Consider the following 230,686-nt stretch of genomic DNA (forward strand, 5'->3'; position numbering starts at 1 on the left):
CTGGCACGGTGCAGCGCGTGAACCGACAGCGCAATCACCGAAGCTGCGCACCACTGCTCGCCTCGCTGACCGTCCTCGTGACGGTCGCGGGGTGCGCCCCGAGCGAGGCCGGATCGGTGGGTGTGACGACTCCGCCGCCCACCACGGTCGCCGCCACGCCCAGCGCGGCACCGCCGCATCTGGAGAATCTGCTACCCGGCATGCCGCCGCCGTTGTCGCCGGCCGACGTCTATGCCGCGAACCGGGAGTTGAGTCCGGCGGTGGCCGATCATCGGCCCCTGGTCTACGTGCCGAACAGCGAATCGCATTCGGTTTCGGTGATCGACCCGGCAACCTTCCGGGTGATCGATAATTTCCCGGCCGGTGGTCGGGAACCCCAGCATGTGGTGCCGTCCTATGACATGCAGACGCTGTATGTCACCAATGATCTGCCGATCGGCGGGGGCACCCTGCTGCCGATCGATCCGCGTACCGGCAAACCCGGCGAGCCCTTCCCAGTGCGCGACCCCTACAACATGTACTACACGCCGGATGGCCGATACGCGCTGGTCGTCGCCGAGGCGGATAAGTCGCTGGATTTCTACGATCCGCACACCTGGCAGAAGATGCACGCTCTCGCGGTGCCCGACTGCGCGGGCGTGGACCATATGGACTTCACCGCCGACGGTCGATTCGCCCTGGCCAGTTGTGAATTCATCGGCCGGATGCTGGTTTTCGATGTGGCCGAGCGCAAGGTGGTCAAGATGATCGACCTGCCGGGCGGTCGTGGTGGCAAGCCGCAGGACGTCAAGCTGTCCCCGGACGGGCGCACCTTCTTCGTCGCCGATATGGTCGCGGACGGCATCTACACCATTGACGCATCATCCTGGGAGAACACAGGTTTCGTGCCGACCGGTAAAGGCACGCATGGCCTGTATGTCACTCGCGACTCCAAACAGATGCTCATCACCAACCGGCACGAGGGCAGCATTTCCGTCTGGGATTTCGCCGCGAATGCGCTGGTGCACAAGTGGTTCATACCAGGCGGCGGCAGTCCGGATATGGGCAACCTCTCCGCGGACGGGCGCGTTTTCTGGGTGTCGGGTCGACACCACGGTGAGGTGTACGCCATCGATATCGAGAACTGGAACCTGTTGGCGCGCATACCCGTTGGGCGTGGGTCGCACGGACTCACCATCTGGCCACAGCCGGGCCGCTACTCCACCGGGCACACCGGTGTGATGCGCTGAGTCGGCTTCTGGCTCAAGGGAGTCGGAGGCCGAGGCCGCCCTCTACGAAGCGCCGGACCGCGGTGGTGCCGGTTTCGAGGGCGGGCTCGTAACCGGGGCGGGCCCAGCCGGTGAGTTCGGCGGTGTTGCCGGCACCGGGCGTCACGACGATTTCGGCGACCAGTTCGGCGGTGGTGGGTTCGCAGACGGCCCAGGAGAAGTGGGATTCGTCATCCCACTGCTCGGTGCGAAGGGTGACGTAATTCGGATCGGTGATACCGCCGTCGGCGAGGGCGGGGCGGTCATCGATCCGGTCGTCGGCGCGCAGGGCGCGCAGGTACCAGGTGCCCGCATTGATTTCGATGGGCTCCATCAGTCCTCCAGTTCCCGGCGGCGGCGATGGTCGCGTGGGCGGCGGCGTTGGTGCTCGTGCCGCCCGCCGAACAGCAGTGCGCCCGCGAGCGGGATGGCGAGGAACCAGAGCCAGCTGCCGGTGACGAAGAAGAGGATGACGGCGAGGATCGGGATCACCGCCATTACCCGCTCCGGCCATTCGTCGAGGAACCCGGAGTCGCGCTTGGCGGGCGCCGCGACGACAGGGGCGGGTTCGGGCAGGTCGACGAAGACTTTGTCCAGGTCGCCACGGGTCATCGCGGCCGCGACCACGGCACTGCGCTCGTCGAACTCGGCCACGCTGAGCCGCCCGGCGGCGAAATGATCGGACAGGCGCTGCATCGCTTGCTCACGCTCCGCGGTGCCGATGCGAATCTCGGGCAGGTCACTCATAACAGCAAGGCTAGCGGCTTTCACTGAATGTTCTCGTGCTGCCGCATCGACCCCACACTGATCGAATTCTGCGGCGCTGAGCGGGCTGGTTGCGTCATGATCGCCCTTGCCGCCGGATCAGATTCGCGGATTCTGTGATGGCGGTGTGGATTTCGGGTAGCTAAAAGACGAACGGAAGGTAGTAGGAGGTTCGACATGGGCAAGACGTGGTTCGGCCACTACCGCCTCGATCGGTTGCTCGGCACCGGTGGGACCGGGCAGGTCTGGCTCGCTCGGGACACCGTCGCCGACCGTGCCGTCGCCCTGAAGGTGCTGGCCTGCTCGCACGCCGCAGATCCGACCTGCCGACTGCGGTTCACCAGGGAGGCCCGCCTGGCGGCCCAGGCCCCGGGACCGCACCGGGTTCCGGTCCACACCTTCGGCGAACTCGACGGCCGCCTCTATATCGATATGGAGTTCATCGAGGGCACCGATGTCAGCGCATTGCTGCGGGACGCCGGGCCGCTGGATCCCGCGCGTGCCGTCGTGATCATCGCGCAGACCGCGATGGCGCTCGATGCCATGCACCGGGTCGGCCTGGTGCACCGCGACGTCAAACCGTCCAACATCATGGTGGGCCCGACCGGTTTCGTCCATCTGATCGACTTCGGCATCGCACATCGCATTGATCAGCCCGCGATCACGGCCCACGGCAATGTGGTCGGCACCCTGGCATATATGGCACCGGAACGCTTCGACGGTGTCGCCGACGCGCCCGCGGACCAATACTCACTGGCCTGCGTTCTGTACGAATGCCTCACCGGCCAAAGGCCTTTCGGCAATGTCGACTCGCCGCAGCAACTGCGCGCCCACCTGCTGACCGCCCCACCCAGCGCCACCACCCTGAACCCCGCCGTACCCGCGGCCCTGGACGCCGTCATCACCCGCGCCATGGCCAAGGACCCCAGCCAACGCTATTCCAGCGCAGGCGAATTCGCCTGCGCAGCGTATGCCGCGGTGACCGGCCGCGAGCCCTCGACAGTCGAGATCGCCGCGGCAACTGTGCCGACAAACCATGGCCTGCCCGAGCCATGGCGTACGGCCGAGACGCTTGGCGCCGGTGCCGGGTCACGCGTCGCCGAGTCCGCCGGTGAGCCGATGCGGGCCGGCGGAGTCGAACAGATGCAGGTCGCTGAGTCTGCGGCTGCCTCGATGTGGGCCTTTGGGTCCGCAGGGGAGCAGGTGCGAGATGCAGGGTCTGCGCATGCTGCGATACAGGGCGTCCCGTCCGAGGGCGCGGAGATTCGGGCCGCTCGACCTGCCTATGAGCTGATGCGAGGCGGCTCTTCTGAAGGGGCGAGGGTGGGGGAGGCTCAACCTGTGCGTGATTCGAAGTGGGGCGGCCGGTTTAGGGGTCAGCCGGTGCGGGGCGGGGCGGCCGCAGCTGAGCGGACGCGGGATGTTGGGACTTCGGGTGAGTCGACGTGGATTGGTGGGGAGTCGGGGCGAGATGTTGAATTGTGGGGGGAGGGTGACGGTTGGTTGGGAGTCGGGCCGGGGCATGCGGCTGTTGCTATTGCTGCGTTGGTTGCTGTGATCGGGTTGGCATTGTGGTTGGGGCGGCCCGGGGGCGAAACGAGTTCTGCGGCGCCGTCGGCTACTCGGACTACGCCGGCTGTTCCCGGATCGCTGGTGCCGGACGAATCGGCGCAGGCTGCTTCGCCGAATGTGCTGATTCCGGGTCTCGGGCAGCTGTGCAATCCGGATGTCGACGGCAATGCCGTCGCGGCGGACGGCACCCCGCTCGTATGTCGCACCGTAGATGGCGGCATCGCGAATTGGGTACCTGCGCAGCCCTTCGGGGAGATACCCGACGGCCAGCAGTCGGAGCCTACGGTCGTCGGCAATGGAAATCCGCATGGGAACAGCTCGGCTAATGGCAACGATAAGCCGAACAAGGGCAAGCCCGGTCACGGTGGCCGTGCCAAGCCAGGCAAGTAAGGTTTGCCGAGTGGTACACCTCCGAGTCTGCGGCTGTCGTGTCGCTAATTGAGTAGGACTACGTAGGGGAGCTCACACTGTTCGAGGGTGGATGGCGGGGTTAGGGTCGGGGATAGGTTCGGGCGATGCGGTTTCGATCGGGTTGCCGCCCCACTCCGCAACGGCGCGGCCACCGGGAGGTCAGTGATGGGGGAACAGTTCGGGAAGTACCGGCTCGACCGTTTGCTCGGGCGGGGCGGGATGGGGGCGGTATGGCTGGCGCATGACAGCGAAACCGGGCGCACGGTAGCGCTGAAGGTGTTGGCGGAGCAGGTGGCCGCCGATGCGGACTATCGAAAGCGGTTCCAGCGGGAGGCGCGGCTCGGATCGAGTCTGCGGCATCCGCATATCGTGCCGATTCACGGTTTCGGGGAACTCGACGGCCGGTTGTACATCGATATGGAGTACATCGATGGCATCGACCTGGCCGAAATGCTGACCAGGGTGGGCACTTTGACACCCACCGCGGCCGTCGACTTCGTGACGCAGGCGGCCTCGGGTCTGGATGCGGCGCATCGAGCCGGGCTGATCCATCGTGACGTCAAACCGTCGAACATCCTGGTCGGCACCGGTGGGCATGCATATCTCATCGATTTCGGCATCGCGCAGAGCCTGGGCCAGACGGCTGTCACCGCCACCGGCATGGCCATCGGCAGTTGGGCCTATATGGCGCCGGAACGTTTCAACGGCACCGTCGACGCTCGCTCCGACGTCTACTCCCTGGCCTGCGTCCTCTACGAATGCCTGACCGGCCGCCGCCCCTACGGCGACACCGACCCGGCCCGTCAGATGCACGGCCACCTGATGACCGACCCGCCTCGGGTATCAACCGTGAACCCCGCGGTCCCACCGGAATTGGACGCGGTAATCGCCCGCGGCATGGCCAAGGACCAGACCCACCGCTATCCCACCGCCCGCGAATTCGCCGCCGCCGCCTACACAGCCACCGCCTTCGCGCGCGTCCCACACCCCGCACCGCATTCATCGACACCTAGCTCGCCCCAGCATTCGCCCCCCAAGTCGCCGACTCCATCAACCCAGCCTCCGGATGCGCCGCGGTCGCGTACGCCGCAGTCGTCAGTACCGCAGCCTGCGCTCCCGGCAGCCCCGCAGTCGGCAGCTCCGCAGCCTCCGCGCCCGGCAGCCCCGCAGTCGGCAGCCCCGCAGTCTGCGTTCCCGGATGCGCCGCGGTCGCGTACGCCGCAGTCGGCGGCACCGCAGCCTCCGCGCCCGGATGCGCCGCAGTCGGCAGCCCGCCAGTCTGCGCGCCCGGATACACCGCAGTCGTATATGCCGCAGTCGGCAGCCCCGCAGCCCCCGCTCCCAGATGCACCGTTACCGCCCGCGCCGTTACCGCAGGCGCGACGGCTGGCAGCAGATGTGCAGCCGACACCGACGCGGGTGGAGGCGCACCCGCCGACGCGAGTCGAGACCCACGCGCCGACGCAGGCAGAGACACCTGCGTCGACAAAGGTAGAGACGCCCGCGCCGACATCATCGGCGGAATCACCAGCACCAGTGGTCAAGCCGAAGCCACTCAATCCCACCAAGGTCCTCCCGGAGCCCGGCCCGACGCCGACACTCGTGGCAACCCGACTGGCACCGCCGCCACCAGCGGGACCCGCCGCACCGCAGCATTCACCGTGGTCACCGAATCGTGCTGCGGTCCAACCGACACCGGTCATCCGCCCGCCGACTCCAGCCGAACGAGCTGCACCACAACCGAAGCGGGCTCCGCTTGCCCCTCGCTGGTCGGTCTCACAGCGCCGCCCATGGATCGCGCCACCGCCACGCAAGTATCAGCGTCGGCGCCGTAAGTCCTTCCTGTCCAGGCTGATCGGCGCACTCGTCGTCATATTCCTGACCCCGTTCATGCTGGCTGCGGGCTGTGCCGCCCTGATCGCCTTCGGCAATACCGGCAGCGGCGGCGGCACGCGCACGGCCGATCCATCGGTTGCGGTGCGCGACGGCGATACCGCGCAATCAGCCGAGCCGCCGGCGCCGGTATCTGCGGGTTTGAACAGCCCGGTGCGCGACGGCAAGTTCGAATTCGTGGTCACCTCGGTGGATTCCGGTTTCCCGCGGATCGGATTGCAGAATGCGAGCGGCTCCTACTCCGTCGTCACGGTCGCCGTTCGCAATATCTCCGATGAGTCGAAGTGGTTCCTGCCTGTCGGTCAACGTCTCGTGGACACTCAGGGCCGCCAGGTCGACCACAACGCGATCGCGACCATGTGGCAGACCACCCAGCGCCGCTACGGCTATTCGTTCGAACTCCAGCCCGGCCAATCGGCCACCACCCAGCTGGTCTTCGACGTCGCGCAGGACGCCACCCCGAGTCGGCTCGAACTACACGACTTCATGCTCTCCAACGGCGCCACCGTGGAGCTGAACTAGCGCCGCCAGGGACGCATGCACGGCTTGCCGCCCGATCGTCAACGCCTCGGAGAGCAGCGCGGTGTCACGCGCGGCGCTGTCCACATTCGGGGAGCCGAGGGGCGGGTGGATCTGCAGAGCCGCGTCCCCGAGACCCGTCAGGAAGTTGTCCTCGACGGCCTGCTGATGCGGCCGCTGCAGCCAGGCACGGTAAGCCCCCGGTGCCCTGACGCGCAGATAGCTACCCCCGACGACCTGGTGCAGCCGCGGCGCGGCTGGGCGTTTTTCATCGGTGCGTCGGGTGCGCAGCACCATGGCGTGCGTCGCGCCGTCGCGCACCGCGGTGCGGATCGGCACCGTTTCGGACAGCCCGCCGTCGAGATATTCGGCACCGCCCAGCGGCACCGGCGGACCCGCGAGAATCGGTAGCCCCGCCGAGGCCCGCAGCGCCGTCATCAGCGTGGGCTTGTCGACGATGTGCCGGCGCAGATCGACCGCGTGCCCGGTGCGGATATCGGTGCCGATCGGATGAAAGGTGGTGGTATTGGCCAGAATTGCCGGAAAATCCATCGGCTCGATGCCGTCGTACACCTGGTTCACCAGGTAGTCCAGGTCGAAGGCGGGCCGCCCGCGCAGCAGCCGCGCCGGATCGACCGCGCGCCGCATGATCACTGGATCGGTCCAGGCCCGCATGCCTGACAGTGCCCGCCCGCACAAGAACCACGCCGCGTTGATCGCGCCTGCCGAAGTGCCGTATACGGCATCGAAAACCGAGGCGAGCCCGAGTTCCTCGAGCGCCTGCACCATCCCGCTGGAGTAGACGCCGCGGCTGCCACCACCCTCGACGACCAAGGCGAGGCGATATCCGTCGGCGCGGCTGGCTGATTCACGTCGGCCGCGGATGACCTCCGCGACGGTGGGCACGACGGCCGAGCTGGTCACCGATCCACGATACGACAGAGCGGGCGCGGACGTCGGTGTCCAGCGCCCGCTCCGAGACGGTCTTCGCCAGCTGTTTACTTGATCTCTGCCAGCACGGTGCCCTGGGTGATGGCCGCGCCCGCCTCCACGGACAGTCCGGTGACCACACCGGCCTTGTGCGCGTTGACCGGGTTCTCCATCTTCATGGCCTCGAGCACCACGATCAGGTCGCCCGCCTCGACCGACTGGCCCTCTTCGACCGCGACCTTGACCACGGTGCCCTGCATCGGCGCTGTGACCGCGTCACCGGAGGCCGCACCGCCGCCGGCGCCGCCACGCTTGCGCGGCTTGGGCTTCTTGCGGATCACTCCGGCGCCATTGCTAGCCGCACCCGCGGCGCCGGCGCCGACGGTGAAGTTGCCCGGCAGCGACACCTCGACCCGACGCCCGCCGACCTCGACGACGACCTTCTGCCGCGGCAGATCCTCGTCCTCGTCAGCGGCGGCACCGGCCGGGGTGTACGGCTCGACGTTGTTGGCCCACTCGGTCTCGATCCACTTGGTGTAGACGTCGAACTTCTCGCCGTCACCGATGAACGCCGGATCCTCGACGATCGCGCGGTGGAACGGGATGACCGTCGCCAGCCCCTCTACGTGGAATTCGGCCAGCGCGCGCCGGGCGCGCTGCAGCGCCTGCTCCCGGTTCTCGCCGGTGACGATCAGCTTGGCCAGCATCGAGTCGAACTGACCGCCGATCACACTGCCCTGCACCACACCGGAATCGACGCGCACACCGGGGCCACTGGGCTCCTGGTACACCGACACCGGACCCGGCGCGGGCAGGAAGCCGCGGCCGGCGTCCTCACCGTTGATCCGGAACTCGAAGGCATGCCCGCGCGGCGTCGGATCCTCTTTGATCGCCAGCTCATGGCCCTCGGCGATGCGGAACTGCTGACGCACCAGGTCGATTCCGGCGGTCTCCTCGGTGACCGGGTGCTCGACCTGCAGGCGGGTGTTGACCTCGAGGAACGACACGGTGTCGCCCTGCACCAGGTACTCCACGGTGCCCGCACCGTAGTAACCGGCCTCCTTGCAGATGGCCTTGGCCGAAGCGTGGATTCGCGCGCGCTGATCATCGGTCAGGAACGGCGCGGGCGCCTCCTCGACCAGCTTCTGGAACCGGCGCTGCAGCGAGCAGTCGCGGGTACCTGCGACCACCACATTGCCGTGCTTGTCGGCGATGACCTGCGCCTCGACGTGGCGGGCCTTGTCCAGGTACTGCTCGACGAAGCACTCACCGCGACCGAACGCCGCGGTGGCCTCGCGGACGGCGGAGTCGAACAGCTCCGGAATCTCCTCGATGGTGTGCGCGACCTTCATACCGCGACCGCCACCACCGAAGGCGGCCTTGATCGCGACGGGCACGCCGTACTCTTTGGCGAACTCGACCACCTCGGCCGCGTTCTTGACCGGATCCTTGGTGCCCGCCGCCATCGGCGCCTTCGCGCGCTCGGCGATGTGGCGCGCGGTGACCTTGTCACCGAGGTCGCGGATGGATTGCGGGGAGGGGCCGATCCAGATCAGCCCGGCGTCGATGACAGCCTGGGCGAAGTCGGCGTTCTCGGAAAGGAATCCGTAGCCGGGGTGGATTGCGTCGGCACCGGACTTGGCCGCGGCGTCGAGGATCTTGTCGAAGACGAGGTACGACTCGGCCGAGGTCTGCCCACCGAGGGCGAACGCCTCGTCGGCGAGTTTTACGAAGGGGGCATCGGCATCCGGCTCCGCGTATACCGCGACACTGCCGATACCGGCATCCTTGGCCGCCCGGATCACGCGAACGGCGATCTCGCCTCGGTTAGCTACGAGTACCTTCGATATCCGCGCGCTGGCATGGCTGGGCACTGAGCCTCCTGTTAGCAATCTTTTTGGTCGCCCCGTGGTCGACATACTTCCGTCTCGGGGGAGTGTAGGCAGTCTGCCAACAACCGCCGCACTCGGATAGGCCTACTCCGCAGTAGGTCACACATCACAATGGGTCCTCGGCTGTGATGCGCCCAGATCACGGCTATCGGGCGCGCGCCTTGCGGGTACCGGCCGTCGGTGTGTCACCCGGTTCATACCCCTTGGCAATCGGCATGCGAACCGAATTGCCCCATTCGGTCCAGGACCCGTCGTAATTGCGCACGTTTTCGAACCCGAGCAGATAGGTCAGCACGAACCAGGTGTGGCTGGACCGCTCGCCGACCCGGCTGTAGACGACCAGATCGTCCGCGACGGCCAGCGCGCCATAGATATCGTCCAATTCGGCGCGGGAGCGGAAGCGCCCGTCGCTGTGGAAGGCCTCGGTCCACGGAATGTTCACCGCGGTCGGAATATGTCCGCCGCGCAGCGCCGCGTCCTCGGGATTGGCCGGCGGTTGGATCAGCTCACCGGAGTACTCCTCGGGGGAGCGCACGTCGATCAGCGGCTTGCCGAGGTGGGCGAGCACATCCTCGCGGAATGCCCGCACCGAACTGTCGTCGCGCCGGACCGTCGGATATTCGCTGCGCGGCAGGTAGGGCGGGTCGAAAGTGGTGTCGCGCACCTCGGAGATCCACGCGTCCCGGCCGCCGTCGAGCAGTCGCACATCCGGATGCCCGAACAGGGTGAAGACCCAGAACGTGTGCGCGGCCTGCGCGTTGCCGCGATCGCCGTAGATCACCACGGTATCGTCGCGCTCGATTCCCTTGGCGCGCATCAACTCGGTGAACCGGGCACCGTCGATATAGTCACGCGTAACCGGATCGTTGAGGTCGCCGCGCCAATCGACCTTGGTGGCGCCGGGGACGTGACCGATGTCATAGAGCAGGATGTCCTCATTGGACTCGATAATCTTCAGTCCCGGCGTGCCGATGTTTGCCGACAGCCACTGTGTGGTTACTAGTCGGTGAGGATGTGCGTACGAACCGAAGGCAGGATGAGAGTCCGGGGCAACGGGCACGATATGGGTCCTTCACGCGAGGTAGACGGGTGGTTACAGCGGTTCGGGTCGCACACCGATGTTCGGTGTGAGGCGGTAGTGAAACTCGTTTCAGATCACAAATCGGCTGAATGGGCGAATAAATCGCACCCTCATCCGATAAAGTCTCCCGGGAGGAGGGGTGAGCTATGTCCGATTCTTGGCCGAGGCGTCGACTGCTCGCGATCCTACGTGGCGCCAGCGAACCTCTCGACGCCCAAGAACTGGCCAGAATCACCGGACAGCACGTCACTACTGTTCGGTTCCATCTGGATGTGCTTACCAGGGAATCGCTGGTGCGGCAGTTCCAACAACCACCGCGCGGCCGTGGGCGTCCGCGCATCGGCTACAGCGCGGTCCAGCGATCGGTTGGCTATCAGGAACTGGCCCAGGTCCTAGCCGACCAGCTCGGCCCCGATCCGCGGCGTCGCTCCGAGGCGGCCATTGCCGCCGGACGTGCCTGGGGCGCCAAACTCGACGCGGGTGACCATGCGGTCGAATCGCTGGAGGACGCCAAGGACGTCACCATGACGCTGATGTCCGAACTGGGTTTCGCGCCGGAGCGTGACGCGGCCGCCGAAACCGATGAGCAGGTCCTGATCCGGCTCACCGCCTGCCCACTGCGCGAACTCGCGCGCACCCATTCCGAAGTGGTGTGCGGTGTGCACCTCGGTTTGATCAAAGAGGTGCTCGACCGGAACGGCGTGCGCGGTGAGGTGAATGTCCGGCTGCAACCGTTCGCCGAGCCGGAGCTCTGCCTGGTTCGATTGGAACTCATGGCGGCGCGGCGAGACCAGGACGTGCGGCGGGACCAGGACGTGCGGCGCGATCAAGAGGTACGGCGGGAGCCGGAGCGCGACGCGACACCGGTGCCGATCGGCGCGGAGGCCGGGGCGGAGCCGCGGATCGCGCCACCGTCAGCTGGGCGAGTGGCGCCACAGCTGCGCAATGCCGACCCCAATGTCGCCAAGCAGTCGGCGCAGCAGTGGTAGTCCGATCCCGATAACGCTCGACGGATCGCCATCGATGCGATCGACGAACCAACCGCCCATGCCATCGAGTGTGAAAGCACCGGCGACCTGCAACGGCTCGCCGGTCGCGATGTAGGCGTCCAGCTCCTCGGGTTCGGGCTTGGCGAAATGCACTGTGGTGGAACTGCAGTCGACGGATTGGGCTACGATTTCGCCGTCGCGCATGCGCAGGACGCAGTGGCCGGTAATGAGATCCGCACTGCGCCCGGCCATTTCGGACCAGCGGGCCCGCGCGACCTCGGACGTATGCGGCTTGCCCTGTAGTTCGCCGTCGACGAGCAGCATCGAATCACAGCCGACCACAACGCAATCCGCGGCGAAATCCGGAATCGTGGCGGCCACTGACCGTGCCTTGGCCCGCGCGAGCTCTACCACGACGACCTCGGGCGCCGTGCTGGGTGGCAGTGCCGCGGCGACTGCGTCCTCGTCGACATCAGAGATCCGGACGACGGGTTCGATGCCCGCCGAGCGCAATACCGCGCGGCGGGCGGGCGACGCGGACGCGAGAACGAGTCTCGTCATCCGATCAGTCGCGCAGGTGTGACAGTTGCGGGTAAGCGTATGGAGAGAACGGCGAGGTGCCGCGGTGCATCAGGGTCGGGCGACCCCAGGAGTCGGACGGACCGACCGGACCGCTACTCGCGGCGCCGTTCGCGGCCGCCGACAGCACACATACCAGCGCCGCGACTTCCTCGTCGGACGGCGCACCCTTGATGACTCGGATGAACGGCTGCTCGGCCACCGCTGGGGCCGGTGCTGCCGCAGGTGCGCCCGCCTCGACCGCGTCCGCGATCGGGTCGACTGTGAGATCCAGTTCGACGGCGGTCAACACATCTTCATCTGCCACGGTCGTCACAGTGCCAGGTCCTCTCTCTATTTCGATCGAGCCCATGCCCAACTCGAAGACATATGGATCAAGCGATCATCATCCTCGAATCGACTCATTGCGTCTCTGCAACCAGTGTGCGCGGCCCATCGAGGTTATCGCTTGATCACAGCGGAATGTTGCCGTGCTTCTTCGGCGGCAGGGTGACCATCTTGCGCTCGAGCAAACGCAGCGCCGAGACGATCTGGCCGCGGGTATGCGAGGGCGGGATGACCGCGTCGACGTACCCGCGCTCGGCGGCCACGTAGGGGTTCACGAGGGTGTCCTCGTACTCGTTCTGCAGTTCCAGGCGCAGCGCATCGACATCGTTTCCGCTCTTCGCAGCCTCTTGCAGCTGCTTGCGGTAGACGAAACCGACGGCGCCCGAGGCGCCCATCACCGCGATCTGAGCACTCGGCCACGCGAGGTTCACATCGGCGCCCATATGCTTGGAACCCATGACGTCGTAGGCGCCACCGTAAGCCTTACGGGTGATGATCGTGATTTTGCCCACAGTGGCCTCACCGTAGGCGTAGAGCAGCTTCGCGCCGCGCCGGATGATGCCGTTGTATTCCTGGCCGGTGCCGGGCAGGAAGCCGGGAACATCGACCAGGGTGATGATCGGGATATTGAAGGCGTCGCAGGTGCGCACGAAGCGCGCGGCCTTCTCCGAGGCGTCGATATCGAGGCAGCCCGCGAACTGGGTCGGCTGGTTGGCGACGATGCCGACGCTGCGGCCGTCGATCCGACCGAAGCCGACGATGATGTTCATCGCGCGCTCGGCCTGCACCTCGAGGAATTCGTCGTCGTCGAGCAGCCGACGGATGACCTCGTGCATGTCATAGGGCTGGTTCGGCGAATCCGGGATGATCGTGTCCAGCTCGAGGTCCTCGTCGGTGAGCGAATCCTCGATGGCGCCGGTGATCGGGTCGGTGGCCGGGAAGCGCGGGGCTTCGGCGCGGTTGTTGCTGGGCAGGTAGCTCAGCAGATCCTTGACGTAGTCCAGCGCGTCCTGCTCGCCGGAGGCGACATAGTGCGCGACACCGGATTTCGTCATGTGGGTGTGCGCGCCGCCGAGGTCTTCCATGGTGACGTCCTCACCGGTGACCGTCTTGATGACATCCGGTCCGGTGACGAACATCTGGCTGGTGCCGTCGACCATGACGACGAAGTCGGTCAGCGCGGGCGAGTAGACGTGCCCACCGGCGGCCGGACCCATGATCAGCGAGATCTGCGGGATCACGCCGGAGGCTTGGATATTGCGGTGGAAGATCTCGCCGTAGAGGCCCAGCGAGACGACGCCCTCTTGGATGCGCGCGCCCGCGCCCTCGTTGATGCCGATCAGCGGACGGCCGGTCTTGAGCGCCAGATCCATCACCTTGACGATCTTCTCGCCATAGACCTCGCCGAGGCTGCCGCCGAAGACGGTGACGTCCTGACTGAAGATGCAGACGTCGCGGCCGTCGATGGTGCCGTAGCCGGTCACCACGCCGTCGCCGAGTGGCCGGTTGTTCTCCAGGCCGAAGTTCACGCTGCGGTGGCGGGCCAGCGCGTCCAGTTCCACGAAGGAGCCCTCGTCCAGCAGGGCCAGGATGCGCTCGCGGGCGGTCATCTTGCCCTTGGCGTGTACCTTGTCGGCCGCGGCTTCACCCATCGGGTGCTTGGCCTCTTCCAGCCGATTCCGCAGATCAGCCAGCTTCCCAGCGGTGGTGTGGATATCGGGGGTGCCCGCCGATTCCGATGCGGGCTGATGCTGGACACTCGTCATGGCTCCGGAGTGTAACCAGTGCCAGTGCCTCTCGGTAACCGAGTGTCGCTTACCGGTCGGTAGAAAACCGCAGCTAGATCATGTTCCAACATGCGAATGGCGGCAAACTTCCTGGTCGATTGCCGACCCGAACTCGGTGCTAGAGGCCGGAAAATCAGTGGAGCGGCGCGGCGGTGCGCGGATACCCTGAGGACGTTCGCATTTCAGCTCGACACAAAGGGGGCAGTGAGGTGCATGGGAGGACAACGCACACCTAGCTGAGGAGCAAATCATGTGGGGATGGAGCAGCAGAGTCGCCGAGCACGCCGCGGCGACCTCGTGGACCAGTTGGCAGACCGTGGAAACCGAGCCGACCGTGCTGGATCCGCAGGAGTGGGCCGAGGTCGAAGCGGAATCCGATGACGGCATGTCCGTCGCGGTACCGATTCGCGAGTACGACCTCGTCGGATAGCCTGCCGGTGTGCACAGGCCACCGTTGGATGCAGAGCAGTTGCGGCGCAGTCTCACCGAGTCGCGCGAACTGTCGTTCTTCTCCCACATCGCTGTGGTGGAGTCGACCGGGTCCACTAATGCGGACCTGATCGCTAGGGCCGGGGAGGCCGACGCCGATCGCGCGGTACTGCTCGCCGAAACCCAAGAGCAGGGCCGGGGGCGGCACGCTCGCACCTGGGTCAGCCCGCCGCGCGCACAGATAGCGATGTCGGTGTTGGTGCGGCTGCCCGGCATCGAGCCTGCCGCGCTCGGCTGGCTGCCGCTGCTCACCGGTGTCGCCGTGGTGGACGCACTGCGCGCGACCGCCGGTGTGGACGCGAATCTGAAGTGGCCCAACGATGTGCTGATCGATGGTCGCAAAGTCGCGGGCATCCTGGCCGAAGTCGCCTCCGGTGGTGGGGCACCCGCCATTGTCGTCGGGATCGGCCTGAACGTCGGTCTCACCGAGGCGGAACTGCCGGTGCCGCATGCCACTTCGCTCACGCTGGCGGGGGCGAAGGTCACCGACCGCACCGAGCTCGTGCGGTCACTACTGACCGAATTCGCCCGCCGCTTCACCGCGTGGCGTAACGCCGGTTGGGCCACCACCGACCTGATCGGCGTCTACCGCGACCGCTGCGCCACCCTCGGCGCCCCCGTCCGTGCTGAACTACCCGGCGGCCAGACCCTCGAGGGCATCGCCAACGATGTCGACAGCGCGGGCCGTCTGTGCATCGGCGAGCATGTCGTCTCCGCTGCCGATGTGACCCACCTGCGCGCCGACTACTGACCCTGTCCCAGCGTCCGCACCCCTTGCGAGACCCACGAGTCCCGGCAAGGGGTGCTGTTGTGCGGCACCGGCGTTCGGAGCGTCAGACCGGTTGCATGATGCCGCGCGCCGCCTCGCGGGCGAGCAAGCGGTCGCGCTGTTCCTCGAACTTGAGGACGTCCTTCTCCAGCTTCTGCAGGAATTCGGCGAGTTGCTGGCGCGCCTGTTCGCCGCGCGGGCCGAAGTCGTTGCGGTCGAAGACATTCCACTTCTTCAGCACCGGCTGCACCACCTCTTCGAGGTGCTGGCGCAGATCGTAGATGCCGTGCTTGGCCATTAGCACGCCATTGCGGCGGAAGTTGGGCATGCCGAAGCCGGGCATGATGAAGTTGGTCAGGATCATGGTGATCGCCGCCATCGCCTGGTCGGGAACCAGATCCAGGCCCGCGGCACAGAGGTTGCGGTAGAAGATCATGTGCAGGTTCTCGTCGGCGGCGACGCGCTGCAGCATGCGATCGGCGATGGCGTCGTTGCAGACCTTGCCGGTATTGCGGTGGCTGACCCGGGTGGCCAGCTCCTGGAAGGTCACATACGCGACGTTGACCAGGAATCCGCCCCAGTCCTCGGGCGAGGGCACGCCGCGAGTCATATGGATCATGCGGGCCTGTTCGAGCGCGACCGGATCGATGCCACGGGTGACCACGAGATAGTCACGCAGGACGATGCCGTGTCGATTCTCCTCGGCCGTCCAGCGCCCGACCCAGGTGCCCCACGCGCCGTGCTGGGAGAAATTCTCGGCGATCAGTCGGTGATAGGAGGGCAGATTGTCCTCGGTCAGCAGGTTAGTGATCATCGCGGCCTTGGCGACCTCGTTCAGCTTGGACTGTTCCGGCTCCCAGTCCTGGCCGCCCATCGCGGCGAAGTTGCGACCCTCGTCCCACGGGACGTAGTCGTGCGGGTGCCAGTCCTTGGCTATCGACAGGTGGCGGTTCAGATTCTGTTCGGCCACCGGTTCGAGTTCGGTCAGGATTTCCAGCTGGGTCAGATCCTTGGTCACACTCGCCTCCACGGTTCGTTTTCGACGTCTTGTCAAGCCGGACTTGTCTTTTCACAGGCAGAGCGTTGAGCAGAACAAAACGAGAGCTAGTCGAACGGCAGAGCCGGGTCGAGCGGCTGCCGTCGGATCGAGGCTATGGAGCGATCCTGTGCGGAATCTCGAGGTTACTCGAGAGCCTCTCGAGGTGGCGACGGCGCAAGGTGCCGATTGTGCAGCACGGCGCGCGTCGCTGTCCACGCTTTCCGGCGTGTTCTCGCGGTAGGGTTCCGGCATGGGTTATCCGGAGGAGGTGCTCGCCCCGGACGAGCAGTTGATACTCCATCGTCATCCGCATTGGAAAATGCTGTTCTGGCCGATCGTGACGCTCATCATCGCGACCGCGCTGGCCGGATTCGCCGGGGGACTGATCTGGCGCAGAACCGAGGGCACGACCCGCTCGGTATTGCTGATCGTGGTGCTGGTGGTCTGGCTCGGCCTCATCGGATGGCGTTGTGTCGCAAGGATTATCAGCTGGCAGTCGACACACTTCATCGTGACCGACCGCCGGGTGCTCATCCGGCAGGGCGTGATCACCCACACCGGCATCGATATCCCGATGAGCCGGATTTCGAGTGTGCAGTTCCGGCACGGACTGTTCGACCGGGTGCTCGGCACCGGCACCCTGATCATCGGATCGTCCTCGGAGGAACCGCTCGAATACGACGACATCCCACAGGTGCAGAAGGTGCACGCACTGCTGTACCGGCAGGTGTTCGAGGAATCCCGGGATAATCTGGGTCAATGACCGCCGTACTGCTGGCCGAAGACGATGAGGCCATCGCCGCACCGCTGTCGCGTGCGCTTGGGCGCGAGGGCTATTCGGTCACCGTGGAACGCTTCGGGCCCGCGGTGCTCGAACGCGCATTGGAGGGCGATCATGATCTGCTCATCCTCGATCTCGGCCTGCCCGGAATGGACGGGCTCGAGGTGTGCCGCCAGGTGCGCGCCCGCGGTGCCGATCTGGCCGTGCTGATGCTCACCGCGCGCACCGATGAGGTGGACTTCGTCGTCGGGTTGGACGCGGGCGCGGACGACTATGTCGGCAAACCGTTCCGGTTGGCCGAATTGCTCGCCCGGGTTCGAGCATTGTTGCGGCGCAGCGGAATCGGTGACGAGGCGGTCGAGGTCGGTGGTATCCGGCTGGAGCCGGCAGCGCGCCGGGTGCTGGTGAACGGCGTCGAAGTCGGTTTGGCCAACAAGGAATACGAGCTGCTCAAGGTGTTGATCGATCGGGCGGGCCAGGTGGTGGCGCGCGAGACGATCCTGCGGGAGGTGTGGGGCGACGCCGAGCTGCGCGGTTCCAAAACCTTGGATATGCACATGTCCTGGCTGCGTCGCAAGATCGGTGACGAGGGCCCGATGGCCGAGCGACGCATCGTCACGGTGCGCGGTGTCGGCTTCCGGTTGAACACCGATTGATGGTGCGGCCCAACTGATATGAGACGCAGAATCCTGCGATCGATACTCACCGTGCTGACCATCACCACGGTGGTGCTCGGCTTTCCGCTGATCTACACCGCGTGGCTCTGGGTCGAGGACATCACCCGCAACGATCTGGAGAACCGGCTGGAGCGGATCGCCGCGGAGATCATCGCCCAGGAACACGGAGACGGCATGGTGCTCGGCGAACTCGACACCCGCCTGGTGCGGCCGCTGATCCCCAAGGACGGCAAGCTGACCATCATCTATCCGGCGCCGCAGGACAATGCGTCCCGGCTCGATATCGGCGCGGAGCAGGTTCACCATCCGGTGGTGGAATCGCTGGCGATGGGCACCGAGGGTTCGTTGCGCCTGGAGGTGCCGTCGGGGCCGATGCATACCCGGCAGATCCAGGCCGTCGCGGTGGTGGCCTTCGCGGTGCTCGCCTCACTGGCCGCGGCGGTGTCGGTGGCGATGATCACCGCACGCCGGGTCGCCGATCCGCTCCGTGACGTCGCGGCCCGCGCCGCCCGGCTGGCCATGGGGGACTTCCGGCCGGATCCGCGGCGGCACGGGATTTCCGAACTGGACCGGGTTTCCGATGTGCTCGATTCGGCGACCGTCGAGATCGCCGGGCGACTGCAGCGCGAGCATGCGCTGGTCGCGGATGTTTCGCATCAGCTGCGCAGTCGCCTGACCGCGGTGCGATTGCGGCTGGACGAGTTGTCCACGCATTCCGATCCGGCCGTGGTGCACGAGGCCGAGGAAGCAATGGCGCAGGTCGACCGGCTGACCGATGCGATCGACGATCTGGTCCGGGCCTCGCGCGACGAGGATGCCGCCGATCGCGATCCGGTGCCGGTGATGGACGAACTGCGCGGTGTTGTCGAGGAATGGTCGCATCCGTTCACCGAGGCGGGCCGGATCCTGCGGCTGATCGGCGACGAATCGCTGCGCGCGCCGATCACCGGTTCTCGGCTGCGCGAAGCACTTGCCGTGCTGGTCGACAATGCGCTGATGCACGGCGGCGGCACCTGCACGGTATCGGTGCGCACCGTGCGCACCGTCAGCGAACGGGAGCCCTTGGTGGTGGTCGAGGTCGCCGACGAGGGCGACGGCGTCCGCGACGAACTCGCGCCGCACATCTTCGACCGCGGCTTCTCTGCCGGCGGCTCGACCGGTGTCGGACTCGCCCTCGCGAGGGCACTCATCGAGGCCGATGGTGGGCGCTTGGAATTGCAGCGCCGCCGCCCTGCGCTGTTCGCGATGTTCCTCGGATCCAGTGCGTCGCAACGCACACCCAACGGCGCGCAGGCGCCCGAGCCGCGCTAACTGTGGCCGAGCTGCTCTTCCTCGAGCAGTTCTTCGATTTCCTCGACGAGCTCGCTGATCTCGTCCGGGAACACCCAGCGGCGCATCGACCAGAAGCGGAACGCCATCTGCAGCAGGTTGCCGATGATGAAGGCGCTGATGAAGTCCGCGATGTTCTCGACGGTGAAGCTCACATCGGGCTGGCGTAGGTCGAAGACGTAGCTGGAGATCCACAGCGGGATGAAGCTCAGCACGACACCGACGCCGCTGACGCCGAAGAACAGCAGTGCTTCGTGGTGCTTCTCGCGCCCGCCGCGGTTCTTGAACGACCACTCGCGGTTGAGGATGTAGGAGCAGATGACCGCGATCACGCCGGAGATGATTTTCGCGGTGACCGGCTTGGTCTCCAGCACGGTCCACTTGAGCACATAGAAGATGCCCGAGTCGATGATGAAGGTGGTCGCGCCGACGATAGCGAATTTGATCAGTTCGTGGTGGCGGTAAGCGATCTCCCGCAGGGGCTTGGGGAGGACGTTGACCACGTCGTCGACGAAAGACACAAGGCCCGAGTGTACCGGTAGGCGGTGGCCTCGCCTGCGCTCGTCCAAGCGCAAGGGACTGACGACGGACTCCGTCCGGCTGCGCCCGATTCTGATCATGGCGCTCGGACATGACAAGATTGCACGACGTGAGGTCCCGCCGTTCATTCGATCCTGCCGCCATGCCCACCGTCACCATGATCGGTGGTGGCCAGCTCGCGCGCATGACGCACCAGGCCGCCATCGCGCTCGGTCAGCGGCTGCGGGTGCTGGCCGAGAATCCCGATGACCCGGCCGCACAGGTGAGCCCCGAGGTTGTACTAGGCAGCCACACCGATCTGACCGCGCTGCGTAAGGCCGCCGTCGGTTCGCACGCGCTCACCTTCGATCACGAGCATGTGCCGACCGAACATCTGGAGGCGCTGGTCGCCGAGGGCGTCAATGTGCAGCCGCCGCCGCACGCGCTGATCTTCGCGCAGGACAAGCTGGCCATGCGGATCAAGCTGTCCGAGCTCGGATTGCCCGTGCCCGCCTTCGTGCCCGTTACTTCGGCGGCCGACGCGGTGCGATTCGGTGACGAGCACGACTGGCGGATCGTGCTGAAGGCGGCGCGCGGCGGCTACGACGGGCGCGGTGTCTGGATGCCGGAATCAGCGGGCGAGGCCGAGACGATCGTTTCCGATCAGCTCGCACATGGGGTGCAGTTGCTCGCCGAGGCCAAGGTAAATCTCGAGCGCGAACTGTCGGCGATGGTGGCGCGTTCGCCATTCGGTCAGGCCGCGACCTGGCCGGTGGTGGAGACGGTGCAGCGCAATGGTCAGTGCGCCGTGGTGATCGCGCCCGCACCGGACCTGAGTGACGAATTGGCCGCGCAGGCGGAGACACTCGCGCTGAACCTGGCCAAGGAACTCGGTGTGGTCGGTGCGATGGCCGTCGAACTCTTCGAAACCAACGACGGCGCCCTCCTGATCAACGAACTGGCGATGCGTCCGCACAACTCCGGTCACTGGGGCATGGACGGCGCGTGCACCGGCCAATTCGAACAGCATCTGCGCGCGGTGCTCGACTATCCGCTCGGCGACACCAGTCCGTTGGCGCCGGTCACGGTGATGGCGAATATTCTCGGCGCGGCCGAGGCGCCGACCATGTCGATGGACGAGCGGCTGCACCACCTCTTCGCCAGATTGCCGCAGGCGAAGGTGCACCTGTACGGCAAGGGCGAACGCCCGGACCGCAAGATCGGGCATATCAACGTGCTCGGCGACGATGTCGCCGTGGTGCGCGAGCAGGCCGAGCGCGCGGCGCATTGGATGTCGCACGCGATTTGGACCGACGGATGGGATCCCCACGGTGAGTAATGCGCAAGTTGGTCTGATCATGGGCAGCGACTCCGACTGGCCGACCATGGAGGCCGCCGCAATCGCCTTGGCGGAGTTCGATATTCGCTTCGAGGTCGGCGTCGTCTCGGCGCACCGCACACCCCAGCGCATGCTCGACTACGCCCGTGAGGCGGCGGGCCGCGGCCTGAAGGTCATCATCGCGGGCGCGGGCGGCGCCGCCCACCTGCCCGGCATGGTCGCCTCCGCCACCCCGCTCCCGGTCATCGGCGTCCCCGTCCCGCTCAAATATCTCGACGGCATGGACTCCCTGCTGTCCATCGTCCAGATGCCTGCGGGCGTCCCGGTGGCCACCGTCTCCATCGGCGGCGCCCGCAACGCCGGCCTGCTCGCCGCCCGCATCCTCGGCACCGCCGACTCCGCCCTGCGCACCCGGATGGAGCGGTTCCAGGCCGGCCTGGAAGCCATGGTCCTGGAGAAGGACGATGCGCTCCGCAGCAAACTCCTCGGCCACAGCTGAGTCCTCGCGTTGATTTTCGGCCATGCGGATCACGCATCGGCCGGGGTCAGTACGGTGATGCGGTGGCGATTGAGGAAACCGTTCGGGGGCGTAATGGTGATGATGCGGCCAGGTTTCGGCTGACCGTCGTGGATCAGGCACTGCGGTTGTTCGCCGAGCAGGGGTATGAGGCGACGACCGTCGATGAGATCGCGGAGGCGGCGGGGATTTCGCGGCGGACGTTCTTTCGGCAGTTCCGGTCGAAGGAGGATGTGATCTTCGCCGATCACGAGTCGCAGTTGGCGCAGGCGGCGGAGTTCTTGGCGGCGGCGCAGGGGGATCCGTGGGAGGCGGTCTGTGCCGCGGTGGTGCAGGTGTTCGAGCGGTTCACCCAGTGGCGCGAGATCGCCGAGCGGCGGTATCGGGTGGTGCGCGAGGTGCCCGCACTGCGTGAGCGCGAGATCGTGACCGTGTTCCGGTACGAGCGGTTGTTCACCGACTATCTGCGTGAGCGGCTGCCGGAGGTGCCGGATCTGGCGCGGGTGCAGTTCACGGCCGCGGTGACGGCCACGCACAACTACCTGCTGCGCCGGATGGTGCGCGGCGAATCGGATGCGGGTGCGGCGGATCTGCGCGAGGAGTTGGCGGCGATTCCGCGTGGGCGTGGATCGGGGACGGCGGAAATGGTGGTCGCGGTGTTCCCGAGGGATATGCCGCCGCGGCAGGTCGCGGATCTGGTGACGCGGCAGCTCGGTAGTCTGTGACCGGAGTCATAGTATGCAGTATCTGACACTCAGTGCCACGTTGTAACCGCACTTGACGCAGCTCTCTGGGCGTATACTCGATCGAAGAATGGCACTGAGTGCCGACCGTTGGAACTTCGATCCAGCAAAATCACGACCGACAAGCCCAGGAGTGTGTCCCATGGTGGGAAACCCCGATTTCAACCTTTTCCAGCTCGAGGACTTCCACGACGAACTGCGTGCGGCCATCCGCGGACTGGCGGAGAAGGAAATCGCTCCGTACGCCAAGGACGTCGACGGCAACGCCCGTTTCCCGGAGGAGGCGCTCACCGCGCTCAACGCCGCCGGCTTCAACGCGGTGCACGTGCCCGAGGCCTACGGCGGCCAGGGCGCGGACTCGGTCGCCACCTGCATCGTGATCGAAGAGGTCGCCCGCGTCTGCGGTTCGTCCTCGCTGATCCCCGCGGTCAACAAGCTCGGCACCATGGGCCTGATCCTCAACGGTTCCGAGGAGCTCAAGCAGAAGGTGCTGCCGGATATCGTCAACGGCGAGATGGCCTCCTACGCGTTGTCCGAGCGCGAGGCCGGTTCCGACGCCGCCGGCATGCGCACCCGTGCCAAGCAGGACGGCGACGACTGGATCATCAACGGCTCCAAGTGCTGGATCACCAACGGCGGCAAGTCTTCCTGGTACACCGTCATGGCGGTGACCGATGCGGAGAAGGGCGCCAACGGCATCTCCGCATTCCTGGTGCACAAGGATGACGAGGGCTTCGTCGTCGGCCCGCTCGAGCACAAGCTCGGCATCAAGGGATCGCCCACCGCCGAACTGTATTTCGAGAACTGCCGGGTGCCGGGTGACCGCATCGTCGGCGCGCCGGGCACCGGCTTCAAGACCGCGCTGCAGACCCTCGATCACACCCGTCCGACCATCGGCGCGCAGGCCGTCGGCATCGCGCAGGGCGCACTGGACGCCGCGATCGCCTACACCAAGGACCGCAAGCAGTTCGGCACCGCGATCGCCGACTTCCAGAACACCCAGTTCATGCTCGCCGATATGGCGATGAAGATCGAGGCCGCCCGCCTCATGGTCTACACCTCCGCGGCCCGCGCCGAGCGCGGCGAGAAGAACCTCGGCTTCATCTCCGCCGCCGCCAAGTGCTTCGCCTCCGATGTGGCCATGGAGGTCACCACCAACGCTGTGCAGCTCTTCGGCGGCGCGGGCTACACCACCGATTTCCCGGTGGAGCGAATGATGCGCGACGCCAAGATCACTCAGATCTATGAAGGCACCAACCAGATTCAGCGCGTCGTCATGTCGCGCGCGCTGTTGCGGGGCTGATAACGCAATACCGACCGGGTGTTTACGCCGCTGCGCCGAGCGGTGTGAGCACCCGGTCTTTTTTGATTATTCGGGCACTGATGCTCGCTGAATCCGCGCTACTTGCGTTAGGCGACCAGATCGGCGTATTCGCGGTGCTCCGTGATGTACTGCTCGACGTACCAGCAGGTCGGGATGATGGCGAAGCCCTGAGCGCGCGAATCTTGCAGCGCGTATTCGACCACCTGGGCAGCCACGCCACGGCCGCGGAACTCCGGGAAGGTCATGGTGTGGTGGAAGTCCCTGACCTTCGGGGGATGGTTGTCGGCGGAGCCGACGGGGCGGGTGAGATCAGCGTCTTCGCGTTCGGCGTAGTCGGCGTACCCGGCAAGGGTGTCGTCGAGATAGATCTCGAATCGGGTATCGGCGACATTGTGCTCGAGCCTGGTGGTCATGATCTGGTGAAACTCCTCATCGGCCGGGAATGTTCCGTCTACAGAATCGCGCCTGGGTTGAGAATGCCATGCGGATCGAGCGCATCCTTGATCCGACGAGTGAGTGTCATCACATCGGGGCCGAGTTGATCGGGCAGCCATGCCTTCTTCAACCGGCCCACGCCGTGTTCGCCGGTGATGGTGCCGCCGAGCTCGATGGCCAGATCCATGATCTCGCCGAAGGCGCGGTGCGCGCGTTCGGTCATCTCCGCATCGGTCGGATCGTGCACGATGAGCGGGTGGGTATTGCCGTCCCCGGCGTGCGCGATCACCGAAACCAGCACGTCATTGCGTGCGCCGATGGCGGCGATACCGTTGACCAGATCGGCGAGCCGCGGCAGCGGAACACCGACGTCCTCGAGCAGTAGCGGCCCGATCTTCTCCACCGCCGGAATGGCGAAACGTCGTGCGGCGGTGAAGGCTTCGCCTTCCTCCGGATCCTCGGTGTGGAAAACCTCGGTGGCACCGGCCTTTTCGCAGATGCCGACCATGATTTCGGCTTCGTGCCTGGCGAATTCGCCCGGTGCGTCGGAGCGGGCGACCAGCAGCGCGGCGGCCTCGCGATCCAGACCCATCCGCATCTCGTCCTCGACCGCATTGATCGCGACGGCATCCATGAACTCGAGCATGGCGGGTCGCAGGGTGCCGGTGATGCCGAGGATGGCCTCGGTGGCGGCGGTCAGCGTCGCGAAGGTCGCGACCACGGTGGACTGCGGCGGTTGGGCGGGCAGCAGCCGCAGGGTGAGTTCGGTGATCACCCCGAGCGTGCCCTCGCTGCCGACGAACATCTTGGTCAGCGACAGGCCCGCCGAATCCTTCAGCCGTGGCCCGCCGAGCCGCACCACCGTGCCATCGGCGAGCACCACCTCCATGCCGAGCACGTAATCGGTGGTTACGCCGTATTTCACACAGCACAGGCCGCCCGCATTGGTGGCCGCATTGCCGCCGATCGAGCAAATTTCGAAGGATGACGGGTCCGGCGGATACCACAGGCCGTGCTCGGCGACCGCACGTTTGACCTCCGCATTGAGCAGGCCGGGCTGGACCACCGCGGTGCGGGTGACCGAGTCGACGGTGATCGCGCGCATGCGTTCGGTGCTGAGCACGATGCCGCCATCGACGGCCGTCGCACCGCCGGACAGTCCGGATCCGGCCCCGCGCGGCACCACCGCGACCTGGTGTTCGTGCGCCCACCGCAACGTCGCCGCGACATCATCGGTACCGGTCGCGCGTACCACGGCCAGCGGTGTGCCGGCGCTCGGATCGCGTGCCCAGTCCTGCCGATAGCCCGCAAGCAGGTCGGGATCGGTGAGTACCGCGCCGTCGGGCAGGCGGGAGATCAGGTCATGCAGGTCCACACGACTCACGCTATACGGCGGGTACGGGCCAGGGTGAGTGCCCGACTGTAACAGCCGCGCGTCCGGTTCTCCCTGGAGGTTTGCTACAACGCGGAGCCCGGCGGGATGTGGGCCGTTCCAGTGGTGCCGAGTCCGAAGGCCGATAAGAATTCCGGGCAAGGCACCCGTTCGGGGCGCTGTCCGATTCCAGTAGGTGCGCAGGCGCGCCGAGGAGGTCTCATGCAGGTCGAGTCGCCGGATTACCGTGATTTGGTCGCTGCGGTGTTCTCCTACGAAGTTGTCGACGGGGGGATCGACCCGGATTCATTGCGCCGCATCCACGCGGGCGATATCGCCGAATGGATCACGGCACTGGATCGCTCGGGAATGTTCGGCAAGACCGTGATCGCCACCCTGTCCGACCAGTGGCAGCGCAAACCCCGCCTCCTGCTCGACGCCCTCCTGGAAGACGTCGACGATGTCACCCGCCGCCGCTGCCTCGTCGCCTGGTCGGCCCTGGACCGTTCGCACCTCACCCAGATCGGCTGATCGGGTCGGGTGCCACCCGATCTTGTTTCCTGGGCGATCACCTGGTGGACACCTGCCGCTGGCATGCTGGCGGCGTGACGAGCACCGAGTCCCTGGTGGCGGGCTTCTCTCGCTGGTGTGAGGCCGTCGTCGCGCGGCTGCCCTCGGGGCTGAATCGCCTTGTCGCCCCGACGTTTCTCGGCTTCGCGCTGATCAACGGCTTCACCTTCGGTGTCGATTTAGCGCTGCTCACGGTGCTGCACGGCTGGCTAGGACTGCCCGTATGGCTATCGGTCACGGTGGCCTATATCTGCGCGTTCGGGCTCAGCTTCGTGCTCAATCGCACGTTCAACTTCCACTCGCACGCACCGGTCGGCAGGCAAGCGGTGGTGTACGTGGTGGTTGTCGTGATCAACTACCTCGCCTTCATCCTCGGCGTCGGCAGCGGACTGGCCGCGCTCGGATTGGAATACCATCTGTCGCGGCTGCTGGCTGGGGCATGCGAGGCGGTCTACATGTACAGCGCGATGCGCTGGGTGGTGTTCCGCGGCCTATCGCAAGATCTCGATATTGTTGCCTTCGACCACGACGACATCGTCATCGGTGAGCGCCCAGTGCGCGATGCCCTCGGTCCGGTAGCGGGCGGCGAGTAGCGCGGACTCACCGTCCGGATCGGTAGCGGAATCCAGATGCGGCACGATGCGATGGTCGACCAAACCCAGTCCGTCCCAAAGCGGTTCGATACCGCACGCGGGTTCGACCTCGGCCGGGTCATCCATGGATTCGAGGCCGTGCAGATCCGGGGCCAGCAGACAGGCGCCCGCGCTGTACCCGGCATACACCAGTGCGTCGGCGGCGAGCAGCTTGGGCAGTACGAAATCGGCTCCGCTGCGGGCGAATTGGGCGCGCAAGACGAAGGTGTTGCCGCCGCGCACCCACACCAGTGGGTATTTCGCCAGGGTAGCTTCCAATTCGGTTGCGCGACCGACGAATTCGCGCAGATCCAGCACGTCGGGGGAGTAGCCGAGTTTGCGCAACGGGGTCACGTCACTGGTGACCGCACCCGCCCAGGCAGCAGGCCAGGCGTCACATGCGTTGGGAATCACCGCGACTCGGCCCGGCTCGCCGACGAGTGCGGCGAGCCGGTCGTAGTGTGCACCGAATCGGTAACTGGACAGGAAAAGTCGCACCGCGGCTCAGATGGTGAAGGCCAGGCTGCGCACCAGTCGGTTGCCGAGTTCCGCATCGCCGGAAATGCGGAACTCGCCTTCGTGCGCATCCGCCGTGGTGCGTCCGCCGCGCAGCCGAGCGAACAGGCCGGAGCCCATCCGAACCACCACGGTGGCGGGCGCGTCCAGTTCATCGACGATATTGGCGCGGCCGTCCACCGCGACGTGCAGCGTCTGCGGCGACGGGCCGGTCAGCTCGAAGGTGATGCGTGATCCGTCCGGTGCCTGCGCACCCTTCGCCACTGCCCGCCCGATGGTGGCGATGAGTTCGCCGAAGGCCCGCTCGGCCCGCGGTCCGCCCTCGTCGACGGATACGCCGAGCCCATCGGCGATATCGAGTTCGTGCATCCAGCAGTCGAACAGCCGTACCCGCATGAACCGGCCGTAGCTGACCTTGCCGATCGGCGACACGGTCTCGGCCTGCCATTCCGCATCACCGAGGGATGCGAGCGCCGCGCGTCTGCGGTCGGTGACCTCGCGGTACAGCTCGAGCAGTCGCCTACCCGATAGCGGCCGCAGCCGGTCGACCCAGATCTCGTTGAGCACACCGCTCTCGTTGCGCACATGCGGCAGCGTGGTCACATCGGTTTTGGGCCGGATCGGATCGTGCGCGGGCGGGCGCTCACCGAGCAACCAGGATTCCGTCCCCACGACGTGTGCCACCACATCGAACAGCGACCAGCCCGGCAGCGGAGACGGTGTGCGCCAACGCTCTTCGTCGAGATCGGCGACCAGCGTCGCGATCGTCTCCCATTGCTCGGACAGCAGGCCGGTCAGCTCGTTCCGGTCCTGGATCGGGTCGGTCATTCTCGCTCCTCGGCGCTGGTCTCGTCTTCGTGTGCCAATGCCGATATTCCGGCGCGGATGGCGGCCGCGGTGGACTCGGGATCGTGCGGGCGCCGCAGCAGCAGTCCCGCCGCGAAGCTCAGTTTGTCGCCGTGCCGGCGAGGTATCACGTGCAGGTGGACGTGCGGGACGGTCTGGAAGGCCGCGGTGCCGTCATTGAGGACGAGATTCGCGCCGTCCGCGGCCAGGTCGCTGCGCCTGATCGCCAACGCGAGCCGGTGTCCGGCGCGGAAGATGTGCGCTCCCAGTTCGGCGTCCAGATCCTCCAATTCGGAAGCGTGTCGTTTCGGGATGACCAGAGTGTGGCCGCGGGCGATCGGACGAATGTCCAGGAACGCGCATAGCGTGTCGTCCTCGTAGACCTTGGTCGCCGGGGCCTGCCCCGCCGCGATGCGGCAGAAGACGCAGTCGTTCACACCGCCGACCATACGGCGTACCGCTCACCGGGAAAATACTCGGCATGACGCACGTCACTATGTGGAGGTATTGCGCCGCACCGACCAGGATTCGAACCTTGATGTTGGTCGCGAATCCGACATATCGGCGGAATCCGGCCGCAACTTGTGACCGCCATCTCAGCTACGCTCGCCGCTAGCGATTGCTTGCCCGATCGCTCGAAATGGTCAGCGAGCCGGGTACAGTTGCGAGGATTTGGACGAACTTACTCAAAAGTAACATCGTCCGGCCGTCGACCGGTTGCTTGAAGCTCAGCCAGAGAAGGAAGTCTGACAAGTGGAGACAACGCAGAGCGTAGGCGACCAGTCGCCGCGCGGAGCGCGTGTCGGAGTCGTTCGCGAGTCAAACGCGGGCGAGCGGCGTGTCGCATTGGTGCCCAAGATCATCCCGAGCCTGCTGAAGCAGGGCGTGGAGGTGGTGGTCGAAGCGGGCGCCGGGCTCGGTGCGCTCATTCCGGACGCGGCCTATGTGGATGCGGGCGCGACCATCGGTGATCCGTGGTCGGCCGATGTGGTCGTGAAGGTCGCTCCGCCCAGTGACGCCGAGGTGGCGAAGCTGCACAGCGGGCAAACCCTGATCGGCTTCCTCGCCCCGCGCAATGCCGATAACCAGATTCCGGCACTGAAATCGGCCGGGGTGCAGGCCTTTGCCATGGAGGCGATTCCGCGTATTTCGCGGGCCCAGGTGATGGATGCGCTGTCCTCGCAGGCCAATGTCTCCGGGTACAAGGCTGTGCTGCTGGCGGCGTCGGAATCCACCCGCTTCTTCCCGATGCTGACCACCGCCGCGGGCACGGTGAAGCCCGCGACTGTGCTGGTGCTCGGTGTGGGTGTTGCGGGTCTGCAGGCTCTGGCGACGGCAAAGCGTCTGGGTGGCCGGACCACCGGCTACGACGTGCGGCCCGAGGTCGCAGACCAGGTGCGGTCGGTCGGTGCGCAGTGGCTCGATCTGGGGATCGATGCCGCCGGTGAGGGTGGCTATGCCCGTGAGCTCACCGATGAGGAAAAGGCCAAGCAGCAGCAGGCGTTGGAGGATGCGATCAAGGGCTTCGACGTGGTGATCACCACTGCGCTCGTGCCCGGGCGTCCCGCGCCCCGCTTGGTCACCGCAGCAGCGGTGGAGGGTATGAAGCCTGGCAGTGTGATCGTGGATCTGGCCGGTGAGACCGGCGGCAACTGCGAGTTGACCGAGCCCGGTGAGGTCGTGGTCAAGCACGAGGTGACGATCGCTTCGCCGTTGAATCTGCCCGCGACGATGCCCGAGCATGCCTCGGAGTTGTACTCGAAAAATATTGCGGCGCTGTTGGAGTTGATGTTGGTCGATGGGAAGCTGTCGCCCGATTTCTCCGATCAGGTGCTCGCGGACTCCTGTGTTACTCGTGAGGTGGATGCCTGATGTACACCGACCTGCTGGCGAATATCGCGATCCTGGTGTTGTCCGGGTTCGTCGGGTTCGCGGTCATCTCGAAGGTCCCTAATACCCTGCATACGCCGTTGATGTCGGGTACCAACGCTATTCACGGCATCGTCGTGTTGGGTGCGTTGGTCACTCTCGGGAACGTGCAGGATCCGTCGATCCTGACCCAGATCATCCTGTTCGTCGCGGTCGTGTTCGGAACCCTGAACGTGATCGGTGGGTTCGTGGTGACCGACCGGATGCTGGGGATGTTCAAGGGTAAGAAGGCCGCACCGGTGAAGGCTGCCACAGCGGAGCGGTCAGAGGGAGCAGCGTGATGCATACCTTCGACAATGTGACCTATCTGGTCAATGGGCTCTACATCATCGCCTTCGGGATGTTCATCTACGGTCTGATGGGATTGACCGGCCCCAAGACCGCGGTGCGCGGCAACCTGATCGCCGCGGTCGGCATGTTCATCGCGGTCGTCGCGACACTGATCTCGGTGCGCCACACCAGCAACTGGATCCTGATCATCGCGGGCCTCGTGGTCGGTATCGCCCTCGGTGTGCCGCCGGCGAAATTCACCAAGATGACCGCGATGCCGCAGTTGGTGGCCGCGTTCAACGGTGTCGGTGGCGGCACCGTCGCGCTGATCGCCTGGTCGGAATTCATCAATTCCCAAGGCTTCTCGCACTTCGATGAAGAGCCGACCGTGCACATCGTGGTCGGATCACTGTTCGCGGCGATCATCGGGTCGGTGTCGTTCTGGGGTTCGTTGATCGCGTTCGGCAAACTGCAGGAGATCCTGCCCGGCAAGCCGATCGGGATCGGCAAGCTACAGCAGCCACTGAACCTGCTGCTATTCGTCGGCGCGATCGCGGCCGCCGTGGTGATCGGTATCGGCGCCACCAAAGATGGTGTGCCCCAGTACTGGATGATCGCGGTGCTCGTGCTCGCCGGTGTGCTCGGCCTGATGGTGGTGCTACCCATCGGCGGCGCGGATATGCCGGTCGTCATCTCGCTGCTCAACGCGTTGACCGGTTTGTCCGCTGCCGCCGCGGGTTTGGCGCTCAACAACACCGCCATGATCGTGGCGGGCATGATCGTCGGCGCGTCCGGCACGATCCTGACCAACCTGATGGCCAAGGCCATGAACCGCTCCATCCCCGCGATCGTCGCGGGTGGCTTCGGTGGCGGTGGAACAGCTCCGGGTGCTTCGGATGGTGAGCAGAAGCAGGCCAAGGCCACTTCGGCCGCGGACGCCGCGATCCAGATGGCGTATGCCAATCAGGTCATCGTGGTCCCCGGCTACGGTATGGCCGTGGCCCAGGCCCAGCACGCGGTCAAGGAAATGGCCGCACTGCTCGAGGCTAAGGGCGTCGAGGTCAAATACGCCATCCACCCCGTCGCCGGTCGTATGCCCGGCCACATGAACGTCCTGCTCGCCGAGGCCGAAGTCTCCTATGACGCGCTCAAGGAAATGGACGACATCAACGGTGAATTCTCGCGCACCGATGTGGCTTTGGTGATCGGCGCCAACGACGTCACCAATCCCGCCGCCCGCGAGGACTCCTCGTCCCCGATCTACGGCATGCCCGTGCTCAACGTCGACCAGGCCAAGAGCGTGATCGTGTTGAAGCGTTCGATGAACAGTGGTTTCGCCGGCATCGATAACCCACTGTTCTACGCCGACCACACCTCCATGCTCTTCGGCGACGCGAAGAAATCGGTCGGTGCGGTCACCGAGGAACTCAAGGCACTGTAAGCACCTCTGCATGAAAGCCCGCTTCCGTTCGCGGAAGCGGGCTTTCGTCATCGCAGGTGCCGTTCGCGCGTTTCGACCGCGTCCTTGGCCTCCCGCAGGCCGCTGCCCGTCAGGTTGCGATAGAGCTTGATGGCGTGGATCTTTTTGCCCTGTCGAATGAGTTCGTCGATTTCGTCATAGGGTGTCGCCGGGTCTGGGCTCGGGAGACCGAGGTGCTTGATGATCAGATCGAGCTTGCGTTCGAGGCGAGCGATCCGGCGCTCGAGTCCGTTGTTGTCGAACATCTCTCGAACTTACCGATCTCGACCCTATTCGCGCGGATCGCGCAGGGCGTCCGTGACAAAGCGGAGCAGGCGATCCGGTTGCTCCGGATCGGTGCCGTGACGTGCTGCCAGGGCGATGCCCGCTACCAGTTGGATCACATCGTCGATGCCGATATCCGCGCGTATGCCGCCACTGCGCTGTGCCCTGGTGAGCAGAGCGGCACCCGCTCGATGGATGGCCTGCTGGCAGTCGAAACCCAGGTCGACCGGTCCGGCAAGGACGGCGCCGCCCAGGCCGTGGTCGGTCCGGGCGTGCACGAGTAGGGCGCGCAGCCACGCGGTGAGTGCTGCGGTCGGCTCGTGCGACGCCAGTTCTTCGGCGTCGCCGCAGAGCTTTTCGATCCGCTCGTTCAGCACGGCCGCCTGCAGTGCTTGCCGGTTGGGGAAGTGCCGGTAGAGCGTGCCGGGGCCGACGCCCGCGCGGCGGGCGATGTCATTGAGCGAGGCCTCCGGACCCTCCTTCGCGAATGCCGCTGTCGCCGCCTCGAGTACGCGTTCGTAGTTCCGCTGAGCGTCGACCCGCATGCGCACCCCTTGTTAACCGGAGAAGTTCTCCGCTATCGTACCGCCAAGGAAACGGAGAACTTCTCCGGTTTAGCGTTGGGAGCGCGATGATGGTGGAGCACGACCTCGGTGGCGTCGGCATCTGGACCTTCGCATTCGATGGACAACCGGTCGGGCGGGTGCGCGAGGCCGCCGCCGAGATCGAGGTATTGGGTTACGGCGCACTGTGGTTCGGTGAAGCGTTCGGACGCGATACGGTCGGGCAGGCATGGCTACTGCTCGGGGCGACCGAGCGGCTGGTGGTCGCCGCGGGCATTGCCAATGCGGCACTGCGTGATCCGATGGCCATGGCCACCGCCGAGCACGCGCTCGGTGAGGCGTACCCGGGTCGCTATCTGCTCGGACTCGGCGGTCAGCGGGTCGGTGGTCGGTCCGTCGAGGCCGATGGCTACACGATTCCATCCGGTGGCAAGCCGCTGGCGCTGATGCGCGGCTATCTCGATGCGATGGATGCTGTTCCGCAGTACGGGCCGCGGCCGGACCCGGCGCCACGTCGGGTACTCGCCGCGCTCGGACCCAAAATGCTGGCATTGGCCGCCGAGCGGACCTGGGGTGCGCATCCCTATCACGCGCCGGTCGAGCACACCGCCGAGGCGCGGCGGATCATGGGGTCGGAGGCATTTCTCGGTGTCGAGCAGGTCGTCGTCCTCGATGCCGATCGGGCGCGCGCCCGCGAGGTGGCCAGGGCGCATGTCGGGGGCTATCTCGAATCCGCCCCGCATCAGGTTGCCAATATGCGCCGCTTCGGTTTCGGTGACGAAGATATCGCGGGTGGTCCCAGTTCACGGCTGGTGGATTCGGTTGTGGCATACGGGGGGATATCGAGATGATCGGCGAGCGCGTTCGGCAGCATTTGGATGCCGGGGCCGACCATGTGTGTCTACAGGTGCTTACCGCCGATCCGACTGCGCTGCCGCTGCCGCAATGGCGTGAGCTTGCCGCGCTTGCCCGGGATTCGTCGTTCGCGCCAGCCGCTATCGGGTGACTTGTTGTGGGGCAACGGCACCCGCGTATCGGCAGCAGAGCAGGACGGCGATGAGCGGGACGAACAGTGCGGCGGTGAGTGGGACCAGGGCGGTCAGCCAGCCGATGACGGAGGGGCCCGCGAGCAGGCCGAGGTAACCGAGGCTGAATACCCGCGACATATCGGTAGCCGCCGTGGTCGAGCCGAGATTGCCTGCGGCGGTGAAGATTTGCGGGATGCCGCCGGAGAGGCCGAGGCCGCACATCGCCCAGCCGAGGAGCGTCAGCGGCACCCAGCCCGAAGCCATGATCAGGACCAATCCGGATGCGGCGATCAGGGTGCCGTAGCGGACGACGGCGACGCGGCCGAACGCGCCCGCCACCCGGTCGGCGGTGAAGCGGCCCGCGGTCATGGTGCAGGAGAATGCGGCGAATGCCAGTGCGGCGGTGGCATCGTCGACATCGAGGTGGTCGCGGACCTGCAGGGCGCTCCAGTCGGCGGCGACACCCTCGGTGAGGAGTAGGGCGAAGGCGATTGCGGCCAGCGCCCAAACTTTTCGGGAGCGGTTGGGTGTGGTTGTCGACGGGGATGTTCGGCCATCATGCGGTGTCGTTTCGGACTCATGACGCGGGTTCGGTGGAACATGGGCCGTGCTCTCCGGAATGTGGTCGTGCGGCACGCTTTCCGGGGGCGCATCCGAATTCGCTTCTCGCGCCGCCGATCCGGTGTCGGCCAGCAGACGTGGCACCAGCGCGGCAGTAATCGCCAACCCTGCCACCGCCGCGAGCGACAGGCTCAGGAGCACATCCCATCCGGCGCCCTGAGCAGCCGCACCCAGCAGTGAGCCGAGGAATCCGCCGCCGGAGAACAATGCGTGGAACGCCGACATGATCGGTCGGTCATAAGCCCGCTCGACATGCACCGCTTGGGTATTCATCGAAACGTCGAGCGCACCATTGCCGAAACCGAAGCAGGCCAACGCGATCGCCAGACTGACCGGTCCGGTCGCCAGTCCGGGGCCGAGTACCGATATCGAGGTGATCGCCGCGGCTGCCGCGACCACGGTCCGGCTGCCGAATCGGTCGGCGAGCGGGCCCGCGATGCGCATGCCGACGATGCCCGCACCGGCCAGCATGAGAATGAACATGCCGAGTGTGGAATGCGCGATACCGGTCCGATCGGTAATGGCCGGGATGTGCACCACCCACATGGCCAGTAGGAAACCGTTCAACGCGAACACCACGAACACCGCAGCGCGTGCTATCCGGATCTGCGGATCGATCGTCGTGGTCGCCACCGATTCGACGGTACCGCGTCGAGCGCGATCTCGCGGCCGCACGGGGAGCCGGTCCGGGACATCATCGGCCGAGGGCCCGGCTCCGCGGATCTCGCCATTGAGATCGGGTGTCCGTGCGGCGGTCTTATTCCCTACAACCACCTACTCGCTCGAGATGTTCCAAATTCCGGTGGCTGCAGTCTCGTCGGCGTAATCCCGGAAACCTTTCGGTTCCCGGCCGAGCGCACGCTGGACGCCGTCGGTGGTCTTGGAGTTCCTGCCGTCCAGGATCGTGCCGAACAGGTAGTCGAGCAGGCTGACGACGTCGGCGGGAACCTGGTACTCGGTCAGTGCCGCAACGAAATCCGTGCGGGGGATCGGGATGAAAGCGATTTCGTGTCCGGTCGCCGAGGCGATCTCCGCGACGGCTTCGGAGAACGTCAACGATATTGGTCCGGTCAGTTCGTAGAGTTCGCCGCTGTGCTCATCCTCGGTCAACGCGGCGACGGCGACATCGGCGATATCGTCGGCGTGCACGAACGGTTCCGGCACATCGCCATTGGGCAGCGCCACCTCACCCGCGAGCACATACTCCAGGAATGCGCCTTCGCTGAAGTTCTGGGCGAAGAAGCTGCAGCGCACAATGGTCCAGTCGAGCCCCGAACCCTGCACGATCTGCTCACACGCCACGGCCTCCGGTTCGCCGCGTCCGGACAGCAACACGAGTTTGCGCACACCGTTGACCTTGGCGGCATTGGTGAATGCGCGGATGGTCTCGGGCGCACCCGGCACCGCCAGATCCGGCTGGAAGGCGATGTACACCGCATCCACGCCGAACAGCGCCGGTGTCCACGTGCTGCGGTCGGCCCAGTCGAAGGGGATCTCGGCCGCGCGGGAACCGATCCGGATCGGATGACCGGCCTGCCGGAGCCGGGTCGCGACGCGGCTGCCGGTCTTGCCCGTACCGCCGGTGACGAGGATGAGGCGCTGGTGGGAGGTGCTGTTTGTCATGTTTCCAGTACATCGGCGCGGCGCGCGACGAAACATAGCTCAGCGACTCGTGATCATGCGTCAGCGTCTACTGTTTGTTATGTGGATGCGCTCGCCAGTCTGCTCGAAGGTCCACGCGCCCGAGGTGCGTTCGTCATGTGTTCACTGCTCGACCCGCCGTGGTCGCTGCGCATCCAGGACCGGGCGCCACTGACGGTGGTGTCGATGATCCGCGGCACGGCCTGGATCATGACCGATGCGGCGGGCAGTAAGCCTCGGCAAGTGAGCGCGGGCGATATCGCGATTTTCCGCGGACCCGATCCGTATACGGTCGCCGACGATCCGGCCACCGCACCGCAGATCTTCATCGATCCAGGCAACGTCACCAAGACGGCCGACGGTGAAATCCTCTGCGAGACATTGAGTCTCGGTGTGCGCCAGTGGGGCACCGATGCGAACGGCGCCACCCTGATGGTCACGGGCACCTATGAGTCCGCGGGCGCGGCGAGTCAGCGACTGCTGCGTGCCCTGCCGTCCCTGATCATCTTGCAGCGCGGCGATTTCGACACCCGGCTGCTCGACATTCTGGTCGACGAGGCCACCAAGGACGAGCCCGCACAGGGCGTCGTCCTGGACCGGCTGCTCGATATGGTGCTGATCGCGGCCCTGCGCGCCTGGTTCGCCCGCAATGACGCGCCCGCCTGGTATCACGCCTACAGCGATCCGCTGGTCGGCAAGGCGCTGCGGCTGTTGCAACACAATCCGGCGCACGGCTGGACGGTTGCGAGCTTGGCGGAAGCGGTGGGGGTTTCGCGCGCCGCGCTCGCGCGCCGGTTCACCGATCTGGTCGGTGAGCCGCCGATGGCGTTTCTCACCGAATGGCGGCTGGCCCTGGCCGCCGATCTGCTACAGGAATCCGATGCCACCATCGAATCCATTGCCCGCCAGGTCGGCTACGGCAGCGCGTTCGCACTGAGCACGGCATTCAAACGCCACTTCGGCGTGAGTCCGCGCGACCACCGGCAGGGCAGCACCCCGGCTGAGCTATCGTCGGCCGGGTGACGCAGCAGTATCCGGTCCTCTGGCCGATGCCGACCCGGTGGGCCGATAACGACCACTACGGCCACGTGAACAATGTGACGTACTACTCGTACTTCGACACCGCGGTCAATGCCTGGCTCATGCACGCCACCGGCACGGATATCCGCGAACTGCCCGCCCTCGGCGTGGTCGCCCAGACCTCCTGCCATTACCACGGCTCGCTCAGCTTCCCCGACCAGCTCCAGGTAGGCCTGCGCATCTCCCGCCTCGGCCGCTCCAGCATCACCTACGACCTGGCCATCTTCCGCGAATCTGGTGACGCCCTCGACCTGGCCGCCACCGGCACCTTCGTCCACGTCTACGTAGACAACGAAACCCGCAAACCGGTAGAAATCCCCGAAGTAATCCGCACCGCCGCAGCCGCCCTGGTCACCGACTGATCCGGCCGGGCGATGCGGGGGCCGAAGACCTTGTGGGACACTACCTTCATGGCTGATCAGCGAGTATTGACGGCTGCGGTGCACCAGGAAGAGGACTGGTATGTCGCGCAGTGCCTCGAGGTCGACGTAGCCAGTCAGGGCCAGACGATCGAAGAGGCCCTGAACAATCTCCGCGAAGCGGTCGCCCTCTATCTGGCCGAGGCACCGGAGCCCCAACTAACCGCCACTCCATTGGTGACTTCATTCCAGATTCCCGGCACGGCGGCGTGAGCCCCGCGCTGTCGGACCTTCCCGTGCGGAAGGTCTTGCGAGTCTTGGAGTCTGTCGGTTTCGAACATGTGCGAACGGCAGGCAGTCACGCTGTCTATCGTCGCGGCGACGACGGCAGGACCGCGGTCGTGCCGCTGCATGGCACGGTCAAGCGCGGCACACTGGCCTCGATCCTGCGCCAGGCCGGAATGACAGCCACCGAATTCCTCAACCTCCTGTAAGCCCTCGGCCCGTCAGGGATCAGGTTCGTACCGAGCGATCGGCGGATTCGGCCAGCCGATCCAGTAGCGGAGCCGTGCGCGGTCCGACGAATTGTTGCATCACCAATGCCATATTGGTGCGTTCCACCCCGGGGATCTTCAATATCTGCCCGGCGATGCGGTACAGATCGTCTGCATCCTGTGCCACCACCCGTACGGTGAGATCGGTCAGCCCGGTCATGCCGCACACTTCGGTCACCTCCGGCACCCGGGCGAGTTCGCCGACCACCGAATCCAATCGGTGCTGATCGACGACCACTGCGACAAAAGCCGCGAGCGGGTAGCCCAGCGCCTGCGGTTGCACTCGACGTTCGAAGCTGGCGAGCACACCACTCGCCTCCCAGCGCGACAACCGTGCCTGCACGGTATTGCGGGACAACCCGAGCCGGGTCGCCAGCTCGACACCGGTCGCGCGTGGGTTTGCGACCAGCTCGAGCAACAGCCGCGCGTCAGTGGCGTCCAGGGTCACGTCGGCGGGTTCTCTACTGGTCATACAACGCAGTATGACATCAAATGACCGCCAAGAATTGGGCATTCTGCTTACTCACGTATCGACCACTTGCGCACTTCGCCTACTCGTGGATGCTATGTGATATAGGGCACACCAGCCCTGCGCTCATGGTCAGGAGGCGATCCCGAATGACGAACAAATCCGACTATCCGGTTCAGTTGGTGCAACCCGACGGCCGCCGCGTACTCGACCGAGAACACGCCGCCCTGATCGCCGACATCGGGCCCGCGCAGCTGCGCGCGATGTATACGGACCTGGTCGTGACCCGCCGGATCGACACCGAGGCAACTGCTCTGCAACGCCAGGGCCAGCTCGGACTGTGGGCGCCGATGATCGGGCAGGAGGCCGCCCAGGTCGGCTCGGCCTACGCATTGCGCCCCGACGACTACGTCTTCTGTAGCTACCGCGAGCACGCCGTCGCCTACTGCCGCGGCGTCCATCCCACCGAACTCACCCGCATGTGGCGCGGGGTCGCGCACTCCTGCTGGGATCCCGAACCGGTCAATATGACCAACCCGAATATCATCGTCGGCTCGCAGGGCCTGCACGCGACCGGTTACGCCTACGCTGCCCACCTCGACGGCGCGGAGATCGCGACCATCGCCTACTTCGGTGACGGCGCTTCGAGTCAGGGCGATCTCGCCGAGGCGCTGGGCTTCGCCGCGAGCTGGAGCGCGCCGGTGGTCTTCTTCTGCCAGAACAACCACTGGGCGATCAGTTCCCCCGTCCGCGTCCAGAGCGCGACCCCGATCGCGCGGCGCGCCTACGGTTATGGAATTCCCGGCCTCCAGGTCGACGGCAATGATGTGCTCGCCGTCCTCGCGGTCACCAGGCAGGCCGCCGTCCGCGCCCGCACCGGTGGCGGACCGTCGTTCATCGAGGCGCTCACCTATCGGATGGGTCCACACACCACCGCCGACGACCCGACGCGCTACCGCTCCGCCGCCGAGACCGAGGAGTGGGCGCGCCGCGATCCGATCGCGCGGTTGCGCAAGCTGATGGAACGAGAGTCACTGTGGGACAACGCATTCGAGCGTCACGTCGATGCGCGCGCCGACGAAGTCGCGCAACAGGTGCGCACCGCGACCATCGATATGCCGGATCCGGCACCGGCACAGCTATTCGATCACGTCTATGCCACCCCGCATCCGCTGATCACCCAGGAGCGGAGCGAGTACGCGGAATATCTGGCCGGCGATCCCGGTGAGAGTGCCGCGCGACCGGAAGGAGTCCCCACATGATCACGACCTTCGCCGCAGCGCTCAATGCCGGGCTGCGGCGGGCCATGGACGACGATCCGAAAGTCGTTCTGATGGGCGAGGATATCGGCCGCCTCGGCGGGGTATTCCGGGTAACCGATACGCTGCAAAAGGATTTCGGGAACAACCGCGTCATCGATACGCCGCTGGCTGAATCCGGCATTGTCGGAACGGCTTTCGGTATGGCGCTGCGCGGCTACCGGCCGGTCTGCGAGATTCAATTCGACGGCTTCGTCTATCCAGCCTTCGACCAGATCGTTTCGCACGTCGCCAAGATCCACTATCGGACGCAGGGAAAGGTGATCGCGCCCATCACGATTCGCATTCCGTTCGGCGGTGGAATCGGTTCGGTGGAGCATCACTCGGAGTCGCCGGAGGCGTATTTCGCACATACCGCAGGACTGCGCGTCGTGACGCCGAGCAATCCCGCCGACGCGTATTTCATGATCCGCCAGGCGATCGCGCTCGATGATCCGGTGATCTTCTTCGAACCCAAGCGGCGCTACTGGGATAAGGCCGAGATCGATTTCGACGCCGCGGCTATCCCGCTGGACCGAGCCCGAGTCTGCGTCAACGGTACCGATGCCACCGTCGTCGCCTACGGCGGCACCGTGGCCTCGGCCACTACCGCCGCGAAAATCGCCGCTGAGGAAGGGCATTCGCTCGAGGTGGTCGATCTGCGCAGTTTGTCGCCGATTGATTTCGACACCATCGAGGCCTCGGTGGCCAAGACCGGCAGGTTGATCGTGACGCACGAAGCGCCGGTCTTCGGCGGACTCGGCGCCGAGATCGCCGCGCGGATCACCGAGCGCTGCTTCTACTACCTGGAGGCGCCGGTGCTGCGCGTCGGTGGCTTCGACATCCCATACCCCCCGGCTAAGCTCGAAAAGCACCACCTGCCCGATCCGGACCGGATCCTCGCCGCGGTCGATCGCTCACTCGCCGCCTGACTACCGCTCACTGAGAGGTGCTCCAGTGGAAGATCGTGCCCCCGAGGAAGATCAGGGCAATATCCTGGAATTCCGGCTACCCGATCTCGGCGAGGGACTGACCGATGCGGAGTTGGTGGCGTGGTCGGTGGGCGTCGGCGATACCGTGCAGCTGAATCAGACGATCGCCGACGTGGAGACGGCCAAGGCGGTGGTATCACTGCCGTCGCCGTTCTCGGGCACGGTGATCGAATTGCTCGCTCGGCCCGGCGAGACGATTGCGGTGGGGGCGCCGCTGATCCGGGTGCGCAATGATCTGCCGGTCGCGCAAGAGGGGGCGAACGGGCGAACATCGGTGCTGGTCGGATACGGGCCCGAAGGGGAGGCAGTGTCCCGGCGGCGCAGAAGGGTTGCGGAAACGACTGCGCCGCAGGAGAGTTCGACCGTTGAGCCGGTCGAGTCGGGAATGGCCAGGGCTGCCGCGACCCCCGGCGCGCGCAAACTCGCCAAGGAACTCGGCATCGACCTCTGGTACGTCGCGGGTTCAGGCCCCGACGGTGCGGTCACGGTCGAGGACGTGCGCGGCGCGGTCCCGGTATCGCAGCCGCGCGCTGCGGCGACCCACACCGACGGCCCGGCCGCGCCACCGACGCCATCGGTCACCGATCCGAATGCGGGCATCATCCGCCCCGCATCCCGCGAGGAACGCACGCCGATCAGCGGCATCCGCAAACGCACCGCGGCCGCCATGGTGGCGAGCGCGCGCACCATCCCGCAGGCCAGCACCTTCGTCACCATCGACTTCACCGCATCGATGGAACTGCTCGACCATCTGCGCACCACCAAAACCTTCGAGGGGCTGACGCTGACACCGCTGGCCCTGGTCGCCAAGTCCGTCCTCGCCGCCCTCGCGGAATATCCCGGCATCAACGCATTCTGGGACGAAGCGAATCAGCAGATCGTCACCAAGCACTATGTGAATCTCGGCATCGCGGTCGCCACCGAACGCGGCCTGCTGGTGCCCAACCTCAAGGAAGCCCAGGCATTGAGCCTGCGCGAACTGTGCCGCGAGATCGGCTGGCTCGCCGAGACGGCGCGTTCGGGCCGCGCGACCCCGACCGACCTGCGCGGCGGCACCTTCACCATCACCAATGTCGGCGTCTTCGGTGTCGACGCCGGTGTTCCGCTGGTCAATCCGGGCGAGGCCGCGATCCTGTGCCTCGGTTCGATTCGGAAGCGCCCGTGGGTATTCCGCGACGAACTCGCCATCCGGTGGGTCACCACCATCGGCATCAGTTTCGACCACCGGATGATCGACGGTGAGCTGGCAGCGCGCTTCCTGGCGACCGTCGCCGGATTGCTCGAGGATCCGCTCACGTTACTGGGCCGGATGTAGTCACGCCCCCGGGTCGCCGTAGTGTGCGGCGATGTCTTCGGAGCCGCTCCATCGGCTGTAGGTCGGCGACTGCGGCCACTCCTCGGGCGAGTCCTGCCACTGCTCCTGCCGCCCGTACGGCAGCACGTCGATCAGCGCGAAGCTGTGACTGAGCTGCTCGGTGCCACGGCCGTTGGTGTGCCAGGTGCGATAGACCGTATCGCCGTCGCGCAGGAATACGTTGACCGCGAATCCGCCGCCGGGCGGTGCGCCGACGTCGGTGCCGAATGGACTGTTCGCCGTGGAATACCAGGCCATTTTGTTCCCGACCCGCCGCTTGTACGCGAGTGCCTCGTCGATCGGCCCCTGGGTGACGATGACGAACCGGGCATCGTAATTGTCCAGGAACTCCAGCCGGGTGAACTGCGAGGTGAACCCGGTACAACCACCGCACTGCCACTTCTCGCCCGGGAACCACATGTGGTTGTAGACGATCAGCTGTGACTTACCGTCGAAGATATCCGCCAGCCGGACCGATCCCTCCTCGCCCTCGAGGGTGTATTCGGGCATTTCGACCATCGGCAGGCGCCGCCGCTGGGCGGCGATCGCATCGAGTTCTCGGGTAGCTGCCTTCTCCCGGACACGCAGCTCATCGAGTTGGCGCTGCCAGGTGTCGGCATCGACGACGGGCGGCAGGGCGTTGTCGCTCATGAAGTCCTCCCTGATCATTTTGCGTTTGCAGATGTAGACCCGGCCTGGTCGCCGAACTAATCGGTCGCTCGGAAAAATCTCTGAACTCGCCGAGATGGACCAGTTACTACCCCTTGGCACCATTTTCGGAACATACTGGTATATCCGCTGGTCATCGCATGAGAACCGCAGTTGGGCGTCAACGGAAGCGGAGGGCAAAGCATGACGATTCTGCTCCAGGTACTCGAGCAGAGCTTCACGCCGAACACGCCGTGGGAACGGCGCAAATTCACCTTTGTCAATGCCGACAAGATCGTCGGCATGCGACTGGACGGACAGTCCGGCGTCTGGCTGGACCTGTCCCGGCCCGGTGAATCACAGCGCCTGGCCCGAACTCTGGACCCGCGTGACGCCGTCACGTTCCTGCTCACCACCTTCGCGAAGATCGCCGAGTGCGAGGAGCGCGGTGGTTCGTGGCTGATCGGACACGACGGCGCGCACACCGAGTCCATCGTGGCCACCAGATTCCCACCCCGGGGCAGTGAAGTCGCCAATGACGATCTGCTGGCTCGCGCCTGGCTGTGAGCGAGCGGAGCGAGGGAACCATGTGCCAGCGCGCGGGCCGCACGACGTAGCCGAGCCAGCGAGGCGAAGTCGTGCGGCCTGACCGGCTTCGAGGCGCTCCAGCCGGGTTCTACGAATGTCGGTCCATACGGGTACATCTGGCACCGTGCGTCCCGACATTCGACGATGGTTGCCTGCCCTGATCGCGGCGGCGCTGTTCGCGCTGGCCGGATGCGCCGAGGTGGGCGGTGGACCGGTCGCGCCCGCATCCGGCAGGGGGACGGCCGCTGGCGGGGTGGGTGAATTCGGCCTGACCAGGGTTCAGCTCGAGCAGCTGCTGGCGTCGGTGCGAGTCGTTGCCGCACGGGGACATCCCGGCGGTTATGAGCGCGGTTGTACGGAAGGACAGCGGTGCGTATTCGGACCGTCATGGACCGATGACTACGACGGCCCCGGCGGTCACGACGGCTGCGATACCCGCAACAACGTACTGAGCGCGCAGCTGACCGGGGTGAGCTTCCGACCGGGCACCCACGACTGCGTGGTCACCGCAGGCACACTCGACGATCCGTACAGCGGCAAGCGGATCACCTTCAGCAAGGCCGATGCGGGCGATATCCAGATCGACCACGTCTATCCGCTGGCCGCTGCCTGGGATATGGGTGCGGTGTCCTGGCCGCTCGAGCGGCGGGTGCGTTTCGCCAACGATATCGACGTGAATCTGCTGGCCACCGCAGCGAGTGCCAACCAGGCCAAGGGGGACAGCACACCGTCCGAATGGACGCCGCGCACGAACCATTGTTTCTATGCGGGCAAATACCTGACGGTCGCGGTCCAGTACGACCTACCGGTGACCGCTGCGGACAATGCCGTGCTGAACGACATTGCCCGCTCGTGCCCGTAGCGAGCTATGCCCCCGTGGCGACCGGGCGTTTCGGGTCGTTCGACCATTGCGACCACGAGCCCGGATACAGGGCTGCTTCGATGCCTACGGCGGCGAGTGCGGCGATCTGGTGGGCGGCGGTCACACCCGAGCCGCAATAGACAGCGACCGGCGCGGACCCGAATGCGGCGAAGCGATCTTGCAAAGCGTCTACGCTACGGAACCGTCCGTCGGCGTCGAGGTTCTCCGCGGTCGGTGCGCTGATCGCGCCCGGAATGTGGCCCGCCTGCGGATCGACCGGCTCCACCTCGCCGCGGTAGCGTTCGCCGGCGCGTGCGTCGAGCAGTACGCCGGACCATTTGGCGGCCGCATCGGCATTGATGACCGGCAGCTGCCCCGGATTCACCTCGACGTCACCGAGTTCGGGTTCGTCCTCCTCGCCGGAGGCGATCGCACCGCCCGAACCGGTCCACGCGGGCAGACCGCCGTCGAGAATCCGCACGTCCGCGATTCCGGCCCAGCGCAGCAGCCACCAGGCCCTCGCCGCTGCCATGCCGCCCGTCGCGTCGTAGACGACCACCGGATCGCCGGTCCGTAAACCCCAGCTGCGCGCGCATTTTTCGAGCTGCGCGGGATCGGGCAGCGGATGCCGCCCGCGCGCGGGGGACGGCGGTGCGGCCAGTTCGGTCTCCAGATCGACGAAGACCGCGCCCGGAATATGTCCGTCCAGATAATGCTGCGGGCCGTCCGGATCACCGAGCGCCCACCGCACATCGAGTAGATGAACCCGCTTGTCCGCCAATACTTCCCGAAGTTCATCCGCCGAGATCAGTACCGCGCTCAACAAAGCTCTGTTCCGCCTCTCCGAATATTTAGGCCATACTGGTAAGAGCCACTATGCCTGGGTGTAGGTCCTACGTTAGGTGCCACATCAGTTTTGGGCGTACCCGGTGAGTTACCGATGTACTCGCCAAATCAGGTGATACGTCCGCATTCGAATTGGATGCGGGTTCGGCGATTCACCCTAGCTGGACGCCGCGCAATTCAGTCCAGTTTCCGGGGACTGGCTGTGACAACTGGACTGATGACCGGGGAGGATTCCAGAAATGTCCAGGCTTTCCCCGGCACTCGCCGACACTCCGACACCGGTCCACCGTGAGGCGCGGCTCGCACAGCCGGTCGGGGCCGGTGTCGTCACCGCGCTGGTCGGATTCACCAGCTCATTCGCGGTGGTGCTGAGCGGGTTGACGGCGGTCGGGGCCACTCCGGCGCAGGCGGCGTCGGGACTGCTCGTGCTCTGCCTCACGCTGGCCATCGGGATGATGCTGCTGAGTTATCGGTATCGGTTGCCGATCACACTGGCTTGGTCGACGCCGGGTGCGGCACTGCTCGCCAGCACCGGCGCGGTCGCTGGTGGCTGGGCCGCGGCAGTCGGGGCGTTCGCGATAACCGGTGTGCTGATCGTGATCACCGGACTGTGGCAGCGGCTCGGCAATCTGGTTGCCGCGATTCCGGTGGAGATCGCGCAGGCCATGCTCGCCGGTGTCCTGCTGCCGCTGTGCCTCGCGCCGGTGAAGGCCGTGCAGGCCAGTCCGGCGGTGGTGGTGCCGGTGATCGTGGTGTGGCTGGTGCTGCAGCGATTCGCCAAGCGCTGGGCGGTGATCGCGGCCTTCGCGACCGCGGCGATCGGGGCGGGGATCAGTATCGCGGTGCAGCACAAGCATCTCGACCTGGCGGCGATGCGGCCCTCGCTCGAACTGACGGTGCCGCACTGGAGTTGGCAGGCGATGATCGGTATCGCCATTCCGCTCTACATCGTCACCATGGCCTCCCAGAACATTCCGGGCACCGCCGTGATGAAGTCCTTCGACTACCAAGTCCCTTGGCGCGCTTCGATGTCCGTCACCGGTATCGGCACCGTTCTGGGCGCACCGGCAGGTGGGCACGCTATCAACTTGGCCGCGATCAGTGCCGCGCTCTCGGCCGCCCCCGCCGCCCATCCGGATCCGAAGCGCCGCTGGATCGCGGCCTTCACCGCGGGTGCCTCCTATCTGATTCTCGCCCTCGGCTCGGCGGCGCTGGTCACCCTGATCGCCACCGCGCCCAAGGGCACGCTGGAAACCGTTGCGGGACTTGCCCTGCTGGCGACTCTCGCGGCCGCCCTGGCGGGAGCACTGAAATCCGAGCAGCACCGTGAGGCGGGCGTTGTCACCTTCCTGATTGCCGCGTCCGGTGTCGGGTTCCTCGGCATCGGTGCGGCCTTCTGGGCACTGGTCGTGGGTCTTGTCGTGCGCAAGGTCCTCGCCCAGCAGCAAGACTCGTGAGAAGTTGTCGGTACCCGCCGATACGCTCCGCCGCATGAAAGCAATCGGCACGTTCGCTGTCGCCTCCTTCACCCCAACCGATGTAGTGCCGGATCCGGCCATCGCCACCGCGCTGCCGGTCGGCATCGCACAGATCGAGAAGGAATTCGCGGGCGAGATCACCGGTCGGTCCGCGACGCTGTTCACCGCCGCCTTCGACCAGGCGACTGGTGCGGGGACGTACGTCGCCATGGAGTCCTTCGAAGGCGCACTGCTCGATCGCGCGGGCAGCTTCAACTTCGCGCATTCGGCGACCACCCGCGGCACCGACCGTACGGCCGAGTTCTTCACCATCGTGCCGACCAGCGGCACCGGTGAGCTGGCCGGTATCACCGGCACCGGCGGTCTCACCGTCGACACCGACGGTGTGCACCACATCTGGTTCGATTACGAACTCGACTGAGCGACGGGCGAGGATGGCTGCAGCGTCTGTCGGTCCCGCCTGATTGGATGGGGTGATGCTGCACGGTCTGTGGTCGCCGGGATCGGGCTTGCTGCTCTGGCAGGAGGCCCCGGTCGCGCTACCCGAACCGTTGGGCGGGGTGCTGACGGCGTCGAAGTTCCGGCATCGGGCGCAGGTACTGGTCAGCGGGTCGCAGGAGGCGACCGAGCAGGTCAGGGCCCATGCGATGGTGCCCGCGGCGGCCGCGGTCGCGCTACGACAGCGGCTGCCGGTCGATGCGGTTTCGGGGGATCTGCGGTTTCTCGCGCATGTAGCGCACGGTGTCGAGCGGTGGGTGCGGGCCGGGCGGGTGGTGCCCGAGTTGCGCCGCGACGACGGGCAGTGGTGGGTGCGCTGGCGTTTGGTCGGCGGCGAGCGTCAGCGTGCCTGGCTGGCGGAGTTGGCGGTGGCCATGCCGCCCGCACTGCGCGTCGCGGGGAAGCCGGGGATGCTGCTCGAGGATATGGTCACCGAACTCGCCGATCCGATCGTCCGGGAGCTGATGGATCCACCGCCGTCGGAGCATCCGCTGGTGGCCGCACTCATCGGTGACGTCGCCCTGGATGGCGGCAGCCATCAGCTGGCCGAGGTGCTGGAACGCTGGCGGGCGAGTCTGACCGGGGACGAGCCCGAGTTGGTGCTGCGCCTGTTGGAGCCCGAGGGCGATATCGCGCTCGGCGAGGCCGATACCGATACCGATGACGTGGTGGCGCTGTGGCGACTGCAGGTCTGTCTGCGCACCGATGGTGAAGCGCCGAATCCGGTTCCGCTGCTCGGTGATCCGGTGCTGGTCCGCACCGCGATCGAGAAGCTGGGGGAGGCGACGCGGGCCTATCCGCGCCTGCGCGACCTGCCGAACGATCCGCAGTCGATGGACCTGCTGCTGCCGACCGAGGTGGTCGCGGATCTGGTCGAACACGGCGCACACGCGCTGCAGGCGGCGGGTGTGCGGTTGTTGCTGCCGCGCGCTTGGAATATCAGCGCCCCGACCATGCGGCTACGTGTGGAGAGCGCCGTTCCCGCCGCCGAGAGCACCGTCGGCATGCGCGGACTCGTCTCCTACCGCTGGGAACTCGCCCTCGGCGATACCGTGCTGACCAAGGCCGAGATGGAACGGCTGGTCCGCTCGAAATCGGATCTGGTGCAGCTGCGCGGCGAATGGGTGCAGGCCGACCACAAGATGCTGGCCGCCGCCGCCCGCTATGTCGCCGCCCATCTCGACGACACCGAAATCACCTTCGCCGATCTGGTCGGTGAACTCGTCACCGGCCATGTCGAGAAGGTTCCGATCACCGAGGTCAGCGCAACCGGTTGGGCCGCGGACCTTTTGGACCAGACCCGCGACCCGGTACCGGTGAGTCCGCCGGTCGGTTTGAAGGCACAGTTGCGGCCGTATCAGGAGCGTGGGTTGGCCTGGCTCGCCACCATGAGTCGCTACGGGGTGGGCGGAATCCTTGCCGATGACATGGGCCTGGGTAAGACAGTGCAGGTCTTGGCCCTGCTCGTGCACGAGCGCGAGGGGACCGACGGTTCCGGGCCGACGCTGCTTGTGAGCCCGATGTCGGTCGTCGGCAACTGGCAGCGCGAGGCGCAGCGATTCGCCCCTGATCTGCGGGTTTTGGTGCACCACGGTGTCGGCCGCAAGTCAGGTACGGATCTGGACGAAGCCGTCGCGGACGCGGATCTGGTGATCACCACCTATTCGCTCCTGGCAAGGGACACAGCCGAATTGGCGCGGCAGCAGTGGGATCGCGTGGTGCTCGACGAGGCGCAGCACATCAAGAACGCGGGGACCAGACAGGCGAAGGCAGCGCGGGCAGTACCTGCCCGACATCGGTTGGCGCTCACCGGAACTCCGGTGGAGAACCGCCTCGAAGAATTGCGCTCGATTCTGGACTTCACGATGCCGAAGGTGCTCGGTAGCGCACAGACTTTCCGTGCCCGGTTCGCTGTTCCGATCGAACGCGATCGGGACGAGAACGCCATCAGCCGGCTGCGCACCGTCACGCAGCCGTTCGTGTTGCGCCGGGTGAAAACCGATCCGGCCGTCATCAGCGATCTGCCGGAGAAACTGGAAATGACGGTGCGCGCCAACCTGACCGTGGAGCAGGCGGCGCTGTACCAGGCGGTCGTCGACGACATGATGACCAAACTGAAGGATGCGAAGGGTATGGCGCGCAAGGGCGCGGTACTCGGCGCGCTGACCCGGCTCAAACAGGTCTGCAACCATCCCGCGCATTTCCTCGGCGACGGCTCCGGGGTGCTGCACCGCGGCAGTCACCGCTCCGGCAAACTCGCCCTGGTGGAGGACGTCCTCGACGCGGTGCTGGCAGATGGCGAGAAGGCGTTGCTGTTCACTCAGTTCCGCGAATTCGGTGAGCTCATCGCGCCCTATCTGACCGAGCGCTTCGGTACGAAGATCCCGTTCCTGCACGGTGGCGTGCCGAAGAAACAGCGCGACACCATGGTCGAGCGCTTCCAGGAACCGGATGGCCCATCGCTGATGCTGTTGTCGCTCAAGGCCGGTGGCACCGGCCTGAACCTCACGGCGGCCAACCATGTTGTGCACCTGGATCGTTGGTGGAATCCGGCCGTCGAGAACCAGGCCACCGACCGCGCCTTCCGGATCGGTCAGCAGCGCAATGTGCAGGTGCGCAAACTGATCTGCGTCGACACCATCGAGGAGAAGATCGACGAAATGATCAGCGGCAAACGCCAACTCGCTGATCTGGCCATCGGTGCGGGCGAGAACTGGATCACCGAATTGAGCACGGACGAACTGCACCGGCTCTTCGCCCTCGGCGCGGAGGCGGTCGGCGATTGAGCCCATTCGAGGACTACAGCAAGTACGGCAAACGCCGCCCGGTGCGCGGCGGGGTCGAAGCACGCAGTCGCCGTGGCGGATTCGGACGCACCTGGTGGGGCAAGGCGCTGATCGAGGCGGTCGAGCAAATGGCCGAACCCGGTCGACTCGCGCGCGGTCGCACCTACGCCAGGGCCGGACAGGTCGTGAGCTATCGGATCGAACCCGGTGCGGTCACCGCGGAAGTCCAAGGTAGTCAGCCGCGCCCGTTCACCTCGGTGTTCGCCATCCGGCCACTGCGCGACGAGGAACTCGAACTGCTCATCGAGACCATCCGGTCCACGCCGGGCGTACTGGCCGAAATCGCCTCCGGTGCGCTGCCGACGAGCCTCGGTGAGCATCTGCTTCCGACAACGGCCGCGGATCTCGACTTCTCCTGCACCTGTCCGGATCCCGGCTGGCCGTGCAAACACGTGGCCGCGCTCTGCTATCTGCTCGCGGAACGTCTTGATGAGCGTCCACGCGAAATCCTCACCCTGCGCGGCCTCGACCTGGACACCCTCATTGTCGGCATCGAACGCGACACAGCCCCAACAGTTTCCGACGACCCCTACGGCGACCGAATACAACTGCCCGACCTCCCGAAGCTCGAATTCCGCCCCGCCATCGATGATCTGGACCCGACCCCGCTCCGCCGCGCACTGCGCATGATCGCCGAGGACGAACCGATGGCCGCAGCCGGACTGCGCGATATCCGCGCACTCTACGAAGCTCTGGATCGTTGACCTCGGTTCAGTGCTGTTCGGCCGGCCCGGCTATCAGCACGGCCGCGAAACACAGTGTGGCAAGACCGGACAGCGCGATTACCGGCTCAGAACACAACAAAATTTATGTTATAGGCTGGCGAGCGTGGCGGGCAAGGCATCATGGTTGGCATCAGGGCTGGTGATCCTCGGTACGGCTGGACCGACCGGACTCACGATCGACAAGCTGGTCGCGGCGACCGGACTCAGCACTGGGTCCTTCTACCACCACTTTTCGGGTATGTCCGGCTACAAAACCGCGCTGCTCGCCTACTTCGGGGAGATGCACACCACGCGGTACCTGCGCGAGATCGAGGCCGCTGACCTCGATCCGCGCGGTCGGCTCGACCTGCTCATCGATCTGGTACTCGAGGACGACGAGCCCGCCGGTATCGAGGTGGCCGTGCGGGCCTGGGCGCTGGACGATCCGATCGCCGCCGCGGCCAAGGAGCGCGTCGACGGCACCCGGCTCGGTGTGCTGCGCACCCTGCTCGCGGACTGCGGATATGCCGAGGCCGATGCCGAGCAGACCGCGCAGATTCTCTATCTGCTGGTTCTCGGTGCGGGCAATATGCTGCCGCCGGTGCCACCCGAACAGTTGCGCGTCCTCTGCCGTCGGGTGCTGTCATGATCGACGATCTGGGTGCGGCCGTGCACATCGACCGTCCGGTGCGTCGGGTGGTGTCGCTGGTTCCGTCGCTGACCGAGGCCGTCGCGGTGAGTCGTCCCGAAGTCCTTGTCGCGGTGACGGATTGGTGCACACACCCCGCGGACCTGGACGTCGAGCGGGTTCGCGGCACCAAGAATCCGAATGTGCGCCGAATCGTCCAGCTCGCACCGGATCTGGTGCTGTGCAATCAGGAAGAGAATCGCCGCATCGATGTGCAACGGCTGCGCGATGCGGGAATCCCGGTGTGGGTCACGAGAATCGAAACGCTGGAAGAGGGCTTCGCGTCGCTGCGTCGACTTTTCATCGAAGCGCTGAACGGTCCGGTGCCGGACTGGCTTGTAGGGGCCGAAATATCCTGGTCCGCACCACCTCCCGCGCCGCCGCGCAGTACGGTCATCCCGATCTGGCGCAACCCCTGGATGGTGGTCGGCCACAACACCTTCACCGGTGACCTAGCGGCGCGCCTCGGCCTCCGACTCGTGCACGTCGACCGCGCCGAGCGCTATCCACACGTCTCCGAGGACGAGCTGACTCGCGATGTCGAACTCGTCCTGCTCCCCGACGAGCCGTACGTATTCACCAGATCCGATGGCCCCGAGGCATTCCCTGGCTTGCCTGTCGCTTTGGTCGAAGGCCGCAGCCTCACCTGGTACGGCCCATCCCTGGCCACCGCCCGCGACACCCTGACTCGCCAAATCGCCGAAGCCTTCGTCCCTTGACCGATCGGTACCCGCTGAGCGGAGGCCGAACCTCGGGCCCACCGGGCCGCGCATACTGCCCCGGCGTTTCGGCCGGTTCAGGATTCGATTCGGTAGGTCCGTTGGGCGTTGGTTCGGAAGATCTGCTCGAGCTCATCGCGGCCGCCGCCGTGCTCGGTGATTGCGGTGGCGATGAGCTCGGCGCTGTCGGCGATGCTCGTAATCGGCTTGTCCACTGGGAAATTGGAGCCCCACAGCAGGCGGTCCGCACCGAAGGTTTCGTAGGCGTGCGCGACGAGCGGGCGAATTCGATCCAGCAGCACCGGAATCGGTGTCGACGTGCCACGTGGTGGTACCGGGTGGCCGAGGATCGGCATCATCAAACCGCTGACTTTCGCGACCACATTGGGGTTTTCGGCGAGTGCGGTGAGATCGTCGCGCCAGCGGACGAATAGTTCCCGGCGCAGGCTCGGATTCGTTCCGGTGTGTTTGCCGACCGGGCCGAAAATTCCTGCGGGCGTGGCGAGATGGTCGAGCACGATCGGGACTTCCGGATAACGTTCGGCAAGTGCCGTCACATCGGGTAGCGCGTGCGAATACACCCAGGCCTCGAAAGACAGCCCACGCTCTGCCAGTGCCGCGAAGCCGTTGCGGAATTCCTTGGTGGTGAGTGCGCTCTCGTGCTCGGTATACGGCCGGACATGCGGATCGGGATGGTGTGCGACATGCGCGCGAATGCCGCGCACCAGTGGCGATGCGGCCACATGGGCATCGAGTAGCGCCGCGAAATCCGGCGCCGCCGGATCGGCATTCCCGATGATTGCGCCGAGTGCCGGATTGTCGCCGCCGAATGGCAGCCCGGCCACCCACTTCGTCTCATCGGCCCCGGCCAGTGCCCCTTTTCCAGTCCATCCGACCTCGATATGCACGATCGACTCGACCGGGACACCGCCGGCATCCGCGCGGTAATTCGCGGGCAGATATGGATTCGCACAAGCGGTCGGATCTCCGACGAATTCCCGATCCCGGCGCGGTGCCACCTGCTTGGCCCAATCGATCGGAATGGGCAGCATCCGGAGCAACTTCGCTGTCCGGCTGAATTCGCGCGGCGTGCGGAACGGATCCCACTGATGAATATGGCTGTCGATGATCCGGATATTCGAGAGATCCATGTCCGCCGTCCCAACCACGCTGAAGGCCCTGACATCGCGATTGTCACACGCGCGCGGGCGGGCGCGTTCGGGTTCAGTGGGAACCGTATGCGGACAGGAATGTCCGCACCGCCGCATCGGCGATATCGGCCTGCTCGGCGTCGCTCACCTCGCGGGTGCCGAGCCGGGACCGGGCCTCCAGTGGCGCGGTGAGCAGGGCGAGCAGCTGTTCGGCGGCCTGCGCCGGATCGTTGGTCTGCAGCCGACCCGCAAGAGCGAGTCGCGCAAGTCGATCGGCCAGCGCCTCGGCTATGTGCCGCGAGGTGCGCTCCAGCACGGTGTCGGCCAGGTCCGGAAAGGCGGCGAGCTGTGCGTAGGTCAGCGCACGCAGCGAACGGGCACGCGCGCCGGAGCATTCCGCGAGCAGCGCGCGCGCCGTCGTGGTGAGGGCGGCGGACAGATCGTCGCCCGGCTCGCGCAGGCGATCGACGATCGCGAGGGTTTCGGTGGCCACCGTGTCGGCGGCGGCCAGCACGGCGTGCCGGAAGAGGGTCTGCTTGTCATTGAGGTGGTTGTAGACCGTCGGCTTGGCGACACCCGCCTCGTCCGCGATCTCCTGCACACAGGCCTTGTCGTAGCCGCGCCGCGCGAAGACGGTGAATGCGACATCCAGGATCGCCTGCCGCTTATCGATGCGCCCGCGCGCCGCCGTCGTACCTGTCATCACTGCATATTAGCGCCTGGTTGAACTTGCTGGTTCACTCTTGTGCATCTACCGGTCAGTTATCTAGATTGAACTCACTAGTTCAAAACAAGGAGGTATCCATGATCGTTCATCTGTTGCGCTTCGGCTTCCGCGAAGAGACCACCGAGGCGCAGAAGGCCGAGGTACTCGCGCTGATGAAGCGCACCGCGGCGGTCGAATCGGTGTCGTTCGCAACCGTCGGCCAGAATCTCGGCGATGTGAGCGAAGGGCTGACCCATGCCTACTGCGTGGGCATCGAGGATCTGGCGGCGATGGAGCGCTATATGCACGACCCGGTCCACCTGGCCGGCGATCCGCAGATCATCCCGCACTTCCAGAAGATCGCCATCGGCCCCGACGTATCCGATGAGCCGGATCCCGAACTGCGCGACAAGATCATGGCGCTGCACCATGCCAAGCTGGCGAAGTACCCGGAGTGGGCGCGTCAGATGGATGCGATTCCGGAGGTGCGAATCTTCTGACGGCCCGACCTATTTCACACGTTGCGGCGGTACTGGCCGCCGACGGTGAAGAAGGTGTCGGTGATCTGTTGCAGGGTACAGACCCGGGCGGCGTCCATCAGGACCTCGAAGATGTTGTCGTCGGTGCGGGCCACCGCGTCCAGGCGGGCGAGGGCGGCATATGCGGCATCGCGATGGTCGCTCTGGAACTGGCGCACGCGCTGCAGTTGTGATTGCTTCTCCGCTTCGGTGCCGCGAGCCAATTCGATCACCCGATGTGGTTCGCCGTGTGGATTGCGGAAGGTATTGACACCGATGATCGGCAGCGAGCCATCGTGTTTGCGGTGCTCGTACCGCATCGATTCGTCTTGGATCTTGCCCCGCTGATAGCCGGTCTCCATGGCCCCGAGGACCCCGCCGCGCTCGCTGATGCGATCGAATTCGGCGAGCACGGCCTCCTCGACGAGATCGGTGAGCTCATCGATGAGAAAGCTGCCCTGGAGTGGATTTTCGTTCATCGCGATGCCCCACTCGCGGTTGATGATGAGCTGGATGGCCAGCGCGCGGCGCACCGATTCCTCGGTGGGTGTGGTCACCGCCTCGTCATAGGCATTGGTGTGCAGGCTGTTGCAGTTGTCGTAGATGGCGATGAGTGCCTGCAGGGTGGTGCGAATATCGTTGAAGCTCATCTCCTGCGCGTGCAGCGACCGGCCCGAGGTCTGCACGTGGTACTTCAACTTCTGCGAACGCTCGTTGGCGCCGTAGCGATCTCGCATGGCGACGGCCCAGATGCGCCGCGCCACCCGGCCGATCACCGAATATTCCGGATCCATGCCGTTGGAGAAGAAGAACGACAGGTTCGGTGCGAAATCGTCGATCCGCATGCCGCGTGCGAGATATGCCTCGACATAGGTGAATCCGTTGGCGAGGGTGAAAGCCAGCTGACTGATCGGATTCGCACCGGCCTCGGCGATGTGATAGCCGGAAATCGAGACCGAGTAGAAGTTGCGAACACCCTTGCGCACGAACCATTCCTGGATATCGGCCATCATGCGCAGACTGAATTCGGTGGAGAAGATGCAGGTGTTCTGTCCCTGATCCTCCTTGAGGATGTCGGCCTGAACGGTGCCGCGCACTGTCGCCAGGGTGTGTGCCGTGATATCGGCGGCCTCCTCGGCAGTGGGTTCGCGGCCTTCGGCGGTCGAGAACCGTTCCAGCGCTTGGTCGATAGCGGTATTGAGGAAATAGGCCAGGATGGTCGGGGCCGGGCCGTTGATGGTCATCGATACCGAGGTGGTCGGCGCGATCAGGTCGAAGCCGTCGTAGAGCGCCTTCATATCGTCGAGTGAGGCGATCGAGACACCGGAGGTGCCGACCTTGCCGTAGATATCCGGACGTTCGGCGGGATCGTGACCGTAGAGCGTCACCGAATCGAAAGCGGTGGAAAGCCGTGTCGCCTCGGCATGTTCGCTGAGCACCTTGAAGCGCCGGTTGGTGCGGAACGGATCGCCCTCACCGGCGAACATCCGCGCTGGATCCTCGTTATCGCGCTTGAACGGAAAGACACCCGCCGTGAACGGGAACCGTCCGGGCAGATTCTCCGAGCGCAGGAATCGCAGCAGCTCACCGTGATCGGTGAAGCGCGGCAGCGCGACGCGCGGAATGGAATTGCCGGACAGCGTCTCCCGGCGCAGCGGGGTATGGATCTCGCGATCACGAACCCGAACCACCTGCTCCTCGCCCCGATAGGATTCGGCCAGTTCGGGCCAACCCGCGAGCAGTTCGGCATTGTCGGCATGCAGTGCGTCGCGGGCTTTTTCGGCGAGTTCGGCCACCGCGATGTCATCGGGCAGCTCGGCCGCCACCTGCTCGAGCCGCTGCAGGCGCTGTGCCGCAACGATTTGCGTAGCCGTATCGGCGTGGTAGTCGCGGACCGTATCGGCGATCTCGGCGAGGTAGCGCACCCGGGCGGGCGGGATGATCTGTGCGAACCTGGTGGAGGAGCGGGTTTCAACCTTCGGAAGTACACCGGGCTCCAGGTGCAGACCGTGCTCGGCGAGCAATCCGGTGAGGTGCTGGTAGAGCGCGGTCACACCGTCATCGTTGAAAGTAGCTGCGCTGGTACCGAATACCGGCATCTCCTCGGGAGATTTGGTGAATTCCTCGCGATTGCGAATCAACTGGCGCGAGACATCGCGCAGCGCATCCTCGGCGCCGCGGCGCTCGAACTTATTGATCGCCACCACATCCGCGTAATCCAGCATGTCGATCTTTTCAAGCTGGGAGGCCGCGCCGAATTCCGGTGTCATCACATACATCGACACGTCGACGTGGTCGGTGACCGCGGCATCGCCTTGGCCGATGCCGGGGGTCTCCAGGATGACCAGGTCGTATCCCGCCGCCTTGCAAGTGGTCACGATTGCGTCGATATTCTGCGGCAGCTCGTGGCCACCGCGGGTGGCCAGTGACCGGAAGAAGATGTGATCGCCGTCGAGGGCGTTCATCCGGATGCGGTCGCCGAGCAGTGCACCACCGCCGCGTCGCCGGGTCGGATCCACCGCGAGAATCGCGACGCGCAATTTGTCCTGCTGATCGGAACGCAGACGCCGCACCAATTCGTCGGTGAGCGAGGACTTTCCGGAACCGCCCGTGCCGGTGATGCCGAGCACCGGCACCGTGCGGGCGGCGGCGGCCGCCGCCAAGGTCTGCCGATCGGACTCCGACAGCGTGTCCTGCTGCAGGCAGGTGATCGCGCGGGCGAGCGCGGCCCGTTCACCGGCAAGTACCGCGTCCAGCACCGGCGGCTCGGCGGCGAGATCGAAATCGCAGGTCCGGATCAGCTGATTGATCATGCCGGGCAGGCCGAGCCGCTGGCCGTCCTCGGGGGAGAAGATGGTCACCCCGGATTCGGCGAGGCGCGCGATCTCCTCGGCGACGATCACCCCGCCGCCACCGCCGAAGATCCGGACATGGTCGGCGCCGGCCTTTTTCAGTGCGTCGGCAAGATATTCGAAGTACTCGACATGTCCGCCCTGATACGAACTCACCGCGACGCCCTGGGCATCCTCGGTGAGCACCGCGTCCACGACCTCACTGACCGCGCGATTGTGTCCGAGGTGGATGACCTCGGCGCCCTGCGCCTGCAGGATCCGTCGCATGATGTTGATCGCCGCATCGTGCCCGTCGAAGAGCGCGGCCGAGGTCACGAATCGGACGGGATGGGTGGGCGTGTGGAGCGCGGTGCTGTCGGCCACGGGGGTCCTCCGGGGGAGATCCTGTTTGGCGCCCGATACTAGGACGTCAAACTAATCCTACGGTGATGGCGGTCACTGCGCCAGGTGAACCGCGCCCGGATAGTTGGCCGAATGATTGCCGTGGGATTCGGCTCACTGTGACCGCAACCCGCGACATCCACCCCGACTCGAGTTCCGATGGAGGCAGCTGCCTGATAGCGACTATTTCCGCTGGCAGAACCGCACCTCGAGCCAAGGACTATCCATGGGAACGAACTCGTATCGGCTATTCGCCGTGTTCGCCGCCCTCGGCCTGTCGGCGATTGTCGCACCGCCCGCATCCGCCGAGCCCGCGCCGTTGAACGGTCTGTTCGCGCTTGCTCCCGGCGTGTGCTCGAACGGCACGGTGACCGGCAGTTTCTTCCGGATGATCCTGCCGACCGGTGCTGCCGGTGGGCCATATTTGCAGAACAGCGATTCGCACTGCAGCGACCAGACGGTGACGCCGCTATCCGCCGGCACTGACGGCGGGCTGGTGAGTGGTAGCTACCAACCGCAACCCGCGGCCGCCTTCGACGCGGCGGGCAATGCCCAGTCCGGGCGGGTGACCACACCGGTCCGCTTCTACGGCGTCGATTTCGCCACCGCGACCAACCCCACCGATCCGCAGACGAGCGGCGCCACCGGGCTGCCACAGCTCTTCGCCGATGGTGGGCAGTTGTCAGGTGACTTGAGCAGCCTCGGGGTGACCTGGAATAACCAGGTCTTCAATCAGGGCTCGCCCAAGCCGGGCGGTGGGCTGTCCGGAAAGACGAGTCCGATCTCCGGGAGCATCGACAGTGCGGGCAATTTCGTCATCGAGTGGACCAGTCAGATCGTCGGCGGCCCGTTCAACAATTTCACCGGACTTTGGCATCTGGCGGGTCAGTATCGCGGTGGGGCGGTGCCGCAGGCCGCTCCGGCGGCCGCGCCATTGTCGCCGGAGGCGCCAGCAGTAGCTCCGCCCGACCCGGGTGCACCGGCTCCGGCGGACGCTCCGCCGGTCGCCGAATCCGTGCCGGTCGCGCTGGCGCAGCCGACCCACACCGATACCGTGCTCGCGACCAAGACCGTCGAAGTGCCACGCGGACAACGCGATCCGGTATGGCTGGTGCCAGCACTGCTCGTGCTCGCCATCGTCGCGGCCGGGGTGTTCTTCAATGCGGACCGCATAGCGGGCCGGAACCGGCAATGACCCCCGCTCCGACCGATACCGTGTCGCAAAGCTCCGGGCTGCCGGCATATTCGGATTTCGTCTCGAATCCGGATGTGGCGCCGCCGCCACCGGGGCGGCGGTGGCCGTTCGTGGTGCTGATCGTGCTGGGTGTGCTGCTCCTTCTCGCACCCGTTGGCACGGGGATGTTCCCGCGAGCGGTCAAGGGGGAGGCCATGATCGACTCGTTCGCGCCCTACATGACGCAGTCGAGTATCGATGGCTATCGATCCGATCTGCAGGTGCTCGAGGATGCCAGGACCAATGTGTTGGCGCTGCAGTCGTCGGGTCAACAGCCGGGAAGCTACGAGCGGGTCGACCAATTCGTTCGCGACTATCCGGGTATCCGATCCGATATGTCCACGATGATCGACGCAATTGATGCCAACCGGGGCAACTATGAAAGGCTTGCCGCCGCACCGCCGTTCGGATCATTGCCCTGGTTGCTGGCACTGCCGGGCGTAATCCTGATCGCCGCGGGGGTATTCGGTTTTCGGCGGGCACAGGCCGGACAGCGCGCTGTGGTGTGGCGCGCGGTGGCGGCACTCGCGGGTATCGCTTTGATCGCGACACCTGTGGTCGGCGCACTGTTTCCGGCCGCACCGGCGGCGCAACCGCTGATCGATGGCTTCCACCCGATTCTGACTCACGATGAGGTGCGAAAGGTACAGGGCTACTTCGTCACCCTCGTCGCGGCGGACGGCGAACTCAACAGCCGATACACCGGCGCGGTCCGCAGTGCCCATCCGGATGCCGATCTGACCGGTATATCCGCGCTCGAATCGCGGTGGCAGCCGATGACATCCCGATTCGCCGCATTGATCGGTGCGATGAACGACAATGTTGTGAATTTCGATGCTGTTGTCGCGCTGAATGATTCGACAAAACCGCTCGGCTTCACCGCCTTTCGTGGAATCGGCTGGTGCTACGTCGTTCCAGGGGTTTTGATTTTCGCGGTGATCAGCACCGCGCGTCCGAGTGGAGATCGCGCACACCGCGCGAATGCGATTGGTGGTGAGTCGAAATGAACTCGCAGGCAGTCCGGCAGTGGTGCACGGCAGGTGTCGATCGGATCGCGCGGTGGTGTGAAATCAGTGCTGGAGCTTGGGCCGCGGTCGAAGCCCCAGCAGTCGCGACCGGGATGCGCGATGCGGTCATGGTCGCGGCCGTCACCGAATTCGGTTCGCCGACTGAACCGAATGGCGGTGGCCGACTGTGAGGACGCGCGCGATGATCATCGCGGCCGCATTCGCCGCGCTGACAGTGCTGTCGGGTTGCTCCGACGATGACGCTCCGAAGTCGTCCGGGCCGGAGCAGTTGGTCGGATTGCTGCGCCTTACGCCGGGTTCGGTTGCCGGTGACACCGTGACAGGCACCTGGTTCCGGATGGTGCAGCCGGGTGGGACGCCCGAGCGCGGCCCCTATATGCCCAACGGCGACTCCCCGGCGCAGGGCGGTGCGACCACACTGCTCGAGCCGGGCACCGCAGGCGGTCTGCGCACCGGCGGATACCAGAGCGAGCCCAAACCCGGTTTCGCGCAGGGACATTCGCTATCCGCATCGATTACCGCGCCCACCAAATTCTTCGCCGTCGAATTCGGCATCTCCACCAATCCCGTCGATCCGCAGACCCAGCGCGAGGTATCGCCGCCGTCGGTGGTGAACGACGGCGGAAAACTGACCGCGAATCTGTCCTCGTGGGCCGCCTCCTGGAACGACCAGGAGTTCAACCAAGGGGCGCCGAAGCCGCCGGAGAAGCAGGGGGCCCAAGTCGCGGGGGCGCAGCAGGTGCAGAAGGTGTGGGACTGGGTCGGTCAGCAGTGGTTCGACCAGCCGAAATCCGATGCGGCCCAGGGCCCGCCCGCCACGGGCACCTACGACCCGGGCACTCGCAAATACACCCTGCAGTGGACGAGCTTGATCGTTGGCGGTCCGTTCAACGGTTTCACGGGCGTCTGGCACCTCGAAGGCGTCTTCGAACCCGACGCCGCGGCACCGGGAGCGCCGCCCGCAGCAAACGCGCCGTCGCCACCAGTTTCGCCGACCGCGCCCGCGGCATTGGTCTCGCCCGCCCCGCCGGCCTCATCGGAATCGACTTCGCCTGCGGCGCCGACACATTAGATACGAACAGGAGTACGGTCCGATGACTTCTCGCAGCACGACCCGGTCTACGGTCGCCACTGCCATCCGGGCGGTCGCCGCACTGACTGTAATCGGTAGCGCTGTCGCGGTGACCGCATTGACGGTGCGCGATGACGATGAGGTCGCCACGGTCGCCTCCTGCTTCGTCGCCTGGCAGGGCCAGATCATCGAGCAGGCCAAAGGCGGCCCGATCGAGGTCGCCTCACTCGCGCATCCCGGCACGGTGGTGGAACTCGGCCCGGAGCGCTGAGTTCGCATGGAGCAGTTAACGACTGCCGATGCACCGGCCATACTCGATACATGGGGATCCAAGATCGGTCGGGGGCGGCCTTACGGCGGCTGGTCGACGAAGGCATATTGACCGAAGACCAGCGCGATGCGGTCGCGAAGGCACTGGCGGCGGAGCGGACGAAGCCCGAGTCGCCGGGCAGGCTGTTCGCCGAGATCGCCGCCTATATCGGCGCTGGTTCGATGTTGGGCGCGCTCGCCCTACTACTCGCGTCTTCCTGGGATGACCTGCAGCGGACCGGCCGCATCGTCATCTTCGGGCTGGTATCCGTCGGTCTCGCTCTCGGCGGGATCGCGCTGGCCGGTGGCATCGCCGGATTGTTCACGCGCACAACGGTTGCGCGCACATCCCGCTCGCGGCTCGCGACGGTGCTCTTCGTGCTCGCATCCGTATCGGTCGCTGCGACGGTGGGGTCGGTCTTCGAAGGCGGCAACTCCGACAATGCCTTTGTCTGCGCATGCAGCGCGGGTCTCGTGGTGGCCGTACTCGGTTACTCAGCCTTGCCATCGGTCATCGGCATCTTCGCCGCGGCCTGGTACAGCGTTGTTCTGGTCCTGGTGGTGCTGGACGAGGTCTTCGATGTCGAGGAGGTCTGGGTCGGCGTCGGCTTGCTCGCCCTCGGCGGGATCTGGTTCGCGCTCACCAGGTTCGGCTTGATCGTCGAAAACTGGTCGGGATATGTCGTCGCGATCCTCATCGCGGACGCAGGTGCGGTGACCGCCGACACCGGTCCGGGGCATTGGGGGTTCGTGCCGACCGCGCTGGTAGCCGTCGTTTGTTTTGTCCTGTATGCGACGCAACGTTCGGCGGTTCTGGTGATCGGCGGCAGCGCGACGGTCGCGCTTGCCGTCGGCATGGCGGTCGCCGATCGGTTCGATGGCGAAGTTGGGGTAATGGTCGCGATCGTGATTGGTGGCGCGGTGGTGCTCGCCGTCGGCGCACTACTGCTCACCCGCTCCTCGAAGCCCTCTGCCTGACGTGCGGTCCATCGCTGGACCCGCACGCTGGTGCGTACCAAGGGCTGAGCTGCATGAATTGCGCACGCCGCATCGTGCCGTCGGTGACTGCCTACTGCTCACGGAGTCCTCCGCCTGACTGCCGCCGGTCCGGCGGATTGCTCGGTGGTTGCCGTGGGATGGGTCACACTGTCTTATTTACTTGGACATCCAACTATAGGATGCCTATATATCGCCCGATGCGCGGCGTCCACTACAAGAACAGGACTGGCATGGTTCGCGAACTCACTCACTACATCGGCGGACAGCATGTCGCCGGGGCCTCGGGCAACTTCGCCGACGTCTTCGATCCGAATACCGGCCAGGTGCAGGCGCGGGTGCCGCTGGCGAGTAAGGCCGAGGTCGATGCCGTCATCGCGAATGCGGCCGAGGCGCAACAGGTGTGGGCCGCGTTCAACCCGCAGAAGCGGGCCAGGGTGCTGATGAAGTTCCTGACGCTCGTGCAGGACGAGATGGATTCCCTTGCGGCACTGCTGTCTGCCGAGCACGGCAAGACGATCCCCGACGCCAAGGGTGATATCCAGCGCGGTATCGAGGTGATCGAATTCGCGGCGGGTATTCCGCATCTGCTCAAGGGTGAGTACACCGAGAGCGCGGGTACCGGCATCGACGTCTACTCGATGCGTCAGCCGCTCGGTGTGGTCGCGGGCATTACCCCGTTCAACTTCCCGGCCATGATTCCGCTGTGGAAGGCCGGTCCGGCGCTGGCGTGCGGAAATGCCTTCGTGCTCAAGCCATCCGAGCGCGATCCCTCGGTGCCGCTGCGGCTGGCCGAGCTGTTCCTGGAGGCGGGCCTGCCCGCGGGCGTGTTCAACGTGGTCAACGGCGATAAGGAAGCGGTCGACGCGATCCTGCACTCACCGACCGTCAAGGCCGTCGGCTTCGTCGGTTCCACCCCGATCGCGCAGTACATCTACGAGACCGCGACCGCGAACGGCAAACGCGCACAGTGCTTCGGCGGCGCCAAGAACCACGCGATCGTGATGCCCGACGCCGACCTCGACGATGTCGCCGATCAGCTCATCGGCGCGGGCTACGGCTCGGCGGGTGAGCGCTGTATGGCCATCTCGGTCGCCGTGCCGGTCGGTCAGGAGACCGCGGATCGCCTGCGCGAGAAGCTGATCGAGCGGATCGCCAAGCTGAATGTCGGGCGCTCCGACGATGCCGGCGCCGATTTCGGGCCGCTGGTCACCAAGGACGCGCTCGGCCGGGTCGAGAATTACGTCCAGATCGGCGTCGATGAGGGGGCCGAGCTGGTGATCGATGGCCGCGGCCTTGTGGTCGACGGCGGCGAAGGCGGGTACTTCACCGGCGCGACGCTTTTCGACAATGTCACCCCGGAAATGCGGATCTACAAAGAAGAGATCTTCGGCCCGGTGCTCGCGATCGTGCGGGCCAAGGATTACGACGAAGCGCTCGTGTTGCCCAACGAGCACGAGTACGGCAACGGCGTCGCGATCTTCACCCGCGACGGCGATACCGCACGGGATTTCGCCGCCCGCGTGCAGGTGGGCATGGTCGGCATCAATGTGCCGATTCCGGTGCCGATCGCGTACCACACCTTCGGCGGTTGGAAGCGCTCCGGTTTCGGCGATCTGAACCAGCACGGTCCGGACTCGATTCGCTTCTACACCAAGACCAAGACCGTTACCCAGCGCTGGCCTTCCGGGTTGAAGGACAGCAACCACTTCGTCATTCCGACGATGGACTGAATAGCCCACGGACGGGAGGTCGACGATCGTGTTCGCACTGAATGACGACGAGCGCGCCATTACCGAAATGGCGCGCGACTTCGCCGACGAATACCTCGCCCCGAACGCCCTGGAATGGGATGAGCAGAAGCACTTTCCAGTGGATGTGCTCCGCAAGGCGGGTTCGCTCGGCATGGGTGGTATCTATATCGGCGAGGATGTCGGCGGCTCCGGACTGCGCAGGCTCGATGCCGTACGCATCTTCGAACAACTGGCCACCGGCTGCCCCGCCATCGCGGCGTATATCTCCATCCACAACATGGTTGGGTGGATGATCGACAACTACGGCAATGCCGAGCAGCGCAACTATTGGCTGCCCCGGCTGACCTCGATGGAATGGCTCGGCAGCTACGCGCTCACCGAGCCGGGCGTCGGATCGGATGCGGCGGCTCTGAGCACCAAGGCCGTTCGCGACGGTGACGACTACTTGCTCACCGGGGTAAAGCAATTCATCTCCGGTGCGGGCAGCACCGATGTATACGTCATCATGGCGCGCACCGGCGATGCGGGTGCGCGCGGGATCTCGGCATTCATCGTTCCGGCCGATACCCCGGGAATTTCCTTCGGCGCCAACGAGAAGAAGATGGGTTGGAATGCCCAGCCCACTCGTCAGGTGATTCTCGACAACGCCAGGGTGCCCGCCGCCAATTTGCTCGGCGTCGAGGGCAATGGCTTCCGGATTGCCATGAACGGGCTCAACGGCGGTCGACTCAATATCGCCGCCTGCTCGTTGGGCGGCGGCCAGGCGGCGCTCGAGAAATCCGTGGCGTACCTGGCCCAGCGCAAGGCATTCAACAGCCGACTGCTGGACAACCCGGCATTGCAATTCCAGCTCGCGGATATGCGTACCTCGCTGGAGGCGGCGCGGACCCTGCTGTGGCGGGCTGCCGCCGCACTGGATGCGGATGCCGACGACAAGGTCGAATTGTGCGCCATGGCAAAGCGATTCACGACCGACGCCGGATTCGAGGTCGCGAATAAGGCGCTGCAACTGCACGGCGGCTACGGATACCTGGCCGAATACGGCGTGGAAAAGATCGTCCGCGATCTGCGGGTGCACCAGATTCTGGAGGGCACCAACGAAATCATGCGGGTGGTCGTCGCCCGCTCGGTGGTAGGAGCAGCATGACGGAATCCGAAGTTCTCATCGATAAGCGCGACGGACTCGGTCTGATCACGCTGAACCGGCCCAAGGCCATCAATGCATTGAATCATCCAATGGCCCTTGCCATTTCCGCCGCGCTGCAGGTATGGGCGAATGACGACGAGGTGCGCACCCTCGTCGTCACCGGCGCGGGGGAGCGCGGGCTCTGCGCGGGCGGCGATATCGTCGCCATCCACCGTGACGCGGTCGCATTGAATGGTGGCTCCCCGGCCGGTGCCGCCAATGCGGATTCGGCCACCGGCGTGTTCTGGCGCGACGAGTACATCCTCAACGCCCTGATCGGCCGCTATCCGAAGCCGTATGTGGTGGTCATGGACGGCATCGTGATGGGCGGCGGCGTCGGTCTTTCCGGCCACGGCAGCCACCGGATCGTCACCGAGCGCTCCAAGATCGGCATGCCAGAGGTCGGCATCGGCTTCGTTCCGGATGTCGGTGGCACCTACCTGCTCGCCCGCACGCCGGGTGAAATCGGCACGCACGTCGCACTGACCACCGCGCGGATGAGCGCCGGTGACGCCATTGCCGCGGGATTCGCCGATTACTACGTGGCCTCGGAACATATTCCGGCACTGCTGGAAACGCTGCGGACCGAGTCCGCCGAGATCGCCATCGCCAAATTCGCCACGGATGCACCGGAATCCGAGCTGGTCGCCCAGCAGGACTGGATCGATGCCTGCTACAGCGCCGATACCGTCGAGGAGATCGTCGATCGGTTGCGGGCGCACGGCTCGCCGGAGGCCGCCAAGGCGGCGACCGAACTGCTCGCCAAATCGCCTGTGGCACTGAAGGTGACGTTGCGTTCGCTGCGTGCGGCCCGTGCCGCGAAGAGCCTCGAGGCGGTGCTGAACGAGGAGTACCGGGTGTCCATCGCCTCGCTGGCCTCGCACGACCTGGTCGAAGGCATCCGCGCGCAGGTGATCGATAAGGACCGCAACCCGCAGTGGTCGCCCGCGACGCTCGTCGACGTCACCGCCGAACAGGTCGACGCGTACTTCGTCGAATTGGGCGATAAGGAACTGGGTTTGGAGGCAAGCAAGTGACGAAGAAGATCGGTTTCCTCGGCCTCGGCCATATGGGCGGGCCGATGGCCGCGAATCTGGTCCAGGCCGGATATGACGTGCTCGCCTTCGATCCGGTCCCCGCCGCACAGGAGCAGGCACGCAAAGACGGTGCCACCGTGGTGGATTCGGCCGCCGTAGCCGCCGCCGGTCGCGATGTCGTGATCACCATGCTGCCCAATGGCAAGCTGGTCCTCGACGTCTACGCCGATCTGCTCTCCGCCGCGGATCCGGGCACCCTGTTCATCGACTGCTCCACGATCGATGTCGCCGACGCCAAGGCGGCCGCCGCCCGCGCTGTCGATGCGGGTCATCGCGCACTGGACGCTCCGGTCTCCGGTGGTGTCGCGGGTGCCGCAGCGGGCACGCTGACCTTCATGGTCGGCGGTACCGAGGCCGACTTCGCCGATGCACTCGACGTGCTCCAGGTGATGGGCGGCAAGGTTGTGCACTGTGGTGGCTCCGGCGTCGGCCAAGCCGCGAAGATCTGCAACAACATGCTGCTCGGCATCTCGATGATCGGCCTGTCCGAGGCCCTGGTGCTCGGCGAGAAGCTGGGCCTGAGTCACCAGTCGTTCTTCGATGTGGTCTCGACCGCATCCGGCCAGAGTTGGGCGCTGACCAGCTACTGTCCGGTCCCCGGCCCGGTGCCGACCAGCCCGGCCAACAACGACTACCAGCCCGGTTTCGCTACCGCTTTGATGACGAAGGACCTGGGTCTGGCCGCGAACGCTCTGCGCGATAACGACGTCGACGGTCAGCTCGGCCTGCTCGCCGCCGAGATCTACACCCGGTTCAACCAGTCGCAGGCGGGTAAGGACTTCTCCGCTATCGTCACCGATATCCGTGACCGTTCTGACCAAGAAGGTGCCGAGTGACTGACTTCGAGACGATTCTGCTGGAGCGCAAGGGCCGGGTCGGCTGGATCACGCTGAACCGCCCGAAGGCGCTGAACGCCCTGAACGCGCAGGTCCTCGACGATGTCATCGCCGCGCTCGACGAACTCGAGCACGATGACGCGATCGGCGCCATCGTCATCACCGGTTCGGAGCGGGCCTTCGCGGCCGGTGCCGATATCAAGGAGATGCAGCCCAAGTCGTACATGGACATGTTCATGAACGACTACTTCGCCCGCTGGGACCGGCTGGCGCAGTTCCGCAAGCCCACCATCGCCGCCGTCGCCGGTTACGCCCTCGGCGGTGGCTGTGAGCTGGCCATGATCTGCGACATCCTGCTCGCCGCCGACAACGCGAAATTCGGTCAGCCCGAAATCAAGCTCGGCGTCATCCCGGGCATCGGCGGCTCGCAGCGCCTGACCCGGGCCATCGGCAAGGCCAAGGCCATGGACCTGGTGCTCACCGGCCGCAATATGGATGCCGAGGAGGCCGAGCGCGCCGGGCTCGTATCCCGCATCGTGCCTGCCGCCGAACTGATCGACACCGCACTCGAGGTCGCCGAAACCATCGCCTCGATGTCGCTGCCGGTCACCATGATCGCAAAGGAAGCCGTGGACCGCTCCTTCGAAACCACCCTCGCCGAGGGCCTGCGCTTCGAACGCCGAGTCTTCCACTCGCTCTTCGCGATCGACGATCAGAAGGAAGGTATGAGCGCATTCGTCGAGAAGCGTCCGGCGAAGTTCACCAACAGCTAGCGCTGCCGGCGCTGACGCATAGCACTGTGCCCGGCCGAGTGAATCTCGGCCAGGCACAGGTGTATTCGGGTGCGGATGTATTCGATCAGCGGCGGCCACGTCGCCGGAACGACTGCGACAGATCCGCCGTGGCGAACGCGACCGGCGCACTGCCATCAACGCTGTACCGGTACAGCGCGGTCTGGTAGATGCCCGACAGCGCGGATACGACGACCCCGGTCGCCATGAGCCATGCAATACCGAGCGCGATCACTGCCAGCCCGGCTACCGCACCCGTGCCGAGCATCAGGAATCCGATGACCATCACCAGAATGCCTGGCAGTGCGAACAGCAAGCCGAACAAGCCGAGCCCGGCATTGCCGACCAGATTCTCTCCCCAGGTCCGCTTCAAAACCGCCGACGAATCCTTCACCGCCGCAACCACATTACGATCCTCCAGTACGATCTTCGGCAACACCAAGAACGTCACCACCTGCCATGCCGTTCCAGCAATAGCGGCCAAGATCATCCCGAGAAACGGGACCCGATCCTGCAGCCACCGCAACGCCTGCGACACCGTCGCCGAAATCGCCGCCCACACCAGAATCTGCGGCGACCGCGCCCCCGCCGCCCGCAACCCCTCGGCCACACTGGGATCCCCACCCTGCAACGCAACATTCGCCTGCGAGATCAATGCCGCATTGAAGAAGATCGTGACGAACGCAGAGACCAGATACATCAGTCCGAACAGCACATAGGTCATCGTCGATGACTTGTGCCAGGCATCATTGGCAATGATCGGCACAATGAACGTCGCGGCCACCAGGACACTCGCGACCGCCGACAACACCGGAAAAACCGCCAATTCTCTACGCGACTTCAGTACCGCAGCCGATGTCTTGAACATCTGCCACGAGGTTGCGAACGCCATTCCTACCTCCAAGACCAACCGATCGATTGAGTCCACGATCGGTCAAGCCCCCTAAGAACCCCTTGCTGACTCCTTAAAAGGCACCGTCAGTCCTCGCATACCGGGTCACGATCTCGCCCGGGTTGCACGTTCTGCGCGATATGCGTGACTGTCAGCGGCAGGCGATCAGCGAGTAGGAGGCTATGACGTGGCGCAGCCGAGGAGATTTTCCAGGGCGCTCGCAACCAGGTTCAGTTGAAGGACGTCACTGGGATTCCCGCGACTTCGACGGGAGTCGGTGCGTTGACGCCACCCGGTGGCTGGGCGGCGGTGTGGTCCATGGCGAGCAGTCCGGCGATGGTCGCGCCCAATGCGATCGTAACCGCAACGGCGGCAACGAGTTTGCGGCGGCCGATGGTGGTCGGCACCAGTGAGCCGGTCAGCGCTCCGCTGCGTAAGCGGGCCATGCGCACATCGCCGTTGGGACGCTCCGCGGCAAGCAATACTGCCCCGCGGGCCGAAACGTATTCGGGCTCCTCGTCGTAGATGACCGGGAGTTCGATCATTTCGGACAACTCTTCGCGGATATCGGGGTTGCGGGTGCAGCCGCCCAGCAAGATCAGAGCTTCCGGTTGGACGCCGGTTTCCTCGATGAGTTGGCGGACGAACGAGGCGGAGTGGTGGATGCCTGCGGCGCAGAGTTCGGCGAGGTCGCTGCGGGTGACCACGGCGCGTCCGCCGGAACTGGTGTCCATGGCGGTGATTACCCGAGTGCTGCTCAGTTCTTCGCGATGCCTGCGGCTGGTCAATTTGTCGGTGAGTACGCCCCCGCGGGCCAATTGCCAGCGCAGCAGTGCGTCGTAGCCGTCGCCGCCGAGTACGGTGCTGCGTTTGCTGGACAGGATGGTGTCGGTGCGGCAGTCGGCGTGGGTGATGGTCAGGCCGGAGCTGCCGAGGTCGTAGAGGATGACCGAGCCGGTGGTGGGCAGGCGGCCGGTGAAGCGCAGGTAGCGCAGCTGGGCCAGCGGTTCGTCGACGATGGTGAGCCGGGTGCGGCCTGCGGTGGTGCGGATGGCGTCGGCGTGCAGCGGGCAGCGGCAGGTAACGGCGGCTCCGGTGATGAGCTCGTCGCGCCGGTCGGCGGCCGCGCCCATCTGGCGGATCGCCTCGAAGACCGGTTCCTCGACCCCACCCCCCGCCCGACGCGGCACCTGGCATCGATCGATCGGGGGGAGATGTGGCTGATCGGAATGCGTCAGCATCGCGCGGGCACCACCAGCGCCCGCCGATACCCCCAAGACCAGCACCATGGATTCCATGGTGGACCCTTTCGCCTCCGCTGCCAAGAAGACGGGGCGGGAAATTCGCTAGTTGGATGCCAGACCGTTACTGTGCGGTCGTCCGTGCCGTGTAAAGACCGACCGGTCTGGCTGTTTGGTTACTGCTCGTGCGCCGACCATCGGGCCGGTTCATCGCCGGTGTCGAAGTCCCCTGCGGCATGGCGAAATTCCGCGAGCAACTGCAGCAGAGTGTGCAGCCGATCCGGCGGAAGGCCGGGAATCGAGAAGACTTTCGCGTTGAGTTCCTCGGTCGCCTCGGCGACCAATTCCCTTCCAGCGGAGGTTATTTCGATCAGGGTGGCACGTCGATCACTGGGGTGCGGCACCCGCTCGACGAGCTTGGCTGCTTCGAGTCGATCGACGGTATTCGTCACGCTGGTCGGGTGCACCTGCAGCCGCGCACTGGCCTTCGCCATGGGCAGTGCACCCGTCTTACTGAAAGCAAGCAGCATGAGAAGTTCATATCGAGAGAACGTCAGGCCGGTCGGTTTCAGGGCCTCGTCCACCCGAGCCATCACGATTTGCTGGGCGCGAACCAGGGAGGTCACCGCCGCCATTCCATCGGCGACATCGCCCCAGCCGTGGCCGACCCATTGACGATGGGCTTCCTCGATCGGATCAACCGGAAGTGGACGTGGCCGCGACATGACCTTGATCATTCCATGATCCGCCGCCGCTCCGGCTCTTCTCCCGATCGGTGGGCACCGCGAAAGTTGCATTCCGACCGGTGGCCGAGGTTCGCGCGTCATCGGTTCAGATCACCCTGAGTGCAACCGTGGGCAATTCGATCGGTCGACGGCAATATTCATGGCGAGGCGGGCGTGGCTGAGTGGTTGAGGCAACGGTCTGCAAAGCCGTTTACGCGGGTTCAATTCCCGCCGCTCGCTCCAAGTAAGGGTGCGCGCCATGGGCGCCCGGTCCGGTGACACGCCACCGCCGGGCCGGGTGTCCGTGGTTCAGGCCGCTTCGAAGGCCACAGCGTTGCCGAGCACCTCTAGATGGACGCGCTGGCCCGCGGCCGGCGCCGCGACGCTGGCACGGCGCACTCGCACCGGATCGACATCGCCGTGCAGCGCGATGGTCAGCATCACGTCGGCGCCTCGGAACTGTGCATCGCGCACGACTCCGCTGTTCGGTTCACTATCCGAAACCACCTGCGCCACAAGTTGTTCCGGACGAATCATAATCGTCGCCGGTCCCTTCGGCGCGGACTTCTGCACCGGAACCCGGCCGAGCGCGCATTTGGCCACATCGCCCTCGACCACCGCATCGAGCAGCACACAATCGCCGAGGAATTTGGCGGTGAACAGATCTGTGGGCGCGGCGTAGACCTCTTCCGGCGTGCCGACCTGGGTGAATACCCCCTCGCGCATGACGGCGACCTGTTCGGCGAAGCAGAGCGCCTCTTCTTGGTCGTGGGTGACCAGGATGCTTGTCATGCCCGCCGCGCGCAGCGTCTCAGCCACGGCCTGCCTGGTAGTGGCCCGCAATCCGGCATCGAGTGCGCTGAACGGTTCGTCCAGCAGCATCAACCGCGGTTTGCGGGCAAGAGCGCGGGCGAGTGCGACGCGCTGCTGCTGGCCGCCGGAGAGCTGATGGGGGCGTCGGTCGGCATAGGACGGATCGAGCGAGACCATCTCCAGTAGTTCGTTCACCCGATTCCGCCCGCTGCGCAGCCCGCAGAATCCGCTGCGCAGGCCGTAGGCGATATTCTGGCCGACGGTCAGATGCGGAAACAGTGCACCGTCTTGCGCGACGTAACCGACATTGCGCCGCTGCGGCGGCACCGAAAACCGGTCGCGGGTCACGGTTTCCGCGCCGATGGCGACCGAACCGGCATCCGGCGTCTCGAATCCCGCGATCACCCGCAGCAGTGTGGTCTTGCCGCAACCCGACGAGCCGACCACCGCGGTCGAACTACCGTTCGGCACTTCGAGACTGATTCCGCCGAGTACGCGGTGCTGGCCGAATGTCTTCGAAACGTCCGCCACGACAAGCCGACTCATACCCCGGCCGCCTTCCTGGATTGGGTGAACAACAGATACGTCACCGGCACCGCCGCGACGATCATGATGAGCGCATAGGGCGCGGCCGCGGCATAGTCCAATTCGCCCGACAGTGACCAGAATCGCATCGCCAGTGTGCGAGTTCCGCTGGGCGCCAAGAGCAATGTCGCGGTCAATTCGGTCGCGACCGCGACGAATACCAGCGCACCGGCGGATGCCGCGGCGGGCGCGGTCAACCGCAGCGTGACGCGCAGGAAGGTGACCGGCCCCGACTGACCGAGCGAGCGCGACACTTCCTCCAGCCCGACCGGCACCTGCGCCAGCCCGGCGCGCACGCTGACCAGCGCCCGCGGCAGAAACATCAGCACATAGGCGGCCACAACCATGGTCACCGTCTGATAGAGCGGCGGCGCCCACCGAATGGTGACGGTCACCATTGCCAGCGCGATCACGATGCCGGGCAGCGAACTCGTAATGTAATTGGCGCCCTCCACCATTCGGGCGAAGGCCGATGCCGAGCGCACCGCGATCCAGGCCACCGGGAACGCGCACAGCGTGGTGAGCAGCGCGGCCATCGCCGCAAGGGCGATGGTTTGTCCGAGCGCCGTTCCGATCTCGGTGTAGTCCCAGACCTGTGCACCGCCGATGCGCAGCCAGCGCACGATGGTCCACGTCGGCACGCCGATCGAGCCGATGACCACGGCGGCCAAGGCAACCAGAACCGGAATCGTGCTGGGCCCCAATGTAATCCGGGCAGCCGCCCGAGGCGCACCGCTGCCGATCCTGGCGTAACGCGCCTTACCGCGCGCCCCCGCCTCGGCCGCGAGCAACACCAGGCAGCACAGCACCAGCACACCGGCCAGCATGCTGCCCGCCGGACCGGCGAAACTGGATTGATACTGCTCGAAGATCGCGGTCGTGAAGGTGTCGAACCGAATCATCACGAACGCGCCGTATTCGGCGAGCAGATGCAGCGAGATGAGCAGTCCGCCGCCGAGAATCGCCAATCGCAACTGCGGCAAGATGATTCGGGTGAAGACCGCGACCGGACCGGAACCCAGCGCACGCGCCGATTCCTCCACCGCCGGATCGAGACGGCGCAGTGTGGCCGCCGCGGGCAGATACACCAGCGGGAAATACGACATGGTGGAGATCACCACACCCGCCCACAGCCCGTGCATGGTCGGGAAGACACTGACCCAGCCGTAGCTGTTCACGAACGCGGGCACGGCGAGCGGTGCCGCGAATACCGGCCCCCACCACGCCGCGCCCGGTACATTCGTCCGCTCCACCACCCAGGCCAGCCCGACCCCCAGCACCACACAGATCGGGACGGTGACGATCACCAGCCCGACCGTATTGCGCAGCAGGTCACCGACTCTCGGGCGGAAGACCAATTCAGCCGCCTCGTGCAGACCGGTGGAGAAGACGGTGGACACGATGTAGCCGAGCGGCACGAACGTCGCCGCCACCAACAGCAGCGCGACGGTCGTGACGAGTGGCCCGGGTCTTCCGATCCGGGGTGCGGCGACAGCGGTCCGGACGGCCATGACTAGAGCAGACCCGCCTCGGTCATCAGCGCTGCCACCTTCTTGGCATCGAGCTTGCTCGGGTCGACGGCCGGCGCCTGCAGCGAGGCCAGCGGCGGCAGTGCCGGATTGGCCGCGACATCACTGGCGACCGGGTACTCCAACGAGGTGCCGTCGCGCAGGATCTCCTGTCCGGCCTTGGAGGTGATGAACTCCAGGAACTTCTGCGCCGACTCCTGCTTCTTGCTCGACTTCAGCACGCCGCCACCGGAAACCGAGACGAACGCGCCCGGATCCTGATTCTTGAAGTAGTGCAGCGCGGTGTGGCTGCTGCTCTCCTTGGTGTTGGCCTGGTCGCGGTACCAGTAGTAGTGGTAGATCACGCCGCCGTCGGGCTGACCGGAGTCGACCGCCTTCATGGTGGCGACATTGTTCGGGAATGCGGTGGCGTTGTCTTTCATGCCCTTGAGCCAGGCCTTGGTGGCGTCCTCACCCTTCAGTGCGAGCAGTGCCGCCACGATGGCCTGGAAGTCGGCGCCGGAAACGCCCGCGCCCCAGCGGCCTTTCCACTGCGGCTGCGCCAGATCGAGCAGCGATGCGGGCAGCTGATCGGCCGCGATCTTGTCTTTGTTGTAGACGAAAACCGTTGAGCGGGCGGCGATTCCGGTCCACTTACCGGTGGACGGGCGGAACTGTGCGGGCACCTGGTCCAGGGTCTTCTTATCGACATCGGCGAACAATCCGGCGTTCTCCACCAGCGCCATGGCGGGGGAGTTCTCGGTGAGGAAGACATCTGCGGGGGAGGCCGCGCCCTCGGCGACCAGTTGGTTGCCCAGTGCGGTGTCACCGCCCTGGCGCAGCGTGACCTTGATGCCGGTCTCCTTGGTGAACGCGTCTACCCATTCCTTGGTCAGGGATTCGTGCTGGGCGTTGTAGACGGTGATCTCGTTCTTGTCGTCCGAGGAATTCGAACAGGCCGTCACGCCGAGCGCCGCGACAGCGACGGCCAGCGCTGCGGAGATCGCTTTCCATCTGATCGACATGTTCGAGTCCTTCCGACGCCTGCAAGGTTTCACTTCATATGATGAGGCTTACCTAAGCAAGATACCGCGTCCGAACTGCGGCGATGGTATCGGTACGGCTGCGGCGAACGCGAGTCTGCGGGCCGATCAGGACAGGCCCGAGAAGTCCCGCAGCACAACGTGATTGCGGTCGGCGAAGGTGCCGAGCGTGTAATCCGGCAGCAGGCCGAAGTATTCGCCACGGGTGGTCGCACTCCAGCGGCGGGCGGCCGCGGTGCGGGTCTTGTAGAAGTTGATCATGTACCCGCCCTCGTACAACCGCAGCAGGCTGTAGCCGCCCGGATACTCCTTGACCGCGGCCACTTCCAGGAATTCCACCGCGGCGGTGGTGTCGGGGCGGGTCCGACGGTTGCGGTGGGTATGGCCACTGTGCTGCAGGAACACGCCCGGGGCGCGTTCGTAGAGCGTCTGGAGTTCGATGCTGTCGGGGCGGTTGAGGACGAAACCCGGTCCGGCGGTATTGGTCAGACCGGATTCGATGGTCACCGGGTGGTGTCCGAAGATCAGCGTCGGGCGGTCCGGATCTTCGCGAAGCAGTTCATCGAGCCGGTCGAATTGCGGGCGTTCGATGCTGCCGCCCGAACCATCGAGTTCGCTGGTGTCCAGACCGAGCAGCCGCAGGCCGCCCAACTCGTGCTCGATCAGTTGCTGGCGCGGATTGAATTGCTCTGCCCAGCAATCGTAATGATCCGCGGGTGCGGGGATGCAGCCCTGATATCGCGAGCCCATGTGCGGACGGTCGTGATTGCCGCGTACGGCGAGGTAGTCGCGGCCCTGCGCGCCCCAGGAGTCCAGGTGCCTGCGAACCGAGCGCGATTCCTCCGGCTTCGCCTCGGCGGTGAGATCGCCCGCGATGAGCAGGAGGTCGGCGGCGCGGTCGGGGCGGCGCAGATCATCGAGCATGGCCGCGAGCATCACCTCCGGGTAGGGCGGCACGCCGGGTTCCTGCCGGAAACCCGGCGGCAGATTGTCGACGACGAGGCCGCTGACCTGCTCGCCGTAGTGCACGTCATTGGCGAGTGCGACGGTGCGCAGCGGACGACCGGACGGCGGTATCAGGGTGGTGAATTCGCCAGTGGAGTCCGGACTTCCGGGGGCGCGGGTGGTCAGTGACAGGGCGGGTACGGCGCGGACGCCACTTGACCATGCCTCGAATCGGTAGGGTCGGCCTGGTTCGAGACCGTCGATCTCCGCATAGTGGAACGGGGTGGGCTCGTCCTCGGCATAGACGGTAGTCAGCGATGAATCGGCCGGACCCAGGCGCACTTCGGCGTCCGTGTCGACCGGCAGCAGTCGGCCGCTCGGATCCGGGGTCACCGTCGTCCAGGTCAGAATGACCGATCGATCGGTGACCGTGACGACCTCCAGATCGGTCGCGAAGAGCGGATTCGGTTGGGCCCGAATCGAACCCGGGTCTGCGAGGTTCGCGAGCGCGGCCAGCCCGATGGCGCTGAGGAAGGTCCGGCGCGTCGGTCCGCAGCAGCTCATCCGACGAGATTACGTCAGTTCTTACCCGACTCCGCCGAGCAGATCTTCCACTTCCCGTCTTCCTTCCGCAGGTGTTCGGTGGTGCCCGTATCGGTATCCGGGGTCTCGCCCGGGAGGGTCAGCGTGAGTTTGCCGGTGATCCGGGCCGTCGAACGGTCACCGGTGATGACGATGTCATCGATCTTGTCGATATTGACCTCGACCTTGGCGGTATCGAATTGCTTCTTCTGCTCATCGGTCAGCGTGTCGAACTCGGCGCGGTCGGCCGCACACGTCTTCGCCGCCGCGGCGGCGAAACCGTCCGACCCGAGTGTGTCGTAGAAGTCGCGGATGGCCACCTCGATCTTCTTCTCGTCCGAGGCGAGCGGCGTCTTGCCCTGCACGGTCAGCACCACGCCCGCGGCGACCGCACCCGCGATGACCAGCACCAGCACCAACAGGCCGATGATCAGCCCGGTCCTGCGCTTCTTCGGCGGCGGATACCCCGGCTGTTGATAACCGCCCGGTGGCGGATACCCCTGCTGCGGTCCATATCCCTGACCGCCAGGCGGCGGATAACCCCCTTGCTGCGGATACCCCGCCCCACCCTGCTGCGGATACCCATACGGCTGCTGCGGCTGCCCCTGCGGCCCTCCGAACGGCGGTTGCCCACCCGGCGGATATGTCATCGTCCCGTCCTCCCGCTCACCCCAACTGTGTGTGAGATTACGGCAACTCGGCCGACCGCGAATGCAACACAGGTCCGGCAGCAGAGCTATCTCACCCAGATCGCCAGGCAGGCAGTGTCACGATGAAGCGGGCGCCGCCATCAGCGCTGTCGCCGACGCGGATCCGGCCCGCGTGGCGGTTCACGACGTCGGCGACTATGGCGAGGCCGAGTCCGGCCCCGCCTTCGTCGCGGCTGCGAGCGTCGTCGAGCCGAACGAAGCGTTGAAAGATCCGGTCCCGGTCGGCAGCGGGCACACCACGGCCGTCATCGGCGACCGCGAGCACGACCATGTGGTCGACAGTCCGTTCCAGGCTCACCCGCACGGTGGTGGCCGCGTGGCGCTGCGCGTTGTCGACGAGATTGCCCAGGACCCGGGCGAGTTGGGTTCGACTACCCGTGACCGCCACGCTGTCGTCCGGTATCACGGTGTCGACAGGTAGGCGGTCTCCGATTCGGCGAGCCAGCTCATCGTGGATCAGCGCGGCCAGCTCGACCCGTTCCGAACGGGGCTGCTCGCCCGCGTCGAGGCGGGCGAGCAGCAACAGATCGGCGGCCAGGTGTTCGAGCCGTATGGTGTCGCCGATCAGCCCGTCCAGCTCGAGAAGCCGCGGGTGGGCTCGGGCGACTTCGAGCTGAGCGCGCAGGCTGGCGATCGGACTGCGCAGTTCGTGCGCGGCGTCGGCGATGAAGCGGCGCTGGCGTTCCGCGGATTCTTCGAGTGCTGCGAGCGTGGCGTTCGTAGTGGCTGCCAGCCGGGCGATTTCGTCGCGTGCGGCGGGTTCCGGCACCCGGCGGGACAGGTCGCCACCCATGATTTCGGCGAGCTCGGACCGGATCGCTTCCACCGGGCGCAGGGCGCGCCGGGTTACCAGCCACGTCACCACTGCGACCACGAGGAGCAGTACCGGCAGGCCCGTCAACATGGCCTTCCGAACATCGGCGACCGCATTCTGGGCGGAGCCGAGGGAAGCGCCCGCGTAGACCGTGACCGGCTGCCCGCTGACAGTGGTGGTTCCGATGGCGGCTACCCGGAATACCTGGTTCATGATCTCGTCGTCGCCCACCGGGAGCCGCACGTCACGAAACGTGGCGACGGCCGTTGTTCCGGCAGTGGAAACAAGCTCGGTCTCGTCATCGTCGTCATCGTCGTCGTCGGTTGCGGCCGGTACCGAGGTCGGGGTGAAGTCGGCCATGGGTCGACTCTGCAAGTCGTCATCGGCTGCCAAGATCCGCCGGTCGGCCGAAACCACTTGTACCGGTTGACTATCCGAGTCGGGCAGTTTCAGCTGCGGGAAGTCGGTGCCGATCGCGATCTGGGTGACGACGTCGCGAGCGGTGACCTCCGCTTGCAGGCTCGCGCTGTTGACCAGGTTGTGTCGCAGGACCTCGAGCACGACCAGTCCGGCGACCACGAGCGCCACCGCGACGACGGCTGTGGCCAGCGCCGTGGTCCGGGCTCGCACCGAGTTCCACCACCGCAGCCGTGGTCGATCAGCCACGATCGGCCGCCAGTCGGTATCCCACGCCCCGAACGGTCGTGATCGACCGCCGCCCGAACGGAGCGTCGATCTTGCGGCGCAGCGCGCTGATGTAGACCTCGACGATGTTCGGGTCACCGTCGTAGCTGAAGTCCCAAACATGCTGCAGGATATCGGCTTTCGACACGACCCGGCCCGCACGGACCGCCAGGTGTTCCAGGACGGCGAATTCCTTCGCGGTCAGCATCACCTCGTGCGTGTCGCGCATGCACGTGTGCGTGTTCGGATCCACCATCAGGTCTCCGACCCGCAACACCGGGGCGCCGCCGCGAGCTTTGCGGCGACACAGGGCGCGGATACGGGCGAGCAACACCACATAGGAGAACGGTTTGCGGAGATAGTCGTCGGCGCCGGTGTCCAGGCCCTCCGCCTCGTCGTATTCGCCGTCCTTCGCGGTGAGCATCAGCACCGGCGTCTCGTCACCCGCAGCGCGCAGTGCGGCACAGACCCGGTAGCCGTTCATGCCCGGCAGCATGATGTCCAAAATGATCAGGTCGTAGTCGGTGGTGGTGGCGAGATGCAGCCCCTCGGTGCCGTCATGGACGACGTCCACGGCGAAACCCTCGGCCGCCAATCCCTTTGCCAGAGTGCGGGCCAGACGCTTCTCGTCCTCCACGATCAGCAGACGCATCCGCTAAGCCTGACAGACAGTTCCTGAAGCGGTCTTCAGGAGGCTTCAGGCCACCTTCAGCTGCTGTTGCCAGAGTGGTCATCGGATTCAAGATCGCCGCTGCCACAGGAGGTTTCACCATGTCATCCGTTATCCGCCGCGCGTTCGCCAGCTTACGATGGATCATCGTGGGCGCCGCCGTTATCGGCGCCACCGTCGCCGGCCTCGCCCTCGCCACCAGCACCGTCGGACACAAGGACCACACCGTCGCCGTCAATTTGTCGGACACCGACTGGGTACTCCTCGCGGGCCCGCAGATCAGCAGGCAGCAGGCCATCGACGAGGCGGTGAAGGCCGTGCCGGGAGGCGCCGTGGATTCCGCCGAGATCGACACCGAGCGGGGAGCATCGGTGTGGGAGGTCGAACTCACAACCCCTGATGGCATCGAGCACGAGGTGACCATCGATGCGAACACCGGCAAGGTACTCGGCACCGTCGAGCACGACTGACCGCTGTAGGCCCAATTGGATTTCGGCTGCCATGTCTTCTCGGCCGTGCCGCGGCGCGCGAAGAAGTCACCCGGATCACCGCCTACGGTCGCCACGCTGGAGACCTGCCGAGGATTCCGGCAACCGTCAGTGTCTTCCAGCCAACGCGGAGGAACGAAAAAGGGCTCCGACCGTACGCTGCTGGTCGGAGCCCTTTTTCGTTGGTGCCCTCGGCAGGATTCGAACCTGCGGCCTTCTGCTCCGGAGGCAGACGCTCTATCCCCTGAGCTACGAGGGCGGGATAGTTTCGAACGGTGCCGGTGGCGGCGGCCGTTCGGGCGGGGCCAAGCGTATCGCATTGCGGGGCGTCCGCCAAAAAGTGTGTCGGGCCGGGGAGTTTCGGTTCCCCGGCCCGACGCGATGGATCAGTTCTGCGGCAGTGGTTTCGCGTTGCGGGCGGTCAGCATCGTGGTTATGAGTTGTGATTCGCCCTGCTGGGTGGTCGCCATGGCGGCCGCGAGTGTGCGCACCGCGGTGGTTTCGGCCTGCTGGGCGGCGTATTCGGTCATCGAGAGCCCGCCCTGATGATGGCGCAGCATCAGCTGCAGGAACATCGTGTCCAGTGTGGGACCGGTGGCCTGGCGCAGCGCGGTCACCTCCGCGGTGGTCGCCATGCCCGGCATGGAAGCTGATGGGCCGGACATTGCGTGGTCGGTGGTGGCACCGGAATGCGAATGACCCGACTGTTCGGTCATCCAGCCCATATAGCCGTCCGCATTCTGGTTCGGTTTACCCCACATCTGCAGCCAGCCCTGCATCCGGCCGATCTGTTCCTGCTGGGTGGTCAGAATGTCGTAGGCCAGCCTGCGCACATCGTTGTCGGTGGAACCGATGAGCGCGATACCGGCCATTTCGACGGCTTGTGCGTGGTGTGCCGACATGTCTTGGCTGAATCCGATATCGACCGCGCCGGGATCGGGTTCGCTATTGCCGTCCAGCGGCAGCCGGGCCAGCACGCCGACCGCGAAGCCGATCAGCAGGACGCCGATCGCACCGAGCACCAGCAGCGGAGTGCGCTGCTGCCGCGCCTGCGCGGCGAAACCCGTGGAACCGCTCGCCACGTCCGGCTCGATTTCGGTATCCACGGGCATCTACTGACCTTCCGTCGGCTGGGTCGGAATTCCGGTGGGCACGCCGGGGATACTCGGCACACCCGGAATGCTCGGCATACCGGGCAGACCACCCGAGGCGCCGCCGAGTTCGGTCTGGTCCTGCGACAGGCCCTTACCGTCCATCGGCACCGCATCCGGTCCGGGCGGCGTCGGGTCGTACGGCGTCGGGTTGTTCGCGTCGAACGCGGGGTTCGAGCAACTCGCGCCCACCTCGGGGTAGGCGTATTGGTTCGCGCGCAAGGCGGTGATGAACTGGTTGACCCGCTTGTCGTCGGCGCTGTCCAGCTTCAGCTGATGCCCCCAGGACTGCAGCGATATCGCCGAGGTCAGTCCGGGGAACGGCGACATCAACGTGAACGGCTTACCTTCGACCTTCTGCTTCAGCGTGTCGATGCCCGCCGCGTCGACCTTGTCGGGGTTGTAGGCGATCCACACCGCACCGTGCTCGAGCGAATGCACCGCGTTCTCGACCCGGACCGGCTTGCCGTAGACCACGCCCATGCAGTTCGCCCAGACCTGATCGTGCGGACCGCCGAACGGCGGGGTCTGGTCGTACGCGACGCGCTGGTTACCCGAGATGTGCAGTCCAGCCGGGTAGTCCTTCTTGGTCACCCCGGCGATCTGATCCGACGGATCCTTCTTCTGCGCACTCGGCGTGAATTTCTCGAGTTCGGCCTTGTCCCGATACTTCGGCACCAGGCTGAACGCGAGCGCACCGATCAATGCGACGATCACCACGGCGGCTCCGATGACCAACCAGGGGATCTGGCGCTTCTTCAACGGGCCCTTGCCCATCGGAACCTTGCCGCCGCCCTTTTTCCGCGACGGTGCGACCTTCCCTGCGGCCCGGACGGCCTTGGCCGATTTGGCGCTCGTGCTGCTCGGCATAGCTCGCTGTGCTCTTTCCACGTATTGATCCACGGTGCTGGGTGGTTGCGGAGGGCTCCGCCGAGGTGCCCACTCGAGGCGTACACCTGCCCAGACCATAGGATAGAGACTCGTGACTCCAGCTGACCTTGCAGATCTCCTTCGCGCGACCGCGGCGAAGGTGCTTGTCGAACGTGGACTGGACCCTGCGGTCCTGCCCGACGAGGTCAACGTGGAGCGCCCCCGTAATCCGGAACATGGCGACTATGCCACGAATGTGGCCATGCAGGTAGGTAAGAAGGCCGGAACGAATCCGCGCGAGTTGGCGACCTGGCTGGCCGAGGCACTGGCCACCACGGACGCCATCGATACCGCCGAGGTCGCCGGTCCCGGCTTCCTCAACATCCGGCTCGCCGCCTCCGCGCAGGGCGCGATCCTGCAACAGGTATTGACCGCGGGCGCGGCCTACGGCACCTCGGACACCCTGAAGGGCACCCGGATCAATCTGGAATTCGTGTCGGCCAATCCGACCGGTCCGGTGCATCTCGGCGGCACCCGCTGGGCCTCCGTCGGTGATGCGCTCGGCCGCATTCTGGCCGCGCAGGGCGCCGCCGTGACCCGCGAGTACTACTTCAACGACCACGGCGCGCAGATCGACCGCTTCGCCAAATCCCTGGTTGCCGCCGCTACCGGCGCGCCGACCCCGGAGAACGGCTACGCGGGCGAATATATCGGCGAGATCGCCGCCGAGATCGTGGCCGCGCACCCCGAGGCGGCGACCCTGCCGGAAAACGAGCAGCTCGAACTTTTCCGCGTCGAGGGCGTCGAGTTGATGTTCGCCCAAATCAAGGAATCGCTGCACGAATTCGGCACCGATTTCGACGTGTACTTCAACGAGAGTTCGCTATTCGAATCCGGTGCGGTCGAACAGGCCGTCACCAAGCTCAAGAATTCCGGCGACCTCTACGAAAAGGACGGGGCCTGGTGGATCGCCAGCTCCGAATACGGTGACGATCAGGACCGCGTCGTTCTCAAGAGCGATGGCAATGCCGCCTATATCGCCGGTGATATCGCTTATTTCCAGAACAAACGCTCGCGCGGCTTCGATCTGTGCATCTACATGCTCGGTGCGGACCATCACGGCTATATCGGCCGTTTGAAGGCCGCCGCGGCGGCCTTCGGCGATGATCCGGCCACCGTCGAGGTGCTCATCGGGCAGATGGTGAATCTCGTCAAAGACGGTGTGGCCGTGCGAATGTCCAAGCGTGCGGGCACCGTGGTGACCCTCGACGATCTGGTCGAGGCGATCGGTGTCGACGCCTCCCGGTACTCGCTGGTGCGCAGCTCGGTGAACTCGAGCATCGATATCGACTTGAACCTGTGGACCAGTCAGAGCAACGAGAACCCGGTCTACTATGTGCAATACGCGCACGCCAGGACCGCGTCCATCGCGCGCAACGCGGTCGAATTCGAATACGACACGGTGACACCGGATTTCGGTCTGCTCACCGCCGATGAAGAGGGTGAACTCATCCGCACCATCGGCGAATACCCGCGCGCCGTCGCCAGCGCCGCGAGCCTGCGCGAACCGCACCGCGTCGCACGGTATCTGGAGGAACTGGCCGGTGCCTACCACCGGTTCCAGACCAATAAGAATCTGCGCGTACTGCCCCTCGGCGACGAACCCGTTACGCCGACCAATGCCGCCAGGCTGGCCCTGGCCAATGCCACCCGTCAGGTGCTGAGCAACGGCCTCGGGCTGCTCGGCGTTAGTGCACCGGAGCGAATGTAGTGAGTGAGCGCAGCGAGCGAACCATAGACACAGCGTCGGAGCCGAGCGTCAGCGAGGTGGAGTCGTGAGTGTCCACCCGGCCGGTCCTCGGCATGCAGATATTCCACACGCACCCAGCCTTGCGGAGCGTCCGAGCGATCCCAAGCAGATGATCGATCTGCCCGCGAATGTGTGGCCGCGCAACGCTTCTCGCGATGCCGAGGGCGTCGTACTGCTGGCCGGTGTGCCAGTGCGCGAGCTCGCCGAGCAGTTCGGCACCCCGCTGTTCGTGGTCGACGAGGACGACTTCCGTTCTCGCTGCCGCGATATGGTCGCCGCCTTCGGCCCGGACGCGCGAGTTCACTACGCCTCCAAGGCATTTCTGTGCGGTGAGATCGCCCGCTGGATTCGCGACGAGGGCCTTTCCCTCGATGTCTGCTCCGGCGGCGAACTGGCCGTCGCACTGCACGCGGGCTTTCCCGCGAACCGAATCGCATTGCACGGCAACAACAAATCGGTCGCCGAGCTGGCGGCCGCGGTCGAGGCGGGCGTCGGGCATGTGGTGGTCGACTCGCTGATCGAGATCGAGCGCCTGGAGGCCATCGCGGGCCGTGCCGGAGTCGTACAGGATGTGCTCGTCCGCGTCACTGTCGGCGTGGAAGCCCATACCCACGAATACATTTCGACCGCACATGAGGATCAGAAGTTCGGCTTCTCGATCGCGGGCGGGGATGCCATGGAGGCACTCGCCCGCGTCTTCGAGGCCGATAATCTCCGACTGGTCGGTCTGCACAGCCACATCGGTTCGCAGATCTTCGAAATCGATGGTTTCGAGATCGCTGCGCGCCGCATGCTCGGCCTGCTGCGCGAGGCCATCGACAAATTCGGCATCGAGCGCACCGCGCAGATCGCCACACTGGATCTCGGTGGCGGACTTGGCATTTCGTACCTGCCCAATGACGATCCGCCGCCGCTCGACGAATTCGCCGCGAGCCTGCGCAAGCTGGTCGCCACCGAGGCCAGCCGCGCCGGACTGCCCGAGCCGAAGATCGCCGTCGAACCCGGCCGCGCCATCGCCGGACCGGGCACCGTCACCCTCTACGAGGTCGGCACCATCAAGGACGTCTCGCTCGACGGCGGACTGCGCAGGCGCTATGTCAGCGTCGACGGCGGCATGAGCGACAATATCCGCCCCGCGCTGTATCAGGCCGACTACGACTGCCGCCTGGTTTCACGCTCCTCGGAGGCCGCGCCCGTGGTCGCGCGGGTCGTCGGAAAGCATTGCGAGAGTGGGGATATTGTCATCCGCGATACGTGGATGCCCGCCGATGTCGGCCCCGGCGATCTGGTCGCCGTCGCCGCGACCGGCGCGTACTGCTACTCGATGTCCAGTCGGTACAACCAGCTGACTCGGCCGGCGGTCGTCGCGGTGCGGGACGGTGTGCCGCGACTCATGCTGCGCCGGGAAACGGTGGCGGATCTGCTCAGCCTGGAGGTGCAATGAATTCAGTATCGCGTAGCGATTCCATCGGGGGTGGTGGTCGGGCGACGGGTGGGCCGGAGGCAGCGAAGTTCGGGGTATGGGGAACCGATCGTCCGATCGGGGTCGCGGTCCTCGGGATGGGCAATGTCGGCACCGAGGTGGTGCGCATTCTGCGCGACCACATCGATGATCTGCGTGCGCGCGTCGGTGCGCCGGTGGTGTTGCGCGGTGTCGCCGTGCGCAACCTGGACGCCGACCGCGGCATCCCGGCCGAACTGCTGACCACCGATGCCGACGCGCTGGTCGCCCGCGACGATGTCGATCTGGTGGTCGAGGTCATCGGCGGCATCGATCCGGCCCGCCGTCTCATCCTGGCCGCGCTCAACGCGGGCAAATCCGTGGTGACCGCCAATAAGGCCCTGCTGGCCGACTACACCGGCGAACTCGCCGCCGCCGCCGAGCGCAATCGCGCCGACCTGTATTTCGAGGCCGCCGTCGCCGGTGCGATCCCGGTGGTGCGCCCGCTGATCCAGTCGCTGTCCGGTGACCGGGTGAACAAGGTCGTCGGCATCGTCAACGGCACCACCAACTTCATCCTCTCCGCAATGGACGAGACCGGCGCCGACTACGGGATCACCCTCAAAGAGGCCACCCGCCTCGGCTACGCGGAGGCCGATCCGACCGCCGACGTCGAGGGTTACGACGCCGCCGCCAAGGCCGCGATCCTGGCCTCGCTGGCCTTCCACACCCGCGTGACCGCGGCCGATGTGTACCGCGAGGGCATTTCCAAGATCACCGCCGAGGATCTCGAGACCGCCTCGGCACTGGACTGCACGGTCAAACTGCTCGCCATCTGCGAGCGGGTCGCCGCCGGTCCGGGCGAACCGAGCCCGGAAGAGGGCGGTAAGGAGCGCGTCTCGGTGCGCGTCTACCCGGCCCTCATTCCACGCAAGCACCCCTTGGCCGCGGTCACCGGCGCATTCAACGCAGTGGTCGTCGAGGCGGAGAACGCCGGTCGGCTGATGTTCTACGGTCAGGGCGCGGGCGGTGCCCCGACGGCGTCGGCGGTACTCGGCGATCTGGTGATGGCGGCGCGCAATAAGTTCTTCGGTGGCCGCGCTCCGGGCGAGTCGGTTTATGCTGAGCTACCGATCGCGCCGATGGGCGATACGCCCACGCGCTACCACGTGAACCTGCAGGTCGCGGATCGACCCGGGGTGCTGGCCAAGGTGGCGGGCGAATTCGCCAACCATGAGGTGAGCATCTCGACGGTCCGTCAGGAAGGACACGGCGAGGGTGCGCGCTTGGTCGTGGTCACCCACCACGCGTCGGAGTCGGCGCTCGCGGACACCGTCGCCGCCCTGGCGGAAATGGAATCCGTCACATCTGTGACCAGCGTTCTGAGATTGGAAGGCACCAACGAATGACAACTGCATCGCGTAGCGATTCCGCGAGGGGCGGCGGTCGGGCGACGGGTGGGCATAGCACTGGCGTCGCACCGCAAGCAGGAGTGCATTCCCGGTGGCCCGGCCTGATCGCCGCCTACCGCGATCGCCTGGCGGGCGCCGCCGACTGGGAGCCGGTCACCCTGTACGAGGGCGGCACCCCGCTGGTGCCTGCACCGCACCTTTCGCAGCTGACCGGCTGTGATGTATATCTCAAGGTCGAGGGCCTGAATCCGACCGGGTCCTTCAAGGACCGCGGCATGACCATGGCCATCACCGACGCGAAGTACCGCGGGCAGAAGGCAGTGCTGTGCGCGTCCACCGGCAACACCTCGGCATCGGCCGCCGCCTACGCGACCCGGGCCGGAATGAGCTGTGCGGTGCTGATTCCGCAGGGCAAAATCGCCATGGGCAAGCTGGCCCAGGCCGTCATGCTCGGCGCGAAGATCATCCAGGTCGACGGCAATTTCGACGACTGTCTCGAGCTGGCGCGCAAGGTCACCGCGGAATTCCCGACCGTCGGTCTGGTGAATTCGGTGAATCCGGCCCGTATCGAGGGCCAGAAGACCGCCTCGTTCGAGATCTGCGATGTGCTCGGCAAGGCGCCCGACGTGCACGCCCTCCCGGTGGGCAATGCGGGCAATATCACCGCCTACTGGCGCGGTTACCGCGAGTACTACGCCGATGGCATCACCACCGGCCTGCCGCGCATGCTCGGTGTGCAGGCCGCGGGCGCCGCCCCGCTGGTCAACGGTGCCCCGGTCAAGGATCCGGAGACCATCGCCACCGCCATCCGGATCGGCGCGCCCGCGTCCTGGAACGGCGCGGTGGAGGCCAAGGAACAGTCCGACGGCGCCTTCCGCGCCGCCACCGACGAGGAGATCCTGGAGGCGTACCGACTGGTCGCCGCGACCGAGGGTGTTTTCGTCGAGCCCGCGTCGGCGGCCAGCATCGCCGGCCTGCTCGCCGCGCGCAAGGAAGGTTGGCTGGATTCCGGGCTGACCGTCGTGTGCACGGTGACCGGCAACGGCCTCAAGGATCCGGATAACGCGCTCGCGGGAATGCCACAGGTGCAGGCGATTCCGGTTGACCCGATCGCGGTCGCCCACGAACTCGAGCTGGCCTGAGTTGAATTCGCGCGAAAGCCAACTGATGACCAGGACGCTGCCCGCCGGTCTGTCCGTGACCGCGCGGGTGCCCGCGTCCAGTGCCAATCTCGGCCCCGGATTCGATTCGCTCGGTATGGCTTTGGGCATCTACGACGAGATCGAGGTGCGCACTACCGATTCCGGCCTTACCATCCGAGTGGAGGGCGAGGGCGCGGACGATGTGCCATGGGGCCCTTCACATCTCGTGGTGCGCGCGATCGAGCGCGGCCTGGAGGCGGCGGGCGTCTGGGCTGATGGCCTCGATGTGGTGTGCCGCAACGTAATTCCGCATTCGCGCGGTCTCGGTTCGTCGGCCTCGGCGGTGGTCGGCGGGCTCGCCGCGGGCTGCGGGCTCGCCGCGAAATTGGATCCGGCATTGGCCACCGGCAGTGACCAATTGGTCCAGCTCGCATCGGAATTCGAAGGTCATCCGGACAATGCCGCGGCCAGCGTGCTCGGCGGAATCGTGGTGTCCTGGACCGAAACCGCCGCGGACGCCGCCAGTGACGGTGCCGTGGCGCTCGATCACGGCCGCGTCTACCGTGCGGTGCGCCTCGATCCGCATCCCACGCTGCGTCCGGTGGTGCTGATTCCCGAAGAGCGCTCCTCGACCGCGCATACCCGCGGCCTGTTGCCCGAGGTCGTGCCGCATGGTGATGCCGCGTTCAATGTCAGTCGTGCCGCGCTCGCGGTCGTCGCCCTGACGCAACGTACCGACCTGCTCCTGCCCGCCACGGCCGATCGTCTGCATCAGGCCCAGCGCGCGCCCGCACTGCCGCTGACCACCGAATGGATCGCCCGGCTGCGTGCGGCCGGGATCGCGGCCACGGTATCCGGCGCGGGACCGACCGTACTGGCCTTGGGTACCAGTGAATTCCCCGCCGAACTCCGTGAACTCGCGGCAATAGACGGGCTCCGCGTGGTCGAGCCGGGACTTGCGGAAGGCGTCCAGGTCGACTGACGGCGCGTCTGCCTTGCCGAGGTTCCAGGTTGCCAGCTATCCTGAGCACGTCCGTACATCGTGCGCATCAGACGCCGGTGCTTCATCAGGGCAATCGCTCCAGCAGGCTCCAGGCTCGAGCCTCCAGGCCATGGGGGTGCTGCGTAGCTGCGCAACTGGAATGATCTCTCCCACCTTTCGGGACTGGTGGCGAAGCCTCCGGTCCGGCGGGGCAGGTGATACGGCAAAAAGCGCCGGTCCGAGCTTTGTGCTCGGCCCTCGCATCCGAGTCCGGCAGAACGCACGGACTGCGGGACGAAACCCTCGAAACAGCACACGGCAATCGAGGGAAGGAAAGGATTTCCGTGACAGATACGGACCTGCTCGCGACACCCGGGGTGGATTCCAACCCGGCAGGGGACCGCGAAAGTGACTCCGGACAGATTTCGAAGATGAGCGAACAAACCGACGTCGCACGATCGGGGCTGACTGGAATGCTGTTGCCGCAATTGCGCGCGCTCGCGGGGGAGCTCGGTATCCGAGGCACCTCCGGAATGCGCAAGGGCGATTTGATCGCCGCCATCAAGGAAAATCAGGCCGGAAAGTCGGCGAAGGCGGAAAAGTCCGCGCGTGGCGAGGTGAAGTCCGATGCGGACGCCGCCAAGGCGGCGCCGACGAAGGCCGAGCAGGGCACCCTCGACGTGACGCCCGCCGCTTCTGCCCCGGTGAAGGAGGCTCCCGCTCCGGCGAAGGAAGCCCAGATCAAGGACGCGCCGGCGAAACAGGCTGTCGCGAAGGATGCCGTCGCCGAATCCACAGCGCCGAAGGCCGCCGAGAAGTCTGCCGAGTCGAAGTCCGATCAGGCCGAGGCCGCGTCGGCGGAGACCACCGAGGATTCCGGTCGCGAGGGCGGTCAGCGCGGTCGCGGCAGGCAGCGTCGCGGTCGCGACCAGGCGCGCGCCGGTGGCGATGCCGCCACGGGTGAGGCCCGTGCCGACGAGCCCAAGCAGGAGCAGGAGCAGGGCGAACGCCGCCGCGAGCGCAATCAGGGCGGCGACCGAAACCAGAACGGCAGTGCCAATGGCGGCCGTGGCGGCGAGGGCGGCGGCCGTGGCGAGGCCAACCGTGGCGGTGAGGGCGGCGGCCGCGGGGATGCCAACCGTGGCGGTGACGAGGACGAGGGCGGTCGCGGACGGCGGGGACGCCGGTTCCGGGAACGTCGTCGTGGTCGCGACCGCGAGGGTGGCACCGGTGGCGGTGAGGCCCGCGAGCTCGAGATCCGCGAGGACGATGTCCTGCAGCCGGTCGCGGGCATCCTCGACGTGCTGGACAACTACGCCTTCGTGCGCACCTCCGGCTACCTGGCCGGACCGAATGACGTCTACGTGTCGATGAACCTGGTCCGCAAGAACGGCCTGCGCCGCGGTGACGCGATCACCGGTGCGGTGCGCGCCCCACGCGACGGTGAGCAGAGCAACCAGCGCCAGAAGTTCGATCCGCTGGTGCGGCTGGATACGGTCAACGGTGGTGAGGTCGACGCGGCCAAGCGGCGTCCCGAATTCGCCAAGCTCACCCCGCTGTACCCGAACCAGCGCCTGCGTCTGGAAACCCAGCCGAACAAGCTGACCACGCGCGTCATCGACCTGATCATGCCGATCGGTAAGGGCCAGCGCGCCCTGATCGTCTCCCCGCCCAAGGCCGGTAAGACGACGATCATGCAGGACATCGCGAACGCCATCGCCATCAACAACCCGGAGGTCTACCTCATGGTTGTGCTGGTCGACGAGCGTCCGGAAGAGGTCACCGATATGCAGCGTTCGGTGAAGGGCGAGGTCATCGCCTCGACCTTCGACCGTCCGCCGTCAGATCACACCTCGGTCGCCGAACTGGCCATCGAGCGCGCCAAGCGCCTGGTGGAAATGGGCAAAGACGTTGTGGTGCTGCTCGACTCGATCACCCGATTGGGCCGTGCGTACAACAACTCCTCGCCCGCCTCGGGCCGCATCCTCTCCGGTGGTGTCGACTCGACCGCCCTGTACCCGCCCAAGCGGTTCCTCGGCGCGGCGCGCAATATCGAGAACGGCGGCTCGCTCACCATCATCGCGACCGCGATGGTCGAGACCGGCTCCACCGGTGACACGGTGATCTTCGAGGAGTTCAAGGGCACCGGTAACGCCGAGCTCAAGCTGGACCGCAAGATCGCGGAACGGCGCGTGTTCCCGGCCGTCGACGTCAACCCGTCCGGTACTCGTAAGGACGAGCTATTGCTCAGCCCCGACGAGGCGGCGGTGCTGCACAAGCTGCGCCGCGTACTGTCCGGCCTGGACTCGCACCAGGCGATCGATCTGCTGATCGACCGTCTGAAGAAGTCCAAGAACAACCTCGAGTTCCTGATGCAGGTCAGCAAGACCGCACCGGGTGCGCTCGACGAGTGAATGAACGGGGGCTCCGCTCAGGCGGAGTCCCCGTACTTTTTGCGCACACGCCACTACTGACTTCCGCACATGGGTAACTCGTCGGGTACGCCCGGAACTGGAGGCCGCTGCCTGCCGCCGGTCCGCAACGGAGTTCTCCACGTACACGACGCCCGGCAAAAGGCGCGGGGAGGCGGGGGAGCGCCCTTTCGGTGTTCTGGGACTGAAGAAGGCCAGACCGATGCCTGCCGCGCCCGCGATCATGAAGGCCAGGATGATCGCCGTCGTGGCCGCCGAGCTCCCGGTGCTCGCGGCGGTATCATACTGTGCGGCAGTGGGTTTCGCGTAGGTGTAGGTGGTTTCCGGACTATCCGGAACGGCAAGCCAGCCGACCGCGACAGTGAGAATCAACGAAACGAAGACCGCCAATGCAATGCGGCTGTTCACAGGGTTCTCCTTTCTGTCTCGGCACGCCGACGTGCATCAGGCCTCAACTCTATGAACAGTTGTGTTCGTATCCACGAGTAGCGGACTACCCGAATTAAGGGTTCCGTAAGAACACGATCCCCGCGTGCCAGTAGTTCAATTGGCAATGAGACTTGGGGACTACCTAGGGCGGGGAACAAACCGGGGGCAGGGGGTGTTTTGGGAGCGTAACGGCTGTTCTGGCATACTGAGCGGTCGTTGCGTCTGCTCCGATGAGCAGGCCTCCCGCCTAAGTCGGCTCCGGTTCACGTCCTCGCTATCTGCGCGGGCGACCCGGCGGCCAATATCGAGAGGACATCCATGAAGGCAGGAATTCACCCGTCGTACGTCGAGACCACCGTCGTCTGTGGTTGCGGCAACACCTTCCAGACTCGCAGCACCAAGGAGTCGGGACACATCACCGTCGAGGTCTGCTCGCAGTGCCACCCGTTCTACACCGGCAAGCAGAAGATCCTCGACACCGGTGGTCGCGTGGCCCGCTTCGAGGCTCGCTACGGCAAGCGTGCCGGCAAGACGGCCGACGCAAAGTAGCTTCCTCGCCGACGCCCGGTCCTGCATTGCAGGCCGGGCGTCGGCGCTTTTGTGTGGCCAGTACGGATAACGAGAGGAAGCAGCGTGACGCAACCGTCCGCGATCGATGACATTCTGGCCGAGCACGCGGGCCTGGAGACGCAGCTCGCCGATCCGGCGCTGCACAACGATCCGGGCGCCGCGCGCCGGGTCGGCAAGCGGTTCGCCGAGCTGGCCCCGATCATGGCCACCTACAACAAGCTGAAGTCCGCCCGCGAGGATCTCGCCGCAGCGCAGGAACTCGCGGCCGACGACGCGTCCTTCGCCGCCGAGGTGCCGGACCTGGAACAACAGGTCACCGAGTTGGAGCAGACCCTCGCGGATCTGCTCGCCCCGCGCGACCCGCACGACGGCGACGATGTGGTGCTCGAGGTGAAATCCGGCGAGGGCGGCGAGGAATCGGCGCTGTTCGCCTCGGATCTGGCCCGGATGTATGTCCGCTATGCCGAGCGGCATGGCTGGAAGGTCGAGATTCTCGATGTGAACATCTCCGACCTGGGCGGCTACAAGGACGCGACCATCTCCATCAAGAGCCGTGACGCCGCGCGCGACGGTGTCTGGTCCCGCTTCAAATTCGAGGGCGGCGTGCACCGTGTCCAGCGGGTTCCGGTGACCGAATCGCAGGGCCGCATCCACACCTCGGCGGCCGGTGTACTGATCTACCCGGAGCCCGACGAGGTCGAAGAGGTGCAGATCGACGAATCGGATCTGCGCATCGACGTCTACCGCTCCTCCGGCAAGGGCGGCCAGGGCGTCAATACCACCGACTCCGCGGTCCGCATCACCCACCTGCCCTCGGGCATTGTGGTGACCTGCCAGAACGAGCGCTCCCAGCTGCAGAACAAGGCCCGCGCCATGCAGGTGCTCGCGGCTCGCCTGCAGGCGCTCGCCGAGGAACAGGCCGATCAGGAAGCCGCGGCCGGTCGTGCCAGCCAGATCCGCACGGTGGACCGCTCCGAGCGCATCCGCACCTACAACTTCCCGGAAAACCGCATCACCGATCACCGCATCGGCTTCAAGGCGCACAACCTGGATGCTGTGCTCGATGGTGATATGGACGCACTCCTGAACGCCCTCGGCAAGGCGGATCGCGCAGCCCGAATGGCCGCGGAATAATCGAGTCCTGACCGCTGGATCCTCGCCCGCGGCCCGCGATGCGAGTCTTCGAGCACCTACGACCGGTAAAGAAGAGGCGGACGAGCCCATGACGCGAGTGGCCTTGCGCCCCGCCATCAACCAGGCGGTGGAAACTCTGCGGGCAGCGGGTGTGCACAGTCCGCAGGCCGACGCTGAGCATCTGGCCGCGCACCTGCTCGGTGTCGAGCGGACCAGGCTGGCGCTCACCCCGCTGGTCGCGCCGGAGCTCCTCGAGGAATATCGCGCCCTGGTGGACCGGCGCGCGCAGCGTATTCCGCTGCAGCACCTGACCGGCACCGCGGTGATCGGCGAAATCGAGGTCGCGGTCGGCCCCGGCGTCTTCGTGCCGCGTCCCGAGACCGAGCTGCTGTTCGCCTGGGCATTGGCGCAATTGGAGGTGTTGCCGCACGATCACACACCGGTCGTCGTCGATCTGTGCACCGGTTCCGGTGCGCTGGCACTTGCCATTGCCCAGGCCCGTCCGGATGCGGACGTGCACGCGATCGAAATCGATCCCTCGGCCCTGCAATGGGCGCGCCGCAATGCTGATCTGCGCATTGCCGAGGGCGACACCCCGATCACCCTCTACGCCGACGATGTCACCGATCCGAATCTGCTCACCGATCTGAACGGCAAGGTCGATCTCGTCGTCGCCAATCCGCCGTACATTCCCGAAGGCGCCGAACTCGATCCCGAGGTCGCCGATCACGATCCGCATCTGGCCCTCTTCGGCGGTCCGGACGGGCTGGACGTCATTCGTCGGATGATCCCCACCATCACCCGCCTGCTTCGTCCCAGCGGCTCCTGCGCCATCGAGCACGACGACACCAACGGCTCCGATCTCGCTGCTCTGCTGGCCGAACAGGGTGATTTCACCGACATCGTCGAGCATCCCGACCTCGCGGGTAAGCCCCGTTTCGTCGCCGCAACCCGGAGCTGATCCGGTCCGCATCCCCACGCCGGCCAGTGTGCGGACCAACTCGTCGAGGCGAGTCGTAATGGTGGTTCTCGGGTGCTCGCAGAGCGTCCATTCGACTTGCCGCGCGATCACCGGAGGCAACCAACCCCCGCCGATGGTGGCATCGAGTGGCACGCGTGACAGGATGGTGGCCGTGAGTACCGTCTACGACTGCGCGGATCCCGACTCGCGCGCCGCCGGACTGACCGCGGCCACCAGTGCCCTGAAATCCGGTCGGCTGGTCGTACTGCCGACCGATACCTTGTACGGCCTGGCCGCCGACGCGTTCGATTCCACCGCGGTGAGCGATCTGCTTGCCGCCAAGCGGCGTGGTCGCGATATGCCGGTACCGGTGCTGGTCGGCTCCTGGCACACCATCGACGGTCTGGTGTTCTCGGTGCGCCCGCAGGCCCGCGAGCTGATCCGGGCATTCTGGCCCGGTGGGCTGAGTCTTGTTGTGCAGCAGGCGCCTTCGCTCGCCTGGGACCTCGGTGACACCCGTGGCACGGTCATGCTGCGGATGCCGCTGCACCCGGTCGCGCTGGAACTGCTGCGCGAGGTCGGACCGCTTGCGGTCTCCAGCGCCAATGTCTCCGGACAGCCACCCGCCAAGACCGCCGCCGAGGCGCGCGATCAGCTCGGCGATCTGGTCGGCGTCTATCTCGACGGCGGCCCGGCCGAACACGCGATCGCGTCCACCATCGTCGACCTCACCGCCGATCAGCCGCGGATCCTGCGCGCGGGCGCGGTACCGGTCGGCGATATCGCCGATGTGCTCGGAATGTCCCCTGAGGCGCTGACCAGCGTCGCGACGCGGTGACCTCGGGGTGCAGTGATCGTATGGCGGATCAGATAAACGGATGATCGGTTCGGGTGCGGTAGTTCCTTTGCGCGAGCTGCTGCTCGTGCTTCTCATCTCGGGCACGGTGACCTTCCTGGCCACCGGCGGAATTCGGGTACTCGCAATCGCCTTCGGCGCGGTGGCGGTGCCGCGCGAGCGCGATGTGCACGTCAAACCGATTCCGCGAATGGGCGGCGTCGGCATGTACGTCGGGGTGGTCGCGGCGGTACTGTTCGCGCACCAATTGCCCGCGCTGCGAAGGGGTTTCGATTACGCGCCGGATATTCCAGCGGTGCTGGTGGCGGCCACCCTCATCGTGCTCGTCGGCATCGTCGACGACCGCTGGGGCCTGGACGCGCTGACCAAATTCGCGGGCCAGGTCACCGCCGCCGGTGTGATGGCGGTGATGGGCCTGAGCTGGTACGTCATCTACAACCCGTTCAACGACACGACAGTGGTGCTGGACGCGCTGCAGGGCGGCCTGGTCACGGTCGGAATCACGGTGACGCTGGTCAACGCGATGAATTTCGTCGACGGCCTCGACGGTCTCGCGGCCGGGTTGGGCCTGATCTGCGCGGGTGCGGTCTTCGTATTCACGGTCGGCCTGCTCTACAGCCAGGGCGGTTCGGTCGACACATATCCGCCTGCCCTGCTCGCCGCCGCGCTCGCGGGCGCGTGCATGGGATTTCTGCCACACAATTTTTCGCCCGCCCGGATATTCATGGGTGATTCCGGTTCGATGTTGATCGGGCTCATGTTGGCTGCGGTGTCGACGGGCGCCTCGGGCCGCATCAATTTGGCAGGCTACGGACCTCGCGACATCGTCGGTCTGCTTTCGCCGCTGCTGCTCGTCGGTGCGGTGATGTTCATTCCCGTATTGGATCTGCTGTTGGCGATCGTGCGCCGGGTTCGGGCCGGTGTGAGTTTCTCGACACCGGACAAAATGCACTTGCATCACCGGCTGTTGCAGATCGGACATTCGCACCGTCGCGTTGTGCTGGTGATCTATTTATGGGTCGGCGTGCTCGCTTTCGGCGCCGTCGGCACTTCGCTGATCCATGATCGCCGGATTGTGGTGTTGATGATGGCGGGCGGGCTGGTTTTCGCGCTGGTGGTGACCGCCATACCGGGCCTGCGGCGCAAGGAGCCCGCGGATTCGTAAAGCAAGCTCCAGGTAAAGTTCGGGTCGTGAGTGAGCGAAGCGAGCGAACAATAAACACAGCGTCCAGAGGAACGACGGAGCCGAGCGCCAGCGAGGCGCAGTCGTGAGTCTCACCAACCCCGTCCCCGGTCCAGATGCACCGCTGAAGGCGGCGCTGCGCTACGGCGTGATCGGTTTGGCCGTGTTGGTGGTGGTCTCGGTGGCCATCGCCTCGGCCGTCGCGGGCCTTTCCGGACTCTGGGGCGCACTGCTCGGCGCGGCCATCGGCGGCGGCTTCATTCTCACTACCGCGGCCGTCGTGCTGTTCGGCGCGAAGCTGCCTGCGAGCACCGCGGGCCTGGTCATGCTGGTGAGTTGGGTGGGCAAGTTGCTGGTCGCGATGATCGTGATCGCGGTGCTGCAGCGGTTCGACTTCTACGACCGGATGGCACTATTCCTGACCGTGGTCGGGTCCTTGCTCATCGTGCTCGGCGCGGAGACGTATGGCGTTCTGCGCCAGAAGGTTCCGTATGTAAACGTACCGACCGGTGAGTCCGATTTGCCCTCTGCGCAGCAATAATCGCCCCCACCTACACGCTGTCGTAGATAACTTGGTAAAGTGTTGGTAAGCAAGCGACCAAGCAAGGGGGGATCACCGAGATCCCGCTGAGTGGCAGCTATGCTTACTGCCGTGCCGGGCTCCGAGGGGTTCCGGTTCTGCATGTCGACGAATGTCGCCGACACTACGTACAGACGCCCATGCGGGTTGCCGCACAGCTGCTGACGAATTTTCGAGCCGACCTGAGTCGACCCAATTGATCGTCAATGTCCGATCGAACCGCGGGAATGACCGTACCCGCGGCCCGAACACGGGAGAGAACGCTGAGCGTCACCACTTTGGCGGGCGAGTTCCACGCGCCATCGCTGTCCGACTTCTTCCCTCCAGCAGTGCTGTTCGAGGGTACGCCGTTCGAACTCGACCGTTTGATGCTGATCCGGCTGTTGATGACCGCCGTGCTGGTGCTCGTCATGGTGCTGGCATTCCGCAATCCTCGCATCGTCCCGCGCGGTCTGCAGAACATCGCCGAAACCGGTTTGGTGTTCGTCAAGGATCAGATTGCCGAAGAGGTGCTCGGTAAAGAATCCGGTCGCAAGTACCTCCCGTTGATCGCGACGATCTTCTTCACGGTTCTCTTTCTCAACTTCTCCGGCATCATTCCGGGGCTGAACATCTCGTCGAACGCCCGAATCGGCATGCCGCTGGTGCTGGCCCTCATCGCGTACCTCGCATTCAACTTCGTGGGTATCAAGAAGTACGGGTTCGTCACCTACATGCGCAGCAGCATCGTCGTTCCGAATGTTCCGCCCGCATTGCACGTGTTGCTGATTCCGATCGAGTTCGTCTCGACGTTCATCCTGCGTCCGTTCACGCTGACCGTCCGACTCATGGCCAACATGCTGGCCGGTCACATCATGCTGGTGCTGTTCTTCAGCGCCACCTGGTTCTTCTTGTTCGACGCCGCGGCCTGGATGAAGGTGTTCTCGCCGTTCTCGCTGCTGGCCGGACTCGGGTTCACGCTGTTCGAAATGCTGGTCATCTTCCTGCAGGCCTACGTCTTCGCCCTGCTGACCGCTGTTTACATCGGACTCGCACAACACGCTGATTCGCACTGACCGAACAACTACCGGATATCTGCTACACCACGCCGCCCGGCGGGTGTGCAACAGAAAGGGAATGGAAGACTCATGAGCCTCGCGTACCTGGCCCAGGAAGCCGCGACCACGTCGGAGAAGTTCAAGGGCTTCGGCGCCATCGGCTACGGCCTGGCCGCCATCGGCCCGGGCATCGGCGTAGGCATCGTCGTCGGTAAGGCCATCGAGGGTATTGCCCGTCAGCCCGAGCTGCAGGGCACCATCCGCACCAACATGTTCCTCGGTATCGCGTTCACCGAGGCCCTCGCCCTGATCGGCCTTGTGGCCGGCTTCATCTTCTGAGATTGCTATGAGCACGCTTTCTATGCTCGCCGCGGAGACAGGGGAGGACATCAATCCCCTCATCCCCGAGACCTACGACATTGTCTGGTCGGTGGTCTGCATTGCGATCATCGGCGTCATTTTCTACAAGTACGTCATCCCGCGCCTCATCAAGGTGTTGGATGAACGTGCGGACAGGATCGAGGGTGGAATCCAGCGGGCCGAGGCCGCGCAGGAAGAAGCCCAGCTGACGCTGCAGCAGTACCAGCAGCAGTTGGCCGACGCCCGGCTCGAGGCCGCGCGCATCCGCGAGGACGCACGCACCCAGGGCCAGCAGATCCTCGCGCAGATGCGCGCGGAAGCACAGGCCGAAAGCGACCGCATCGTCGCTGCCGGTCACAGCCAGCTGGAAGCTCAGCGCCAGCAGATCCTGACCGAGCTGCGCGCCGAAGTCGGCAAAACTGCCGTCGATTTGGCCGAAAAGATTATCGGACAGTCGGTTTCGGACGAAGCTAAGCAAGCGGCATCGATCGACCGGTTCCTGTCCGAACTCGATCAGTCGGATGCCGGCATCGGGGTCGGAAGGTAGCGACGCGAAAGTGAGAAGCATGTACGCAGCGAGCCGCGAGGCAAGCTCCCGGGCACGGGAGGCACTTCGGGCCGCTCTGACCGGAAGCGACAGTGTTGCGGCCACAACGGGGTCGGAACTGTTCGCCGTTGTCGCCGTGCTGGATGACCAGCGTTCGCTGCGTGTTGCGCTCGCGGACGTGTCGGTGCCCGGCTCGGTGCGCGCCGAACTCAGCGAGCGGGTCTTCAGCGGCAAGGTCAGCCCCGCCACCTTGGCGGTGCTGACCACCGCGGTGGCCCAGAACTGGTCGCGCACCGCCGATTTGGTCGACACCCTGGTGTTGCTCGGCCAGGAGGCGTTGCTGGAGTCCGCCGCCGACAGCGGACGACTCGGGGCGGTCGAGGACGAATTGTTCCGGCTCGGCCGGATCATCGGCGACAATCCCGAACTGGAGCAGGCACTTTCGGATCGTGCGAAGCCCGCCGTGGCCAAGCGCGAACTGATCGACCGGCTGCTCGCGGGCAAGACCGAGACCATCACCCAGACCCTGGCGGATCAGGTGGTCACCCGGTCGACGAATATCGGCGGCGCGTTCGGCGAGCTGTCCGATCTCGCGGCCGCGCGGCGCGATCAGATCGTCGCGCATGTGCGTGCCGCGGTCGCGCTGACCGACCAGCAGCGCGACCATCTCGGGGCGTCGTTGCAGCGCATCTACGGCAAGCCGGTCACGGTGCACGTGCAGGTCGATCCGAGTCTGCTGACCGGCGTCGTGGTGCAGGTCGGCGACGACCTGATCGACGGCAGCGCCACCGGCCGCTTGGAACGGCTGCGTCGGGCTCTGGCCTGACGATCCACCTCCCCCGACATCCAGACCAGACAGCGAGAGCAGGAAGACTATGGCGGAGCTGACGATCTCCACCGATGAGATCCGTAGCGCGATCGAGAGCTACACCCAGAGCTACACCCCGGAAACCTCCATCGAAGAAGTCGGTGTTGTCACCGACTGCAGCGACGGCATCGCGCACGTCAGTGGCCTGCCCTCGGCGATGGCCAATGAATTGCTCGAGTTCCCGGGTGGTGTGCTCGGCGTCGCGCTGAACCTCGAGGACCGCGCGATCGGTGCGGTTATCCTCGGTGAGTTCGCGGAAATCGAAGAGGGCCAGCAGGTTCGCCGCACCGGCGACGTGCTCTCGGTCCCCGTCGGTGACAAGTTCCTCGGCCGCGTGGTCAACCCGCTCGGCCAGCCGATCGACGGCCTCGGCGAGATCGAGGCCGAAGAGCAGCGCGTGCTCGAGCTGCAGGCCGCGACCGTGCTGCAGCGTCAGCCGGTCGAGGAGCCGCTGGCCACCGGCATCACCGCCATCGACGCCCTGACCGCCATCGGTCGTGGTCAGCGTCAGCTGATCATCGGCGACCGCAAGACCGGTAAGACCGCGGTCTGCATCGACGCGATCCTGGCGCAGAAGGCGAACTGGGAGACCGGCGACCCGAACAAGCAGGTTCGCTGCATCTACGTCGCGATCGGCCAGAAGGGTTCCACCATCGCGGGTGTGAAGACTGCGCTGGAATCGCACGGTGCGATGGAGTACACCACCATCGTCGCGGCCCCCGCCTCGGACTCGGCCGGCTTCAAATGGCTTGCGCCCTACACCGGTTCGGCGATCGGCCAGCACTGGATGTACCAGGGCAAGCACGTCCTGATCGTGTTCGACGACCTGACCAAGCAGGCCGAGGCCTACCGCGCCATCTCGCTGCTGCTGCGTCGTCCGCCGGGCCGCGAGGCGTACCCGGGTGACGTCTTCTACCTGCACTCGCGTCTGCTGGAGCGTTGCGCGAAGCTGTCCGACGAGATGGGCGCCGGCTCGATGACGGGTCTGCCGATCATCGAGACCAAGGCCAACGACATCTCGGCGTTCATCCCGACCAACGTCATCTCCATCACCGACGGCCAGGTCTTCCTCGAGTCCGACCTGTTCAACAAGGGTGTCCGCCCGGCGATCAACGTCGGTACCTCGGTCTCCCGTGTCGGTGGCGCCGCTCAGACCAAGGGCATGAAGAAGGTCGCCGGTTCGCTGCGTCTGGAAATGGCGCAGTACCGCGAGCTGGAGGCGTTCTCCGCCTTCGCCTCCGACCTCGACGCCGCGTCGCTGGCACAGCTGGAGCGCGGTGCCCGCTGGGTCGAGCTGCTCAAGCAGGACCAGTACTCGCCGGTTCCGGTCGAGGACCAGATCGTCTCGATCTTCCTGGTCGATGCCGGCTACTTCGACTCGGTTCCGGTCGCCGACATCCGTCGCTTCAACGTGGAACTGCTCGAGGATCTGCACCGCAGCGCGGCCGACGCCTTCAAGTCGATCGAGGGCGGCAAGGTCCTCGACAACGAGAACGGCGATGCCATCAAGGCGGCCACCGACAAGTTCAAGCAGGGCTTCCTCGCTTCCGACGGCTCGCGCGTCGTGAACGAGGCCGCCGCCGGTGAGCTCGACCACGAAGAGGTCGAATCGCTGTCGGTGACCCGCAAGCACGTCGAGAAGTAGTCGAGCGGCTGATGCGCTATTCGATTCTCACGAATGAACTGAAGGGAGTGTGAACCGCTGATGGCAAGCTTGCGTGAATTGCGCTCCCGCATTCGTGGTGTGAGTTCGATCAAGAAGATCACCAAGGCCCAGGAGCTGATCGCGACCTCGCGAATCTCCAAGGCCCAGGCCAGGGTTGCGGCCGCGAAGCCGTTCGCCGAGGAGATCACCAAGGTTCTCGGCGAACTGGCGAGTGCCTCGACGAATCTGTCGCACCCGCTGCTGACCGAGCGGGCCAATCCTCGCCGCGCCGCCGTCCTGGTGATCACCAGTGACAGCGGTATGTGCGGTGGCTACAACTCCAACGTGCTCAAGCGCGCCGAGGAGCTCATGGTCACCCTGCGTGGCGAGGGCAAGGAGCCGGTGCTGTACGTGATGGGCAACAAGGGCCTTACGTACTACACCTTCCGGAATCGGCCGGTGGTCAACGCGTGGACCGGGTTCTCCCAGCAGCCGAAGTACAACGATGCCACGGCCGCGTGCCACCACCTGGTGGACGCGTTCATGGCGGGCTCCGAGGCTGAGGTTCCGGCCCCGAACGGGGTGGGCAATATCGAGGGCGTCGACGAGTTGCACATCGTGTACACCCGTTTCGTCTCGATGCTGACCCAGACCCCCGAGGTTCGTCGCCTGGCGCCGATCCAGGTCAGCTATGTCGACGAAGACTACGACATGGGTGAGGACAGCTTCACCGACTCGCCGACTGCGGAACTCACCGCGCAGTACGAGTTCGAGCCCGATGCCGATGTGCTGCTGGCGGCGCTGCTGCCCAAGTACATCAACACGCGCATCTACTCATCGTTGCTCGAGGCAGCGGCATCCGAGTCCGCGGCTCGGCGCACCGCAATGAAGGCAGCCACCGACAACGCCAACGAACTGGCCAATGTGCTTACCCGGCAGGCGAATTCGGTGCGGCAGGCCCAGATCACGCAGGAAATCAGCGAAATCGTCGGCGGCGTGAACGCGCTGGCTTCGAGCTCGGACCGCGACTAAAGGCGCAGGAAGAGAAAAATGACCGCAGCAGTCACACAAGAGAGCCGGACCGGCGCGAAAACAGGTCGCGTCGTCCGCGTCATCGGCCCCGTCGTGGACGTCGAGTTCCCGCGGGGTTCCATCCCTGAGCTGTTCAACGCTCTGCACGCCGAGATCACCCTGACCTCGGTTGCCAAGACCCTGACCCTCGAGGTCGCCCAGCACCTCGGTGACAACATCGTGCGCACCATCTCGATGCAGCCCACCGATGGTCTGGTCCGTGGCGCCACTGTCACCGATACCGGCAAGCCGATCTCGGTGCCCGTCGGCGACATCACCAAGGGCCACGTGTTCAACGCCCTCGGCGACTGCCTCGACACCCCGGGCCTCGGCCGCGACGGCGAGCAGTGGGGCATCCACCGCAAGCCTCCGTCATTCGACCAGCTCGAGGGTAAGACCGAGATCCTGGAGACGGGCATCAAGGTCATCGACCTGCTGACCCCGTACGTGAAGGGCGGCAAGATCGGTCTGTTCGGTGGTGCCGGTGTCGGCAAGACCGTGCTGATCCAGGAGATGATCACCCGTATCGCGCGGGAGTTCTCCGGCACCTCGGTGTTCGCCGGCGTCGGTGAGCGCACCCGTGAGGGCACCGACCTGCACCTGGAAATGGAAGAGATGGGCGTCCTACAGGACACCGCCCTCGTCTTTGGCCAGATGGACGAGCCGCCGGGCACCCGTATGCGCGTCGCGCTCTCGGCCCTGACCATGGCCGAGTACTTCCGCGACGTGCAGCACCAGGACGTGCTGCTGTTCATCGACAACATCTTCCGGTTCACCCAGGCCGGTTCCGAGGTGTCGACCCTGCTCGGCCGCATGCCTTCGGCCGTCGGTTACCAGCCCACGCTGGCCGACGAGATGGGTGAGCTGCAGGAGCGCATCACCTCGACCCGTGGTCGGTCCATCACCTCGCTGCAGGCCATCTACGTGCCCGCCGACGACTACACCGACCCGGCCCCGGCGACCACCTTCGCCCACCTCGATGCGACGACCGAGCTCTCCCGCCCGATCTCGCAGAAGGGCATCTACCCGGCCGTCGACCCGCTGACCTCGACCTCCCGCATCCTGGAGGCCTCGATCGTCGGTGCGGAGCACTTCCGGGTCGCCAACGAGGTGAAGCGGATCCTGCAGAAGTACAAGGAACTGCAGGACATCATCGCCATCCTCGGCATGGACGAGCTCTCCGAAGAGGACAAGGTCCTCGTCGGCCGGGCCCGTCGTCTGGAGAAGTTCCTCGGCCAGAACTTCATCGTGGCCGAGAAGTTCACCGGCCAGCCGGGCTCCGTGGTGCCGCTGACCGACACCATCGAGGCGTTCGACCGCGTCTGCAAGGGCGAGTTCGACCACTTCCCGGAGCAGGCGTTCAACTCCTGCGGTGGTCTCGACGACGTCGAGGCGGCCGCGAAGAAGATCGCCGGAAAGTAGTCACCCATGGCGGAGATGTCAGTTGATCTGGTCGCCGTCGAACGTTTGCTCTGGTCCGGCCAGGCGACGTTCGTCAGCGCGCAGACCACCGAAGGTCAGATCGGCATCATGGCGGGTCACGAGCCGCTGCTCGGCCAGCTGGTCGAGGGCGGCATCGTGAGCATCGTGCCCACCGAGGGTGAGCGGATCACCGCGGCGGTGCACGGTGGGTTCTTCTCGGTGACCGCGACCTCGGTCCGGGTGCTGGCCGAATCCGCGGAGTTCGCCGATGAGATCGACGTCGAGGCGGCCCGTCGGGTGCTGGCCGACGCCGATGCCTCCGAGGAAGCGAAGATCGCGGCCCAGGGCCAGGTGCGCGCGGTCGAAGAGGCGAAGGCGTAGTACCGCACCAGGATTGGGTACGACCCGATAACACGGCGCTGTCGGCGGCGAAGGTATTCGTCGCCGACAGCGCCGTTTCCGGCTTCGAACGTTCAAAGACAAGGCCCGGCCATTTGTAAACTCGGGGCCGTGGTTGAATGGCCGCGAGGTGTCGTCGACACGGCGGCGGAACGAAGGGACGAACGGCATTGCAGACCGGGATGGTTCTCCTGATCATTCTGGTGCTCACGCTCGTTCTGTTGGCGTTGGCTTCCACCTACCGGCTGATGATGTTGCGCCGCGGCGGCACCGCCGCGATTCTGCGGGTGCTGCCCGCGCGCGGCGGCCAGGGTTGGCGGCACGGTCTGATTCGATATGACGAGGATCGCCTCGTCTTCTACAAGCTCTCCAGTCTGAAGCTGGGCCCCGATTCCACCATTCGACGCCAGGGCATCGAGATCGGTGATCGGCGCGGCCCGCGTGGCGACGAATACGACATCATGACCGACGAAATCGCGGTGACCGCGGTTTCCGATAATGACGGCAATTACGAATTGGCCCTGGACCGCGGCTCACTGGCCGCCTTCCTCTCCTGGGTCGAATCCCGGCCCTCGGATCGCACCCGTCGGCTGCCCGGACTCTAGGCTGAACTCGTGAATGTGCACCTGACGCGGATCTACACGCGGACCGGCGACGACGGGACGACTGGTCTCAGCGATTTCTCGCGGGTGGCCAAAACCGATCCGCGGCTGGTCGCCTATGCCGACTGTGACGAAACGAACGCCGCCATCGGTGTAGCCGTCGCGCTCGGTGAACCTGCCCCGGAGTTGCTGAAGGTATTGCGCCAGGTGCAGAACGATCTGTTCGATGCGGGCGCGGATCTTTCGACCCCGGTGGTCGAGGAGCCGAAGTATCCGCCGCTGCGCATCACCCAGCCCTATATCGACCGTCTCGAAGCCTGGTGCGATGAATTCAATGCCGATCTGCCCGCACTGAATTCGTTCATTCTGCCCGGTGGTACGCCGCTGGCCGCCCTGCTGCACACTGGCCGTACGGTGGCGCGGCGGGCGGAGCGTTCGGCATGGGCCGCGGTGCAGGCGCATCCGGACGATACGAATATCCTTCCGGCGAAGTACCTGAACCGCCTCTCCGACCTGCTGTTCATCCTCAGTCGTGTCGCCAACCCGGGCGGTGACGTGTTGTGGAAGCCTGGTGGCGAACAAGGTGGTTCGTGAACTGTCCGATCCGCACCGACACGCGCAAAAGTTGCTGGACACCCCGAAAGTCGTCCCAGCTACCTGGATATAACCCCGGCACTGCTACCACCGGCCCGCAACGCAACTATCCTTTGCACCAACAGTGCGCCGAATACGCGGAGAGGCGGCATGGAACGGTTTTTGGTTACTGGCGGGAATCGACTCGTCGGTGAGGTCGCGGTCGGGGGTGCGAAGAACAGCGTCCTCAAGTTGATGGCGGCTGCATTGCTGGCCGAAGGCACGACCACCATTACGAACTGCCCGGACATCCTCGATGTGCCGTTGATGGGTGATGTGCTGCGCGGCCTCGGCTGCGACGTGACGATCGACGGGTCGATCGTCACGATCAACACGCCCGCGGAGCCCAAGTACCACGCGGATTTTCCGGCGGTGACGCAGTTCCGCGCCTCGGTTTGTGTGCTCGGTCCGCTGATGGCGCGGTGTAAGCGCGCCGTTGTCGCACTGCCCGGTGGTGACGCGATCGGTTCGCGGCCATTGGATATGCATCAGGCGGGCCTTCGTCTGCTCGGCGCGAGCAGCGAAATCGAGCACGGTTGTTTGGTCGCGCGCGCGGACGAACTACAGGGTGCGCGGATCAGGTTGGACTTTCCCTCGGTGGGCGCGACCGAGAACATCCTCATGGCGGCCGTGCTGGCCGAGGGGGAGACGGTCATCGATAACGCGGCCCGTGAACCCGACATCGTCGATCTGTGCAACATGCTCGTTCGGATGGGTGCGCGGATCAGCGGTGCGGGTACATCGGTGCTCACCATTCAGGGCGTCGAGCGGCTCGAACCGACGACGCACCAGGTGATCGGCGACCGGATCGTGGCCGCGACTTGGGGGATCGCCGCGGCGATGACCATGGGCGATATCCGGGTGACCGGTGTGAACCCCAAGCATCTGTCCCTCGTGCTGGACAAGCTGCGCTCGGCCGGTGCGCGTATTTCGTTCGAACCGGACGGTTTCCGGGTGATCCAGGCCGATCGGCCGCGCGCGGTGAATTTCTCGACGCTGCCTTTCCCCGGATTCCCGACCGATCTGCAGCCGATGGCTATCGGTTTGGCGGCGATTGCGGATGGCACCTCGATGATCACCGAGAACATCTTCGAGGCGCGGTTCCGTTTCGTGGAGGAGATGATCCGGCTGGGCGCCGACGCGCGGACGGATGGGCATCATGCGGTGGTGCGCGGAATTCCGCGGCTGTCGAGTGCGCCGGTGTGGTCGTCGGATATTCGGGCCGGCGCCGGATTGGTACTTGCCGGTCTGGTTGCTGATGGCACCACCGAGGTGCACGACGTCTTCCATATCGACCGCGGCTACCCGAATTTCGTCGAGCAGCTGCAGGCGTTGGGTGGTCAGGTGGAGCGAGTCGGCGCTGCGGATTGATCATGTGAACGGAAGGCGACAATCACCTCTTGCCGAAAACCGTTCTTGACCAGGCGATTTGACATCGTGCACACCGACACGTAACTTTATTCGAGTCAGAGCGACACGGACACCGACCCGGGGCCCACGCGCTGAGCCGAAAGGCTGAGCGAAGGACCAGGGAAACGAGGTAGGACGTTGAGCGCCTGACGATCACACTAGCTCGAACGAGGCCTCGATTTTGATTCGGGTTCACGACTGAGCTAAGCTGGATAAGTTGCCTCACCGATCGACCGGGGTCAAACCCGCTAGATGGTGTGTGCGTGTGTTCTTTGAGAACTCAATAGTGTGTCGATGAATGTCAGTGCCAAATATTTTTTTGGTTCCGGCTCCTCAAACCCCCGTTTGGGTGGGCTGGACATTTTAGTCAGCAAATATTTTTTGCTGGCGTTTGATTTTGCCAAGGTTTTCGGACTCTGGTTAATTCTTCTGATTGCATCCTTTTTGGGTGTGGTTGAGAGTCTTCAACGGAGAGTTTGATCCTGGCTCAGGACGAACGCTGGCGGCGTGCTTAACACATGCAAGTCGAGCGGTAAGGCCCTTCGGGGTACACGAGCGGCGAACGGGTGAGTAACACGTGGGTGATCTGCCTCGTACTTCGGGATAAGCCTGGGAAACTGGGTCTAATACCGGATATGACCATGGGATGCATGTCTTGTGGTGGAAAGATTTATCGGTGCGAGATGGGCCCGCGGCCTATCAGCTTGTTGGTGGGGTAATGGCCTACCAAGGCGACGACGGGTAGCCGACCTGAGAGGGTGACCGGCCACACTGGGACTGAGACACGGCCCAGACTCCTACGGGAGGCAGCAGTGGGGAATATTGCACAATGGGCGGAAGCCTGATGCAGCGACGCCGCGTGAGGGATGACGGCCTTCGGGTTGTAAACCTCTTTCGACAGGGACGAAGCGTGAGTGACGGTACCTGTAGAAGAAGCACCGGCCAACTACGTGCCAGCAGCCGCGGTAATACGTAGGGTGCGAGCGTTGTCCGGAATTACTGGGCGTAAAGAGCTTGTAGGCGGTTCGTCGCGTCGATCGTGAAAACCTACCGCTCAACGGTGGGCTTGCGGTCGATACGGGCGGACTAGAGTACTTCAGGGGAGACTGGAATTCCTGGTGTAGCGGTGAAATGCGCAGATATCAGGAGGAACACCGGTGGCGAAGGCGGGTCTCTGGGAAGTAACTGACGCTGAGAAGCGAAAGCGTGGGTAGCGAACAGGATTAGATACCCTGGTAGTCCACGCCGTAAACGGTGGGTACTAGGTGTGGGTTTCCTTCCACGGGATCCGTGCCGTAGCTAACGCATTAAGTACCCCGCCTGGGGAGTACGGCCGCAAGGCTAAAACTCAAAGGAATTGACGGGGGCCCGCACAAGCGGCGGAGCATGTGGATTAATTCGATGCAACGCGAAGAACCTTACCTGGGTTTGACATACACCAGAAAGCGGCAGAGATGTCGCCCCCCTTGTGGTTGGTGTACAGGTGGTGCATGGCTGTCGTCAGCTCGTGTCGTGAGATGTTGGGTTAAGTCCCGCAACGAGCGCAACCCTTATCTTATGTTGCCAGCGCGTTATGGCGGGGACTCGTGAGAGACTGCCGGGGTCAACTCGGAGGAAGGTGGGGACGACGTCAAGTCATCATGCCCCTTATGTCCAGGGCTTCACACATGCTACAATGGCCGGTACAGAGGGCTGCGATACCGTGAGGTGGAGCGAATCCCTTAAAGCCGGTCTCAGTTCGGATCGGGGTCTGCAACTCGACCCCGTGAAGTTGGAGTCGCTAGTAATCGCAGATCAGCAACGCTGCGGTGAATACGTTCCCGGGCCTTGTACACACCGCCCGTCACGTCATGAAAGTCGGTAACACCCGAAGCCGGTGGCCTAACCCTTGTGGAGGGAGCCGTCGAAGGTGGGATTGGCGATTGGGACGAAGTCGTAACAAGGTAGCCGTACCGGAAGGTGCGGCTGGATCACCTCCTTTCTAAGGAGCACTTCTGCATCGCACCCCGAAGAGTCGGGGATGGTAAACGTTGATGCCAGAGACCGTTTAGTCCCCATTCGTGGGACTGCGGACGCTCATGGGTGGAACGCTGACAGGTTTCATCGCACAACGGTTTCGGCTCGGTCCGGAATCGCGGTGGATATATCGGCACACTGTTGGGTCCTGAGAGAACACGCGAGTGTTTCTTTCTAGGCGAATAGACGATCCGATCGGGTTCCCGGTCATACCGACCTCAGTTTTTTGGGCTGGGGTGCTGGTGTCGGAATTGGATTCTTTCGGGTGTGTTGTTTGAGAACTGCACAGTGGACGCGAGCATCTTTGTTTGTAAGTGTTTAAGAGCGTACGGTGGATGCCTTGGCACCAGGAGCCGATGAAGGACGTAGGAGGCTGCGATAAGCCTCGGGGAGCTGTCAACCGAGCTGAGATCCGAGGATTTCCGAATGGGGAAACCCAGCACGAGTGATGTCGTGTTACCCGCATCTGAATATATAGGGTGTGTGGAGGGAACGTGGGGAAGTGAAACATCTCAGTACCCACAGGAAGAGAAAACAATAGTGATTCCGTGAGTAGTGGCGAGCGAAAGCGGATGAGGCTAAACCGTTCAGATGTGATACCCGGCAGGGGTTGTCTGGACGGGGTAGTGGGAGCATTCTTCCCTGATCTGCCGGTCAGGGCGACAGTGAGAAACCGTTGTGTTAGTTGAAGTGGTCTGGAACGGCCTGCCATAGACGGTGATAGTCCGGTAAATGAAAACTCAACGGCTGTTGTGGATGTTTCCCGAGTAGCAGCGGGCCCGTGAAATCTGCTGTGAATCTGCCGGGACCACCCGGTAAGCCTGAATACTCCCTGGTGACCGATAGCGGACTAGTACCGTGAGGGAAAGGTGAAAAGTACCCCGGGAGGGGAGTGAAATAGTACCTGAAACCGTGCGCTTACAATCCGTCAGGGCCTGCGAGTGACTTTGTCACTGTGGGTGATGGCGTGCCTTTTGAAGAATGAGCCTGCGAGTTAGTGGCATGTGGCGAGGTTAACCCGTGTGGGGTAGCCGTAGCGAAAGCGAGTCCGAATAGGGCGTTTCGAGTCGCGTGTTCTAGACCCGAAGCGGAGTGATCTACCCATGGCCAGGGTGAAGCGACGGTAAGACGTCGTGGAGGCCCGAACCCACTTAGGTTGAAAACTGAGGGGATGAGCTGTGGGTAGGGGTGAAAGGCCAATCAAACTCCGTGATAGCTGGTTCTCCCCGAAATGCATTTAGGTGCAGCGTCACGTGTTTCACACCGGAGGTAGAGCTACTGGATGGTCTAGGGGGCCTACAAGCTTACCGAAATCAGCCAAACTCCGAATGCCGGTGTGTGAGAGCGTGGCAGTGAGACTGCGGGGGATAAGCTTCGTAGTCGAGAGGGAAACAGCCCAGATCGCCGGCTAAGGCCCCTAAGCGTGTACTAAGTGGAAAAGGATGTGGAGTCGCGAAGACAACCAGGAGGTTGGCTTAGAAGCAGCCATCCTTGAAAGAGTGCGTAATAGCTCACTGGTCAAGTGATTCTGCGCCGACAATGTAGCGGGGCTCAAGTACACCGCCGAAGCCGCGGCATTCACACAATACATCCGCCATCTTCTACGGAGGGTGGTGCAGTGGTGTGGATGGGTAGGGGAGCGTCCTACAGCCATGGAAGCAGCAGCGTGAGCTAGTTGTGGAGGCTGTGGGAGTGAGAATGCAGGCATGAGTAGCGAAAGACGAGTGAGAAACTCGTCCGCCGAATGACCAAGGGTTCCTGGGCCAGGTTAATCCGCCCAGGGTGAGTCGGGACCTAAGGCGAGGCCGACAGGCGTAGTCGATGGACAACGGGTTGATATTCCCGTACCCGTGTATCCGCGCCCAATGGTGAATCAGTGGTGCTAAGTATCCAAAAGCGGATGGACTCCCTTCGGGGAGCCGGAAGTGGCTGCATACGACCCTTGCTGTAGTAGTCAAGCGATGGGGTGACGCAGGAAGGTAGCTGGGCCAGTCAGTGGTTGTACTGGTGTAAGCCTGTAGGGCGAGACATAGGCAAATCCGTGTCTCATGTGCCTGAGAGGTGATGCGTAGCCGATTGAGGTGAATTCAGTGATCCTATGCTGCCGAGAAAAGCCTCTAGTGAGTTGGTACACGGCCCGTACCCCAAACCGACACAGGTGGTCAGGTAGAGAATACTGAGGCGATCGAGAGAACTGTGGTTAAGGAACTCGGCAAAATGCCCCCGTAACTTCGGGAGAAGGGGGACCCGGTCTGGTGATGAGATTTACTCTCGGAGCTGGGTTGGGTCGCAGAGACCAGAGAGAAGCGACTGTTTACTAAAAACACAGGTCCGTGCGAAGTCGTAAGACGATGTATACGGACTGACGCCTGCCCGGTGCCGGAAGGTTAAGAGGACCGGTTAGCCAGTAATGGCGAAGCTGAGAATTTAAGCCCCGGTAAACGGCGGTGGTAACTATAACCATCCTAAGGTAGCGAAATTCCTTGTCGGGTAAGTTCCGACCTGCACGAATGGCGTAACGACTTCTCTGCTGTCTCAACCACAGACTCGGCGAAATTGCATTACGAGTAAAGATGCTCGTTACGCGCGGCAGGACGAAAAGACCCCGGGACCTTCACTATAGCTTGGTATTGGTGTTCGGTACGGTTTGTGTAGGATAGGTGGGAGACTGTGAAGCGGGCACGCCAGTGTTTGTGGAGTCATCGTTGAAATACCACTCTGATCGTATTGGACCTCTAACCTCGGGCCATGATCTGGTTCAGGGACAGTGCCTGGTGGGTAGTTTAACTGGGGCGGTTGCCTCCTAAAATGTAACGGAGGCGCCCAAAGGTTCCCTCAGCCTGGTTGGCAATCAGGTGTCGAGTGCAAGTGCACAAGGGAGCTTGACTGTGAGAGTGACAGCTCGAGCAGGGACGAAAGTCGGGACTAGTGATCCGGCACCGGCAAGTGGAAGCGGTGTCGCTCAACGGATAAAAGGTACCCCGGGGATAACAGGCTGATCTTCCCCAAGAGTCCATATCGACGGGATGGTTTGGCACCTCGATGTCGGCTCGTCGCATCCTGGGGCTGGAGTAGGTCCCAAGGGTTGGGCTGTTCGCCCATTAAAGCGGCACGCGAGCTGGGTTTAGAACGTCGTGAGACAGTTCGGTCTCTATCCGCCGCGCGCGTCAGAAACTTGAGGAAGGCTGTCCCTAGTACGAGAGGACCGGGACGGACGAACCTCTGGTGTGCCAGTTGTCCTGCCAAGGGCACTGCTGGTTAGCTACGTTCGGAAGGGATAACCGCTGAAAGCATCTAAGCGGGAAGCCTGTTCCAAGATGAGGTTTCTCACCACCTTCGAGTGGTTAAGGCCCCCCACAGACCATGGGGTTGATAGGCCAGAACTGGAAGCCCGGTAACGGGTGTAGGTGACTGGTACTAATCGGCCGAGGACTTACCAACGAAGAAGCTACGCGTCCACTGTGCGGTATCTGAAACAACACACAGATCACCGAGAAGACAAACACGAGGAAACCCTTTATGTGGGGGTGGGTATCGGGTTTGGCTCTCTGTGTGGATAGTTTCATAGAGTTACGGCGGCTATAGCGGTGGGGAAACGCCCGGTCCCATTCCGAACCCGGAAGCTAAGGCCACCAGCGCCGATGGTACTGCACTCGACAGGGTGTGGGAGAGTAGGACACCGCCGGAACATCCTTGCGAAAGGCCCCCAACACCAGTTGGGGGCCTTTTTGCGTGCTGCTCACAGAGGCACACCGTTCGATCGCGACGTTCGGCGGTCCCGATCATTGCTGCTGTCCTGGGCGTGCTGATTGCCATCAGCGTCGGCATCGCCTTTGTCTTTTCAAGGCACAGGGCGAGTCGTCGGTGGCCAAGATCAGGTTGCCGGTGGTGGGTGAGTGGTATGCGACACCGAGGCACCCGATGGCTATCTCGCTCAGATAAACTACATTGGAGTCTCGTACTCCAACTTCGTCGACGAATCAGAGCGCGCTACGTACTGCTCTGTACCGCTGAAGTGAGAGCGAAAGAGCGTGCTACCTGTCGAGCTCGGCGAGGTTTCGGAGCAATCTCACAGGGAACAGTCACCCTATGCGGCGCTCCGGCGTTCATGATGGAGAATGACGGAAAGTAGTAGTCGGCGTCGGCATGCTCGATAGGAGCGGTCGATGCGCATGGAGGTGTTGATGGTCGCAGCGACGACAACCGCCGACCGCGCGCCGGTCGATCCCCTCAGGCCGCTCCGCACTCGCTGGTGGCAGCTGAGGCTCCCGGCGACGTTCGGATATCTGGCGGCTCTTGTCGCTGTTACCGCGGTCTTCTCGGCGCTGAGTGAGTCGGCGCAGGCGCGGGTGGTGCTGCATGCGAGCACGAATCTGCACAATCTGCTGGATGGCCGGGTGGGCACCGTGCTTTCGAGCGCCCTGGTGATCGGCGATGTCAGTGCCGCCTGGGTACTGATTCCGTTGCTCGGTTGTCTGCTGGCCCTTGCCGAGCTGCGCTTCGGTGCGGTCCATATGGTGCGCGTATTCCTGGCCGGACATATCGGTGCCACGGTCCTTGTCGCCGTCGGCCTGTGGATCGCGATCGAGGTAGATTGGTTGCCCGCGAGCATTCGCTGGGCGCAGGACGTCGGCGTCAGCTACGGCGCCATGGCATTGGTCGGGGCGATCGTGGTCGCCATTCCACATCGCTGGCGAATCGCTTGGGCCACTGTGTGGTTCCTCGTCGCCGCCGAGGGCGTACTGATCGAACAAACCTTCACCAACGTCGGTCACCTGCTGGCTTTCGGCATCGGAACCGCGGTCGGCTTCGGCATGTTGCGCGCAAAAGCGGCGTCGACCCGCCGACTTACCCGGGTCGAATCCGGTCTGCTCGCCGTGAGCGCGTTCCTCGCGGCAATCCTGCTCATGGGCTGACAGCCGACGCGGCAGGGGTGACGACGGGCGGGACCGGGCGCTCACCTAGAGTGCTTGGGTGCGCCTAGTGATTGCTCGCTGTCAGGTCGACTACGTAGGGCGACTCACCGCCCATCTCGCGATGGCCCGCCGATTGCTGCTGATCAAAGCGGACGGGTCGGTCCTCGTACATTCTGATGGCGGCTCGTATAAGCCGCTGAACTGGATGAGCCCGCCGTGCTGGTTGGAGGAGCGCGACGGTGATGCGGTGCCCGAGGGCGCGAAGGCCTTCTGGGTGGTTACCAACAAGGCGGGTGAGGAACTGCGCATCACCATCGAGGACGTCGAGCACGACTCCTCGCACGAGTTGGGTGTGGACCCCGGTCTGGTGAAAGACGGTGTGGAGGCCCATCTTCAGGAGCTCCTCGCCGAACATGTGCAGACCCTCGGCCCCGGCTACACGCTGATCCGCCGCGAGTACATGACCGCCATCGGCCCCGTGGACCTGCTCTGCCGCAATGCCGACGGCGCCACCGTGGCCGTCGAGATCAAGCGTCGCGGCGAAATCGACGGCGTCGAACAGCTCACCCGCTACCTCGAACTCCTGAACCGAGACCCACTCCTCGCCCCAGTGGCCGGCGTCTTCGCCGCCCAACAGATCAAGCCCCAAGCCCGCACCCTCGCCGAGGACCGCGGTATCCGTTGCCTGACCCTCGATTACGACGCCCTACGCGGCACCGAGAGCAATGAATTCCGCCTCTTCTAGGGGGAAGAAGGGCTTTCGCCGAACAGGCCGACAGACCGCATCGTCGTCGGTCGGCTCAGCTGTCTGTGATCGTGACCAGGCCCGTGCGCTGTTGCGGCGTGATCGAGATCACCCTGGTCTTCGCGTCACGGAATCCTCCGCTCGGCCGTCCTAGGTGGTGAGCTGGGACCGAGTGCATCCCGAGAACGGGAGCCTCAAATGGTGTCGGACGTCCACCGCCGGTTCTATCGGGTACTCGCGGCGATCACGGCACTGTTCGCACCCACCGCGGCTACCGCGGTCGCGCACGCCGAACCCACCGCCTCGTTCGCGTTGATCTCGCGGTACATCGACACCCCCGTCGCTCGGTTCCACTACAACACGACCGGAGAAGGGTCCCCCGTCGTGCTGTTGCCCGGCGGAACCGTGTCGCTGCACACGTACCGCGACATGATTCCCGCACTTGCCGAACACCACACGGTCTATGCGGTCGACCTGCCGGGCAACGGCTACACCACCGTCAACGACCCCGAACTTCAGCTACGACCTGGCGGCGATGACCGCTTCGGGGACCAGCTCAATCGTGCCGATGTCCCGCAAGCATGGATTCGCCGGGCCGAACGTGTACGGCGTGGGAAGGGCGGACTGCGACTGCTGGGGGCAGTGGGCCTCGATTTAGGCTTATGGCATGCCTCGACGGAAGCCGCGGACGGAACGCCAGGTGGGCCGCTCGCAGGAGGGCGCCCCGCCGATCGGCGACGTCTTCGGTCGGCGGGAGGCCGGGCCGGATAGCGACGAGCTGTATGTCGTGCGGACTATCCCGGGCAGTCGGGCGTTCAAAACCTATCGCTGCCCGGGCTGCGATCATGAAATCCCGCCCGGTGTCGCGCATATCGTCGCGTGGGCGGTCGACGACGGCGAGGACGACCGCAGGCATTGGCATCGCGGCTGCTGGAACGGCCGCCGCACCCGGCGAATTACCCGCCGCTGGTCCTGAATTCGCCCGCCGGTAGCGGGCGAGCCTCCGGATTCTCTTGGGGCTCAGTATTTCCGGGCAGGGCAGGTCTCGGTGTGCCCTGCAAGGCAATCATTACTGTGGGTCCGAATCGGAGGCCCGGACGGCGAATCCGGTTGTCGGTATCCAGTCGCCCAGACATATGCGGGATTCTGTGGGTTTCCTTGGGGCTGAGGACCTCTGGATAGCTGTGCGGGGGCGGGCCGAATATTCCAAGCGTCTCGGTACGCGGGAATGTTGTTGTGGCGGTGTATGCCCCGTGCAGGGCCGCTGACCGGCTGCTCAGGACATTAGGAAGGCCGCCCCGGTTGCGGGGCGGCCTTGGTGTGAATTCGGTTGGGGTGTTGCGTTTGTCGCCGCTCAGCCCGCGGTCGTCAGTTGGTGATTTCGGCGTTCTCGCGCTCGTCGGCGTCGATGTCGTCTTCCTCGGCCGAGACCTCGGGGATGGCCTTGGTGCGCGAACCGCCGGTGACCGACTTGGTGCCACCGCCGATGGACTTGCGCTGATCCGGAACCCCGTCCAGCAGTTCGCTTTCCCGGTTGACGGCCGCGAGCATGGCGGGCACCGAGTCGAGCTGGCCGCGGATGCCGAGCAGCTGGGCGAGCACCCGGCCGCGCAGCACGCGCATCTCCTCGGCGAGTTCCTTGGCGTGCGCGATCTTGCGCTCGGAGGTCTGCGTGGCGGAGGTGATGAGGCGGTTGGACTCGTCGGTCGCGTCCTTGATCCGCTGAGCGGCCTCGGCGCGGCTGGTGGCCTCGAGCTCCTCCATGGCGCGGGTGAGCTTGGTGCGACGCTCCGCCATGGTGGCCTCGAAGTCCTGCTGGGTCGCCTTGCGCTTGGCATCGGCTTCCTTGCCGAGGCGATCGGCCTCGGCCTGAGCGGCCTCGATGATCTTGGCGGACTCGGTACGCGCATTCGCCAGGGTCTGCTCGAATTCGATTTCGAGCGCCTCGCGCTTCTCCTTGGTCTCGGCGAGCAGCGATTCGTACTTACCACGCATTTCGGTGGCCTGCTGCTCGGCGATCGACACCATTTCCGCCGCCTCGGCCTGCGCGAGCGCGCGGACCTCGGACGCCTCGTCGGAAGCCAGGCGCAGCATCCGAGAGATGCGGTCGGACATGCCTTCCGCAGTGGTCGGCGGAACCGAAAGGCGATCGACTTCCTTACGGAGCTCGTCGATCTCGTCCCGCGCGTCCTCCAGCTGGCTGGCGAGGTTACGGGCTTGCGCCGCAGCGGCATCCCGATCTGTGGCGGTGACCCTTAACTCGGCATCGAAACGGTCGAAGTAGTTGCGTACCTCGTCTTGCGCATAACCCTTGCGCACAACGGTGAAGGGCAGTGCAACGAAGCGATTGCGATCGGACTCAGGTGACGACATGGCACACAAACTACAGCCTAGTTGCACCTCATGGTGACTCGACCGCGAATGTGATCGCGACGAGTTTTTCAGGCCCGATCTTGATACTAGTGCGTAACATTCGAGTTGGGCTCGACCAACTCGATCAGCACACCGCCAGCATCCTTCGGGTGAATGAAGTTGATGCGAGAATCCGCGGTTCCGTGACGTGGGGCGTCGTACAGCAAACGCAGACCTCGATCACGAAGATACACGGAGACGGCCTCGATATCGGTAACGCGATAGGCGAGTTGCTGTAGGCCCGGTCCGCTGCGATCGATGAACTTGGCGATGGTGGAGTCCGCGTTGAGCGGCGCCAGCAACTGCAGGGCAGTCGCGCCGTCCGGTGCGCCGGGCAAAGACAGCATCGCCTCGTGCACACCTTGGGCCTCGTTCACCTCCCGATGGGTCTCGATCATGCCGAGATTGTCGGCATACCAGGCAATTGCGGCATCCAGGTCGGGTACCGCGATGCCCACGTGGTCGACGGCGATGACGTAGTCGCCGGGGATGAAGTTCGACGGGTCGATAACGTTGCTCACCCTTCGAACGTAGCGCCTTATCTGTCACAGTCGGCCGGAGGCCGTCATTAGTCCCTTGCGCTTGGCCGAGCGTAGGCGAGGGCACCGCGTACCTGGTTAGGGGGCGTTCGAGTCGGACAAGCTACCGTTGAGTACAGAGGTTGACGTCGCGAGTTCTCGGTGCGCGACGCTGTTCGATCAATGAATGCGAGGCTCGTCGTGACCACAACCGTGATCGTCTCCGGTGCGCGTACCCCGGTCGGTCGGCTGCTCGGGGGTCTGAAGGACTTCACCGGTTCCGACCTGGGTGGTTTCGCTATCAAGGCGGCGCTGGAAAAGGGCGGCGTCGCGCCGGAGCAGGTCGACTACGTGATCATGGGCCAGGTGCTCACCGCGGGTGCGGGGCAGATCCCGGCCCGGCAGGCGGCGGTGGCCGCGGGCATTGCGATGGATGTGCCCGCGCTGACGGTGAACAAGGTGTGCCTGTCCGGTATCAACGCGATCGCGCTCGCGGATCAGCTGATCCGCGCCGGCGAGTACGAGATCGTCGTCGCGGGCGGTCAGGAATCCATGAGCCAGGCCCCGCATCTGCTCGAAAAGAGCAGGGAGGGTTACAAATACGGCGATGTGACGCTGCGCGACAGCATGGCCTACGACGGTCTGCACGACATCTTCACCGACCAGCCGATGGGTGCGCTGACCGAACAGCGCAACGACGCCGAGCCGGTCAGCCGGGAGGATCAGGACGCGTTCGCGGCGGCCTCGCATCAGCGTGCGGCGGCGGCGTGGAAGAACGGCATCTTCGATGACGAGGTGGTCCCGGTCTCGGTGCCGCAGCGCAAGGGCGATCCGATCGTGGTGAGCACCGACGAGGGCATTCGCGCGGACACCACCGTCGAATCGCTGGCCAAGCTGCGCCCGGCCTTCCGCAAGGACGGCAGCATCACCGCGGGCACCGCCTCGCAGATCTCCGACGGCGCGGCCGCGGTGGTCGTGATGAGCAAGGAGAAGGCGCAGTCGCTGGGCCTGAGCTGGATCGCCGAGATCGGCGCCGCAGGCGTGGTGGCCGGTCCGGATTCGACGCTGCAGGATCAGCCCGCCAATGCGATCGCCAAGGCCTGTGCGCGCGAAGGCATTTCGCCCGCCGAGCTGGATCTTGTCGAGATCAACGAGGCGTTCGCGGCGGTCGGCATCGCGTCCACCCGCAAGCTGGGCATCGATCCGGAGAAGGTGAACGTCAACGGTGGCGCGATCGCCGTCGGTCACCCCCTCGGCATGTCCGGTGCGCGCATCCTGCTGCATCTGGCGCTGGAGCTGAAGCGGCGCGGTGGCGGTATCGGCGCTGCCGCGCTGTGCGGTGGCGGCGGTCAGGGTGACGCGCTGATCATCAAGGTGTAATTCTCGGCTCCGCCGACCCGGATACGCGGGTCGGCGGAGTTCAGGTGTGACCGGTTCAACTACGACCCGTCGTAGCAGTCCGGCACAATGGTGGCCATGGGCAATTTCTTCGACTTGAGCACCGTGGCCAAGCGGTTCCGCTTCATCGCCGTGCTGGAGGCGATCTCCTGGGTTTTCCTGATCGTCGGCATGGTGTTCAAGCGCCTCCCCGAACCGGTGCTGTGGCCGGTCAAGGTGTTCGGGATGACGCACGGCATCATCTTCGTCCTGTTCGTCATCACCGCGATCCTCGCGGCTCGTGAGCTGGCGTGGAACACCAAGACGACGATCCTCGCGCTGCTGTCGAGCATTCCGCCGTTTTTCACGGTCCTCTTCGAGGTGTGGGCGGTGCGTGCGGGCAAGCTCGGTGAGCTGAGCGACGTGACTTCCGTCGACTCCGGAGCCCCGGCGTCGGTCACGCCGTGACAAACTGGAAGCCGTGACTCGACCTGCCGCCCGCCGCCCTTCGCCAGCCGTCGCCGCCGCCATGTCCGGTGCGGTGGATCTGTCCAGCCTGAAGCAGCCCCCGGCCGGTGCGTCGGGTGCGGGAGGCGGCGGCGACTACGCCGTCTCCGAGGCGGATTTCGAAACGAAGGTGCTGCGCCGGTCCACCCAGGTGCCGGTGGTCGTCGCGCTGTATTCGCAGCGCAGCCCGGGCAGCGTCGAGCTGGTCCAGACGCTGGAGCGGCTCGTTCAGGAGAGCGCGGGCGCGTGGGATCTGGCGACGGTCGAGGCCGAGGCCAATATGCGGATCGCGCAGGCGTTCGGTGTGAAGGGCATTCCGACCGTGATCGCGGTGGCCGGTGGCCGCCCGCTCGCGGATTTCGAGGGCGCCCAGCCGGAGCCGCAGGTCCGGCAGTGGTTGAGCGCGGTCGTCGAGGCGGTCGGCGGGCAGCTCGAGGGCAGTGAGCAGCAGCCCCAGGCCGTAGAGGACCCGCGTTTCACCGCCGCAGAGGCCGCGCTCGAGCACGGCGACATGGCCGGTGCCGAAGCAGCCTATGAGGCCATCATCGCCGCGGAGCCGGGCAATGAGGAGGCAAAGAACGCACTTCGTCAGGTGCGCTTCCTGTCCCGTGCCCAGGCCATTTCGGACTCCGCGATCGCCACTGCCGATGCCGATCCAGCCAATGTCGACGCGGCCCTGGATGCCGCCGATGTCGAGATGATGAGCCAGCAGCCGGAGGCCTCGTTCGACCGGTTGATCGCCGTGATCAAGAAGACGGCCGGCGATGATCGCACCAAGGCGCGCACCCGGCTGCTCGAGCTCTTCGAATTGTTCGACCCGGCAGAGCCTTTCGTGATTGCTGCCCGCCGCAAGCTGGCGGCCGCGCTGTACTGACCCGGCTGCCGCGGCGCGCATGGCATCGGCGGATAGCCTGCGCCGATGCGATCGCTGGGCCCGATCCACAGATCGCGGCGGTGTGGTCGATTGCCAGGGTGGTCGTTGGCAACGCACTGGCGCAGCTCAGCGCCGAGCGCTGTGGGACTGGCGCAGTTGAGCGCTGCGGGTGGCCTGCGGCTCGACCCACCCGTGTGGTGGCCTATGACTCTGGTGCGGGCTGGATCGCGGTGGTTCGGGGCCAGCGCCGCGGCAGCCGAAGCCGGGCTCAGCGCGCCGAGGCTCGGCCTGCTCGACTCACCGCAGGGCGGCCTGCTCGACCTACCCATGTGGTGGCTTATGTTTTGGCGAGCCAGATCGCGGTATCCGGGACCGGCGCCATTGGGGGCTGAAGCCGGGCTGAGCGCTACGTAGTGGCTCTTGTTCGACCCACCTGCGTGGGGTGGCTTATGACTCTGGCGTGAGCCGGATCGCGGGTGTTTGGGGCCAGCGCCACGATGGTCGAAGCCGGGCTGTGCGCTGCGGCGCGGCCTGCTTGATCGGCTCGCGTGGTGGCTTATGACTCTGGAGCGAGCCGGATCGCGGGTGTTTGGGGCCAGCGCCACGATGGTCGAAGCCGGGCTGTGCGCTGCGGCGCGGCCTGCTTGATCGGCTCGCGTGGTGGCTTATGACTCTGGAGCGAGCCAGATCGCGGTATTCGGCGCGAGCGCCACGGTGGCCGAAGCCGGTCGACCGTGCCACGGCTCATCGGTTGCCTTGACACCGCCCAGGTTTCCGATGCCGGAGCCGCCGTATTCGGCGGCGTCGGTATTGAGGATTTCGCGCCAGGTGCCTGCGCTCGGCAGGCCGACGCGGTATTCGCCGTGCACCGAGCCGGAGAAATTGAAAACACAGGCGATCACCGAACCATCGGAGCCGTAACGCAGGAAGGCGATCACATTGTTTTCGCGATCGTCGGCCTGGACCCAGGAGTAGCCACCGGGGCTGGTGTCCTGACTCCACAGCGCGGGATGGGCGCGGTAGACCGCGTTCAGATCCCGGACGGCGGCCGTAATGCCCTGGTGCAGTGGGTTTTCCAGTTCGTGCCAGTCCAGGCCGTGGTCGTGTGACCATTCCCGGAACTGGCCGAAGTCCTGGCCCATGAACAGCAATTGCTTACCGGGATGCGACCACATGTAGGCCAGGAGTGCGCGCACGCCCGCCGCCTTGGCGAAATCGTCGCCGGGCATTCTGGTCCAGAGGGTGCCCTTGCCGTGCACGACCTCGTCGTGGCTGATGGGCAGCACATAGTTCTCGCTCCACGCGTACACCAGCGAGAAGGTGATCTCGTTGTGGTGCCAGGAGCGGTGGATCGGATCGCGCCCCAAATAGCCCAGGGTGTCGTGCATCCAGCCCATATTCCACTTCATGGTGAAGCCGAGGCCGCCGACATCGGCGCCGCGGGTGACACCGGGCCAAGTGGTGGATTCCTCGGCGATGGTGACGACGCCGGGATGGTGACGATGCACGGTTTCGTTGAGGTCCTGCAGGAAGTCGACGGCCTCCAGGTTCTCCCGGCCGCCGTGCACATTGGGTTCCCATTCGCCTTCGGCGCGTGAGTAATCCAGGTACAGCATGGAGGCGACCGCGTCGACGCGCAGTCCGTCGATATGGAATTCCTCGATCCAGTACCGCGCATTGGCGACCAGGAAGTTGCGCACCTCATTGCGGCCGAAGTCGAAAATGTAGGTGCCCCAGTCGAGTTGCTCGCCGCGGCGTGGGTCGGCGTGCTCATACAGCGCGGTGCCGTCGAAGCGCGCGAGCGCCCATTCGTCGCGAGGGAAGTGCGCGGGCACCCAGTCGAGCAGTACACCGATGCCTGCGGCGTGCATGCGGTCGACGAAGGCCCGGAAATCGTCGGGGGAGCCGAAGCGGGCGGTGGGTGCGTAATACGACGTGACCTGGTAGCCCCAGGAGCCGCCGAACGGGTACTCGGCGATCGGCAGCAGTTCGATATGGGTGAATCCGGCCGCGCGCACGTAATCGGCGAGCTGATCCGCTAATTCGCGGTAGCCCAGGCCGGGACGCCAGGAGCCCAGGTGCACTTCGTAGACGCTCATCGGGGCGCGAGTGGGGTCGGTGCGTTCGCGGGTCGAAACCCAGTCACCGTCGGACCACACGTAATTGCTTTCGGTGACCACGGATGCCGTAGCGGGCGGCAGCTCCGTCGCAAACGCCAGCGGATCGGCGTGATCCACGGTGCGTCCGTCCGCGCCGTGCACCCGGAACTTGTACTTGGTGCCGACGCCGACCCCCGGTACGAAGACCTCCCATACCCCGGAAGATCCGAGCGAACGCATCGGCGCGGTGTTCCCGCTCCACCCGTCGAAATCCCCGATCACGGTGACACCCCGGGCATTCGGTGCCCAGACCGCGAACGAGGTGCCATCCACCTCGCCGTCGAGGGTGGTGTAGTGACGCGGGTGCGCGCCGAGCACATCCCACAGGTGTTCGTGGCGACCCTCGCCGATGAGGTGCAGGTCCAGCTCGCCGACGGTGGGCAGGAAGCGGTAGCCGTCTGCGCTGATGATCGTCTGTCCGCCCTGGTAGTCGGTGACGATGCGGTAATCCATCAGGTCCGGATGCGGTATGACACCGGCGAAAATGCTGTGCCCCAACGACTTCAGCGGATGATCGACGCCGCCGACCCGGGCGAACACCGCGTCGGCATGGGGGCGCAGCACGCGTACGATCGTGCCGTCTGGATGCGGGTGCGCGCCGAGCACGGTATGCGGATCGGTATGGGTGCCCGCCGCGAGCAACATCAGATCGCGACGCTTCATCGAAATGTCCTCCGGAAGGCCAGTTCCGCGCGCGCCTGCTGCGATACCGCGGGCAGCGTGAGAATGTGGGCGACCGCTCGGGCCGGATCCAGCCGCACGTAATTGGTCTGCGCCCAGTGGTATTCCTCGCCGCTGACCTCGTCGAACACCACCGGATGGTCGTGCCATTCGCGGCCGATGGCGGGCAGATCGAGCGAGATCATGCCCCATTCGGCCCCATAGGGGTTCAGATTCACCACGACCAGCACGGCGTCACCGCTGGCCGGATCGACCTTCGAATAGGCGAGCAGCGCGTCGTTGTCGACGTGATGGAAGTGGATGCAGCGCAACTGCTGCAGTGCAGGATGCGCGCGGCGGATCTCGTTGAGACGAGTGATCCAGGGCTCCAATGATTCTCCGCGCGCGAGCGCCTCGGCGAATGGGCGCGGGCGCAGCTCGTACTTCTCCGAATCCAGGTATTCCTCACTGCCCGGACGTACCGCCTGATGCTCGAAGAGTTCGAATCCGGAGTAGACACCCCAGGTCGGAGCCATGGTCGCGGCCAGCACCGCGCGGATAGCGAACATGCCGGGCCCACCCTGCTGCAGACTTTCGTGCAGGATGTCGGGGGTGTTGACGAACAGGTTCGGTCTGGCCTCGTCGGCCTTGGCAGCCAGTTCGTTGCCGAATTCGGTCAGCTCCCATTTGGCGACGCGCCAAGTGAAATACGTGTAGGACTGGCTGAATCCGCGGCGGGCCAGACCATAGAGCCGGGCCGGTCGGGTGAATGCCTCGGACAGGAAGATCACATCGGGATCGGTGCGTCGTACGGTCGCGATCAGCCATTCCCAGAAATCGGCGGGCTTGGTGTGCGGGTTATCGACGCGGAAGATCTTGACGCCCAAGCTGATCCAATGCCGGACTACACGCAGCACCTCCGCGTACAGTCCGTCCGGATCGTTGTCGAAGTTGACCGGGTAGATGTCCTGGTACTTCTTCGGCGGATTCTCGGCGTAGGCGATGGTGCCATCCGGGAGAGTGGTGAACCACTCCGGGTGCGCGGCGACCCACGGATGATCCGGTGCGCATTGCAGCGCCAGGTCGAGCGCGACTTCGAGGCCGAGTCCGGTTGCGGTGGTGACGAATTCGGTGAAGTCGGCGGTGCTGCCGAGGTCGGGATGGATCGCGTCGTGGCCGCCCTCCTTCGACCCGATCGCCCACGGAGAGCCGACGTCACCGGGTTCGGCGGCGAGCGCGTTATTGCGGCCCTTGCGGTTGATCTCACCGACCGGGTGGATCGGAGGTAGATAGACGACATCGAAGCCCATGCCCGCTATGCGCGGCAATTCCTTTGCGGCGGTGGCGAAATTGCCGTGGATCGGGTTGCCCGCGGCATCACGGCCGCCGGTCGATCGCGGGAAGAATTCGTACCACGAGCCGTACAGTGCGCGTTGTCGTTCCGCCAGCACGGTGTGCTGCGGGCCGCGAGTGACCATGTCCCGCAATGGCGTATCGCGCAGGATCTCCGCGACCTCCGCACTGAAGGCGGGGGCGACCCGGGCGGGCAGCTGTTCGTCGGCGCGCAATGCCGTCGCGGCAGCGCGCAAGCGCTCGAACTGCTTCTTCGGCACCGCCTGCGCGGCCCGTTCGAACAGCCGAGCGCCGAGCTCGAGGTCGTTGGCGAGGTCGGCGGCGCTCTGCCCGACGGCCAGCTTCGCCTCTACCGCTGCCCGCCAGGTGGCGATCGGATCACTCCAGCCCTCGATGCGGTAGGTCCACGCGCCGGGCAGGTTGGGTACGAAGGTGGCGTTGAAGACATCCGGCTCGTAGTCCGGCGTCATGCGAATGCGGGTGATCCGCGATGAGCCGGGGCCGCGCACCGCGAGCGTGGCGGAGACGGCGTCGTGCCCCTCGCGCCAGACCACGGTGCGCACCGGAAAGACCTCGCCGACCACGGCCTTGGCCGAGCGGCCGCCGGGTATCGCAGGGGCGGTGTCATCGATGGCGATGCGGCCGGTCACGTCGACCAACCTACCGGGTGCGAGTCGGTTGGACCGGATCAGCGTGCGTCGGCCGCCAGACCGAGACCGAGGGCGACCAAGATCGCGCCGAGTGCGCGTTCCACCCGCTGGCGGATTCCGGTTCGCCGCAGCCAGGTACCGGCGCGGTCCGCCGCCAGCACGATGCCGATGCACCAGGCGGTATCGATGACGAGTTGAATGCCTGCCAGGATCAGCACGGTCGGCAGCACCGGACCGTTCGACGGCAGGAACTGCGGCAGGATCGTCAGTCCGAAGATGGCCGCCTTCGGATTCGCCGCGATCGAGATCAGCGAGGCGCGAAAGGCCGAACCGGGGGTGCGGCCGGCTGGCAGCAACTCGGTCATTCGGGGATGGCAGCCGGCGGTGTCGCGAGCGGATCGATCGCAACGATCTTTCGGCCGCCGCGGTTTACCCAGGCACGAACGCCTCGTCGCGAGGGGCGCGTTGCGCTGGGCGCGGGTAGGCGTGCTTGCCGACTCGCAGCCGCGATCGCGTCGGTTGGTACATCCGGTCCAGTGACCTGGGCCCGCTGGAGCCACCAGGGGTCGCGGCATTCGGTAGGGTTCGGCAGGTGAAGGCACTCCGTCGTTTCACCGTCCGTGCCCATTTGCCCGAGCGTTTGGCGGCCCTGGGCGAACTTTCCACGAATCTGCGCTGGTCGTGGCATTGGGCTACCCAGGATTTGTTCGCGGAGCTCGATCCCGAGCTGTGGCGCGAGCTCGGTCACGATCCGGTGCGGATGCTGGGCGAGGTGCCCGCGGCGCGGCTGGACGAGCTCGCCGCCGATGCGGACTATGTCGGGCGAGTGGATGCCGCCGCCGCGGATCTGCGCGACTATCTGACGCGGCCGGGCTGGTTCCAGCGGCAGACGGATGAGCCGGCGCGCGGCATCGCCTATTTCTCGATGGAGTTCGGCGTCACCGAAGTCCTGCCGAACTATTCGGGCGGCCTCGGGATTCTCGCCGGTGATCATCTGAAGTCCGCATCGGATCTGGGACTGCCGCTGATCGGTGTCGGATTGCTCTACCGCTCCGGCTATTTCCGGCAGTCGCTGACCGCGGATGGTTGGCAGTCCGAGCACTATCCGGCGCTGGATCCGCAGGGCCTGCCGTTGCGGCTGCTGACCACCGAAGGTTCGCCGGTGTTGATCCATGTGGCCATGCCCGATCAGCGGGTGCTGCGGGCGCGAGTGTGGATCGCGCAGGTCGGGCGGGTGCCATTGCTGCTGCTGGATTCCGATATCGCCGAGAACGATCCGGAACTGCGCGCGGTCACCGACCGGCTCTACGGCGGTGATCAGGACCATCGGATCAAGCAGGAGATCCTGGCGGGGATCGGTGGCGTGCGTGCGGTGCGCGCCTATACGCGCGCCGCGGGTGTGCCGGATCCCGATGTGTTCCATATGAACGAGGGGCACGCCGGATTCCTCGGCGTCGAGCGGATCCGTGAATTCGTATCGGCCGGACTGGATTTCGATACCGCGCTGACTGCCGTGCGGGCCGCTACCGTGTTCACCACGCACACGCCGGTGCCCGCCGGTATCGACCGGTTCCCGATGCCGTTGGTGCGCAGGTATTTCGGCGGTGGCCATGGGGAATCCGAATCCGCCATGCTGCCAGGGCTTTCCGTCGACCGGATCGTCGCGCTCGGTCGCGAAGCCGATCCGTCGGTATTCAATATGGCGCATATGGGCCTGCGACTCGCCCAGCGCGCCAATGGTGTTTCCGAATTGCACGGCGAGGTGAGCCGCGCCATGTTCGCGCCGCTGTGGCCCGGCTTCGACGCGACCGAGGTGCCGATCGGTTCGGTCACCAATGGTGTGCACGCTCCGACCTGGGCCGCACGCGAATGGTTCGACAAGGCACGCGAACACATCGGTCCCGAGCTGGTCGAGGAGGCGCGTGGCTGGGAGAAGCTGCGCGATTTCGACCTGGGTGAATTGTGGTCGACCCGGAATGCCTTGCGCGCCACCCTCGTTGCGGAGGTGCGCCGACGGGTTCGCGCGTCCTGGTTGGAGCGCGGTGCCGCTTCGGCTGAATTGGGATGGGTCGATAGCGTTTTCGATCCGAATGTGTTGACCGTCGGTTTCGCGCGCCGGGTGCCGACCTACAAGCGGCTGACCCTGATGCTGCGCGATCCGCAGCGCTTGCGTGCGCTGCTGCTTAATCCCGATCGGCCGATGCAACTGGTCGTCGCGGGTAAGAGTCATCCCGCCGACGATGGCGGCAAGGCGCTGATTCAGCAGGTCGTTCGGTTCGCCGACGATCCGGAGGTGCGTCATCGCATCGTCTTCCTGCCCGATTACGACATTTCCATGGCCCGCTACCTGTACTGGGGTTGCGATGTCTGGCTGAACAATCCGCTGCGTCCGCTGGAGGCTTGCGGCACCTCCGGTATGAAGTCCGCGCTCAACGGCGGGCTCAACCTCTCCATCCGCGACGGCTGGTGGGATGAGATGTACGACGGCGAAAACGGTTGGGCCATACCGACCGCCGACGGCGTCTCCGATGAGCACCGCCGCGACGACCTCGAGGCCGCCGCACTCTACGACCTGTTCGAACGCACCGTCGCACCGCGCTTCTACGACCGCGACGGCTTCGATATGCCGGTGCGCTGGGTCGAGATGGTGCGTCACACCCTGCAAACGCTCGGCCCGAAGGTGCTGGCCTCCCGCATGGTTCGCGACTACGCCGTCGAGTACTACGCCCCCGCCGCATCGGCCGGTAAACGCGCGAGCGCCGACGAATTCGCCGGTGCCCGAGCGGTTTCGGAGTACCGCCGTCGGGTCGAGGGCGCCTGGCCCTCGGTCAAGATCATCCAGGTCGACAGCGCGGGCCTGCCCGACACCCCGATCATCGGCGCCGAACTCTCGCTCTCCGCCCGCATCGACCTGGGCGGCCTCACCCCCGCCGACGTCACGGTGCAGGCGGTACTCGGCCGAGTCTCACCGACCGACGACCTCTCCGACACGACCACCTTCCCGATGCCCCACACCGGATCGGAGTCCGGTGTAGACCTTTTCACCGTCGAAACCCCGGTCCCCCTGTCCGGCGCCGTCGGTTACACGGTTCGGGTCCTGCCACACAACGAGCTACTCGCCAGCGATGCCGAACTGGGCTTGGTATTCGCCCCGAACGGCTGATGTCGAATCCGGGACCTACTCGGAGCTCAGTTGGACCAGGCCCTTCGGGTCCCAGGGCAACGGTCCGGTCGGGAAGCTGAAGCGGAGCATTCGATGGGGCGCTGCGGCGTCGAAGTGGAGGGTGAAGGCGGGGAGGAAGCCGTGGATCACCTTGTCGAGTAGGCCGTTGATGTGGGCGAAGCTGGGTTTGGCCTTGACCTGCCAGGCGTCGAATTTGCCTGCGGGGACGTCGATGGTGGTGCGTTTTTCGACTTTGACCTCCACGGGCCAGTGGATCGAATAGGCGAGCCAGAGGTTGATGGTGGCCTTGGCGCCCTTGGTGAAATCCAGGCCGCGGAAGGTGGTGGCGCCGCCGAGCAGTGAGGTCAGGGGGCTGGGGAAGGGTTCGACCTTGCCGCCGAACTGCAGGTGCGCGGTGCCTTCGAAATTACCTTCCTCGCGGCTGACCAGGGTGTCGCCGAGCTTGCTCTCCGCGACGTAGCTGCGGGTGGAGATCGTGCCGCCGGTGCGGTCGAAAAGCTGCTCGACCTTCATGGTGAAGTCGGTAGATCAATCTGTCTGAGATGGCTACCGTGACGCTGCTCACGAAAACCTATACCTGCTGATGGGCCGGGTTCTCGAGTGCAGTGAATTGTCGGTTACCGTGCCCTGGCACCCTTGTACTCGTTTTTCGACTGGAGAGCTCATGGTCACCGACGTTCTGACGCGAACCCGAGGACGCCTCGACGCGTACTTCGGCATCGGTTCGAACGGTTCGACCATGAAGCGTGAGCTGATGGCCGGAACCATCACCTTCCTCGCCATGTCCTATGTGCTCGCCGTGAATCCGTCGGTGCTCGGCGACGAGGGCGCGCTCGGTGCCAAGGGCATTCCCATGCAGGCGGTCTTCACCGCGACGGCCGTCGCCGCGGTCTTCGGCACGCTGGTCATGGGGGTGTGGGCCAGATATCCGATCGCACTCGCACCGGGCATGGGCCTCAATGCCTTCTTCGCCTACTCGGTGGTGCTCGGAATGGGAATCCCGTGGCAGGTGGCGCTGTCGGGGACCTTCCTGTCCGGGGTGATCTTCTTCGTACTCGCGATCACCAAGGTGCGCGAACGCATCCTCAATGCGATTCCGATGCAGATGAAGCTGGCCGTCGGCGCGGGCATCGGCATGTTCGTGGCATTCCTCGGTCTGAAGAACGCGGGCATCGTGGTCAATAGCGACGCCACGCTCGTCACCCTCGGCGACTTCACCAACGGCACCACACTCCTCGCGCTCTTCGGCCTAGTGATGACGGTGGTGTTCCTGGTCATCGGTTGGCATGGCGCGGTGCTCTACGGCATCGTGCTCACGGCCACTGTGGGCGTCATCAGCGGTTTGGTCGATCTGCCCAACGGTGTCGTCGCGATGCCGAAGGGCCTCGAGCACACCTTCGGTCAGGCCATCATCCACCTGCCCGATGCGTTTACCGGGCAGATGGCCGTCGTCGTTCTCACCATGCTCTTCGTCGACTTCTTCGATTGCTCCGGCACCCTGATCGGAGTTGCCAACCAGGCCGGACTGCTCGACAAGGACGGCAAACTGCCGCGCGCGGCCAGTGCACTGGCCGCGGACTCGGTCGGCACGATGGCGGGCGCGGTCATCGGCACCTCGACCACCACGGCCTATGTCGAATCGACGGCGGGTGTTTCGGCGGGCGGCCGGACCGGTATGACCGCTGTGACCACGGCGGGCTGGTTCCTGATCGCCATGTTCTGCTATCCGATCTTCGCGGTGGTCGCCGGTTCGGCGGCCATCACCGCACCTGCGCTGATCGTGGTCGGCGTGCTGATGGCCCGCGCGCTCGGCGAGATCGATTGGAATCGGCTGGAGTACTCGATCCCGGCCTTCATCACCGTCGTAATGATGCCGCTGACCTATTCGATCGCCAATGGACTGGCGATGGGCATGCTGTTCTATCCGATCGTCATGGTCGCGAAGGGGCGCGTCAAAGAGGTGCATCCGGCGATGTGGGCGCTGATGGTGATGTTCCTCGGATATTTCTTCTTCCTCGCGGAATAAGCCTCGCCTATCGCGCGGTTGTGCTGCCCTGTGCGATAATCGGACCGCAGTCCGTTTCATTGCCGAGGCTAAAGAGCCATTGTTCATAACCGATGCACGGATGAGGACCAGCATGACTTCCAACGGCACACTCGATCGCTCCACCCACCCGAGTGGCGCGACTCTCGACAACTCCGCCGCCGATATCGGCCTCCTGGTGCTGCGCGTCGTCTTCGGCGGCCTGCTCGCGGCGCACGGCGCTCAGAAATTGTTCGGCTGGTTCAGCGGCCCGGGTTGGAGCGGCAACGCCGCCTCCTTCGATTCCATGGGCTACAACCCCGGAAAACTGTTCGGCGCCCTCGCCGGACTCAGCGAATTCACCGGCGGCATCCTGCTGCTGCTCGGCCTGCTGACGCCGCTGGCCTCGGCCATCGTGCTCGGCACCATGATCAATGCGATCAATGCCACCTGGGGTGGCGGCCTGCTGACCGGTAAGGGCTACGAAATGCCCTTGCTGTTCGCCGCCGTCGGCGCTGTCGTCGCATTCACCGGTCCTGGCAAGTTTTCCCTCGACCACGGCCGTCCGTGGCAGCGCCAGGGCATTGTCTGGGGCGTGGCGGCAATCGCGGTGGCCGTGATCGCGGCTGTCGTCACGTTGATTCTCAAGTGGACGCTCTGATCTCGTAACAGATTGCGGCGCGGTGACCGAGGATGGTCGCCGCGCCGCGACTTCATCTGGGTGACAATCGTTTTCACGTTTCGTCGCGGTTCGAGTGCAGGATCAGAACCGTGGTCGCCCCGTGGTGGAACTCGTAGACGGTCTCCCGGAGCGACGAGCGGATTCCCTTGTCGTGCAGTTCTTTTCGCAGATGTGCGACCAGATCGTCTTGGCATGCGCCGGTGTGGTCGACCAGTGGATAGAGGCGAGTCTCGCCTCCGGATACTCGGGAGAGTTCGAGCAGGGACGCCAGATGGAAATCCGGATCGAGGCGGTCGGCGTAGGTGAAGAGCAGATGTGAGCTCAGGACCAGATCGAAACTGCTGTCAGGGAAGGGAAGCGACGGCAGCAGCGCCGCGACGTACCGATCGCGATGCGCGGTGAGATCGGCGCCGAAGCGGGCCGCCGCGGCCAGGCGTATCGCTCGGTGCTGTTGCGGATCGCCGTAGAAGTCCCACCGGTAGCGGTCCAGATGTGCTGTTGCCCAAATGTTTCCGCGATCGGTTTCGGAGACGGCGAGGGTGCGCAGGTGCTCCGCGGGTAGGGCGTAGATCGGATCCGCCGCGATGACCGTGGCCCCGAGTTCACTCACCTCCGCGGTGAAACTTGCTGCGCCGCCTGGACAGTCGAGTATGCGTCCGTTGAGGTCGGTTTCGGTGAGTGCGAAGATCGCACGGTATTCGGCCAAAGATCTTGCGCTGATCAAGAATTCGCCGAGGGTGTCGATATCTGGCTGGTGCGTCATTGGGAAACGGTCTCATGGGTGGACCGGCCGTGACAGGGATTGTGGTGTCCCCGCGCCGCGTGCAGGGCTTGGCGCGGGGACTCGCCGATAGCTCCGGTGTGGGAATTGGGGTTCCACCGAAGTACCGATTCTCAACTTACTTCTGTCTGGAAATATTGGAATGCTTTGTGAGTGGTCTCACAGCTGCACCAGCTCAGGCGCTGGCGGCGGTGAGTCGACGCAGTGCTTTGGTGACGACTTCGGGATCCGAGGTCTCCCAATACGGCGGCAGCGAGGCACGCAGATAACCGCCATACCGCGCGGTCGCCAAACGGGAATCGAGGATCGCCACGACACCCCGGTCATCGACGCTGCGCAAGAGCCTGCCGGTGCCCTGGGCCAGCAGCAGCGCGGCATGATTGGCCGCGATGGTCATGAAGCCATTGCCGCCGCGCGACTCGACGGCCCGCTGTCGCGCGGTCAGCAGCGGATCGTCGGGCCGCGGGAACGGGATCCGATCCAGGATCACCAGACTCAGCGACGGACCCGGCACATCGACGCCCTGCCACAGCGACAGAGTGCCGAAAAGGGACGTCTCGGGGTCGTCGGCGAACTTGCGCACCAGCGCGCCGGTTGCGTCGTCCCCTTGACACAAAACGGGCGTATTCAGCCGCTCGCGCAGCGCGTCGGTCGCCGCGCGAGCGGCGCGCATCGAGGAGAACAGCCCGAGCGTGCGCCCGCCCGCAGCGCCGATCAGCCGCTCGATTTCGTCGAGGTAGACCGGTGCCAGACCGTCTCGGCCGGGCGCGGGCAGATGTTTCGCGACATACAGAATGCCGGATTTGGCATGGTCGAACGGCGAGCCGACGTCGAGCGAACTCCAGCGCACAGTCTCCGTGTCCGAGGGCGCCTGCGCGCCGTTGGCGGTTGCGGTATCGCTGCGGTTGGCCGATTGTGCAGGGAGACCCCAGGTGATGGCGAGTCCGTCGAAAGAGCCGCCGATCTGCAGGGTGGCCGACGTCAGCACGACAGTGGCGGTGCCGAAAAGTCTGCTGCGCAGTAGCCCGCCCACCGACAGCGGCGCCATCCGCAGCGAGCGCCGGGTGACGCCGCGGATCTCGTCGGCGGAGAGCCAGATGACATCGTGACGCTTGGCCGGATCGGCTTCGTCGAAGGCGGTCAAGGCGCGCACCGCGCTGTCGTGCACCTCATCGATGGCGGCCAGCGCCTGGGTGCGGGCGGCGGCGCTCTCCGGATCGCCCTGTGCGGTGGTACCGCCCTGTGGCGCGAGCGCGGTGCGGGCATTCCAGGCGGCATCGCGGACCAGTGCGAGCACCGGCGCGATGCCGTCGGGCAGTGCGTCCCAGCGGGCGGCGGGCAGTTCGTCGAGCACCGTGTGCCAGGCCTCGGAGGCCTCCTCGAGCCGGTCGACTTCCTGCTGGTCGATGAGTTTGGCGCAGCGCCGAGCCGCGGCGCTGATCGCCGATGCGGCCAGTTCGGCGGTGGCGACGCCGGTGACCCGATCGACCAATTCGTGCGCCTCATCGATCACGACCACATCGTGTTCGGGCAGCACTTGGATGCCGCTGATCGCATCGATGGCGAGCAGGGCGTGATTGGTCACCACCACATCGGCCTGCGCCGATTCCGCCCTGGCCAATTCGGCGAAGCAGTCCTGGCCGAACGGGCAGCGCGACTTGCCGAGGCATTCCCGCGACGACACGCTGACCTGCCGCCAGGCCCGGTCGGTGACACCGGGAGCGAGCTCGTCCCGGTCGCCGGTTTCGGTATTCGAGGCCCATTCGTTGAGCCGCTGTACCTCCCGGCCCAACCGCGAGATGGCGAATGCGTCGAAGAGCTCGGCCTCCGCGGGCTCGTCCGGGATCACGCTATTGATCTTGTTCAGGCACAGATAGTTATTGCGCCCCTTGAGGATCGCGAATTTCGCCGCCCGGCCGAGCGGCTTGCTCAGCGCCTCGGCCAGTCGCGGCAGATCCCGGTCGACAAGTTGACGCTGCAGCGCGATCGTCGCCGTCGACACCACCACGGTCCGGCCGGTGCGCACCGCGTGACGCAGGCTCGGCACCAGATACGCCAGCGACTTTCCGGTACCGGTGCCCGCCTGCACCGCGAGGTGTTCCTTGGTATCGATGGCGTGATCCACCGCCGCCGCCATCGTCACCTGCCCGACGCGCTCCTTCCCGCCGAGTGCGCGCACAGCGGTAGCCAAAAGCTCGGGGACGGGCGGCAGTTCGGGCACGCGACGAGCCTACTGCTTCGGACCGACACCGATCACCGCCCGATCGGATCCTCGGCCTGCTTCGCACACCTTCCATACGTGAACCCGGCGTGTCCTGCGGCAGGTCGGGGCAGGCGGTCTGCGTCAGCGAACGACCGAACCCTCGATATCCACTCCGGCCGCGCGCATGCGATCGAGTGCGGCGGTGGTCGAGTCGGGTGCGACGCCCGCGGTGAAGTCCAGCAGCACCCTGGTGTCGAAACCTTCGATGCGGGCGTCCAGTGCGGTCGCGCGGACGCAGTGGTCGGTGGCGATGCCGACGATGTCGAGTTCATCGATGGCGCGCTCCCGCAGCCAGTCCGCGAGGCCGGTGCCATCCTCGGTGGCGCCTTCGAAACCCGAATAGGCGGCGGAGTATTGGCCCTTGGAGAAGATCTCCTGGATCTGCTCGGTATTCAGGGCGGGGTGGAAATCCGCGCCGGAGGTGCCGACTCGGCAGTGCGGCGGCCAGGTGTCCACATAATCGGGATGTTCGGAGAAATGGCCGCCGGGATCGATGTGGTAGTCGCGGGTGGCGACGACCGCACTGTAATGCGCGGAGTTCAGGTAGCCGGTGATGCGCCGGGCGACCGTGGCCCCGCCGGTGACGGCCAGCGATCCGCCCTCGCAGAAATCGTTCTGCACGTCGACGATGATCAACGCTCGGTTCATGTCGACCTCACTTTCCCACGATCTGAGCGCCGAGGGGTAAACACTCGGCACCTGTCTGTGGATTACATTGTGCCGCCTGATCGATCGGGCGGGCTACGAACACCCGGAGGTCCACGTGAGCAGCACCGTCAGAATTTCGATCGCACTCTTCATCGGCTATACGGCCTATCTCGCCGTCGCCTTTCTGCTCGGCGACCGACCCGACGAGGTCGTCGACTGGGTACGGCTGGCGCTCAGGGGCGTCCTGGTCGTGCTGGTAGCCGTAGCCATCGTGGAATGGGCGAACCGACGCAACGCCGCGGCTCGGGTCAATTCACAAACGTCGTCGGAATCGCAGGCTCCCCAGCCGACAGTTTCAGGCCCTCCCACGGCAGGCTGACCAACCCGCGCGCCACCAACTTGCGACTGTCCGCGAGGGTGGGCAGCCCATCGACCGGTTCGCCACCGCGCACCAGCGGTGTCAGCAGTTCGCGAACCTCGAATCCGTTTGCGGCGGGCTGGCTTCCGGCGGCCGGGTAGACGATCTCCTCGACCAGGGTGCCGGTCCGGCGGGACAGTCGAATCGCCTTCTTGGTGCCGCCGCGCGACTCCTTGTGGCTGCTGCGTTTCGCGACCGGCAGTCCGTCCACCTCGACCAGCTTGTAGACCATTCCGGCGGTAGGCGCCCCGGATCCGGTGACCAGCGACGTCCCGACCCCATAGGCGTCCACCGGTTCGGCGCGCAGTGCGGCGATCGCGTACTCGTCCAGATCGCCGGAGACCACGATGCGGGTCTTGGTCGCGCCGAGTCCGTCGAGTTGGTCGCGCACCTGCCTGGCCAGTACACCGAGATCACCGGAATCGATACGTACACCGCCCAATTCGGGTCCGGCGATCTCGATCGCGGTCGCGACCCCCTGGGTGATGTCGAAGGTGTCGACCAGCAGTGTGGTGCCGATGCCGAGCGCCTCGATCTGACTGCGGAACGCGGCCGCCTCGTGCGCACCGTCCGCGGCGCTGTGCAGCAGGGTGAACGCATGCGCGCTGGTCCCTGCGCCGGGCACGCCGAAGCGGCGCACGGCCTCCAGATTGGAGGTGGCGTCGAAGCCGGCCAGATATGCGGCGCGCGAGCAGGATGGCGCGGCGAGTTCGTGAGCTCGGCGCGAGCCCATCTCGATCATCCGGCGGCCGTCTGCCGCGCTCACCATGCGGGCGGCGGCCGAGGCGATCGCGCTGTCGTGATTGAGGATCGACAGGGCGAGGGTCTCCAATAGGACGCATTCGGCGAAGCTGCCGCGCACCGAAAGAATCGGGGAGCCCGGGAAATACAGCTCGCCCTCCGGATAGCCGTCGATATCGCCGGTGAAGCGGTAGTCGCGCAGCCAATCGATGATTTTCGAGTCCAGGAAACCGGCCGCGATCGCGAGCTCGGATTCCTCGAAACGGAAATGCGCCAGCGCGTCGACCAGTCGGCCGGTGCCCGCGACAACGCCGTAGCGGCGACCATTCGGCAAACGTCGTGCAAACACCTCGAAGGTGCAGCGCCGGTGCGCCGAGCCGTCGCCCAGGGCGGCCGCGAGCATGGTCAGTTCGTACTGATCGGTCAGCAGTGCGGTGCTGCGCATCTCCACGCAAGCCACTGTAGACAGCAGTGGCGGGCATGATAGGCCGGTGCGGCCGGGGTGTCTGTCGATTCCTGGTGCGCGGGTGTTGTGTATCCGGAGTCGAGTCGTACCCTGAGTGTTATGGCCTTGTGCGAAGTGAACGCGACACTGTCGGCGGCACAGGCGACTCCGGAGGCGGTCGAATACACCGAGATCCTGGAGGCCGAGGACCGTCCGTGGGTGACGGTCGTCTGGGATGATCCGGTCAACCTCATGCACTACGTCGCCTACATCTTCCAGAAGCTGTTCGGCTACAGCAAAGCGAAGGCGACCGAATTGATGCTCAAGGTGCACAACGAGGGCAAGGCAGTGGTGTCGTCGGGTTCGCGGGACAAGATGGAACAGGACGTGCGACGGCTGCACGCCGCGGGGCTCTGGGCGACCATGCAGCGGGACGACTGACCGGTACGACTACCCTGACGTCAGTGCGTAAGTGGAGCCGGAAGAACTCGCTGAGCGGCCTCAAATTGCGATCCGAAATGGACGCGCGTGAGGCGAGCGTACTGCGGTCCCTGGTCGGCGCCGTTTCCGGCCTGCTGACCGAGCGGGCCGAGTCTGCACCCGACGATGAGCTCGCCGAGCTCACCGGGCTGCACAGCGGCAATACGACCCCGCCCGACGATCCCCGGCTGCACCGGCTGCTGCCGGATTTCCACCGGAGTGAACCGGGCTCTCCCGACGCCGATCGCGCCGATCTCAACAGTGCGCTGCGCGGCCTGCACGAGCCGGAGATCATCGATGCCAAATTGGCGGCCGGATCGGTGGTGCTGAAAACGGTGCCGACCGACGGCGGGAAGATCGTGCTGACGCCGGAGCAGGCCGACGCCTGGCTGACCGCGCTGACCGATGTGCGGCTGGCATTGGGCACAGTGCTCGGAATCGATGCCGAGACACCGGATCACCTCGAACCCGATGATCCGCGCGGGCCGCATCTGGATGTGTATCACTGGCTGACATGGATGCAGGATTCCCTGTTGCAGGCACTCGCACCCTGACGATCCGGGTTGATCGTGACGAGCATTCAGGAGCGCATACGGTGAATGTGCAAGCAGGACAGCGGAATTCGCTCACCGATGTCCCCGGCCTGCTGGTCGGGCATCATCATGTGCTCGATCCGAATGCGACGCTGGGTTCCGGCGCGGCGACCGGCTGCACCGTCGTGCGCGTACCCGGCGGTGCGGTCGCCGCGGTAGATGTGCGCGGCGGCGGGCCGGGGACCAGGGAAACCGATCTGCTCGACCCTGGCAACACTGTGCGCCAAGTGAATTCGATCCTGCTCACCGGTGGTAGCGCTTACGGACTCGCGGCCGCGGACGGCGTAATGCGTTGGCTGGAGGAACATCACGAGGGCATACCGATGGATCCGGTCGATCCGAGTCGGGTGGTACCCATCGTCCCCGCCGCGGTGATCTTCGATCTTCCGGTGGGGGACTGGCGAATTCGACCGACGGCCGATTTCGGTTTCCTGGCGGCCGAGGCCGCGGCGGAGGAGTTCGAGCGCGGGTGCGTCGGCGCGGGCGTCGGTGCGCGGGCCGGTTCGATCAAGGGCGGCGTGGGGACCGCGAGCGTCGTGCTCGGTGCGGGTGCCGCCGCGGGCGTCACCGTGGCGGCGCTGGTCGTCGCCAACCCGGTCGGCTCGGTCTTCGATCCGCGCACCGGCTTGCCTTGGGGCGTCGGCACCGAGGGCCCCGACGTATTCGGCCTGTATCCCGCCAGGCCCGAGAGACTGGCTGTGGCCAACGCCCTCCCGGTCAAGGGCACCGTTCTCAACACGACCATCGGCGTGGTCGCCACCGATGCACCCCTCGACCCCGCCGGTTGCCTGCGCGTGGCCACCACCGCCCACGATGGGCTCGCCCGCGCCATCCGCCCCGCACACTCACCCCTCGACGGTGACACCCTCTTCGCACTGTCCACCGGCACCGCCGAAATCACCGCCGCCCCGATGCCGCCCGCCTTCCCATCCGACCTGCTGGTGCTCGATGAGGTCTGCACCGCGGCGGCGGTCTGCGTCGAGCGCGCCATCGTCGACGCGATCCTTACCGCCCACTCCGTGGCCGACATCCCCGCCTACTTGGACCTCTTCCCGCGCTCCTAGCGGGTCCCGCAGAGCCTCGGACGTCCTCGCATATCGACTCGCCGCGCGACATGCCGGGCGGAATCCGCGAAAGTGTGCGGGAGCGTTGGCAACAGCGCCGGGGAGGGTACCGGCCGACAGGCGGGTGGGAATAGCCGAATATTCTGGGTCGTTGTCCGGTGCGATATGTCGGCAGCGGATATGCCGAATGCGGAAGGGTTTGACTCGTGCTGGTGATCAGGACCGACCTGGTGGAGGCGATGGTGGCGCACGCGCGCGCCGATCACCCGGACGAGGCCTGCGGCGTCATCGCCGGTCCGGAGGGTTCGAATCGGCCGGAGCGGTTCATCGCCATGGTCAATGCCGAGCGCTCGCCGACCTTCTACCGGTTCGATTCCGGTGAACAGCTGAAGGTGTGGCGGGCGATGGATGATGCCGACGAGACCCCGGTGGTGATCTACCACTCGCATACCGCCACCGAGGCCTATCCGAGCCGCACCGATATCTCCTATGCGTCCGAGCCGTTCGCGCATTATGTGTTGATCTCCACCCGCGATCCGGAGCAGCACGAGCTGCGCAGCTACCGGATCGTGGACGGTGAGGTCACCGAGGAGCCGGTCCGGATCGTCGATGCGTACGAGACCGTCTAGTAGTCCCATGTTCGTCGAATTCGAGGAGTCCCCATGCCGGTAACCGTGTCCATTCCGACCATCATGCGTGGCCTCACCGGAGGCGAGAAGCGCGTCGACGCGCAGGGCTCGACCCTGTCCGCGCTGATCGACAACCTCGACGCCAACCATCCGGGCCTCGCGGAGCGGCTGCTCAAGGACGGCAAGCTCAACCGCTACGTCAACATCTACGTCGACGACGAAGATGTGCGCTTCGCGGGCGGCCTCGACGCGGAGGTGCCCGAGGACGCGAGCGTCACCATCCTGCCCGCCGTCGCCGGAGGCTGATCGACCCAGTGGCGCGCTACGAATCGCTGATCGCGACCCTCGGCAACACCCCGCTGGTCGGGCTGCGCAACCTGTCTCCGCAGTGGGACGGTGACCATCCGGTGCGGCTGTGGGCCAAGCTCGAGGACCGCAACCCGACCGGTTCCATCAAGGACCGGCCCGCCCTGCGGATGATCGAACAGGCCGAGGCCGACGGTCTGCTGACGCCCGGCTGCACGATCCTGGAGCCGACCAGCGGAAATACCGGAATTTCGCTGGCCATGGCGGCCAAGCTCAAGGGCTACCGGTTGGTCTGCGTGATGCCGGAGAACACGTCGGTCGAGCGGCGTCAGCTGCTGACCATGTTCGGTGCGGAGATCATCGATTCCCCGGCCGCGGGCGGTTCGAATCAGGCGGTCGCGCTGGCCAAGCAGATCGCGACGGAGAATCCGGACTGGGTGATGCTGTACCAGTACGGCAATCCGGCCAATGCCTTGGCGCACTATGAGACCACCGGCCCGGAAATCCTCGCCGACCTGCCCGAGATCACGCATTTCGTCGCGGGTCTTGGCACCACCGGCACGCTCATGGGTACCGGCCGCTTCCTGCGCGAGAAGGTGCCCGGCATCGAAATCGTCGCGGCCGAACCGCGCTACGGCGAACTCGTGTACGGACTGCGCAATATCGATGAGGGCTTCATTCCCGAGCTATACGACGAGTCGGTGCTGACCACTCGTTTTTCGGTCGGTCCCTTCGATGCGGTGAAGCGCACGCGCGAGCTGGTGTTGGAAGAGGGCATTTTTGCGGGCATTTCGACCGGCGCGATTCTGCATGCGACGCTCGGTGTCGCGCGCAAATGCGTGCGTGCGGGCACGCGGGCGGATATCGCCTTCGTGGTTGCCGACGGCGGGTGGAAGTACCTGTCCACCGGCGCATACGACGGGACTCTCGAAGAGGCCGAGGAACGCCTCGACGGCCAGCTCTGGGCCTGAGTTTCGAGCGCTCACGTCTGTATCACCGGCCGTTTGGTCGCGATTCGCCCCGGTACTCTCGAAAGAGCGAGTCCCTTGTCGCATATCGTCGGCGTCCGGGCCTCGCTCCACGAGGAGGTTGCGATGACCGGCGGTTCGGGAATCGGTTCGTCGTTCGATCCGGAGCGGATCGCCGCACTACGCGCCCAACTGGGACAACCGAGCGCGTCGACTCCCGGTACACCGGCCAAACCGAATAGCTTCGCCCCGGTCAAACAGCTCTGGTTGCGCGCGGGCATCATCATCACCGCATTCGTCGCACTGCTCTACGGCATCGAAGGCGTCGACGAGCTCGACCACAACCAACTCGATTACAACGGCATCGAACCGCGCGAGGCGGACGGTCTGTGGGGCATTCTCTGGGCCCCGGTCCTGCACCACGGCTGGGACCACCTGTTCGCCAATACGCTTCCGGTTATCGTCCTGGGCTTCATCACCCTGCTCGCGGGCATCGGGCGGGGGATCGCTGCCACCGCGATCATCTGGATCGTGGCCGGAGTCGGCGTCTGGCTCACCGGCGCCACCGGATCGGTGCACCTCGGCGCGTCGTCGCTGATCTTCGGCTGGCTGACCTTCCTGATCTCGCGCGGCTGGTTCGCCCGCAATCTCGTGCAGATCGGCATCGGCCTGGTCGTACTGGCGATTTACGGGTCGGTGCTGTGGGGTGTACTGCCCGGACAGCCCGGAATCTCTTGGCAGGGGCATCTTTTCGGGGCAATGGGTGGAGTGCTTGCCGGCTGGGTACTCTCTGGTGATGCACGCCGAAACCGTCGCGAGGATCGAGCCGGAGTCAATGCGTAGTCGCGCGGCTCGCAGTGGAATGTGGGGGATCGGTTCTTGAGCGGGAATTCGTCGTGGCAGCATGGGGGAATGCGCCTTACCGTCCTCGGGTGCTCGGGCAGTGTGTCCGGCCCGGACTCCCCAGCGTCGGGGTACCTACTGACCGGGCCGGATATGTCGCCGGTGGTCATCGATTTCGGACCCGGCGTGCTCGGCGCATTGCAGCGCTATGCCGATCCCGGTGAGGTCGATATCTTCCTCACGCATCTGCATGCCGATCACTGCCTGGATCTGCCCGGACTGCTGGTCTGGCGGCGCTACCACCCGACACCACCGGTGGGGCAGGCAATTGTGCGCGGTCCGTCCGATAGCGCGGTGCGCATCGGCAATGCCTCCGCCGAGATCGGCGGTGAATGCGACGACTGGTCAGACGTCATCGATCACCAGACGTGGGTCGAGGGCAAGGCCGTCGAATTCGGTCCTGGCCATACGGTGCTCGCGCGTCGGATGTATCACCCGCCGGAGTCGTACGGGCTGCGCATCGCGACCGCGTCCGGGCGGACCTTCGTCTACACCGGCGATACCGCGATGTGCGATGCGGTTCTCGAACTCGCGCAGGGTGCCGACCTTCTCATGTCGGAGGCGTCGTGGACGCACGATCCGGCCAACCGGCCCCCGGGCATTCATCTCTCCGGGACCGAGGCGGGCATTATCGCCGCGCGTGCGGGCGTGAAAGAGTTGCTGCTCACCCACATTCCGCCGTGGACCTCCCGCGAAGACGTGATCGCCGAGGCGAAGGCGCAGTTCTCCGGACCGGTGCATGCCGTCGCACCGGGCGAAACCTTCGACATCTGACCGGTTGCCGCGCGCGGTAAGCCATGTGACTAGGCTTGGCGCGTGTCGAGACGAGCCGATGGCAGGGCGGACGATGAGCTCCGCGAGGTACGGATCACCCGTGGCTTCACCACGCATCCAGCCGGTTCGGTGCTGGTGGAATTCGGGCAGACCCGGGTGATGTGCACCGCGAGCGTCACCGAGGGCGTGCCCCCGTGGCGTCGCGATTCCGGACTCGGCTGGCTGACCGCCGAATACGCGATGCTGCCCGCGGCCACGCACACCCGCAGCGGGCGGGAATCGGTGAAGGGCAAGGTCGGCGGGCGCACCCAGGAGATCAGCCGGTTGGTCGGCCGGTCGCTGCGCGCATGCATCGACCTGGCGGCCATCGGCGAGAACACCATTGCCATCGACTGCGATGTGCTGCAGGCCGACGGTGGCACCCGGACCGCGGCCATCACCGGCGCGTACGTCGCGCTCTCGGATGCGGTCACCTACCTCGGCGCGGCGGGCGGATTGGCCGACCCGCAGCCGATCTCGTGTGCGATCGCCGCGGTGAGCGTCGGCGTCGTCGACGGCCGGGTGCGGTTGGACCTGCCGTACGAAGAGGATTCGCGCGCCGAGGTCGATATGAATGTGGTCGCCACCGATACCGGCACCCTGGTGGAGATCCAGGGCACCGGTGAAGGCGCGACCTTCCCTCGCTCTACCCTGGACAAGCTGCTCGACTCCGCACTCGCGGGATGCGACCGGCTGTTCGCCATCCAGAAAGAGGCGCTCGCACTGCCGTATCCGGGTGTGCTGCCGCAGCCTGCCGAGTCGAAGAAGAAGTAATGTCGCGCCGCGTCCTGGTCGCTAGTCGCAATGCCAAGAAGTTGAACGAACTGCGTCGGATCCTCGCCGACGCGGGTATCGCGGGCATCGAGATCGTCGGACTCGGCGATGTGCCCGCCTACGACGAGGCGCCCGAGACCGGCGCCACCTTCGAGGAGAATGCGCTGGCGAAGGCGCGCGATGGTGCCGCTGCCACCGGATTGCCCTGTGTCGCAGACGATTCCGGGATCGCGGTGGATGCGTTGAACGGGATGCCCGGTGTGCTGTCCGCGCGCTGGTCCGGGATGCACGGCGATGATGCGGCCAATAACGCGCTGCTGCTCGCGCAACTCGGTGACGTTCCGGACGAGCGGCGCGGTGCACAGTTCGTTTCCACCTGCGCGCTGGTGGTGCCCGGCGGCACCGAGATCGTGGTGCGCGGTGAATGGCCCGGTGCGATCGGCCGGAAACCGATGGGCGACGGCGGTTTCGGCTACGACCCGCTGTTCATTCCGGCGGGCGGCGATATCACCGCTGCTCAGCTGACCCCCGCCGAGAAGGACGCCGTGTCCCACCGCGGTCGCGCGCTCACGCAACTTCTCCCTGCGCTCGCGGCCCTCACCGAGTCCTGAATCAGCCGCACCCTTGATCGGGATCCCTTGGGGCCCCGCGATGAGTGTGGATCCGGCGATGAGTGCGCATCTGCGATGGTACGGATCCTGCGACGGGTGCGGGTCCTGCGACGGGTGCGGGTCCTGCGACGGGTGCGGGTCCTGCGACGGGTGCGGGTCCTGCGACGGGTGCGGGTCCTGCGACGGGTGCGGGTCCTGCGACGGGTGCGGGTCCCGCGACGGGTGCGGGTCCCGCGATGGGTGCGGGTCCCGCGATGAGTGCGGGCGCCTCGACGGGTACGGATCTTGCGACGGGTGCGGGCCCCGCGACGGGGTGCGGATCTTGCGATGAGTGCGGATCCTGCGACGGGTGCGGACCCGCGACGGGTGCGGGCGCCGCGATGAGTGCGGGCCGCGATGAGTGCGGGCCCCGCGATGAGTGCGGATCTCGCGATGAGTGCGGATCTCGCGATGAGTGCGGGCCGCGCGACAGGTGCGGAAGCCACTACGAGTGCGGATCCCGCGACGGGTGCGGGGGCTGGGAAAGTGGTGGCGTCCGGGGCTCGGTCAGAGGTTGAAGTCTTGTTTGACCTTGTTCGCGTTGACGTGTTCGACGAAGAAGGACAGCAGCGGGATGGTGCCTGCGATCAGGGTGCCGACGGTGCGCGGGATCGGCCAGCGCACCTTGACCGCGAGGTCGGCGGTGACCAGTAGGTAGACGAAGTAGACCCAGCCGTGCACGACCGCGATCCAGTTCGGGGTGTGCATGTCGAAGCCGTACTTGGCGATCATTTCACCGGTGAGCAGCAGCAGCCACAGACCCGTCGTCCAGGCGAGCACGCGGTAGCGCAGCAGCGCGGGCTTGATTTTCGCGACGTTTGTGGCCGTCGGCTCTGGTGTGAGCGTCGCGGCGGATTCGGTCGAGTTCTCGCTGGTGGTCAACCGGCGCTCCTGTGTGTGTCGTGGGCGAGGCCCGCGTCCCGGACGTGTTGGTCGATATCTTGTGCGTGCAGCTCGGCCAGATACTTGTTGTATTGGGCGAGCACCGGATCATCGTCGCGGGCAGCCTTGGGCCGCTCGGGCAGCAGTCCGGCCGGAATCTCGCGCGGCGCATCGACTTTCGCGGGTCGGCGCGCCTTCGCGGGAGCGGGTTCGGCTTCCGGCTCCTCATCCGCTTCGGATTCCAGCCGCACGAACCGGAAGTACGCGAAGACCGCGAACCCGGCGAACAGCGGCCACTGCAGTGCGTAGCCGAGATTCTGACCGGTGCCACTCGCGGATTCGAACCGCTCCCACTGCCACCATCCCAATGCCAGGCAGGCGAGGGCGGCCACGATCACCAGCGCGATGAGGGCCGGGCGATTGTGTGCCGAGCGGCGAGGTGGAGCGGACACGCATACCACGGTACCCGTCTACTACACGGTACGTAGGAGCAGGTAGGGCCTCAGAACTTGTAGGTGATCCCGGTCATGCGCTCGGATTCCTCCCACAGGCGGCGCAGCAGTTCCGGATTGTTCGACAGCTTGCTCGACGGCGAGGGCTCGACCGGGCCCTGGCTCTGGAACAACCGGTTCGGACCCCAGTAGGTGGTGGGGTCGGCATCGGGCATGGTGGCCGCGAACAGCGTGGAGTGGGCGGCCTTGGCCGGGGGATGGCCGATGATGCGGATGAAGGGCTTGCTGATCCGGTCCAGTGGGGTTTCGGTTCTGGCGAACAAGTCGGTCGCCGAGACGCCCGGGTGCACCGCGTAGGAGCGCTTGTCGGAGCCCGCTTCGGTCAGTCGCCGCTGCAGTTCGCGGGCGAACATCAGGTTGGCCAGCTTGGACTGGGCGTAGGCGAGATTGCGCTGGTAGCGGCGGTTCTCGTAGTTGAGATCGTCGATCCACAGCTTCGGGGTCTGCTTGTGCGCGATGCTCGCCAGGCTCACCACCCGGTCCCGGAGGCGATCCAGCAGCAGCCCGGTCAGCGCGAAATGTCCGAGGTGGTTGACGCCGAACTGGGTTTCGAACCCGTCCTTGGTGCGGGAGAACGGAATGTTCATCAGACCGGCATTATTGATGAGCACATCGAATTCGCCGGTCTTGTCGGCGAATTCGCGTACCGATGCCAGATCCGCCAGATCCAGTTGCTCGACCCGGACGTCGCCGTCGATCCGGTCGGCGATCGGCTGCGCCTTCGCGACATTGCGGCAGGCCATGATCACGGTGCCGCCCTTGCTCGCCAGCGCCGTGGTGGTCTCGACGCCGAGGCCGCCGTTGGCTCCGGTGACGATGAATGTGCGCCCACTCTGGTTGGGCATATCTTTCGGGTTCCACGCCATGAGCCGACCTTACTTCGGAGTAAGTTTCGGGGGAAGAGTGACACGCAATGCGGGGGCCGATCGGTCCGCGCATTCTCGCGGATTCGGGCAGCGGGCTGACTCGCGGCGAGGCCTGGGCGTTGGGGCAGGTCTATATGCATATCCGTATCCGGGGGACGGCGACAGTGGATGCGATCGCGCAGCGGCACAAGGTGCCGGACGAGGTCATCGAACCATCTACGACCGGGTGATCGGCCGCGGCTATCTCACCGAAGACGGTGCGGGACTGCGACTTACCGACACCGGACAGACCGAGGTCGATCTGATCCAGGCGTCGTGGCGGCGCTGGCTCGACACCAAGCTCGACGATTGGGACTGCGCCGATCCAGCCGACCGCGCGCTGCTCGATCAGGCCCTGGAGAACATCGCAGCCAAGCTGCTCGACGAAGAGACCAGAGAGCGTGAGCCCGTCCGAGCCTAGTACTTGTGCCCGAATACTCGTCGACGTATATTCGTAGACGAGTAAGGAGGTGTCCATGGCCACGAAGCGCAAGGTGAACAATCTGCTGGCGCTGGCGGTGCTCGCGACCGTCATCGAACGGCCGATGCACCGCTACGAAATCGCCTCGCAGATGCGTGAGCGCGGCAAGGACCGCGATATGGACATCAAATGGGGCTCGCTGTACACCGTCGTGCAGAACATGGAGAAGGCGGGCTTCCTCGAGGTCGTCGGCAATGAGCGCGACGGTGCTCGGCCGGAACGCACGATCTATGCGATAACCGATGCCGGTCGCGCCGAAATGGCCGACTGGACAAGGGAATTGATTGCCGAGCCGGCACCGGAACATCATCGGTTCACGGCCGGACTCTCCGTCGTGGCGGCACTGCCGCCGGATGAAGTCGTCGAGTTGCTCGGCCGGCGCATCGACGCGCTGGGTCGCATCATCGAGGCTGCGCGCCGAGAACTCGATCAACTCGCGGCCGCCAATCTGCCCCGGCTGTTCGTCGTCGAAGCCGAATACGGTGTGGCGATGCTGGAGGCCGAGGTGGCATGGGCCGCGTCGCTGCGTGACGAGATCGCCGCGGGTGACTTCCCGGGCGTCGATCTCTGGCGGCATATGCATGCTTCCGGCATGACGCCCGCCGAGGTCACGGAGTTGGTGGAAAGGGGGATGAAGGAATAGTCCCGCTCTCGACCCGGTACGCACCGGGCGGAGTGATTTGTAGAGACCAGGCCCGGCGGGGTGCGGCAACACCGCCGCCGAGCCCGATGTAACCGTCTCGAACCGCGTCCGCATGCACGCACCCGGCCTCGAGGCTGGCAACCACAGGATAACTGGGTGTGCGATGAGACGGCCGGTTCGGGCTTCGAAGAAACCCGTATCGCACATAACTGGAGAACACCCATGTCCAAAACAGAAACGGCCATCGTTATCGGCGGAGGTATCGCCGGACCCGTCACGGCCACCGCATTGCACAAGGCGGGCATTGCCGCTCGCGTCTACGAGGCTTATCCGGGTCCTACCTACGGCATCGGCAGTGGGCTGGCATTGGCACCGAATGGTGTTGCCGCCCTCGACATTGTCGGTGCCGGTGACCTCGTTCGTGAGATAGCGAGTCCGATATCGCATACCCAGCTGTCGGTCGGCGGCAAAGTGCTGCGGATGCCCGAAATGCCAGACGTTCCGTCGTTGAAGATGGTCGACCGCAACGAATTGCACCGGACGCTGCACGATCACGCGGTCGCCGCCGGCGTTCCTTTCGAGTACAACAAGCGACTCGTGCGCGTCGAGGAGGACGCGGACGGTGTCACCGCGTATTTCGCCGACGGCAGTAGTGCAACCGCCGATGTGCTGATCGGCGCGGACGGTATTCGATCCACGGTGCGCGGTCTCATCGACCCGGATAATCCGGGACCGGAGTACACCGGGATGATCGGATTCGGCGCGATGCTCGACAGTGATTTCGGAATTCAGCCGGAGACAATGGTTTTCGCATTCGGGAAGAAGGCGTACTACCTCTACGGAGCCGTCGACGGCAATAAGGTCATGTGGGGTGCGAATCTGCCGCACAAGGAGTACCTGTCGCTGACCGAGGCGCGCGCGATTCCGGCCGAGCACTGGTTGGCCATCCTGCGTGAGACCTACGCCGAGGACACCCCGGGCGGCGAATTCGCGCGCAGGACCACCGCGGAAACCTTGGAAACGACTGGGGCACTGCACATTATGCCGCCGGTGCCGACCTGGTATCGGGGGCGCATGGTGCTGGTCGGCGATTCGGTGCATGCGCCGTCCAATAGTTCGGGTCAAGGGGCGTCGCTGGCCATCGAGAGTGCGGTGCAGCTGGCGCGCTGTCTGCGGGACCTGCCGGATCACACCTCGGCCTTCGCCGCCTATGAAGGGGTGCGGCGGCCGCGGGTGGAGGGTGTCGCGGCGCGGGCGCGCAAGATCAACCACAGCAAGACGCCGGGGCCGGTGGCCCGCCGGATGATGTCCATGCTGATGCCGCTGCTGATCAAAGGGATGAACCCGGAGAAGACCATGGGTGTCGAACAGCGGTATCGGATCGATTGGGATGCGCCGGTGCAGCAGGAATTGGCGACTGTGCAGGCGTAGGACTGGTGCTGCCTGCCTCTTCCAGGGGCAGGCAGCATGATTTTCGAACCCGATGGCCGATTCGTCCGTAACGTAGGAGATGGGAACCGAACACCAGGGGGGATAGATGGTGCATACCGATCCTGCACTGCAGCTGACCGGGCTTTATAAGCGATTCGGCGGTCCGTGGGTGGTCGACGATGTCGGCCTCACGGTGCCGCCGGGCTCGTTCTTCGGGCTGGTCGGCCCGAATGGTGCGGGCAAGACGACCACCTTGTCGATGGCCTGCGGGCTGTTACGGCCGGACACCGGACAGGCGCGGATCTTCGGCGTCGATGTGTGGGCCGATCCGATCGCGGCGAAGACCTTGGCAGGCGTATTGCCGGATGGGCTTGCGCTTCCGGAGCGCCTGACGGGCCGAGAACTGTTGACCTACACCGGTTTACTGCGCGGACTGCCCGCGAATACAGTGGCCGAACGTGCCGAGGAATTGCTCGGAGTTTTCGAATTGACCGGTGCCGAACGGACTCTCGTCGTCGATTACTCCGCGGGCATGCGCAAGAAGATCGGATTGGCGACGGCACTGCTGCACGCGCCGAAACTGCTGGTGCTCGACGAACCGTTCGAGGCCGTGGACCCGGTATCGGCGAGCACGATTCGCACCATTCTGCAGCGGTTCGTCGCGGCGGGCGGTGCGGTGGTGCTCTCGAGTCATGTGATGGCGCTGGTGGAGAATCTGTGCGATCGGGTCGCGGTGATCACCGCCGGGCGGGTGGTGGCCGCGGGCACGCTCGACGAGGTGCGCGGCGACAGCACCTTGGAGACGGCGTTCGTACATCTGGTCGGCGGCCGGGTCGGCGGGGAGGACGGGCTGTCGTGGTTGGCGTCCTGATTCGGATGCGGTTGTTGCTGACCAAGCGTGCGCTGGGTAATGGCTGGCAAGGTGTCACGTTCGTCAGCGGTGTGATCATCGGGCTTGTGTTCGCGCTCGGCACAGCGGGTCTCGTTGGATTCGGGGTCCGGGACGGTGATGTGGCCGGTGGCATCACGGTGGCCGCCGCGTGGTTCGGGATATGGACGCTCGGCTGGCTGTGCGGTCCGGTATTGATGGGCAGCAGCGATGAGACCGTGCAGCCCGAACATCTGCGGCTGTTGCCGCTGAGTCATCGGCAGTTGGCCATCGGGTTATTGGCGGCGGCCTTCGTCGGGCCCGCGCCGGTGATCAATCTGCTCGCCTTCTCCGGACTGATTGTGCTTGCAGCGCAACTGAGTTGGGGTGCGGCCGCAGTGGCGCTGGTCGGTGTGGTGCTGCAGTTGATATTCGTGGTGGTGCTCTCGCGGGTGGTGCTGGCGTGGATCGGTGCCGCGATGCGTTCGCGGAGGGGGCGCGATCTCGGGGTGCTGCTCGCCGGTCTTGCCGGGTTGGCCTATTACCCGATGAGTTTCTTGCTGAATCATGTGGATTCGGTGCGTGAATCGGCACCGTGGTTGGCGAATGTGTTGCGCACCTTGCCATCCGGGTGGGCACCTGTTGCGGTGGGGGCAGCTGCGCGCGGTGATTGGCTGGTGGCGCTTGGCGCGTTGGGCGGATTGCTGGCCTTGACGGCGGTGCTGTGGCAGGCATGGTCGGTGCTGTTGCGGCGACGGTTGACCGCGCCGCTGGATTCGATATCCGGCACGGGCGGGCGTGGGATGCTGCTGAGTCGGGTGCGGACGTCCGGGCCGGTGGGTGCGGTGGTGGTCAAGGAGTTGCGGACGTGGTCTCGCGACAGTCGACGCCGGGCGGCGCTATTGCCCGTGCTGCTGGTGGGGGCTCTGCTGCCGGTCTTTCCGGCAATACAGGGCAACGGCTCGGGCGGTGCGGTGTTCGCGGGTGTGAGTGCCGCGTGGTTCGCGGGCTTGGCGGCCAACAATCTCTACGGCTACGACGGAACCGCGCTTTGGCAGACATTGGTGACGCCCGGCGCGGTGCGCGCCGATGTGCGGGGGCGACTGCTGGCCCTGCTGTTGGTGATCGGCCTGCCGTCCGTGCTGCTGGCCGTGGTTTTGCCGGGTGCGCTCGGCCGCTGGTCGATGTACCCGTGGACGCTGTCGCTGCTGTTCGCTGTGCTCGGCGTCGGCGCGGGTTCGGCCGTTTTCCTGTCGGTAACCGCGCCCTACCCGCTACCGCCGCGTACCGGAAATCCCTTCGCGTCCTCCGGAAATCCAGGCTGCGCAAAGGCTTTGGTGCAAGTCGCCACCAGCCTTGGCCAACTGGTCGCGGTGATCCCGGTCCTGATCGTGCTGATCATCGGCCTAGCTCTCGACCTGACCGCCGTACTGTGGCTTGCCCTGCCGGTCGGGATCGCGATCGGGATCATCGGAGCAGTGGTCGGTGCACGTCTCGCCGAAGAGCGGTTGTCTGCCCGTGGACCGGAGGTCCTTGCTGCTGTGCAGCCGCGTTGAGATGGGCACGTCGGATTCGCGCCGTTGCCAAAACTTCGCGATCTGTCGGCGCATCGGCCCCGGCGCGGTTCTGAGCGGCCGGGTGCTGACGCGGGCGCCGGTTGCCCGGATGAGGACGGCTGCTGCGTCGTCGCCTCCGGCGCTGAGTTCACATCGGCGCGACAAGACGCTAGTTGGCTTGTGCTCGGCGCTGTTCGGAGCGGCGGCGGAGGAATTCGGCGGTTCGGTCGTCCGCGGGGAGGAAGGCTTCCAGGTGGAGTTCGGAGAGGGTTATGTCTACGGCGGTGGCGAAGCTGGTGATGGTGGTGATGAGGCGGAGTTCGCCGTCGGGGCTGGTCAGGCGTAGGGGGACGGCGAAGCCGAGGTGGTCGGGGCCGGGGGTGGCGGCGGGGAGGTAGCTTTCGAGTTCGGCGATGAAGTCGTCGAGGTGGGGATCGGGGCTGCGCAGGGCCTTGCCGCGCAGGCTTTCGGTGACGTGGCGGCCCCATTCGGGCAGATTCAGCACGCGTTGTGCCAGGCCGTCGGGGTGCAGGGCGAGGCGGAGGACATTGATCGGCGGGGTGATCAGTTCCGCCGCGGAATCCTCGGTGAGGATATCGAAGGCGGCATTGGCGGCGACCAGTCGGCCGTATGGGCGGGTGACGACCGCGGGATAGGGCAGGTGGCCTTCGAGAATGCGTTCCAAGGCGACTCGCACTGGACCCAATTCCGGTGTGTCCAAATCGGATTCGGGAAAGATCGGGGCATACCCCGCGGCGAGCAGCAGTGCATTGCGCTCGCGCAGCGACAACTCCAGCGATTCGGCCAGCCGCACCACCATGGTGCGTCCCGGACGTGAGCGCCCCTGCTCCAGGAAGCTCAGATAGCGCTGGCTGGTGTCTGCGCGAATCGCCAGATCGAGCTGGCTCACATGTCGCTGCGTGCGCCAGTGCCGCAACTGCTGAGCGAACGGATTCGGCTCCACCACTGTCGTCATGAATCCAGTGATATCCGACCCGCGGTGTCCGCGCCATTCCCTGAAGGGAATCACCGCACCCGCATCGGCTTCATTCCCTGGAGGGAATCGCGCCGCGGCGCCGCTCTCGCAAAACTCGGTGCCATGAGCAAGCAATTGAATGACAACGACCTGATCCGCTTCGCGGAGCGCTACATGGCCCAATGGAACGAATCCGATCCGGCGATCCGCCGCAAGATGATCGAGGAGATCTGGGCACCCGCCGGTTCTCAAACGCTGGTCGACCCACCGGTGGAGATCCGCGAGGCGGCGGCGAACCTGAACTTCGCCGTCCCCGCTCTGGAAGTGCGCGGCCACGACGCAATGGAAGCCCGGGTGTCCCGCGCTTACGAGATGTTCGTGGCACCCGGCGAGTACACCTTCGAGGTAGGCGCCGCGACCCGGCTGCCCGCCGGTCTGATCGGCCTGCCCTGGTCGATGATTTCGCGCACCGACGGCTCCGTCGCGGGCGGCGGTTACGAGGTGATCGGCCTCGACCCCGAGGGCCGCATCACCTTCGACCACCAATTCATCGAAGGCGTGCGGTGACCGACGGAGCGACCTTGCGGTTCAGCCGGATAGTGCGCACCGAGGACGGCGGCTCCCGATTCGTCGATGCCGAACTCGCACTGACCGGTCGAACCCTCGCCGCAGGCGTACCCGCGATGGCCGTCGCCGGAATGTCGGCGGCGGCAACCGTAACCTACTTGCGCAGTGCGCAATTCGACAGCGAACCACATCCCGCTCCGGCGCAGCAGTGGGTCGTGATGCTGCGCGGCGTAATCGAAGTGACGACGACCGACGGTGCTCAGCGCAGATTCGGGCCCGGCGACTTAGTCCATGTCGAGGACACCGACGGCCGCGGCCACATCACCACCGGTATCGGAGAAGCGCCCTTCGAGGCGCTGTTCGTGCCTACCACAGGAAGCAGATCATGAAAGCCATTGCCTACCAACTTGATCCACTACATGGCCTCGCGGGTTTGACCGTCCGAGACCAGGAGTTGCCGCAGCCGGGACCGAATCAGGTGGTCATCAGGGTGCGTGCGGCCTCGCTGAACCGGCGCGATCTCATGCTGATGGACGGCATCTACCCGCTGCCCGCCACACCGGGCATCATTCCGCTGTCCGACGGTGTCGGTGAGGTCATCGCCTTGGGCGACAACGTGACTCGCGCCACGCTCGGCGACCGCGTGACCGCGTCGTACTTCGTGCGGTTCATCAATGGCCCGCAGCGGCTGGCGCATGTCGCCGAACAGTACGGCGCCAACTACAACGGGATGCTCGCCACCTACGCGGTGATCGAAGAGGATTCGGTGGTGCATGTGCCCGAACATCTCACCGATATCGAGGCGGCCACGCTGACCTGCGCGGGCGTCGTCGCATGGGCCGCGCTGACCACACCGGTACCGGTGTCTGCGGGCCAGACGGTATTGACCGTCGGTAGCGGTACCGTCGCGCTGTTCGCCGTGCAGCACGCGAAAATGCTCGGCGCACGGGTCATTTCGATCACCTCCGGCCTGGATAAGGCCGAGCGGCTGCACAAGCTCGGCGCCGACGAGACCATCGACCGCAACGCGACGCCCGACTGGGACGAGAAGGTGCTCGAACTCACCGACGGCCACGGCGTCGAACATGTGGTGGAGGCCGTCGGACTGCCCACCCTGTCGAAATCGGTGCGCTCCGCCGGTTACAACGCGATGATCACCATGATCGGCGCATCGCAACTGCCGAAGGGAGAAGCATTCGAGAATCCGTTCGTCGGACCGTATCTCGCGATCCGCCGGATCGCGGTCGGCAGCCGGGACGATTTCGAGGCGATGAACCGCACCATCACCGCACACCGCATGCGTCCGGTCATCGATCGGACATTTCCGCTCGACCAAGCGGTGGAGGCCTACCGCTACTTCCGCGAGGACAATCCGTTCGGGAAGGTCGTCATCACCATGCCGTAGCCCGGATCAGGCCTCGAACGGCACGGTATTGCCGGCCGCATCGCGGGTTCCGGTGGTGGCTTCGATGGCGGCCGCCAGCTCGGCGACGGTGGCCCAGGTCCGCGGCGGTTCCGCCTCGAGATTGCCGATGGTGTACCAGGTCTCGGTTTTGCGATATCGGACCAGACCTCTACCCGTCGCATCGACGGTCACATCGAGCTCGCCGGAGACCGTCCCTTCCTCTTCGGTCATGACGGCCGCCTTGGCGGAAATCTCAATGATGTCGCTTATTTGAACTCTCCTCGACTGACGCAGTCGGCGACTGCGTTGCGCAGTGCGGTGTGTTCGGCGGGATCAACGTTCAGCGCATATTTTACTTTGATCTTGACGTAATGCTCGAGATAGCCACACCGGAATTTTCCCGGCGGCAAATAGTTCGCGACGTCCTGGTCACCCTTGGACCTGTTGGCCGAAGGATCGGAGGCGATCAGATTGACGGCGTCGTTGGCGATCCGGCGGCGGGTATCTTCATCGCGCTTGTTCGCACCCGAACGCCATGCCTCGGCCAACGGCACGATGTGTTCGGCATCGACACCGGCCGGGTCGGTAATGAACTTGTACGGCTTGAGTTTCCCGGTCTTCGAATCCAGGACCCCGTACTGGTCTTGCCAGCCACCGCCGCGACCGATCGTGAGTTCACAGGTCTTCGGGTCGAGTTTGACCGAGCCCGTCGCGTCGCGGAGCATCATCACGTCACGGCTGGTGCATTTGCTGTACTGCGCGAGATCGGGGCCGAAGCCGTGCTCGGGCTTATTGGTATCCCAGTGCGGGAACTTCTCCCGGCTGTAGCCTTCCATCGACTCTTCGGGCGCATCGACGAGCTGACCGAGCAGGCCGTTGATGTCTTTGCCGGATACCGTCGCGGCATTCGCCGGTCCGGATCCGTTGCCGGCCTTACTGGTCGACTCGTCGATAGAGGAACAGCCAACGGCGACAACGACAGCCAAGACGATGGGTGCACAAACAGCGAGTACGCGACGCGCGGTGCGGGACGACAACCACTTCACAAAAATCGAACTTCCTAGCCTCGCACCGATGAATTTGTCGGGCGTCAAGCTACCTGCGGCCGATCGTCCCGTATGTGATTGTCGCGTATGAGGTTCGGCACAGCTAGTCGAAGAACGCACGGTGTGGCAAGGGGACTCGACGGTAGACGCAGAACCACCCCTGACTCGGCGTGCCGGCGCCGTTCCAGGGGTGGTCGTGTCACGAATGAGCTCGTGCGCGGCCGAACGAACGGGCCGGTTGTCCAGGCCGGATGATCCGTTCTCGCGGCGCCACGAGGCTGATGAGGGAAGTCTCGTCGTGCCGTGTCGTACTGCGGATAACTCCTCGTGACGGTCTGTGTGAACTTCATTGTTCTTACGTAGAGAGACAGTAGATCATTCCATATTCCTTTGCAATCGCTTTACTTAAGTCTGAGAATCTCCTGAATGGCGCGTCGGGCGGGTGAAACATGTACTGCTCACATACGGAAGTCGGGTTTACCTGCGGTTGCGGCGAGATCGGCTGTGCGCGCGGGATTCGAGTAGGTGACGAGCGTCACATTCAGTGGCGGTCACAGCGGGGCCGGAACGTGTGTCCAAACCGGGTGCAGGCATAAAGCCGGATCCAGGAAGGACCCACATCATGGCTACCGTCGACGTTCTCGACTCATTCATCAACTACACCGACCTCGGTACCGGTTCGGTACCGGTGGTGTTCCTGCACGGCAACCCGACCTCATCGCACCTGTGGCGCAATGTGATCCCGCACGTGGCCGATCAAACCCGGGTGCTCGCACCGGATCTGATCGGGATGGGTGCGTCCGGGAAGCCGGACAGTGCTTACCGCCTCGCCGATCACGCCCGCTATCTGGATGCCTGGTTCGACGCACTCGGCCTCGACCAGGTCGTCATCGTCGGCCACGACTGGGGTGGCGCACTCGGTATGCACTGGGCGACACGGCATCCCGAGCGCATCCGCGGCGTCGCAGTGATCGAGACGTTCCTGCGGCCGATGCGCTGGGAGGAACTCCCGCCGCTCGGCGCCGAACTGTTCCGGAAATTCCGGACGGCCGAAGGGGAGCGAATGGTGCTGGCGGAGAATATGTTCATCGAGTTCAACCTGCCGAAGGGCATTGTCGATCTGAAGCCGGAAGATCACGATGCGTATCGCGCACCCTTCCCGACGCCGGAATCACGCAAGCCGATGTTGGCCTGGTCGCGTGAATTTCCGCTGGCAGGCGAGCCCGCCGATGTGGTCGCGCTGGTGGAGAACTACGACCGGTGGGCGGCGGACTCGCCGCAGGTGCCCAAGCTCATCATGGCGCTCGACAATGGCGTCGGCCTCGGTTCGCCGGAGGTGATCGCCTGGGCTGCCGAGACGTTCGCCAGCGCTGAGGTCGTCTCCGTCGGCGAGGCAGGACATCACGCTCCGGAGGATCAGCCCGATGCCATCGGGACCGCGGTCGCGACGTGGTTGCGTGCGCACTCGCTGACGGCGGCGACCGCGAGTGCATGAGCCGGGTGCGCCGCGCGGGTGAGAGTTACTCGCGCGGCGCGCATAGGACTTGCGTAACGCCGGATACCGCCGAAGGATTGTGCGGTGGAACCCGAGCTATCGCACCCCGACGCGCCCACGGCTGAATCCGTCGAGACAACGGAGGGCATCGCTCGGGAGCGGGAATTGGTCGATCGGGCGATTGCCGGTGACGGAGCCGCCATCTCGGATGTGGTGCGGCGGCTACAGGATCCGCTGTACCGGCTGGCGCTGCGCATGGTGTGGCGGCCCGCCGAGGCCGAGGACGCGACACAGGAAATCCTGCTGCGAGTGGTCGGCAATCTCGCGACGTGGCGGGGTGAGGCCAAGCTGCTGACCTGGGCCTATCGGATCGGCGTCAATTATCTGCTGAACCTGAAGCGCCAGACACCGCAGGAGGCGGCACAGCTCAGCCTCGACACTTACCGCGACGGATTGGCGGACGGGCTCGCCGCCGAGGACTATCGCGGACCCGAGGCCGAGCTGCTCTCCCATGAGGTGCGGTTGAACTGCACTCAGGCCATGTTGCAGTGCCTGGCCCGCGACGAGCGAGTCGCGTTCGTACTCGGTGACGTTTTCGAACTCGGGTCCGCCGAAGCCGCCTGGATTCTGGGTATCACCGCCCCCGCCTTCCGAAAGCGGTTGGAACGAGCCAAGAAACGCATCGGCACATTTTTGAATGCGACCTGCGGAGTGGCCGAGCCCGAGGCGTTCTGTCGCTGCTCCCGTCGGGTGGACAAGGCAGTGGCGCTGGGGCGCGTCGATCCGAAGCGACCGGTATTCGCTCGACATGCGGTGAGTACGGGCGGCCGCAGCGTCACTGAGGCCGAACAGCAGATGATCCGATTGCACGACGCCGCGGCGGTAATCCGGCTGCATCCCGATTACGCTGCGCCGCAGGCGAAAATGGATGCGATCGCCGGACTACTGACTTCGGGCAGATTCCCGATGCTCGACTGAACGATTACGCGGTGGCCGGAAATCGCACATCGGTCAGTTCTTCGGATTTGGTCCACAATGCCGCGGCGAGGTCGGCATTCGCGGCGTCTGTGCTGCGGCCGACGACCTTGGGGTGACCGCGCATTTCGCCCCAGCCGTCCGGGCCGACGTAGCTTCCCGGCGGCAGCTCCTGGCTGGCGGCGAACAGGGTGGGCAGCGCGCCGAAACTCGCATCCTGGGCGAGCAGCTTGTTGCCCACCCGCATGGCCTCGTGCAGGATCCGGTTGCCGGAATGGCCCTGCAGATTCGTTGCGGCCCAACCGGGATGGGCGCTCAACGCGAGTCGGGATCCGGATTCGGTGAAACGCCGCTGTAGTTCGAGGGTGAACAGCAGATTGGCGAGTTTGGACTGCCCGTAGGCGGCCATGGAGTTGTAGGTCCGGGCTTCCCAGTTGAGGTCGTCGAGGTCGATGCTGCCGCGGCGGTGGGCCTGCGAGGAGACGGTCACCACGCGGTCGGTGATATGGGGCAGGAGGAGATTGGTCAGCGCGAAATGGCCGAGGTGATTGGTGCCGAATTGGCGTTCGAAACCGTCCTTCGTGCGTCCGGCGGGGACCATCATGATGCCCGCATTGTTCACCAGCACATCGATATCGCCGGACCAGTCCGCGGCGAAGCGGCGAATCGAGGCCAGGTCGGCGAGGTCGAGTTCGCGCACCTCGGTGCGGCCCGACATGCTCTGCGCCGCCTGTTCGCCGCGCGCGATATCGCGCACCGCGAGCACAACGCGGGCGCCGACGCGGGCCAGTTCACGGGCCGTCACCAGGCCGATCCCGCTGTTGGCGCCGGTGACGACGACGGTGCGGCCGTCGAATCGGGGCAGATCTGCGGATGTCCACTTGTGGTTCGTCATAGCGCAAATGTAGGCAGTGACAACAAAGTAGTCAATGCCAACAATGGGTATCGGATATTCTGCAGCAACCATGACCTTTGTCCGCTCCCGCTCCTATCACCACGGTGACCTGCGCGCCGAGCTGCTCCAGCGCGCTGAGACCACGCTGCGCGAGGCCGGTGTGGACGGGCTTTCATTGCGTCAGCTCGCCCGCGACCTCGGGGTCAGTCATGCCGCGCCGAGCAGGCATTTCCGGGATAAGCAGGCGCTGCTCGACGCGCTCGCGCTTGTCGGTTTCGATCGGCTCGCCGCGGTCTACAGCCAGGTCGACCCGACCGGATCCCTTTCCGAACGGCTGCATGCCGTCGCGCGTGCCTATCTGAATTTCGCGATCGACAATCCGGCGTTGCTCGCGCTGATGTTCGCGCGCAAGCACAGTCCGACCTCGGGCGCGGAGATGGCGGCGGCGGTCGGGCGCGCGTTCACCGTGCCCCTCGCCTTGATCGCCGAGGGGCAGGCGCGTGGCGAAGTCGTTGCCGGCGATCCGATGCGGGTCGGGATTGCCGCTATCGCGGCACTGCAGGGATTGGCGACGTTTGCCGGGTCCGGGTTCATCGAGGCTGAGCACGTGGACGCGGCACTGGCCGAAACGATTACCCAGCTGATCTATGGTCTGCGCCCCCGCGATTGACCGGCGCGCCTACCTACTCGAGGAGAACAGATGACTTCGACCATTGCCGCACGGCATGCCTTCGACAGCGCGGTCGCGCTGACATTCGACGGTGCCGGAAACTTCAGCGGTCGGACGACTCCCGAGTACGGCAATATGGTCGGCCCGTTCGGCGGCATCACCGCGGCAACCATATTGCGTGCGGTACAACAACATCCGCAATGTCTCGGTGACCCGATCTCGCTCACCGTCAACTTCGCGGGCCCGATCGCCGAGGGGCCCTTCACCATTGCGGCGCAACCGGTGCGGACCAATCGCAACACCCAGCACTGGACGCTGTCGATGAGCCAGGACGGCATCGTGACCACCACGGCCACCGCGGTTTTCGGCACCCGCCGCGAGACCTGGACCGCTACCGAAGCCACCGCGCCCGCCGCCCCGCCGCCGGACACCGTCGAGCCGGATGCACTGCCCGAATTCATTGCCTGGGTGGACAATTACGAGATGCGCTTCATCGAGGGCGGTATCACCCAACTCGACGGCGCTGCGGCACAACCGACTTCCACCACGACGCTCTGGGTCCGCGACCGGCCCGCGCGCCCGCTGGACTATCCGGCGCTCACCGCGCTGAGCGATGTGTTCTTCCCGCGGGTGATGCTGCGACTCGGCCGCGTCGTCCCCGCCGGAACCGTCACGCTGACCGTGTATTTCCACGCCGATACCGACCGCCTCGCCGCCCAAGCCGATCGCCCGCTGCTGGCCACCGCGCGCTCCCAGCATTTCGGCAAGGGGTTCTTCGATCAGTCGGCCGAACTCTGGGCGCACGACGGTGGGTTGCTCGCGACGAGCCATCAGCTGGTGTACTTCAAGGCCTGACCGATCAGGCCGGTCGGAGCAGCGGCCCGGTAAGTACACCGCGAACGGTCTTGGCTGCGACGACGGCCCAGGCGCTGACCAGTCCGACATACAGCGCGACCGCGGCGACGGCGAAGAGATCCGCGCCGGTGTGGGCGCAGAGCACGGTGCTGCCGGTAATACAGGTGCCCAGCGGGAAGGTGAAGCCCCACCAGGTCAGGTTGAACCGCAATTCGCCTGCGCGAGCGGTCTTTACGGTGACGGTGGTGGCCAGCGCCACCCACAGCATCGCGAATCCCCAGGTGCAGACGCCGAAGATGACCGAGAAGACGGTCAGCCCCTTGGCATAGAGGTCGGGCAGTGCCGAGGGACCGGCATTGGCGAGCAGGCCCGCGGCCGTGACGGATTGGCCGAGCGGGCCGAGCACGAGCCAGAGGGTGGGCACCATGCCCGACTGCGGGATGCCGCGGTGTACCAGGCGTGACCAGATCATCGTGGTGATGACCAGCGCGGCGATCAGGCTCAGGCCGAACATGGCCAGGCACAGCAGGATCATGGTGAGCCGCAATTGGCCTTCGGGCAGATATGGGACCAGCAGTGCGCCCAATGCGGCCGACACCATCGGCGGCACCACGGGCATCAGCCAGCCACCGAAGGCGGCATCGGGCTCGATGTGGTGGTAGGTGAACATCCGGTAGGGAATGGCGACGGCGGTAAGCAAGCCGAGCGCGGTGCCGAGTGACCACAACACCCAATCGATGGTGAGTGCGGCATCGAGACCGATCACCTCGCGGCCGAGCAGCAGGGTGCCCCCGCCGACGGTCACCAGTGCCATCGGCGGTGCGCCGTAGAAATGCGCCATGACCGGGTGATCCTTGTGGCTGCGGGCCTGCTCCGGATAACGCACCCAGTGCACGACCCAGGCGGCACTCAAAGTCACCAGCAGCAGTGCGGCCAGCGCCCAGACGACCGTCGCCGCGCCGCGCAGACCAGGAAACTGCAGCGGCAGCGTGGCGGCGGCATTGGCGACAATGCCGGTACCCATTACGGCGGCGAACCAGTTGGGTCCGAGGTACCGCAGCGAGCGGGAAGCGACGCGTTGGGTCGCCTCGTGTTCGAGCTCGCCGAGCAGATGCCACGGGGGTGCGGGGCGGAAGGTTGCTGTGGCGGTCATAAGTCCAGGTTCGTCGGCTCCGGCGGTGTCGAGTAGCCACCGCCTTCCTATGGATGCATAGACTCGTTCTATGCCTCTGTCGCCGCGTGTCCCCGATCTGGCCGCGCTCGACCTGCTGCTTTCGGTCATCGAACTCGGCAGTCTCGGACGCGCTGCGCAGGCGCACGGCATCAGCCAGCCCTCGGCGTCCTCCCGCATCAGCTATCTGGAGAAGTTGGTCGGCATGCCGGTGCTGGAGCGCACCACCCTCGGTTCCCGGCCCACGACTGCCGGGGCATTGATCGCCGAATGGGCGCGTGGGGTCGTCGATGCAGCGGAGCAATTGGATGTGGGCATCGACACCTTGCGCGCCGAGCGTGATTCGCACCTGCGGGTGGCGGCAAGTCAAACCATTGCCGAATACCTGTTCCCGGGCTGGCTCATGTCCCTGCGCACCACCGCACCCGATACCGCGATCGCGCTACAGTCCGGCAATTCCGTAGATGTCGCGCAGGCGGTGCTCGACGGCAAGGATGCCATCGGCTTCATCGAGAGCCCACGTAATTTCCGTGGGCTGGAGAGTCATATCGTGGCCCGCGATCAGCTGGTCGTCGTGGTCGCCCCGCAGCACCGCTGGGCCAGGCAGGGCTCGGTCGACCTGGCCGAACTCGCTCGAACCGCGCTGATCCAACGCGAACCCGGATCGGGTACCAGGACCTGGTTCGAAAATGCTGTCGCGCGGGCCACTCCGGGTTGGGAACCCACGGTCGCGCTGGAACTGTCCTCCACCACCGCGATCAAAACCGCGGTCGCCTCCGGCGTCGGTCCCGCCGTCCTCAGCTCCCTGGCCGTAGCCGCCGAAATCGCCGCGGGCACTCTCGTTTCCCCGACCGTCACCGGCCTGGATCTGACCCGAACGCTGCGCGCGGTCTGGCCGGCGGGCCATCGCCTCACCGGCCCCGCCCGCGACCTCTACACCATCGCCCGCCGCACTTCCTAGCCGGCGTCGGAGATCTGGGCCGTCGGCGGAATTCCGGTGTCCAGGAAGCGGATCAGGCGATCGATGCGGGTGGTGTGGTCGATACAGCGTTCGAGGCTATTGCCCACCAGCGCGATATCGATGGCGGTCTCGGTGGCGGTTCGCTCGATCAGGGCCGAGTGGAGTTGTCGCTGGAGTTGATCCATTGCGGGGGTCCCGGATTCGGGGGTGACAGGTTGGCGGCCGGTGGCAACCGATTCGCCCGCGAGGGCGGTGTGGTGCGCGGCCAGCCGACCCATGGCGGTGAGGATATCCATAAGGGGTTGGGGTGCAACGGGTTCCGGATGGTACTTGTAGACCTGATCGGCGACGCGGCTGATCAGCGAGCCGATCCGGGACAGTTCACCGGCGATCTGGATGGCGGTGACCACATGCCGCAGGTCGCGCGCGACCGGAGCTTGCAATGCGAGCAGCACCACGGTCCTGGCCTCGCAAGCGGAGTACATCTTCTGTAGCTGCTCGTCGATCGCGAAGGCCTCATAGGTGGCGGCGAGATCGGCGTCGCCGAGCGCGGCAGTGGCACGCTCGGCGGCATCGTGGGCGAGCCGACACATGAGCGTCAAATCATTGGTCAACGCGATGAGCTCGCGAGTGAACTGGGTCCGCACTCCGCACATTGTCGCTTATCGCCGCGCTATCCAATACACGAATCTCGAGTCGATCGTCGTAATGTCCGGAATACGTGGGTGTTCGGCTGGCAGGATTGTGAGGTGAAGCGCGATGTCTCGGCCCATCTCGATATCGGTATCGCCGCGCCGACCACCCTCGAATTCCAACTCGCCGTCGCCAGGCTGCCCGGGCTCGAGATCGATGAGTCGCTGGTATTCGAACAGGACGGCCGCACGATCCGGCCGCAGGAGATTCCCGGGCCGCACGGCACCCGCATCCACAAATTCGCCACCGGCACCGGCAATCTGCGGGTGCACTACACCGCGACCGTTGTGGGCACGGCGACCCTCGAACCGGCATCCGACTACGACATCGCGGTCTACCTGCGCCCGAGCCGTTTCGCCGAGAGCGACAAGATGTTCGGCTTCGCCGCAACCGAATTCGACGGCGATGCCGCACCCGCGGAACTCGCCGCCGAGGTGACCGCGTGGGTGCGCCGCCGCCTGCGCTACGTCGCGGGCAGCAGCGACCCGATCGACGGCGCGGTGGAGACATTGCTATCCGGGGCGGGTGTGTGCCGCGATTTCAGCCACCTCGTGGTGGCACTGCTGCGCGCGGTCAAGGTGCCTGCGCGACTGGCCGCCGTATACGCGCCCGGTCTGTATCCGATGGACTTCCACGCGATCGCCGAGGCCTATATCGACGGGGTGTGGCGCGCATTCGACGCCACCGGCCTCGCTCCGCGATCCTCGCTGGTCCGAATCGCCACGGGCAGAGACGCTTCCGATATCGCGTTCATGGACAACCACGGCGGCGAGGTCTTCGTGAACAGTATGTGGGTCAGTGCGATCATCGACGGCTTCCTGCCGTTCGACAATGGCGTCGACCCGGTCTCGATCGTCTGATCGAGACCGGGCCACTCATCAGGAGATGTTCTTGCCGTCGTTGTAGAAGTCGCCACCGCGATGCGTGCTCCTCACATGAAATCTGCGGCATTCATGAGAATTCGTCCAACTGTCCACCCCACGCCGTCGTGACCCGACACGACGCCAAATGCGATCGGCCGGTGCTAGCGTCGGGACATGGCGAACTTGCGTGATGTTCAGCACCGAGTCGTGACGGCCTTGCAGCGGCGGGTGGGGAATCCGATTCTGCGCAGATTGCCGACCCAGCAGTTGCTGGAGACCGTCGGGCGCATGAGTGGGCAGCCGCGGATTACGCCGATCGGGGGTCGACTGGTCGGCAAGGAGTTCTGGCTCGTCTCCGAATTCGGTGACAAGTCGCAGTACATTCGAAATATCAAGGCCGACAATCGGGTTCGGTTGCGGCTGCGTGGGCATTGGCGCACCGGTACCGCACATCTACTGCCGGATGATGATCCGCGCGCTCGGTTGCAATCCTTGCCCAAGGCCAACAGTGCGGGTGTTCGGTTGCTCGGCACCGACTTGCTGACCGTCCGAATCGATCTCGACTGACGCACCGCATGCGCCCGATCACACGCGATCGAGTGCGAATATTTTGCTGACACGATGGAAGTTATGCTCCGTGCGCTGACTTCCCGCTGGACCGTATTCATCCCGCTCCTAGCCGCGATCACCCTGGCCGCCACCTGGGGACGATCGCTACCTGGAATCGGCGTGGTCGTGGTGGTCGCCGCGCTGGTCGGTGCGGTGCTGGCGGCGGTGCAGCATGCCGAGGTCATCGCGCATCGGGTCGGTGAGCCGTTCGGGTCCCTGGTACTCGCGGTTGCGGTGACGGTCATCGAGGTCGGGCTCATCGTCACGATGATGGTGACCAGTGGGGAGAAGTCCGCGGCACTGGCCCGCGACACCGTTTTCGCGGCGGTCATGATCACCTGCAACGGCATTTTCGGTCTGGCACTGCTGGTCGGTGCGGTGCGCAGGCGGGTTGCGGTATTCAATGCCGAGGGCACCGGCGCGGCGCTCGGCACGGTTGCGACCCTGTCCACCCTCAGTCTGGTCCTGCCGACCTTCACCACCAGTAAGCCTGGGCCGGAATTTTCCCCAGCGCAGTTGGCCTTCGCCGCGGCGGCCTCGCTGCTGCTGTACGCCCTGTTCGTAATGGTGCAGACGGTGCGGCATCGCGATGACTTTCTGCCCGTCGAGGAGTCCGATCGCGCCCATGAGCGTGGCGAGCGGCCCACGGTGCGCGCGACGCTGCTCAGCCTGGCCATGTTGATGGTCGCCTTGGTCGCGGTCGTCGGTCTGGCCAAGGTGGTATCGCCGTCGATCGAATCGGCCGTCGCGTCGGCGGGCCTGCCGCAGTCCGCGGTCGGCGTGGTCATCGCACTGCTCGTCCTACTGCCGGAAACTCTCGCGGCTGTGCGTGCCGCTCGCCGCGATCAGGTGCAGATCAGCCTCAATCTCGCGCTCGGCTCGGCCATGGCGAGCATCGGCCTGACTATTCCGGCGATCGCCGTAGCAACCATCTGGCTAGACGGTCCGCTGGTCCTTGGGCTCGGCGCGACGCAGATGGTGCTGCTCGCTTTGACGGTCGTCGTCGGCGTGCTGACGGTGGTGCCGGGTCGCGCGACGCTGCTGCAGGGCGGTGTACATGTGGCTCTGTTCTCGGCTTTTGTGTTCCTCGCCGCTAGTCCGTAGCCGGTGTGACCGGATCCATGAATCACCGCGCTGAGCGGGGCGAACGGCGATTAAGTGGCGAGCATCACAGCTAGCCGATTTTGTTGTGACTCGCCGTAACGATTAGCTTGCTGGATGTTGGCATCGACGCCGAATCCGGAGAGTGCGGCATGAAATTCGACACAGCCCGTGCCGCAGGCGCGACACCGGGATATGGACTATGACGCCGGACCTGCATATCCGCGAATCCGCGAGTTCGGTTGTCCGGAAGAACTTTTCGGATACGATCGTCTCGTCGCTGCGCACCTTCGGTCGGGCGGTCGGCGTCGCGCAGGAGTCGGTCTTCGGCGCGGTCGGCGATATCGCTCGCAGCCAGTTCCAATGGCGCGAGGCGGTACTCCAGGCTTGGCGGTTGATTACTGTCACGACCATCCCCGCGATCTTGATGGCGATCCCGTTCGGTGTGATCGTCTCCATCCAGGTCGGCAATCTCATTCACACCCTCGGCGCCGACTCACTGCTCGGCGCGACCGGTGGACTCGGCGTCATCAAGCAGGGCGCACCGATGGCGACCGGCTTCCTGCTCGGTGGCGCCGGCGCGGCGGCCTTTGCGGCGGATCTGGGCGCACGCACCATTCGCGAAGAGATCGACGCGCTGAACACCATGGGCATCAGTCCCATACACCGCCTGGTGATCCCGCGGATGGCGGCGATGCTGGTGGTCGCGCCGCTGCTGAATATCCTGATCATCTTCGTCGGCATCATGGCCGGGTATGCGGTCGCCATCGGCGGCCAAGGCGTCACGCCGGGCAGCTACTGGGCCACCTTCGGCTCGTTCACCACCACCGCGGATGTGTGGGTCTCGCTGGTGAAGGCGCTGATATTCGGCTTTCTCGTGGTGATCATCGCGTGCCAGCGCGGGCTCGAGGCCAAGGGCGGACCGCGCGGTGTCGCCGATGCGGTGAACGCCGCCGTGGTGCTCTCGGTCGTCTCGATCACCGTGGTGAATCTGGTGCTCACGCAGGTCACCGCCATGTTCCTGCCGACGAGGTTGGCGTGATGGCGATTTCGTCCTACGCACCCAAGGGATTCGGCTGGGTCACGCGGTACTTCCGTCGCGGCAGTCGGGTGCTCGGCGCGGTCGACGGTTTCGGCTTCGTCGCCGTATTCGTCTGGCAGGTGCTCGCGGCGATTCCGTTGACGCTCAGGCGGTATCGCGGTGAGACCATGCGTGCCATCACCGATATGACCTGGGGCCGCGGCTCGGTCGTAGTGGGCGGCGGCACGGTGCCGATGATGATCGTGCTCGGTCTGGTGATGGGCGCCTCCGTCGCGGTCGAATCGTTCGCGACGCTGAGCATGCTCGGGATGGGGCCGGTCACCGGCATCGTCTCGGCCTACGCCACCACTCGTGAGTTGGCGCCGATCGCGGCCGCGGTCGGTTTCGCCGCGCAGGCGGGTTGCCGGATCACCGCGGAGATCGGTTCGATGCGCATCTCCGAGGAGATCGACGCCATCGAGGCGCTCGGTCTGCGCTCGGTGCCGTTCGTGGTCACCACACGGGTGCTCGCGGGTGCATTGGCCATCGTGCCGACCTTCCTGATCGCGCTGATCCTCAGCTATGCGGCTTGCCGCGGCATCATCACGCTGGTACACGGCCAATCCGCGGGCGTCTACGACCACTACTTCTTCCAGTTCGTCGCCGGCTTCGATGTGATCGCCGCGGTGATCAAGGTCGCCATCTTCGGGACGGTGGTGATCCTGGTGCACAGCTATTACGGATTCTTCGCCACGGGCGGGCCCGAGGGCGTCGGTATCGCGTCGGGTCGCGCGGTACGCACGAGTTTCGTGGCCATTATCGCGATCGACATGGTGCTCAGCATTGTGCTGTGGGGCTTCAACGCGGCGATCAGTTTTACGGGGTAGCGGATGCCGAAGTATGGAATGCCCGGTGTCGCCGCGGATAACAAGCGTTCGCGGACGGTCGGATCAGCGATCATCGCGCTGATAGCCGTTGTCGCCCTTACGACTACGCTCTATCGGAACCTGCGCGCCGACGAGGGCTTGCGGATCGCCTTGCACACCCAGGAAATCGGTGACGGTGTCAGCGCGGGCACGCAGGTGCGTCTCGACGGTGTGCTGGTCGGCACGGTGGCGCGGATAGCGCCGGATGAGCGCGGTACCCAGCGAATCACCTTGCAGCTGGATCAGTCTCGGCTCTTCGGCATCGATGACAGCCTGCGCGTCGACTACGCGCCCGCCAACCTGTTCGGTATCAGCGAACTCGAATTGCGCCGTGGCCCGGGCGGTTCGCCGCTGCGACCGGATGCGGTCATCGATCTGACCGGCAGACGCGCGGCGGATGTCTACGACGCGACGATGGGCAGCATCCTGCGCAGCCTGTCTCAGGTCGGCGCGACCCTATTCACACCGCAGCTGGCCACTGTCATCGCCCAGGTCTCCGCGGACTTCCAGGCATTCACCCCGCTGGTGCAGGCGCTGATCACGGTGGCGCGCACCATTGCCGACAACCAGACCATGCCGACCTCCGAACTCGTCGGCAGACTCGGCCCGGCCTTCGACGGCGGCGGCAAATTCGCGGGTGCGACCATCCAGGTCCTCGATCAGATCCGCGATATCAAGATCCTGCAGACCGATCGCGAACACTACGACCGCGGTGTCACCGCACTGACCGGCAGCATCCTGCCCGCGCTCGGGACCACGCTGACCACCGCGGGCGGCCACTTCGCCGAGGGTGCCGACATGCTCGCACCGATACTGAATGTGTTGGCGCAGATGGTCCCCCGGCCCCAGCAGTCCGCGGCCGAGCTGTGCGCCCTGCTCGAACGGCTGCGGGCGGCCATGCCGGATACATCCGACGGTCCGGTGCTGAATCTCGAGGTCGATCTGCGGGGTGTGCCCGGTATCGCGGTGCCGCTGCTCGGTCCGGCGGGTGTGCGATGACGGTGCGTGGGGCGGCCTGGCGGCTCGGTGTCTTCGCCGCGGTGATGATCGTGGTGCTCTCGCTGGTACTGACGGCAATCAAGCGGCCGGTGGCCGGTGATACCGAGGCGCACGATGCGCTGTTCACCGATGCCAATGGCCTGAAGGTCGGCGATGACGTGCGCATGTACGGCGTGCAGGTCGGCAAGGTCGAGGGCCTATCGATCGACGGCATCAAGGCCAAGGTCCGGCTCACCGTGCAGACCTCGACGCCGATATATGACAACAGCACCCTGGCCATTCGCTACCAAAACCTCACCGGCCAGCGGTATATCGACCTGCAGCAGCAGCCGAATCCCGGTGTCCGGCTGCCCGCGAACGCGGTCGTCGATACCAAGATGACGCTTCCGTCCTTCGATGTGACCAGCCTGTTCAACGGCCTGAAACCGGTGCTGGCCACCATGTCTCCGGAGGCGGTCAACCAGTTCACCGAAAGCATGCTCGCGGTGATCGAGGGCGACGGTTCGGGTTTGGGTCCGGCCATGGATGCCATCGGCAAGCTGAGCAAATACGTCGGCGATCGGCAGACGGTGATCGCGACGCTGGTGCGCAATATGTCCGAACTCGCCGACCGGGTCGGTGGCCGGGTGCACTATCTGGTTCCGCTACTGGCCCGGCTGACCGATATTTTCCAAGCGCTGCAGGCGAATATCGGCGGCCTCGCCGAATTCGCGATGAACGCGCCTTCGGTGCTCGGACCGCTCGACCGGCTGCTCGCCACCGTCGGCCTGACCGCCGGCAGCGGCGCGGATATCGACGGGCTCATCCGCAAACTCTTCCCCGACCCGCAGGAAGCCGTCGACGTTTTCGGCAAGCTGCCCGGGCTGCTCGCCTCGATCGACAATGCCGTGCCGCGCAGCATCGCGGGCTGGAAGCCCGAATGCAGCAAAGGGAATGCGGAGCTGCCGAATCCGGTGCAGGTGCTGATCGGCGGACAGCAGGTGGCCGTATGCAACGGGTGAGAATGTGGTTCGGCGGCAATACGCCGATCCTCGACGAACCGGCCCGGCTGCGCAAAGAAGTGCGACTCGGCATTATCGGTGCGGTGCTCGTTGTTATCGTAATGGGCGCTGCCGCAGCGCTTTACGTGATTCCGTTCGGCAAGACGACTTATACCGCGGAGCTGTCCGAGGCGCAGTCGGTGAAGTCCGGCGACGATATCCGATTGGCGGGCATCTCGGTCGGCACCGTGAAATCGCTGGAGCTGAAACCGGATAAGGTCGTCATGCGGTTCACCGTCGATTCCGATGTTTTCGTCGGTGACCAGACCTCGCTGGAGGTGCGCATGCTCACCGTGGTCGGCGGCCATTACGTCGCGCTGTTCCCGGCGGGCACCGAGCCGCTCGGCGACAAGCCGATTCCGGCCGATCGAGTTCTCCTGCCCTACAGTCTGATTCAAACGTTCCAGGATGCGACGGCACCGATCGGCAAGGTCGACGGTGATACTTTGCGGCGCAATCTGGCGGCACTGGACAAGTCGGTCGAGGGTGCGCCGGATACCTTGCGTACCACGCTGGATACGGTCGGCAGCTATATCGATGCCATCGACCGCCAGCGCACCCAGGTGTCGAATGCCATTGCGGTGGCGGATGAATACGTGACCATGTACGACGGCGCGAAGAGTGATCTGCGCAGGTTGATGGAGAATGCCAATCTGCTCGAGACCGTACTCCTCGATAAGCGCGCCGAGCTGCGCGAATCGATTGCCTTGCTCAACAGCGTGGTTCAGCGGGTCGCGGCCCTCGCGCCGTCATGGGACGCCACGCTGAAACCCAAGGCGCAGCAGTTGGCCGATGCGCTGCCGCGGCTGGAACAGATGGGCGGTCAGTTGGAGCCGATCATCTCCTCCGCACATGATCTGAGTCGGAAGTTGCAGGGTCTGGTGATTCCTGAGGGCGGGATCGTGGTGGATCAGTCCGGCGAAACCACCCAACCCGCCGCGGCGGTGTGTGTGCCGCTCCCCGGTAAGGCGTGCTGATGCTGAATCGGGTGCTCGGCTCACAGGCGTTCATGTCGATCGCGAGTGCTGTTATTGTCGCCGCGCTTGCTCTCGCCGGATATGTCATCGCTTTCGATCCGCTGCAGCGGACCGAATCCTATTGCGCGATAATGCCCGACAGCATCGGGCTGTATCCCGGCAACCAGGTGACGATGCGCGGCATCACGGTCGGCACGGTGACCGCGGTGCAGAACCAGGGCAAGAATGTGCGGGTCGATTTCGATGTCGATGCCGACCATCCGGTGTACGCCGATGCCTCGGCAACCACTGTGTCCGATACCGTGGTCGCCGATCGCAATCTGGCCGTGTTGTCCAGCGGAAAGAATATGCAGCGCTGGGACAGCGGACAGTGCATCACCAAGACGCTCACCCCCAAGAGCCTCACCGAAACGCTGACCGCGCTGTCCTCGCTGTCCGACCAGCTCAACGGACCCGATCCGGCCCAACAGAATTCGCTGGCCAAGGGGCTCGCCTCGCTCGACGCCGCGACCGTGGGCACCGGACCGCAGGTCAACGAGCTGATTCGCAAACTCGGCTCCGCTCTGAAAGCGCCGGACGCCGATATCGGCCATTTGGCAGGCATTTTCGATGCGTTCGCCTCGGTATCGCAGAAGGTGAACCAATATTGGGGCGATTTGCAGTCCATGCTGGTGCGGATCGGCCCGGCACTGGATCATGCGAGTACCGAATTGCTCGGTCCCGCAGTGCAACTATTCGATGGTCTGCGCCAGATCCTGCCCATGCTCAATGACATCACCGCGATGTTCGGTGATCCGATCATGCGCGCGCTGGATGCCAGCGTGCCACTGATCAAGCTCTTGCGCGCCAATGTCGGTTCGCTGCGCGATGTCGTGCTCATGACCCCCGCGCTCACCTCGGCATTCCGCACGGTGGTCTCCGATGGCGCGCCGGGTATCACCTATGCGCCGCCGAAGGTGGCCATCGCGCAGCAGAACGCCGAGGAGGTGTGTGCCGCGGTAAATGCCGTCGCGCCCGGCAAATGCGTGGATGCCGCGAATGGCATGGTCGACGTGCAACTCGTCCCGCTGGTACTGGGATTGGCAGGTGGATCATGAGTAAGCGTCTCATGGCGGTCGTGTTGGCGGCCGGAATTGCTTTGGGTGGCTGTGCCTTCGATCCGTCATCGGTGCCGGTCCCCGGCACATCGGTAGCCGGAGACACCTATCGCGTGCGGATCGAATTCGCGAATGTGTTGAATCTGCCCGCCAAGGCCAAGGTAATCGCCAACGGTGCCCAGATCGGCACGGTCGACAAGGTCACCGTCGTCCCGGCGGCCGAAGCGCCGGCGGGCCGCGGCGGATTCGTGGTGGTCGATGCCGATATCGCGAAGTCGGTGCAGTTGCCGACCACGACCATTGCGGAACTGCGCCAGAACACCGTGCTCGGCGATATCCATATCGCATTGACCACGCCGCCCAATGGTTTCGGTTCGCTGCTCGGACCCGGCGGCACCATTCCGATCGAGCGGTCCAGGCCACCGGTGCAGCTCGAGGACACCATGGCCGCCATGGCCTTCTTCGTCCAGGGTGGTGCGATCGGTCAGCTGCAAGACATCATCAATCGGTTCAATTCCGTACTGCCGCAGGATCCTCGGGAGACGGCGCGGATCGCGAAGGTGATGGGCGGCGATGCCGCGGATCTGGCGGCGAATCTGGACCAAGTGGATTCGCTGCTGTACGGTCTGCTCACCAATTCCGAAGTGCTGCACAATATTCGGCCCGAACTGGACAGTATCCTCAGTGCGGAGTCGGTACAGCAGGTGAATGCGGCGACGAATTCGTTTGCCGGAGTGGCGAATATCTTCGGCGTGCTCGGCCCGGTCGGTCGCTCGATGGCTTGGCTGGCGCCGCTGGTGCAGTCCAATGACGCGATGCTGCGGGCCTTCGTGCCGATGCTGACCGGCGGGCCGCTGGACCTGCGGTCGCCCTCGAACCTGGCCATACTCGTCGCGTTATTGCGCGACAAGATCATTCCGTTCGTGGAGCACGGGCCGAAGGTGAATATCACCGGCGTGCGTACCGATGGGGTCGCGGTATCCGAACCCGAGCAGGTGGATCGGATCATTCAGACATTGCGCATGATCGGAGCGGTCCGATGAAGGTGGGTTCGCTGGTCTCACTCGGCGGCATTGCCGCCATCCTGATCCTCGGCGCGAGCTATCTGACCTTCGGTGTGGTGCGGTTCGATCCGCTCGCCGATTACACCAATGCCTCGATGGTGCTGCGGAATTCGGGCAGCCTGGGAGTCGGTTCGCCGATCCTGCTCACCGGCATCCCGATCGGCAGGGTTACCTCGATGGAGAATACGGCCGCGGGCGTCGAAGTCGGCTTCCGCGTCGACAAGAGACAGCAGGTGCCGACCGACAGCACCGTCACCATCGAACAGCTCTCCGCACTCGGCGAGCCCTATGTCCAGTTCGTGCCGAATACCGACGGCGGTCCATATCTGAAGGACGGACAGCGGCTCGACACCAGGGACATTCGCCCGCCGCTATCGATTCCGGAGGTGGCGCGGCTGGTCACCGAGACCATGAACCAGCTCGACCCCCAGGTGGTCGGCTCGATCGTGGATACGCTCGGCAAGTCGATCTCCGGCACGTCCGCGGTGATGCCGGAACTGGCGCGCTCGGGCGATCTGCTCGCCGCCACCATCATGACCAGAGCCCCGAAGATCGCCGAACTGCTCAATGGCTTTCAGCTGGCCGCGAGCGATATCGAATGGGCCGGACCGGCCACCACAATCGGCGCGCCCAATCTTGTGCGGTTCGGTCAGTCGCTGGACGATCTCGTCGAGGCAGTCGGTCGGTTGGTCACTGCGGGAGGCAGCCCGGAGATGTATCTGGAGGGCGATGGTCTGGTGCCATTCCTGCAGCGGGTGACCGAATGGATGGACAAGGTCGGGCCGGAGCTGAAATCGCTGATCCCAGGGTTGCGACCGCTGGCCGACGCGGTCACCGCCACCGCGCCGCGCATCGATCTCAGCAGTCTGATCAGCCAGGCGCTACAGGAAACCGGAGATGACGCCGTCAAAGTGCGCGTCGGCATCAGATAGGGCATTACCTGCGCAAACAAACGTCGGGAAAGTTGATCTTTCCCGACGCGTCTTCGGTAGCCTGCCTGGAGAGCTTTTCGTGAAGGTAGTCCCTACTCGGCACGAAGGCGGTGGCATGGTGGAACCCGGCGGTGCTAGGACACCAACCGACAATGGGCGCGTCCTGACCATAGCGGCCGTTATCACCGCCGCGCTCGCACTGGTCGTCGCGATCGCGCTGCTGCTGCGCGCGAATCAGGATTCGAAGCACGACGCACCGACATCGATCTCGTCGCCCGCCAAATCAACTACCGCCCGGCCCGCCTCCGGACCCCCGCTTGTGCCGCCGTCGAATCGCCCGACGACCTCACCGGCGCAATCGGCACGCAAGCGCGGCGACGATTGCTCGCATGAGGGGATCGTCGCCCAATGGGATATGCGCAATGGCCTGTGGGTCTGCGCGCCGCGGGAACAGGCGCGCAATCAGCACCAGGTCGGCGACGATTGCTCGCACGACGGGATCGTCGCGCAATGGGGCCTGTCATCGGATGGCGGCTGGATCTGCATACCGCAAGGTCAGGGTGTTGCGGAACCGCAGCCGGCGCCGCAGAACCCGGTGCCGCAAAATCCGGTGCCGCAGAACCCGGTGCCGCAGAACCCGGCGCCGCAGAACCCGGTGCCGGTCCCGGAGAACCCGAGCCCCAACCCGGTCCCGGACAACCCGAACCCCAACCCGGTCCCGCCGAATCCGAACCCCAACCCGGCCCCGCCGAATCCGATCATCATCCCGGGCCTGCCCCCGCTGCCCCCGCTGCCCGGATTCCCGTAGCCGACCGCCGCTGAAATTCGTTCGACACGGCTGAGATGCTCGATTGGTGATCGTTGTCCCCGAATTCTTCGCCGATCGTCTCGCCAAGATGGAGCCCGCTGCTCGGGCTTGGCTGGATGGTCTGCCCGAACTCGCGGCTCGGTTCGCCGAGCGCTGGGAGCTTCGGTTCGAGGGCGCACCCATGTATGGCTACGGCGGCTTGGTGCTGCCCGCTGTGTGCGCGGATGACAGTCGGGTTGTGCTCAAACTCGGCCATCTCACTCCCGAGACTCGCGACGAACCGGTCGCATTGACCGCTTGGGCGGGCAATGGCGCGGTGCGGTTGCTCGACAGCGACGCCGAGCACGGCGCGCTCCTGCTGGAACGACTCGATCCCACCCGGTCATTGGACTTCGAGCCAATCGACGACGCGGTCCGGATCATCTCCGTCCTGCTGCACAGGCTCGCCATCCCCGCTCCGCTCGGAATCTCCCGCGACCTGCGCACCGAGGCCGAGCGCCTGGTCGAGGAACTGCCGAAAGAGTGGCAGCGCCTCGGCGGACCTTTCCCTCGGAAGATGCTCGACGCGGCCGTCGACGCCTGCGCTCAGCTCGGTCCGAGCGCGGAACGACTCCTGGTGAATGAGGATCTGCACTACGAGAATGTCCTCGGCGGCACCCGTGAACCATGGCTCGTCATCGATCCGCAGCCCCTGGCGGGCGATATCGAATTCACCACGCTGTCGCTGCTGTGGAACCGGCGCACCGAATCCGCGCTCGACGATCGATTCGCCACCATCGTCGATATCGCCGGACTCGATCCGGATCGCGCCCGCGCCTGGACGCTGGTCCGCGCCGTGCAGAACTGGCTGTGGTTCGTCGAAGACGAGGACACCGAAGACTTCGGCTGGCCCGCCGTCCAGGCCATTGCCCCGTGGGCCCTGCGCTGACGCTCCGGCTATGCGAAAGAAACGACTCCACGCCACCCGCCCCGCAGACGCACCTTGGCGAACCCGTCGGCGTGCCAGACCGGCCGAGACCAGGCCGCCCAACTTCACCGCTCGCCGGTCCGCGCGTCGTCGCTACTGGTGAATCGTGAAGGCCGGCAGGACGTAGCGTTCGACGAGAGCTCGCTCGACGCTGGGATCGCTTGCGGGCCAGAACAATAGCGAGAGGACCACGCGGACGATCCACTGTCCCGCGAGCGGGTCACCGCCGGTTCCGGTGAGTTCCGTTGCGGCATCGGCCAATCTGGGATTACCCGCGAGATAGGTGTCGACCTCGTTCGGGTTGGTCGTTGTCAGGAAGGCCGTGGCTACCGGGTCGGCGCGGACGGCTGCGAGTGCGGCGAGGATCGCGTGAGTGATGCGTTCGGGGCCGGTGTGGGCGGCGACGGCCTGCCCGATGGTCTCGGCGATGCGGGCGGTGGCACCGGCCAATACGGCATCGCGCAATGCCGACTTTCCGCCGACGTAGCGGTAGACCGTGGCGCGCGAGCATCCGGCCGCGGCGGCGACGTGGTCGATATTCAGTCCGACCATGCCCTTGCGGGTGATAGCGGCGACCACCCGCCCCGCCGACTTCTCCTCCAACCTCACCGCCGCCCTGGTGCGCCGACCCGATGGTTCGGCGGCGGTCTTCGATTTGGATGGCGGGGGACAGGCCATCCACGTCCTGGCCACCGGTGACGACCCGACCCACCAGGCGCACCGCAAACTGGTGCTGCCCGCGCTTGTCGCGAAACGCGTTCGCGCACTGGAACCCACCATTACCGCTGCGGCGGATCGACTGTGGGAGGAAGGTCTCCGTGACGGACACATCGAGTGGATGTCGGCCATGGGCGACCGATTGCCGATGACCTTGGTGGCCAAGCTGATCGGCTTGCCCGATGCGGACATTTCCCAGTTGCTGGCCTGGGGCTATACGAGTAACGAACTGCTCGACGGCGTGGTCACCACCGACCGGCTGGTTGTCGTCGTAACCGCCGCAACCGAACTCGCCGGCAATCTGCGCCACCAACTCGTCCAAGCCTGCGACCATCCGGGCGACAACCTTCTCGGTGATCTGGCAAACGCCTGTGCCACAGGTGAACTCACCCGCGATGTCGCCGTCCTGATCCTCATCCAACTCGTCGGCGCGGGCGGCGAATCCACCGCGGGCCTCATCGGCAATGCGACCCGAGTTCTCGCCACCGATCCCGCGCTCCAGACCCGGCTCCGCGCCGAACCCGACATGCTCGTCACGTTCCTCGAAGAGGTCCTGCGCCTGGAGTCTCCGTTCCGCGCCCACCACCGCCACGTCGTCCACGACACCGCCCTCGGCGACACCGATCTCCCCGCGGGTAGCCACCTCCTCCTACTGTGGTCTGCCGCCAATCGCGATCCCGCAATCTTCCCCGCGCCCAATGAAATCCGCCTCGACCGCCCGGCTCAGCGCAATCACCTTGCGTTCGGCAAGGGCATACATTTCTGCGTCGGCGCTGCCTTGGCCCGGCTGGAGGCCCGTGTTGCTCTGCAAACCCTTCTGGCCCGCAGCACGACGTTCCGTATATCGCCGAATCCCGATGCAGCCCAATGGGTTCCCAGCATTTTCGTGCGCCGCCACCGTCGCTTGGACCTCACCATCCATTGACACAGTTGGCCCACGACGACGCTCGGTCGATCCTGCTGCACCATGACCTTCCCTCCGAGCGCGCCCGCTCGCAGCCTCATCGACAACGAAATAAGTTCAAATTATCAGTTAAGCTAAAACTGAGTGCATGATCAGATCTTGCACTCAGTTTGTCCCAAGCTGGGATCCGGCCGGCTCGAGCAGGGGTGACAGCGTCGACGAACGCAACTGGATGGCCTCGGCAACCGTTCGTCGACATCGACACCACCCGAGTAAATTATCATTTATGCCAAAAGTGAGTGTATGATCGGATGATGGACTCGGTTTCGCTGTGGCCGAAGGTGGAGTGGGAGGAACACGAGTGGGTTCCGACTATTCCGCCCGAACTTGTGTCGCGACGGATTCGGGAGTTGCATCGTGGACGTTATCGCTCGGCAGTGGTGCCGATGATCGCCGACCGGACGATCACTCTGCCGAGTTCGGTACTCGCGCTTGCGGACGAGGCTTCGATCGAGGTCGCCCGCTTCGACGCCGAACTCGGCATGCAGCTGATGCCCTTCGGCGCCATACTCCTGCGATCCGAGTCGACCTCGTCTTCTCGAATCGAGAATCTGACCTCCGGTGCGAAAGCGATTGCTCTGGCCGAACTCAGAGCTACCGATCAGCGCAATGCGGTGGAGATCGTCGGCAATGTCCACGCGATGCAGACCGCCATCGACGTCGAGGGTGAACTGGACGAATCACTGATTCTCGGGATGCACGCGGCACTGATGGCCGGGCACAGCCGAGACCCGGCCGGGCAGTGGCGAACACAGCAGGTATGGATCGGCGGCGACAATTACGGACCGCACGGTGCAGATTTCGTCGCGCCCCACCACGACCATATTCCGAACGCGATAGCCGATCTGATGGTGTTCGTGCGCCGTGACGACATTCCGATCCTTGTTCATGCAGCCATCGCTCATGCGCAGTTCGAAACCATCCACCCGTTTACCGATGGCAACGGCCGTACCGGGCGAGCCCTGCTCCATTCGATGCTTCGTGCGAAGGAACTCACCCGGAACGTGACTGTCCCCATCGCCGCAGGTCTCCTCTCCGACGTCAACGCCTATTTCGACGCGTTGACCGCCTATCGCTCGGGCGACGCGGTACCGATTGTTCATCAGGTGGCGTCGGCGTCGTTCGCCGCGATCATCAATGCCCGTCAACTGGTTTCGGAGATTACCGAGATTCGGCAACGCTGGAGCAGTGCGATTACCGCTCGGTCTCAAGCCACCGCGTGGCAAGTCGCCGATCTCGCCGTGCGACTACCCGTCTTCGACGCCGAGGCTGTTGCTCGGGAACTTGCCATTCCGTCGTCCAACGCACTCCGTGCGATAGAGCCACTCGTCCAGGCGGGCGTGGTCACCGAGTTCACCGGCATGCGTAAGAACCGGATGTGGCAGGCGAGAGAGATTCTGGATGCGTTGGACGCGTTCGCCGCGCGCGCCGGTCGCCGAAATCTGGGCTGAGTTGCGAACTCGATGTGCATGTCCCAGCCGGGATCCGGGATGAGTCTCGATAGCGTAAGAGTATGGATCCCGCCGGTGCGCGCCCGCGTATCCACGAGCTCGATGCCGTGCGTGGTTTCGCGCTGTGCGGGATTCTGGTGGTCGATATCTGGCGGCTCACCGATATGCGGGCGACGGTCGGGCCTGGCATCGTGGATCCGGTACGGCATGTGCTGTCCGTGTTGTTCGAGGGGCGGTTCTTTCCGATCTTCTGTTTCCTATTCGGACTGAGCTTTTCGTTGTTGCTGGACCGCGCCGCCGAGCGCGGCGACCGTCCGCGACTGGTACTTCTGCGTCGGCTCGTCACGCTCGGTGTGCTCGGTGTGATCCACCATGTGTTCCAGCCGGGTGCGGCGCTGCTGTGGTATGCGGTCGTCGGGTTGATGGTTCTGCTGCCCGCCGCCGGGCTACCGCGCTGGGTGATTCTGCTCGCCGGGCTGGTTGCCACGATCGGGGTTCCGATCACGATCGGCGGTGGGCTCGGGTTGGTGCCCGGCCTGTTCCTGCTCGGCCTGGCCGCCGACTGCTTCGGTCTCGCCGATAACCTGCGCGATCACGGCTGGCGGCTGGCGGTGGTCTTAATGCTGGCCGTGCCCGCGGCGGTCGTCGCGGGGGTCTGGGAGTACCGCACGCCGTACATAGATCTATGGACGGGCAGTGCGGCTCCGGTGGCCGGACTGCTCGGCGCGCTCGCCTATTTCACCGGATTCCTGCTGTTCCTGCGCACCGAGACGGGTGAGGTTTTCGCGGAGGTGCTCGAGCCGATGGGACGGATGGCGCTGACCAATTACGTCTCGGCAACCGGACTTATTCTGGCCGCTGATCCGTGGCTCGGCCTATCCGATTCCAATCGCTACGGCGCACTGCTCGCCTTGGCCGCGGCCATTATTGCGGTACAGGCGCTGTGCAGTTACTACTGGTTGCGCTGGTTCCGCTACGGCCCGCTGGAATGGATGTGGCGGTGTCTGACCTGGTGGCATTTGGTGCCCAACCGTCTGACACGACAGGAACGCCGGAAACTCACAGTGCCGTATGGGCGCGGTCGCTAGGGAAATCTCAGCAACCCACCGCAGACTGGGGCGCATTCGCGGTATCCAGGGCGATGTCCGGGAGCGGGCCGCCGCGAAGCCATGGCCGCCCGTCGCGAACCCGGCATGCCCCCGGACCTGGTCGACCGGGTAACTCGACGCCTCGACCTCGGACGGTGTCAGACCGGGCGGGCGGGCCAGACGCGCTCGACGTACTCGGCGAAATCGGTGGCCGGTCGGCCGAGTACCGCGTGCACGCCGTCCGTCGGTTCGGCGATGCGCCCGGTGCGCATCAGCTCGAACATCGCGTTCAGCGCTGTCGCGACCTCCTCGGGAAGGCCCTGGGCGAGCAGTTCGGTGTGGTAGGCGTCGGGTGTCAATGTCTCGTACTCGATGGGACGCCCTGCCGCCGTGGCGATCTCCGAGACGGCCTGCGCGAACGTCAGCGCACGCGGCCCCGATAACTCGTAGATCCGCCCCGCATGGCCGTGCCGAGTGAGCACCGCCGTGGCCACCTCGGCCACATCCTCGACATCCACGAACGGCTCACCGACCACGCCCATCGGCAGGCCGAGCCGACCGGCACACAGCGGTTCGAACCACAGGTCTTCGTTGAAATTCTGACCGAAGTTATTGGCGCGCGGGATGGTCCATTCGGCTTCGGTGGCCCGGACCGCCGTCTCCGCGGCGAGGGCTGGTTGGTGGTCGACGGCGCGGCGCACCATATCAGGGTAGGGGAGACCGCCATCGTGCGCGGTCCGGAGCCGTTCGTGTTCACCGATGACCCGGCGGGTACCGGCATTCCGGTCGACGTATGCTGCACCGCGGTCGAGGAGCCGGTCGGCGACACCGTCCTGCTCGCGGGCACCTACCAGCTCAGCGGCGCGGTGCCCGATCGGCTGCTGCGCGTGCTGTCGCGGGTGGCGGTCGTGAGCGATGATGTGGTCGGTCCGGTATTGCGGGCGATGCACGAAACACCTGGCGCGCCATGGACACTCACTACTTTGGCCGCCGTCGCCGGGGTCTCGCGCACCACACTCGCCAAGCGGTTCGCCGAACTGGTCGGTGAACCGCCGCTGGCTTACCTGACGGATTGGCGGATGACGATCGCCGCGGACCTGCTGACCGCACCCGGCGCCACCGTGAGTGCGGTGGCCCGCCGGGTCGGCTACGCGGATGCCTTCGGATTCAGCACGGCATTCAAACGCGTGCGCGGGACCAGCCCGAGCGAATACACCAGGTCCGCCTACTTCGCGCCCACGCCCGCGGAGCGGATCGCGTCGAGTACTTCACCGTAGGAAAGGGTGGAATTTACGGTGATGGTTTCCGAGGTGCGGTCGACATCGACCGATTGCACACCGCCGAGGTTGTAGAGCGCGCGTTCGGCGACGACGGCGCGCTCGTCGGAGTAATCGGTCATATCGAAGGTATAGGTCATCACGACCTCCTTGTAGGTGGCTGTCCTTCGGTTCGGCGGATAACCGAATCGGCAGTTTCCAAACGCCGCGCCGGACCGGTGTTTGATTTCGGAATTACCGGGCATAGCCAGAAGGTAATATCAACCAGCGCAACGGGATTGTCATGATCATTATCATCGGGCTCGTCGTTCTCATCGGCGCGGTAATTATCGGCGTTGCCGGAGTGGCGGCCAATACGGGCGAAGTTCGTACGTCACCCAGCGATTTCGGGGTATTCGACTATCACTTCACCGCTTCCGCGGGGGAACTTTTCCTCTACGGGATCGCGATCGGAGCGATCGGGATGCTCGGCCTGAGCCTGCTACTCGCGGGCGTCTGGCGTAGTTCCCGCCGCAGCAGCGCCGCACGGCGCGATCTGCGGCAGTCGCGCCGGGAGTTGGCGGCCCAGGAAAAGGCCAAGGCAAAGGCTGCCGATCAGCGTCGAAGCACGCCACCGGCGGCGGCACCACCGTCCGCCGCGACACCACCCGCGACCAAACCCGCCGCGCAGGTCACCCCGCCGCAGGGCGGTAAGCCGGCCTGGAGCTGGAATCGGTTCATGCGCCAGCAGCCCAGCGGGTCGACGCCGGTCGAAACATCCGGCCGCACAACGGTCAAGACGACCAAGTAAAGGAAAGAACGATGATCATCCTCGGCTTGATACTTCTCATTGTCGGGTATCTACTCGGCATCGGTCTGCTCACCACGGCCGGAATCATATTGCTGATCATCGGTGCGGTACTGGCCCTCGTCGGGTCGGTGGGGCGGCACCCGGTCGGCGGTCGGCGGCATTACTACTGACGCCGACGCGATGAAACAGGACGGGCCGAGGGTTCCTTCGGCCCGTCCTCATATCCCGGCGACATCCGCCAATTGTCCGATGCCATAGGTGACCGCCATAGCCAGCGCACCACCGATCACCACCCGCAATACCGCGCGTGCGCGATTACTACCGCCGAGCCGCGCGCTGACCGACCCGGTGATCGCCAGGGCGATCAGTACCGCCGCGAATGTCACCGGAATGCGCGCCGTGGTCGGCGGCAGGATGATCGCCAACAGCGGCAGCAGCGCACCCAGGGTGAACGCGACCGCCGAGGAAGCGGCCGCGGCCCACGGATTGGTCAACTCGCGCGGATCCAGACCCAGTTCGGCCTCGGCGTGGGCGAGGAAGGCGTCGTGCGCGGTCAGCTCCTCGGCCACTTTGCGCGCCGTCTCCGGTGTCAGACCCTTCGATCGATAGATATCGGCCAGTTCGGCCAATTCGAAGTCCGGTTCTTCCTTGAGTTCCGTGCGTTCCTTGGCCAGTAGCGCACGCTCGGAATCCCGCTGTGTGCTCACCGAAACGTATTCGCCGACGGCCATGGAGATCGCACCTGCGGTGAGTCCGGCGATGCCCGCGGTGAAAATGGCCGCGGCGCTGGTCGTCGCCGCGGCGACGCCGACAACCAGACCCGCGGTCGAAACAATGCCATCGTTCGCCCCGAGTACCCCCGCGCGCAACCAGTTCAGCCTCGACGCCAGACCCTCACGATGCGGTTCGTGCGGGTGTGGCGAACCGGGCGTCTTGTCCATAAGCCGCAGACTATGCGAAAGTCCGCAAAGTATCAGCTAGCCGAACTGCCAGCGCCACGATCGTCAGGGGCGGATTCGCATGGCCGGTGGTCGGGAACACCGAACTGCCCGCGATGAACAGATTCGTCACTCCGTGCACCCGGCAATCGGTGGAACCTGCTGCGTGAAGGACAACCGCGGAATTCCCGCCCACGGTATCCAGCGATCCGAATCGGATGCAGGCTGCCGATTCGATATCGAGAGTTCCGAATATCGTTAGGGTTCAGCAGCTTCGGGCATGGTCGCCGGAAATCTACTTGCGGTGACCAGATTCGCGTCACCGAAGACGGTCGGGGCCGCGACAAGGAGTTCGTCCGGCATGTCACGGACTCGTCGGACCTCGCGATTGCGACTCGGAGTTCTTTCAGAAAGGTGATGGACCGGGCGCACCGGCAACCGGTGCTGCCGGGGCGACCACGGCGTGCGCGGACTGCGTGGACCGGACCCGGCGGGCCCGCAGCCGCTGTCGATGCGACGTCCGCGGTCGGGTGAACCTGTCGATCAGAAAACCGCGGTTGGACATGTCGATACGCCTTGCGTACCCCTCGCACACAAGTCGGTATATAGCGCGTCCGCACGGTGACACCCAGAACGGCGATCGCATCGACCCAGAGAATTCCAGGCAACCATCAGTGCCCGATAAACGTTGAATAAACGCCGCCTAATCCGCGACGTCAGCGGTCGGCGCGGCACTGAACAGCCGGTCGATGGTGGGCGGCGCCAGCCCCGCGCGCCGGAAGATCTCGGCGGCCTCACCGAACTCCGCCGCGGCCGGACCGGTGCGTCCCTGTGCGGCCAACGCGCTCGCATGCAGAGCCAGGGCACGCGCTCGATCGATCGGATCGGCGGCCTTGGTGAGCAGCCGGACTGCCTCTGCGGCTTGGTTTTCCGCATCCGCCACATTGCCGGCGCGCAGCTGGATCTGCGCCAATCTGGTTCGTGCCCAGCCCTCCCAGAGTCGCACACCATTGCGCTGCGCGATCCGCACGGCATCGCGGCCGAGTTCGAGTGCGCGCTCGTGCTCGTCGCGCATCGATAGCGTGGCCGCCAATTCGTGGGTGGCCCAACCGAGTGCGACCGGATTCGATGACGCCTGCGCCAGCGCGATGGCCCGGTCCGCGATATCGACCGCCTCGTCGTATCGCCCTGCCTCGCAATAGGTTCGGGTGACCAAGGCCAGACACCAGGCCTGCATCGACCGGTCACCGAGTTCACGGGCGAAGCGCATCGCATTCTCGAAATGCCGACGCGATGTTTCGACATCGCCGAGTCGTCGATCGGCAATGCCGAGCAGGACCTCCGAGAGCACCGCGATCCGGCGATCGGCGTCGTCCGTGGGGGGCCCGGCCGCCGCATCGAGATATTTCAGACTCGCCGCGACCTCGCCGAGCCCGACCTGCAGCAGCGCGCCGAGCGCGACCCGGATGCGGCGTTCGCTCGCGTGCGACTCGCGAATTGCGGTGTCCAGCAAGGCCGTCAGCGCTTCGGACAGTTCCCTGGCGCGGGTGCCCGCGTCCATCAGTTCGGCCATCACCCAGGCCAGATCCGCCGCCGCCTGCAGTGCGCGGCCACCGACCCTGGCGGCCTGCCGGTGCAGCGCGATCACCACCGGTCGTTCGACGTCGTTCCAGACCTGTCCCTCGGCGCCGCTGGCGAACCGTCGCCCGGGCACCGTGGTCGGGATCAACAGGCGCGTGGTGTTGCTGTAGTCGATGGCGCTCAACAGGTTCTTCGCACCCGCGAGGTAGTAATCGAGCAGCCGGACCAGCACCGCGGACTCGTCCTCGTCGGCGATGCTCTGGGCGAAAAGACGCAGCAGATCGTGGAATCGGTAGCGGCCGGGCACCGTCGTCTCGAGCAGGCTCAGGTCGACCAGCGATTCGCATATCCGCTCAGCTTCGGACTCCGCGATGCCGAGCACCGCGGCAACGCCATCGACCGGCAGATCCGGGAAATCGACGAGCGCGAGCGTGCGAAAAGCCTTGGCCTGCTGCTCGTTCAGCTGCCCGTAGCCGAGCCGGAATGCGGCCTCCACCCCGAGCTCACCGGTCTCCAGCACCGCGAGCCGACCCTTCTCGTCGGCCAGTCGAGCGGCGAACGATCCGATCGTCCATTGCGGTCGCACCGCAAGTCGCGCACCCACAATGCGGACCGCCAACGGCAGGCAGCCGCACAGCGCGACGACCTGCCGTGCCGCGCTTTCCTCGGCCGCAACGCGTTCCGGGCCGAGAATGCGGATCAGCAATGCCATGGCCTCGTCGCGCTCCAGTACATCTAGGCGAGTCCGGCGCACGGCGGGCATCTCGGTCAGCGCCGAACGACTGGTGATCAGCACCGCGGTGCCGGGTGTGCCTGCGAGCAGCGGTGTCAATTGCGCACTGCCACGGGCATTGTCGAGCACGATCAGCATGCGCTTACCCGACAGGCGGGTGCGCAGTTCGGCCGCGCGATCGTCGACAGTGCCCGGAATCTGGCCCTCCGCGATGCCGAGCGCACGCAGGAATCCGCCGAGTGCGTCACCGGGTGAGGTCGGCACCGGATCGACGCCGCGCAGGTTCACATACAGTTGTCCGTCCGGGAAGCGATTGCGCACGTGATGGGCCACATGCAGGGCCAGGGTGGTCTTGCCGACGCCGCCCATGCCGCCGACCGCGGAGATGGCGACCGCACTGCCGCCGCCGGTCAACTGCTCGGCAATGTGCTCGACCAGTTGCTCGCGGCCGGTGAAATCGGCGATATCCGGCGGCAGTTGCGCGGGCACGACCGGCTCCGGACCGTAGCCGTTCGGTCGTGGTGTCGGCATTTCGGCGCGCAGGATGCGTTCGTGCATCGCGGTCAGCTCCGGACCGGGTTCGACGCCGATCCCATCTACCAGATCGCGGCGCGCCCGTGCGAACACCTCGAGCGCCTCGGCTTGGCGGCCGCAGTGATACAGCGCGGCCATGAGCAGTGCGCGGAACCGTTCGCGCAACGGATGCTCATCGATAAGCGGACCCAATTCGGCGACCGCGTCGGCGGCGCGGCCGACCTCGATATCGAGGGCGAGCCGGTCTTCGAGAATCGCCAAGCGCCACTGCTCGAGCCGGGTGCGGTGTCGCTCGGCGAAAGGTCCGGCCAATCCGCTCAGCGCGGGCCCACGCCAGCGGGCGAGTGCGTCGATCAAGGCCTCGCGTGCCGCGTCCGGCGTTTCGCCGCGCACCCGTTCGGCCGTGGACACCAGGGCCTCGACCTCCTCGACATCGGTCGAGCCCGGCGGGATGCGCAAGGCGTAACCGTCACCGACCGAGACCAACACCGTCGACGGCGCTCGCGAAATCCGATCGGGTTCCAGCACCCGGCGCAATTGCGCGACATGGGTGCGCAGCGCGGCAATGGCGCGTGGCACCGGATCCTCGCCCCAGATCCCTTCCACCAATTCCGCTGCGGTGACCGACTTTCCGGCACGCAGCAATAACGCGGCCAGTACCGCGCGACGTTGCGGAGGTCCCAATTCGAGTGGCGTCTCCCCACGCCACCCGCAGACCTCACCCAATACTGAAAACTGCACTGACCCGACCTCCCGGACCAGGGAGCATACGCGGGCATCCGGCGAACGGCTCGTTCATTCCTTGACTATTCGATGTTCATCGATCCTTGCTAGCGCGGTGGCACCTCGACCGGCGGCCGATGAAGTCGTCGTCAGCGGTTCGGAACGCGAGGCACAAGCGCGTGCCCTCGGTAAGGCGGTGCTGCGCGTGACTGCTGCCTGATTTTCGGTGCCTCCGATACCTCAGTCGGGCCTGTACGGTGCGGCGATATCGATTCCGATATCGGCTTTCGGCCGCGTCGGTCTTGGACAGGCCGATCGGCACTGTGTTGTCGTGTGGCCATGACCGAGAAACGTAGCGCGCAAGCCCGGTCCTTCAGGGCCGGGTTAGCGCATCAACTTCGGTCTTCCTGGGGTACGGGGCGGCCGTTGCTGCTGCTCGATGTATTGCTGGATGATCGACAGTGGGGCGCCGCCGCAGGAGGCAGCGAAATAGCTCGGAGACCAGAAGTGCCCGTTCATGCTGTGCCGGTTCACCCAACCACGGTATTCGTCACGCAGGCGACGAGCGGACACCCCCTCGAGGCTGTTCACCAGCTTGGACACCGCGACCTTGGGTGGATATTCGATCAGCAGGTGCACATGGTCGTGGTCGCCGTTGAACTCGACCAGCTCGCACTCGAAGTCGGTGCACACGTCGCGCATCATGTGCTCGCAGGTGGTGAGCAGTTCTTCGGTGAGCACGCCACGTCGGTATTTGGTGACGAAGACCAAATGAACATGCATCGCGGAAACGGCACTGCGCCCGCGTCTGTAGTCCGAATTCGAAACCATAGACCATTGATACGATCGAATTGTGCAGCTACGGTACGACTTCCGCGTCTATCCGACGCCGGGCCAGCAGATTGCGTTGGCGCGGGCGTTCGGGTGCGCGCGGGTGGTGTACAACGATTGCCTGCGGGTGCGGCAGGAAGCACATTCCGCCGGTGTGAAGGTGTCCGACACCGAGATTCAGCGCCGGGTGGTCACGTTGGCGAAGCGCAGTCCGGAGCGGGCGTGGCTGGCAGAGGTGGCATCGGTGGTGCTCGTGCAGGCGTGCCGGGATGCGCGGGCAGGGTACCGGAACTGGTTCGATTCCCTATCGGGCAAGCGCAAGGGCTCCAGGCTGGGCGCGCCGCGTTTCCGGTCTCGCAAGGACAACCGGCAGTCGATCCGGTTGACCCGCAACGGGTTTTCGCTGCGTCCGAGTGGGCAGCTGTATGTGGCGAAGGTCGGCGAATTGGCTGTCCAGTGGTCACGGGAACTGCCGTCCGAACCGTCTTCGGTGACCGTGATCAGGGACGCGGCGGGGCGATACTTCGCGTCGTTCGTGGTGCAGGTGGACGATCAGCCGTTGCCGCCGGTCGATTCCGAGGTGGGTATCGACCTGGGGTTGTCGACGTTCGCGGTCCTGTCGGATGGGAAGCGGATCGAGTCGCCACGGTTCCTGCGGCAGGCGGAACGCCGGTTACGGAGAGCGCAGAAGGCGTTGTCCCGCAAGGAAAAGGGCTCGGCGAACCGGGCGAAAGCTCGGCTGAGGGTCGCCAAGGCTCACGCCAAGGTCGCCGACACGCGCCGGGATTGGGCGCACAAGCAGTCCACGATGATCATCCGCGACAACCAAGCGGTGTTCGTCGAGGATCTGTGCGTCAAGGGTCTGGCCCGCACCAGGATGGCGAAATCTGTCCACGACGCCGGGTGGGGCATGTTTGCCCGGATGTTGGAGGAGAAAGCTGGGCGGACCGGGCGGTATTTCGCGAAGGTCGACCGCTGGTTCCCGTCAACGCAACTGTGCTCAGTGTGCGGGGCGCTCAGCGGGAAGAAGCCATTGCATGTCCGGGAGTGGACGTGCCCGTGCGGCACCATCCACGACCGCGATCTGAACGCGGCAGTCAACATTCTCGCGGCGGGACGCGCCGAGAGGTTAAACGCCTGCGGAGGGACAGTAAGTCCTGCCGCCTAGCGGGAGGCGAGTCCCTGTGAAACAGGAACCCACCGGAGCGGCACATGGTGCCGCAGGAGGAATCCCGGTCGTTCACGGACGGGAGGATGTCAAAAAGATCGGTAGACGCGGGCGGGGCTCGGCTCGCATCGGGCTCGCCCTGGTGGCGACGGTGCTACTCGGTGCATGTGGGACCGAGTCGAAAGATCCGGACCCAACGCCGCCTCGCGTGGGCCAGTTGGCTGGCATCGAACAGCAGCATCAGGCCAGGCTCGGGGTCTTCGCCGTCGATACCGGTTCGGGGAGGACCGTCGGCTTCCGTCAGGACGAGCGGTTCGCGATGATGTCGACATTCAAGACGCTCGCATGTGCCGCGCTATTGCACGAACATCCGCTTGCCACAGGGTATTTCGATCAAATCATCCATTTCACCGAAGCGGATGCGGCAGCCGCGGGTGGTTCGGCGGTCACCGGCACCCGGATCGACAGCGGTATGTCGGTGTCGGAACTGTGCGATGCGGCGATTACCCGCAGCGATAATGCAGCGGGCAATGAGCTGCTGAAACTGCTCGGCGGCCCGCAGGCGCTGACACAGTTCTTGCGGTCCATCGGCGATCAGGTCTCCCGACTGGACCGCACGGAGCCCACGCTCAATACCGCCATCCCCGGCGACGAGCGCGACACCACCACGCCCGCTGCAATCGCGGCCGACTATCGGGCACTGACAGTCGGCGACGCACTCGCCGCACCTGAGCGCGAGCAGTTGACGGCCTGGCTGATCGCCACCACCACCGGCGCCGCTCGCATTCGCGCCGGCCTGCCCAATGATTGGAAGACCGGCGACAAGACCGGAACCGGCGACTACGGCTCGGCCAACGATGTCGCCGTCACATGGCCCGCCGGTAGTGCCGGGCCGATCGTGATTGCGGTACTGACCACCCACTCCAGCCCAGATGCCCAGGCGGACAATGCTTTGGTCGCGGAGGCGACCAAAGAGACGGTCGGTCTACTGCGGTAGCCGGTGCTGCGCGCCCTCGCGTCGAACAGCGGTAGGCGTTGTGCCCCACCATCTTCGGGAGCATCGGGTGAAGGTGGCCTGTTCGGACAGTCCGATCAGCGAGGCGACCTGACTCATCGGCATATCGGTGGTTGTCAGGTAACGGCGGGCTTCGTCGCGGCGGACCGTATCGAGGATGGTGGCGAAGGAAGTGGCCTCGGCAGCCAGGCGACGCTGCAGGGTGCGTGGATGGATCGTCAAAAGTCTTGCCACGGCGGTGATTTCCGGCGGAGTAGTACCCAGTAGTTGTTGTACGGCGGCACGGACCTTCGGTGCGATGGCGGCATCCGCGCCGCCGGACTGTTCGGCCAGGAATGCCATGGCCAAGCGATGCAGATTCTCATCGCCGCCGCTCAGCGGCCGGGTCGCCAGGCTGATCGGCACTCGCAATGCCGCCGCGGGACGCTCGACGCGCACGGGTGCGCCGAAAAACTCCTCATAGACACGGATCGGCGCGGCGGGCCGGTACGGCAGTTCGACCGAGCGCAGCCCGTAGCGTTCGTCCACCAGCCGTTGAAATGTGCGGTGCACGAAGGCGAGTCCGAGATCGGTGCCTTGGACGGGTGTGGGCCCGCCGGGTTGGACGCCATAGCGCAGGGCGGTCACGCTGCGGTCACCATAGGGGTCGGGTTCGAGCGTCAGGCTGAGCGACCGCGCGTGCAGGAACAGATAGCGCGAACAGCATTCGAGGGCATCGGCGAGCGTCGGCGAATTCCGGATGGCCAAGGCCAGCGGGCCGAGCATATCCAGATCCTGTCGATGCGAAATGCGCAGTCCGAGGTCGGGACAGTCGAGCCGCTGCGCGGCCAGCTCCAGCGCCGCAGCGACCGCCTGATCCGGTACCAGCAGATCATCGGCATCTAGAGCGGCGATCGGCAGCCCGGCGGCGGTGGCGAACTCCTCGGCGTTCCCGCCCAGCTCGGCCACCGTCGCGCGAAATCCGCGCAACCCCGCGGACCGAATCGCCGACATGTCGCCCAGAATCAAATACTTGTCGCGCAAAGTCAAGAAATCGGTCCACTGTCCTCCCAGACTGGAACAATGAGTCCAGCATCGCGCAGCGATTCGATGAGGGGCGGTGGTCGGGTGACGGGTGGGCCCGAGATCGCCGTAGTTCCGGACCACCTCGATGTCGTGATCGTCGGTGCCGGGCTATCCGGCATCGGCGCAGCGTATCGGCTACAGACCGAATGTCCGGGCAAAACCTATGCCGTGCTGGAGGCGCGCGAATCGCTGGGTGGGACGTGGGATCTGTTCCGCTATCCCGGAATTCGCTCGGATTCGGATATGTTCACCCTCGGCTATCCGTTCAAGCCGTGGCGGGATGCGAAGTCGATCGCCGACGGTCGGGCCATCCTGCGCTACGTCGAGGAGACGGCCGCGGAATTCGGCATCGACCGGCACATCCGCTATGGCACCAAGGTGGTCGGGGCCGACTGGTCCACCGCATCGGCGTGCTGGACGCTCACCCTCGAGCAGCGCGATGCTGCAGGCGACATCACGCAGCGCACGCTGACTTGCAATTTCCTCTACGCCTGCGCCGGGTACTACAACTACGACCAGGGCCACTCCCCGGATTTCCCGGGCATGGACTCCTTCGCCGGACAAGTCGTGCATCCACAGTTCTGGCCCGAGGATCTCGACTACGCGGGCAAGCGCGTCGTGGTCATCGGCAGTGGTGCGACGGCGGTCACGCTGGTGCCCGCGATGGCCGATCAGGCCGAATCGGTGACGATGTTGCAGCGCTCGCCGACCTGGATCAGCGCCGTTCCCGGCCGGGACAAGCAGGCCGACAAGATCCGCGAGCTGCTGCCGCCACAGTTGGCGCACCGCGTGATCCGCACCAAGAACATCCTGTTCAGCATCGGTTTCTATCAGTACTGCCGTCGGCGTCCGGAGGCCGCGCGCAAACTGCTCACCGGTCTGACGGCACGAATCCTCAGGGATGAGAAGGCCGTTGCCGAACACTTCACGCCGAAGTACGACCCCTGGGATCAGCGGCTGTGTGCCGTACCGGATGCCGATTTCTTCAAGGCGATGAAGAAGGGGAAGGCGCAGGTCGTCACCGACCACATCGAATCCTTTGTGCCCGAGGGAATTCGGCTGAAGTCCGGTCGAATCCTGGAGGCGGACATCGTGGTCACCGCGACCGGGCTGCAATTGCTGGCCTTCGGTGGCATCGCGCCGCAGGTCGACGGAGCGGCGGTGAACCTGTCGGAACAATTCGTCTGGCAGGGTGCGATGCTCACCGGTGTACCGAATTTCGCGGTCTGCATCGGGTACACGAATGCCTCATGGACGCTGCGCGCCGACCTGACCTCGCGGCTGGTCTGCAAGGTCATCAATCACCTGGACCGCAACGACTATGCGGCCGTGGTGCCGAAGCCGGAAGGCAAGCTCGACGAGCGCCCGCTGCTCGATCTGGCGTCGGGCTATATTCAGCGCGCGATCGGCGACTTCCCACGTCAGGGTGACCGGCATCCGTGGAAGGTGCGGCAGAACTATCTGCTCGACTCGGCCACGACCATGCGCACCAGTTTGCACAAGACGCTTTCACCCACGCCACGTTCGGCTGTCCGCCAGACCGATCTCTCGATTACCTACTGAGCTGTCGGATATCCAATGATGACGTCACGCGGGTTTGTGTCATCGGGGAAGCCGTCAGCGTTGCACCGCCGGTGCTGTCCAATCGATCCGGTAGTCGAACATCCAGTTCAGCGGTGCGACACCGGCCTTGGCAGCCTTCTTCAGGAAGTATGGCGTGAGCAGGCGGACCAGCATCCGGGCGAATCCGTTGGATGCCTTGTCGCTACTGGTTTCCGCGCCATAGGCGACCACCTTCTCGACGCGTTCTCGGCGACGATTCTCGAAGGCGGCCAAGGCCGCGGCGGTATCCGGGATGTCGCGCAGGCAGATCGCCAGTGTCAGGGCATCTTCCACCGCCATGGATACGCCCTGGCCTGAGGACGAGGCCACGGCATGCGCGGCATCGCCGACAATGACCATATTGTCGTTGTGCCACTTGGTGACCGTCGGCATGTCGTACTGGTTGAAAGCGGGTACGAAGGTGTCATCCGTTGTGGCGGCGACGATCCGGGCTGCCGGGCCGCGATCCACTGACAGCAATTCGACGAGTCGCGCTCGCCAGTCCACCGACTGCGCCGATGAAAGCTGCTGTGTCCGAGGAATATTGGCGAACCACCAGATCTCGCCATCCGATGTGACGAAATAGCCGAAGAACGCCTTCTTCCCGAAGATCATGCTGTACACACCGGGCCGCAGCCCGAATTCGCGATGCAGCGCCCGATCGGTGACGAATCCGCCGAGCCCGTAGATGCCGAGGAAGTGCGCCTGCGGGGCGGACGAATCGATGATTTCTCTTGTGCGAGACCGTATTCCATCGGCACCGATCAGTACATCGGCGTCCATCGTGGTGCCGTCGGCGAAGGTCGCACGCACGCCATGCTCGGTCGACGCCGCATCCACCAGCCGCTTGTTGTACTCGAACCGCACGCCGCGCCGCGCGGCTTCGGTATTCAGCGCTCGATACATATCGCGCCGCTTGATGCTGTGCGTGACGGTGCCGTCGGGCAGTGTGCCGCCGATCGGCATATCGGTGATGTGCTTGCCGCCGCTGGTCGCGAACGACAGTGTGGCGGTCGGGTGTCCGATCTCGGTGACCACGTGATGCGCGTTCAACAGCGCCAGCGCCGACAGTCCGTTCACCGCCACCGTCAGATATGCGCCGACCTGCTCGGCCGCCGCCTCCGCGTATGCCTCGCACACAATCGGCTCGAGTCCGGCCTGCTGCAATGCCATCGCGGTGACCGGCCCGGCGATCCCGCCCCCGATGATCAGCGCCTTCTTCATGGTGTGCCTCCCGAAATCTCTCTTGGCTCTGCTGTATCTTGATTATCAAGGCATTGGTAGTTTGACGATCAAGAGGCTTGAATGTCAAGAGAAAAGTTGGAGTTGGCAGAACTGCGCGCCGAGCTCGGCCGCGAAGCGCAGGCGCTCCAGGCCGCGGTCGACGCCGTCGACCAGGCTGCCGCGACCAATCTCGGCGTCAACCGCACCGACCTTCGCTGTCTGGAAATCTTGTGGCACGGCGAGTCCACACCCGGTGCTCTCGCCGCCGAACTCGGTCTGACCAGCGGCAGCGTGACCACCATGCTGGACCGTCTCGCCAAACTCGACTACGTCGTGCGGCATCCGGAACCGGGGGACCGCCGCAAGGTCGTCATCCGCATTACCGACGCCGCGATGGCCAAGGTCATGCGGATCTACGGGCCGATTGCCGAGGAGGGTGCGGGCGAGGTCGCGCGCTACAGCGCAGCGGAACTGCGCCTCGTCCTCGACTATCTACGTCGCTCGCGTGAGCTGCAGGAGCGCCACCGAACCCGGATCACGGAGCTCTGAAATACCTTCGCAAGTGGGTGCTCATGCCAACAGCTGACATGATCAGCACCATGATCGAATTGCGTAACGCACGGTGGGCAGTGGCAATGGCGGCGGGTGTGGTACTCGTCGCGGGCTGTAGCAGCAACGACGACTCGGCGAAGCACTCGAATTCCGCTGCGCCGACCACGCCTCGCGAACAGTTGGTGCTGACCCCGGAGGAATTCCCCGCGGGCACAAAGAAACTCGATCTGCCGCCGGAGCAGCTGCAGTCGACGGTCGGCGATCTCACCGCAACCCAGCAGAATGCCACCTTCACACCGGCGGAATGTGGTTCCACGCAGCAGGATCTCGCAGCGGCGACCAAGGAACTGCTCGCGCAGTCGGCCATCTCCGCGGCGACCGGTAAGTCGGGCCAGATCTTTGTCGAATTCGTCTCCGGGCGGACCGGAGATCTGCAACGGATCGCCGACGGCAATAAGCGCTGCGGTTCGGTCGAGGTGGTCGCGACCTACGATGGCCACCAGGTTACCGCATCGCAGCGCGTCACGAGTCAGCCTGTGCCCCAGGAACTGAATGGCGCGAATGCAATCGCCTACCACGCGACCAGCACCGCGACGACGGACGCCAGCGGTACTCCACTGACACAGAACGCGTACCTGGGCTACGCCGAGGTCCGGGGCATCACGGTCGCGGTTCGCGTTGCCGCGCTGGATGATTCGCTCGACCAGGCGGCCTTCGATCAGTTCTTCGTCGCGGCGGTGCAGAAGGTGGTGAAGGCGGCCTAGCCTATTTGCGGACGATCAGTTCCAACGCGATATTGTCCGGATCCCGGAATTCGAGGATATAGCTGAACCCGATGTCCTTGATATCTTCGCGCGCGACCCCGCAGGCATCGAGATGCGCTGCGGCAGCCTCCAATTCGGCCAGTGAGTTCAGCGGGAACGCGAGATGATCGAGCCCGACCCGGTCTTCGTCGAAGGTATCGGTGCCGACCGGCCGCAACCCGATCATCCCGTGCTCCATCCGATAGATCACCCCGCCGAACAGGAACCCGAACTGCTGCCGCGTCGCCTCGTCCGCATCGGCGGGCACCTCCAGCGCGACCGGCCATCCGAACACCTTCTCGTAGAACGCCCGCGACCGATCGATATCGCAAACCGTCAGTCGCACATGGGCAATGGCATTAGTGGCAATCGGCATACCCCATGCTCGCATCCGCCACCGATTACCCGCTGGTTGACCCCTCCCACCTGCCGTTTAGGTAAGCGCCGCCCCATGCTGTAGCGTTGTCTCTACCGACGCGGGGTGGAGCAGCTCGGTAGCTCGCTGGGCTCATAACCCAGAGGTCGCAGGTTCAAATCCTGTCCCCGCTACAAGGGAAAAGGCCCGGAACATATTGTTCCGGGCCATTTTTCGTTCTTGCTTCGGAGTGGGTTCGGGTCGGCATCGCGCAGTAGATAATCCGCGCGCTGACCGCTACGTCGCGGTCCGTCCCGGCGGCACATGTCTATGCGGGCGGTGGTGCCCGCAAACCCTAAGCTTCTTCAACCTTGGATATGTTTTCGACGGAGCGACCAGCATCGTTGGTGCAGGTTCAGTCGTAGCAAACGGTCAGGACGCGGACTGGTTCGCCTTCCCATATTTGGAAACATCACTCGGACGAGGTCTGCTATCCCTGATGCAGCGCTGTCATGAGGAGACCAATGCTTTGCCTGCACAACCACGCCGGGAGTCGACTGGTGGTCCAGCCTCGATCGAGCCGACGGCACATCCGTGGCCGGGGTAACCGCCGGGAAGCTACTGGCCGGTTGACAAGGTCAAGATCGTCAAATTACTGTTCGGTACGATGAATCGTGTTCTACTGTTCGAAGAACTGAGGGATCATTGTGCCGATTCCACATCGCTGTAGCTTAGGCGCTTTGCACATTTCGCGTCGTGCGTTTCGGGCACAACCCCTCTGGCGCGCGCCTCAATCCGCTGGCATGCACCTTGTAGCGCTGCAGTCTTCAGCGTCGTTTGCTGATCATTTGCACTACTGAGCCAGCGGCACACCTGGGTCCAGTCCGGGCCTAGTCTGCGCCATCTCCTCGGGTCCCAGGCCGCTTGCGGAAGACGCTCCGCATCATTCAGGGCTCTTCGCTGAGCCTCGACCGCGTCGAAATCCGTTATGTCCGAAGCAGGAATCATCTGATTCCTTTGCCGCGGACAGCAAACACACTCGTCAGAGGCTTTTACGGCGGGTCCCAGCCTGCCTTGGGAAGGATGTTCAGAGGTGACCGGATCGGCGTTCGAGATCGCTATCGTCGGCATGTCGTGCAGACTGCCGGGCGCGGCCGATCTCGACAGTTACTGGCAGTTGCTCAGCGAGGGGCGCGCCGCGATCGGCACAGCTCCCCCGGGGCGGGAGGGCATCACCGAGCGTGCCGGATTCGTCGACACCGTAGGGGAGTTCGACGCGGACTTCTTCGGGGTCTCGCCCAACGAGGCACGGGCGATCGATCCCCAGCAGCTGCTGGCACTGGAGTTGAGCTGGGAGGCGCTCGAGGACGCCGGCCTGGCGGCCACGGCGCGCGATGCCCGGCGGTGCGGTGTGTTCGTCGGCAGCACCGGAAACGATTTCGCCGAAATCCTGGCCTCCCAAGGTGGCCCAGGTGTCAGCCGCCACTCACTATGGGGTGTCGGACGCGGCATCATCGCGAACCGCGTATCCAACTACTTCGGTTTCAGCGGCCCGAGCATGCTGGTCGACAGCGCCCAAGCATCCTCGCTGGTCGCGGTGCACCTGGCCTGTGAGAGCCTGCGCAGCGGTGAGAGCGACGTGGCCCTGGCCGGCGGCCTGAACCTGATCCTGTCGCCGACCAGCGGTGAGCGTATCGAGCAGTTCGGCGCGCAGTCGGCGCTCGGTGCCTGCTACACCTTCGACGCGCGGGCCGATGGGTTCGTGCGCGGCGAGGGTGGCGGCATGGTGGTGCTGAAACCCTTGGCGCAGGCGGTCGCCGACGGCGACCGGATCCACGCCGTCATCCGCGGCAGTGCGGTCAACACCGGCAATGAACGCCGAGTGCTGACCGCCCCGAGCCGGGATGCGCAGGCGGCGGCGATCCACTCCGCTCTGACCGCGGCAGGTGTCGAGGCGCCGTCGGTGCAGTACGTCGAATTGCACGGCACCGGAACACCCGCCGGTGATCCGGTGGAGGCCGCCGCGCTCGGCGAAACCTACGGCGAGAGCCGGGCACAGGATGCGCCGCTGGCCGTCGGATCGGTCAAAACGAATATCGGGCATCTGGAAGGTGCCTCCGGTATCGCGGGTCTCATCAAGACCGTGCTCTCGCTGACCCACCGGAAGCTGGTTCCCAGCCTGAACTTCGAGACACCGAATCCGCGAATTCCATTCGAGGACTTGGGTTTACGAGTGGTGACGGGCACGGAGAATTGGCCCGTGGCCACCGTGCGCAGGGCAGGTGTGTCCTCGTTCGGCATGGGAGGCTCCAATGCTCACGTGATCGTCGAGGAGGCGCCTGCCGTCGGGGCCGCCGCGTCCACGGCAGACGGCGCGGCCGGTGCGGTGCCGTGGGTGGTATCGGCCCGCAGCGCGGAAGGTGTGCGGGCGCAAGCAGCCAGACTGGGGGAGTGGCTGCTCCGCCATCCGGAGCCGGATGTGGCTGATGTGGCCTACTCGCTGCTGGCCACGCGAGCCCAGATGGAGTGGCGCGGCAGCGTCGTCGGGCGGGATCGAGAGGAGCTGCTGGCCGGCTTGGCGGCCCTGGCCGACCCGACCGCGCCCGCCGTGACGATCGAGCCGACAACCGAGCGGGCCGAGCAGCGGCGGGTCGCGTTCGTCTTCCCGGGGCAGGGCAGCCAGTGGGAGGGCATGGCGCAGGGCCTGCTGGATTCCGGTGGGGCGTTCGCGGAGTCGATCGCGGAATGTGAAGCGGCACTCGCGCCGTACGTGGACTGGTCGCTGACGGCGGTGCTGCGGCGCGAAGCAGATGTGCCCCCGCTGGATCGCGTGGACGTGGTGCAGCCGGTGCTGTTCGCAGTCATGGTGTCGCTGGCGCGGCTGTGGCGTGCGCACGGGGTGGAACCGAGCGTTGTTATCGGTCATTCCCAGGGCGAGGTTGCCGCGGCCGTGACCATCGGAGCACTGTCGGTGCAGGACGGCGCCCGCATTATTGCTCTGCGCTCCCGGGCTGGGGCGGAGGTACTCGCCGATAAGGGCGGTATGGCCGCGGTCGGGTTGTCGGCCGATGCTGTGCGGCAGCGGTTGGCGCCGTTCGGTGATCGGTTGTCGCTGGCCGCGATCAACAGCCCGGCACAGACGGTGGTATCCGGCGAGGGTGCGGCCCTGGCGGAGTTCGTGGCCGGCTGTGCCGCGGCCGGGGTGTGGGCGCGCCTGGTCCCTGCCACCTGGCCGGGACATTCGAAAGTAACCGAACTGGTGCGTGATCGGCTGCTGACCGAGCTGGCTCCGGTGCAGCCGCGCTCGGCGCCGATTCCGTTCTTTTCCACCGTGAACGCTGACTTCGTCGATACGGCAACCCTGGACGCGCAGTACTGGTATCGGTCCCTGCGCGAGCCCGTGCGCTTCGCCGATTCTGTTACGGCGCTGATCGGGGACGGTATCACCGGATTCATCGAGGTAAGTCCGCATCCGGTGGTCACGATGAGCATCGGCGCCATCGCCGAGGCGGTCGGTGTGGCCGATGACGTAGCTGTTGTCGGGTCGCTGCGGCGAGGTCAGGGCAGCCCGGAACGGTTCCTGGCATCGCTGGCACAGGCCCATTGCGCCGGCGTGCAGGTGGATCCACGCGCGCTGGTCTCCGGTGGGGCGCGGGTCGACCTGCCGCCATATGCGTTCCAGCGCCGTAACTTCTGGGCCGGTGCGGCGGTCACCGGTGGTGGCTTCACGCGTGTCACCGATGTCGTCGCGGCAACCGACGATCACATTTCCGGGGGCCACACTTTCGATGGCGATGCAAAGGCTGGAGCGCGGGACGACAGCCCGCTGGCGCGCACGCTGCTGGCCACCCCCGAATATCAGCGCGACACAGTGGTTCTCGACATTGTTCGTGCGCATGCCGCTGCCGTACTGGGCCACGAGTCGGCCGGATCGATTCACCCCGACCTGCCGTTCACCGAGTTCGGCTTCGACTCCGTCAGCGGAGTGGAGCTGCAGAACCGACTGATACGGGCCACCGGTGTGCCGCTGCCGAAGACGCTCATCTTCGACCATCCGACCGCGGGTGCGATCGCGGCGCTGCTACGGGCGCAAGTCACAGGCACCGATCGCGGGCAGCGGCGCGCTGAGCTCACCCGCCCGGCAAGCTCCGTCGGCGGACCATCCCCGATGTCGGACGAATTAATCGCGATCGTGGGCATGAGCGCCCGATTCCCGGGCGGTGTGCGGTCCGCCGAGGACCTGTGGGATCTGGTGGCGGCGGGCCGGGACGCGATCGGCGAATTCCCTGCCGACCGCGGCTGGGACCTGGACCGGCTGTTCGACCCGGACCCCGACAAACCGGGCAAGGTCTACACGCGCCACGGCGGATTCCTCAGCGGTGCAGGCGATTTCGATCCTGGCTTCTTCGGTATCAGCCCCCGCGAAGCGTTGGCGATGGATCCGCAGCAGCGGCTGCTACTCGAAACAGCCTGGGAGGCACTGGAAGACGCGGGCATCGACCCGATGTCGTTGCGGGGCAGCGACACCGGCGTCTTCGCCGGCGCCTGCACGTCGGGATACTCCGGGCGGGTGACCGGTGACCTCGAGGGATTCCGGCTGACCGGCACATCGCACAGCGTCATCTCGGGCCGCGTCGCGTACGCGTTCGGCCTGGAAGGTCCGGCGGTAACGGTGGATACGGCGTGCTCGTCGTCGCTGGTGGCATTGCACCTGGCATGCCAGGCGCTGCGCCAGGGCGACAGCTCGCTGGTGCTCGCCGGCGGTGTGACCGTCGCGGCCAGCCCGTATCTGTACGTGGACTTCTCCCGCCAGCGCGGCCTGTCACCGGACGGTCGCTGCAAGGCGTTCTCGGCGGCCGCCGACGGTGTGGCGTGGTCGGAGGGCTCGGGCGTTCTTGTACTGGAACGACTTTCGGATGCGCAGCGGCACGGCCACAACATCCTGGCCGTCGTTCGCGGTAGTGCGGTGAACCAAGACGGCGCGAGCAACGGTTTGACCGCACCGAACGGTCCGTCGCAGCAGCGGGTGATCGTGCAGGCCCTCGCCAATGCGGGGATCTCGGCGGCCGACGTGGACGCGGTGGAAGCGCACGGGACCGGCACGACTCTGGGTGATCCGATCGAAGCACAGGCGTTGATCGCCGCCTACGGACAGGATCGCGGCGATCAGGAACCGTTGCGGATCGGTTCCTTGAAATCGAATATCGGCCATGCCGTGGCTGCCGCCGGTGTGGCCGGTGTGATCAAGATGGTGCAGGCGATGCGGCACGAGCGGCTGCCGCGGACGCTGCACGCCGAAATGCCGACGCCGCACGTGGATTGGGCCGCGGGCGCGGTGCGTCTGCTGACCGACGCCGAACCATGGACCGCAGGCGATCGAGTCCGCCGGGCTGGTGTGTCGTCGTTCGGGATCAGCGGCACCAACGCGCATGTGATCCTCGAAGAAGCACCAGCCGCATCGGTGGCGGCTGCCCAGGGCGACATCGATAGCGACGCGGAGCGGCCGTCGAATATCACCCCGCTCCTAGTCTCGGGCAAGGGCGAGGCGGGTCTGCGCGCGCAGGCCGCCCGGCTACGTGCCTGGTTGTCGGAGCGGCCGGAGATCGACGTCGCGGATGCGGCCTATTCACTGGTGACGTCGCGCGCGCAGCTGGATTCACGCAGTGTGGTCCTCGGCCGCGATCGGGACGAGTTGCTGGAACGGTTGGCGAATCTCGCCGAATCGGGGACCGGCACCGGTGTCATCGCAGCAGCCATCGGTTCGGGGACGACGGCCTTCTTGTTCACCGGTCAGGGTGCACAGCGGATCGGCATGGGCGCCGGCTTGTACGAGGTGTTCCCGGTATTCGCGGACGCGTTGGATTCGGTGTGCGCCCAGTTCGATCCCGTGCTGGAGTGCTCGCTCGAGGACATCATGTTCGGCGGTGCCGGTGCCACGGTTCTGGATCGGACCGAGTTCACCCAGCCTGCGTTGTTCGCCTTCGAGGTGGCGCTGTATCGCTTGCTGGAATCCTTCGGCGTCACCCCGGATGTGTTGATCGGCCATTCGATCGGAGAAGTCGCGGCCGCATATCTCGCGGGCCTGTGGTCGCTCGAGGATGCGTGCCGGTTGGTGGCGGCGCGCGGCCGTCTCATGGGTGCGTTGCCCGAAGGCGGCGCGATGCTGGCAATCGGAGCGTCCGAAACCGACGTGAACGAGGTCGTCGCTCGATACCCCGACCGAGTGTCGGTCGCCGCGGTGAACGCGCCTGAGGCCCTGGTGATTTCAGGTGACGAGGACGCGGTCGCCGAGATCGAGGCCCGCTTCGCCGAGCGCGGCCGGAAGACGTCGCGGCTGCGGGTCAGTCATGCCTTCCACTCGCATCGGATGGAGCCGATGCTGGCCGAATTCGAGTCTGTCGCAAAGGACTTGACGTACAACCGACTACGCCTACCGGTGGTGTCGAACGTGTCCGGTCAGCTGGCTGGGGACGAGGTGCTGGAACCCTCCTACTGGGTTCGGCAAGTGCGGGCCGCGGTGCGATTCGCGCCGGGCATCGAGAAATTGATCTCCTCGGGTGTGCGCCGATTCCTGGAAGTCGGGCCCGACGCGGTACTGGCGGCGATGACCCGGCAGACCCTTCCGGAGGGCGTGGAGTCGGTGGTGGCCGCGGCCGTGCGCCGGGATCACGATGAGCCCCAACAATTCCTGACGATGCTGGGGCACGCGCACACGTCCGGTGTGAGCGTGGATTGGACGCCACTGTTCCGTCGCCCGGCGGTACGACGAGTTCCCCTGCCCACGTACGCCTTCCAACACCAGCGGTTCTGGTTGCCGCCGCGTCCCGAAGCCACCGGCGGCACCCTCGGCCACCCGTTGCTCACCGGTGTGGTGCCGGTGGCCGGTAAGGACGAGTTCGTTTTCACCGGCCGGTTCTCGCTGCCGACCGACCCATGGGTCGCCGACCATATGACCTACGGCACCGTGGTGCTGCCGAGCGCGACCCTCATCGAGTTCCTGCTGGTCGCGGGCAGCAGAATCGACTGCGGTGTCGTCGAAGAGCTGACCCTGGAGGCTCCGATCCTGCCGTCGGAAGACGAAGAGGTCGAACTGCAGGTGTCGGTGCAGGAGCCGGACGGGAACGGGCGACGGCCGTTCAGCTTCTACTTCCGTAAGGCGGGCCGCCGAGCGGGCGAATGGGTGCGCAACGCCAGCGGAGTGCTGGCACCTTCCTGGGACGGCAACGACGCGCTGCTGGACCGGCTGCGGGACGAGGCATGGCCGCCGGCCGACGCCGAAACTCTCGACCCCTCATGGATTCCCGAGCGGATCGCCAAGGGATCCGGACTCGAATACGGTCCCGCGTTCATCGGTGTCGACGCCGCATGGCAGCGGGGTGACACCGTCTTCTCCGAGATCACCCTGGATACCGCGGCCGCGCCGGAACCGGAGCGGTTCGATCTGCATCCCGCTCTACTCGACCTGGTCATGCACGCCGGGCTGGCAGGGCTCGTCTGGCACGATCAGGACAGCGATCCCGATACCGGCCGGTTGCTGTTCCGCTGGGGCGGGGCGCGACTGCACCAGCCGCTGGTCAAGGCGACGACGCTGCGGGTAATCGCCGTGGCGAGCGGCCCGGAGACGGTCTCCGTTGCGACCGTTGACGATTCGGGCCGGCCCGTGGTCTCTGTCGACGCGGTTGTCATGCGGCCCTATGACGTGAAGCAGATGCGCGGCCCCCTGGCCGGGGATGACGCCGGCCTCTACGACGTCCAGTGGACGCCGGCGCCGGCGGCGACACCGAGTCTGACCGCGGACCGGATAGCCGTCCTCGGTACGGCGCCGGTCGCCGGAATCGACACCTTCTCGCCGAGCCCATCGGAACTTGCTGCGGAACAAGTGATTCCAGATGTCGCAATCTGGCATCCGGAGGTCAGCGCCGACGATCCGGAGGTCGTTCGCGGCCACCTGGAAACGGTCTTGGCGACGGTACAGGCCTGGCTGGCGCAAGCACGACTGGCCGACACTCGGCTGGTCGTGGTGACCGCGAACGGTGCCGCGCTGCCGGGCGAGGCACCGGATCTCGCCGCGGCAGCCGTCTGGGGCCTGATGCGCAGCGCCCAATCCGAATATCCGGGCCGGTTCATTCTCCTCGACGCCGATCCGTCGGCCGCCGCGCCTATGACTGACCCGACGCTGGTCGGCGCGGTGCTCGCGGCAGGCGAACCACAGGCCGCGGTGCGCGACGGAGCATTGCTCGTGCCGAGGCTGGCGAGAGCACGAGCCGAGCACGATGCCGAGCCGGGACAGGCTTTCGGCGCCGGCACCGTACTGATCACCGGCGGCACCGGTGGCCTCGGCGCACTCGTGGCCCGGCATCTGGTCGCCGCACACGGCGTCCGCCGTTTGCTGCTGGTGTCCAGGCGTGGCGAAACTGCCGACGGTGCAACGGAATTGATGTCCGAGCTGTCAGCAGCCGGCGCTGCTGTCAGGGTGGCGGCCTGCGATGTGAGCGATCGAGAAGCACTCCGTGCTCTGCTGGATTCGCTCGATGCAGATCATCCTCTGACCGGCGTGGTCCATGCGGCGGGTGTCCTCGACGACGGCACCCTCTCAGGGCTTACTACCGAGCAACTGCAGCGAGTGTTCGGCCCGAAGGCCGCAGCGGCCTGGCACCTGCACGATCTCACTCGCGACCGTGACCTGTCGGCCTTCGTGTTGTTCTCGTCCGTCGCGGCAACGATCGGAACGGCGGGACAGGGCAACTACGCGGCAGCAAACGCATTCCTCGACGCGCTGGCGCATCGTCGCCGAGCCGAAGGGCTGTCCGCGACTTCGCTGGCCTGGGGGCCCTGGAATTCCGCCGCCGGCATGACCGGCGGCTTGGACCGCAGCGCCGTCGCCCGCTGGGAAAGGCTCGGTCTCCACCCGCTCGCGAACGACGAAGGGCTCCGGCTGTTCGACGCGGCCACCGCCCGCGCCGCCGCGCACGCGGCAGCGATCGGGTTCGACCCGGCGGAGCTGCGGCGCGAAGCGCGCGATGGTGCGGTGCCGGCGGTGCTCCGCGGTTTCCTGCCCCGCACCACGGACCGGCCCGCGGCCGCGTCGAGTTCGCTCGGCACACGACTGAGCCGGGTACCGGAAGCTCGACGCGCCGAGGTGGTGCTCGACCTGGTCCGGGAGCACGCGGCAGCCGTGCTGGGACACGGTTCCGCCGAAGACATCAGCCCCGGCGAGCGCTTCGACGCACTGGGATTCGACTCGCTCGGCGGCGTCGAATTCCGCAACCGGCTGTCGAAGGCCACCGGTGTCCAGCTGCCATCCACCCTGGTCTTCGACCACCCCACCGCCGCGGCGGTCGCCACCCTCTTGCACTCCAAGATCGAGGGAACGGAATCCGGTCCCAGGACTACCCGGGTGTCGCGCCGCGTCCGCGCGGACGACCCCATCGCGATCGTCGGCATGAGCTGCCGTTTCCCCGGCGGCGTCCGGACCCCGGAGCAGTTGTGGGATCTGGTGCGGTCGGGGACCGATGCCACCACCGAGTTCCCGAACGATCGTGGCTGGGATCTCGAGCAGCTGATCGACCAGGACCCGGACAAGCCCGGCACGGTCTACAGCCGCGGCGGCGGATTCCTGGACGACGCAGGCGATTTCGACGCCGGATTCTTCGGAATCAGCCCGCGCGAGGCGCTGGCGATGGATCCGCAGCAGCGGTTGCTGCTGGAAGCATCATGGGAGGCACTGGAGGAATCAGGAATCGACCCGATCACGTTGCGCGGCAGCGACACCGGTGTGTTCGCGGGCGCATGCGCCTCGGGATACGTCGACCATGTCACCGGCGACCTCGAAGGCTTCCGGCTGACCGGCACCACCCACAGTATCGTCTCCGGCCGCGTGGCATACGTTTTCGGCCTCGAAGGACCAGCGGTCACGATCGATACCGCATGCTCGTCCTCACTGGTGGCCATGCATCTGGCGTGTCAGGCCCTGCGTCAGGGCGAAACATCGCTGGCCGTGGCCGGTGGCGTCACCGTGGCCGCAACCCCTTATCTCTCGGTGGATTTCGCGCGGCAACGTGGCCTGTCGCCGGATGGCCGATGCAAGGCGTTCTCCGCCGCGGCCGACGGTGTGGCCTTCGCCGAGGGCGTGGGCGTGCTGATCCTGGAGCGGCTGTCGGACGCGCAGCGACTGGGCCATGACGTCCTGGCCGTCATCCGGGGCAGTGCGGTGAATCAGGACGGTGCGAGCAATGGCCTGACCGCGCCGAACGGTCCGTCGCAGGAGCGAGTGATCGCGCAGGCCCTCGCGAATGCCGGGCTCACACCCGCCGACGTGGATGCGGTGGAAGCGCACGGAACCGGCACTCCCCTTGGGGATCCCATCGAAGCCAACGCGTTGATCGCCGCATACGGGCAGGATCGCGGGGATCGGGAGCCGCTTCGCATCGGATCGATCAAATCGAATATCGGTCACACCGTCGCGGCCGCCGGTGTCGGTGGCGTGATCAAGATGGTGCAGGCGCTGCGACACGAGGCCCTGCCCCCGACCTTGCACGCGGAAGCGCCGTCCCCGCACGTGGATTGGTCCGCCGGCGCGGTGCGCCTGCTGACCCAGCCGGAACCGTGGCATGCGGGGGGAACGGTTCGCCGGGCAGGTGTGTCCTCGTTCGGAGTCAGCGGCACCAACGCCCACCTGATCCTCGAGGAAGCGCCCGCCCCGCAGCCTGTCGTCTCGCCACCGGCTACCGACCACCCACACACAGCGGTGCCATGGCTGGTGTCGGCCAAGAGTGAGACCGCCCTGCGGGCACAGGCGGTGAAACTGCAGCAGTGGCTGATCGATCACCCCGACACCGATCCGGCGGATGTGGGGTATTCGCTCGCGACGACACGTGCGCAGCACGAGTGGCGGGCAGCGGTCCTCGGCTCTGATCGCGACGAACTGCTGGCGCGGCTGGCGAAGCTGGCCGCCGGTTCCGCCTCGGCCGGAGTGGTTTCCGGCACGGTGGCCTCGGGGAAGACCGCCTTCCTGTTCACCGGTCAGGGCGCGCAGCGGGTCGGCATGGGCGCCGGCCTGTCCGAAGCCTTCCCGGTATTCGCCGCAGCGCTGGACGAGGTGTGCGCCCGGTTCGATCCCCTGGTCGGATGTTCCTTGAAGCAAGCGATGTTCACCGGACACCTGATCGACGATCAGGGAGTTACCGCTAGCGACTGCTTGTCAGGTCGCTCGAAAGGGTCAGCTAGCGACTGCTTGTCAGGTCGCTCGAAAGGGTCAGCGGTGACCGGGCTGCTGGATCGGACACGACTGACCCAGCCCGCGCTGTTCGCCTTCGAAGTGGCGCTGTATCGGCTGCTGGAGTCGTTCGGGCTCGTCCCGGACATGGTGATCGGGCACTCGATCGGTGAACTGGCCGCGGCGTATGTGGCCGGTGTGTGGTCACTGGAAGATGCCTGCGAGTTGGTCGCGGCACGAGGGCGGCTGATGGATGCGCTGCCTGCGGGCGGCGCGATGCTCGCGGTCGCCGCGTCCGAGGCCGAAATCAGCGCGGCGATCGCCGGATTCAGTGATCGGGTGTCGGTGGCAGCGGTGAATGGGCCTGCGGCCGTGGTGGTCTCGGGTGACGAGGACGCCATTGACGAGATCGATCGGCAGTTCACCGAGCGGGGTCGCAAGACGAGCCGACTGCGGGTGTCGCATGCGTTCCATTCCGCTCGGATGGAGCCCATGCTGGCCGAGTTCGAGGCCCTCGCGGCGGAAGTAACCTTCAACGCTCCACGGATTCCGTTGGTGTCGAACATCTCCGGCCGGATCGCCGGCGCCGAGATCCTGGATCCGGGGTACTGGGTGTCTCAGGTGCGCGCCGCGGTGCGTTTCGCGCCCGGTGTCGAGACGCTGGTGGCATCGGGCGTGCGCCGGTTCCTCGAAGTCGGACCCGACGCGGTGCTGGCGGCGATGACGCGGCACACGCTTCCCGCGGAGGTCGAGGCTCGGTCGGTTGTCGCCGCGGCGGGGCGCCGGGATCACGACGAGGTCGAGCAGTTCCTGACCATGCTCGGCCAGGCGCACACCGCCGGTCTGGCCGTCGACTGGAATCCACTGTTCGCCATCCGCCAGGTGTCGCGAATCGCCTTGCCCACCTACGCCTTCGAGCATCGGCGTTACTGGCTCGAACCCAGCCTCGGCGACCCACGGAGCGCCGCCTCGGACCACCCGCTGCTCACCGACGTGGTGCGAGTGGCCGACCGCGACGAGTGGCTGTTCACGGGGCGGCTCTCACTGCGGACCCATCCCTGGATCGCCGACCACACCACTTACGGCGTGGTGCTCGTCCCGAGTGCCGCGCTCATGGAGATGCTGCTGGTCGCGGGTCCGCGGATCGGATGCAGTGCGGTGGAGGAGCTCACCCTCGAGACGCCGATCCTCCCGCCGGCAGACGGCGAGGTCGAACTCCAGGTACTTGTGCGGGAACCGGATTCCACGGGACGTCGATCCTTCACGTTCCACTACCGCCTCACCAGCGATAGGGCCGATAGCGAGTGGACGCGCAACGCCAGTGGCGTGCTGGGCAGCCGAGAGCTGATCGATATCGGACTGATGGACATGCTGCGCAACGCGCCGTGGCCGCCCGTCGACGCCGAACCGGTGGATACCGACTGGATTCCGGCCCAGGTGGCGCGTGCCGCCGGACTGGAATACGGTGCCTCGTTCATCGGCGTCGACGCCGCATGGCGCAGTGGTGACACGGTTTTCTCCGAGGTCACCCTGAACCAGGAATTCCCGGCCGAACGGTTCCAGCTGCATCCGGCGCTGTTCGACATGGTGATGCATGCGGGAATCGCCTGTTTGATCTGGCCCGACCACAAGGGCAATCCCGCCGAGGGCAAACTCTTGTTCCGTTGGGGTGGAACGCAAATCCACACCACGTCCACGGTCCGGACGTTGCGGGTGATGGCCATCCGGCGCAGTGGTGAGGCGATCACCGTCGTGGCCGTCGACCAGGACGGAAGTCCGGTGGTCACCATCGACGAAGCGGTCATGCGTTCCTACGACGTCCAGCAGTTCCGCGCCACGTTGCCGGGTGGACGCGCGGCACGGTACGGGTTGCGCTGGGTGCCGGTGGAGATGCCCGACGGACACACCCCGACCGGGAGCGCAGCCGTGCTCGGAGCTGCGCACGTAGACGGAATTGACGAGCGGTATTCGGATCTGACCACGCTCGCCTCGGCTTCGACCGTTCCGGACGTCGTGGTGTGGTCCGAAGCCGCTGCGCTGCACGGTGATTCGAAGCAATCCGCGCGCGATCGGGTCAATGCCGCCTTGCGCACGGTACGAGACTGGTTGGCCGACGAGCGATTCGCACGGTCGCAGCTGGTTGTGCTGACCAGCCGTGCGGCAGCCCTGCCTGATGAGACGCCGGATGCCGCATCGGCTGCGGTATGGGGGCTGATACGCAGCGCTCAGACCGAATACCCGGAGCGGATCGTGCTGCTCGACGCGGACGAATCCATTGGTGCACAGCATATTTCGGCCGATTCGATCCGAGCCGTGCTCGAGACCGGGGAGCTGCAGGTGGCCGTGCGGGGCGACCATGTCCTGATACCGCGACTGGAGGCACTGACCTCAGCAGATGTCACAGAGCAAGTATCGTTCGGGTCCGGAACCGTTCTGATCACCGGCGGGACCGGGGGATTGGGCGCGCTGCTGGCCCGGCACCTGGTCACCACGCACGGTGTGCGGCGACTACTGCTGGTTTCCCGCCGTGGCGAGCGTGCGGACGGCGCAACGGAACTCGTGGCGGAACTGTCCCGATCCGGCGCCGAGGTGCGGATCGCAGCCTGCGATGTCACCGACCGCGACGCGCTTCGAGATCTGCTGTCCGGCCTGCCCGCGGAGCACCCGCTCACCGGTGTCGTCCACACGGCGGGCGTGCTCGACGACAGCACGTTCCACACGCTCACCGATGACCAGGTCGATCGGGTGTTCGCTCCCAAAGCCGATGCGGCGTGGCATCTGCACGAGCTCACCCGGAATATGAATCTGTCGGCGTTCGTGATGTTCTCCTCGATTGCCGGAATGATCGGTTCGGCCGGGCAAGCGAATTACGCTGCCGCGAACAGCTTCCTGGACGCCCTCGCGATGCAACGCCGCGCCGCGGGACTACCGGCACTCGCACTCGCCTGGGGGCCGTGGCAGCAGGACATCGGCATGACCGGCGCGCTGGATCGCGCCGCCATGAGCCGGTTGGAGCGACTGGGCCTGGCTCCGCTGGACCGCACCGACGGCCTGCGGTTGTTCGATGAATCGCTGACTACGGCCGAACCGGTGTCAGCGCTGTTGCATCTGGATACCGACAAACTGCGCCTGGAAGCGCATACCGGTCCGATTCCGGTGGTGCTGCGCGGGTTCGTTCGGGCACGCGGCCGGTCGGCCCCGACATCGAGTGGTGAACTGTCGCTCGGGGAGCGCCTGCACGGTGTGGCGGACGCGAATCGACGCGGGGTCGTCCTGGATCTGACGCGGGAACACGTGGCGGCGGTGCTGGGTTACGGGTCGGCCGACGACATCGGACCCGATCGCGGCTTCAGCGAACTCGGTTTCGATTCCCTCGGCGGAGTCGAGTTCCGGAACCGGCTCTCGAAGGCGACTGGGCTGTCGCTGCCCTCGACCTTGGTCTTCGACTACCCGACCGCGGGCGATGTCGCTGACTACCTGCTGGCGCAGATCACGGTGACAGCACCTGCGCAACCGGCATCGGCGGTGCCCGACGACATCGCGCGGCTCGAGGCCCTGCTCGAGCGGATCATCGCCGGCGGCAGCGACAACGACGAGACCGTCGCCGGATTGCGGGGCGTCAACGAGCGTCTCCGCACCTACCTGGCCGGCACGTGGTCGGACGGTGAGTTCGATGATCTCGAATTCCGTTCCGACAGTGAGCTTTTGGATCTGATTGACGAGGAGTTCGGCCCAGCATGACCAACCCCGGCACCAGCAACGAGGAACGGCTCAGCCGGTATTTGCGCAAGCTCACCGGAGACCTCCGCGCCGCCAAGAAGCACATCCAGCACTTGGAGGACCGTGCCGGCGAACCGATCGCGATCGTCGGCATGAGCTGTCGGTATCCGGGCGGTGTCGAAACTCCGGCGCAGCTGTGGGATCTGGTCGCTTCCGGCACCGACGCCGTCGGCCCCTTTCCGGCCGACCGGGGCTGGGACCTGGAGCGGCTGTTCGACACCGATCCGGACGCGCCCGGGACCGTATACACCCGCGAAGGCGGATTCCTGGACGCGGCGGGCGATTTCGACGCCGGCTTCTTCGGGATCGGCCCGAGTGCGGCCCTGGCGATGGATCCGCAGCAGCGGCTGTTCCTGGAAACGGCCTGGGAGGCACTGGAGGACGCCGGCATCGATCCGGTGACGCTGCGCGGCAGCGACACCGGTGTGTTCGCCGGCGTGATCCACCAGGACTACGGCCCGCGCGTGGGTTCGCCGGGCCTTACCGCCGAGGCGGAAGGCCATGCCTACCTGGGTGTTTCGAACAGTGTCCTGTCCGGCCGCGTGGCCTTCACTTTCGGCTTCAAGGGCCCGGCGCTGTCGGTGGACACCGCGTGCTCGTCGTCGCTGGTCGCCCTGCACCTGGCCTGCCACGCACTGCGACAGGGAGACACCTCGCTGGCACTGGTCGGCGGCGTCACCGTGATGTCGGATCCGGCCCTGCTGATCGCGTTCGGCCGGCAGCATGCGCTGTCCCCGGACGCGCGGTGCAAGGCCTTCGCGGCGGCGGCGAACGGGACGGGATTCTCCGAGGGTCTCGGCATGCTCGCGATCGAGCGGCTGTCCGATGCGCGCCGGCACGGCCACCGGGTGCTCGCGGTCATCCGCGGCAGCGCGGTCAACCAGGACGGCGCCAGCAACCGGCTGACCGCGCCGAACGGTCCGTCGCAGGAGAAGGTAATCGCGCAGGCGCTCGCCAATGCCGGTCTCACGCCGGCCGACGTCGATGTGGTCGAAGCGCACGGCACCGGTACCACCCTCGGCGACCCGATCGAGGCGCAGGCGCTGATCGCCGCCTACGGACGCGATCGCGCCGGAGAGCCGCTGCGGATCGGCTCGCTCAAGTCGAACATCGGCCACACCTCCGCCGCGGCCGGTGTCGGCGGCGTGATCAAGATGGTGCAGGCGATGCGGCACGACATGCTGCCCGCGACACTGCATGTCGATACGCCGACCCCGCATGTGGATTGGTCCGCGGGCTCGGTGCGGCTGCTCACCACGGCGGAACCCTGGCCCGCGGGGGAGCGAGTCCGGCGCGCCGGTGTGTCCTCCTTCGGCGCCAGTGGCACGAACGCGCACGTGATTCTGGAGGAAGCCCCTGCTCTCGAAGCGGCTTCCACCGAGACGGCGGACGAGGCACCCGATCAGGGTGCGAAAGCCTTGGCGGCGGGCCTCTTCACCTGGCTGCTCTCGGCGAAGACCGAGGACGGCCTGCGCGCGCAGGCGGCCAAGCTGCGGCAGTTCGCGATCGAGCACCCCGACGTGGCGGTCGACGATATCGGCTATTCACTCCTCACCACTCGCGCCCGCTTGGACTGGAGGGGCGTGGTGGTCGCCGGCGATCGCGACACACTGCTGGCCGGCCTGGCGGCGCTCGCGGAGCACGGCTCGGCGTGCACGGCCCCCGGCGTGACGGCAGCACAGGCGATGTCGCGCAGGACCGCCTTCCTGTGCACCGGGCAGGGCGCCCAGCGGGCCGGCATGGGACGTGAACTCTACGAAGCATTTCCGGTGTTCGCCGCTGCGCTGGACGAGGTGTGTGAACAGTTCGATCCACTGCTCGGCGTTTCGCTGCGGCAGGTGATGTTCACCGGCGGCGGGCCGGACGATGCCGGCCTGCTGGATCGAACGGATTTCACCCAGCCCGCCCTGTTCGCCTACGAGGTCGCGCTGTGCCGGCTCCTGGATTCGTTCGGTGTCACACCGGATTACCTGATCGGGCATTCGATCGGCGAGCTGGCCGCCGCGTACCTCGCCGGTGTCTGGACGCTTCCGGACGCGTGTCGGCTGGTCGCGGCGCGGGGCCGCCTGATGGGCCTGCTGCCCGAAGGGGGAGCGATGCTGGCCGTCGCGGCGAGCGAACACGAAGTCTCCGAGGCACTCGCCGGCCAGGCCGACCGGGTGTCCCTCGCTGCGGTGAACGCGCCGCAGGCCGTGGTGGTGTCCGGTGACGAGGACGCGGTGGCGGCGATCGAGCAGCAGTTCGCCGACCGCGGACGCAAGACCTCGCGGCTGCGGGTGTCGCACGCGTTCCATTCTCACCGGATGGACCCGATGCTGGCCGAGTTCGCCACTGTCGCAAGGGATGTCAGCTACCGTCGCCCGCAGCTGCCGCTGGTGTCGAACCTGTCCGGGCGGATCGCAGGCGACGAAGTGCTCGACCCGGCCTACTGGGTCCGGCAGGTGCGGTCGGCCGTGCGCTTCGCCCCCGGGATCGAGTCGCTGGCGGCCGCCGGAGTGCGCCGATTCCTCGAAGTCGGTCCGGACGCCGTTCTGGCGACCATGACCCGGCAGAGCCTGCCGGAGGACATCGAATCGCAGTCGTCGGTGATTGCCGGAGCCCGCCGCGGGCACGGCGAGGTCGAGCAGTTCGTGACCGGTCTGGCGCGGGCGCACGCGGCCGGTGCCGATGTCGACTGGCGGGTGTTCTTCGCCGCCCGTCCGGTCTCGCGAGTGTCGTTGCCCACCTACGCCTTCCAGCGTCGCCGCTACTGGCTCGAGACCACACCGGGTATCGCCGGCGCCGATTCCCTGGGGCTGCGGGTGGTGGCTCACCCCATGCTGGACACGGCCGTGCCGATGGCAGCCGGTGGTGTCGTCCTGACCGGGCAGCTGTCTGCGCTGTCGCAGCCGTGGCTGGCCGACCACGTCATCGGCGGGGTCATGTTGCTGCCCGGGACCGGGTTCGTGGAGTTGGCGTTGCGTGCCGGTCGTGAAGCCGGCTGCCCGGTAATCGAGGAGTTGATGCTGCAGGCGCCGCTGGTGTTCCCCCCGTCGGGCGGGGTGCGGATTCAGGTCGTCGTCGGCGGACCCGAGCCGGAGTCTGCGCAGCGGTCGCTATCGATCTATTCCCGCGGTGCACACGATCACGACGGCCAGTGGGAACTGCACGCACATGGCCTGCTGACCAGCCGAGACGACACGGCGATGCCCGAGCCGGAGGCCTGGCCGCCGGCTGCGGCGACCGCTGTTGAGATCGACTACACGAAGTTCCTGACGCGCGGTTACGACCTGGGACCGGCCTTCCGAGGTGTGCGGGCGCTGTGGCGCCGCGGCGAAGAGGTGTTCGCCGAGATCGCCGTCGACGCGGACACCGGCGTGCACGGCGCGGGATTCGGAATTCATCCGGCACTGCTGGATGCGACCCTGCAGTCGGGACTGCTGGCCGGCGTGCAGGAGATCCCGCCGGAGCAGGTCGTCTTGCCGTTCGCGTGGCAGTCGGTGGCACTGTATGCGGCCGAGGCATCGGTGCTGCGGGTGCGGCTGACCGCGACCGGTTCGTCGGTGTCGGTGTCGATGACCGATGGGCACGGACAACCGGTGCTGTCGGGCGAGATGACGACCCGTCCGATGCCGGTGGCGCAGCTGGCCGCGACCGCCGCGGGTGCGGGCGGTGCCGCCGCTGCGGTCCTGGAACTCGTGTGGTCGCCGACCGAATCCGAGTCCCCGGTGGCGGATTCGGAAGTGGGCCGGTGGGATCGGCTGGGTCCGGAGTCGCCGGTGCCCCCGCTGGTCGTGGTCGAGGCCGGGTCCGGCTGGACCGATCACACCGGCGCCGATGTGGTGACCACGACCCACGCCGAGGTCGCCCGGATGCTCGAGGTGGTGCAGGCGTGGCTGGGGCAGGACCGGTTCGCATCGAGCCGGCTGGTGGTCGCGACGCGTGGCGCGGTCGCCCTGCCCGGTGAGGATGTCACCGACTTCGCCGGTGCCGCGGTGTGGGGTTTGGTGCGGAGTGCGCAGTCGGAGGATCCGGGCCGAATCCACTTGGTCGACACCGACATTCGTATCGACGAGCGGCTCGGGGCGCAGGCCGCGACCGAACCACAGGTGGTGGTGCGCGCCGGTGTCGCCCACACCGCCCGACTCGGCCGGCCCACCGTGGTGTCACCTACGACCAGCGGCGAAGCGTCCGCCTTCGGCACGGGAACGGTGCTGATCACCGGTGGCACCGGTGGTTTGGGCGCGGTGGTCGCCCGGCACGTGGTCGTCGAGCACGGGGTGCGGTCGTTGCTGCTGGTCAGCCGCCGTGGCCCGCAAGCCGACGGTGTCGCAGCTCTGTCCGGCGAGTTGGAGCAACTGGGCGCGCAGGTTCGGGTGGTGGCGTGTGATGTCACCGATCCCGGCGCGGTGAGCCGCTTGGTGGCCGACGTGTCCGAGCCGTGGCCGTTGACCGGGGTGATCCATGCCGCGGGCGTCCTCGACGACGGGGTCATCGCTGCGTTGACCGCGTCCCGGGTGGATGCGGTGCTGGCGCCGAAGGCCGACGCCGCCTGGTATCTGCACGAGGCGACCGCGGATCTGAATCTGGCTGCGTTCGTGGTGTTCTCGTCGTTGTCGGGCACGGTCGGCGGCCCCGGGCAGGCCAACTACGCGGCAGCGAACACCTTCGTCGACGGTCTGGTGGCCCACCGGCGAGCACGAGGGCTGGCCGGTCGGTCACTGGCCTGGGGTCCGTGGGCACGCTCCAGCGGCATGACCGGACACCTGACCGATGCCGATGCAGCCCGGACGATGCGCGCCGGATTCACCGCGTTGTCGGACGAGCAGGCCTTGGCCGCATGGGATTCGGTGCTCGAAACGGGTCCGGGCCACGCGGTGATCGCGGGCTTGGACACCACCGTGATCCGCGCCCAGGCCGATGCCGGACTACTGCCACCCCTGCTGCGGGAACTGGTACCACCGGCGGCCACCCGTCCGGCGGCGACCTCGATGGTGATATCCGGTCTGCGGCAACGGCTTACAGGCCTGGATGCCGATCGGCAGCGGCAGGTCGTGCTCGATGCCGTCCGTGCGCACGTGACGGCCGTACTCGGCCGGGACGCCGTGTCCGCGCTCGATGCCGACCGCAGCACCTTCCAGGACCTGGGATTCGATTCATTGGGTGCGGTCGAGCTGCGCAACCGGGTCAAAGCGGATACCGGCTTGGCGCTGGCGGCCACCGTGGTTTTCGACTACCCCACACCCGCCGCGCTGGCCGAGTATCTCCGCGAACAACTCTCGGACGGGCCCGCGGAAAAGCTTGTTCGTTCGATCGACGCGGTATTCGAGGATTTGGAATCCGCCCTCGCGACCGGAAATTGGGTCGAGGAGGAAAAGGCCCGGATCGTGGCTCGGTTGCAGTCCATTGCGACCAGTTGGGCAGCTCGAATCGACACCGCTGGTGTCCATCGCGACGACGATGTGGCAAACGCCGACGAAGCAGAGCTTTTCGCGATTCTCGACAGCGAACTAGAAGCCTGAGCACTGAATTCCTCGAGCTTGGCTCGAGTTCGGAAGGATTGCGGGAACTTAGATGGTCGACGACAACAAGCACCTTGACTACCTGAAGCGCCTGACGGTCGATCTGCGCCAAACACGCAGGCGGCTGCGGGAAGTCGAGGATCAGAAATTCGAGCCCATTGCGGTTGTGGGTGTGGCGTGTCGTTACCCGGGTGGGGTGGCTTCTCCGGAGGATCTGTGGAATCTGGTGTCCGACGGCGTCGACGCGGTCGGTGAGTTCCCTGCCGACCGCGGTTGGGATGTGGACGGGCTCTACGACCCGGACCCGCAGGCGCGCGGGAAGTCGTACACGCGCTCAGGCGGGTTCCTCTATGACGCAGCGGAATTCGACGCGGAGTTCTTCGGGATCAGCCCGCGCGAGGCACTGGCGATGGACCCGCAGCAGCGGATCCTGTTGGAAACCTCCTGGGAAGCCCTGGAACGAGCCGGTATCGACCCGTCGACGTTGCGGGGATCCGATACCGGTGTCTTCGCCGGTGCGTCGAACGGGGAGTACGCCGATCTGCTGCACGCGGGTCCGGTGGATCTGCGGGGCTACCTGCTGACCGGTACGACCGGCAGCGTGGTGTCGGGCCGGGTGGCGTACGCGCTGGGACTCGAGGGCCCGGCGGTGTCGGTGGACACCGCGTGCTCGTCGTCGCTGGTGGCGGTGCATCTGGCGGCGCAGTCGCTGCGCTCGGGGGAGTGCGCGATGGCGTTGGCCGGCGGCGTGACGGTCATGGGCTCGCCGGGGATGTTCGTGGAGTTCTCCCGGCAGCGAGGGCTGGCGGCCGATGGCCGGTGCAAGTCGTTCGCGGCGTCGGCGGACGGCACGGGCTGGTCCGAAGGCGCGGGCATGCTGGTGCTGGAGCGGCTGTCGGACGCGCAGCGACACGGGCATCGAGTGTGGGCGGTGATCCGCGGAACGGCGATCAATCAGGACGGCGCGTCCAACGGCTTGACCGTGCCGAACGGTCCCTCGCAGCAGCGGGTGATCCGCGCCGCGCTGGCCAACGGGCGGCTCTCGACCGACGACGTGGATGTGGTGGAGGCGCACGGCACCGGCACGGTGCTGGGGGATCCGATCGAAGCACACGCGCTGCTCGCTACCTACGGACAGGACCGTGATCCGGAGCGGCCACTGTGGCTCGGGTCGCTGAAATCCAATATCGGTCACTCGGTGGCCGCGGCGGGCGTCGGCGGCATGATCAAGATGATCATGGCGATGCGGCACGGGGTGATGCCGCCGACCCTGCATGTCGACGAGCCCACCCCGCGAGTGGACTGGTCCACCGGCGCGATCGAACTGCTGACCCGGAAGCGGGATTGGCCCGAGGAAGCGGACCGGCCCCGCCGCGCCGCGGTGTCCTCCTTCGGCATCAGCGGCACCAACGCGCACGTCATCCTCGAAGATGTATCCGCCGGCGAACCGGCCGAATCCGAGCCGGGCACCAACCCCGCCAGCTCGGGAAGCACTGTCGCGGTTGCGGTTCCGTGGGTGGTGTCGGCGAAGTCGGAGGCCTCGCTGCGGGCGCAGGCCGCGCGGTTGCACGAGTTCGTTGTCGCCGATCCCGCGGTGTCGGTGTCCGAGGTGGCGCATTCGCTGATCTCGACTCGCACGCTGTTCGCGCATCGGGCCGTGGTCGTGGGTGACGACCGGACCGAGCTGCTGCGCCGACTGGCCACGGTGGCGGCCGGCGAACCGGGTCCCGGTGTCGCCGTCGGTTCCGGCGCGGCGTCGCGGGTCGGTGTGATGTTCGCCGGGCAGGGCTCCCAGCGGGCGGGCATGGGTCAGCAGCTGTATGGCCGGTTCCCGGTGTTCGCCGAGGCATTCGACCAGGTCTGCGCGCAGCTGGATCCGCTGCTCGGGCTCTCCTTGCGCGACGCGATCAGCTCCGGAACCGAATTGGAGCAGACCCGGTTGACCCAGCCGGCGCTGTTCGCGGTCGAGGTGGCGCTGTATCGCCTGCTCGAATCATGGGGTGTCACCGCGGATGTGGTGTTCGGGCATTCGATCGGTGAGATCGCCGCCGCGCATGTGGCCGACGTGCTGAGCCTTGCCGACGCGTGCACGTTGGTCGCGGCGCGGGGCCGGTTGATGCAGGAATTGCCCACCGGCGGAGCGATGCTCGCGGTGCAGGCCGGTGAGCAGGAGATCACCGCACTGCTGGACGGTGTCGACGGGGTGGACGTGGCCGCGGTCAACGGCCCTGCGGCAGTGGTGATCTCCGGTCGTGTGGAGGTCGTGGACGTTCTCGCCGAGCAGCTGCGCGAGCGCGGGCGACGCGTCAAACGGTTGCGGGTCAGCCATGCCTTCCATTCGTCGTTGATGGAACCGATGCTGGCGCGGTTCGCCGAGGTGGTCGCGACACTGCGCTTCGATCCGCCTCGGATTCCGGTGATCTCGACTGTCACCGGTGCGGTGGCGGATCCCGGCCTGTGGTGCTCGCCGCAGTACTGGGTCGATCAGGTGCGGCGGCCGGTGCGGTTCGCCGACGCCGTGGCCGCGGCCTGGGCCGACGGTGTGGACACCTTCATGGAAGTGGGTCCCGACTCGGTGCTGTCGGCGATGACAGCCGAATGCCTGCCCGAGGCGGCGACCGCGGTGGCGGTGCTGCATCCCGAGCGTGACGAACCCGCCGAGATCCTCGCCGCGGTCGCGCGGTTGTTCGTGCGGGCGGTCCCGGTGCGCTGGAACGCGGTGCTCGCGGACCCGAACCCGGCATCGGTGGAACTGCCCACCTATGCCTTCGACCGCCGCCGCTTCTGGCTCGAACCCGCGCTCGGTGCCGCCGGTGTCGAATCGGTGGGTCTTGGCGCGATGGGACATCCGCTCCTGGGTGCCGTCGTGTCAGAAGCGAAGTCCGGCGACGTGCTGCTGACCGGCCGGTTGTCGGTGGCGACGCAGCCGTGGCTGGCCGACCACGCGGTCGCCGGATCGGTCCTGCTGCCGGGGACCGGCTTCGTCGAGCTGGCCTTGCGTGCCGGTGCCGAAGCCGGATACCCCGTGATCGACGACCTGACGCTGCAGGCGCCGCTGCTGCTGCCCGCCTCGGGCGGTGTGCGGATCCAGGTTGTCGTCGGCGGGCCCGGACCGGAGTTCGCGCAGCGGCCGATCTCGATCTACTCGCGCAGTGAGCACGACCCGGACGGTCAGTGGGTCCTCAACGCGCGGGGGCAGCTGACCACCCTGGATGACACGGCCGCGCCCGCATCGGAGACCTGGCCGCCGCCCGCGGCGACCGATCTCGATGTCGCGTCCGCGTACACGGCCCTGTCGGCACGGGGCTACGAGTACGGTCCGGCGTTCCAGAGTGTGCGGGCGTTGTGGCGACGTGGTGCCGAGGTATTCGCCGAGATCGCCATCGACGCCGATAGTGGTGCGCGCGCCGAAGGATTCGGGATTCATCCCGCACTGCTGGACGGGGCACTGCAGGCTGGACTGCTGGCCGGCGTCGTCGATAATGCTGCGGGACAGCCGGATTCACCGTTCACGGTGGCGGCCGGGCAAGTCGTGCTGCCCTTCTCGTGGGAGTCGGTTGCGCTGCACTCGGCCGAGGCGTCGGTGCTGCGCGTTCGGTTGATCACCACCGGATCGTCGGTGTCGCTGCACGCGGCGGATGAGCAGGGGCAGCCGGTGTTGTCCGGATCGGTGACGCCCCGGCCCATGCGACTGGAGCAGCTCGCCGCGGGGGCGAGCGGCACGGCCGATCCGGTGCTGGAAGTGGTGTGGTCGCCGGTCGAATCGGATTCGCCCGCAGTGGATTCGGGTTCGGTCCGGTGGGACCGGCTGGATCCGGAAGCGGCGGTGCCGCCGGTCGTGGTGGTCGAGGCAGGGGCCAAATGGAGCGAAGCCTCCGGCACCGACGTGGTTGCCACTACCCATGCCGAGGTCGCACGCGTCCTCGAGGTGGTACAGGCGTGGTTGTCCGAGGACCGGTTCGCCATGAGCACACTGCTGGTCGCCACCCGCGGTGCGGTCGCGGTGGCCGACGAGGACCTCACCGATCTCGCCGGTGCCGCGGTGTGGGGCTTGGTGCGGACCGCGCAGACCGAGGATCCGGGACGAATCGTCCTGGTGGACACCGACACCGACGTCGACCAGTCCGTCGCGGCCACTGTCGTGGCCGTGGGCGAACCCCAGGTGGTCCTCCGTGACGGCATCACCCACACCGCGCGGCTCACCCGGCCTGCGCCCATCGAGTCTCCATCGGCCGCCGACGACGCCTTCGGTGCGGGAACGGTGCTGATCACAGGTGGCACAGGTGGTTTGGGTGCGGTGGTAGCCCGGCACGTGGTGGCCGAGCACGGCGTACGGTCGTTGCTGCTGGTGAGTCGCCGTGGTCCTCGGGTCGAGGGCATCGTGGCGTTGTGCGCCGAGCTGGAGCAATTGGGTGCGCAGGTGCGGGTGGTGGCGTGTGATGTCACCGACGCCGACGCGGTGGCCGAGCTGCTGGCCGGTATCCCCGCGCAGTGGCCGTTGACCGGGGTGATCCATGCCGCGGGTGTGCTCGACGACGGGGTGATCGCCTCCTTGACCACCCAGCGGGTGGATACGGTGCTGGCACCGAAGGTGGATGCCGCATGGCATCTGCACCAGGCCACCGCGGACCTGGAACTTGCCGCGTTCGTGGTGTTTTCGTCGATATCGGGCACCGTGGGCGGTCCCGGGCAGGGCAACTACGCGGCCGCGAACGCCTTCCTGGACGGGCTGGTGGCCCACCGGCGAGCCCGCGGACTGGCCGGTCAGTCGCTGGCGTGGGGTCCGTGGGCGCGCTCGGGCGGTATGGCCGGGCAGTTGGGTGAGGTCGACCTGGCTCGGATGAGCCGGGCCGGATTCACCGCGATCCCGGACGAGTCGGCGTTGGCCGGTTGGGATGCGGTGCTCGAACGCGGCAACGCGCATGCGGTGATCGCCACGATCGATACCGCCACGATCCGGGCCCAGGCCGAGGCCGGGCTGCTGCCCCCGCTGCTGCGCGCTTTAGCGCCGGCGGTGCGGCGGTCCGCGGCGCTCTCGACGGTGGGGTCGAGTCTGCGGCAACGGCTTTCGGGTCTGGACGCCGGTCGGCAGCGGCAGGCGGTGCTCGATACCGTCCGTACCCACATCGCGGCCGTTCTCGGCCACGACAGTGCGTCCGCGATCGATCCCGATCGTGCCTTCCAGGACCTTGGTTTCGATTCCCTGGGTGCGGTCGAGCTGCGTAACCGGCTCAAGACCGCCACCGGCCTGTCGCTGGCGGCCGCGGTCGTCTTCGACTACCCCACACCGCAGGTGCTGGCCGCACACCTGACCGACGAGCTCACCGGCACCGGGCACAACGTGGCGGTCACCGCCGCGAAAGCCTTCGACGGCGAACCGATCGCGATCGTCGGCATGGCGTGCCGGTACCCGGGCGGGGTCCGATCGCCCGAGGAGCTGTGGCAGCTGGTCGTGACCGGGACCGACGCGACGTCGGAGTTCCCGGTGAACCGCGGATGGGATACCGAGCGGCTGTACGACCCGACCGGGGAAACACCGCACACCACGTACACGCGTTCGGGCGGATTCCTGCATGCCGCAGGTGAGTTCGATCCGGCGTTCTTCAATATCAGCCCGAATGAGGCCGCGCTGATGGATCCGCAGCAGTTTCTGCTGTTGGAGACCTCGTGGGAGGCGTTCGAGCGGGCCGGCGTCGACCCCGCGCTGCTGCGCGGCAGTGCGACCGGTGTCTTCGCCGGCATGATGTACCACGACTATCCGGTCAACGCGAACGCGGGATCCATTGCGTCCGGCCGGATTTCGTACGTGTTCGGTCTGGAGGGGCCGTCGGTCACGGTGGATACGGCGTGTTCGTCGTCGCTGGTGACAATGCATTTGGCGGCGCAGTCGCTGCGGTCGGGTGAGTGCGATCTGGCCTTGGCCGGTGGCGTGACGGTGATGGCGACTCCGGAGACCTTTGTGGAGTTCAGCCGGCAGCGGGGGCTGTCGCCGGACGGCCGGTGTAAGTCGTTCTCCGACACGGCCGATGGTGTCGCCTGGTCCGAGGGCGCCGGTGTGCTGGTGCTGGAGCGGCTGTCGGACGCGCGTCGCAATGGCCATGACGTGCTTGCGGTGATCGCCGGTTCGGCGGTGAATCAGGATGGCGCGTCCAATGGTTTGACCGCGCCGAACGGTCCCTCACAGCGGCGAGTCATTCGTCAGGCCTTGGCCAATGCCGGGGTGTCGCCGGTCGATGTCGACGTGGTGGAGGCGCACGGCACCGGTACCACGCTGGGTGATCCGATCGAGGCACAGGCACTGCTCGCCACGTATGGCCAGGAGCGTGTTGCGGATCGGCCGTTGTGGTTGGGGTCGTTGAAGTCCAACATCGGTCACGCTCAGGCGGCGGCGGGTGTGGGTGGTGTGATCAAGATGGTCATGGCGATGCGGCACGGACTGTTGCCGCAGACCCTGCATGTGGATCAGCCGTCCACGAAGATTGATTGGTCCGAGGGCCACGTCCGGTTGCTGACCGAACCGATGGCCTGGCCGGAGGTGGATCGGCCGCGTCGTGCGGGTGTCTCCTCGTTCGGCATCAGCGGCACCAACGCACATCTCATTATCGAGCAGGCCCCGGTATCGGCGGTCGAGTCGGTCCCGGAGGTCCGGACCGTCCCGGCGGTGCCGTGGATGCTGTCGGCGCGCAGCGGCGAGGCTCTGGCCGCTGCGGCTGCGCGGCTGGCATCGCATGTGGTCGACCATGATCCGATCGATGTCGGTTTCTCGCTGGCGTCGACGCGCAGTGTCTTCGAGCATCGGGCCGTGGTGGTGGCCGAGGACCGTGTGGGGCTGCTTGCGGGCGTGCGGGCGCTGGGGCGCTCCGAAGCCGCTTCCGGTGTGGTGACCGGCCGCGTGGTGCCGGGTTCTACGGGTGTGGTGTTCTCGGGTCAGGGTGCGCAGTGGGCCGGTATGGCGGCTGAGTTGCGTGCGGCGTATTCGGTGTTCGGCGAGCATTTCGATGCGATTGTCGCGCAGTTGGATCCGCTGTTGGGGCAGCCGGTTTCGCTGGATGTGGCGCTGTCGGATGAGGATTCGGTCGATCGGACGGTGTTCGCGCAGGCGGGGTTGTTCGCGTTCGAGGTGGCGTTGTTCCGGTTGCTCGAGTCGTGGGGTGTGCGTGCGGATGTGGTGGCTGGTCATTCGATCGGTGAGATCGCCGCGGCGCATGTCGCCGGGGTGATGTCGGTCGAGGATGCGTGTGTGCTGGTGGCCGCGCGTGGCCGGTTGATGCAGGCGTTGCCTTCCGGTGGGGCGATGGTCGCTGTCGGCGCCGCCGAGGCCGACGTGCTGCCGTTGCTGGACGGTGGAGTGTCGATCGCGGCGGTAAATGGTCCGTCGTCGGTGGTGCTGTCCGGTGTCGAGGAGGCGGTCCAGGCCGTTGTCGACACCTGCACCGAACGTGGTTGGCGCACACACCGATTGCGGGTTTCGCACGCTTTCCATTCGACTCTGATGGAGCCGATGCTGGCCGAGTTCGCCTCGGCGATCGCGGGTTTGACCTTCGGCCGACCCACCATCCCGTTGGTGTCGACGGTGACGGGTGCCCAGGTCGTCGACGAGATGGGTGATCCGTCGTATTGGGTCGGTCAGGTCCGGGATACGGTCCGGTTCGCCGATGCCGTTGCCACGATGGCCGGTTCGGGTGTCTCGCGGTTCGCCGAGGTCGGGCCGGACGCCGTGTTGACCCCGATGGTCGCCCAGACTCTCGGTGACGCCACGGCGGTCGCGGTGACCAGACGCGACCACGCGGACGCGGTGACCGTGACCAGTGCGCTGGCCGGGTTGTTCGTGACTGGTGCCGAGGTGGACTGGGCGGGCATCTACGCCGGTTCCGGAGCGCGGCGAATCGACCTGCCCACCTACGCTTTCCAGCACGAACGGTTCTGGCTCGACGCCAAGCAGATGCTGGCCCAGTCGTGGCTCGGTGCCGAACTGGGCGGCGTCACCGCGCTCGGGCTGGATGCGGCGACGCATCCGCTGCTGGGTGCCATTGTGCCGCACCCGGATTCGGGAGCGGTGAGCTTCACCGGCCGGTGGTCGCTGGATTCGGTGGAATGGCTGGCGGACCACAGCGTGCTGGGCACCGTGTTGCTGCCGGGCACCGGATTCGTCGAACTGGCCGGTCACGTCGGTGGCCTGCTGGGCTGCGAGGTGGTCGACGAGCTCGTTCTGCATACTCCGTTGACCCTGACGGCCGATGGCGATGTCGCCGTGCAGGTCGTGGTGGCCGCCCCGGACGAGGCCGGACGACGGCGACTGAGCGTGCACTCGCGGCAGACGGCCGCGGGTCCGTGGGTGCTCCATGCCGAAGGCGTGCTCGTCCCCGGCGACGGGGTGGCCGACTTCGACCTCGTCGCGTGGCCACCGGCCGGCGCGCAACCGTTAGACGTCGACGGCGCGTACGATGAGCTGCTCGATATCGGATACGGCTACGGCCCCTTCTTCCAGGGGCTGCAGGCCGCGTGGCAGCGCGGCGACGAGGTGTTCGCCGAGGTCGCGCTACCGGATCCGAAGGACGCCAAGGGTTTCGGGATCCACCCCGCGCTATTCGACGCGGCGCTGCACGCCGCGATCGTCCATGGTCTGCGTGGCGGTGTCGAGGGTTTCCCGGCGCTCCCGTTCAGCTGGAACCGCGTGGTGCTGCATGCGGCCGGCGCTGCCGCGGTGCGGGTGCGGATCGTGCTGCAGGGCGACCGGTTCGCGGTGCAGATGGCCGATGAGCAGGGGCAACCCGTACTGTCGGTGGGCGCGTTGATTTCTCGGCCGGTATCGGCCGATCGCCTGAGCGCAGATGGGGTATCGGATGCCCTCTTCGGCGTGGAATGGGTCGCTGCTGCGCCGTCTACGGCGAGCGTCGAGCCGGACCGGGTGGCGGTACTCGGCGGACACCACGGTGATCTCGCGGCATTGATCGCCGATCTGGACGCGAACCCCGACTCGGTCGTGCCCGACCTCGTGCTGCTCGAGTGCCCCACCCACGAGGGTGCGCCGCCGGAGGCCGCCCGCCGGGTCGCGATGGGCGTGCTCGGGACCGTCCAGCGTTGGCTGGCCGACAGTCGTTTCGCTGGTTCGCGTTTGGTGGTGCTGACCAGGCACGCGGTGGCCGTTGCCGATGCGGAGCAGGTGGATCTGGGACAGGCGCCGGTGTGGGGTCTGCTGCGCGCCGCGCAAGCGGAACACCCGGGCCGATTCCAGCTGCTCGATCTGGACGCCGACGGTGATTCGCTCGCCGCGGCGGCCGCCGTCGCGACCGAGCCGGAGGCCGCGCTGCGGGGTACGAGCGCGTACGTGCCGCGGTTGCGCCGGCACACGCCCGGTTCGATCGTTCGGTTGTCCGAGCCGGGCACGGTGCTGGTGACCGGTGGGACGGGTGGCCTGGGCGCGGTTATTGCCCGGCATCTGGTGGCCGAACACGGTGTGCGCCATCTGCTTTTGACGTCTCGGCGTGGCCCGGATGCTCCGGGGGCGGCGGAACTGCGTGCGGAGCTGACCGAGCTCGGCGCCGAGGTGACCGTTGCCGCGTGTGATGTGTCGGATCGGTCTGCGCTGGCGGCGTTGCTGGACGGCATTTCGGTTGAACATCCGCTGGTCGGTGTTGTGCACGCGGCGGGGACCTCGGACAACGGTCTGGTCGAATCGATTACGGCCGAGCGGGTCGATTATGTGTTCGGGCCCAAGGTGGATGCGGCGTGGCATTTGCATGAGCTGACTCGTGATGCCTCGTTGTCGTTGTTCGTCTTGGTGTCCTCGGCGGGCGGATTGGTGCTGGCTGCCGGTCAGGCGAACTACGCCGCGGCGAACGTCTTCTTGGATGCGCTCGCGGCACACCGTCGGAGTCTGGGATTGTCCGCGACCGCTGTGGATTACGGATTGTGGGCGCGATCCTCAGGGCTCGGTGTCGAGCTGTCCGAAGATGACTTCGATCGGATGCGCCGCCAGGGCTTCCCCCCGCTGACCGAGGCAGACGGTCTGGCGCTGTTCGATTCCGCGATCGCAACCGATACCGCGCAGCTGGTGGCGCTGCGGGTCGATCCGGCGGTGCTCCGGACGCGGGGCGAGCAGATCCCCGCTCTGGTCCGCTCGTTGGCACCGGCCCCGGTCCGCCGGCAGAGCAGGACCGCTGCGGGCCAGGCCTTTGCACTCGAGCTGGCCGGCTTGTCGGATGCGGATCGTGCGCGTGCTCTGCTCGATCTCGTCCGTTCGGTGGCTGCCGCGACTCTTGGGCATGTGTCGGTGGATGCTGTTGAGCCGCAGCAGGCTTTTCAGCAGCTTGGTTTCGATTCGTTGAGTGCGGTCGAGTTCCGTAACAAGTTGAATGCTGCGACGGGTTTGCAGCTGCCGGCGACGCTGGTGTTCGACTACCCGAATGCGCAGGTTGTCGCCGAGTTCATCGGTTCCCAGCTCACCGGCGCCGCGGCGGTCGAAAAGCCGGTGATCAGCCGGGTCCGTACCGGCGACGACCCGATTGCGGTGGTGGCGATGAGCTGCCGCTACCCCGGTGGTGTCGCCTCGCCCGAAGACCTGTGGGACCTGGTCACTTCCGGCACCGACACTACCGGTGAGATGCCGTCGGATCGTGGCTGGGATATCGAGGGCATCTACGATCCGGAACCCGGTAAGGCGGGCAAGACCTACACCCGTCAGGGTGGATTCCTGTACTCCGCAGCCGAATTCGACGCGGATTTCTTCGGGATCAGCCCCAACGAAGCCACGATGATGGATCCGCAGCAGCGGTTGCTGCTGGAGATCTCGTGGGAGGCGTTGGAGCGCGCAGGTGTGGATCCGGCGGTGTTGCGCGGTAGTTCGACCGGTGTCTTCACCGGCGTGATGTACCACGACTACGCCCAGCGCACCGGTACCGGCAACGGCGCCGCGGGCAGCTTGGTTTCGGGCCGGGTGTCGTATGTGTTCGGTCTGGAAGGACCGTCCGTCACTGTGGACACCGCGTGCTCGTCCTCGCTGGTCGCCCTGCATCTCGCCGCGCAGTCGCTGCGGTCCGGTGAGTGCGATCTGGCGCTGGCCGGTGGCGTGGCGGTGATGGGGACCCCGGACATGTTCCTCGAGTTCGGCCGGCAGCGGGGCTTGTCGCCGGATGGCCGGTGTAAGTCGTTCTCCGACACGGCCGATGGCGTCGGGTGGTCCGAGGGCGCCGGTGTGCTGGTGCTGGAGCGGTTGTCGGACGCGCGTCGCAATGGTCATGACGTGCTTGCGGTGATTGCTGGTTCGGCGGTGAATCAGGATGGCGCGTCGAATGGTTTCTCCGCGCCGAACGGTCCGTCGCAGCGGCGGGTGATCCGGCAGGCATTGGCCAATGCTGGTGTGTCGCCGACCGAGGTGGACGTGGTGGAAGCCCACGGCACCGGTACGACCTTGGGTGATCCGATCGAGGCTCAGGCGCTGCTTGCCACGTATGGCCAGGAACGTGCGGCGGATCGGCCGCTGTGGTTGGGGTCGTTGAAGTCCAACATCGGTCATGCCCAGTCCGCCGCGGGTGTCGGTGGCGTGATCAAGATGGTCATGGCGATGCGGCACGGCATGCTGCCCAAGACGCTGCACGCCGATCGGCCCAGCACCAAGGTTGATTGGTCCGAGGGCCATGTCCGTCTGCTGACCGAACCGGTGGCGTGGCCCGATGTGGATCGGCCGCGTCGTGCGGGTGTCTCCTCGTTCGGAATCAGCGGCACGAATGCCCACCTCATCGTGGAGCAGGCCCCGGTGACCGTGCCGGCGGAGGCCCAGGCTGCGGAGCCGGCCCCGGTACCGGCTGCGCGGCCGTGGGTGATTTCGGCCCGCAGTAGCGAGGCTCTCGCCGCTCAGGGAGCGCGCCTGGCATCGCATGTGGTCGACCACGATCCGCTCGACGTCGGTTTCTCCCTGGCCTCCACCCGCGCGATGTTCGAGCACCGTGCGGTTGTCGTAGCCGATGACCGTGACGGTCTGCTTGCGGGCGCCCGGGCGCTGGCCGCCGGTACGCAGGCACCCGGTGTGGTGTCCGGTCGTGTCGTGACGGGGTCGACAGGTTTCGTCTTCTCCGGTCAGGGTGCGCAGTGGGCTGGTATGGCCGCCGGGCTGCGGACCGCCTATCCGGTGTTCGCCGATCACTTCGATGCGATCGTCGCCGAGCTGGATCCGCTGCTGGGGCAGTCGGTTTCGCTGAGCACGGCGCTGGCGGACGGTGAGCTGGTCGATCGGACGGTGTTCGCGCAGGCGGGGTTGTTCGCGTTCGAGGTGGCGCTGTTCCGGCTGCTCGAATCGTGGGGTGTGCGTGCGGATGTCCTAGCCGGCCATTCGATCGGTGAGATCGCTGCCGCGCATGTGGGCGGAGTGTTGTCCCTGGCGGATGCCTGTGTGCTGGTGGCCGCGCGTGGCCGGTTGATGCAGGTGCTACCCGCCGGTGGCGCGATGGTCGCCGTGGGTGCCTCCGAGCTCGATGTGCTGCCGCTGCTGGTGGCCGGTGCGGTGTCGATCGCGGCGGTCAACGGCCCGTCGTCGGTGGTGCTGTCCGGTGTCGAAGCCGATGTCCTCGCCGTCGCTGAACAGTGCGCCGAACAGGGATGGCGCACACACCGATTGCGGGTCTCGCACGCTTTCCACTCGGCCTTGATGGAGCCGATGCTGGCCGAATTCGCCTCGGCGATCGAGGGTTTGACCTTCGGCCGACCCAGCATCCCGTTGGTGTCGACGGTGACCGGGGCCCGGATCACCGATGAGATGTCGGATCCGGCGTATTGGGTCGGCCAGGTCCGCGACACTGTGCGGTTCGCCGACGCGGTCGCCACGATGGCTGGTTCCGGTGTGTCCAGGTTCGCCGAGGTCGGCCCCGACGCTGTGCTGACCCCGATGATCGCGCAGACCCTCGATACCGGGGAAGGCGTGGCCGCAACCGTGGCCGCGCTGTCGCGTCGGGACCAAACCGATGTGGCCGCGGTGCCGACCGGCCTGGCCAGGTTGTTCGTCGCGGGCGCTGACCTCGACTGGGCGGGCCTGTACGCCGGTACCGGAGCCCGCCGAATCGACCTGCCCACCTACGCTTTCCAGCGTCGGCGGTACTGGATGTCCGAGGGGTCCGCCGGCGGCGATGCCCGGGCAATGGGTCTGGTGGCGACCGCCCATCCGCTGGTATCGGTCGTGGTATCGCAGCCGGACTCCGAGGCGATGATCCTGACCGGTCGCCTGTCGGTGCAGACGCATCCGTGGTTGGCCGATCACCTGGTGCTGGGGACCGTATTGTTCCCCGGCACCGGATTCGTCGAGCTGGCCCTGTACGCGGGGGAGCGGGTCGGCTGCTCGACGCTGGACGATCTGGTGCTGCGGGCCCCGCTGGTGTTGTCGGAGTCCGACGGGGCCGCGGTGCGAATCGTGGTCGATCCCGCGGACGAGACCGGCCGGCGCGGGGTGCGGATCTTCTCCAGCCCGGACGGGGACGCCGATGCGGCGTCGTCGTGGCTGCTGAATGCCGAAGGCGCGCTTGCCCCGAGCGCGGCCGTGCCAGCCGTGGATCTCGCGGCGTGGCCGCCGGTCGGCGCGCAGGTTTTGAACGTCGATGGTGTCTACGACGAGCTGCTCGATGCCGGGTACGGGTATGGCCCTGTCTTCCAGGGCCTGCGGGCGGCGTGGCAGCGCGGCGACGAGGTGTTCGCCGAGGTCACCCTCCCGGACCCGCAGGACGGCCAGGGTTTCGGGCTGCATCCGGCGCTGCTCGATGCCGCGCTGCATGCGCTGCGGCCGGCCGGCCACCTGCGCGCAGAGGGCGCCGGCCCGGAGTTGCCGTTCGAGTGGTCGGGTGTCACGGTGTACGCGGCGGGGGCCGGTGCGCTGCGGGTGCGGTTGACCCGGGTGGGTGACCATGCCGTGGCGGTGGATCTGGCGGATTCGACCGGAGCCGCGGTGGCGACGGTGCGGCAGCTTGCGTCCCGGCCGATCGATCCCGCGCAGCTCAGCACCGGTGCGTCCGTTGCACGCAGCGCCGTATTCCAGGTCGAGTGGACACCGATCTCGGTGTCCGGCACCGGAATCGATGCGGTGTCGTGGGCGGATCTGGGTGACGAGGTGCCCGCCGCGGTGGTGCTGGACTGTCCGGCGGGTAATGAGCCGGACACGGTTCGGGCCGCGACTCACGGTGTGCTGCAGGTGCTGCAGTCGTGGCTTGCCGATGAGCGGTTCGGCGAGTCGGCGTTGGTGGTCCGGACCAGCGGTGCGGTATCGGTTGCCGGGGAAGACATTACGAATCTGGCCGGTGCTGCCGTGGCCGGTCTGGTCCGTACGGCCCAAGCGGAGAGTCGTAGCCGGATCGTGGTGGTGGACAGCGATTCCGACATCGGCGGCCTGCTGGGCGGAATTCTGGCTGCCGAGGAACCGCAGGTGGCGGTGCGTGGCGGGCAGGTCTTCGGTGCGCGACTGGTCCGGGCGACCCCCTCGTCGGCCACCGGCTTGTCCTTCGCTCCGGACGACACGGTCCTGATCACCGGTGCCAGCGGCTATCTCGGTGGGTTGTTCGCCCGGCATCTGGTGGCCGCGCGCGGTGTTCGCCGTCTGTTGTTGCTGAGCCGGCGCGGTGGATCCGCCCCCGGCGTAACCGAACTGCGGGACCAGCTGCAGCAACTCGGTGCCGAGGTCGAGTTCGCCGCGTGTGACGTCGCCGACCGTGCCGCGCTGGCCGCGGTGCTGGCCGCTATCCCTGCGGACCGTCCGCTCGCCGGTGTGTTCCATACGGCTGGTGTGCTCGATGACGGTGCGATCGCCGCGCTCACCCCGGAGCGGATGGACGCGGTCTTGCGGCCGAAGGTCGATGCCGCCCTGCATCTGGACGAGCTGACCGCCGATCTGCCGTTGCGGGCGTTCGTGCTGTTCAGTTCGGCGGCCGGCACCTTCGGCAATCCAGGGCAGGGCAACTATGCCGCGGCCAACGCCTGTTTGGATGCGGTGGCGTTGCGCCGCAAGGCATCCGGGCGTAACGGGCAGTCGCTCGCGTGGGGTCTGTGGGGCGCGGACGGGGGGATGGGCGCGGAGCTCGGCGACACCGAGCGGCGCCGGATGTCTCGATCGGGCATGCTGCCGCTGACGGCAGAACAGGGTCTGGCGCTGTTCGACGCTGCTTCCGGAATCGATGCGGCCGCTCCCGTGCTGGCCCGTCTCGATCTGGACGGCATCCGCACCGGGGGGTCTGCCACGGCCCTGCTGTCCGCCCTGCTTCCTGCTCGCCGTCGGACGGCTTCGGGCGGCGCTACCGCGCTGCGTTCTCGTTTGGCCGCTACTCCCGACAGCGAGCGCCTGGGTGTGCTCGTGGAAACCGTTCGCGGTCAGGTCGCGGCGATTCTGGGCCACCGGAACGCGAATGCGATTGCACCCGAGAGGGCATTCAGCGATCTGGGCTTCGATTCGATCTCCGCGGTCGAGTTTCGCAATGCCCTCGCGACCGTGACGGGCCTGCGGTTGCCGGCGAGTTTGGTGTTCGACTATCCGTCGCCTCAGGCGCTGGCCGAATACCTGGCCGGCGAGTTCGCCGACGACCAGGGCTCGGCAACAGCTGTTCGCGCAGCGCTGCAGACCCGCAACCGTCAGCTCGACGAACCCATCGCGATCGTGGGTATGGCGTGCCGGTATCCGGGTGGGGTCGGTTCGCCCGAGGAGCTGTGGAATCTGGTTGCGACGGGGACGGATGCGGCGTCGCAGTTCCCCGTGAATCGTGGTTGGGATGTCGATCGTCTCTACGATGCGGCCGGCGAGAAGCCGAACAGCACATACACCCGTGAGGGTGGATTCCTCCATGCCGCAGGTGAATTCGATCCGGCGTTCTTCAATATCAGCCCGAACGAGGCCGCGGTGATGGATCCGCAGCAGTTCCTGCTGCTGGAGACCTCATGGGAGGCGTTCGAGCGGGCCGGTGTCGACCCCGGCGCGTTGAAGGGCAGCCGGACCGGTGTGTGGGTCGGCATGATGTATCACGACTATCCGGCCAACGCGAACGCGGGATCTATTGCCTCGGGACGGGTTTCGTACGTCTTCGGGCTGGAGGGGCCGTCCGTCACGGTGGATACGGCGTGTTCGTCGTCGCTGGTGGCCATGCATTCGGCCGCGGCCTCGCTGCGGTCGGGCGAATGTGATCTGGCGTTGGCCGGTGGTGTCACCGTCATGGCCACCCCGGAGACGTTCATGGAATTCAGCCGGCAGCGCGGGCTGTCGGCGGACGGCCGGTGTAAGTCGTTCTCCGACACCGCCGATGGTGTCGGCTGGTCGGAAGGTGTCGGCATCCTGGTGCTGGAGCGGTTGTCCGACGCTCAGCGCAACGGTCATCGGGTGCTTGCGGTGATGACCGGTTCGGCGGTGAATCAGGATGGTGCGTCGAATGGTTTGACCGCGCCGAACGGTCCCTCGCAGCGGCGGGTGATCGGGCAGGCGCTGGCCAATGCCGGGATCGCGCCGACCGAGGTGGATGTGGTGGAAGCCCACGGCACCGGTACCACGTTGGGTGATCCGATCGAGGCCCAAGCCGTCTTGGCTACCTACGGGCAGGGTCGGGATGCGGATCGTCCGCTGTGGCTCGGATCGTTGAAGTCCAACATCGGCCACG

195 protein-coding genes, 3 tRNA genes, 3 rRNA genes and 4 pseudogenes (1 of these 205 only partly in view) are annotated in these 230,686 nt (G+C 65.8%); 138 read left to right on the top strand and 67 right to left on the bottom strand.

All coding sequences use genetic code 11. The features are described from left to right. The first annotated feature begins 17 nt into the window (after positions 1 to 17). Positions 18 to 1,229 (top strand): hypothetical protein, encoded by a 1,212-nt coding sequence (locus OIE68_RS37675; RefSeq protein ID WP_327095668.1) that lies wholly within the window; start codon positions 18 to 20, stop codon positions 1,227 to 1,229. Positions 1,230 to 1,242: 13 nt separating this feature from the next. Here the strand turns inward: OIE68_RS37675 and OIE68_RS37680 are convergent, their stop codons facing one another. Next, positions 1,243 to 1,581: a hypothetical protein gene (locus OIE68_RS37680; RefSeq protein ID WP_327095669.1), complete on the bottom strand. Its 339-nt coding sequence runs from the start codon at positions 1,579 to 1,581 to the stop codon at positions 1,243 to 1,245. After that, complete coding sequence (locus OIE68_RS37685) at positions 1,581 to 1,994, bottom strand: DUF1707 domain-containing protein (RefSeq protein WP_327095670.1); 414 nt, start codon at positions 1,992 to 1,994, stop codon at positions 1,581 to 1,583. The genes OIE68_RS37680 and OIE68_RS37685 overlap by 1 nt, the downstream gene beginning before the upstream one ends. 195 nt (positions 1,995 to 2,189) lie before the next feature. Between OIE68_RS37685 and OIE68_RS37690 the strand changes: the two genes are divergently transcribed. Both OIE68_RS37690 and OIE68_RS37695 read left to right on the top strand, forming a co-directional pair. After that, on the top strand, positions 2,190 to 3,974 hold the full coding sequence (locus OIE68_RS37690; RefSeq protein ID WP_327095671.1) for a serine/threonine-protein kinase: 1,785 nt from the start codon (positions 2,190 to 2,192) through the stop codon (positions 3,972 to 3,974). A 186-nt stretch (positions 3,975 to 4,160) separates the two neighbouring features. After that, the gene (locus tag OIE68_RS37695; protein ID WP_327095672.1) at positions 4,161 to 6,410 is read left to right on the top strand and encodes a serine/threonine-protein kinase; all 2,250 of its coding nucleotides are present in this window, start codon (positions 4,161 to 4,163) and stop codon (positions 6,408 to 6,410) included. Here OIE68_RS37695 and OIE68_RS37700 read toward each other — a convergent pair. The 3 genes from OIE68_RS37700 to OIE68_RS37710 form a co-directional block, all read right to left on the bottom strand. Further along, a complete protein-coding gene (locus OIE68_RS37700) occupies positions 6,363 to 7,331 on the bottom strand; it encodes a patatin family protein (protein ID WP_327095673.1) in 969 nt (322 codons plus the stop codon). The genes OIE68_RS37695 and OIE68_RS37700 overlap by 48 nt on opposite strands. Before the next feature lie 74 nt (positions 7,332 to 7,405). Next, complete coding sequence (locus tag OIE68_RS37705; protein WP_327095674.1) at positions 7,406 to 9,211, bottom strand: acetyl/propionyl/methylcrotonyl-CoA carboxylase subunit alpha; 1,806 nt, start codon at positions 9,209 to 9,211, stop codon at positions 7,406 to 7,408. Between the two features lie 163 nt (positions 9,212 to 9,374). Beyond that, a complete protein-coding gene (locus tag OIE68_RS37710; protein ID WP_327095675.1) occupies positions 9,375 to 10,289 on the bottom strand; it encodes a sulfurtransferase in 915 nt (304 codons plus the stop codon). Positions 10,290 to 10,456: 167 nt separating this feature from the next. On the opposite strand from OIE68_RS37710, the gene OIE68_RS37715 reads away from it, so the two are divergent. Continuing rightward, positions 10,457 to 11,299 (top strand): transcriptional regulator, encoded by an 843-nt coding sequence (locus OIE68_RS37715; RefSeq protein WP_327095676.1) that lies wholly within the window; start codon positions 10,457 to 10,459, stop codon positions 11,297 to 11,299. On the opposite strand, the gene OIE68_RS37720 is transcribed toward OIE68_RS37715, so the two are convergent. From OIE68_RS37720 to OIE68_RS37730, 3 genes are all read right to left on the bottom strand, one after another. Continuing rightward, the gene (locus tag OIE68_RS37720) at positions 11,225 to 11,860 is read right to left on the bottom strand and encodes a nucleoside triphosphate pyrophosphatase (RefSeq protein ID WP_327095677.1); all 636 of its coding nucleotides are present in this window, start codon (positions 11,858 to 11,860) and stop codon (positions 11,225 to 11,227) included. The two genes, OIE68_RS37715 and OIE68_RS37720, sit on opposite strands and share 75 nt — an antisense overlap. A 4-nt stretch (positions 11,861 to 11,864) precedes the next feature. Then, the gene (locus OIE68_RS37725; RefSeq protein ID WP_327095679.1) at positions 11,865 to 12,185 is read right to left on the bottom strand and encodes an acyl-CoA carboxylase subunit epsilon; all 321 of its coding nucleotides are present in this window, start codon (positions 12,183 to 12,185) and stop codon (positions 11,865 to 11,867) included. A 145-nt stretch (positions 12,186 to 12,330) separates the two neighbouring features. Continuing rightward, entirely contained in the window at positions 12,331 to 13,971 is a 1,641-nt protein-coding gene (locus OIE68_RS37730) for an acyl-CoA carboxylase subunit beta (RefSeq protein ID WP_327095680.1), read from the bottom strand. A gap of 271 nt (positions 13,972 to 14,242) precedes the next feature. On the opposite strand from OIE68_RS37730, the gene OIE68_RS37735 reads away from it, so the two are divergent. Together OIE68_RS37735 and OIE68_RS37740 are read left to right on the top strand one after the other, a co-directional pair. Then, positions 14,243 to 14,422, top strand: coding sequence for a hypothetical protein (locus OIE68_RS37735; RefSeq protein WP_327095681.1), 180 nt, complete (start codon positions 14,243 to 14,245; stop codon positions 14,420 to 14,422). A 9-nt stretch (positions 14,423 to 14,431) separates the two neighbouring features. Beyond that, positions 14,432 to 15,232 carry a biotin--[acetyl-CoA-carboxylase] ligase gene (locus tag OIE68_RS37740; RefSeq protein WP_327095682.1) on the top strand — a complete coding sequence of 267 codons (801 nt, stop codon included), beginning with the start codon at positions 14,432 to 14,434 and terminating at the stop codon, positions 15,230 to 15,232. An 82-nt stretch (positions 15,233 to 15,314) separates the two neighbouring features. On the opposite strand, the gene OIE68_RS37745 is transcribed toward OIE68_RS37740, so the two are convergent. Continuing rightward, positions 15,315 to 16,268: an acyl-ACP desaturase gene (locus tag OIE68_RS37745; RefSeq protein WP_327095683.1), complete on the bottom strand. Its 954-nt coding sequence runs from the start codon at positions 16,266 to 16,268 to the stop codon at positions 15,315 to 15,317. 271 nt (positions 16,269 to 16,539) lie between these two features. Between OIE68_RS37745 and OIE68_RS37750 the strand changes: the two genes are divergently transcribed. The 3 genes from OIE68_RS37750 to OIE68_RS37760 are packed head-to-tail and all read left to right on the top strand — an operon-like array spanning position 16,540 to position 19,058. Then, positions 16,540 to 17,052 (top strand): PH domain-containing protein, encoded by a 513-nt coding sequence (locus OIE68_RS37750; protein ID WP_327095684.1) that lies wholly within the window; start codon positions 16,540 to 16,542, stop codon positions 17,050 to 17,052. Next, on the top strand, positions 17,049 to 17,726 hold the full coding sequence (locus OIE68_RS37755; protein ID WP_327095685.1) for a response regulator transcription factor: 678 nt from the start codon (positions 17,049 to 17,051) through the stop codon (positions 17,724 to 17,726). Before OIE68_RS37750 ends, OIE68_RS37755 begins: the two co-directional genes overlap by 4 nt. An 18-nt stretch (positions 17,727 to 17,744) precedes the next feature. Further along, on the top strand, positions 17,745 to 19,058 hold the full coding sequence (locus OIE68_RS37760) for a HAMP domain-containing sensor histidine kinase (protein WP_327095686.1): 1,314 nt from the start codon (positions 17,745 to 17,747) through the stop codon (positions 19,056 to 19,058). Here the strand turns inward: OIE68_RS37760 and OIE68_RS37765 are convergent. Beyond that, entirely contained in the window at positions 19,055 to 19,597 is a 543-nt protein-coding gene (locus OIE68_RS37765; protein WP_327095687.1) for a GtrA family protein, read from the bottom strand. The genes OIE68_RS37760 and OIE68_RS37765 overlap by 4 nt on opposite strands. A 161-nt stretch (positions 19,598 to 19,758) precedes the next feature. On the opposite strand from OIE68_RS37765, the gene OIE68_RS37770 reads away from it, so the two are divergent. From OIE68_RS37770 to OIE68_RS37785, 4 genes are all read left to right on the top strand, one after another. Beyond that, on the top strand, positions 19,759 to 20,934 hold the full coding sequence (locus tag OIE68_RS37770; RefSeq protein WP_327095688.1) for a 5-(carboxyamino)imidazole ribonucleotide synthase: 1,176 nt from the start codon (positions 19,759 to 19,761) through the stop codon (positions 20,932 to 20,934). Further along, the gene (gene purE, locus OIE68_RS37775) at positions 20,918 to 21,433 is read left to right on the top strand and encodes a 5-(carboxyamino)imidazole ribonucleotide mutase (RefSeq protein WP_327101967.1); all 516 of its coding nucleotides are present in this window, start codon (positions 20,918 to 20,920) and stop codon (positions 21,431 to 21,433) included. The genes OIE68_RS37770 and purE overlap by 17 nt, the downstream gene beginning before the upstream one ends. Positions 21,434 to 21,495: 62 nt before the next feature. After that, positions 21,496 to 22,176: a TetR family transcriptional regulator gene (locus tag OIE68_RS37780; RefSeq protein WP_327095689.1), complete on the top strand. Its 681-nt coding sequence runs from the start codon at positions 21,496 to 21,498 to the stop codon at positions 22,174 to 22,176. A 160-nt stretch (positions 22,177 to 22,336) separates the two neighbouring features. Further along, positions 22,337 to 23,497 (top strand): acyl-CoA dehydrogenase, encoded by a 1,161-nt coding sequence (locus tag OIE68_RS37785; RefSeq protein ID WP_327095690.1) that lies wholly within the window; start codon positions 22,337 to 22,339, stop codon positions 23,495 to 23,497. Positions 23,498 to 23,604: 107 nt separating this feature from the next. Here the strand turns inward: OIE68_RS37785 and OIE68_RS37790 are convergent. Both OIE68_RS37790 and OIE68_RS37795 read right to left on the bottom strand, forming a co-directional pair. Further along, positions 23,605 to 23,940: pseudogene (locus tag OIE68_RS37790) on the bottom strand (GNAT family N-acetyltransferase); the annotation flags it as partial. A 29-nt stretch (positions 23,941 to 23,969) separates the two neighbouring features. After that, entirely contained in the window at positions 23,970 to 25,328 is a 1,359-nt protein-coding gene (locus OIE68_RS37795) for an FAD-binding oxidoreductase (protein ID WP_327095691.1), read from the bottom strand. Between the two features lie 219 nt (positions 25,329 to 25,547). Between OIE68_RS37795 and OIE68_RS37800 the strand changes: the two genes are divergently transcribed. Continuing rightward, a complete protein-coding gene (locus OIE68_RS37800; RefSeq protein ID WP_327095692.1) occupies positions 25,548 to 25,856 on the top strand; it encodes a hypothetical protein in 309 nt (102 codons plus the stop codon). A gap of 74 nt (positions 25,857 to 25,930) precedes the next feature. Beyond that, positions 25,931 to 26,488, top strand: coding sequence for a GtrA family protein (locus OIE68_RS37805; RefSeq protein WP_327095693.1), 558 nt, complete (start codon positions 25,931 to 25,933; stop codon positions 26,486 to 26,488). Here OIE68_RS37805 and OIE68_RS37810 read toward each other — a convergent pair. Genes OIE68_RS37810 through OIE68_RS37820 form a run of 3 tightly spaced genes read right to left on the bottom strand, consistent with a single transcriptional unit; the run spans position 26,387 to position 28,326 of the window. Next, positions 26,387 to 27,025 carry a Type 1 glutamine amidotransferase-like domain-containing protein gene (locus OIE68_RS37810; RefSeq protein ID WP_327095694.1) on the bottom strand — a complete coding sequence of 213 codons (639 nt, stop codon included), beginning with the start codon at positions 27,023 to 27,025 and terminating at the stop codon, positions 26,387 to 26,389. The genes OIE68_RS37805 and OIE68_RS37810 overlap by 102 nt on opposite strands. 6 nt (positions 27,026 to 27,031) lie before the next feature. Next, a complete protein-coding gene (locus tag OIE68_RS37815; RefSeq protein ID WP_327095695.1) occupies positions 27,032 to 27,871 on the bottom strand; it encodes a maleylpyruvate isomerase family mycothiol-dependent enzyme in 840 nt (279 codons plus the stop codon). Further along, a complete protein-coding gene (locus OIE68_RS37820) occupies positions 27,868 to 28,326 on the bottom strand; it encodes an HIT family protein (protein ID WP_327095696.1) in 459 nt (152 codons plus the stop codon). The genes OIE68_RS37815 and OIE68_RS37820 overlap by 4 nt, the downstream gene beginning before the upstream one ends. A 316-nt stretch (positions 28,327 to 28,642) precedes the next feature. On the opposite strand from OIE68_RS37820, the gene OIE68_RS37825 reads away from it, so the two are divergent. From OIE68_RS37825 to OIE68_RS37835, 3 genes are read left to right on the top strand one after another with little or no spacing between them, the layout of a single operon-like run. Further along, a complete protein-coding gene (locus OIE68_RS37825) occupies positions 28,643 to 29,761 on the top strand; it encodes a Re/Si-specific NAD(P)(+) transhydrogenase subunit alpha (protein ID WP_327095697.1) in 1,119 nt (372 codons plus the stop codon). Further along, positions 29,761 to 30,099, top strand: coding sequence for an NAD(P) transhydrogenase subunit alpha (locus tag OIE68_RS37830; RefSeq protein ID WP_327095698.1), 339 nt, complete (start codon positions 29,761 to 29,763; stop codon positions 30,097 to 30,099). The genes OIE68_RS37825 and OIE68_RS37830 overlap by 1 nt, the downstream gene beginning before the upstream one ends. A gap of 17 nt (positions 30,100 to 30,116) precedes the next feature. Next, positions 30,117 to 31,529: an NAD(P)(+) transhydrogenase (Re/Si-specific) subunit beta gene (locus tag OIE68_RS37835; RefSeq protein WP_327101968.1), complete on the top strand. Its 1,413-nt coding sequence runs from the start codon at positions 30,117 to 30,119 to the stop codon at positions 31,527 to 31,529. Positions 31,530 to 31,576: 47 nt separating this feature from the next. Here the strand turns inward: OIE68_RS37835 and OIE68_RS37840 are convergent, their stop codons facing one another. Both OIE68_RS37840 and OIE68_RS37845 read right to left on the bottom strand, forming a co-directional pair. Beyond that, entirely contained in the window at positions 31,577 to 31,813 is a 237-nt protein-coding gene (locus tag OIE68_RS37840) for a ribosomal protein L7/L12 (RefSeq protein ID WP_327095699.1), read from the bottom strand. A gap of 24 nt (positions 31,814 to 31,837) precedes the next feature. Next, the gene (locus OIE68_RS37845) at positions 31,838 to 32,377 is read right to left on the bottom strand and encodes a helix-turn-helix domain-containing protein (RefSeq protein ID WP_327095700.1); all 540 of its coding nucleotides are present in this window, start codon (positions 32,375 to 32,377) and stop codon (positions 31,838 to 31,840) included. Positions 32,378 to 32,466: 89 nt separating this feature from the next. Here OIE68_RS37845 and OIE68_RS37850 point away from each other — a divergent pair, with 89 nt between their 5' ends. Together OIE68_RS37850 and OIE68_RS37855 are read left to right on the top strand one after the other, a co-directional pair. Continuing rightward, positions 32,467 to 33,246, top strand: coding sequence for a TIGR03620 family F420-dependent LLM class oxidoreductase (locus tag OIE68_RS37850; protein ID WP_327095701.1), 780 nt, complete (start codon positions 32,467 to 32,469; stop codon positions 33,244 to 33,246). After that, entirely contained in the window at positions 33,243 to 33,401 is a 159-nt protein-coding gene (locus OIE68_RS37855) for a hypothetical protein (protein ID WP_327095702.1), read from the top strand. The genes OIE68_RS37850 and OIE68_RS37855 overlap by 4 nt, the downstream gene beginning before the upstream one ends. On the opposite strand, the gene OIE68_RS37860 is transcribed toward OIE68_RS37855, so the two are convergent. After that, complete coding sequence (locus tag OIE68_RS37860; protein WP_327095703.1) at positions 33,391 to 34,677, bottom strand: MFS transporter; 1,287 nt, start codon at positions 34,675 to 34,677, stop codon at positions 33,391 to 33,393. The two genes, OIE68_RS37855 and OIE68_RS37860, sit on opposite strands and share 11 nt — an antisense overlap. 141 nt (positions 34,678 to 34,818) lie before the next feature. Further along, positions 34,819 to 35,667, bottom strand: coding sequence for an NAD(P)H-binding protein (locus OIE68_RS37865; protein ID WP_327095704.1), 849 nt, complete (start codon positions 35,665 to 35,667; stop codon positions 34,819 to 34,821). An 81-nt stretch (positions 35,668 to 35,748) separates the two neighbouring features. On the opposite strand from OIE68_RS37865, the gene OIE68_RS37870 reads away from it, so the two are divergent. Genes OIE68_RS37870 through OIE68_RS37885 form a run of 4 tightly spaced genes read left to right on the top strand, consistent with a single transcriptional unit; the run spans position 35,749 to position 37,618 of the window. After that, on the top strand, positions 35,749 to 36,708 hold the full coding sequence (locus OIE68_RS37870) for an AraC family transcriptional regulator (protein WP_327095705.1): 960 nt from the start codon (positions 35,749 to 35,751) through the stop codon (positions 36,706 to 36,708). A gap of 26 nt (positions 36,709 to 36,734) precedes the next feature. Beyond that, positions 36,735 to 37,127, top strand: coding sequence for a thioesterase family protein (locus tag OIE68_RS37875; protein ID WP_327101969.1), 393 nt, complete (start codon positions 36,735 to 36,737; stop codon positions 37,125 to 37,127). A 48-nt stretch (positions 37,128 to 37,175) separates the two neighbouring features. Continuing rightward, the gene (locus tag OIE68_RS37880) at positions 37,176 to 37,397 is read left to right on the top strand and encodes a type II toxin-antitoxin system HicB family antitoxin (protein WP_327095706.1); all 222 of its coding nucleotides are present in this window, start codon (positions 37,176 to 37,178) and stop codon (positions 37,395 to 37,397) included. Between the two features lie 23 nt (positions 37,398 to 37,420). Beyond that, entirely contained in the window at positions 37,421 to 37,618 is a 198-nt protein-coding gene (locus tag OIE68_RS37885) for a type II toxin-antitoxin system HicA family toxin (RefSeq protein ID WP_327095707.1), read from the top strand. Positions 37,619 to 37,637: 19 nt separating this feature from the next. Here the strand turns inward: OIE68_RS37885 and OIE68_RS37890 are convergent, their stop codons facing one another. Next, entirely contained in the window at positions 37,638 to 38,150 is a 513-nt protein-coding gene (locus OIE68_RS37890) for an Lrp/AsnC family transcriptional regulator (protein ID WP_327095708.1), read from the bottom strand. A gap of 146 nt (positions 38,151 to 38,296) precedes the next feature. Between OIE68_RS37890 and pdhA the strand changes: the two genes are divergently transcribed. Genes pdhA through OIE68_RS37905 form a run of 3 tightly spaced genes read left to right on the top strand, consistent with a single transcriptional unit; the run spans position 38,297 to position 41,752 of the window. Beyond that, positions 38,297 to 39,409: a pyruvate dehydrogenase (acetyl-transferring) E1 component subunit alpha gene (gene pdhA / locus OIE68_RS37895; protein ID WP_327095709.1), complete on the top strand. Its 1,113-nt coding sequence runs from the start codon at positions 38,297 to 38,299 to the stop codon at positions 39,407 to 39,409. Next, on the top strand, positions 39,406 to 40,377 hold the full coding sequence (locus OIE68_RS37900) for an alpha-ketoacid dehydrogenase subunit beta (protein ID WP_327095710.1): 972 nt from the start codon (positions 39,406 to 39,408) through the stop codon (positions 40,375 to 40,377). Before pdhA ends, OIE68_RS37900 begins: the two co-directional genes overlap by 4 nt. 25 nt (positions 40,378 to 40,402) lie before the next feature. Next, positions 40,403 to 41,752 (top strand): dihydrolipoamide acetyltransferase family protein, encoded by a 1,350-nt coding sequence (locus tag OIE68_RS37905; RefSeq protein WP_327095711.1) that lies wholly within the window; start codon positions 40,403 to 40,405, stop codon positions 41,750 to 41,752. Here the strand turns inward: OIE68_RS37905 and OIE68_RS37910 are convergent, their stop codons facing one another. Continuing rightward, positions 41,753 to 42,442, bottom strand: coding sequence for a DUF899 domain-containing protein (locus OIE68_RS37910; protein WP_327095712.1), 690 nt, complete (start codon positions 42,440 to 42,442; stop codon positions 41,753 to 41,755). A 201-nt stretch (positions 42,443 to 42,643) separates the two neighbouring features. On the opposite strand from OIE68_RS37910, the gene OIE68_RS37915 reads away from it, so the two are divergent. Continuing rightward, a complete protein-coding gene (locus OIE68_RS37915) occupies positions 42,644 to 43,006 on the top strand; it encodes a hypothetical protein (RefSeq protein WP_327095713.1) in 363 nt (120 codons plus the stop codon). A gap of 145 nt (positions 43,007 to 43,151) precedes the next feature. Continuing rightward, complete coding sequence (locus tag OIE68_RS37920; RefSeq protein WP_327095714.1) at positions 43,152 to 43,889, top strand: HNH endonuclease family protein; 738 nt, start codon at positions 43,152 to 43,154, stop codon at positions 43,887 to 43,889. 4 nt (positions 43,890 to 43,893) lie between these two features. Here OIE68_RS37920 and OIE68_RS37925 read toward each other — a convergent pair whose 3' ends face one another. Beyond that, positions 43,894 to 44,712 carry a sulfurtransferase gene (locus OIE68_RS37925; RefSeq protein WP_419150621.1) on the bottom strand — a complete coding sequence of 273 codons (819 nt, stop codon included), beginning with the start codon at positions 44,710 to 44,712 and terminating at the stop codon, positions 43,894 to 43,896. A gap of 262 nt (positions 44,713 to 44,974) precedes the next feature. Here OIE68_RS37925 and OIE68_RS37930 point away from each other — a divergent pair, with 262 nt between their 5' ends. The 6 genes from OIE68_RS37930 to OIE68_RS37955 all read left to right on the top strand — a co-directional run bounded on the left by OIE68_RS37930 (position 44,975) and on the right by OIE68_RS37955 (position 51,668). Beyond that, positions 44,975 to 46,192 (top strand): benzoate/H(+) symporter BenE family transporter, encoded by a 1,218-nt coding sequence (locus tag OIE68_RS37930; RefSeq protein ID WP_327095715.1) that lies wholly within the window; start codon positions 44,975 to 44,977, stop codon positions 46,190 to 46,192. Between the two features lie 34 nt (positions 46,193 to 46,226). Continuing rightward, a complete protein-coding gene (locus OIE68_RS37935) occupies positions 46,227 to 46,634 on the top strand; it encodes a DUF3224 domain-containing protein (protein ID WP_327095716.1) in 408 nt (135 codons plus the stop codon). A 55-nt stretch (positions 46,635 to 46,689) separates the two neighbouring features. Next, positions 46,690 to 49,497, top strand: a complete 2,808-nt coding sequence (locus tag OIE68_RS37940) for a DEAD/DEAH box helicase (protein ID WP_327095717.1) — start codon at positions 46,690 to 46,692, stop codon at positions 49,495 to 49,497. Further along, positions 49,494 to 50,261 carry an SWIM zinc finger family protein gene (locus OIE68_RS37945; RefSeq protein ID WP_327095718.1) on the top strand — a complete coding sequence of 256 codons (768 nt, stop codon included), beginning with the start codon at positions 49,494 to 49,496 and terminating at the stop codon, positions 50,259 to 50,261. Before OIE68_RS37940 ends, OIE68_RS37945 begins: the two co-directional genes overlap by 4 nt. A gap of 124 nt (positions 50,262 to 50,385) precedes the next feature. Beyond that, positions 50,386 to 50,910 (top strand): TetR/AcrR family transcriptional regulator, encoded by a 525-nt coding sequence (locus OIE68_RS37950; protein ID WP_327095719.1) that lies wholly within the window; start codon positions 50,386 to 50,388, stop codon positions 50,908 to 50,910. After that, positions 50,907 to 51,668, top strand: coding sequence for a helical backbone metal receptor (locus OIE68_RS37955; RefSeq protein ID WP_327095720.1), 762 nt, complete (start codon positions 50,907 to 50,909; stop codon positions 51,666 to 51,668). Before OIE68_RS37950 ends, OIE68_RS37955 begins: the two co-directional genes overlap by 4 nt. A 77-nt stretch (positions 51,669 to 51,745) precedes the next feature. Here OIE68_RS37955 and OIE68_RS37960 read toward each other — a convergent pair whose 3' ends face one another. Together OIE68_RS37960 and OIE68_RS37965 are read right to left on the bottom strand one after the other, a co-directional pair. Next, positions 51,746 to 52,819: an amidohydrolase family protein gene (locus OIE68_RS37960; RefSeq protein WP_327095721.1), complete on the bottom strand. Its 1,074-nt coding sequence runs from the start codon at positions 52,817 to 52,819 to the stop codon at positions 51,746 to 51,748. A gap of 73 nt (positions 52,820 to 52,892) precedes the next feature. Continuing rightward, entirely contained in the window at positions 52,893 to 53,522 is a 630-nt protein-coding gene (locus tag OIE68_RS37965; RefSeq protein ID WP_327095722.1) for a TetR/AcrR family transcriptional regulator, read from the bottom strand. Between the two features lie 101 nt (positions 53,523 to 53,623). On the opposite strand from OIE68_RS37965, the gene OIE68_RS37970 reads away from it, so the two are divergent. Beyond that, complete coding sequence (locus OIE68_RS37970; protein ID WP_327095723.1) at positions 53,624 to 54,025, top strand: Dabb family protein; 402 nt, start codon at positions 53,624 to 53,626, stop codon at positions 54,023 to 54,025. A gap of 14 nt (positions 54,026 to 54,039) precedes the next feature. On the opposite strand, the gene icmF is transcribed toward OIE68_RS37970, so the two are convergent. Further along, positions 54,040 to 57,258 carry a fused isobutyryl-CoA mutase/GTPase IcmF gene (gene icmF / locus OIE68_RS37975; protein ID WP_327095724.1) on the bottom strand — a complete coding sequence of 1,073 codons (3,219 nt, stop codon included), beginning with the start codon at positions 57,256 to 57,258 and terminating at the stop codon, positions 54,040 to 54,042. A gap of 244 nt (positions 57,259 to 57,502) precedes the next feature. Between icmF and OIE68_RS37980 the strand changes: the two genes are divergently transcribed. From OIE68_RS37980 to OIE68_RS38030, 11 genes and pseudogenes are all read left to right on the top strand, one after another. Further along, positions 57,503 to 58,471: a hypothetical protein gene (locus tag OIE68_RS37980; protein ID WP_327095725.1), complete on the top strand. Its 969-nt coding sequence runs from the start codon at positions 57,503 to 57,505 to the stop codon at positions 58,469 to 58,471. Next, complete coding sequence (locus OIE68_RS37985; protein ID WP_327095726.1) at positions 58,468 to 59,517, top strand: hypothetical protein; 1,050 nt, start codon at positions 58,468 to 58,470, stop codon at positions 59,515 to 59,517. Before OIE68_RS37980 ends, OIE68_RS37985 begins: the two co-directional genes overlap by 4 nt. After that, a complete protein-coding gene (locus OIE68_RS37990; protein ID WP_327095727.1) occupies positions 59,514 to 59,708 on the top strand; it encodes a hypothetical protein in 195 nt (64 codons plus the stop codon). Before OIE68_RS37985 ends, OIE68_RS37990 begins: the two co-directional genes overlap by 4 nt. Before the next feature lie 11 nt (positions 59,709 to 59,719). Then, positions 59,720 to 60,463 (top strand): annotated as a pseudogene (locus OIE68_RS37995) (hypothetical protein); the annotation flags it as partial. Positions 60,464 to 60,632: 169 nt separating this feature from the next. Further along, positions 60,633 to 60,881, top strand: coding sequence for a hypothetical protein (locus OIE68_RS38000; RefSeq protein ID WP_327095729.1), 249 nt, complete (start codon positions 60,633 to 60,635; stop codon positions 60,879 to 60,881). Positions 60,882 to 60,931: 50 nt separating this feature from the next. Then, the gene (locus OIE68_RS38005; protein WP_327095730.1) at positions 60,932 to 61,897 is read left to right on the top strand and encodes a DUF2157 domain-containing protein; all 966 of its coding nucleotides are present in this window, start codon (positions 60,932 to 60,934) and stop codon (positions 61,895 to 61,897) included. 251 nt (positions 61,898 to 62,148) lie between these two features. Continuing rightward, entirely contained in the window at positions 62,149 to 63,648 is a 1,500-nt protein-coding gene (locus OIE68_RS38010) for a CoA-acylating methylmalonate-semialdehyde dehydrogenase (RefSeq protein ID WP_327095731.1), read from the top strand. A 28-nt stretch (positions 63,649 to 63,676) separates the two neighbouring features. Continuing rightward, positions 63,677 to 64,816 (top strand): acyl-CoA dehydrogenase family protein, encoded by a 1,140-nt coding sequence (locus OIE68_RS38015; protein ID WP_327095732.1) that lies wholly within the window; start codon positions 63,677 to 63,679, stop codon positions 64,814 to 64,816. Continuing rightward, positions 64,813 to 65,892 carry an enoyl-CoA hydratase/isomerase family protein gene (locus tag OIE68_RS38020; RefSeq protein ID WP_327095733.1) on the top strand — a complete coding sequence of 360 codons (1,080 nt, stop codon included), beginning with the start codon at positions 64,813 to 64,815 and terminating at the stop codon, positions 65,890 to 65,892. Before OIE68_RS38015 ends, OIE68_RS38020 begins: the two co-directional genes overlap by 4 nt. Continuing rightward, positions 65,889 to 66,788, top strand: a complete 900-nt coding sequence (mmsB, locus tag OIE68_RS38025) for a 3-hydroxyisobutyrate dehydrogenase (RefSeq protein ID WP_327095734.1) — start codon at positions 65,889 to 65,891, stop codon at positions 66,786 to 66,788. The genes OIE68_RS38020 and mmsB overlap by 4 nt, the downstream gene beginning before the upstream one ends. Beyond that, positions 66,785 to 67,561 (top strand): enoyl-CoA hydratase, encoded by a 777-nt coding sequence (locus tag OIE68_RS38030; protein WP_327095735.1) that lies wholly within the window; start codon positions 66,785 to 66,787, stop codon positions 67,559 to 67,561. Before mmsB ends, OIE68_RS38030 begins: the two co-directional genes overlap by 4 nt. An 85-nt stretch (positions 67,562 to 67,646) precedes the next feature. Here the strand turns inward: OIE68_RS38030 and OIE68_RS38035 are convergent, their stop codons facing one another. From OIE68_RS38035 to OIE68_RS38045, 3 genes are all read right to left on the bottom strand, one after another. Then, positions 67,647 to 68,471 carry a DUF6159 family protein gene (locus OIE68_RS38035; protein ID WP_327095736.1) on the bottom strand — a complete coding sequence of 275 codons (825 nt, stop codon included), beginning with the start codon at positions 68,469 to 68,471 and terminating at the stop codon, positions 67,647 to 67,649. Between the two features lie 230 nt (positions 68,472 to 68,701). Continuing rightward, positions 68,702 to 69,760: an Hsp70 family protein gene (locus tag OIE68_RS38040; protein WP_327095737.1), complete on the bottom strand. Its 1,059-nt coding sequence runs from the start codon at positions 69,758 to 69,760 to the stop codon at positions 68,702 to 68,704. 128 nt (positions 69,761 to 69,888) lie between these two features. After that, entirely contained in the window at positions 69,889 to 70,437 is a 549-nt protein-coding gene (locus OIE68_RS38045) for a MarR family transcriptional regulator (RefSeq protein ID WP_327095738.1), read from the bottom strand. A 168-nt stretch (positions 70,438 to 70,605) separates the two neighbouring features. Between OIE68_RS38045 and OIE68_RS38050 the strand changes: the two genes are divergently transcribed. After that, a tRNA-Cys gene (locus OIE68_RS38050) sits at positions 70,606 to 70,680 on the top strand. 66 nt (positions 70,681 to 70,746) lie between these two features. Here OIE68_RS38050 and OIE68_RS38055 read toward each other — a convergent pair. The 7 genes from OIE68_RS38055 to OIE68_RS38085 all read right to left on the bottom strand — a co-directional run bounded on the left by OIE68_RS38055 (position 70,747) and on the right by OIE68_RS38085 (position 78,773). Beyond that, on the bottom strand, positions 70,747 to 71,796 hold the full coding sequence (locus OIE68_RS38055) for an ABC transporter ATP-binding protein (protein ID WP_327095739.1): 1,050 nt from the start codon (positions 71,794 to 71,796) through the stop codon (positions 70,747 to 70,749). Further along, positions 71,793 to 73,346, bottom strand: a complete 1,554-nt coding sequence (locus OIE68_RS38060; protein ID WP_327095740.1) for an iron ABC transporter permease — start codon at positions 73,344 to 73,346, stop codon at positions 71,793 to 71,795. The genes OIE68_RS38055 and OIE68_RS38060 overlap by 4 nt, the downstream gene beginning before the upstream one ends. A 2-nt stretch (positions 73,347 to 73,348) precedes the next feature. Next, positions 73,349 to 74,368: an iron ABC transporter substrate-binding protein gene (locus OIE68_RS38065; protein ID WP_327095741.1), complete on the bottom strand. Its 1,020-nt coding sequence runs from the start codon at positions 74,366 to 74,368 to the stop codon at positions 73,349 to 73,351. A gap of 126 nt (positions 74,369 to 74,494) precedes the next feature. Then, positions 74,495 to 75,895, bottom strand: coding sequence for a metallophosphoesterase (locus tag OIE68_RS38070; protein WP_327095742.1), 1,401 nt, complete (start codon positions 75,893 to 75,895; stop codon positions 74,495 to 74,497). Between the two features lie 14 nt (positions 75,896 to 75,909). Further along, positions 75,910 to 76,563: a hypothetical protein gene (locus OIE68_RS38075; RefSeq protein WP_327095743.1), complete on the bottom strand. Its 654-nt coding sequence runs from the start codon at positions 76,561 to 76,563 to the stop codon at positions 75,910 to 75,912. A 91-nt stretch (positions 76,564 to 76,654) separates the two neighbouring features. After that, complete coding sequence (locus OIE68_RS38080) at positions 76,655 to 78,067, bottom strand: HAMP domain-containing sensor histidine kinase (RefSeq protein WP_327095744.1); 1,413 nt, start codon at positions 78,065 to 78,067, stop codon at positions 76,655 to 76,657. Positions 78,068 to 78,095: 28 nt separating this feature from the next. Next, complete coding sequence (locus tag OIE68_RS38085; protein ID WP_327095745.1) at positions 78,096 to 78,773, bottom strand: response regulator transcription factor; 678 nt, start codon at positions 78,771 to 78,773, stop codon at positions 78,096 to 78,098. A gap of 119 nt (positions 78,774 to 78,892) precedes the next feature. On the opposite strand from OIE68_RS38085, the gene OIE68_RS38090 reads away from it, so the two are divergent. Beyond that, complete coding sequence (locus OIE68_RS38090; RefSeq protein WP_327095746.1) at positions 78,893 to 79,261, top strand: PepSY domain-containing protein; 369 nt, start codon at positions 78,893 to 78,895, stop codon at positions 79,259 to 79,261. 201 nt (positions 79,262 to 79,462) lie between these two features. Here the strand turns inward: OIE68_RS38090 and OIE68_RS38095 are convergent. The 3 genes from OIE68_RS38095 to OIE68_RS38105 form a co-directional block, all read right to left on the bottom strand. Then, positions 79,463 to 79,538: transfer RNA gene (locus tag OIE68_RS38095), tRNA-Arg, on the bottom strand. A gap of 127 nt (positions 79,539 to 79,665) precedes the next feature. Beyond that, entirely contained in the window at positions 79,666 to 80,391 is a 726-nt protein-coding gene (locus OIE68_RS38100) for a DUF305 domain-containing protein (protein ID WP_327095747.1), read from the bottom strand. Beyond that, positions 80,392 to 81,300: a DUF3105 domain-containing protein gene (locus OIE68_RS38105; RefSeq protein ID WP_327095748.1), complete on the bottom strand. Its 909-nt coding sequence runs from the start codon at positions 81,298 to 81,300 to the stop codon at positions 80,392 to 80,394. 112 nt (positions 81,301 to 81,412) lie between these two features. Between OIE68_RS38105 and argS the strand changes: the two genes are divergently transcribed. The 30 genes from argS to OIE68_RS38255 all read left to right on the top strand — a co-directional run bounded on the left by argS (position 81,413) and on the right by OIE68_RS38255 (position 114,879). Beyond that, positions 81,413 to 83,071, top strand: a complete 1,659-nt coding sequence (gene argS, locus OIE68_RS38110; protein WP_327095749.1) for an arginine--tRNA ligase — start codon at positions 81,413 to 81,415, stop codon at positions 83,069 to 83,071. Between the two features lie 64 nt (positions 83,072 to 83,135). Then, positions 83,136 to 84,554 carry a diaminopimelate decarboxylase gene (lysA, locus tag OIE68_RS38115; RefSeq protein WP_327095750.1) on the top strand — a complete coding sequence of 473 codons (1,419 nt, stop codon included), beginning with the start codon at positions 83,136 to 83,138 and terminating at the stop codon, positions 84,552 to 84,554. Beyond that, entirely contained in the window at positions 84,551 to 85,960 is a 1,410-nt protein-coding gene (locus tag OIE68_RS38120; RefSeq protein ID WP_327095751.1) for a homoserine dehydrogenase, read from the top strand. Before lysA ends, OIE68_RS38120 begins: the two co-directional genes overlap by 4 nt. Before the next feature lie 83 nt (positions 85,961 to 86,043). Then, the gene (gene thrC / locus OIE68_RS38125) at positions 86,044 to 87,105 is read left to right on the top strand and encodes a threonine synthase (RefSeq protein WP_327095752.1); all 1,062 of its coding nucleotides are present in this window, start codon (positions 86,044 to 86,046) and stop codon (positions 87,103 to 87,105) included. Positions 87,106 to 87,130: 25 nt separating this feature from the next. After that, positions 87,131 to 88,087 carry a homoserine kinase gene (gene thrB / locus OIE68_RS38130; protein ID WP_327095753.1) on the top strand — a complete coding sequence of 319 codons (957 nt, stop codon included), beginning with the start codon at positions 87,131 to 87,133 and terminating at the stop codon, positions 88,085 to 88,087. Between the two features lie 344 nt (positions 88,088 to 88,431). Continuing rightward, positions 88,432 to 90,501, top strand: a complete 2,070-nt coding sequence (gene rho / locus OIE68_RS38135; RefSeq protein ID WP_327095754.1) for a transcription termination factor Rho — start codon at positions 88,432 to 88,434, stop codon at positions 90,499 to 90,501. 765 nt (positions 90,502 to 91,266) lie between these two features. Beyond that, on the top strand, positions 91,267 to 91,497 hold the full coding sequence (rpmE, locus tag OIE68_RS38140; protein ID WP_327095755.1) for a 50S ribosomal protein L31: 231 nt from the start codon (positions 91,267 to 91,269) through the stop codon (positions 91,495 to 91,497). A gap of 84 nt (positions 91,498 to 91,581) precedes the next feature. Then, positions 91,582 to 92,652: a peptide chain release factor 1 gene (gene prfA, locus OIE68_RS38145; protein ID WP_327095756.1), complete on the top strand. Its 1,071-nt coding sequence runs from the start codon at positions 91,582 to 91,584 to the stop codon at positions 92,650 to 92,652. Between the two features lie 88 nt (positions 92,653 to 92,740). After that, positions 92,741 to 93,613: a peptide chain release factor N(5)-glutamine methyltransferase gene (prmC, locus tag OIE68_RS38150; RefSeq protein ID WP_327095757.1), complete on the top strand. Its 873-nt coding sequence runs from the start codon at positions 92,741 to 92,743 to the stop codon at positions 93,611 to 93,613. Positions 93,614 to 93,785: 172 nt separating this feature from the next. Continuing rightward, the gene (locus OIE68_RS38155; RefSeq protein WP_040687133.1) at positions 93,786 to 94,451 is read left to right on the top strand and encodes an L-threonylcarbamoyladenylate synthase; all 666 of its coding nucleotides are present in this window, start codon (positions 93,786 to 93,788) and stop codon (positions 94,449 to 94,451) included. A gap of 40 nt (positions 94,452 to 94,491) precedes the next feature. Next, positions 94,492 to 95,634, top strand: coding sequence for a glycosyltransferase family 4 protein (locus OIE68_RS38160; protein WP_040687108.1), 1,143 nt, complete (start codon positions 94,492 to 94,494; stop codon positions 95,632 to 95,634). 103 nt (positions 95,635 to 95,737) lie between these two features. After that, positions 95,738 to 96,193, top strand: coding sequence for a hypothetical protein (locus OIE68_RS38165; RefSeq protein ID WP_327095758.1), 456 nt, complete (start codon positions 95,738 to 95,740; stop codon positions 96,191 to 96,193). A gap of 245 nt (positions 96,194 to 96,438) precedes the next feature. Then, positions 96,439 to 97,287: a F0F1 ATP synthase subunit A gene (atpB, locus tag OIE68_RS38170; RefSeq protein ID WP_245567032.1), complete on the top strand. Its 849-nt coding sequence runs from the start codon at positions 96,439 to 96,441 to the stop codon at positions 97,285 to 97,287. A gap of 72 nt (positions 97,288 to 97,359) precedes the next feature. Then, positions 97,360 to 97,608, top strand: a complete 249-nt coding sequence (locus OIE68_RS38175) for an ATP synthase F0 subunit C (RefSeq protein ID WP_040687112.1) — start codon at positions 97,360 to 97,362, stop codon at positions 97,606 to 97,608. A gap of 22 nt (positions 97,609 to 97,630) precedes the next feature. Then, the gene (locus OIE68_RS38180) at positions 97,631 to 98,176 is read left to right on the top strand and encodes a F0F1 ATP synthase subunit B (protein WP_419150622.1); all 546 of its coding nucleotides are present in this window, start codon (positions 97,631 to 97,633) and stop codon (positions 98,174 to 98,176) included. A 19-nt stretch (positions 98,177 to 98,195) separates the two neighbouring features. After that, complete coding sequence (locus OIE68_RS38185) at positions 98,196 to 99,002, top strand: F0F1 ATP synthase subunit delta (RefSeq protein ID WP_327095759.1); 807 nt, start codon at positions 98,196 to 98,198, stop codon at positions 99,000 to 99,002. A gap of 49 nt (positions 99,003 to 99,051) precedes the next feature. Continuing rightward, entirely contained in the window at positions 99,052 to 100,689 is a 1,638-nt protein-coding gene (gene atpA, locus OIE68_RS38190; RefSeq protein ID WP_040687118.1) for a F0F1 ATP synthase subunit alpha, read from the top strand. A gap of 60 nt (positions 100,690 to 100,749) precedes the next feature. Then, the gene (locus OIE68_RS38195) at positions 100,750 to 101,721 is read left to right on the top strand and encodes a F0F1 ATP synthase subunit gamma (RefSeq protein ID WP_327095760.1); all 972 of its coding nucleotides are present in this window, start codon (positions 100,750 to 100,752) and stop codon (positions 101,719 to 101,721) included. An 18-nt stretch (positions 101,722 to 101,739) separates the two neighbouring features. After that, positions 101,740 to 103,182: a F0F1 ATP synthase subunit beta gene (gene atpD, locus OIE68_RS38200; protein ID WP_063047772.1), complete on the top strand. Its 1,443-nt coding sequence runs from the start codon at positions 101,740 to 101,742 to the stop codon at positions 103,180 to 103,182. 6 nt (positions 103,183 to 103,188) lie between these two features. After that, positions 103,189 to 103,563 carry a F0F1 ATP synthase subunit epsilon gene (locus OIE68_RS38205; RefSeq protein ID WP_040687139.1) on the top strand — a complete coding sequence of 125 codons (375 nt, stop codon included), beginning with the start codon at positions 103,189 to 103,191 and terminating at the stop codon, positions 103,561 to 103,563. A gap of 200 nt (positions 103,564 to 103,763) precedes the next feature. Continuing rightward, positions 103,764 to 104,186 carry a DUF2550 domain-containing protein gene (locus tag OIE68_RS38210; RefSeq protein ID WP_327095761.1) on the top strand — a complete coding sequence of 141 codons (423 nt, stop codon included), beginning with the start codon at positions 103,764 to 103,766 and terminating at the stop codon, positions 104,184 to 104,186. Positions 104,187 to 104,195: 9 nt separating this feature from the next. Then, positions 104,196 to 104,777 (top strand): cob(I)yrinic acid a,c-diamide adenosyltransferase, encoded by a 582-nt coding sequence (locus OIE68_RS38215; RefSeq protein WP_327095762.1) that lies wholly within the window; start codon positions 104,196 to 104,198, stop codon positions 104,775 to 104,777. 150 nt (positions 104,778 to 104,927) lie between these two features. Then, entirely contained in the window at positions 104,928 to 106,187 is a 1,260-nt protein-coding gene (gene murA, locus OIE68_RS38220) for a UDP-N-acetylglucosamine 1-carboxyvinyltransferase (protein ID WP_327095763.1), read from the top strand. A 503-nt stretch (positions 106,188 to 106,690) separates the two neighbouring features. After that, positions 106,691 to 108,207: ribosomal RNA gene (locus tag OIE68_RS38225) — 16S ribosomal RNA — on the top strand. A 343-nt stretch (positions 108,208 to 108,550) separates the two neighbouring features. After that, positions 108,551 to 111,683 (top strand): 23S ribosomal RNA (locus OIE68_RS38230). A 130-nt stretch (positions 111,684 to 111,813) separates the two neighbouring features. Continuing rightward, positions 111,814 to 111,930, top strand: a 5S ribosomal RNA gene (rrf, locus tag OIE68_RS38235). The 16S, 23S and 5S rRNA genes sit together here, the layout of an rRNA operon. A 478-nt stretch (positions 111,931 to 112,408) precedes the next feature. After that, a complete protein-coding gene (locus tag OIE68_RS38240) occupies positions 112,409 to 113,158 on the top strand; it encodes a rhomboid-like protein (RefSeq protein WP_327095764.1) in 750 nt (249 codons plus the stop codon). Positions 113,159 to 113,216: 58 nt separating this feature from the next. Continuing rightward, positions 113,217 to 113,903 carry an endonuclease NucS gene (nucS, locus tag OIE68_RS38245; RefSeq protein WP_327095765.1) on the top strand — a complete coding sequence of 229 codons (687 nt, stop codon included), beginning with the start codon at positions 113,217 to 113,219 and terminating at the stop codon, positions 113,901 to 113,903. 198 nt (positions 113,904 to 114,101) lie between these two features. Continuing rightward, entirely contained in the window at positions 114,102 to 114,674 is a 573-nt protein-coding gene (locus tag OIE68_RS38250; protein ID WP_327095766.1) for an alpha/beta fold hydrolase, read from the top strand. Continuing rightward, the gene (locus OIE68_RS38255; RefSeq protein WP_327095767.1) at positions 114,571 to 114,879 is read left to right on the top strand and encodes an ATP/GTP-binding protein; all 309 of its coding nucleotides are present in this window, start codon (positions 114,571 to 114,573) and stop codon (positions 114,877 to 114,879) included. Before OIE68_RS38250 ends, OIE68_RS38255 begins: the two co-directional genes overlap by 104 nt. Positions 114,880 to 115,271: 392 nt before the next feature. Here the strand turns inward: OIE68_RS38255 and OIE68_RS38260 are convergent, their stop codons facing one another. After that, a complete protein-coding gene (locus tag OIE68_RS38260) occupies positions 115,272 to 116,276 on the bottom strand; it encodes a hypothetical protein (protein WP_040687167.1) in 1,005 nt (334 codons plus the stop codon). A gap of 86 nt (positions 116,277 to 116,362) precedes the next feature. Then, positions 116,363 to 116,836, bottom strand: coding sequence for a methylmalonyl-CoA epimerase (gene mce / locus OIE68_RS38265; protein ID WP_327095768.1), 474 nt, complete (start codon positions 116,834 to 116,836; stop codon positions 116,363 to 116,365). Positions 116,837 to 117,034: 198 nt separating this feature from the next. Between mce and OIE68_RS38270 the strand changes: the two genes are divergently transcribed. The 3 genes from OIE68_RS38270 to OIE68_RS38280 all read left to right on the top strand — a co-directional run bounded on the left by OIE68_RS38270 (position 117,035) and on the right by OIE68_RS38280 (position 119,591). After that, positions 117,035 to 118,213: an acetyl-CoA C-acetyltransferase gene (locus OIE68_RS38270; protein ID WP_327095769.1), complete on the top strand. Its 1,179-nt coding sequence runs from the start codon at positions 117,035 to 117,037 to the stop codon at positions 118,211 to 118,213. A gap of 87 nt (positions 118,214 to 118,300) precedes the next feature. Beyond that, a complete protein-coding gene (locus OIE68_RS38275; protein ID WP_327095770.1) occupies positions 118,301 to 118,678 on the top strand; it encodes a DUF3817 domain-containing protein in 378 nt (125 codons plus the stop codon). 61 nt (positions 118,679 to 118,739) lie between these two features. Further along, positions 118,740 to 119,591: a tetratricopeptide repeat protein gene (locus OIE68_RS38280; RefSeq protein WP_327101972.1), complete on the top strand. Its 852-nt coding sequence runs from the start codon at positions 118,740 to 118,742 to the stop codon at positions 119,589 to 119,591. A 665-nt stretch (positions 119,592 to 120,256) separates the two neighbouring features. On the opposite strand, the gene glgB is transcribed toward OIE68_RS38280, so the two are convergent. From glgB to OIE68_RS38295, 3 genes are read right to left on the bottom strand one after another with little or no spacing between them, the layout of a single operon-like run. Beyond that, on the bottom strand, positions 120,257 to 122,413 hold the full coding sequence (glgB, locus tag OIE68_RS38285; protein ID WP_327095771.1) for a 1,4-alpha-glucan branching protein GlgB: 2,157 nt from the start codon (positions 122,411 to 122,413) through the stop codon (positions 120,257 to 120,259). Beyond that, complete coding sequence (locus OIE68_RS38290) at positions 122,410 to 124,413, bottom strand: alpha-1,4-glucan--maltose-1-phosphate maltosyltransferase (protein ID WP_327095772.1); 2,004 nt, start codon at positions 124,411 to 124,413, stop codon at positions 122,410 to 122,412. Before OIE68_RS38290 ends, glgB begins: the two co-directional genes overlap by 4 nt. Positions 124,414 to 124,451: 38 nt before the next feature. Next, the gene (locus OIE68_RS38295; RefSeq protein ID WP_327095773.1) at positions 124,452 to 124,778 is read right to left on the bottom strand and encodes a LysE family translocator; all 327 of its coding nucleotides are present in this window, start codon (positions 124,776 to 124,778) and stop codon (positions 124,452 to 124,454) included. Positions 124,779 to 125,005: 227 nt separating this feature from the next. On the opposite strand from OIE68_RS38295, the gene glgP reads away from it, so the two are divergent. Further along, positions 125,006 to 127,576 carry an alpha-glucan family phosphorylase gene (gene glgP / locus OIE68_RS38300; protein ID WP_327095774.1) on the top strand — a complete coding sequence of 857 codons (2,571 nt, stop codon included), beginning with the start codon at positions 125,006 to 125,008 and terminating at the stop codon, positions 127,574 to 127,576. A 15-nt stretch (positions 127,577 to 127,591) separates the two neighbouring features. On the opposite strand, the gene OIE68_RS38305 is transcribed toward glgP, so the two are convergent. After that, positions 127,592 to 128,110, bottom strand: coding sequence for a hypothetical protein (locus OIE68_RS38305; protein WP_327095775.1), 519 nt, complete (start codon positions 128,108 to 128,110; stop codon positions 127,592 to 127,594). A 151-nt stretch (positions 128,111 to 128,261) separates the two neighbouring features. On the opposite strand from OIE68_RS38305, the gene OIE68_RS38310 reads away from it, so the two are divergent. Together OIE68_RS38310 and OIE68_RS38315 are read left to right on the top strand one after the other, a co-directional pair. Further along, positions 128,262 to 129,623, top strand: a complete 1,362-nt coding sequence (locus tag OIE68_RS38310) for an NCS2 family permease (RefSeq protein ID WP_327095776.1) — start codon at positions 128,262 to 128,264, stop codon at positions 129,621 to 129,623. 112 nt (positions 129,624 to 129,735) lie between these two features. After that, on the top strand, positions 129,736 to 130,281 hold the full coding sequence (locus tag OIE68_RS38315; protein ID WP_327095777.1) for a DoxX family protein: 546 nt from the start codon (positions 129,736 to 129,738) through the stop codon (positions 130,279 to 130,281). A 73-nt stretch (positions 130,282 to 130,354) separates the two neighbouring features. Here the strand turns inward: OIE68_RS38315 and OIE68_RS38320 are convergent, their stop codons facing one another. The 4 genes from OIE68_RS38320 to OIE68_RS38335 all read right to left on the bottom strand — a co-directional run bounded on the left by OIE68_RS38320 (position 130,355) and on the right by OIE68_RS38335 (position 135,598). Further along, positions 130,355 to 131,065, bottom strand: coding sequence for a methyltransferase domain-containing protein (locus tag OIE68_RS38320; RefSeq protein WP_327095778.1), 711 nt, complete (start codon positions 131,063 to 131,065; stop codon positions 130,355 to 130,357). Positions 131,066 to 131,258: 193 nt separating this feature from the next. Then, the gene (locus tag OIE68_RS38325) at positions 131,259 to 133,304 is read right to left on the bottom strand and encodes an ATP-dependent DNA helicase (protein ID WP_327095779.1); all 2,046 of its coding nucleotides are present in this window, start codon (positions 133,302 to 133,304) and stop codon (positions 131,259 to 131,261) included. A gap of 123 nt (positions 133,305 to 133,427) precedes the next feature. After that, a complete protein-coding gene (locus OIE68_RS38330; RefSeq protein WP_327095780.1) occupies positions 133,428 to 133,994 on the bottom strand; it encodes a nicotinamidase in 567 nt (188 codons plus the stop codon). 308 nt (positions 133,995 to 134,302) lie between these two features. Then, on the bottom strand, positions 134,303 to 135,598 hold the full coding sequence (locus tag OIE68_RS38335; RefSeq protein ID WP_327101973.1) for a nicotinate phosphoribosyltransferase: 1,296 nt from the start codon (positions 135,596 to 135,598) through the stop codon (positions 134,303 to 134,305). A gap of 120 nt (positions 135,599 to 135,718) precedes the next feature. Between OIE68_RS38335 and clpS the strand changes: the two genes are divergently transcribed. The 10 genes from clpS (at position 135,719) to rdgB (ending at position 142,739) form a co-directional block, all read left to right on the top strand. Next, positions 135,719 to 136,039, top strand: a complete 321-nt coding sequence (gene clpS / locus OIE68_RS38340) for an ATP-dependent Clp protease adapter ClpS (RefSeq protein ID WP_040687186.1) — start codon at positions 135,719 to 135,721, stop codon at positions 136,037 to 136,039. Between the two features lie 23 nt (positions 136,040 to 136,062). After that, on the top strand, positions 136,063 to 136,632 hold the full coding sequence (locus OIE68_RS38345) for a DUF2017 domain-containing protein (RefSeq protein WP_327095781.1): 570 nt from the start codon (positions 136,063 to 136,065) through the stop codon (positions 136,630 to 136,632). Positions 136,633 to 136,673: 41 nt separating this feature from the next. Next, the gene (locus tag OIE68_RS38350) at positions 136,674 to 137,735 is read left to right on the top strand and encodes a P1 family peptidase (RefSeq protein WP_327095782.1); all 1,062 of its coding nucleotides are present in this window, start codon (positions 136,674 to 136,676) and stop codon (positions 137,733 to 137,735) included. A gap of 206 nt (positions 137,736 to 137,941) precedes the next feature. Continuing rightward, on the top strand, positions 137,942 to 138,364 hold the full coding sequence (locus OIE68_RS38355; RefSeq protein ID WP_327095783.1) for a M67 family metallopeptidase: 423 nt from the start codon (positions 137,942 to 137,944) through the stop codon (positions 138,362 to 138,364). 33 nt (positions 138,365 to 138,397) lie between these two features. Next, on the top strand, positions 138,398 to 138,670 hold the full coding sequence (locus OIE68_RS38360; protein ID WP_327095784.1) for a MoaD/ThiS family protein: 273 nt from the start codon (positions 138,398 to 138,400) through the stop codon (positions 138,668 to 138,670). An 8-nt stretch (positions 138,671 to 138,678) separates the two neighbouring features. After that, complete coding sequence (locus OIE68_RS38365) at positions 138,679 to 139,641, top strand: cysteine synthase (protein ID WP_327095785.1); 963 nt, start codon at positions 138,679 to 138,681, stop codon at positions 139,639 to 139,641. Positions 139,642 to 139,764: 123 nt separating this feature from the next. Beyond that, positions 139,765 to 140,481 (top strand): rhomboid family intramembrane serine protease, encoded by a 717-nt coding sequence (locus OIE68_RS38370; protein ID WP_327095786.1) that lies wholly within the window; start codon positions 139,765 to 139,767, stop codon positions 140,479 to 140,481. Between the two features lie 69 nt (positions 140,482 to 140,550). Then, positions 140,551 to 141,315, top strand: coding sequence for a cyclic nucleotide-degrading phosphodiesterase (locus OIE68_RS38375; RefSeq protein WP_327095787.1), 765 nt, complete (start codon positions 140,551 to 140,553; stop codon positions 141,313 to 141,315). Between the two features lie 42 nt (positions 141,316 to 141,357). Continuing rightward, complete coding sequence (gene rph, locus OIE68_RS38380; protein WP_040687192.1) at positions 141,358 to 142,128, top strand: ribonuclease PH; 771 nt, start codon at positions 141,358 to 141,360, stop codon at positions 142,126 to 142,128. Next, positions 142,128 to 142,739: an RdgB/HAM1 family non-canonical purine NTP pyrophosphatase gene (gene rdgB / locus OIE68_RS38385; RefSeq protein WP_327095788.1), complete on the top strand. Its 612-nt coding sequence runs from the start codon at positions 142,128 to 142,130 to the stop codon at positions 142,737 to 142,739. Before rph ends, rdgB begins: the two co-directional genes overlap by 1 nt. Positions 142,740 to 143,285: 546 nt before the next feature. Here rdgB and OIE68_RS38390 read toward each other — a convergent pair. The 3 genes from OIE68_RS38390 to OIE68_RS38400 form a co-directional block, all read right to left on the bottom strand. Next, a complete protein-coding gene (locus OIE68_RS38390) occupies positions 143,286 to 143,585 on the bottom strand; it encodes a DUF3817 domain-containing protein (RefSeq protein ID WP_327101974.1) in 300 nt (99 codons plus the stop codon). Positions 143,586 to 143,656: 71 nt separating this feature from the next. Further along, positions 143,657 to 144,112: a transcriptional regulator gene (locus OIE68_RS38395; protein WP_327095789.1), complete on the bottom strand. Its 456-nt coding sequence runs from the start codon at positions 144,110 to 144,112 to the stop codon at positions 143,657 to 143,659. Positions 144,113 to 144,162: 50 nt separating this feature from the next. Next, on the bottom strand, positions 144,163 to 145,038 hold the full coding sequence (locus OIE68_RS38400; protein ID WP_327095790.1) for an oxidoreductase: 876 nt from the start codon (positions 145,036 to 145,038) through the stop codon (positions 144,163 to 144,165). Between the two features lie 47 nt (positions 145,039 to 145,085). On the opposite strand from OIE68_RS38400, the gene OIE68_RS38405 reads away from it, so the two are divergent. The 6 genes from OIE68_RS38405 to OIE68_RS38430 all read left to right on the top strand — a co-directional run bounded on the left by OIE68_RS38405 (position 145,086) and on the right by OIE68_RS38430 (position 150,056). Further along, positions 145,086 to 145,268, top strand: coding sequence for a hypothetical protein (locus tag OIE68_RS38405; protein ID WP_327095791.1), 183 nt, complete (start codon positions 145,086 to 145,088; stop codon positions 145,266 to 145,268). Then, positions 145,265 to 145,498, top strand: a complete 234-nt coding sequence (locus OIE68_RS38410; protein WP_327095792.1) for a hypothetical protein — start codon at positions 145,265 to 145,267, stop codon at positions 145,496 to 145,498. The genes OIE68_RS38405 and OIE68_RS38410 overlap by 4 nt, the downstream gene beginning before the upstream one ends. A gap of 55 nt (positions 145,499 to 145,553) precedes the next feature. Continuing rightward, complete coding sequence (locus OIE68_RS38415; RefSeq protein ID WP_327095793.1) at positions 145,554 to 146,201, top strand: PadR family transcriptional regulator; 648 nt, start codon at positions 145,554 to 145,556, stop codon at positions 146,199 to 146,201. A gap of 222 nt (positions 146,202 to 146,423) precedes the next feature. Then, positions 146,424 to 147,632, top strand: a complete 1,209-nt coding sequence (locus OIE68_RS38420; protein ID WP_327095794.1) for an FAD-dependent oxidoreductase — start codon at positions 146,424 to 146,426, stop codon at positions 147,630 to 147,632. A gap of 106 nt (positions 147,633 to 147,738) precedes the next feature. Continuing rightward, positions 147,739 to 148,503, top strand: a complete 765-nt coding sequence (locus tag OIE68_RS38425; protein ID WP_327095795.1) for an ABC transporter ATP-binding protein — start codon at positions 147,739 to 147,741, stop codon at positions 148,501 to 148,503. After that, the gene (locus OIE68_RS38430) at positions 148,488 to 150,056 is read left to right on the top strand and encodes a hypothetical protein (RefSeq protein WP_327095796.1); all 1,569 of its coding nucleotides are present in this window, start codon (positions 148,488 to 148,490) and stop codon (positions 150,054 to 150,056) included. Before OIE68_RS38425 ends, OIE68_RS38430 begins: the two co-directional genes overlap by 16 nt. 169 nt (positions 150,057 to 150,225) lie before the next feature. Here the strand turns inward: OIE68_RS38430 and OIE68_RS38435 are convergent, their stop codons facing one another. Then, entirely contained in the window at positions 150,226 to 151,032 is an 807-nt protein-coding gene (locus OIE68_RS38435; RefSeq protein ID WP_327095797.1) for a helix-turn-helix transcriptional regulator, read from the bottom strand. A gap of 123 nt (positions 151,033 to 151,155) precedes the next feature. On the opposite strand from OIE68_RS38435, the gene OIE68_RS38440 reads away from it, so the two are divergent. From OIE68_RS38440 to OIE68_RS38450, 3 genes are read left to right on the top strand one after another with little or no spacing between them, the layout of a single operon-like run. Next, positions 151,156 to 151,599 carry a hypothetical protein gene (locus tag OIE68_RS38440; RefSeq protein ID WP_327095798.1) on the top strand — a complete coding sequence of 148 codons (444 nt, stop codon included), beginning with the start codon at positions 151,156 to 151,158 and terminating at the stop codon, positions 151,597 to 151,599. Beyond that, on the top strand, positions 151,596 to 151,988 hold the full coding sequence (locus OIE68_RS38445; RefSeq protein WP_327095799.1) for a cupin domain-containing protein: 393 nt from the start codon (positions 151,596 to 151,598) through the stop codon (positions 151,986 to 151,988). Before OIE68_RS38440 ends, OIE68_RS38445 begins: the two co-directional genes overlap by 4 nt. After that, entirely contained in the window at positions 151,985 to 153,004 is a 1,020-nt protein-coding gene (locus OIE68_RS38450; RefSeq protein WP_327095800.1) for an NAD(P)-dependent alcohol dehydrogenase, read from the top strand. Before OIE68_RS38445 ends, OIE68_RS38450 begins: the two co-directional genes overlap by 4 nt. Before the next feature lie 6 nt (positions 153,005 to 153,010). Here OIE68_RS38450 and OIE68_RS38455 read toward each other — a convergent pair whose 3' ends face one another. Both OIE68_RS38455 and OIE68_RS38460 read right to left on the bottom strand, forming a co-directional pair. Next, positions 153,011 to 153,235, bottom strand: coding sequence for a hypothetical protein (locus tag OIE68_RS38455; protein ID WP_327095801.1), 225 nt, complete (start codon positions 153,233 to 153,235; stop codon positions 153,011 to 153,013). A 35-nt stretch (positions 153,236 to 153,270) separates the two neighbouring features. After that, the gene (locus tag OIE68_RS38460) at positions 153,271 to 154,050 is read right to left on the bottom strand and encodes an HNH endonuclease family protein (protein ID WP_327095802.1); all 780 of its coding nucleotides are present in this window, start codon (positions 154,048 to 154,050) and stop codon (positions 153,271 to 153,273) included. 622 nt (positions 154,051 to 154,672) lie between these two features. Between OIE68_RS38460 and OIE68_RS38465 the strand changes: the two genes are divergently transcribed. Beyond that, the gene (locus OIE68_RS38465; RefSeq protein WP_327095803.1) at positions 154,673 to 155,545 is read left to right on the top strand and encodes a haloalkane dehalogenase; all 873 of its coding nucleotides are present in this window, start codon (positions 154,673 to 154,675) and stop codon (positions 155,543 to 155,545) included. Between the two features lie 84 nt (positions 155,546 to 155,629). Further along, positions 155,630 to 156,523, top strand: coding sequence for an RNA polymerase sigma factor (locus tag OIE68_RS38470; protein WP_327095804.1), 894 nt, complete (start codon positions 155,630 to 155,632; stop codon positions 156,521 to 156,523). A 4-nt stretch (positions 156,524 to 156,527) separates the two neighbouring features. Here OIE68_RS38470 and OIE68_RS38475 read toward each other — a convergent pair whose 3' ends face one another. Further along, positions 156,528 to 157,415 (bottom strand): oxidoreductase, encoded by an 888-nt coding sequence (locus tag OIE68_RS38475; protein ID WP_327095805.1) that lies wholly within the window; start codon positions 157,413 to 157,415, stop codon positions 156,528 to 156,530. A gap of 70 nt (positions 157,416 to 157,485) precedes the next feature. On the opposite strand from OIE68_RS38475, the gene OIE68_RS38480 reads away from it, so the two are divergent. Together OIE68_RS38480 and OIE68_RS38485 are read left to right on the top strand one after the other, a co-directional pair. Next, complete coding sequence (locus OIE68_RS38480; protein WP_327095806.1) at positions 157,486 to 158,085, top strand: TetR/AcrR family transcriptional regulator; 600 nt, start codon at positions 157,486 to 157,488, stop codon at positions 158,083 to 158,085. Positions 158,086 to 158,115: 30 nt separating this feature from the next. Further along, complete coding sequence (locus tag OIE68_RS38485; protein WP_327095807.1) at positions 158,116 to 158,940, top strand: thioesterase family protein; 825 nt, start codon at positions 158,116 to 158,118, stop codon at positions 158,938 to 158,940. A 4-nt stretch (positions 158,941 to 158,944) separates the two neighbouring features. Here OIE68_RS38485 and OIE68_RS38490 read toward each other — a convergent pair whose 3' ends face one another. Continuing rightward, a complete protein-coding gene (locus OIE68_RS38490) occupies positions 158,945 to 160,093 on the bottom strand; it encodes a TDT family transporter (protein ID WP_327095808.1) in 1,149 nt (382 codons plus the stop codon). Between the two features lie 70 nt (positions 160,094 to 160,163). Between OIE68_RS38490 and OIE68_RS38495 the strand changes: the two genes are divergently transcribed. Next, positions 160,164 to 161,072 (top strand): LysR family transcriptional regulator, encoded by a 909-nt coding sequence (locus tag OIE68_RS38495; protein WP_327095809.1) that lies wholly within the window; start codon positions 160,164 to 160,166, stop codon positions 161,070 to 161,072. Here OIE68_RS38495 and OIE68_RS38500 read toward each other — a convergent pair. Then, positions 161,069 to 161,719, bottom strand: a complete 651-nt coding sequence (locus OIE68_RS38500) for a phosphate signaling complex PhoU family protein (protein ID WP_327095810.1) — start codon at positions 161,717 to 161,719, stop codon at positions 161,069 to 161,071. The genes OIE68_RS38495 and OIE68_RS38500 overlap by 4 nt on opposite strands. Before the next feature lie 102 nt (positions 161,720 to 161,821). Here OIE68_RS38500 and OIE68_RS38505 point away from each other — a divergent pair, with 102 nt between their 5' ends. From OIE68_RS38505 to OIE68_RS38565, 13 genes are all read left to right on the top strand, one after another. Further along, on the top strand, positions 161,822 to 162,625 hold the full coding sequence (locus OIE68_RS38505; protein WP_327095811.1) for a transglutaminase family protein: 804 nt from the start codon (positions 161,822 to 161,824) through the stop codon (positions 162,623 to 162,625). Positions 162,626 to 162,802: 177 nt separating this feature from the next. After that, positions 162,803 to 163,195: a nitroreductase/quinone reductase family protein gene (locus OIE68_RS38510; RefSeq protein WP_327095812.1), complete on the top strand. Its 393-nt coding sequence runs from the start codon at positions 162,803 to 162,805 to the stop codon at positions 163,193 to 163,195. A 63-nt stretch (positions 163,196 to 163,258) separates the two neighbouring features. Further along, complete coding sequence (locus OIE68_RS38515; protein ID WP_327101975.1) at positions 163,259 to 164,341, top strand: ionic transporter y4hA; 1,083 nt, start codon at positions 163,259 to 163,261, stop codon at positions 164,339 to 164,341. A gap of 199 nt (positions 164,342 to 164,540) precedes the next feature. Beyond that, positions 164,541 to 165,380: an ABC transporter permease gene (locus tag OIE68_RS38520; RefSeq protein ID WP_327095813.1), complete on the top strand. Its 840-nt coding sequence runs from the start codon at positions 164,541 to 164,543 to the stop codon at positions 165,378 to 165,380. Next, the gene (locus OIE68_RS38525; RefSeq protein WP_327095814.1) at positions 165,380 to 166,246 is read left to right on the top strand and encodes an ABC transporter permease; all 867 of its coding nucleotides are present in this window, start codon (positions 165,380 to 165,382) and stop codon (positions 166,244 to 166,246) included. Before OIE68_RS38520 ends, OIE68_RS38525 begins: the two co-directional genes overlap by 1 nt. A gap of 3 nt (positions 166,247 to 166,249) precedes the next feature. Then, complete coding sequence (locus OIE68_RS38530; protein WP_327095815.1) at positions 166,250 to 167,284, top strand: MlaD family protein; 1,035 nt, start codon at positions 166,250 to 166,252, stop codon at positions 167,282 to 167,284. Then, the gene (locus tag OIE68_RS38535; RefSeq protein WP_327095816.1) at positions 167,281 to 168,285 is read left to right on the top strand and encodes an MlaD family protein; all 1,005 of its coding nucleotides are present in this window, start codon (positions 167,281 to 167,283) and stop codon (positions 168,283 to 168,285) included. Before OIE68_RS38530 ends, OIE68_RS38535 begins: the two co-directional genes overlap by 4 nt. Further along, on the top strand, positions 168,273 to 169,301 hold the full coding sequence (locus OIE68_RS38540; RefSeq protein ID WP_327095817.1) for an MlaD family protein: 1,029 nt from the start codon (positions 168,273 to 168,275) through the stop codon (positions 169,299 to 169,301). The genes OIE68_RS38535 and OIE68_RS38540 overlap by 13 nt, the downstream gene beginning before the upstream one ends. Then, positions 169,301 to 170,398: an MlaD family protein gene (locus OIE68_RS38545; RefSeq protein WP_327095818.1), complete on the top strand. Its 1,098-nt coding sequence runs from the start codon at positions 169,301 to 169,303 to the stop codon at positions 170,396 to 170,398. Before OIE68_RS38540 ends, OIE68_RS38545 begins: the two co-directional genes overlap by 1 nt. Next, positions 170,395 to 171,441, top strand: coding sequence for an MlaD family protein (locus OIE68_RS38550; protein ID WP_327095819.1), 1,047 nt, complete (start codon positions 170,395 to 170,397; stop codon positions 171,439 to 171,441). The genes OIE68_RS38545 and OIE68_RS38550 overlap by 4 nt, the downstream gene beginning before the upstream one ends. Then, on the top strand, positions 171,438 to 172,394 hold the full coding sequence (locus OIE68_RS38555; RefSeq protein ID WP_327095820.1) for an MlaD family protein: 957 nt from the start codon (positions 171,438 to 171,440) through the stop codon (positions 172,392 to 172,394). The genes OIE68_RS38550 and OIE68_RS38555 overlap by 4 nt, the downstream gene beginning before the upstream one ends. A 115-nt stretch (positions 172,395 to 172,509) precedes the next feature. After that, positions 172,510 to 173,202: a hypothetical protein gene (locus tag OIE68_RS38560; RefSeq protein WP_327095821.1), complete on the top strand. Its 693-nt coding sequence runs from the start codon at positions 172,510 to 172,512 to the stop codon at positions 173,200 to 173,202. Between the two features lie 46 nt (positions 173,203 to 173,248). Then, a complete protein-coding gene (locus tag OIE68_RS38565) occupies positions 173,249 to 174,130 on the top strand; it encodes an aminoglycoside phosphotransferase family protein (protein ID WP_327095822.1) in 882 nt (293 codons plus the stop codon). 132 nt (positions 174,131 to 174,262) lie between these two features. Here OIE68_RS38565 and OIE68_RS38570 read toward each other — a convergent pair whose 3' ends face one another. Continuing rightward, positions 174,263 to 174,748, bottom strand: coding sequence for a TetR/AcrR family transcriptional regulator (locus OIE68_RS38570; RefSeq protein WP_327095823.1), 486 nt, complete (start codon positions 174,746 to 174,748; stop codon positions 174,263 to 174,265). Here OIE68_RS38570 and OIE68_RS38575 point away from each other — a divergent pair. The 3 genes from OIE68_RS38575 (at position 174,720) to OIE68_RS38585 (ending at position 178,389) form a co-directional block, all read left to right on the top strand. After that, positions 174,720 to 175,811 (top strand): cytochrome P450, encoded by a 1,092-nt coding sequence (locus OIE68_RS38575; RefSeq protein ID WP_327095824.1) that lies wholly within the window; start codon positions 174,720 to 174,722, stop codon positions 175,809 to 175,811. The genes OIE68_RS38570 and OIE68_RS38575 overlap by 29 nt on opposite strands. Positions 175,812 to 176,104: 293 nt before the next feature. Beyond that, positions 176,105 to 177,301, top strand: coding sequence for a Fic family protein (locus OIE68_RS38580; RefSeq protein WP_327095825.1), 1,197 nt, complete (start codon positions 176,105 to 176,107; stop codon positions 177,299 to 177,301). 62 nt (positions 177,302 to 177,363) lie between these two features. After that, a complete protein-coding gene (locus OIE68_RS38585) occupies positions 177,364 to 178,389 on the top strand; it encodes a DUF418 domain-containing protein (RefSeq protein ID WP_327095826.1) in 1,026 nt (341 codons plus the stop codon). Between the two features lie 158 nt (positions 178,390 to 178,547). Here OIE68_RS38585 and OIE68_RS38590 read toward each other — a convergent pair whose 3' ends face one another. Then, positions 178,548 to 179,090 (bottom strand): hypothetical protein, encoded by a 543-nt coding sequence (locus tag OIE68_RS38590; protein WP_327095827.1) that lies wholly within the window; start codon positions 179,088 to 179,090, stop codon positions 178,548 to 178,550. On the opposite strand from OIE68_RS38590, the pseudogene OIE68_RS47250 reads away from it, so the two are divergent. Beyond that, positions 179,070 to 179,276, top strand: a pseudogene (locus tag OIE68_RS47250) (cupin domain-containing protein); the annotation flags it as partial. The gene OIE68_RS38590 and the pseudogene OIE68_RS47250 sit on opposite strands and share 21 nt — an antisense overlap. A 15-nt stretch (positions 179,277 to 179,291) precedes the next feature. Beyond that, positions 179,292 to 179,666 (top strand): annotated as a pseudogene (locus OIE68_RS47255) (helix-turn-helix transcriptional regulator); the annotation flags it as partial. Here OIE68_RS47255 and OIE68_RS38600 read toward each other — a convergent pair. Then, the gene (locus OIE68_RS38600) at positions 179,615 to 179,806 is read right to left on the bottom strand and encodes a heavy-metal-associated domain-containing protein (protein ID WP_062990687.1); all 192 of its coding nucleotides are present in this window, start codon (positions 179,804 to 179,806) and stop codon (positions 179,615 to 179,617) included. The pseudogene OIE68_RS47255 and the gene OIE68_RS38600 overlap by 52 nt on opposite strands. A gap of 143 nt (positions 179,807 to 179,949) precedes the next feature. Here OIE68_RS38600 and OIE68_RS38605 point away from each other — a divergent pair, with 143 nt between their 5' ends. Both OIE68_RS38605 and OIE68_RS38610 read left to right on the top strand, forming a co-directional pair. Beyond that, on the top strand, positions 179,950 to 180,456 hold the full coding sequence (locus tag OIE68_RS38605) for a hypothetical protein (protein ID WP_327095829.1): 507 nt from the start codon (positions 179,950 to 179,952) through the stop codon (positions 180,454 to 180,456). A gap of 11 nt (positions 180,457 to 180,467) precedes the next feature. Beyond that, positions 180,468 to 180,626 carry a hypothetical protein gene (locus OIE68_RS38610; protein WP_327095830.1) on the top strand — a complete coding sequence of 53 codons (159 nt, stop codon included), beginning with the start codon at positions 180,468 to 180,470 and terminating at the stop codon, positions 180,624 to 180,626. Positions 180,627 to 180,674: 48 nt separating this feature from the next. Here the strand turns inward: OIE68_RS38610 and OIE68_RS38615 are convergent, their stop codons facing one another. The 4 genes from OIE68_RS38615 to tnpA form a co-directional block, all read right to left on the bottom strand. Next, positions 180,675 to 181,397, bottom strand: a complete 723-nt coding sequence (locus OIE68_RS38615; RefSeq protein ID WP_327095831.1) for a VIT family protein — start codon at positions 181,395 to 181,397, stop codon at positions 180,675 to 180,677. 10 nt (positions 181,398 to 181,407) lie between these two features. Further along, positions 181,408 to 181,590 (bottom strand): GMC oxidoreductase, encoded by a 183-nt coding sequence (locus OIE68_RS38620; RefSeq protein ID WP_419150623.1) that lies wholly within the window; start codon positions 181,588 to 181,590, stop codon positions 181,408 to 181,410. A 507-nt stretch (positions 181,591 to 182,097) separates the two neighbouring features. Further along, positions 182,098 to 184,983 (bottom strand): AfsR/SARP family transcriptional regulator, encoded by a 2,886-nt coding sequence (locus OIE68_RS38625; RefSeq protein WP_327095832.1) that lies wholly within the window; start codon positions 184,981 to 184,983, stop codon positions 182,098 to 182,100. Positions 184,984 to 185,349: 366 nt separating this feature from the next. Further along, the gene (gene tnpA / locus OIE68_RS38630; protein WP_327095833.1) at positions 185,350 to 185,796 is read right to left on the bottom strand and encodes an IS200/IS605 family transposase; all 447 of its coding nucleotides are present in this window, start codon (positions 185,794 to 185,796) and stop codon (positions 185,350 to 185,352) included. Positions 185,797 to 185,818: 22 nt separating this feature from the next. Here tnpA and OIE68_RS38635 point away from each other — a divergent pair, with 22 nt between their 5' ends. Both OIE68_RS38635 and bla read left to right on the top strand, forming a co-directional pair. Next, complete coding sequence (locus OIE68_RS38635; RefSeq protein ID WP_327095834.1) at positions 185,819 to 186,964, top strand: RNA-guided endonuclease TnpB family protein; 1,146 nt, start codon at positions 185,819 to 185,821, stop codon at positions 186,962 to 186,964. Positions 186,965 to 187,172: 208 nt separating this feature from the next. Next, positions 187,173 to 187,961 (top strand): class A beta-lactamase, encoded by a 789-nt coding sequence (gene bla / locus OIE68_RS38640; protein WP_327095835.1) that lies wholly within the window; start codon positions 187,173 to 187,175, stop codon positions 187,959 to 187,961. Here the strand turns inward: bla and OIE68_RS38645 are convergent. Beyond that, positions 187,950 to 189,008, bottom strand: a complete 1,059-nt coding sequence (locus tag OIE68_RS38645; RefSeq protein ID WP_327095836.1) for an AraC family transcriptional regulator — start codon at positions 189,006 to 189,008, stop codon at positions 187,950 to 187,952. The two genes, bla and OIE68_RS38645, sit on opposite strands and share 12 nt — an antisense overlap. Positions 189,009 to 189,068: 60 nt before the next feature. Here OIE68_RS38645 and OIE68_RS38650 point away from each other — a divergent pair, with 60 nt between their 5' ends. Further along, positions 189,069 to 190,607: an NAD(P)/FAD-dependent oxidoreductase gene (locus OIE68_RS38650; protein ID WP_327101976.1), complete on the top strand. Its 1,539-nt coding sequence runs from the start codon at positions 189,069 to 189,071 to the stop codon at positions 190,605 to 190,607. A 54-nt stretch (positions 190,608 to 190,661) separates the two neighbouring features. Here OIE68_RS38650 and OIE68_RS38655 read toward each other — a convergent pair whose 3' ends face one another. Further along, positions 190,662 to 191,870: an FAD-dependent oxidoreductase gene (locus tag OIE68_RS38655; RefSeq protein WP_327095837.1), complete on the bottom strand. Its 1,209-nt coding sequence runs from the start codon at positions 191,868 to 191,870 to the stop codon at positions 190,662 to 190,664. 81 nt (positions 191,871 to 191,951) lie between these two features. On the opposite strand from OIE68_RS38655, the gene OIE68_RS38660 reads away from it, so the two are divergent. Beyond that, positions 191,952 to 192,419: a MarR family winged helix-turn-helix transcriptional regulator gene (locus OIE68_RS38660; protein WP_327095838.1), complete on the top strand. Its 468-nt coding sequence runs from the start codon at positions 191,952 to 191,954 to the stop codon at positions 192,417 to 192,419. Between the two features lie 23 nt (positions 192,420 to 192,442). Further along, positions 192,443 to 193,186 (top strand): hypothetical protein, encoded by a 744-nt coding sequence (locus OIE68_RS38665; RefSeq protein WP_327095839.1) that lies wholly within the window; start codon positions 192,443 to 192,445, stop codon positions 193,184 to 193,186. Position 193,187: 1 nt separating this feature from the next. Here OIE68_RS38665 and OIE68_RS38670 read toward each other — a convergent pair whose 3' ends face one another. After that, positions 193,188 to 193,601, bottom strand: coding sequence for a VOC family protein (locus tag OIE68_RS38670; protein WP_327095840.1), 414 nt, complete (start codon positions 193,599 to 193,601; stop codon positions 193,188 to 193,190). 99 nt (positions 193,602 to 193,700) lie between these two features. On the opposite strand from OIE68_RS38670, the gene OIE68_RS38675 reads away from it, so the two are divergent. From OIE68_RS38675 to OIE68_RS47260, 4 genes are all read left to right on the top strand, one after another. After that, positions 193,701 to 193,774, top strand: a tRNA-Met gene (locus OIE68_RS38675). A gap of 899 nt (positions 193,775 to 194,673) precedes the next feature. Then, on the top strand, positions 194,674 to 208,536 hold the full coding sequence (locus tag OIE68_RS38680) for a type I polyketide synthase (RefSeq protein ID WP_327095841.1): 13,863 nt from the start codon (positions 194,674 to 194,676) through the stop codon (positions 208,534 to 208,536). Beyond that, entirely contained in the window at positions 208,533 to 214,076 is a 5,544-nt protein-coding gene (locus OIE68_RS38685; protein ID WP_327095842.1) for a type I polyketide synthase, read from the top strand. Before OIE68_RS38680 ends, OIE68_RS38685 begins: the two co-directional genes overlap by 4 nt. 52 nt (positions 214,077 to 214,128) lie before the next feature. Next, positions 214,129 to 230,686 carry the 5' portion of an SDR family NAD(P)-dependent oxidoreductase gene (locus OIE68_RS47260; RefSeq protein WP_419150624.1) on the top strand. The gene runs 9,470 nt beyond the window's last position, so only the first 16,558 of its 26,028 coding nucleotides appear in the window; the start codon lies at positions 214,129 to 214,131; its stop codon lies beyond the right edge, outside the window.

Source organism: Nocardia vinacea, assembly GCF_035920345.1.
In the GTDB taxonomy this organism is placed as follows: Bacteria; Actinomycetota; Actinomycetes; order Mycobacteriales; family Mycobacteriaceae; genus Nocardia; species Nocardia vinacea_A.

Coding starts and splice junctions, on each gene's coding strand:
- OIE68_RS37680 (WP_327095669.1), bottom strand. CDS start 1,581: ATGGAGCCCATCGAAATCAATGCGGGCACCTGGTACCTGCGCGCCCTG.
- OIE68_RS37685 (WP_327095670.1), bottom strand. CDS start 1,994: ATGAGTGACCTGCCCGAGATTCGCATCGGCACCGCGGAGCGTGAGCAA.
- OIE68_RS37690 (WP_327095671.1), top strand. CDS start 2,190: ATGGGCAAGACGTGGTTCGGCCACTACCGCCTCGATCGGTTGCTCGGC.
- OIE68_RS37695 (WP_327095672.1), top strand. CDS start 4,161: ATGGGGGAACAGTTCGGGAAGTACCGGCTCGACCGTTTGCTCGGGCGG.
- OIE68_RS37715 (WP_327095676.1), top strand. CDS start 10,457: ATGTCCGATTCTTGGCCGAGGCGTCGACTGCTCGCGATCCTACGTGGC.
- OIE68_RS37720 (WP_327095677.1), bottom strand. CDS start 11,860: ATGACGAGACTCGTTCTCGCGTCCGCGTCGCCCGCCCGCCGCGCGGTA.
- OIE68_RS37730 (WP_327095680.1), bottom strand. CDS start 13,971: ATGACGAGTGTCCAGCATCAGCCCGCATCGGAATCGGCGGGCACCCCC.
- OIE68_RS37735 (WP_327095681.1), top strand. CDS start 14,243: ATGTGGGGATGGAGCAGCAGAGTCGCCGAGCACGCCGCGGCGACCTCG.
- OIE68_RS37750 (WP_327095684.1), top strand. CDS start 16,540: ATGGGTTATCCGGAGGAGGTGCTCGCCCCGGACGAGCAGTTGATACTC.
- OIE68_RS37755 (WP_327095685.1), top strand. CDS start 17,049: ATGACCGCCGTACTGCTGGCCGAAGACGATGAGGCCATCGCCGCACCG.
- OIE68_RS37760 (WP_327095686.1), top strand. CDS start 17,745: ATGAGACGCAGAATCCTGCGATCGATACTCACCGTGCTGACCATCACC.
- OIE68_RS37770 (WP_327095688.1), top strand. CDS start 19,759: ATGCCCACCGTCACCATGATCGGTGGTGGCCAGCTCGCGCGCATGACG.
- OIE68_RS37785 (WP_327095690.1), top strand. CDS start 22,337: ATGGTGGGAAACCCCGATTTCAACCTTTTCCAGCTCGAGGACTTCCAC.
- OIE68_RS37800 (WP_327095692.1), top strand. CDS start 25,548: ATGCAGGTCGAGTCGCCGGATTACCGTGATTTGGTCGCTGCGGTGTTC.
- OIE68_RS37815 (WP_327095695.1), bottom strand. CDS start 27,871: ATGACCGACCCGATCCAGGACCGGAACGAGCTGACCGGCCTGCTGTCC.
- OIE68_RS37830 (WP_327095698.1), top strand. CDS start 29,761: ATGTACACCGACCTGCTGGCGAATATCGCGATCCTGGTGTTGTCCGGG.
- OIE68_RS37840 (WP_327095699.1), bottom strand. CDS start 31,813: ATGTTCGACAACAACGGACTCGAGCGCCGGATCGCTCGCCTCGAACGC.
- OIE68_RS37845 (WP_327095700.1), bottom strand. CDS start 32,377: ATGCGGGTCGACGCTCAGCGGAACTACGAACGCGTACTCGAGGCGGCG.
- OIE68_RS37850 (WP_327095701.1), top strand. CDS start 32,467: ATGGTGGAGCACGACCTCGGTGGCGTCGGCATCTGGACCTTCGCATTC.
- OIE68_RS37855 (WP_327095702.1), top strand. CDS start 33,243: ATGATCGGCGAGCGCGTTCGGCAGCATTTGGATGCCGGGGCCGACCAT.
- OIE68_RS37865 (WP_327095704.1), bottom strand. CDS start 35,667: ATGACAAACAGCACCTCCCACCAGCGCCTCATCCTCGTCACCGGCGGT.
- OIE68_RS37875 (WP_327101969.1), top strand. CDS start 36,735: ATGCCGACCCGGTGGGCCGATAACGACCACTACGGCCACGTGAACAAT.
- OIE68_RS37880 (WP_327095706.1), top strand. CDS start 37,176: ATGGCTGATCAGCGAGTATTGACGGCTGCGGTGCACCAGGAAGAGGAC.
- OIE68_RS37890 (WP_327095708.1), bottom strand. CDS start 38,150: ATGACCAGTAGAGAACCCGCCGACGTGACCCTGGACGCCACTGACGCG.
- pdhA (WP_327095709.1), top strand. CDS start 38,297: ATGACGAACAAATCCGACTATCCGGTTCAGTTGGTGCAACCCGACGGC.
- OIE68_RS37900 (WP_327095710.1), top strand. CDS start 39,406: ATGATCACGACCTTCGCCGCAGCGCTCAATGCCGGGCTGCGGCGGGCC.
- OIE68_RS37910 (WP_327095712.1), bottom strand. CDS start 42,442: ATGAGCGACAACGCCCTGCCGCCCGTCGTCGATGCCGACACCTGGCAG.
- OIE68_RS37915 (WP_327095713.1), top strand. CDS start 42,644: ATGACGATTCTGCTCCAGGTACTCGAGCAGAGCTTCACGCCGAACACG.
- OIE68_RS37930 (WP_327095715.1), top strand. CDS start 44,975: ATGTCCAGGCTTTCCCCGGCACTCGCCGACACTCCGACACCGGTCCAC.
- OIE68_RS37935 (WP_327095716.1), top strand. CDS start 46,227: ATGAAAGCAATCGGCACGTTCGCTGTCGCCTCCTTCACCCCAACCGAT.
- OIE68_RS37940 (WP_327095717.1), top strand. CDS start 46,690: ATGCTGCACGGTCTGTGGTCGCCGGGATCGGGCTTGCTGCTCTGGCAG.
- OIE68_RS37955 (WP_327095720.1), top strand. CDS start 50,907: ATGATCGACGATCTGGGTGCGGCCGTGCACATCGACCGTCCGGTGCGT.
- OIE68_RS37960 (WP_327095721.1), bottom strand. CDS start 52,819: ATGGATCTCTCGAATATCCGGATCATCGACAGCCATATTCATCAGTGG.
- OIE68_RS37965 (WP_327095722.1), bottom strand. CDS start 53,522: ATGACAGGTACGACGGCGGCGCGCGGGCGCATCGATAAGCGGCAGGCG.
- OIE68_RS37970 (WP_327095723.1), top strand. CDS start 53,624: ATGATCGTTCATCTGTTGCGCTTCGGCTTCCGCGAAGAGACCACCGAG.
- OIE68_RS37980 (WP_327095725.1), top strand. CDS start 57,503: ATGGGAACGAACTCGTATCGGCTATTCGCCGTGTTCGCCGCCCTCGGC.
- OIE68_RS37985 (WP_327095726.1), top strand. CDS start 58,468: ATGACCCCCGCTCCGACCGATACCGTGTCGCAAAGCTCCGGGCTGCCG.
- OIE68_RS37990 (WP_327095727.1), top strand. CDS start 59,514: ATGAACTCGCAGGCAGTCCGGCAGTGGTGCACGGCAGGTGTCGATCGG.
- OIE68_RS38000 (WP_327095729.1), top strand. CDS start 60,633: ATGACTTCTCGCAGCACGACCCGGTCTACGGTCGCCACTGCCATCCGG.
- OIE68_RS38005 (WP_327095730.1), top strand. CDS start 60,932: ATGGGGATCCAAGATCGGTCGGGGGCGGCCTTACGGCGGCTGGTCGAC.
- OIE68_RS38010 (WP_327095731.1), top strand. CDS start 62,149: ATGGTTCGCGAACTCACTCACTACATCGGCGGACAGCATGTCGCCGGG.
- OIE68_RS38020 (WP_327095733.1), top strand. CDS start 64,813: ATGACGGAATCCGAAGTTCTCATCGATAAGCGCGACGGACTCGGTCTG.
- OIE68_RS38035 (WP_327095736.1), bottom strand. CDS start 68,471: ATGGCGTTCGCAACCTCGTGGCAGATGTTCAAGACATCGGCTGCGGTA.
- OIE68_RS38040 (WP_327095737.1), bottom strand. CDS start 69,760: ATGGTGCTGGTCTTGGGGGTATCGGCGGGCGCTGGTGGTGCCCGCGCG.
- OIE68_RS38045 (WP_327095738.1), bottom strand. CDS start 70,437: ATGTCGCGGCCACGTCCACTTCCGGTTGATCCGATCGAGGAAGCCCAT.
- OIE68_RS38055 (WP_327095739.1), bottom strand. CDS start 71,796: ATGAGTCGGCTTGTCGTGGCGGACGTTTCGAAGACATTCGGCCAGCAC.
- OIE68_RS38060 (WP_327095740.1), bottom strand. CDS start 73,346: ATGGCCGTCCGGACCGCTGTCGCCGCACCCCGGATCGGAAGACCCGGG.
- OIE68_RS38065 (WP_327095741.1), bottom strand. CDS start 74,368: ATGTCGATCAGATGGAAAGCGATCTCCGCAGCGCTGGCCGTCGCTGTC.
- OIE68_RS38070 (WP_327095742.1), bottom strand. CDS start 75,895: ATGAGCTGCTGCGGACCGACGCGCCGGACCTTCCTCAGCGCCATCGGG.
- OIE68_RS38075 (WP_327095743.1), bottom strand. CDS start 76,563: ATGACATATCCGCCGGGTGGGCAACCGCCGTTCGGAGGGCCGCAGGGG.
- OIE68_RS38085 (WP_327095745.1), bottom strand. CDS start 78,773: ATGCGTCTGCTGATCGTGGAGGACGAGAAGCGTCTGGCCCGCACTCTG.
- OIE68_RS38090 (WP_327095746.1), top strand. CDS start 78,893: ATGTCATCCGTTATCCGCCGCGCGTTCGCCAGCTTACGATGGATCATC.
- OIE68_RS38100 (WP_327095747.1), bottom strand. CDS start 80,391: ATGCCCGTGGATACCGAAATCGAGCCGGACGTGGCGAGCGGTTCCACG.
- OIE68_RS38105 (WP_327095748.1), bottom strand. CDS start 81,300: ATGCCGAGCAGCACGAGCGCCAAATCGGCCAAGGCCGTCCGGGCCGCA.
- OIE68_RS38120 (WP_327095751.1), top strand. CDS start 84,551: ATGAATTCAGTATCGCGTAGCGATTCCATCGGGGGTGGTGGTCGGGCG.
- thrB (WP_327095753.1), top strand. CDS start 87,131: ATGACCAGGACGCTGCCCGCCGGTCTGTCCGTGACCGCGCGGGTGCCC.
- rpmE (WP_327095755.1), top strand. CDS start 91,267: ATGAAGGCAGGAATTCACCCGTCGTACGTCGAGACCACCGTCGTCTGT.
- prmC (WP_327095757.1), top strand. CDS start 92,741: ATGACGCGAGTGGCCTTGCGCCCCGCCATCAACCAGGCGGTGGAAACT.
- OIE68_RS38160 (WP_040687108.1), top strand. CDS start 94,492: ATGATCGGTTCGGGTGCGGTAGTTCCTTTGCGCGAGCTGCTGCTCGTG.
- atpB (WP_245567032.1), top strand. CDS start 96,439: ATGTCCGATCGAACCGCGGGAATGACCGTACCCGCGGCCCGAACACGG.
- OIE68_RS38175 (WP_040687112.1), top strand. CDS start 97,360: ATGAGCCTCGCGTACCTGGCCCAGGAAGCCGCGACCACGTCGGAGAAG.
- OIE68_RS38180 (WP_419150622.1), top strand. CDS start 97,631: ATGCTCGCCGCGGAGACAGGGGAGGACATCAATCCCCTCATCCCCGAG.
- OIE68_RS38185 (WP_327095759.1), top strand. CDS start 98,196: ATGTACGCAGCGAGCCGCGAGGCAAGCTCCCGGGCACGGGAGGCACTT.
- atpA (WP_040687118.1), top strand. CDS start 99,052: ATGGCGGAGCTGACGATCTCCACCGATGAGATCCGTAGCGCGATCGAG.
- OIE68_RS38195 (WP_327095760.1), top strand. CDS start 100,750: ATGGCAAGCTTGCGTGAATTGCGCTCCCGCATTCGTGGTGTGAGTTCG.
- atpD (WP_063047772.1), top strand. CDS start 101,740: ATGACCGCAGCAGTCACACAAGAGAGCCGGACCGGCGCGAAAACAGGT.
- OIE68_RS38205 (WP_040687139.1), top strand. CDS start 103,189: ATGGCGGAGATGTCAGTTGATCTGGTCGCCGTCGAACGTTTGCTCTGG.
- OIE68_RS38210 (WP_327095761.1), top strand. CDS start 103,764: ATGGTTCTCCTGATCATTCTGGTGCTCACGCTCGTTCTGTTGGCGTTG.
- murA (WP_327095763.1), top strand. CDS start 104,928: ATGGAACGGTTTTTGGTTACTGGCGGGAATCGACTCGTCGGTGAGGTC.
- OIE68_RS38240 (WP_327095764.1), top strand. CDS start 112,409: ATGCGCATGGAGGTGTTGATGGTCGCAGCGACGACAACCGCCGACCGC.
- OIE68_RS38250 (WP_327095766.1), top strand. CDS start 114,102: ATGGTGTCGGACGTCCACCGCCGGTTCTATCGGGTACTCGCGGCGATC.
- OIE68_RS38255 (WP_327095767.1), top strand. CDS start 114,571: ATGCCTCGACGGAAGCCGCGGACGGAACGCCAGGTGGGCCGCTCGCAG.
- OIE68_RS38260 (WP_040687167.1), bottom strand. CDS start 116,276: ATGTCGTCACCTGAGTCCGATCGCAATCGCTTCGTTGCACTGCCCTTC.
- OIE68_RS38275 (WP_327095770.1), top strand. CDS start 118,301: ATGGTGGCCATGGGCAATTTCTTCGACTTGAGCACCGTGGCCAAGCGG.
- OIE68_RS38280 (WP_327101972.1), top strand. CDS start 118,740: ATGTCCGGTGCGGTGGATCTGTCCAGCCTGAAGCAGCCCCCGGCCGGT.
- glgB (WP_327095771.1), bottom strand. CDS start 122,413: ATGAAGCGTCGCGATCTGATGTTGCTCGCGGCGGGCACCCATACCGAT.
- OIE68_RS38295 (WP_327095773.1), bottom strand. CDS start 124,778: ATGACCGAGTTGCTGCCAGCCGGCCGCACCCCCGGTTCGGCCTTTCGC.
- OIE68_RS38305 (WP_327095775.1), bottom strand. CDS start 128,110: ATGAAGGTCGAGCAGCTTTTCGACCGCACCGGCGGCACGATCTCCACC.
- OIE68_RS38310 (WP_327095776.1), top strand. CDS start 128,262: ATGGTCACCGACGTTCTGACGCGAACCCGAGGACGCCTCGACGCGTAC.
- OIE68_RS38315 (WP_327095777.1), top strand. CDS start 129,736: ATGACTTCCAACGGCACACTCGATCGCTCCACCCACCCGAGTGGCGCG.
- OIE68_RS38320 (WP_327095778.1), bottom strand. CDS start 131,065: ATGACGCACCAGCCAGATATCGACACCCTCGGCGAATTCTTGATCAGC.
- OIE68_RS38330 (WP_327095780.1), bottom strand. CDS start 133,994: ATGAACCGAGCGTTGATCATCGTCGACGTGCAGAACGATTTCTGCGAG.
- OIE68_RS38335 (WP_327101973.1), bottom strand. CDS start 135,598: ATGCGCAGCACCGCACTGCTGACCGATCAGTACGAACTGACCATGCTC.
- clpS (WP_040687186.1), top strand. CDS start 135,719: ATGGCCTTGTGCGAAGTGAACGCGACACTGTCGGCGGCACAGGCGACT.
- OIE68_RS38360 (WP_327095784.1), top strand. CDS start 138,398: ATGCCGGTAACCGTGTCCATTCCGACCATCATGCGTGGCCTCACCGGA.
- OIE68_RS38370 (WP_327095786.1), top strand. CDS start 139,765: ATGACCGGCGGTTCGGGAATCGGTTCGTCGTTCGATCCGGAGCGGATC.
- OIE68_RS38375 (WP_327095787.1), top strand. CDS start 140,551: ATGCGCCTTACCGTCCTCGGGTGCTCGGGCAGTGTGTCCGGCCCGGAC.
- rdgB (WP_327095788.1), top strand. CDS start 142,128: ATGTCGCGCCGCGTCCTGGTCGCTAGTCGCAATGCCAAGAAGTTGAAC.
- OIE68_RS38400 (WP_327095790.1), bottom strand. CDS start 145,038: ATGGCGTGGAACCCGAAAGATATGCCCAACCAGAGTGGGCGCACATTC.
- OIE68_RS38405 (WP_327095791.1), top strand. CDS start 145,086: ATGCGGGGGCCGATCGGTCCGCGCATTCTCGCGGATTCGGGCAGCGGG.
- OIE68_RS38415 (WP_327095793.1), top strand. CDS start 145,554: ATGGCCACGAAGCGCAAGGTGAACAATCTGCTGGCGCTGGCGGTGCTC.
- OIE68_RS38420 (WP_327095794.1), top strand. CDS start 146,424: ATGTCCAAAACAGAAACGGCCATCGTTATCGGCGGAGGTATCGCCGGA.
- OIE68_RS38425 (WP_327095795.1), top strand. CDS start 147,739: ATGGTGCATACCGATCCTGCACTGCAGCTGACCGGGCTTTATAAGCGA.
- OIE68_RS38435 (WP_327095797.1), bottom strand. CDS start 151,032: ATGACGACAGTGGTGGAGCCGAATCCGTTCGCTCAGCAGTTGCGGCAC.
- OIE68_RS38440 (WP_327095798.1), top strand. CDS start 151,156: ATGAGCAAGCAATTGAATGACAACGACCTGATCCGCTTCGCGGAGCGC.
- OIE68_RS38450 (WP_327095800.1), top strand. CDS start 151,985: ATGAAAGCCATTGCCTACCAACTTGATCCACTACATGGCCTCGCGGGT.
- OIE68_RS38455 (WP_327095801.1), bottom strand. CDS start 153,235: ATGACCGAAGAGGAAGGGACGGTCTCCGGCGAGCTCGATGTGACCGTC.
- OIE68_RS38465 (WP_327095803.1), top strand. CDS start 154,673: ATGGCTACCGTCGACGTTCTCGACTCATTCATCAACTACACCGACCTC.
- OIE68_RS38475 (WP_327095805.1), bottom strand. CDS start 157,415: ATGACGAACCACAAGTGGACATCCGCAGATCTGCCCCGATTCGACGGC.
- OIE68_RS38480 (WP_327095806.1), top strand. CDS start 157,486: ATGACCTTTGTCCGCTCCCGCTCCTATCACCACGGTGACCTGCGCGCC.
- OIE68_RS38485 (WP_327095807.1), top strand. CDS start 158,116: ATGACTTCGACCATTGCCGCACGGCATGCCTTCGACAGCGCGGTCGCG.
- OIE68_RS38490 (WP_327095808.1), bottom strand. CDS start 160,093: ATGACCGCCACAGCAACCTTCCGCCCCGCACCCCCGTGGCATCTGCTC.
- OIE68_RS38495 (WP_327095809.1), top strand. CDS start 160,164: ATGCCTCTGTCGCCGCGTGTCCCCGATCTGGCCGCGCTCGACCTGCTG.
- OIE68_RS38510 (WP_327095812.1), top strand. CDS start 162,803: ATGGCGAACTTGCGTGATGTTCAGCACCGAGTCGTGACGGCCTTGCAG.
- OIE68_RS38515 (WP_327101975.1), top strand. CDS start 163,259: ATGCTCCGTGCGCTGACTTCCCGCTGGACCGTATTCATCCCGCTCCTA.
- OIE68_RS38520 (WP_327095813.1), top strand. CDS start 164,541: ATGACGCCGGACCTGCATATCCGCGAATCCGCGAGTTCGGTTGTCCGG.
- OIE68_RS38525 (WP_327095814.1), top strand. CDS start 165,380: ATGGCGATTTCGTCCTACGCACCCAAGGGATTCGGCTGGGTCACGCGG.
- OIE68_RS38530 (WP_327095815.1), top strand. CDS start 166,250: ATGCCGAAGTATGGAATGCCCGGTGTCGCCGCGGATAACAAGCGTTCG.
- OIE68_RS38535 (WP_327095816.1), top strand. CDS start 167,281: ATGACGGTGCGTGGGGCGGCCTGGCGGCTCGGTGTCTTCGCCGCGGTG.
- OIE68_RS38540 (WP_327095817.1), top strand. CDS start 168,273: ATGCAACGGGTGAGAATGTGGTTCGGCGGCAATACGCCGATCCTCGAC.
- OIE68_RS38545 (WP_327095818.1), top strand. CDS start 169,301: ATGCTGAATCGGGTGCTCGGCTCACAGGCGTTCATGTCGATCGCGAGT.
- OIE68_RS38550 (WP_327095819.1), top strand. CDS start 170,395: ATGAGTAAGCGTCTCATGGCGGTCGTGTTGGCGGCCGGAATTGCTTTG.
- OIE68_RS38555 (WP_327095820.1), top strand. CDS start 171,438: ATGAAGGTGGGTTCGCTGGTCTCACTCGGCGGCATTGCCGCCATCCTG.
- OIE68_RS38560 (WP_327095821.1), top strand. CDS start 172,510: ATGGTGGAACCCGGCGGTGCTAGGACACCAACCGACAATGGGCGCGTC.
- OIE68_RS38575 (WP_327095824.1), top strand. CDS start 174,720: ATGCCCTTGCGGGTGATAGCGGCGACCACCCGCCCCGCCGACTTCTCC.
- OIE68_RS38580 (WP_327095825.1), top strand. CDS start 176,105: ATGGACTCGGTTTCGCTGTGGCCGAAGGTGGAGTGGGAGGAACACGAG.
- OIE68_RS38585 (WP_327095826.1), top strand. CDS start 177,364: ATGGATCCCGCCGGTGCGCGCCCGCGTATCCACGAGCTCGATGCCGTG.
- OIE68_RS38600 (WP_062990687.1), bottom strand. CDS start 179,806: ATGACCTATACCTTCGATATGACCGATTACTCCGACGAGCGCGCCGTC.
- OIE68_RS38605 (WP_327095829.1), top strand. CDS start 179,950: ATGATCATTATCATCGGGCTCGTCGTTCTCATCGGCGCGGTAATTATC.
- OIE68_RS38610 (WP_327095830.1), top strand. CDS start 180,468: ATGATCATCCTCGGCTTGATACTTCTCATTGTCGGGTATCTACTCGGC.
- OIE68_RS38615 (WP_327095831.1), bottom strand. CDS start 181,397: ATGGACAAGACGCCCGGTTCGCCACACCCGCACGAACCGCATCGTGAG.
- tnpA (WP_327095833.1), bottom strand. CDS start 185,796: ATGGTTTCGAATTCGGACTACAGACGCGGGCGCAGTGCCGTTTCCGCG.
- OIE68_RS38650 (WP_327101976.1), top strand. CDS start 189,069: ATGAGGGGCGGTGGTCGGGTGACGGGTGGGCCCGAGATCGCCGTAGTT.
- OIE68_RS38655 (WP_327095837.1), bottom strand. CDS start 191,870: ATGAAGAAGGCGCTGATCATCGGGGGCGGGATCGCCGGGCCGGTCACC.
- OIE68_RS38660 (WP_327095838.1), top strand. CDS start 191,952: ATGTCAAGAGAAAAGTTGGAGTTGGCAGAACTGCGCGCCGAGCTCGGC.
- OIE68_RS38665 (WP_327095839.1), top strand. CDS start 192,443: ATGCCAACAGCTGACATGATCAGCACCATGATCGAATTGCGTAACGCA.
- OIE68_RS38670 (WP_327095840.1), bottom strand. CDS start 193,601: ATGCCGATTGCCACTAATGCCATTGCCCATGTGCGACTGACGGTTTGC.
- OIE68_RS38685 (WP_327095842.1), top strand. CDS start 208,533: ATGACCAACCCCGGCACCAGCAACGAGGAACGGCTCAGCCGGTATTTG.